This window comes from Variovorax stachyos (genome assembly GCF_051400855.1).
Classification (GTDB): domain Bacteria; phylum Pseudomonadota; class Gammaproteobacteria; order Burkholderiales; family Burkholderiaceae_C; genus Variovorax.
On sequence record NZ_JBLFFN010000002.1, the window covers coordinates 110,962 to 333,365 of the forward strand.

Below are 222,404 nucleotides of genomic sequence, written 5' to 3' on the forward strand. Positions count from 1 at the left end.
CTGCGGGCGGGGGCGGATTCTCACATGCGCTGTGTTAGCGGATTGTTAGCCGATTGGAAACAGAGTGAGGTTGACCAACCTGTTGTACCAGCCAATGAGGCCCTTAATATTCAACCCATCGTTCACCCATTGAGGTTGTGCCATGTCATCCCGCCCCATCCCGCGTCCTGCTGAAGCCGCCAAGGCCCCGGCGGTCGCCGTTGCGCCGGGCACGGAGGTCGACATCAGCGTTCCGCTGCCGGAGCGCGAGCCGGTCCAGGCCCGCCTCTATGGCGAGCGAGCCAAGGGCGTGGCGGTGCCGCTGGTGCTGCATTTCCATGGCGGTACCTTCGTCTGCGGCGACCTCGACGACGGCCGCAACGTCGCTCGGTTGCTGGCGGCGGCTGGCGCGGTGGTGCTGTCGCTGGCCTATCCGCTGAAGCCTTTCCCGGAGCCCATCGAGGTGGGCTACGCGGCGCTCGAATGGCTCTACAAGCAGCGCGTCAAGCTGGCCGGCAAGGGCACCCGCGTGTACCTGGCCGGTGAAGAAGCAGGGGGCAACCTGGCGGCTGCCGTGGCCCTGATGGCCCGCGACCGCGCCCATCCGCCGCTGGCCGGCCAGATCCTGCTGTCGCCGATGCTGGACCCGTGTGCCGGCACCTTGTCGCTGCGTCAGGCCTCGGGCGACGATGCCCGCTGCCGCTGGGCCTCGGGCTGGCAGGAATACCTGAGCTGCCCGATGAACGCGACGCACCCCTACGCGGTGCCCGGCGCATCGCTCAGGCTGGCCGAGCTGGCCCCGGCGCTGGTGCTGGTGGGCGAAGACGATGCGATGCGCGACGAGGCCCTGAGCTTCGCGCAGCGGCTGGAGAAAGCGGGCATTCCGGTGACGAAGGTGGTGCTGCCTTCGGCCGCCAAGTGTCCTGACGAGTTGTATGACCCCGCCTTCGGGGATTGCGCGTGCACGGAGACAGTGGGTGGGCATTTGCGCGCATTTTTCGCTTCCACGGTGCCGCCGGTGCCTCCCCCGGCGTAGGCACCAGCCGGTTTCGCCGGTCAACCTTTTTTTCTGAACCTTACTGGGTCCGCCGGCTTGGCCGGTGGTGCCGGATTTCGCCTTCCTGCTGCTCACGGGCAACGGGCTGGCCTGTTGTTTTCCAAAGTCATCTCAACGAGGAGCTTCATCATGCAAACCAACAACAAGCAGTCGAATGCCCGCCGCCGTCTGTGGCCTGCCGTAACCGGCGTTACCGCCCTGGTGGCGATCGTCTCGGCGGTCATGCTCGGGCTGCCCAGCTTCAAGGCCGAGGCCAACAATGCGCCCGCGGCGGCCGCGCCGCAGGCCACGCCGGTATCGGTGGCCGTCGTGGCGCCCACCGAGGTCAACACATGGGATGAGTTCTCCGGCCGGCTCGAAGCGGTCGAGCGCGTCGACGTGCGTTCGCGTGTCGCCGGCGCGGTGCTGGCGGTGCACTTCCGCGAAGGCTCGCTGGTGAAGCAGGGCGATCTGCTGGTCACCATCGACCCCGCGCCCTATGCAGCCGAGGTCGAGCGTGCCGAAGCGCAGGTCGCCTCGGCCCAGGCCCGCGCAGCCTTCACGCGCAGCGAGCAGGAACGTGCGCGCCGCCTGTGGGACGACAAGGCCATTGCCCAGCGCGAGTTCGACGAGCGCGTCAACGCAGGCCGCGAAGCCGAGGCCAACCTGCGCGCGGCGCAGGCCCAGCTGCAGAGCGCGCGCCTGAACCTGAGCTACACCCAGGTGAGGGCCCCGGTGTCCGGCCGCATCGGCAGGCTGGAAGTGACCGTGGGCAACCTGGTCGCCGCCGGCCCCGGCGCGCCGGTGCTCACCACGCTGGTGTCGGTCAGCCCGATCTACGCGAGCTTCGACGCCGACGAGCAGGTGGTGGTCAAGGCGCTGAAGGATCTGCCGCCCGGCGCCGGCGCGCGGGGCAAGCTCGACGGCATCCCGGTGCAGATGGGCACCTCCGGCCTCGAGGGCACGCCTTACGAGGGCCGCCTGCAGCTGATCGACAACCAGGTCGATGCCAGGAGCGGCACGGTGCGCGTGCGCGCCGCCTTCGACAACAAGGACGGCACGCTGATCCCGGGCCAGTTCGCCCGCATCCGCATGGGCCAGGCCCGAAGCGACATGGCGCTGCTGGTGAGCGAGCGCGCGGTCGGCACCGACCAGAACAAGAAGTTCGTGATGGTCGTGGGCGAGGACAACAAGGCCGAATGGCGCGAAGTCACGCTCGGCGCGTCGGTCAACGGATTGCGCGTGGTGACCAAGGGCCTGAAGTCCGGCGAGCGCGTGGTCGTCAACGGCCTGCAGCACATCCGTCCGGGCGCCCTGGTGGCGCCGCAGACGGTGACCATGGAGGCCAAGGCTGACGCGCAGAACCAGCGCGTGGCCAGCGCCGCCAAGTCCTGAGTACCTGAGTACCTGAGTACCTGAGTTACCTGAGTACCTGAATCAAGGCGGCATCCCCGAGGGAAACAACATCATGAATTTATCGAAGTTCTTCATCGATCGGCCGATCTTCGCGGGCGTGCTCTCGCTGCTGATGCTGATCGCAGGCCTGATCGCGTTGCGCGGGCTGCCGATCTCGGAATACCCCGAGGTCGCACCTCCATCGGTGGTGGTGCGCGCCCAGTATCCGGGCGCCAACCCGAAGGTGATTGCCGAGACGGTGGCGACACCGCTCGAGGAGCAGATCAACGGGGTCGAGGACATGCTCTACATGGGCAGCCAGGCGACCACCGACGGCGTGATGACGCTGACCGTCACCTTCAAGCTGGGCACCGACCCCGACAAGGCGCAGCAGATGGTGCAGAACCGCGTCTCGCAAGCCGAGCCGCGCCTGCCCGAGGAAGTGCGGCGGCTGGGAATCACCACCGTCAAGAGCTCGCCCAACATCACGATGGTGGTGCACCTGGTGTCGCCCAACGGCCGCTACGACATGAACTACCTGCGCAACTACGCGGTGCTCAACGTCAAGGACCGGCTGGCGCGCATCGACGGCGTCGGCCAGGTGCAGGCCTGGGGCGGCGGCGAGTACGCGATGCGCGTCTGGCTGGACCCGCAGAAGGTGGCGCAGCGCGGCCTTTCGGCCAGCGACGTGGTGGCGGCCATTCGCGGCCAGAACATCCAGGCCGCTGCCGGCGTGGTGGGTGCATCGCCCGGGCTGCCGGGGGTGGACACGCAGCTGTCGATCAACGCGCAGGGCCGCCTGCAGAGCGAAGAAGAGTTCGGCGACATCATCGTCAAGACCAGCGCGGAAGGCGCGGTGACCCGGCTGCGCGACATCGGCCGCATCGAGCTGGGAGCCTCGGAGTACGCGCTGCGCTCGCTGCTGGACAACCAGCAGGCCGTGGGCATCGGTGTGTTCCAGTCGCCGGGCTCCAACTCGCTGCAGATCTCTGCCGACGTGCGCAAGACGATGGACGAGCTGGCGAAGTTCATGCCCGAAGGGCTGGAGTACCGCATTGCCTATGACCCGACGCAGTTCGTGCGCGCCTCCATCGATTCGGTGGTGCACACGCTGCTCGAAGCCATCGCGCTCGTCGTGCTGGTGGTCATCCTGTTCCTGCAGACCTGGCGCGCTTCCATCATTCCGCTGCTGGCGGTGCCGGTGTCGGTGATCGGCACCTTCGCGGTGCTGCACCTGCTGGGCTTCTCGATCAATGCGCTCACGCTCTTCGGGCTGGTGCTGGCCATCGGCATCGTGGTGGACGACGCCATCGTGGTGGTGGAGAACGTGGAGCGCAACATCGAGGCGGGCCTGTCGCCACGCGATGCCACCTACCGTGCGATGCGGGAGGTGTCGGGGCCCATCATCGCCATCGCGCTCACGCTGGTGGCCGTGTTCGTTCCGCTGGCCTTCATCAGCGGGCTCACGGGCCAGTTCTACCGCCAGTTCGCGGTGACCATCGCGATCTCCACGGTGATCTCGGCCATCAATTCGCTGACCTTGTCGCCGGCACTCGCGGCGCTGCTGCTCAAGGGCCACGACGCGCCCAAGGACGCGCTGACCCGCGGCATGGACCGCGCCTTCGGGTGGCTCTTCCGTGGCTTCAATCGCTTCTTCCACCGCGGGTCGGAAGCCTATAGCGGCGGCGTGCGCCGGGTCCTGTCGCGCAAGGCGCTGATGATGGCGCTGTACCTGGCGCTGATCGGCCTCACCTTCGGCCTCTTCAAGGCCGTGCCCAACGGCTTCGTGCCGGGCCAGGACAAGCAGTACCTGATCGGCTTTGCCCAGCTGCCCGACGGCGCCACGCTGGACCGCACGGACGAGGTGATCCGCCGCATGGGCGACATCATGGCGAAGAACCCGAACATCGAAGGCACGCTGTCCTTCCCGGGCCTGTCGATCAACGGCTTCACCAACAGCTCGAACTCCGGCATCGCGTTTGCCATGCTCAAGCCCTTTGAAGAGCGCAAGCGGGCCGACCAGAGCGGGGGCGCGGTGGCCCAGCAGCTCAACGCGGAGTTCTCCAAGATCCAGGATGCCTTCATCGTCATGTTCCCGCCTCCGCCCGTGGAGGGCCTGGGCACCACCGGCGGCTTCAAGCTCCAGCTGGAGGACCGGGGCTCCGTCGGCTACGAGGGCATGGATGCCGCAGTGAAGGCCTTCATGGCGAAGGCGATGCAGGCGCCGGAGCTCACCGGCATGTTCACCAGCTGGCAGGTCAACGTGCCGCAGCTCTATGCCGACATCGACCGCACAAAGGCGCGCCAGCTCGGCGTGCCGGTGCAGGACATCTTCGACACCATGCAGATCTACCTGGGCAGCCTGTATGCGAACGACTTCAACAAGTTCGGCCGCACCTACAGCGTGCGGGTGCAGGCGGATGCGCCGCACCGCGCACGGCCCGAGGACGTCGGCCTGCTGAAGGTGCGCTCCACCTCCGGCGAGATGGTGCCGCTGTCCGCACTGATGAAGGTCAACTCCAGCTTCGGCCCGGAGCGCGCGATGCGCTACAACGGCTATCTCACGGCCGACATCAACGGCGGCCCGGCGCCCGGCTATTCGTCCGGCGAGGCGCAGGACGCCATCGAGCGGATCGCCCGTGAGACCCTGCCCAAGGGGGTCGAGTTCGAATGGACCGACCTGACCTACCAGGAGATCCTGGCCGGCAACTCGGCAGTGATCGTGTTCCCGCTGGCCATCCTGCTGGTGTTCCTGGTGTTGGCGGCGCAGTACGAGAGCCTCACGCTGCCGCTGGCCATCATCCTGATCGTGCCGATGGGCATCCTGGCCGCGATGACCGGCGTATGGATCTCCGGCGGCGACAGCAACGTGTTCACCCAGATCGGGCTGATGGTGCTGGTGGGGTTGTCGGCGAAGAACGCGATCCTGATCGTCGAGTTCGCGCGCGAGCTGGAATTCGCGGGGCGGACGCCCTTCCAGGCCGCGGTGGAAGCGAGCCGGCTGCGCCTGCGCCCGATCCTGATGACCTCGCTCGCATTCGTCATGGGTGTGCTGCCGCTGGTGCTCGCGACCGGCGCCGGCTCCGAGATGCGCTCGGCCATGGGTGTGGCGGTGTTCGCCGGGATGATCGGCGTGACCGCGTTCGGCCTGTTCCTGACGCCGGTGTTCTACGTGGCGCTGCGCAGGCTCACGGGCAACCGGCCGCTGAAGCTCCATGGCGAGGTGCCGCACCTGGCGGGCGACGAGGGCTTTGTCTCGGCAGAGCATCCCGCGGGCCCGCACGGCGGCAACGACAGCGGCGGCTCCGGCTCTGGCGGCGCGGGCCTGCGCCCGATGCCCGCCGCGCCCTTGAACACGCACGACTGATGGCGCAAGCCTGATCGCAAGAAAGCAAGAAAGCGGATCATGAAACTCGATCGAAGCACTTTCACCCGGCCCTGGCGCGCAGCGCTGGCGCCGCTCATGGCGGCCCTGGTGCTGGCCGGCTGCGCCACTGCGACCCCCGAAGCGCCGAGCTTCCAGGCGCCGGCCCAGTTCAAGGAACAGGCCGCGGCGCCGGCCGAAGGCCAATGGACCCGCGCCACGCCCGCCGAGGCGCAGCCGCGCGGCGAGTGGTGGCGCGCCTTCAACGACCCGGTGCTCGACGCGCTGGTCGCGCGTGCCGACGCCGCGAACAACAGCATCCAGGTCGCAGCGGCGCGGTTGGCCGAGGCACGCGCGCTGGCGCGCAGCACCGATGCCGACCGCTCGCCGCAGATCGGACTCGGCGCGGGCGCGAGCCGGCAGCGCGGCCTGGACCGCAACCAGAGCACCACGCCCTCCACGCTGATCAACGCGGGCCTCGATTTCTCCTACGAGCTCGACCTCTTCGGCCGGCTCTCGAAGGCCAGCGATGCGGCCCGGCTCGATGCCGAATCGCGCGCCGGCCTGCTGCAGAGCACGCGCCTGCTGGTGCAGGCCGAGACGGCGCAGACCTACCTGGCGCTGCGCGCGCTCGACGACGAGCGCCAGCTGGTGCGCGAGACCGTCGAGGCCTACCGCGACACGCTGCGCCTGACGCAGCAGCGCCATCGTGCCGGCGACATCGCCGAGCTCGACGTGGCGCGGGTGGAGACCGAGATGGCCTCCACGGAGTCCGAGGCGCTCACGCTGGACAGGCGCCGCGCCGAGCTCGAGCACGCGCTCGCGGTGCTGACCGGCGAACCGGCTTCCAGCTTCGAGATGAAGCCCGAGAGCTGGGCCACGGCGTTGCCCTCGATTCCCGCGGGCGTGCCGGCCACCGTGCTCACGCGCCGGCCCGATGTCTCGGCCGCGCAGAAGGGCGTGCTGGCGGCGCAGGCGCGCGTCGGCGTCGCGCAGACTGCATGGTTCCCCAACATCGCACTGACCGGCGGCGGCGGCTATGCCTCTTCGGAGATCGGCGACCTGTTCAAGTGGTCCGCGCGGTCGTGGGGCATCGGCGCATTGCTGTCGCTGCCGCTGTTCGACGGCGGCCGGCGCGAAGCCGGCGTGCAGAGCGCCAGCGCCCAGCTCGACGGCGCGCTCGCGAGCTACCGCGAGCAGGTGCTCACGGCCTTCAGGGACGTGGAAGACCAGCTCTCCTCGCTGCGCATCCTGGGCGCGCAGTCGGAGGTGCAGGCCAAGGCGGTCGCCTCGGCGAGCCGGGCCACGCAGTTGTCCGACACGCGCTACCGCAACGGCTACATCAGCCAGCTCGACCTGCTAGATGCGCGCCGCAGCGAGCTGCGCAACCGGCGCCAGGCGCTGCAGGTGCGGTCGGCGCAGTACCAGTCCACGGTCGGCCTGATTCGCGCGCTCGGCGGCAGCTGGGGTGACCAGGCCACGGCCGATGCCGCACCTGCGGCGGGCGCCGGGGCGCAGGTGGCGGCGCGCTGAGTCCGGCTCAGCCCTGCGGCTCGGAAGGCGGCAGCGCCTGCGCCAACCGGCGCAGCGCGGCCGCCCCGAGCGCCAGCGCGCTCGAGTAGCTCGTCTGCGGCGCGGCGGCGGACTTGAAGCGGCGGTATTGCAGGATCTCGGATCCCTCGTCGTCGAAAGCTTCGATCAACACCCAGTAGAACTTTCCCTCTTCGCGCTCCTCGATGGTGAGCGCCATGTCGCGTAACGAAGCCATCAACCTTGTTCTTTCTATTGTTGAGAACGAAAGACTACAGTTGTTCATCGTGGCGCAGAACAGATCCATCCAGACGCAAACGTTCAAAGCGTGAAGGACTCGACGATCGGCGATGCGGGTCGGCCTGAGCAGGGCTGAACGACAATCCGCGCATGAATCAAGAGCCGGGGCGGAACAAGGCCCGATGCGTCATGGTGCTGGGCACCACCAGCGGTGCCGGCAAGAGCTGGCTGGCCACCGCGCTGTGCCGCTGGTATGCGCGCCAGGGCTTCAAGGTGGCGCCCTTCAAGGCGCAGAACATGAGCAACAACGCGCGCGTGGTGGCGGGCGGCGAGATCGGCAGCGCGCAGTACTTCCAGGCGCTGGCAGCAGGCGCCGCGCCGGACGTGCGCATGAATCCCTTGCTGCTCAAGCCCGAGCGCGACACCCACAGCCAGGTGATCCTGATGGGGCAGGTGAGCACCGAGCTCACGGCCCTGCCGTGGCGCGGGCGCAGCGAGCACGTGTGGCCGCAACTCGCCCGCGCGCTCGACGAACTGCGGGTCGAACACGACATCGTGGTGATCGAAGGCGCCGGCTCGCCGGCGGAGATCAACCTGATGGACAGCGACATCGTCAACCTGCGCGTCGCACGCCATGCCGATGCGCGCTGCCTGCTGGTGACCGACATCGACCGCGGCGGCGCCTTCGCGCACCTCTACGGCACCTGGGCCCTGATGCCCGAGGCTGACCGCGCGCGGCTGGCCGGCTTCGTGCTCAACAAGTTTCGCGGTGATGCTTCGCTGCTCGCGCCCGCGCCCGAGCGCCTGCAGGCGCTGACCGGAGTGCCGACCGTTGCTACCTTGCCGATGTGGTGGCAGCACGGCCTGCCCGAGGAGGACGGCGTCTTCGACGAGCGCAGCACGGCGGCCGGCGCGGTGCGCTTGACGGTCGCCGTCGTCGCTTGTCCGCGCATCAGCAACCTCGACGAATTCCAGACGCTCAAGAACGTGGCGGGCGTGCGCCTGCGCTGGGTGCGCAGCCCGGCCGAGTTGGCCGGCGCAGACTGGGTCGTCCTGCCCGGTTCCAAGAACACCAGCGGCGACCTGGCCTGGATGCGCGCCCAGGGGCTGGACCGCGCCGTGGCGGACCATGCGGGACGCGGCGGTGCGGTGCTCGGCATCTGCGGCGGGCTGCAGATGCTGGGCGAGGCGTTGATCGATCCGCATGGGGTCGACGGCAACGGCCCTGGGCTGGGCCTGCTGCCCCTGGTCACCGTGTTCGAGCAAGACAAGACCGTGCGCCTGCGCGAGGCGCGCTTCGGCGCGCTGAAGGGGCCATGGGCCGCCTTGTCGGAGGTGACCATGCGCGGCTACGAGATCCACCACGGCCGCACCGCGCCGCATTCCGCCATGGCCGCGGCCGGCGATCGCGCCGCGGCGGTGATGGCGGAGGACCTGGCCTGGCAGAACGCGCAGGGCAACGTGCTGGGCCTGTACCTGCATGGCCTGTTCGAGGACCCTGCCGTGCTGCAGGCACTCTTCGGTGCGCGGGCACGTACGCTCGAAGCCGTGTTCGACGGACTTGCCGACCACATCGATTCCCACTTTGAAGCGGGCGCGCTGCGCTCCCTGATCGAATGACGCTTGAACTTCCCGCCGTCGAGTCCATCGACGACTCCGCGCTCGCCGCGCGGCTGCAGCACCTGCTGGACCACAAGACCAAGCCGCTCGGCGCGCTGGGCCGGCTCGAAGCCCTGGGCCTGAGGCTGGGGCTGATCCTCGGCAGCGAGGCGCCCGCCCTCACGGCGCCGCAGATGCTGGTGTGCGCCGGCGACCATGGCCTGGCGGCGCGCGGCGTCTCGGCCTATCCGAGCGACGTGACCTGGCAGATGGTCGAGAACTTCCTCGCAGGCGGCGCCGCCGTCAGCGTGCTGGCGCGACAGCATGGGCTGGCGCTCACGGTGGTGGACTGCGGCGTGCGGCATGACTTCGAGGCACGCGAAGGCCTGCTGGTGCGCAAGATCGCGCCCGGCACCGACGACGCCTCGGCCGGTCCGGCCATGAGCCTCGCACAGTGCGAAGCGGCCATTGCCAACGGCATGGCACTGGTTCGGGAGTTGCCGGGCAACGCACTGCTGCTGGGCGAGATGGGCATCGGCAATAGCTCGGCCGCCTCGCTGCTGCTGTCGCGGCTGGCCGGCCTCGACATCGATCTCTGCACCGGCAGCGGCACCGGCCTCGATGCCGCCGGACTCGCGCGCAAGCGCGGGCTGCTGCGCGAGGTGCTGGCGCTGCATGCCGACGCGGGTGGGCCGCTGACCGCGCTCGCGGCCTTCGGCGGCTTCGAGATCGCCACGCTGGTCGGTGCGGTGCTGCAGGCGGCCAAGGAGCGGCGCGTGATCGTGGTCGACGGCTTCATCGCCAGCGCGGCGGTGCTGGTGGCGCAGGGCTTGCGCCCGCACGTGGTGCAGCGCTGTGTTGCGGCACATGAATCGGCCGAGCCGGGGCATCGGCTGCTGCTCGAAGCGCTCGGCCTGGAGCCCTTGCTGAAGCTGGACTTGCGCCTGGGCGAAGGCTCGGGTGCCGCGCTGGCTTGGCCGCTGCTCGAATCGGCCTGCCGTATCGTGCGCGAGATGGCCAGCTTCGAATCGGCGGGCGTGTCACAGCGGGAGGCTTGATGGCCGGGCTGCGCCATTTCCTGCTGGCGCTCCAGTTCTTCACGCGCGTGCCGGTCACCGGGCGGCTGGCGGCCTGGGTGGGCTTCAGTCCCGCGATGCTGCGGGCGAGCGCTGCGCATTTCCCGGGAGTCGGTTGGCTCGTCGGCGTGGTGGGGGCGGGCGTGTTCCTGCTGGCGCAATCGGGCCTGCCGGGCATGGCCGGTGCGCTGGCGGCTGCGCTGCTGTCGACCATCGCCACCGTGTGGCTGACGGGTGCCTTCCACGAGGACGGGCTGGCCGATGTGGCCGATGGCCTGGGCGGCTCCGCAGATCGCACGCGTGCGCTGCAGATCATGAAGGACTCGCGCATCGGCGCGTTCGGTGCGCTCGCGCTGGTGCTCGCCCTGGGATTGAAGATCGCGCTGCTGGCCGTGCTGGCGGGGCAGGGTGCGATGAGCGCCGCTACCGCGTTGATGGGCGCGCATGTCCTGTCGCGACTGGCGCCACTGTTCCTCATCCGGTGGCTGCCCTATGTGGGCGACGAGGGTGCGGCGAGCAAGTCCAAGCCGCTCGCAGATGCGATCGGCGGGGGTGCCTTGCTGGTGGGCGTGCTGTATGCGCTGCCGGCCGTCCTGCTGCTGCTGTTCACGCAGCCGCTCGTCCAGGCCGCGGCTGCCCTGGTCGGGTGCGTGCTCGCTGCGTCGTACATGGCCTGGCTGCTCGCGCGCCGGCTGCAGGGCTTCACCGGCGACGGGCTGGGCGCCACCCAGCAGCTGTGCGAGCTGGCCATCTACCTGGCGCTGGCCTGGCAGATATGAAACTCGGTCTCGTGCGCCACGCGGAAACCACCGCAGTGCCCGGCTCCTGCTACGGCCGCACCGACGTGGGCGTGCCGGCGGAGGCCACACGCGCCATCGCCGAACGCATCGCGCCTTCGTTGGCCGCAGGCATCGAGCTCGTCAGCTCGCCCCTGCAGCGCTGCGCCCTGCTGGCGCAGGCCATCGCCGCGCTGCGCCCCGAGCTGCCGCTGCGCGTCGACCCGCGTATCGCCGAGATGGATTTCGGCGCCTGGGAAGGTTGCGACTGGCGCAGCATCGCGCGCGCCGAGTTCGACGCCTGGACCGGCGCCTTTGCCGACACGCGCCCGGGCGGCCATGGCGAGAGCACGCGCGAGTTCATGGCGCGCGTGGGTGAAGCCTTCGACGAGTGGAATGCGGCCGGGCGCGATGCGCTGTGGATCACCCATGCCGGCGTGATCCGCGCCGTGTGGCTGCTGCGCGATGGCGTGCGCTGCGCCGAGCGCGCCGACCAATGGCCATCGCGGCCGATCGCGTTCGGCGAGTGGGTGGTGGTGGAGTGACATGCCCGCTTCATCCTCTGCGGAACATGGTGCGTCGCGTGTTCCGGAACGCCGGCCGGACCCGCGCGCTCCAGGCGGTGCCGCGGACCGCAAGCCAGGCAGGGCTGCCCAACGCCTCCGGACTCACGAGGTCGTAGCAGGCGTAGTAGCGCGGCGAGCCTGCTGCATCGAGGTAGCGCGCGGCTCGCACAGTGCCGGCAACGGACGCCAGGCCGGGCAGATGCTCCTGTGCGTACCAGTCGTTGAGACCGTCCTCGTGTCCGGCCAGCACATCGGTTTCGACGACGTAGTGGTAAGGCGCGGGTTGGCCGGAGGAAGCTCCATCGAGCATCTGAAGGCACTGCAAGCGGTGCATTCCCGTGCCCGTCGCATCTTCTGGAAATCCCAGGTCGCCAGGGACGTAGATGTAGGTCCAGGGGCCCTCCATGGCTCGCCACCGCTGCATGCCCGCGGCGGCCCGGAGGGGACGAGGAATCTCACCGGCCGCGGCGGATGCGTCATGCTTGAGAAGCCAGAGATCTTGCATGTCCCCGCGTCCTTCAGTGCGAGACGTTGAGCGCCACGAGCAGGCGCGACACCATGTTGTACGCCGCTACCGTCGCCACGATCTCGACCACGCCCTTGGCATCGAAGTGCTCCTGGATCCTGGCCATGAGCGCATCCGGCACCTTGACATCACGGGTCATGGCATCGGTCAATTCGAGCACCAGGCGTTCGAGAGGTTCGAACACGTCGGCGATCGCGCCGCTTCGCACGGCATCGATCTTGTCCGCGCCGACGCCCGCCTGCTGCGCATGCGGCACATGGGCGTCGAACTCGAAGCTGGCGCCATTGAGTACCGCGACGCGAAGGATGATCAGCTCACGCAGATCCGCGGGCACGCCGGTCTGGTTGCGCACGGCGGTGAGCATCCGCTCCCAGCCCGACGCGACCGGCCCGCTGTTGAGGAGGACCTGGTACAGCAGCGACACGCGACCCCGCTCGGCCATGATGCGGGCCTCGACCTCCGCCAGCTCGGGCCGTGTGCCGGGCCGGACGAGAGGCACGCGAATGTGGGTGTTCGTCATCATTCGGCCTTGATGTTCTTGGTGCGGATCAGCTTCGCCCATTTGTCGGTGTCCTGCTTCTGGATCGCTGCCAGTTCCTGCGGCGTCGATCCGGCAGGCTCGGTGCCCGTCTTCAGCAACTTTTCTCGCACGGCCGGATCGGCCAAGGTGTTGCGCACCGCCTTGTTGAGCGCCGCGATGACCTCCGGCGGCGTCTTGGCCGGGGCGAAGAGGGCATACCAGTTGTTCGTGTCGACGCCACGGATACCTTGCTCTTCCAGTGTCTTCACGTCCGGCAGGGAAGGGTGGCGCTTGCTCGAGGCAACGCCGAGCGCCTTGAGCCGCCCGCCTTGCAGGTGTCCCAGCAGGCCCGGGACGTCGCCGAAGAAGCCGCCGATCTGGCCACCCATCAGGTCGGTGATCGCAGGCGCGGCACCCTTGTAGGGAATGTGGAGCAGCTTGGCTCCGGTGGAGTCGGCCAACTGCTCGATGGCCAGGTGGGGAATGCTCCCGGTGCCGGAGGAGCCCATCGGTATCGGGTCGGCCCTCTTCTTCGTCGCCGCGACGAACTCGGCTGCGTCCCGGGCAGGGTTGCCTTGCTGCGTGACCAGCAACTCGACGTTGTTGACGACCAGCGAGACCGGAGCGAAGTCGCGCTGCATGTCGTAGGGAAGCTTCTCGTAGAGCGACGCATTGATCGCTGCCGCGCCGACGCTGGTGAACCAGAGCGTTCCTCCGTCGGGCACCGACTTCATGACGTCGACGGCGCCGATCGCACCGTTGGCACCGGGCTTGTTGTCGACGATGACGGTGCGCCCCAGCTCCTTGCCGAGCTGCTCCGAAAGGGCACGGGCGACCGAGTCGACGGGCCCGCCGGCAGTGAACGAGACCACGATCCTCGTCGTCTTCGGCTGCGCGTGAACAGCGGTGCCCAAGCCAAGGGCGAGGACCGCGGCGAACAGATGGCGCTTGACCATGAATGTCTCTCTTCTTCGTGTTGCGTGAACGTTCAGTCGCAGCGTGCGGTCATGCCGCCGTCGACGACAAGCTCGGTCCCGGTGATGAACCTGGCCTCGTCGCTGGCGAGGTACAGCACCGCGCTGGCCGTGTCCCGGCCATCGCCCATGAAGCCGATCGGAATGCGTCTTTGGCGCTGCGCCAGGAGGGCGTCGACATCCCCGCCCGCGCGTTGTTTCGCAAGGCGGGTCTCGACCATCGGCGTGTGCAGCTGGCCTGGCACGACGCAGTTGACGCGCACACCCTGGGCGGCATGCTGCACTGCGACCACGCGGGACAGGTGAATGACCCCGGCCTTGGTAGCGGCGTAGGCGACCTGCGCGCTTCCGGTCCAGCGCAGGCCCGAGGTGGAGGCGATGTTGACGATCGAGCCGGCGCCTTTGGCGAGCAGGATGGGCAGCACGTGCTTGCAGGTCAGGAAGACGCTCTTGAGATTGATGTCGATCTGGGAGTCCCATACCTCTTCGGACAGTTCGACCGGGCCGCCGGCGGCGGAGCCGCCGACGTTGTTCACCAGCACGTCGATCGTGCCGTAGGTCTCGACGCAAGTGGCTGCCATGGCGGCCACGCTGTCGCTGCTGGTGACGTCGCAGACCCACGGCGTGATCGACGCGCGCGCCGCGCCGGCCAGTTCGAGCGTCTCGTCGAGCCGGGCGCGATCGCGGTCTACCGCCAGCACCTTGGCGCCTTCCTCCGCGAGCCGCACCGCGATGGCCCGGCCGTTTCCCCAGCCGGCACCGACACACCCGGCGCCGGTGACGATGGCAATCTTGTTGTCGAAGCGAAGGCTCACGCGGTGTCTCCAAAGTGGTAAAGGCGTTCAGGATTGCGCACCATCAATGCATGGCGCGCGGTCTCCGTTGGTGCGATCTCGTCGATCAGGTCGACCAGTTGCTGCTCGTCGGGTTCCGGGCCCGCGTGATTGGGGTGGGGCCAGTCGTTGCCCCACACCACCCGATCGCCGAACTCGGCGACGAGCGTCCTCGCGAAGGGCTGAGCGTCGGCATAGGGCGGGCCGAGGCGTGTGATCCGGTCCATGCCGCTGACCTTGACCCAGAAGCGTTCATCGGCCATGAGCTTCAGCAAGGCCTGGAAGTCGGGCTGGTCCATGCCGCGTGCCGCGTCGATGCGGCCGATGTGGTCGATCACCACGGGCGTCGGGCACCGGCGCAATGCCGGTCCGAGATCGGTCAGCAAGGCCGGGTCGCCGTGGATCTGCAGGTGCCAGCCGAGCGGCGCGAAGCGAGCGGCCAGCGAAAGCACGTCTTCGATCGGCGTATGCCGACCAAGATGCCCCATGAAGTTGAAACGCACGCCGCGAAAACCTGCCGCGTCGAGCCTCTTCAGCTCTGCGTCCTGCACTGTGGTCGGCAGCAGCGCGATGCCGCGGTAGCTCGATGGCCGCGAGGCGACCGCATCTTCGGTCGCGCGGTTGTCGAATCCGTGGCAAGCGGACTGCACGACCACGCAGCGCTCGAGACCCAGGCGATCGTTCAGCGCGTAGAGCTGCTCCTTCGGAGCATCTTCCTTCGGCAGGAAGGTGGCATCGGCAGCATAGGGAAAGCGCGTTCGGGGGCCGAAGACGTGGCAATGCGCATTGCAGGCACCGGGAAAAAGGGGAGAAGGCATAGCGCCAGTGTCGCGATGCCAGCGCTTGGCGGTAAGGACGTCTCTCCTATATCAGCTATGCTTTTCGGCTATGGAAATCCGCCAGTTGCAGTACTTCGTGACCGTGGTCGACGCAGGCAGTTTCAGCCGCGGCGCGGCGGTGCTGAACCTGGCGCAGCCCAGCCTGAGCCGGCAGATTGCCCTGCTGGAAGCCGATGTCGGGCAGCGCCTGCTCGTGAGAACCGGGCGCGGCGTCACGCCGACCGAAGCGGGTACGGCGCTTCTCGTCCATGCGCGAGCAATGCTCGACATTTCCCGGCGCGCGCGCGACGAGTTGCGGGAAATGGATGAAAGCCCGGGAGGCCGGATCGTGGTCGGAATGCCGCCGCGGGTCGCCCTCGGCCTGAGCACGCCACTCATCCAGCGGTTCAGGGAGCGGTTTCCGCGCGCGGTGATCACCGTGCTGGAGGGACTGAGCGTGGCACTTCGTGAGTCGCTCATCGCGGGCAAGCTCGACCTGGCACTCCTCTTCGACCCCGCGCCTTCCCCGCAGCTCGCGTACCAGCCCCTGATGCGCGAAAAGCTCCTGCTGGTCGCGCCACCGAACAGCAAGCTGCCGCCGCGGGTCAGCCTGGCCTCGCTGCCCAGCTATCCGATGGTGCTGCCCAGCGCCCCCAATGCGATTCGGCACCTGCTCGACTCCGTGCTCGTGCCGCGCGGAATCCAGCTCCAGGTGCTCGCCGAGGTGGGCGCGGTTCGAACCGTGGTCGCGCTGGTGCAGACGGGGGTGGGCTGCACCGTGCTTCCGGAAAGCGCCGTGGGTTCGAGCGGCGATGAACTGCTGCCTCGGGCACCGATCGGGCCACCGAGCATCTGGAATGCGCTGGTGCTCGCCACCCCGAAGGCGCGTCCGGCCACGCGTCTTGTGCGGGGAACGGCGCAGCTGCTGCAGGAGCTGGATTTTCGCCGGCGGCACTGACGATGAGCGCGAGTTCCGGGACATAGCCGCCGGACATAGCTGATATAGGTTCCATGCCCTTCCCGATGCAGGTGGCGCCGAAGAGACTCGCTGCCATGCCCATCGAAACCCAAACGAATCCTGTTCGGCAGGCGCCCTCGCAAAGCAAGCTCGTCTCTTACCGCCCCGACCTCTCAGGCGATGAGATCCAGATCGAGTTCAACGACGAAGGTGCAGGTCCGGTCATCTGCATTCTGCCGTCGCTGGCGCGCTCCGGACGTGACTACGACGAAGTCGCCGCCAGGCTGGCAGCCGCCGGGTTCCGTGTACTGCGCCCCGAGCCGCGCGGCGTGGGCTTGAGCCGCGGCCCCATGGAGAAGCTCGATCTCCACGACTTTGCCGCCGATGTGGCTGCGGTCCTCGACCACGAGGCGACCGGACCGGTCGTCATCGTCGGACATGCATGGGGCAGTCAGCCGGCACGCACGCTGGCGGCGGATCGTCCCGATCTTGTGCGGGGCATCGTCATGGCGGCGGCTTCCGCAGGAAAGCTTCCTCCGGGGTCCACGGAAAAGCCGTACAGCCGGCTTCGCGATGCGATCGACGGCGCTGGCGACCTGAGCCTCTCGACCAGCCAGCGACTGGAATGCCTCCGCAGGGCCTTCTTCGCGCCGGGCCATGACCCGAGCGTCTGGCTCGACGGCTGGTTTCCGGCCGCACATGAAGCGCAAAGCCGGGCGCGCGAGATGACGCGGATCGACGACTATTTTTCCGGTGGCGAGAGCGCGCCCATCCTGGACCTGCAGGCCGAGCACGACGCCGTCGTCATTCCCGGCGTGATGAAACCGTACCTCGGAGATCGAGTCACGGTCCAGGTCATCCGCGGAGCAGGGCATGCGATGGCCCCCGAGCAGCCGCAGGCGATGAGCGATGCCATCGCCGACTTTGCTCGCAAGGTCTATTCGAGGTAGCGCATGTCGCGCTTGCCGCTATCTGGCGGCCCCGTTTTGCAACCGACTGGCAACGGCCGGCATCTGGCTTTCCCATACTGATCAAGGAGACATTCCGTGTTGAAAAGAACTGTCCTACTGGCGAAACTCGCATTGCTGGGAGTCACCCTCGCGGGTGCCCACGTGTGCATGGCAAACGACTATCCGAACAAGCCGATCAGGATGGTCATTCCCTACACACCGGGCGGATCGATCGACACCATCGGTCGCATGGTCGCGGACCAGCTGCAGAAACAACTGGGGCAGCCCATCGTGATCGAGAACCTGCCTGGTGCGTCGGGCGTGTTGGGGTCGCTGAACGTCAGGAAGGCCAAGGCAGACGGCTACACCCTGCTGTTCAATGCCTCCAGCCAGGTCTACATGCCGCTGGTCGTCGCGAAGAAGACCTACGACGCGGAACAGGACTTCACGCCCGTGGGGCAGATCGGCTACGTGCCGCTGGTCGTCGCCGTGAACAACGATGTTCCGGCGAAGAACCTCACCGAATTCGCCGCGCTGGTGAAGGCGAACCCCGACAAGTACACCTGGGCGACCTCGGGCCTGGGAACGACCAGTCACCTGAGCGAGGAGATGATCAACCGCGCGCTGAAGCTCAAGATGGAAATCATTGCCTACAAGGGTGCGGTGCCGCAGCTCACGGATGTCGTCGGCGGCCACGTATCGGCCGCTGTTTCGCCCATGCCTGGCGTGCGCTCCTTCGTTCAGGCGGGGCGGCTGCGTGCGCTCGCCGTCACCAGCAAGACCCGCGTGGGCATCATGCCTGACGTGCCCACCGTGGCCGAGAGCGGCATTCCTGGTTTCGAGCTTCTCTCGTGGTATGGCATCTGGGGCCCGGCAGACATGCCGGCGGCCGTGACGAACCGGCTCAACGCCGAGATCGCCAAGGCGGTCGACACGCCGGCGCTCAAGACCAAGTTCGCAGAGCTGTCCTTCGTTCCTTCGAAGTCGAACCCTGAACAGTTCAAGAAGTTGATTCGCGAGGACCTCGCAAGAATCGGTCAGGCCGTCAAGGACGCGAACATCAGGATCGACTAGTGTGCCGAGCTGGAAGTTCGTTCAAGGTGCATGCACGCGGGCAAGGAAGTCGCGCACCAGCGTGACCACCTCGTCGAGGTTGGTCTCCAGCAGCCAGTGCCCGCCATCGAGCAAGTGCAGCTCGGCATCAGGCAGGTCGCGCAAGTAGGCTCGCGCGGATTTCTCGGGCATGTAGTGGTCCTGCGGGCCCCATACGATGAGCGTGGGAGGCTTGTGCGCGCGCAAGTACTCCCGGTGTTGCGGGAACCAGGCGCGGTTCTGCTTGAGACCGGCGATGAGCGACACCGCAACCTCGCGGCGCCGGGGTGTCATCAGCGACCAGTGCAGCGTCCACAGGTCGGGCGGGATGCGCTCCACCAGGTCGGGGCGCACGTTGTTGAGGAACTCCTCCTTGAAGGTCTCCTCGTTCACCGATTCTGCCAGGGCGGCGCGCATGGCCTCGGGCGGCAGCGCCCAGGTCTTCTCGATGTCTGCGTACTTGGGGCCCAGCGCATCCTCGTAAGGGATGTCGCCGTTCTGGATGATGAGCGCCGTGACGCGTTCGGGCGCCAGGATGGCCAGGCGCGCGCCGATCGGTGAACCGAAGTCGTGCAGCCACAGCGCGAAGCGCGAGACGCCCAGCGCATGCACGAAGCCGTCCAGGAAGCGAGCATAGCCATCGAAGCTGTAGTCGAAGTCATCGGGCGTGGCACTGTGGCCCGAGCCGGGATAGTCGGGTGCCAGCAGGCGCCAGCGGTCCGCCATGCGCGGCATGAAGTTGCGGAACTCGTAGGACGAGCAAGGGTAGCCGTGCGGCAGCAACACGACGGGAGCGTCCTGGGGGCCCGCTTCGCGATAGAAGATGTCCACGCCGTCGACGACGATGCGGCGGTGTCGAACCTGTGTATCCATGGCCTGCATTGAAGAGTGGTCGATCAGGCCCAAATCCTACGGCCTCGCGCGCGAATGAGGAAGGCGGGCCCTGACTCAGGGCGGCGGCGTCTTCGGCTTGTAGTCGCAGTAGGGCGCCACCGCGCACTTCCAGCAGAAGGGCTTGCGCGCCACGCAGACGTAGCGGCCATGCAGGATCAACCAATGGTGCGCATGCAGCCGGTAGGCCGGCGGCACGCGCTTCTCCAGCTTGAGCTCGACCTCCAGCGGCGTCTTGCCGGGCGCCAGGCCGGTGCGGTTGCTAACGCGGAAGATGTGCGTGTCCACGGCCATGGTGGCTTCGCCGAAGGCGACATTGAGCACCACGTTGGCGGTCTTGCGGCCCACGCCCGGCAAGGCCTCGAGCTCGGCGCGGGTGCGCGGCACCTCGCCGCCATGGCGCTCGACCAGCATGCGGCAGGCTTCCATCAAGTGCTTCGCCTTGCTGCGGTACAGCCCGATGGTCTTGATGTAGCTCTCCAGCCCTTCGATGCCGAGGTCGAGAATGGCCTGCGGCGTGTTCGCGACCGCGAACAGCTTTCGGGTCGCCTTGTTCACGCCCACGTCGGTGGCCTGCGCCGACAGCAGCACGGCGGCCAGCAGCTCGAAGGGGGTGCTGTATTCCAGCTCGGTCTTGGGCTCGGGGTTGGCGGCCTGCAGGGTGGCGAAGAAGGGCTCGATGGCTTCTTTTTTCATGTGGGCGGCAGTGTATGCATGTTGTGGCGGCCTGCACCGAACTTGCGACAATGGCAGCCCTTCCGTCATTCGCAGCAGGTTCCCATGCAATTCGCCACCCGCCTCGACAACGTCGAAACCTCCGCCATCCGAGAACTCTTCAAGCTCCTGGGCAAGCCCGGCATCATCAGCTTCGCGGGCGGCTTCCCCGACAGCGCCATGTTCGATGTCGAGGGGCTGAAGGAGGCGAGCGCCAAGGCCCTGGCCGAGGAGCCCGGCGGCGCCCTGCAGTACGGCGCCACCGAAGGCTACGAGCCGCTGCGTGCGCAGCTCTCGGCCTTCATGAAGGGCAAGGGCGTGGAGGTCGCACCCGACGGGCTCATCGTGACCACCGGCAGCCAGCAGGCACTCGACCTGCTGGGCAAGACCCTCATCTCGCCCGGCGACAAGGTGATCGTCGAAGGTCCGACCTTCCTCGCGACCATCCAGTGCTTCCGTCTCTACGGCGCGCAACTCATCAGCGCGCCCATCGACGCCGAGGGCGTGCAGGTCGACCGGCTGGAACAGTTGATCGTCGAGCACAAGCCCAAGTTCGTCTACCTGATTCCCACCTTCGGCAACCCGAGCGGCGCGATGCTGAACCTGGAGCGCCGCAGGAAGGTGCTGGAGCTCGCGGTGAAGCACGACACGGTGATCGTGGAGGACGATCCCTACGGCGACCTCTACTTCGGCAAGGCGCCGCCCCCCTCGCTCATGTCGCTGACCCGGGAGGTGCCGGGCAGCCGCGAGCGCCTGGTGCATTGCGGCAGCCTGAGCAAGGTGCTGAGCCCCGGCCTGCGCATCGGCTGGATGATCGCGCCGCCCGAGTTGCTGGGCAAGGCGACCATGTGCAAGCAGTTCAGCGATGCCCACACCAGCACCTTCGCGCAGGCCACTGCCGCGCAGTACCTCAAGAGCGGACGCATGCCCGACACGCTGGCGAACGTGCGCAAGGTCTACGCCGAGCGCGCTGGCGCGATGGGCGCGGCGCTGAAGCGCGAGCTCGGCGACGCGATTGCCTTCACGCAGCCGGGTGGCGGATTGTTCTTCTGGGCGCGGTTGACAGGCGCAGGCGGCAAGCTGGCCGATGCCAACGTGCTCGCCAAGCGCGCGATCGAGAAGGGCGTGGCCTTCGTTCCCGGCACGCCTTTCTTTGCCGAGAAGCCCGACGTGGCCACGCTGCGGCTGAGCTTCGCTACCGCGAACGTCGAGAAGATCGAGGAAGGCATCGCGCGCCTGGGCGCGGCGCTTTGAGCCTGCGGCCGGCTCAGGCGGCCTCCGAAGCTCCTTCGGGCGCGCCGTTTGCGTTCATGCAGCGGATGCGGGGACCTCAGCGCAGCGCGTCGGCCAGCTTCAGGCCGTAGCGCTGCTCGGCGCCTTGCAGCGAGGGCGCGATCGTGGGCGACAAGCGCACGCCCTCGGCAAGCTGCTCGGCGCGCCGCTGCAGCCCGCGTTCGCCCGGGAGGCGCACGGGCCTGGCGCCATCCACGGGCGGATTCGTGCGGCACTGCGCCGCCACGTGGTCCATCTGGCGCAGGAAGGCCGCCTTGCCGCCGAAAGCGTGCAGGTCGTGGAGCGTGAGGTAGACCGTCGCGCCCCAGCCCTCGGGCGGATCGGCGCGGCCGTGGCCGGCCAGCCCGCCGGTGAGCGACTCGACCAGCAGTGCCAGGCCGTAGCCCTTGTGGCCATGGGTCTGGCCGCCCACCGGCAATAGGGTGCCGGGCGGCTGTTCGAAGAGCACCGCCGGGTCTTTGGAGGGGCGACCTTTGGCATCGATGAGCACTTCGTGCTCGAAGGTCTCGCCGGCCTGGCGCTTGCGGTTGCTCATGCCATTGGTCGTGATGGAGGCCGAGATGTCCACCATCACGCCGCCGTCGGCAATCGGAAAGCCCAGGGCGAGGGGGTTGGGCGTGAACACCGCCTGCGTGCCGCCGAAGGGCGCGACGCTGGCGGTGTTGGGGTCGGAGCAGGCCAGCACCAGCAGCATGTCTTCTTCGAGCGCACGCAGCAGGTAGGCGGCGAGGCAGGCGATGTGGTGGCTGCGGCGAATGACGAGAGAGGCGGTGCCCAGCTCGCGTGCCCGAGGCAGCAGCAGGTCCAGGCCCTGGTGCACCAGCCAGGGGCCGGGCAGGCGCTGGCCGTCCCACAGCACGGCGGCCGGGCGGTCCGAGACCACGAGCGGCGCGCCGTCCGGCTTCATCGTGCCCGATTCCAGCTCTTTCACATAACCGGCCAAGAGCGCAAGGCCGTGCGTGTCGTGGCCCAGCAGGTCGCCCTGCACCAGCGTGTCGGCGACCGTGAGGGCCATGGTTTCGGCCAGGCCGGCACGTTGCAGGAGTTGCGCCGCGTAGCGGACGAGGGCGGCGGCGTCGTAGCGGGGAGAGGTGGTGTTCATGTGCTTCAGTGTGCCGCGACAGGCTGCAGCCGTCGACGCCGGCGCCGCCAGGCCAGGCCGGCAGAGCCCAACCAGACAGCCAGCGTGGCCAGCGCCAGCCCGGCGGCGATCGGCCGCTCAACGAAGGCCAGCCAGCTGCCGTCGGACTTGATCATCGAGGTGATGAAGTTCTCCTCCAGCATCTTGCCCAGCAGCATGCCGAGGATGGCCGGAGCGACCGGGAATCCGTTCTCCTCCAGCAGCCAGGCGGCCACGCCGAAGCCGAGCAGGATCCAGAGGTCGAACAGCGCGTTGTTGATGGCGAAGGCGCCCACCAGGCAGAAGACCAGGATGATCGGCATCAGGATATTGCGCGGCATGCGCAGGATGCGTGCCGAGGCCTTGATGCAGGCCCAGCCGAGCGGCAGCATCAGCAGGTTGGCCAGGATGAAGACGATGAACACCGCGTAGACGCTGTGCGCGTTGTTCATGAAGATCATCGGGCCCGGGTTCATGTTCTTCATGTAGAGCACGCCGATCACGATGGCGGTGATCGAGTCGCCCGGAATTCCGAACACCAGCGCCGGCACCCAGGCGCCGGCCAGCGCGCTGTTGTTGGCGGCGCCCGCCTCGACCAGCCCTTCCGGATGGCCGGTACCGAACTTCTCTGGCTCCTTCGAGAGCTTCTTGCTCATCGCATAGGACATCCAGGCGGCGATGTCGGCGCCCGCGCCGGGCAGGATGCCGACCGCGGTGCCCAGCACGCTGCCGCGCAGGGTCTGCACCGGGTACTTGCGGATCAGCCCGCCCATGCCGGAGAAGACCGAGCCGATCTGCTTCTTAAAACGCGCGAGCTCCCCGGCCGTCACCGTGAAGCGCAGGATCTCGGAGATGGCGAACATGCCGATCATCGCGGGGATGAGGCTCAGCCCGCCCAGCAGGTCCGCGCTGCCGAAGGTGAAGCGCGGATGGCCGGCCGGATTTTCCAGGCCCACGCAGCCCAGCAGCAGGCCGAGGAACAGGGTGATCAGGCCCTTGAGCGGCGTGTCGCTGGTGATGAAGACGGCGCAGGTCAGCCCCAGCAGCACCAGCCAGAAGTACTCGAAGGAGCTGAACTTGATCGCCACCTCTGCCAGGGCAGGCGCGGCAACGATCAGCACTGCGGTGCCGAACAGGCCGCCGATGCAGGAGAACACCAGGCCGATGCCCAGGGCCTTCTCGCCCTGGCCCTTGCGTGTCATCGCATAGGACTCGTCGGTGTAGGCCGCGGAGGCGGGCGTGCCCGGGATGCGCAGCAGGGCGCCGGGGATGTCGCCCGCGAAGATCGCCATGGCCGTGGCCGTGACGATAGCGGCGACGGCGGGCACCGGCGGCAGGAAGAAGGTGATGGGCACGAGCAGGGCAGTCGCCATGGTCGCCGTGAGCCCGGGCACCGCGCCGACGAACATGCCGAAGAGGCCCGACAGCAGCATCACGATCAGCACGGTCGGCGTGGCGACCATCTGCAGGGCAAGGAGCACCGAATCCATCAGCCTTGCCTCACCATGCGATGGGCTGCAGCACGCCCCATGGCAGCGGCACCTTGAGCAGCTTGTAGAAGCAGGTGTGGATCACCAGCGTGGCCAGCACCGCCACTGCGAGCGCGACCGGCGGCCGCACGCCGCAGGCCCACTGCAGCAGCGTCAGCACCAGCAAGCTGCACAGGATGAAGCCGACTCGGTCCGCCAGCAGGATGTAGAACGCCATGCTGGCAACGACGAGCGCGAAGGCGGCCAATCGCCGCGGCGAACGCATGCCTTCGCCGAGCGCGAGCAGAGGTTGCCCGCTGCGCAGGCCTTGCACCGTCAGCACAAGCGCGGATAGCCCGAGACCGGCCGCAGCGAGCCCGGGAAACAGCGCCGGCCCGAAGTTCTGGCCCGCCGCCGGCGGAAAACTCTGGACATGCCAGAGCACCGCCAGCGAAAGCAGCAACAGCACGCCGCCGATCAGGCTGTCGTGGATGCGCATCGCTTACTTTGCGATGCCGACAGCCTTCATCGCCACCGCGAAGCTCGCGTCCTTCTCGGCCATGAACTTGCCGAAATCGGCGCGGTCGGCGTACAGGGCGCCGAAGCCGCGCGAGGCCAGGAAATCCTGGTAGGCCTTGCCGTCGAAGATCTTCTTGAGCGTGGCGGCGAGCAGGTCGGTCTGCTCCTTCGGCAGCCCCTTGGGCGCCGCGATGCCGCGCCAGGCGCCGGCGTTCCATGTCTTGCCCGTCGAGTCGGTGTACAGCGGCACCTTGGGGAAGATGGCGTCGGGCTTGGAGCCCAGCAGCAGCAGCGGGCGCACCTTGCCGGCGTCGATCAGCGAACGTGCCTCCGGCAGCGAGCACGACACCACGTCGACGCCGCCGGCCATCAGGTCCTGCAGCCCCGGGGCGGCGCCCTGGCTCGGCACCCAGGCGATCGCGTTGCCGGGCAGCTTGTTGTCGACCAGCCATTGCGCAAGGCCAAGGTGCCAGATGCCGCCCTGGCCCGTGCCGCTGGCCTTGAGCTTGCCGGGGTTGGCCTTGGCCGCGTCCAGCAGCTCCTTGGCGCTCTTGATCGGCGAATCCTCGCGCACGAAGATGGCGTTGGCGTCGAAGTTCATCAGCGCGAGCGGCGTGTAGTCGGCGCCCGAGAGCTGCGTCAGGCCGGCGTGACGCATCATGCCGATCTCGACCGTGACGATGCCCAGGGTGTAGCCGTCCGGCGCGGCGGAGGCGATGGCCTGGTGCCCGACCACGCCGCTGCCGCCCGTGCGGTTGACCACGTTGATCGGCTGCTTGAGCTCCTTCTCGAGCTCGGCCGCGATGATGCGGGCCACCGCATCGGTGCCGCCGCCGGCGCCCCACGGCACGATCAAGGTGATCGGGCGCTCGGGGTAAGCCGCGTGGGCGAGCCCGGGGAAGACCAGGGCGGTGGCGGCTGCACCGAGTGCGGCCAGGGTTTGGCGGCGCTTCATATCGTCTCCTTCGTTGTTGCCCAGGCATTCAAGCATCCAGGGCACCGCACGCGAAACTGAAGATAACCCTAGGACAGCGCCGGGCCCTTTTGCCTTAGGAAGAAACCGGTTTCGACCGCCACATCAACCGGCAGGTCAGCGCACGACTTCGAGCAGCCTGTCGAGGCCGCCCGTGTCAATGGCCACCATGGCTTCTTCGCGCACCTTGGGCTTGGCGTGGAAGGCCACCGACAGCCCGGCCTCGCCCATCATCGGCAAGTCGTTCGCGCCGTCACCCACCGCGATGCATTCGGCGGGCGAAATGCCGAGCAGCGAGGCCACTTCCAGGAGCGTGCGACGCTTCTCCGCGCCGTCGCAGATATCGCCCCACGACTGCATCACAACGCGGCCGGTGAGCCTGCCGTCCGCCTCGTCGAGCAGGTTGGAGCGGGCGAAGTCGATGCCCAGTCGTTCCTTCACTCGGTTGGCGAAGAAGGTGAAGCCTCCCGAGACCAGCAGCACCTTGAGGCCGGCCGCCCTGCAGGCCGCCACCAGCGTCTCGGCGCCGGGGTTGAGGCGCAGGCGCTGGTCGTAGACCTCCTGCAAGGCGGAGACCGGCGCGCCCTGCAGCAGGGCCACGCGGCGGCGCAGGCTTTCCTTGAAGTTCTTGATTTCGCCGCGCATCGTGGCCTCGGTGATGGCGGCGACCTCGGCCTTCTTGCCGACCGCATCGGCGATCTCGTCGATGCATTCGATGTTGATCAGCGTCGAGTCCATGTCGAAGGCGATCAGCTTGAAGTCGGCGAGGGCGAGCGGCGGCGTGATGCGCCGGATGGCGAGGCCGGGGGAGATTTCTCGAAGGGCGTTGGTCATGCCGGGGTGGCTTCCTCTGTCTTGGGTTGTCCGAGGCTGCGCAGTATGTCCCGCACCATCTGCGCGCGCTCCTTCGGCTCCTTCAGTTCCCGCTCGATGCGCAGCTTCTCGTTGCCGGCCAGCTTGATGTGCCGGTTCTTCTGGATCAGCTGGATGATGGCCATCGAATCGACCGGCGGATCCTTCTTGAAGGTGATGTGGATCGCGCCCGGCGCGGCATCGACCTTGACCACGCCGTAGGGCCGCGCCAGCACGCGCAGCCGATGCACGTCGATCAGCGTCTGCGCCTGCGGCGGCAGCTTGCCGAAGCGGTCGACGATCTCCTCGAGCAGGGTATCGATCTGGTCGGAGGTCTTCGCGGTCGCGAGTTTCTTGTAGAAGGACAGTCGCAGGTGCACGTCGCCACAGTAGTCCTCGGGCAGCAGCGCGGGCGCGTGCAGGTTGATCTCGGTGGTGACGGACAGCGGCGACAGCAGGTCGGGCTCCTTGCCGGCCTTGAGCGAGCGCACGGCCTCGGCGAGCATCTCGTTGTAGAGCTGGAAGCCGATCTCCATCATGTTGCCGCTCTGGTTCTCGCCGAGCACCTCGCCGGCACCGCGGATCTCGAGGTCGTGCATCGCCAGGTAGAAGCCGGAGCCGAGCTCCTCCATCTGCTGGATCGCGTCGAGGCGCTGCGCGGCCTGCTTGGTCAGGCCCTCGATGTCGGGCACCATCAGGTAGGCATAGGCCTGGTGATGGCTGCGCCCGACGCGGCCGCGCAGCTGGTGCAGCTGCGCCAGGCCGAACTTGTCGGCACGGCTCATGACGATGGTGTTGGCGCTCGGCACGTCGATGCCGGTCTCGATGATGGTCGAGCACAGCAGCAGGTTGTAGCGCTGGGCGACGAAGTCGCGCATCACGCGCTCCAGCTCGCGCTCGGGCATCTGGCCGTGGGCCACGGCGATGCGGGCCTCGGGCAGGATCTGCTCCAGCTTCTGGCGCCGGTTCTCGATGGTCTCGACCTCGTTGTGCAGGAAGTAGACCTGGCCGCCGCGCTTGAGCTCGCGCAGCACGGCCTCGCGGATCACGCCGGTGCCCTCGTTGCGCACGAAGGTCTTGATCGCCAGGCGGCGCTGCGGCGCGGTGGCGATCACGCTGAGGTCGCGCAGGCCTTCGAGCGCCATCCCCAGCGTGCGCGGAATCGGGGTGGCGGTAAGCGTGAGCACGTCCACCTCGGCGCGCAGCGCCTTCATCGCCTCCTTGTGACGCACGCCGAAGCGGTGCTCCTCGTCGATGATGAGCAGGCCGAGGTTCTTGAACTTCACGCTGCCGGAGAGCAGCTTGTGCGTGCCGACCACGATGTCGACGCTGCCGTCGGCCAGGCCCTTGGCGGCGGCATTGATCTCCTTGGTCGATCGGAAGCGGCTCATCTCGGCGACCTTGACGGGCCACTTCGCGAAGCGGTCCATGAGCGTCTGGTAGTGCTGCTCGGCCAGCAATGTGGTGGGGGCCAGGAAGGCGACCTGCTTGCCGCCGGTCACCGCGACAAAGGCGGCGCGCAGGGCGACCTCGGTCTTGCCGAAGCCGACGTCGCCGCAGACCAGGCGGTCCATCGGCTGCGGCGAGATCATGTCCTGGATCACCGCGTGGATCGCCGCCTTCTGGTCGGCCGTCTCGTCGAAGCCGAAGTCGTTGGCGAAGACCTCGTAGTCGGCGGCCGAGAAACGGAAGGCGTGGCCCTCGCGCGCGGCGCGACGGGCATAGATGTTGAGCAGCTCGGCGGCCGAGTCGCGCACCTGCTCGGCGGCCTTGCGCTTGGCTTTCTCCCACTGGCCGGACCCGAGCTTGTGCAGCGGTGCCTCGTCGGCGCTGACGCCGGTGTAGCGGCTGATCAAGTGCAACTGCGCGACCGGCACGTAGAGGGTGGCCTTGTCGGCGTACTCGAGATGCAGCATCTCCTGCAGCATCGGCTTGCCTTCTGCATCGGTGCCCTGGCCCAGGTCCATGTGGACCAGGCCGCGGTAACGCCCGATGCCGTGCGCCGAATGCACCACCGGGTCGCCGACGGCCAGCTCGCTCAGGTCCTTGATCAGCGCTTCGACGTCGCTGACCTGCTCCTGCTTGCGATTGCGCCGGCGCGCCGATGGGGCGGTGGCGAAGAGCTCGGTCTCGGTGACGAAGTCGACGCCTTGCTCGACCCAGGCGAAGCCGGCCACCAGAGCGGCGGTGGCGATGCCGATCTTCTCGCCGGGCGAGGCTTCGAACTCGGCCAACGAGTCGAAGGCGGGGGGGCTGACGCCGCTGGCGCGCAGGAAGTCGAGCAGGCTCTCGCGGCGGCCATCGCTTTCGGCGAGGAAGAGCACGCGGTGCGGGGTGGCGGCGATGTGGGCCTTGAGCTTGACCAGCGGGTCGTCGGCACCGCGGACGACGGCGAACGGTGGGAGCGCCTCGAATTCGGCGTAGGGGCTGCCCTCGGCGCCGCCCCGGATCGCCAGCTGCGCATGCGGCTTCGCCCGCTGATAGAACTGCTCCGCGCTCAGGAACAGGGCGTCCGGCGGCAGCGCCGGCCGCTCCGGGTCGCCCTGGACCAGCCGATAGCGCTCGCCCGTGTCCTGCCAGAAATGCTGGAACGCGGGTTCGAGGTCACCATGCAGCACTACGGTCGTCTCCGCGCCGAGGTAGTCGAACACGGTGGCCGTCTCCTCGAAGAAGAGCGGCAGGTAGTACTCGATGCCCGCGGTCGCGACGCCGTTGCCCATGTCCTTGTAGAGCCGGCTGCGCGTAGGGTCGCCCTCCAGCAGCTCGCGCCAGCGGCTGCGGAAGCGCGCGCGGGCCTCGTCGTCCATGGGGAACTCGCGGCCGGGCAGCAGGCGCACTTCGGGCACGGGGTAGAGGCTGCGCTGGGTGTCCGGGTCGAAGGTGCGGATCGAATCGATCTCGTCGTCGAACAGGTCGACCCGGAAGGGCACCTGCGAGCCCATCGGGAACAGGTCGATCAGCCCGCCGCGCACCGCGTACTCGCCCGGGCTCACGACCTGGGTCACGTGGCTGTAGCCGGCCAGCGTGAGCTGGGCCTTGAGCTTGGACTCCTCGAGCTTCTGCCTGGCCTTGAAGTGGAAGGTGTAGCCCGCCAGGAAGGCCGGCGGCGCCAGTCGATAGAGCGCGGTGGTGGCCGGCACCAGCACCACGTCGGCTTCCTTCTGGCTGATGCGCCACAGCGTGGCCAAGCGCTCGCTGATCAGGTCCTGGTGCGGCGAGAAGCTGTCGTAGGGCAGCGTCTCCCAGTCGGGGAAGAGGGCGCAGCGCAGCTCGGGCGCGAAGAAGGCGAGCTCGTCGATCAGCCGCTGTGCATCGTTGGCGTCGGCGGTGAAGACGGCGGTGGCGCGGCCGGCGGATTTCTCGCGTTCGGCCAGCTGCGCCAGCAGCAGCGCATCGGCGGAGAGAGGCGGGCGCGGCAGCGTGAAGCGTTTGCCTGCGGTGAGAGCGGGGAGGTCCATGAAGCGGGAAGGAAATGCAGAACACCCCGCGCCGGGTAGCGAGGGGTGTGTGAAGGCCGATTCTAGAATGGCTGCCCTTTCGCCGTTGGCTCCGGCCGGACCTCATGACCCCTTCCCGTCTTTTCGTCCTGATTCCCTGTGCCGGCTCCGGCAGCCGCGCCGGCGGCGCGGGGCCCAAGCAGTACCAGCGTATCGCCGGCTGGCCGATGGTGCGCCACACGCTGGAGGCTTTCCGCGCGCTGGCGGGCCGCTTCGCCGGCATCGCGCTGGTGGTGTCGCCCCAGGACCGCGAAGTGGGGGCTGCGCTGCCGCGCTTTCCGGCCGAGGGCGAGCACCTGCTGCAGGTCGGCGGCGCGACGCGCGCGGCCAGCGTGCGCAATGGTCTGCTGGCGCTCAGGCAAACGGCCGGCGCCGGGCCGCACGACTGGGTGCTGGTGCACGACGCCGCCCGCTGCCTGGTGACGCCGACGCAGATCGAGGCCCTGATCGCGGCGTGCGAGCACGATGCGGTGGGCGGCCTGCTGGCTCATCGCCTGCCCGATACCCTGAAGGTCGCCTCTCCCGAGGGCCGCGTGGCGGCCACGCTGACGCGCGCCGACAAGTGGCTGGCGCAGACGCCGCAGATGTTCCGCATCGGCATGCTGCTCGATGCGCTGGAGCGCGCCGGCGATGCGGTGACCGACGAGGCCAGCGCGATCGAAAGCGTCGGGCTCGCGCCCCTGCTGGTGCCGGGCAGCGCGCAGAATTTCAAGCTCACCTTCCCCGAAGACTTCGCGCTGGCCGAGGCGCTTCTGAAGAGCCGGATGAAGAGCGTGGAGCAATTGAAATGAGCGCGTTCGACATTCGCGTCGGCGAGGGCTGGGATGTGCACCAGCTGGTCGCCGGCCGCAAGCTGATCCTGGGCGGCATCGAGATTCCGCACGCCACCGGCCTGCTCGGCCACTCCGATGCCGACGTGCTGCTGCACGCCATCACCGATGCCCTGCTGGGCGCCGCCGGGCTGGGCGATATCGGCCGTCACTTCCCCGACACCGATGCGCAGTTCCGCGGCGCCGATTCGGCCGCGCTGCTGGTCGAGGCGGCACGGCGCGTGCGCGCGGCAGGCTGGCAGATCGGCAACATCGACAGCACCGTGATCGCGCAGGCGCCGAAGCTCGCGCCGCATATCCCGGCGATGTGCGCGCGCATTGCGGCGACGCTCGAGGTCGCGCCCGATCAGGTCAATGTCAAGGCCAAGACGGCCGAGAAGCTCGGGCCGGTGGGCGAGGGTCGGGCGATGGAAGCGCGCGCGGTAGCGCTGCTGCACCGCTGAGAACGGCGCTCATTTGCCCGCCGGCGCGGCCTCGGGCTTGACCGACGCCGCCCGCGGCATGCGGATGTGCGCCGCGAGCCCGCGGCCCGGCGTGCTGGTGAGAGCGAAGGTGCCGCCCATCCGCTCGATGTTCTTGGTCACGATCGACAGGCCCAGGCCGGCGCCGGCCGCCGAGGTGCGTGCGACGTCGCCACGGAAGAAGGGCTTGCTCAGCTGCGAGAGCAGGGCCGGTGCCACGCCGGGGCCGTGGTCGCGCACCTTGATGAGCACGGCGTCGTTGTGGGCCTGCGCCTGGATCGTGATGTCGGCCACGCCGGTGGTGGGCGTCTTGCCATAGCGGCGCGCGTTCTCGACCAGGTTGGAGATCACGCGCTGCAGCTCGACCTCGTCGGCCATCACGCGCAGGTCGGAGGGCACGTCGACCTTGATCTTGATGTCCTCGTGGTCCTGCACGGCGTAGGTGCAGGCGTCGATCACGTCGCGCAGCAGCACCGGCTTGAAGTCCACGTGGTCGGGCCGTGCGTAGTCGAGGAATTTGTCGATGATGGCGTCGAGCTGCGCGATGTCGGCCGCCATGTGTTCGCGCGCGTCCTCGTCGGTCACGCTCATCTCGGTCTCGAGACGCAGCCGCGCCAGCGGCGTGCGCAGGTCGTGCGAGATCCCGGCCAGCATCACGGCGCGGTCCTGCTCGATCTTGGCGAGCTGGTCGGCCATGCGGTTGAAGCCGACGTTGACGGCGCGGATCTCGTTGGTGCGGGCGCGCTCGTCCAGCCGGTGCGCCTCGTACTCGCCTTCGCGCACCTGCATGGTGGCGCGCGACAGCTGCTTGAGCGGCAGGTTGATCAGGCGCGTGATCAGCGCGGCGCCAGCCAGCGAAAGGGCCATGGTCGTCGCCAGCCAGATCAGCCAGGTGCGGCCGCCGAATCGGGTGAAGCGCGTGGGGTCGAGCAGCAGCCAGTAGGCGTCGCTCTCGATCGTGAAGCCGATCCACAGGCCGGGCTCGTCGTTGACGCGGCTGGCCACGGTGGTGCCTTCGCCGAGGCGGTCGATCAGTTCCTCGGTCACGCGCGCGTCGAGCGCGCCGGTGGTGTAGGGCGTGAAGCGGTCGTTGGGCTCGCGCGGCAGGATGCGCACGCCCTCCTGGTCGGCCAGGGTCTTGATCAGCGAGACGCGCGTGATGGCGTCGGAATAGACCAGCGCCGCGCGCGTGAGATTGACCAGCGAGGCGATCTGGTGCGCGGTCTGGATGGCGCGCGGCTCGTATTCGAGCGCGCGGAAGGTCTGCAGCCAGGCAACCGTACAGCCGACCAGCAGCAGCACCAGCAGGAAGAACGTTCGCCAGAAGAGACTCAGGCCCAGCTGCAGCCGCGGCTTGCGCCGGGACTGGCCGAGTCCCTCCAGCGGGCTCGGCAAGGTGACCTGGGGGCCGTCTTCGCCTAAGGGGCTGGGCGTTGTCGTCTTGGGGCCGAGAGTGGCGGCCACGAGCGCTCAGTGCCTCAAGTGGTGCCGTCCGGCACGAACACGTACCCGACGCCCCAGACCGTCTGGATGTAGCGCGGCGCTGCGGCATCGGACTCGACCAGCTTTCGCAGACGCGAGATCTGCACGTCCAGGCTGCGGTCGAAGGGCTCGAACTCGCGGCCGCGTGCCAACTGCGCCAGCTTCTCGCGCGACAGCGGCTGGCGCGGATGCCGCACCAGCGCCTTGAGCATCGCGAACTCGCCGGTGGTGAGGGAGAGCTCCTCGCCGTCCTTCTTGAGGGTGCGCGAGCCCAGGTCGAAGCTGAAAGGGCCGAAGTTCACCGTCTCGTTGTCGGTCGAGGGGGCGCCGGGGGCCTCCAGCGGCGGACGGCGGCGCAGCACCGCGTGCACCCGGGCCAGCAGCTCGCGCGGATTGAAGGGCTTGCCCAGGTAGTCGTCGGCGCCGACTTCCAGGCCGACGATGCGGTCCACGTCCTCGCCTTTGGCGGTCAGCATGATGATGGGCGTGCGGTCGTTGGCGGCGCGCAGGCGCCGGCAGACCGAGAGGCCGTCCTCGCCGGGCATCATCAGGTCGAGCACGATCAGATCGACCGTGTCGCGTAACAGGATGCGGTTGAGCGCCTTGCCGTCTTCCGCCACGATGACCTCGAAGCCTTCCTGGGTCAGGTAGCGACGCAGCAGGTCGCGAATGCGTGCGTCGTCGTCGACGATCACGATCTTGTCTGTGCGAGCCGGAGCTTGATTCATTTCTGCAACACCAAATTTGTAACAACGCCAATTTTGAGGGTGTTGCAGGCTCATTGAGGCGCTTTTCACATTGCTTTGACACTAAGTTACAAAACTTGCGGGCGCTAGCCGTCCAGACGTTTCTGCCATAAGCGGCGGTGGCACAGTGGCTCGAACCCTGACGCTTCGCCATGAAATTCATTCTTTCCTCGTCGACGGCTGCGCTGCTGCTGTGCGCTTCGCTGCCGGCGGCCGCCGAGCCTTGGAGCTTCGTTCGGGTGAGCGACCCGCGGCGCAACGAAATGCGCGATGCGGTCGACGCCCACCGGGCGGCCAAGCGCGAGGAGGTGATGCGCCAAGAGGCTGCCGCAGGTCGCCGGCTCACGCCAGCCGAACTGGCCGAACTGCGGCAACAGGTGCGTCAGCAGTGGGTACCCCGGCCGGAGCCCAGGCCCGAGCTGGGACCGGAGTTGATCCGTTCGGCAGAATCGCAGCCGGCCGAGCGCCTGGTGCCGAGCCCCGTGCCGAAGAGCACGTTGCTGACGGCACCGCGCAGCCAACGTCCGTGAGCCCGGCCTCGAGGGCATGGCGGCTTTTTTCTTTTGATGGAATCCCTTGCCTTGAACAAAATCAAGAAGATCGCGGCCTGTGCCGCATTGCTGAGCGCCGGCGCCGCCTTTGCCCAGAGTACCCCCTGGGCTCCCCCACAGAATGTGCTCCAGTTGTCGGCCACCGGCACGGTCGAGGTGCAGCAGGACCTGCTCTCCATGACGCTGAGCACCACGCGCGACGCGGCCGACGCCGCGACCGTGCAAGCCCAGCTGAAGACCGCCCTGGATGCCGCATTGACCGAGGCGCGCAAGAACGCGCAGCCGGGGCTGCTCGACGTGCGCACCGGCAACTTCAGCCTGATGCCGCGCTACACGCGCGATGGCAAGATCACCGGCTGGTCGGGCACCACCGAGCTGGTGTTGGAGGGGAAGGACTTTCCGCGCATCACGCAGACGGCCGGCCGCATCTCCACGCTCACCGTCGGCGGCATCGGCTTTGGCCTGAGCCGTGAGCAGCGCGCCAAGGTCGAGACCGAGGCGCAGACGATCGCGATCGAGAACTTCAAGCAGAAGGCCGCCGAGCTCGCCAAGAACTTCGGCTTCGGCGGCTACACCTTGCGCGAGGTGTCGGTCAACGCCAACCAGGGCCCGCCGATGCAGCCGCGCATGATGGCGGCGGAGGCCTCGTCGAAGATGTCATACGACGCGGCGGTGCCGGTCGAGGCCGGCAAGACCAGCGTGGTCGTCAACGTCTCGGGATCGGTGCAGCTCAGGTAACGCCGGCGCGGCGCAATCGCCGCAATCGCCGCGGTCGCTCTACTGTGCCGTCCAGCCGCCGTCGACCTGCCACGCCACGCCGCGCACCTGGTCGGCGGCCGGCGAGCACAGGAAGACCGCGAGCCCACCCAGCTGCTCCACCGTGGTGAATTGCAGCGAAGGTTGCTTCTCGCCGAGCAGGTCGTTCCGGGCCTGCGTGACCGAGATGCCTTCGCGCGCCGAGCGGTCGTCGATCTGCTTCTGCACCAGTGGCGTCAGCACCCAGCCGGGACAGATCGCGTTGCACGTGACGCCGGTGGTGGCCGTCTCGAGCGCCACCGCCTTGGTGAGCCCGACGATCCCGTGCTTGGCCGCCACGTAGGCCGACTTCTGCGCCGAGGCCACGAGCCCGTGCGCGGAAGCGATGTTGACGATGCGGCCCCAGTTGGCCTCGCGCATCGCCGGCACCGCCAGGCGCGTGGTGTGGAAGGCGCTCGTGAGATTGATGGCGATCACAGCGTCCCAACGTTCGACGGGGAAGTCCTCGACCTTCGCGACGTGCTGGATGCCGGCGTTGTTGACCAGGATGTCGACGCGGCCGAACCTGGCGGCCGCGAACTTCATCATGTCTTCGATCTCGGACGGCTTGCTCATGTCGGCGCCGTGATAGTCGACCTTCACGCCCAGTGATTCGATCTCGGCCTTCGGCTTGTCGGTGTCGCCGAAACCGTTGAGCACGATGCTGGCGCCTTGTTGCGCCAACGCCTTCGCGATGCCGAGCCCGATGCCACTGGTGGACCCCGTGACAAGCGCGGTTTTGCCTTTGAGCATGATGGTCAATCTCCGGATGAATTAGGATGCAACGAGCCCATTATCTTCACCGTGCCCGCCTGCGTTCCATGATCGAGTCTGCCGTCCATCGCACCGCCTGGGAGGGGGTGATCGAGTGAAGCGCGAACAACCCGGCCTGTCGATGTCCGGTGCGTCCGTGGTGGACTATCCACTTTCGGCCGCGACCGCGGAGCGCACGCCGGTGCAGGAGAACATGCTCGCGCGGGCCCGCGCTTTCGCCGAGCCGCTGATTGCCGACGAGACGCTGGACACCGGCGAGAACACGCTCGCTCATGCCGATGCCGTGGCCGCGATCGTAGCGGCGATGGGCGGGTCGGAGGCGATGCAGGCAGCCAGCTACCTGGTCTATTCCTGCCAGCACCTGAACCGGCCGCAGGAGGTGATCGCCAAGGTCTTCGGCGACAACTTCGCGGCGCTCGCGGTCGAGACCACCAAGCTCGTGCATGTGCAGAAACAGGCGCGCTCGGTCACGGCCAGCGCGCAACTGGCCGACGGCGCGGGCACGCAAACGGAGAACGTGCGCAAGATGCTGCTCGCGTTCTCGCGCGACCTGCGGGTCGTGATGCTGCGGCTCGCTTCGCGGCTGCAGACACTGCGCTACGCAGCGGCGAGCAAGCAGCCGGTGCCGGAAGGCGTGGCTCGCGAATCGCTGCAGGTCTTCGCGCCGCTGGCGAACCGGCTCGGCATCTGGCAGGTCAAGTGGGAGATCGAGGACCTGTCCTTCCGTTTCCTGGAGCCCGAGACCTACAAGCTGATCGCGCGCCTGCTCGACGAGAAACGCGTGGAGCGCGAAGGCTACGTCGAGCAGCTGCGCGCGCGGCTGGAGCGCGAACTGGCCGCCGAGGGCGTAAAGGCCAAGGTGCAGGGACGGCCGAAGAACATCTACAGCATCGTCAAGAAGATGCGTGGCAAGGCGCTGGACTTCGCGCAGGTCTTCGACATCCTGGCGTTGCGCGTCGTGGTGGCCGACGTCAAGGATTGCTATGCGGCGCTGGCCTGGGTTCATTCCAATTTCCAGCCCATCGCCGAGGAGTTCGACGACTACATCGCGCGGCCGAAGCCGAACGGCTATCAATCGCTGCACACGGTGGTGCGCGAAGTCGTGAATGGCCAGGCCGGCAAGCCGATCGAGATCCAGATCCGGACCGAGCAGATGCACGACCACGCCGAGCACGGCGTGGCGGCGCACTGGGCCTACAAGGAGGCGGGCCACAAGGGCTATGCGGGCGTCTGGGCGAGCGGCGAGTACGACGCCAAGATCGCAGTGCTTCGGCAACTGCTGGCTTGGGAGCGCGACCTCTCGGACGGCTCGCAGGGGCAGGGCCTGTTCGACGACCGCATCTACGTCCTGACACCCGATGCCGCGATCGTCGAGTTGCCGCAGGGCGCGACCGCGGTCGATTTCGCCTACTCGGTGCACACCAGCCTGGGGCACCGCTGCCGCGGCGCGCGCGTGGACGGAGCGATGGTGCCGCTCAACACGCCGCTGCAGAACGGGCAGACGGTCGAGATCATCGCGACGAAGGAGGGCGGCCCTTCGCGCGACTGGCTCAACGCGGAGCTTGGCTATCTGGCGAGCCATCGCGCACGTGCGAAGGTGCGCGCCTGGTTCAACGCGCAGGTCACGCACGAGACGGTGGCGCGCGGCCGCGAAGCTGTCGAAAAGGTGCTGCAGCGCGAGGGCAAGACCGCGCTGAAGCTTGACGACCTCGCGTCGCAGTTGGGCTTCAAGTCGGCGGACCACCTGTTCGAGGTGGTGGGCAAGGACGAGTTCTCGCTGCGCAACATCGAGATGCTGCTGCGCCCGCCGGAGCCTGCCCCTGGGCCGGACGACGGGGTGATCATCAAGAAGGCCCGCGCCGGCGGCAGTGGGGGCAAGGGTGGCGTGCTGGTGGTCGGCGTCTCCTCGCTGATGACGCAGCTCGCCAAGTGCTGCAAGCCGGCGCCGCCCGACGTGATCCGCGGCTTCGTGACGCGCGGCCACGGCGTCAGCATTCATCGCGCCGACTGCAGCAACTTCCGCATGATGGCTGCGCGCGAGGCCGAGCGCGTCATCGACGTCGAATGGGGCGAGCAGCGCGCCGGGGAGGCGTCGGTCTATGCAGTCGACGTAGCTGTGGAGGCCGCCGATCGGCAGGGCCTGCTGCGCGACATTTCCGATGTGTTCGCGCGCGAGAAGATGAACGTGATCGGCGTGCAGACGCAGTCCGTCAAGGGCACGGCGTGGATGACCTTTACCGTCGAGATCGCCGATGCGGCGCGGCTCGCGCAGGTGCTGAGCGTGGTGAGTGCCGTGCCCGGTGTGCGTTCCGCGCGCCGCCGCTGAAAAGCACGCTCGCGGGGCTGCTATACTCCGGCCTCTCGGACACACTCACAGGCGCGTAGCTCAGCTGGTTAGAGCACCACCTTGACATGGTGGGGGTCGTTGGTTCGAGTCCAATCGCGCCTACCAATTCCTTCCTCAAGAAGCCCGAAGCAGCCGCCCGAACCAAGCGGCTGCCTCGTGCATTCGGCCGTTCGCCGTGCATCGTTGAGCGGCTTCGTGGGGCTCTTCCTCCTCTTGGTCTACTGCCTTCGTCGACTGGCGGATACGCCGACAGTTGTGGTAACTTGACCGCCCCATCCCCACACCACTCGACGCAGGGAAACGATGACCATGCCAGAGGCTGAGACCGGTCCGGCACTCGAGGAGCTTCGTCTCGCCGCCCTGCTGCGGCAGGCCCCGCTCGAGTTCGCGCGCGTGGTGTACGGGCTCAACGACCGCGCCAACGGCCGCGCCGGCACGATGGCAGCCGAGGATGTCGCCCGAACGGTGCGACAAGGATCGCCCGTCACGCGGGAGCGCGCCGAGCAGCGCGCACGCGGCTACCTGCCGCTGGCGGGCCATGAGCATTGCCCGCGCTGCTGGGTCTTCAATGGCACCAAGAGCCCGCTGCACTTTCGCGAAGGGACCGGGGAAAGGCCCGAATCGGCCGTCTGCAAGGTGTGCGGGGCCGAGTACACGACCACTCCGGATTGATGGCGCTGCGCGGTCAGGGTAAACCTTGGCGCGGTGCAGCAAAACCGCTCCCTAGAATGGTTTGCGCGTGAAGACGCGAAACCTCAAGGAGTCCGTAGTGCAGAGCAAGAAGTCCGCCGGCGACAAGCCGACGCAGCGGGTGATCAAGAAATATCCCAACCGCAGGCTCTACGACACGGAAACCTCCGCCTACATCACGCTCGCCGAGGTCAAGCAACTGGTGATGGACAAGTCGCCCTTCGTGGTGCGCGACGCAAAGAGCGGCGACGACCTCACGCGCAGCATCCTGCTGCAGATCATCCTCGAGGAGGAGGCCGGTGGCGCGCCGATGTTCACCGAGCAGGTGCTGGCCAACATCATCCGTTTCTACGGCCAGGCCATGCAAGGCTACATGGGGCCCTATCTCGAGAAGAACATCCAGGCCATGACCGAGGTGCAGGCGGAACTGGCCGAGAAGGCGCAGGCGCTCACGCCCGAGATGTGGGCGCGCTTCATGACCATGCAGTCGCCCATGCTGCAGGGGCTGATGGGCAACTACGTCGAGCAGTCGAAGAACGTGTTCCTGCAGATGCAGGAGCAGATGCAGAAGAATACCGAGCAAGTGCTGGGTGCCTTCGGCATCAAGCGACCCCAGGGCGGCCAGACTGACCATTAGCAGGGACAATAGGGGGTTATGAGCGAAGTAGCCTCCCCTGAACGCATTGCCGCGCCGGCCACCCCCAAGGTGGGATTCGTGAGCCTCGGATGTCCCAAGGCACTCACGGACTCCGAGCTGATCCTGACCCAGCTGAGCGCCGAGGGCTACCAGACCTCCAAGACCTTCGAAGGCGCAGACCTGGTGATCGTCAACACCTGCGGCTTCATCGACGACGCCGTCAAGGAAAGCCTCGACACCATCGGTGAGGCGCTGGCCGAGAACGGCCGCGTGATCGTCACCGGCTGCCTGGGCGCCAAGACCGGTGAGGCGGGTGGCAACCTGGTGCGCCAGATGCATCCGAGCGTGCTGGCCGTCACCGGCCCCCATGCAACCCAGGAAGTGATGGACGCGGTGCATGCGAATCTGCCCAAGCCGCACGACCCCTTCATCGACCTGGTGCCGCAGGCCTTCGGCGTCGCAGGCCTGAAGCTGACGCCGCGGCACTATGCCTATCTCAAGATCAGCGAGGGCTGCAATCATCGCTGCACCTTCTGCATCATTCCGTCGATGCGCGGCGACCTCGTGTCGCGGCCGGTTGGCGACGTACTGAGCGAGGCCAAGGCCTTGTTCGAAGGTGGCGTGAAGGAGCTGCTGGTGATCAGCCAGGACACCTCGGCCTACGGCGTAGACCTCAAGTACCGCACCGGCTTCTGGGACGGCAAGCCGGTCAAGACGCGCATGCTGGAACTGGTGCGCACGCTGGGTGAGATCGCCGAGCCCTACGGCGCCTGGGTGCGGCTGCACTACGTGTACCCGTATCCCAGCGTCGACGAGGTCATCCCGTTGATGGCCAGCGGTCAGGTGCTGCCTTACCTCGACGTGCCGCTGCAGCACAGCCATCCGGCGGTCCTGCGGCGCATGAAGCGGCCTGCCAGCGGCGAGAAGAACCTGGAGCGCATCGCGCGCTGGCGCGAGCTGTGTCCCGAGCTCGTCGTCCGCAGCACCTTCATCGCCGGTTTCCCCGGGGAGACGGAAGAGGAGTTCGAGCATCTGCTCGACTTCATCCGCGAGGCCGAGATCGATCGCGCAGGCTGCTTCGCCTACAGCCCGGTCCAGGGAGCAGCCGCCAACGATATCCCCGGCATGCTGCCGGAGGCGGAGCGAGAGGCGCGCCGCGCGCGCTTCATGGAAGTCGCCGAGGCGGTGTCGATCGCCAAGCTGCGCCGGCGCATCGGTGCCACGATGCAGGTCCTGGTCGATTCAGCGCCGGGGCTCGGGCGCAAGGGCGGCGTGGGTCGGACCTACGCCGATGCGCCCGAGATCGACGGCACCGTGCGGCTGTTGCCGCCCGAGAAGATCAGCAAGACCTTGAAGGTCGGTGACTTCACGCGCGCACGCATCGTCGGCGCCGACGGGCACGATCTGGTCGCGCTGCCCGTCTGATGCGGTTTTCGACGGACAAGAAAAAAGCCACCGGAGGCCGGTGGCTTGAATCGAAGATGGTCCAGAGGGATTATCTAAACTTGGTGCCCAGAAGAGGACTCGAACCTCCACGATGTTACTCGCTAGTACCTGAAACTAGTGCGTCTACCAATTCCGCCATCTGGGCCCACTTGCTGCACGGAACAAGTCCTTGCAACAGGTTTTGAATTTCAGGAAAGAAAGAGAGTATATATCAAAAATTTGAGCCACTCCGGCGGACTGCTGGACGAAGTCGAAGGGACGGTGCAGGGTCATCGCGACGGACACGGTTTTGTGCAGCGCGATGATGGCGAAGCCGACATTTATCTGCCTCCCAACGAGATGCGCGCGGTGCTGCACAAGGACCGCGTCAAGGCGCGCGTTGTGCGCCAGGATCGCCGCGGGCGGCCCGAGGGTCGCGTGGTCGAGATCATCGAGCGGCCCGAGCAGCCGATCATCGGCCGGCTGCTGCACGAAGGCGGCATCTGGCTGGTCGCGCCCGAGGACAAGCGCTACGGCCAGGACGTGATGATCCCCAAGGGCGCGACCGGCACCGCAAAGGTGGGCCAGGTGGTGGTCGTGCAGTTGACCGAGCCGCCTGCGCTGTTCGGCCAGCCCGTGGGCCGCGTGAAGGAGGTGCTCGGCGAGATCGACGACCCCGGAATGGAAATCGAGATCGCTGTGCGCAAGTACGGCGTGCCGCACGAGTTCTCCGAGGCCTGCCTTGCCGAGGCCAAGGCGCTGCCCGACAAGGTGCGTGCCATCGACAAAAAAGACCGGGTCGATCTGACCGATGTTCCGCTCGTCACCATCGACGGCGAGGACGCTCGCGACTTCGACGACGCCGTGTACTGCGAGCCTGCAAAGGTGGGCCGCGGCAAGGGCTGGCGCCTGTTGGTCGCTATCGCTGACGTCAGTGCCTATGTGCACACCGGCTCCGCCATCGACATCGACGCCTATGACCGTGCGACCAGCGTCTACTTTCCGCGCCGCGTGATCCCGATGCTGCCGGAGAAGCTGTCCAACGGCCTGTGCTCGCTCAACCCCGAGGTCGAGCGCTTGTGCATGGTGTGCGACATGCTGGTGACCGCCGAGGGCGAGATCTACGCGTACCAGTTCTATCCGGCAGTGATGTGGAGCCATGCCCGCTTCACCTATACCGAGGTGGCCGCGATCCTCGGCAATACGCGCGGCCCCGAGGCGGCCAAGCGCAAGGAGCGGGTGAAGGACCTGCTCAACCTGCACGATGTCTACCGCGCGCTGCTCGCGCAGCGAAGCAAGCGCGGCGCTGTCGACTTCGAGACCACCGAGACGCAGATCATCTGCGACGAGGCCGGCCGCATCGAGAAGATCGTGCCGCGCACGCGCAACGAGGCGCACCGCATGATCGAGGAGGCGATGCTTGCGGCCAACGTCTGCAGCGCCGACTTCATCGCAGAGGGCAAGCATCCGGGCCTGTACCGCGTGCACGAGGGCCCGACGCCCGAGAAGAAGGAGATCCTGCGCGGCTACCTCAAGGCCATGGGCGTGGGACTGTCGATCACGGACGACCCCAAGCCCGGCGAGTTCCAGGCCATCGCCCAGGCGACCAAGGAGCGGCCCGACGCGCAGCAGATCCACACCATGCTGCTGCGCTCGATGCAGCAGGCGATCTACACACCGATCAACAGCGGCCACTTCGGCCTGGCCTACGAGGCCTACACGCACTTCACCAGCCCGATCCGGCGCTACCCCGACCTGCTTGTGCATCGCGTGATCAAGGCCATCCTGGGCAAGACCAAGTACCAATTGCCAATGCTGCCGACCCCGGGCGAGGCACATGCCAAGCTCGCCAAGCGGCTGGCGTCGCGGGTCAAGTCGCCGACCGCCAAGCCGCAGAAGGTCACGGTCGCGCCGAGCAAGGAGGTGCTGGCGTGGGAGGCGGCGGGCCTGCACTGCAGCGCCAACGAGCGGCGCGCCGACGAAGCCAGCCGCGACGTGGAGGCCTGGCTCAAGTGCAAATACATGCGCGAGCATCTGGGCGAGGAGTACGGCGGCGTGGTCACTGCCGCCACCACCTTCGGCATCTTCGTCACGCTCGACGCGATGTACGTGGAGGGCCTGGTGCACATCACCGAGCTCGGCGGCGAATACTTCAAGTTCGACGAGCAGCGGCAGGAACTGCGCGGCGAGCGCACCGGCATCCGCTACGCCATCGGTACCCGCGTGCGTGTGCAGGTGAGCCGTGTCGACCTCGATGGCCGAAAGATCGACTTCCGCCTGGTGCGCGAGGGCGAGGAGCTGAGCTCGCGCGCCTTGAAGGACAAGGGCCTCGCGACCGGAGGCGTGCCCGCCAAGGCCTCGACCAAGCGCAGTGCACGCAAGAAGCCCGAGCCGTCTGCCGCCGAGCGCGGCGATCGCAGTGAGCGCGGCGATCATGCTGCCAGCGCGGCGCCGCAGTCGGCGATGCAGGCTTTCCGTACGGCCGTCAAGAAGGCCGCCAGCAAGATGAAAGGGCGCAAGCCGCGCCGTTGAAGGAGAAGCGAAGATGGGTGCAGAGAAGAGGAGTCGCATTGCGATCGTCACGGGCGCCGGAACCGGCATCGGCCGCTCCGCCGCGCTGGCGCTGCTGGGCGACGGCTGGAGCGTGGTGCTGGCGGGCCGTCGGCTGGAGCCGCTGGAGCAGGTGGCCGACGAATCCGGGGCCGGTGCGCGCGCTTTCGCCGTGCCGACGGACGTGGCCAATCCCGAGTCTGTGCAGGCGCTGTTCGCCGCCGCGGTGGAACGCTTCGGCCGGGTCGATCTGCTGTTCAACAACGCCGGCGTCGGCAACCCGCCGGGCCCCTTCGAGGAATGGACGCCGGAGCAGTGGCGCGGCGTGGTCGACATCAACCTGAACGGGATGTTCTATTGCATCCAGCAGGCTTTCCGGACCATGCAGGCGCAGACGCCGCGCGGCGGCCGCATCATCAACAACGGTTCGATCTCCGCGACTGCGCCGCGGCCCAACTCCATGGCCTACACGGCGACCAAGCATGCGGTGGAAGGGCTGACCAAGACGGCTTCGCTCGACGGCCGCAAGCACGACATCGCAGTGGGCCAGATCGACGTCGGCAACGCGATGACCGAGCTGGCCGCGCGGATGACCAAGGGCGTGCCGCAGGCCAACGGCGAGATCGCGATCGAGCCGGTGATGGACGTGTCCATCGTCGGCCAGTCGGTGCTGTACATGGCAAACCTGCCGCTGGAAGCCAACGTGCTGTTCCACACGGTCATGGCGACCAAAATGCCCTTCGTCGGGCGCGGCTAGGCCTTTGCTTCAGGTGCGCGCGAGCGCGCCAGCGGTGAGCGGCACGCCGGCAGGCCAGTGGTCGGCGAGGTTGCCGTGCCGCCAGACGGCCTCGCAGCTGGCCGCCGTCGGCGGCCGGCCGGCTGCCAGTGCGGCGCCGATCATGCCGGCCAGCACGTCGCCGGTACCCGCGGTTGCGAGTCGTGCGTTGCCGGTCGGGTTGATCGCCGGCACTTCGCCGGCCGCGGCAACGATGGTCCCGGAGCCCTTGAGGACGACCGTCGTGCCGAATCTCTCAGCCAGCTGCTGCGCGGCGCGCAGCCGGTCGGCTTGCACCTCGGTTGTCTTGATTGCCAGCAGGCGCGCGGCCTCGAGCGGATGGGGCGTGAGGACCGTCGGGCGGTGCGAGCGGGCGCGTGCGGCAAGCAGCCCCTGCAAGGCGGCGTCGGCGGCGATGGCATTGAGCGCGTCGGCATCGAGCACCAGCGCCTGCGCTTCCTGGAGCACCCGCGGCAGCGCATCACGTACGGCCGTGCCGCCGCCGCAGCCGCAGACCACGGTCATGTCCGCCAGGTCCAGCGCGTCCGGTCGCCGGAACATCAGCTCGGGCCGCGAGGTGTCGAGCGGCGCGAGTGCGGCATCCAGAGGCGCGACGTAAACGCGGCCCGCGCCCGCATGCAGCGCCGCCGTGGCCGCCAGCAGGGCTGCGCCCGCCATCCCGGGAGCGCCGCCGATCACCGCGACGTCGCCGTAGCTTCCCTTGTGGGAGGTGTGCGGTCGCGGCAGGGCCTGCGGCTCGCCGGGGAGCCGGGCCGTGGGCCGTTCGGTACCCGGCATCGCGTCCAGGTCGTCGAACCACAGCTCGCCGGCGGCGTCCCGCCCTTGCCCCGTAAAAAGGCCGGGCTTGAGCGTCAGCAGGCTGAGGCACAGGCGGCGGACCCCGACCGCAGCAGGAGCGAGGAAGTCCAGCGCCAGCACGCCTGTATCGGCATTCAGGCCCGAAGGCGTGTCCACGCTGAACACGGGGGCCGGGCCGGCGTGCATGCGCCGCAGCCAGTCGGCCATGGGCCCTTCGGGCGAGCGCGCGCCGCCGAGGCCGAGCAGGGCGTCGATGACCAGATCGGCATGCGCCGGTGGCGCGTCTACGAACTGCACCCCGGCATCACGCGCACGTTGCAGCGAGGCGGCCGCGTCGGGCGGCAGGCGGGCGTCATTGCCGATGCGGGTGACGACCGGTGCGAAGCCACGGTGCTGCAATTGAGCCGCCGCCTCGAGGCCGTCGCCCCCGTTGTTGCCAGGGCCGCAGGCGATCCAGATCGTGCGCGCGTGCGGCACCGTCGCCATTGCGAGCCGCGCGACCGCAAGGCCGGCTCGCTGCATCAGCGTATGCGGGGGCAGGGCGGCCGCCACGGCCTGTTCGATCCGGCGCGAGGCTGCGATATCGAACAGCGGGGCGGCGGTGGCGGCGGTGATGCGTTGCATGGCGGGGCGCTCCGATCCGGATGGCCCCTAATGTTGCAGCAAACGCTCGATGCCCAGCCCCTCGAGATCGATGCCCGGGTCGCGGCCTCCCATCAGGTCCGCCAGCACCCGCGCGCTGCCGCAGGACAGTGCCCAGCCGCTGGAGCCGTGCCCAAGGTTGAGCCAGACGCCCGGGACGCCGCTCGGCCCGATGATGGGCGGGCCGTCTGGAAGCATCGGCCGCGCGCCCTTCCATTGCTGGACGCCTGCCTGTAGCGTGACGGCACCCGGAAACCAGTCCTGGAGCACCTTGTAGAGCGTCCGCAGCGCGTCGGGATGAAGGCTGTCCAGCGAGCCGCCGAGTTCGGCGCTGCCCGCAACGCGCACACGCAGGCCCAGGCGGGAGATGGCGACCTTGTAGCGCTCGTCCATCACGGCACTGCGGGGGGCGTTGAGCGGCTCGCGGATGTTGGCGCTGATGGAATGACCGTAGACCGGCGCGACCGGGATGCGAAGGCCGAGTGGCCGCAGCAGCTCGGCCGATGCCACCCCGGCGCATATCACGACGGCGTCGAAGTGGTGGCCCTCGGAGCCGCTGGCCAGCCGTAGCTCGGTGGGCGCGGCGCGGCTGAGCGGTGCGAGGTCGCAGTTGAAGTGGAACTGGGCGCCCAGCGCCTCGGCCTCCCACTTGAGCAGCAGGGCGAACTGGCGACAGTTGGCTACCTCGTCGTCGGGCAGATGGATGGCGCCCGCCAACGCGGTCTCGGTGCTGAGCGCGGGTTCGATCCGGCGCGCCTCGTCGGCGTCCACCTCGCGGAAGCTGCTGCCGGCCTGCCGGAGCACCTCGAGGCCGGCCTGGATCAGCTTCTTCTCGCGCTTGGACCGCATCAGCACCAGGTAGCCATTGCTGCGTTCGTAGCTGAGCTCGCGCGCCTCGGTGATCTCGTGCAGCCGGGTGCGGCTGTAGAACGCCAGGCGCTGCATGCGCGCGCGGTTGGCCAGGTAGGTTTCGAGCTGGCAGGCGCGCTGCCAACGCGCCATCCAGGCGAGGTCGCGGCCGGTGAGCGGCCAGCGCAGCTTGACGGCGCCGTGCGCGGAGAGCAGCGAGCGCAGCACCTTGACGCGCATCCCCGGGGCAGCCCACGGCGTGACGTAGCCGGGCGCCACCACGCCGGCATTGGCGAAGCTGGATTCCTCGGCGGCGGCGCCGCGGCGCTCGAAAACCATGACTTCATGTCCGTCCGAGGCCAGTTCCCAGGCGGTGGTGACGCCGATGATGCCGGCGCCCACGATCGCGATCTTCATTCGGTTCTTTGAGATGTGATGAGAGGCGGCGCCCGCTCGAGGCCCTGACGGATCGCCTTCAACTCGCGTTCCACCTGCACCGAGACCGCCAGCACCGCATCGTCATGCAGCGCGGCATGCCAGAGCATGAGGCCGACGGGCAACTCGCCCTCGGCATGGCAGGGCAGCGAGAGAGCGCAGCCGTCGAGCATGTTGACCACTGACGGGTTGCGCAGCAGCAGTGTGTTGACGCGGAAGAAGGCCTCGTCGCGCTCCGCGCCCGGAGCCACCTCGGCCAGCGGCGGCGCGACCAGCGGCACGGTGGGCGACAGCAGGGCGTCGAAGGGGGCTAGAGCGGCTTCCATGCGGGCGATCCAGCCGCGGCGCGCATGGATGAGTTCGATGTATTCGTGCGCCTTCATGGTCGCGCCCTTGATGATGCGCTGAGCCACGCGCGGGTCGTAGCCGGCGCCGCTGCGCTCCAGCAGCAGCCGGTGCCAGGCATAGGCTTCGGCGGCGGAGAAGCCGCCGGTGGCATTGATCGACCGAAGGTCGGCCAGCTCGGGCAGGGCAATCTCCTCGATACGGGCGCCGGCGGCGCGCAGGCTGCGCATCGTACGCTCGAAGGCGTAGGCCACGGCGGGCTCGATCTCGTCGAAGAACAGGTCCTTGACCACCGCGAGCCGGTAGGCGGAAAGCGGCGCCGTGCCGGCGGTCACGCGGCGTGCGGCCAGGATCTCGTGGGCAGCAATGGCGTCGCGCACCGAGCGCGTCATGGCGCAGACCGTGTCCAGCGTGGTCGACAGCGGCAGGGCGCCTTCGGTCGGCACCAGCCGCGCGGTGCTCTTGAAACCCACGATTCCATTAAGCGCCGCCGGGATGCGGATCGAGCCGCCGGTGTCGGACCCTAGCCCGATGAAGGCTGCGCCGCTGGCCACGGAGATCGCGGCGCCCGAGGAGGAGCCGCCGGGAATGCGCTGCGTCGTCGCATCGCACGAATTGACGGGTGTGCCGTGATGCGGATTGACGCCCACTCCCGAAAAAGCGAACTCGGTCATGTTGGTGCGGCCGATCAGCGCGCCGCCGGCAGCGCGCAGGCGGGCCACGGCCGGCGCGTCGGCCTTGGCCGACGGTGCGTGGGCCAGCACCACAGAGCCGGCCGGCGTGGGCTGGCCGGCGAGATCGAACAGGTCCTTGGCTGAAAAGGCCAGGCCGGCCAGGGGTTGTGCGGGCCGTGCCGCCGCCGCTGCCTGGCGCGCTTCGTCGAACAGCGGCCGGGTGAAGACATGCTCGCAGGCCGGGGAGGTGGCGGCGGCGAGGGAGTGCTCCATCTCGCTGCGCGCGTCCGAGGTGCCGGCCAGCAGGGAAAGGCGGGTGGCGTGCAGGTCAGGGCGCATGGTGTGGAGGGCCGCGGAGAAGGGGGAGAAGAGTGGTGGGTGCTATACTCTGCGGGTTTCACTCTGGGTCTTTTCCCAGCGCAAAACAAATCCGCAAACCAGCCCATTCGAGGTGTTGCAGTCCTCGCGAGAGGATCGCAAAACGGGCTGGATTTTAGACCCAACCTTTGGAGTTATTCCTATGTCGACGACCATGCGCGAAATGCTGGAAGCCGGTGTCCATTTCGGTCACCAGACGCGCTTCTGGAACCCCAAGATGGCACCGTACATCTTCGGCCATCGCAACAAGATCCACATCATCAACCTGGAAAAAACGCTTCCGATGTTCCAGGAAGCGATGAAGTACGCCAAGCAGCTCACCGCCAACCGCGGCACCATCCTGATGGTCGGTACCAAGCGCCAGGCCCGTGAAATCGTGGCAGCCGAGGCGCGCCGCGCCGGCGTGCCCTACGTCGACACCCGCTGGCTCGGCGGCATGCTGACCAACTTCAAGACCGTCAAGACCTCCATCAAGCGCTTGAAGGACATGAAGGCCCAGCAGGAAGCCGGCCTCGACAACCTCAGCAAGAAAGAGCAGTTGACCTTCACTCGCGAGATCGAGAAGCTCGAGAAGGACATCGGCGGCATCCAGGACATGAATGCGCTGCCCGACGCCATCTTCGTGATCGACGTGGGCTTCCACAAGATCGCGGTGGCCGAGGCCAAGAAGCTGGGCATCCCGCTGATCGGCGTGGTGGACTCCAACCACTCGCCCGAGGGCATCGACTACGTGATCCCGGGCAACGACGACTCGTCGAAGGCTGTCACGCTGTACGCTCGCGGCATCGCCGATGCAATCATCGAAGGCCGTTCCAGCGCCGCCAGCGATGTGGTCAAGGCCGTGGCCGAGGGCAATTCCGATGAATTCGTCGAAGTCGAAGAGGGCGCTTCGGCCTGATTCGCGCTCGCAAGCGCCTGAAGAAGGGGCTTCGATGCCCCTTTTTTTTAACTTGATTTTCGCGGCGCCCGGTGCGGGCCGCCGCAACTGCTAAACCGAACGGAGAAACCAGATGGCAACAATCACCGCAAGCATGGTCGGCGAACTGCGCGCAAAGACCGACGCCCCGATGATGGAATGCAAGAAGGCCCTGACCGAGGCCGACGGCAACATGGAAAAGGCCGAAGAGCTGCTGCGCATCAAGCTGGGCAACAAGGCCGGCAAGGCTTCCAGCCGTATCACGGCCGAGGGCGTGGTCGCAGCCTATGTCGAAGGCGGCGTGGGCGCCATGATCGAGATCAACTGCGAAACCGACTTCGTTTCGAAGAACGACAGCTTCCTCGCACTGGCCAACGCGGCGGCGATGCTGGTCGCCAAGCACAACCCGACCGACCTGGCCGCGCTGGCCGCGCTGCCCTACGAGCAGGACAGCTTCGGCCCGACGCTGGAAGACGTGCGAAAGGGCCTGATCGGCAAGATCGGCGAAAACATGAGCTTCCGCCGCTTCAAGCGCTTCGCCGGCAACGGCAAGCTCGCCTCCTACCTGCACGGCACGCGCATCGGCGTGATGGTCGAGTTCGAGGGCGACGACACCGCAGCCAAGGACGTGGCGATGCACATCGCCGCCATGAAGCCGGTCTCGATCGCGAGCTCGGACGTGCCGGCCGAACTGATCGAGAAAGAACGCGCCGTGGCCGCCGGCAAGGCCGAGGAAGACCGCAAGGCGGCCGAGGCGGCCGGCAAGCAGCCGCAGCCCGCCGACATCGTCGCCAAGCGCATCGAAGGCGGCGTGCAGAAGTACCTCAAGGAGGTTTCGCTGCACAACCAGCCCTTCGTGAAGAACGACAAGCAGACCGTGGAGCAGATGCTCAAGGCCGCCAACACCTCGATCAAGAGCTTCACGCTCTACGTCGTCGGCGAGGGCATCGAGAAGAAGGTCGACGACTTTGCCGCCGAAGTGGCGGCCCAGGTCGCGGCCGCGAAGGCGGCGGCTGCCTGAGCAGCGCCATCGGGCGGCGCGCGCAGCGCGCTGCCGCTTCTTCACACGCACGTTTTACACTCGCCCCGCCACCTCAAAAGGAAACCTCCATGCTCGAAACCCGCCCGGCCCACAAGCGAATCTTGTTGAAGCTGTCGGGCGAGGCCTTGATGGGTGACGATGCCTTCGGCATCAACCGGGCGACCATCGTCCGCATGGTCGCGGAGGTGGCCGAGGTGGTGAACATGGGGGTGGAAGTCGCCGTCGTGATCGGCGGCGGCAACATCTTCCGCGGCGTGGCTGGTGGCTCGGTGGGCATGGACCGGGCAACAGCCGACTACATGGGCATGCTGGCGACCGTCATGAACGCGCTCGCCTTGGCGGACGCCATGAACAAGCAGGGGCTGATCGCGCGGGTGATGTCTGCCATTGCCATCGAGCAGGTGGTGGAGCCCTACGTGCGCCCCAAGGCCCTCCAATACCTCGAAGAGGGCAAGGTCGTGATCTTCGCGGCCGGCACCGGCAACCCCTTCTTCACGACCGATACCGCCGCCGCCCTGCGCGGCGCCGAGATCGGCGCGGAGCTGGTGCTCAAGGCCACCAAGGTGGACGGCGTTTATACCGCCGACCCGAAGAAAGACCTGAGCGCGACGCGCTATTCGCGCCTGAGCTTCGACGAGGCCATTGCACAGAATCTCGGCATCATGGACGCCACGGCTTTCGCGCTGTGCCGCGACCAGAACCTGCCGATCAAGGTGTTCTCGATCTTCAAGAACGGTGCGCTCAAGCGCGTCGTGATGGGCGAGGACGAAGGCACGCTGGTGCATGCCTGAGGAGTAAGAGAAGATGACTATGACCATTGCCGACATTCGCAGTGCGACCGACGCAAAGATGAACCAGTCGATCGCCGCTTTCCAGAACAACCTCACGAAGATCCGCACCGGGCGTGCCAACCCCGCGCTGCTGGATACGATCCATGTGGAGTACTACGGCTCCTCGGTGCCGCTGTCGCAGGTGGCGAACGTGTCACTGATCGACTCGCGCACGATCAGCGTCCAGCCCTGGGAAAAGGGCATGGGAGCCAAGATCGAGAAGGCCATTCGCGAGAGCGACCTTGGACTGAACCCGGCTTCGATGGGCGACCTGATCCGCGTGCCGATGCCTCCGATGAGCGAGGAGCGCCGCAAGGAGATGACCAAGCTGGTTCGTACCGAGGGCGAGAACGCCAAGATTGCGACGCGCAACCTGCGCCGCGACGCCAATGATGCGATCAAGAAGCTGGTCAAGGAGAAGCTGGCGTCGGAAGACGACCAGAAACGCGCCGAGGCCGAGATCCAGAAGGTGACCGACCGCCATATCGCGGAAATCGACCGCTTGGTCGCCGCCAAAGAGGCGGAGATCATGGCCGTCTGAGATGAGCAATCCGAGCGCCGCCGTGCCCCATCACATCGCCATCGTCATGGATGGCAATGGCCGCTGGGCCACGCGCCGCTTCCTGCCGCGGGTGGCCGGCCACAAGCAGGGCGTCGAGTCGCTGCGCCGCTGTGTCAAGGCATGCGCCGATCGCGGCGTCGCCGTATTGACGGTGTTCGCCTTCTCCTCCGAGAACTGGAACCGCCCGGTCGAGGAGGTGTCGGGGCTGATGGACCTGATGGTCGTTGCGCTCGGCCGGGAGGTCCCGAAGCTGAGCCAGGACGGCGTGCGCCTGCATTTCGTGGGCGAGCGTGGCGGCCTGTCCGAGAAAATCGCGGCCGGGCTGCTGCAGGCCGAGGCCGCCACGGCTCACAACACGCGGCTGATCCTCAATGTCTGTTTCAACTACGGCGGGCGCTGGGATATCGCGCGCGCAGCGGCCCAACTCGCCGCGCGTGGCGAGCCGCTGACCGAGGCCAACCTCGACGCGGCAATGGCGCTGTCGCACGTGCCCGATCCCGACCTCTTCATTCGTACCGGCGGCGAGCAGCGGCTGTCGAACTTCCTGCTGTGGCAGAGCGCCTATGCCGAGCTCTTCTTCAGCGATCGCCTCTGGCCCGAGTTCGACGAAGCTGCGCTCGACGAGGCCATCGAGGCCTTCCGGCGCCGCGAGCGCCGCTTCGGCCAGACCTCCGCTCAGGTGGCAGGCGGCACGCGGCGCGATCCGCAAGCCGCCTGAGCGCAATGCTCAAACAACGCATCATCACTGCGGTCGTTTTGCTGGCGATCCTGCTGCCGGCCCTGTTCTATCCCTCGCACGTGCCCTTCGCCTGCGTGATGCTGGTCCTGGTGGTTGCCGCCGCCTGGGAATGGGGACGGCTCAACGGGCACGGCCCGCGCATGTCGCTGTTCTTCGGCGTGGAAATCTTCGCACTGTGCGCGCTGTCCTGGTGGCTGGGACTGCTCGACCGGTCGTTGCTGGCGGTGTGGATCCTCGCGAGCGCAGCCTGGGTTCTGGGCGGCGCCGCCTTGCTGCGAGTCGCCGTGCCAGGCTGGCCCCGGGTGCCCCGGGCCATGCGCCTGGTGGGCGGTCTGCTGATGCTCTGGGTGGCATGGCTGGCCGCGGTCCAGGCCCGCATGGTCGGCATCAACTTTCTGCTCTCCATTCTCGTGCTGGTGTGGGTGGCCGACGTGTTCGCCTATTTCGCCGGCCGCACCTTCGGGCTGCGCTTCACCCGCGGAAAGCTGGCGCCGAGCATCAGCCCCGGCAAGAGCTGGGAGGGCGTCTGGGGCGGCATGCTCGGCGTGATCGTGCTGGCATTGTGCTGGGTCTGGGCCGACTCGGCCGCACGGCCGGCGGTGGCCAGCCTCTACACCCGGCTGGCCGAGCGCGGCTGGTGGCTGCTCCTGATCGGCGTGGTCTTCCTCGCCGCGATGAGCGTGGTGGGCGACCTGGTCGAATCGCTGATCAAGCGCAGCGCCGGCGCCAAGGACAGCAGCGCGCTGCTGCCCGGCCACGGTGGCGTGCTCGACCGGGTCGATGCGCTGCTGCCTACACTGCCCATCGCCATGATGCTGGCTTTTCTATGAACGGCATGAAACGACAACGCATCACCGTGCTCGGCTCGACCGGCTCGGTCGGCGTGAGCACGCTCGACGTGATCGCACGGCATCCCGAGCGCTTCGAGGTGTTCGCGCTGTCGGCGTCCACCAAGGTCGATGAGATGCTGGCCCAGTGCCATCGCTTCGCGCCGAAGTTCGCGGTCATGGCCAGCGCGCCGCATGCCCGGCTGCTGGTCGACAAGCTCAGGCACAACGGGCTGCGCACCGAAGTGCTGCAGGGCGCCGGCGCCATCGAGTCCATTGCCTCGCACGAAGACTGCGATGCCGTGATGGCTGCCATCGTCGGCGCCGCAGGCCTCGGGCCCTGCCTGGCCGCCGCGCGTGCCGGCAAGCGGTTGTTGCTGGCGAACAAGGAAGCCCTGGTGGTCGGCGGCGAGCTCTTCATGCGCACGGTGCGCGAGGGCGGGGCGACGTTGCTGCCGATCGACAGCGAGCATTCGGCCATTTTCCAGTCGCTGCCGGAGGACCCGGCCACCTGGCCTCGCCGCATCGACAAGATCATCCTGACCGCTTCCGGCGGGCCGTTCCGCACGCGGTCGCCGGACACGCTGGCCGCGGTGACGCCGGAGCAGGCCTGCGCCCATCCGAACTGGGTGATGGGCCGCAAGATCTCGGTGGATTCGGCCACCATGATGAACAAGGCGCTCGAGGTGATCGAAGCGCGCCACCTGTTCGGCGTCGCGCCGGAGCGGATCGAGGTCGTGATCCATCCGCAAAGCGTGGTGCACTCGATGGTGCAGTTCACGGACGCGTCGGTGATCGCGCAGCTCGGCACCCCCGACATGCGTGTGCCCATCGCCGTCGGCCTGGCCTGGCCCGAGCGCATCGAGAGCGGCGCGGCGCAGCTCGACTTCCGGCAACTGGCGGCGCTGACTTTCGATGCACCCGATGCGCAGCTTTTCCCCGGCCTGGGGCTGGCATGGCAAGCGCTGCGCGCCGCGCCGGGCACGACCGCCGTGCTCAATGCGGCCAATGAGGTCGCAGTCGACGCCTTCCTGCAGCATCGCCTGCGCTTCGACCGCATCCATGCCGTGAACATGGAAACTTTGGAGGCGGTGCTGCCCTCCAACCCGGCATCACTGGCCGATCTGCTGGCTTTGGACGCCAGTGCGCGGGCGGCGGCTGATGCGGCCGCGCTGCGCTTCGCGGCCTGACCCACTCCCAAATCCAGGGGACACAATGCTCACCGTCGTCGCCTTCATCGTCGCCCTGGCTCTGCTGATCGCCGTGCACGAGTACGGCCACTACCGCGTTGCGGTGGCCTGCGGCGTCAAGGTGCTGCGCTTCTCCATCGGGTTCGGCCATACGCTCTTCAGCTGGAAGCCAAGGCGCCAGCATCCTGGCCAGGACACGGAGTTCGTGATCGCCGCCTTCCCCCTTGGCGGCTACGTGAAGATGCTCGACGAGCGGGAGGGACCTGTGGTGGCGGAAGAGCGCCACCGCGCCTTCAACACCCAGCCGCTGCGATCACGCGCAGCCATCGTGGCCGCGGGGCCGATGGCCAACCTGCTGCTGGCGGTGGTGCTTTACACGGCCGTCAACTGGATCGGCGTCGAGGAACCTGTCGCCAGGCTCGCGCGTCCGGTGGCAGCTTCGTTGGCCGAGCAGGCGGGCCTGCGCGGGGGCGAGCATGTCGCCCGCGCTGGCTTCGACGGCGAGCTCGAGCCGGTGCAGTCCTTCGAGGATCTGCGCTGGCGCATCACACGCGGCGCGCTCGATGGCCGCGACCTCACGCTCGAGATCGCGGGCGAGGGCGGGCGGCCCGCCCTCGAGATCGTGCTGCCGCTCAGCCGGGTCAATGCCAAGGACGCGGACGCGCAGATGTTCCGCAGGATCGGCGTAGTCGCGCCGCTGACTCGTCCCGAGATCGGCGAGTTGATGGCAGGCAGCGCGGCCGAGCGCTCGGGTCTGCGCAGCGGCGACTTGGTGACGGCGGTGGGGCCCACTGCCATCGTCGACGGGCAGCAGTTGCGCGAGGTGATCCGCGCCTCCGTCGATGCCGGCCAGCCGCGCACTCAGATCTGGCAGGTCGAGCGCGGCGGCCAGTCGGTACGCCTCGAGGTCACGCCCGAAGTGCGCGAGGAGGGCGGCAACAAGGTCGGCCGCGTGGGCGCCTATGTGGGCTCGCCACCGGAGATGGTGACGGTGCGGCAGGGCGTGGTCGACGGCATCTGGCGCGGCTTGGTGCGCACCTGGGAGGTGTCGGCACTCACCGTGCGGATGATGGGCAAGATGTTGATCGGCGAAGCCTCGATCAAGAATCTCAGCGGGCCATTGACCATCGCGGACTACGCAGGCAAGTCCGCCAGCCTGGGACTCACCCAGTACCTCGTGTTTCTCGCGCTCATCAGCGTGAGTCTCGGCGTGCTGAACCTCATGCCGCTGCCGGTCCTCGATGGAGGACACCTGATGTATTATCTTTGGGAGGGCCTGACCGGCAGGAGCGTCTCCGACGCTTGGATGGAACGGCTCCAGCGCGGCGGTGTCGCGCTGCTGCTGGTCATGATGTCGATCGCCATCTTCAACGATGTGACTCGACTCTTTGGTTAACTATCTGTCGGCCCTTTGCGCGCCGGCTCAAATCACAGATGAATAAGAAATTCAGTCGCTTTCGCCTGCGCAGCGTTTCCATGCTGATTGTCAGCGCGCTCTCGGCTACTGCCGCCTGGGCCATCGAGCCCTTCACGGTGCGCGACATCCGGGTCGAAGGCCTCCAACGCGTCGAGCCCGGCACCATTTTTGCCTCGCTGCCTCTGCGCGTCGGCGACACCTACAACGACGAGCGCGGCTCGGCCGCCATCCGCGCGCTGTTCGACCTGGGTCTCTTCAAGGATGTGCGCCTCGACGTCAGCGGCGACGTCCTCGTCGTCATCGTCGAGGAGCGTCCCACCATCGCCGACGTCGATTTTGTCGGCACCAAGGAGTTCGACAAGGCGGCCCTGCAGAAGGCGCTGCGCGACGTCGGTCTGGCCGACGGCCGCCCCTACGACAAGGCCCTGGCCGACCGCGCGGAGCAGGAGCTCAAGCGCCAGTACATCAGCCGCAGCCTCTACAACGCCCAGGTCGTGACCACCGTCACCCCCATCGAGCGCAACCGCGTCAACCTCACCTTTACCGTCACCGAGGGCGAGCCCGCGCGTATTCGCGAGGTCCATATCGTCGGCAACAAGGCCTTCAGCGAGGGCACCCTGCTCGATCTCTTCGACCAGGATGCAGGCGGCTGGATGAGCTGGTACACCAAGAGCAACCAGTACTCGCGCGCCAAGCTCAACGCCGACCTGGAGACTCTGCGCTCCTACTACATCACGCGTGGCTACCTGGAGTTCCGCATCGATTCGACCCAGGTGGCCATCTCCCCGGATCGCCAGGACCTGAGCATCACCGTGAACATCACCGAGGGTGAGAAGTTCGTTGTGGCCGGCGTCAAGCTCGAGGGCAACTATCTCGGGCGTGACGACGAGTTCAAGTCCCTGGTCACCATCCGACCCGGCGAGCCCTACAACGGCGAGCAGGTGAACGAGACCACCAAGGCCTTCACCGATTACTTCGGCACCTTCGGCTACGCGTTCGCGCGCGTGCAGGCCGAACCGGAGATCGATCGCACGAACAATCGTGTGACGCTGACCCTGAAGGCGGAGCCCTCGCGGCGGGTCTACGTGCGGCGGGTGATGATCGGCGGCAACAACAAGACGCGCGACGAGGTGATCCGGCGGGAGTTCCGGCAGTACGAGGCCTCGTGGTACGACGGCGACAAGATCAAGTTGTCGCGCGACCGGGTGGACCGCCTGGGCTTCTTCACGGACGTGAGCGTCGAGACGCAAGAGGTGCCGGGATCGCCCGACCAGGTGGACCTGACGATCAACGTGGCCGAAAAGCCGACCGGGACGTTGCAACTGGGCGCCGGCTTCTCGAGCGCCGAGAAGGTGTCCTTCACCTTCGGCATCGCGCAGGAGAACGTCTTCGGCTCGGGCAACTACCTGGGTCTGCAGGTCAACACCAGCAAGTACGCCCGCACGCTCTCGCTCACGACCACCGATCCGTACTTCACGAAGGACGGCATCTCCCGCAGCTTCAGCCTGTACCACACCACCACGCGGCCCTACTACAGCGTCGACGGCGACTACCGGTTGGTCAACGAGGGCGGCACGATCCGCTTCGGCGTGCCGTTCAGCGAGGTCGACACCGTCTTCTTCGGCATCGGCCTGGAACGCTTCCGCTTCGATCCGGGCGGCAACGTCGCCTACTTGACGCCCCAGTCCTATCGCAACTATTTCGGCTGCTCGACCAACCCGCAGGGCCTGGTCGCCGAATGCACCAACGACAACGTCTGGGGCGTGCCGCTGACCGTCGGCTGGTCGCGCGACGACCGCGACAGCGCGCTGGTCCCGACCCGCGGCAGGCTGCAGCGGGCCAATCTCGAGATCGGTGCCGGCGGCGATATGAAGTACTGGAAGTCCAGCTATTCGTACCAGCAGTTCTTCCCGATCACCAAGCAGTACACCTTCGCGATCAATGGCGAAGTGGGTTATGCCAAGCCCATCGGCAACAAGCCCTTCCCGATCTTCAAGAACTTCTACGCCGGCGGACTGGGGTCGGTGCGCGGCTTCGAGCAGAACTCGCTCGGCCCGCGCGACGCGCCGCTCTTCGGGCAGACCGAAGGGGCGGCGCTCGGCGGCACCAAGAAGGCCATCTTCAACATGGAGCTCAGCACCCCTTTCCCGGGCGCCGGGAACGATCGCACGCTGCGGCTCTACGGCTTCTTCGACGTCGGCAATGTGTTTGCGGAGTCGCGCCCCACGGGCATGACGGACGCCCAATGGAAGGCGCAGCAGAAGCTGCGCGCCTCGGTCGGCGTGGGTATCAGCTGGATCTCGCCGCTCGGCCCTCTGCGCCTGGCCTATGCATTCCCCGTCCGGCAGCAGAAGGAAGACTTCAGCGATCCCTTGCACCCCATCCCGAAGGATAGAATTCAACGCCTGCAATTCCAGATCGGAACCTCCTTCTAATGACTCCCTTGCTTCGTGCCGCCGGTGCGCTGCTGATCCCCGCTTTCGCGCTCGTGGGCACGCCCGCGCACGCGCAGGAAACCTTCCGCATCGGCTTCGTCAATCCCGATCGCGTGCTGCGCGAGGCGCAACCTGCCAAGGCTGCCCAGGCGAAACTCGAGTCGGAATTCCTGAAGCGCGAGAAGGACCTGCAGGCGCAGGGCGAAGCACTCAAGGCCGCCTCCGAGAAGTTCGAGCGCGAGGCGCCCACCATGTCGGAGAGCCAGCGCACCTCCCGCCAGCGCGCCCTGGTCGATCAGGACCGCGACTTCCAGCGCCGCCGACGTGAATTCCAGGAAGACCTCAACGCGCGCAAGAACGAAGAGCTGCAACAGGTCTACGAGCGCGCCAACCGCGTGGTCAAGCAGGTGGCCGAGGCCGAGAAGTACGATGCGATCCTGCAGGAAGCGATCTACATCAATCCCAAGCACGACATCACCGAAAAGGTGATCAAGGCGCTGAACGCGTCCGTTGGCAACGGCAAGTGACGCCGTGAACCCGTGTGGCACTGCGGCTAGGCGCAATCGTTGAAGCCCTCGGCGGCGAACTGCAGGGCGATCCTGCGTTGTCGATCGAGCGCCTCGCGCCGCTGGCGACTGCACAGGCAGATGCGCTCAGCTTCCTGAGCCATCCCAAGTACCAGAAAGAGCTTGCGGCCTCGAAAGCCGGCTGCGTCATCGTTTCGCCCGCGATGCGGGAGATCGCGGCCCGGCGCGGCGCGTTCATCCTGACGCCTGATCCCTACCTCTACTTTGCCCGTTTGACCCAGCTGTGGAAGCAGTCCCACGCCAGGCCCGAGGGCGCGCGCATCCACCCCAGCGCGGTGATCGACCCCGACGCGCACATCGACCCCAGCGCCCGCATCGGTGCGTTGTGCGTGGTCGAGCGAGGTGCGCGCATCGGCGCCCAGACCGTGCTGAAGTCCAGGGTGACGGTGAGCGAGGACTGCACGGTCGGCGCGCGCTGCCTGCTGCATCCCGGCGTGGTGATCGGGGCCGACGGCTTCGGCCTCGCGCCGCACGAGGGCGCCTGGGTCAAGATCGAGCAGCTCGGCGCGGTGCGCATCGGCAATGACGTGGAGATCGGCGCCAATACCTGCATCGACCGGGGCGCGCTCGAGGACACGGTCATCGAGGACGGCGTCAAGCTCGACAACCTGATCCAGATCGGCCACAACGTTCGCGTGGGCCGGAACACCGCCATGGCCGGCTGCGTCGGCGTGGCGGGCAGCGCCGACATCGGCGCGAATTGCACCATCGGCGGCGGCGCGATCGTGCTGGGGCACCTGAAGATGGCCGACGGAGTCCACATCTCGGCCGCGACGGTGGTCACGCGCTCCATTCTCAAGCCGGGCCAGTACACCGGCGTGTTTCCCATCGACGACAATGCCGCCTGGGAGAGAAACGCCGCCACCCTTAAACAACTGCACGCCCTGCGGGAGCGCCTCAAGGCGCTGGAAAAATCGGCGATGCAGGACAAGCAATCATGACGCTCGACATCCATCAGATCCTCAAACTACTGCCCCACCGCTACCCCTTCCTGCTGGTGGACCGCGTGCTCGAGATGGAAAAGGGCAAGCGCATCAAGGCGCTAAAGAACGTGACCATGAACGAGCCGTTCTTCAACGGCCACTTCCCGCATCGCCCGGTGATGCCGGGCGTGCTGATGCTCGAAGCGATGGCGCAGGCGGCGGCGCTGCTGTCCTTCCATTCGTTGGACATCGTTCCGGACGACAACACCGTGTACTACTTCGCCGCCATCGACGGCGCGCGCTTCAAGCGCCCCGTGGAGCCCGGCGACCAGCTGACGCTCGAGGTCGAGATCGAGCGCATGAAGGCGGGCATCTCCAAGTTCAAGGGACGCGCCCTGGTCGGCAGCGAGTTGGCCTGCGAAGCCAGCCTGATGTGCGCAATGCGCCAGATCAGCTGATCGTGTTCGAGAAGGCATGACGCAGATTCATTCGACAGCCATCGTCGACGCGAAGGCCGAACTCGATACGACGGTCAATGTCGGCCCGTACGCCGTGATCGGCCCGCATGTGCGGGTCGGCGCCGGCACCACCATCGGATCGCATTGCGTGATCGAGGGCCGCACCACCATCGGACGCGACAACAGGATCTTCCAGTTCGCGTCGCTGGGGGCGGTTCCGCAGGACAAGAAGTACGCGGGCGAGCCGACCGAGCTGGTCATCGGCGACCGCAACACCATCCGCGAGTTCTGCACCTTCAACATCGGCGTGCCGGGGGCGGGCGGGGTCACGCGCGTGGGCAGCGACAACTGGATCATGGCGTACACGCACATCGCGCACGATTGCCGGGTCGACGACCACACCACGCTGGCCAACAACACCACGCTGGCCGGCCATGTGCACCTGGCCGATTGGGTGACGGTGGGCGGGCTGACGGGCATCCACCAGTTCGTCTCGGTCGGCGCCCACGCGATGATCGGCTTCGCCAGCGCAGTCGCGCAGGACGTTCCCCCCTTCATGCTGGTCGACGGCAATCCGCTCGAGGTGCGCGGCTTCAATGTCGTGGGCCTGCGCCGGCGCAATTTTTCCGAAGCACGGATCGCCGCTGTCAAGCAGATGCACCGGCTGCTGTACCGGCAGGGCAGGACGCTCAACGATGCGCGCACCGCGATCGCCGGGCTCGCCACGGAGATGCCCGAAGCGGCGGCGGACGTCGCCCTGATGAACGCCTTTCTGGCCGGCGCCAAGCGCGGCATCGTGCGCTGAGGAGCCGCGCGGTGCAGGACCCACAGCGGCGGTTTGCCCTCGTCGCGGGAGAGGCTTCGGGTGACTTGCTCGCCGGCCTGTTGCTGGACGGCCTGAAGGCCCGCTGGCCCGACATGACATCCGTCGGCATCGGCGGCCCGCAAATGCAGAAGCGCGGCTTCGAGACCTGGTGGCCGCAGGAGAAGCTGGCGGTGCGCGGCTATATCGAAGTGTTGCGCCACTACGCCGAGATTGCCGGCATTCGGCGGCAGCTCAGGGCGCGGCTGCTGCGCGAGGGCGCGGGGATCTTCATCGGCGTCGATGCGCCGGATTTCAACCTCGATCTCGAAGCGGCGCTGCGCGAGCGCAGCATGAAGACGGCCCATTTCGTCTGCCCCTCGATCTGGGCCTGGCGGCCGGAGCGCGTCGAGAAACTCCGGGCGGCGGCCGACCACGTGCTGTGCATCTTTCCCTTCGAACCCGCCTTGCTTGCCGAACATGGCATTGCCGCCAGCTATGTCGGCCATCCGCTCGCCGACGTGATTCCGATGGCGCCGGACCGGGCCGCCGCACGCGCGGCGCTCGGCCTGGATGCGAACGCGCCTGTGGTGGCGCTGCTGCCGGGAAGCCGGCGTTCGGAGCTGCGCTACCTGGCGGATCGCTTCTTTGCCGCAGCCGCGCTGATGCAGCAGGCCCGGCCGGAGCTGCGCTTCATCCTTCCCGCGCTGCCCAGCCTGCACGGCGAGGTGGAGCAACTGCTGGCGGCGAGCGAGGTGAAGGGCCGCGTGCAGTTGCTCGACGGCCGCTCGCACGCCGCGCTGGCTGCCTGCGACGTCACGCTGATCGCCAGCGGCACCGCCACCCTCGAGGCCGCGCTCTTCAAGCGGCCGATGGTGATCGCCTACAACATGAACCCGATGTCCTGGGCCCTGATGCGTCGCAAGCAGCTGCAGCCCTGGGTCGGCCTGCCCAACATCCTGTGCAGCGACTTCGTCGTGCCGGAGCTGATCCAGGAGGCCGCCACGCCGCAGGCCCTGGCCGAAGCGACGCTGGCCTGGCTGGGATCCCCGGACAAGGTTCACGCCTTGCAACAACGTTTTTGCGCGCTGCACGCCGAATTGCAGCGAGATACGCCGACACTGTGCGCCGATGCGATCCAGAAAGTTATTGAAGGCTGAACAGACCAGGTTGGCGTGGGATACGCCAGGCCTGGTGGCTGGTGTCGACGAGGCCGGGCGCGGCCCGCTCGCCGGTCCGGTCGTGGCTGCAGCCGTGATCCTGGACGACCAACGGCGAATCCGTGGCCTGGCCGATTCGAAGACCCTCACAGCGCTTCAGCGCGAGCGACTCAACGACCAGATCCTGGCCAAGGCCCTGTGCTGCTCGGTGGCCCAGGCGAGCGTCGAGGAGATCGACGAGCACAACATTCTCGGCGCCACCATGCTGGCGATGAAACGGGCGGTCGAGGGGCTGCGCCTCAAGCCGGCCAAGGTGCTGGTCGACGGCAATCGGTTGCCCAGGCTGGACGTGCTGGCAGAGGCCGTCGTGGGCGGCGACGCCATCGTGAAATCGATCTCGGCCGCCTCGATCCTGGCCAAGGTGCATCGCGACCGGCTTTGCGAGCAGCTGCACGCCGAGTTCCCGCACTACGGCTTTGCCGGGCACAAGGGCTACAGCACGCCCGAGCACCTCGAGGCGCTCCTGCGCCATGGCGCTTGCGTGCACCATCGTCGCTCCTTCAGTCCTGTGGCCGCGGCCCTGGCGCGCGCCGCCGGCGAGGAGATCCCGCTCGGCACCGTGGCAGGCGAGCTTCTCATCGAGACCTTGCAGGTCGAGTCGGTCCAGGTCGAGCTGCGCCCCGCGCCATGACAGCGGCCGAGCCGAGCCACATCAGCTCGCGGGACAACCCGCTCCTCAAGGAACTGCGCAAGCTGGCCCACGATCCGGGGGGCTATCGCAAGTCGGGCCGTGTCTGGCTGGAGGGCGACCACCTGTGCCGGGCAGCGCGCGAGCGCGGGGTGCGTGCGGCGATCGCGGTCTTCACCGAATCCGCCTGGCCCGCGGTCCGCCACGAGTGGGCGGGGGCGGCTGACAAGACAGTGGTGGTCGCCGACGCACTGCTGGCCGGAGTGAGCGGCCTGGAGTCGCCGGCCGCCATGGGGTTCGTACTCGACCTGCCGGCACCGCCGCCGATCGCCCCGGACGCGGCCACCGTGGTGCTCGACCGGCTGCAGGATGCCGGCAACGTCGGCTCCATCCTGCGCAGCGCGGCAGCTTTCGGCTTCGCCCAGGTGATCGCGCTCAAGGGCACTGCGGCGTTGTGGGCGCCCAAGGTGCTGCGGGCCGGGATGGGCGCGCACTTCGGGTTGCGGCTGGTCGAAGGGGTCGAGCTGGAGGCGCTGGACGCCCTGGCCGTGCCCTGCATCGCCACCAGCTCGCACCGCGGCGAGTGGCTGCACCGGGCCCGCCTGCCGAACCCCTGCGCCTGGCTGATGGGCCACGAAGGGCAGGGGCTTTCGGCCGCGCTGGAAGCCCGCGCGAGCCTGCAGGTGCGCATCGTCCAGCCGGGTGGCGAGGAGTCGCTCAACGTCGCGGCGGCAGCGGCCATCTGCCTGCACGCGAGCGCTGCCGCGGGCGAGGGATGAAGCGGCGCGGGCTATAATCAAGGGCTTTCCTGCTCACACCTCGCCCATAGCGCACGCAAGCCAACTCCTTGACGAAAGTCGCGACCAAGAGCCTCATCTTGGGTCCGCCGTGGGCGTCATCCATTCGGAGATCCCAGTGCTTTTGTCTCTCAAGGGAAAATTCCCGCCCGCCATCCTGGCGCTCGCAGACGGCACGGTCTTTCTCGGCAATTCGATCGGCGCGCAAGGCGCCACCACCGGCGAAGTGGTGTTCAACACCGCCATGACCGGTTATCAGGAAATCCTGACCGACCCCAGCTATTGCCAGCAGATCGTGACGCTCACGTATCCGCACATCGGCAACTACGGCGTCAACAAGGAAGACATCGAGGCCGACAAGATCCATGCCGCGGGCCTGATCGTCAAGGACCTGCCGCTGCTGGCGTCCAACTTCCGCAAGAGCGCCACGCTAGCCGAGTACCTGGCGCGCGGCAAGACGGTCGCCATCGCGAACATCGACACCCGCAAGCTCACCCGCCATCTGCGCACGCATGGCGCGCAGAACGGCTGCATCCTCGGCCTGGCGCCGGGCGAGAGCATTTCGCAAGCCCTGATCGACAAGGCGATTTCCGCCGCCAAGGCCGCGCCCAGCATGTCCGGCCTCGACCTGGCCAAGGTGGTGTCGGTCAAGGAAACCTACGAGTGGACGCAGACCGAGTGGAAACTCGTCCATGTGGACGGCAAGCCGGGCTACGGCGTGCAGATCACGCCGAAGTTCCATGTCGTGGCCTATGACTACGGCGTCAAGAAGAACATCCTGCGCATGATCGCGCAGCGCGGCGCGCGCATTACCGTCGTGCCGGCGCAGACGCCTGCGGCCGACGTCCTCAAGCTGCGTCCGGACGGCATCTTCCTGGCCAACGGCCCTGGCGACCCGGAGCCCTGCGACTACGCAATCGCAGCGACCCGCGAGCTCATCGAGACCGGCATCCCGGTCTTCGGCATCTGCCTCGGCCACCAGATCATGGCGCTGGCTTCCGGCGCGAAGACCTTCAAGATGAAGTTCGGCCACCACGGCGCCAACCACCCCGTCAAGGACCTCGACAACGCCCGCGTGAGCATCACCAGCCAGAACCATGGCTTCGCAGTCGACGAAAAGACGCTGCCGGCCAACCTGCGCCCCACCCACGTCAGCCTGTTCGACGGCACCCTGCAGGGCCTCGCACGCACCGACAAGCCCGCCTTCTGCTTCCAGGGGCATCCGGAGGCCTCGCCGGGCCCGCACGACATCGGCTACCTGTTCGACCGCTTCACGGCGCTCATGCAAAGTCACAAAGAAGGGCAGAAGAATGCCTAAGCGCAACGACCTCAAGAGCATCCTCATCATCGGTGCCGGCCCGATCATCATCGGCCAGGCCTGCGAGTTCGACTATTCCGGCGTGCAGGCCTGCAAGGCGCTGCGGGAGGAGGGCTACAAGGTCATCCTGATCAACAGCAATCCCGCCACGATCATGACCGACCCGGCCACGGCCGACGTGACCTACATCGAGCCCATCACCTGGCCCACGGTCGAGAAGATCATCGCCAAGGAGCGCCCCGATGCCATCCTGCCGACCATGGGCGGCCAGACCGCGCTGAACTGCGCGCTGGACCTCTGGCGCAACGGCGTGCTCGACAAGTACAAGGTCGAGCTGATCGGCGCCACGCCCGAAGCCATCGACAAGGCCGAGGACCGCCTGAAGTTCAAGGACGCGATGACCAAGATCGGCCTGGGCTCGGCGCGCTCGGGCATCGCCCACTCGCTGGACGAGGCCTGGTCGGTGCAGAAGACGGTGGGCTTCCCCGTGGTGATCCGCCCCAGCTTCACGCTCGGCGGCACCGGCGGCGGCATCGCCTACAACCCCGAGGAGTTCGAGACCATCTGCAAGCGCGGCCTCGAAGCCTCGCCGACCAACGAGCTGCTGATCGAGGAATCGCTGCTCGGCTGGAAGGAATACGAGATGGAGGTGGTGCGCGACAAGGCGGACAACTGCATCATCGTCTGCTCGATCGAGAACCTCGACCCGATGGGCGTGCACACCGGCGACTCGATCACCGTCGCACCCGCGCAAACGCTTTCGGACAAGGAATACCAGATCCTGCGCAACGCCTCGCTGGCCGTGCTGCGCGAGATCGGCGTCGATACCGGCGGCTCCAACGTGCAGTTCTCGATCAATCCGAAGGACGGCCGCATGGTCGTGATCGAGATGAACCCGCGCGTCTCGCGTTCCTCGGCGCTGGCCTCCAAGGCCACGGGCTTCCCGATCGCCAAGGTCGCGGCCAAGCTGGCCGTGGGCTACACGCTCGACGAGCTGCGCAACGAGATCACCGGCGGCGCCACGCCGGCCAGCTTCGAGCCGAGCATCGACTACGTGGTCACGAAGATCCCGCGCTTCGCCTTCGAGAAATTTCCTCAGGCTGATTCGCGCCTGACCACGCAGATGAAGTCGGTGGGCGAGGTGATGGCCATGGGCCGGACCTTCCAGGAGTCGTTCCAGAAGGCGCTGCGCGGCCTCGAGGTCGGCGTGGATGGCCTCAACGAGAAGACGCAGGACCGCGAGGTGCTCGAGAAGGAGCTGGGTGAGCCCGGCCCCGACCGCATCTGGTACGTGGGCGATGCCTTCGCCATGGGTCTTTCCGTGGACGAGGTGCATGCGCTCACCAAGATCGATCCATGGTTCCTGGTGCAGATCGAGGAGATCGTGAAGATCGAGCTCGAGCTGGAAACCAAGTCACTCGACGACATCGACCGCGACACGCTGCTGGCCCTCAAGAAGAAGGGCTTCTCCGACCGCCGGCTGGCGCGCCAGCTGAAGACCACCGACACCGCGATCCGCGAGAAGCGGCGCGCGCTCGGCGTGCGACCGGTGTACAAGCGCGTGGACACCTGCGCGGCCGAGTTCGCGACCAACACCGCCTATATGTACTCGACCTACGAGGACGAGTGCGAGGCGGACCCGAGCAGCCGCAAGAAGATCATGGTGCTCGGCGGTGGCCCGAACCGCATCGGCCAGGGCATCGAGTTCGACTACTGCTGCGTGCATGCCGCGCTCGCGATGCGCGAGGATGGCTACGAGACCATCATGGTCAACTGCAATCCAGAGACCGTGTCGACCGACTACGACACGAGCGACCGGCTGTATTTCGAGCCGCTCACCCTGGAGGACGTGCTCGAGATCGTCGACAAGGAAAAGCCCACCGGCGTGATCGTGCAGTATGGCGGCCAGACGCCGCTGAAGCTCGCGCTCGACCTCGAGGCCAACGGTGTGCCGATCATCGGCACCAGCCCCGACATGATCGACGCGGCCGAGGACCGCGAACGCTTCCAGAAGCTGCTTCACGAGCTGAAGCTGCGCCAGCCACCGAATGCGACCGCGCGCACCGAGGCCGAGGCGCTCGAGAAAGCGCAGCAACTGGGCTACCCGCTGGTGGTCCGACCGAGCTACGTGCTGGGCGGCCGCGCGATGGAGATCGTGCACGAGCAGCGCGACCTGGAACGCTACATGCGCGAGGCAGTGAAGGTCAGCAATGATTCGCCGGTGCTGCTGGACCGCTTCCTCAACGACGCCGTCGAATGCGACGTCGACTGCCTGCGCGATGCCGATGGCGCGACGCTCATTGGCGGGGTGATGGAGCACATCGAACAGGCTGGCGTGCACTCGGGCGATTCCGCCTGCTCGCTGCCGCCCTACAGCCTCAAGCCCGAAACCGTGGCCGAGCTCAAGCGCCAGAGTGCGGCCATGGCCCAGGCGCTCAACGTCGTGGGTTTGATGAACGTGCAGTTCGCGATCCAGGAGAAGGACGGCCAGGACGTGATCTACGTGCTGGAAGTGAATCCGCGGGCGTCGCGTACCGTGCCCTACGTGAGCAAGGCCACCGGCATCCAGCTCGCCAAGGTGGCGGCGCGCTGCATGGCGGGCCAGTCGCTGGCCTCGCAGGGTGTGACGAAGGAAGTCACGCCGCCGTACTTCAGCGTGAAGGAAGCGGTGTTCCCCTTCGTCAAGTTCCCCGGCGTGGACACCATCCTCGGCCCCGAGATGAAATCCACCGGCGAGGTGATGGGCGTGGGCAAGACCTTCGGCGAGGCCTTCGTCAAGTCGCAGCTGGGCGCCGGCACGCACCTGCCCAAGTCAGGACGCGTCTTCGTCTCCGTCAAGAACAACGACAAGCCGCGCGCCGTCGAGGTTGCACGCGGCCTGGTCGCACTGGGCTTCGAGCTGATCGCCACCAAGGGCACGGCCGCCGCCATCAACGCGGCCGGCATCGCCTGTGCCACGGTCAACAAGGTGACCGAAGGCCGTCCGCACATCGTGGACATGATCAAGAACAACGAGATCGCCCTGGTCATCAACACTGTGGAAGAGCGCCGCAACGCAATTACCGATTCGCGCCAGATCCGCACTTCGGCCCTGCTGGCCCGCGTGACCACCTTCACCACCATCTTCGGCGCCGAGGCAGCCGTCGAAGGCATGCGCCACATGGAGGCCCTCGACGTGATTTCGGTCCAGGAGATGCACGCGCAGCTTGCGCAGACCTGAAGGAGGCGTGGACGAACCGCCATGGCAACTCAGCTGGTCGAACTCGACCTGGCCGACTGGGCCGGTGCCACACCCAACGAGGCGTGGATCACCGCGCTCGAGGCTGGCAAGGTGCTGTACTTCCCGCGGCTGGCCTTCGAGTTGCGGCCCGACGAGCGCGAGCTCCTGACGCCCTCGGTCCTGTCGCCCGACGTGCGCAACATCAGCCTGGACGCTGAGGGCCGCATCAAGGGTGTTGCCGGCGACGAGGCCCGGCAGCAGGCCGTGGCGGCGATGGTGGGGCGCTTTCGTGCCCAGGCGCAGCAGCTGATCCATGGCCTGCTGCCGCACTACACGCAGGCGTTGCGGCTGGCGCCCACCAGCTACCGGCCCGCGCAGGTCGAAACACGCGTGCAGTCCTGGCGCGCCGACGACCGCCGGCTGCACATCGACTCCTTTCCCTCGCGTCCGAACTACGGCGAGCGCATCCTGCGCGTCTTCACCAACGTAAACCCCGATGGCGCGCCGCGCGTCTGGCGGGTGGGCGAGCCTTTCGAGGCGGTGGCCGAGCGCTTCCTGCCGCGCGCCAAGCCCTACTCGCGCTGGCAGGCCCGCTTGCTGCAGACCCTGCATGTGACCAAGTCTTTCCGCAGCGAATACGACCACCTGATGCTGCAGTTGCACGACGGCATGAAGTCGGACCTCGACTACCAGAAGAACGCCCAACAGGAGACCGTGCCCTTTCCGGCCGGATCGGTGTGGGTGTGCTTTTCGGACCAGACCTCGCACGCCGTCATGTCCGGCCAGTACATGCTGGAGCAGACGCTGCACCTGCCCGCCGCAAGGCAATACAATCCCGACTCGAGCCCGCTCGCCATCCTGAGCCGGCTGACCGGACGCACGCTCGTCTGATCTTTTTCCTTCCATGAACCGCCGAACGGCAGCGTTCGGCGGTTTCGCTTTCTGGAGAGACAAAACATGGCCAACACCATTCCGATTACCAAGCGCGGCTCGGAGAAACTGCGCGACGAACTGCAGCGCCTGAAATCCGTCGACCGCCCCGCGATCATCACCGCGATCGCCGAAGCGCGCGCCCAGGGCGATCTCAGCGAGAACGCGGACTACGACGCAGCCAAGGAGCGCCAGGGCTGGATCGAAGGCCGCATCAAGCAGATCGAGGGCATGCTGTCGAATGCCCAGATCATCGATCCGTCCGAGCTGGACGCGGGCGGCAAGGTCGTCTTCGGCTCGACGGTGGAGCTCGAGGACGAGCACACCGGCGAGGCGCTCAAGTACCAGATCGTCGGCGAGGACGAGGCCGACCTGAAGCTGGGCCTGATCAACGTCTCCAGCCCGATCGCGCGCGCGCTGATCGGTAAGGAGGAGGGCGACACTGCCGAGGTGCAGGCTCCCGGAGGCGTTAAGCGCTACGAGATCGTGGGCGTCAGCTACCTTTGACGCCCGCGTAGTGAAAGACCGCATCGCGCTGCTGGTGGCTGCCCTCTGGTGGGGCAGCCTGACGACGATCGGCTTCCTGGTCGTGCCGATGCTCTTTGCTCAACTCGGCAACCCCACCGTGGCGGGGAACTTTGCCGGGCGGTTGTTCTCGGCGCAGAGCTGGGTGGCCCTCGCCTGCGGGCTGGTGTTGCTGACCTACTTCAGATCGAAGGCACCTGAGCGGGTCGACCAGCCCTCGCGAGTCGCGGTGGCCTGGATCCTCGCCGCCCTCCTGCTCGCCCTGCTGCAGGAATACGCGGTTGCACCGCGCATCCTGGCGCGCGAGAACCTGCGGCTCTGGCACTCGCTCGGCAGTGCCATGTATCTGGCCCAGTGGCTGTGCACCGGCGTGCTGCTGTGGCGTCTGGGACGCCGCGAAGCCTAGGCGTTCCAGAACTGCGTGATCCAGCGCGCCGGCCGGATGTAGCGGAAGCGCCGGTTTCGGCGCCCCGCCAGCGCATCGGGCGGATTGCATTCCCCGTGGAAGACCATGATGCGCGCCCCCTCCGGCACAAAGGGCTCGCGCCAGTAATTGGTGGGCCAGGCCGGGATGCCGTGGTACTTGAAGCTCGGGCACCACTCGGCCGGCCAGTAGGCCAGGGTGCCCTTGCGGTGCATGAAGGCCGACAGGTAGGTCTGCTCGTTGCGGTACTTGGCCTGCACCGCATCCATGTTCTCGCGGAAATGCGCCAGCACGTCCGGATGTGCGCCGATCTCGAAGCGGTAGACCGAAGAGTTGCCTGTGATGCGCCGGCGCCGCCAGGGGCGGGCGTAGTCATGGATGATGATGAACTCGCCCGGGTACTCGAAGAAGGCATCGAGGCTGCCCACGATGACCACGTCGAGGTCGATGAACAGCGCCCGGCCGCGCAGGCCGTAGAGGTTCTCCTCGAAGGTGGTCAGCTTCTTCCAGGCGCGGTCCACCTGGCCGGGCGCCAGCGCCAGGTCCAGCGGAGGGATCGGAAAGCACTGCACCTCACTGCGAATGCCCTTCGGATCGTCGGTCAGGCAGACGAAGCTGAAATCGCCCGACAGGTGCCTGCGCGCCATGGCATAGAGGCGGTTGACGTACTCGGGGCCGTACTTGGTGCCCCATTTCATGCAGAGGACGTGGCGCTGGGGGAGGGCCGCCTGTTCGTGGTTCGGCATCCTTCAGTCCGCCTGGCGGCGCTTCTTGACGGAGATGCTTTTTTTCGGCTTGGCGCGCTTGATGTTGCCGCCGGGGGTGAGCCGCTGGTTGCCGAGCACCCGCAGGGTCTTGATCTCTGGCCGCTGGCCAGCGCGCTTGCTGTACTTGATGACCTTGACGTCGCGCGGTCCGGGCATGCGGTCCTCGTCCGTGGCGCGCTCCTTCTCGGGCATGGGGCGCCAGAGGACCAGCAGCTTGCCGATGTGCTGGATGGGCGCGGCGTTCAGGTCCTCGGCCAGGGCCTGCAGCATGGCCTCGCGCGCAGTACGGTCGTCGGAGAAGACGCGGACCTTGATCAGGCCATGGGCCTTGAGCGCGGCGTCGGCCTCCTTCTTGACGGCCGGTGTCAGCCCGTCGCCGCCGACCATGACGATCGGGTCCAGATGGTGCGCTTCTGCGCGATGTACCTTGCGTTGGGCAGGGGTCAGTTGAATGGCGGGCATCCCCGTATTATCGAGTGTCGATGAACCCCAAACCCAAGAGCAGCAAGGTCAATCGTGCATGGCTGCACGACCACGTGAACGACCCCTACGTCAAGCTGGCCACGAAGGAGGGCTACCGGGCGCGCGCAGCCTACAAGCTCAAGGAGATCGACGAGGCGCTCGGCCTGATCCACCCGGGCCAATTGGTGGTGGACCTGGGTTCGACACCGGGCGCCTGGAGCCAGTACGTGCGGCGCAAGCTGTCGCCGGGAGGCGCGGCGGCGGGGCAGCTGGAAGGGACAATCATCGCGCTCGACATCCTGCCCATGGAACCCATCGAGGGCGTGACCTTCCTGCAGGGCGATTTCCGCGAGGCCGAGGTGCTGGCGCGGCTCGAGGAGGCCATGGCGGGGCGCTTGGCAGATGTCGTCGTATCGGACATGGCGCCCAACCTCTCCGGCATCGCCTCCGCCGACGCCGCGCGCGTCAGCCATCTCGTCGAGCTTGCCATCGAGTTCGCTCGCCACCACATGAAGCCCGAAGGCGCGCTGGTTGCCAAACTGTTCCATGGCAGCGGCTACGCGGAGCTGACGCGCCTGTTCAAGGCGAATTTTCGGGTCGTGAAACCGATCAAACCCAAGGCCTCGCGCGACAAATCCGCCGAGACCTTCGTGGTCGGCATCGGGCTCAGGCCGGTCGATACGAATTGAAACGGCGGCGGGCTGGGCATTCAAGCTTTAAAACCGTGCGCCTCCTATGGCTGCTATAGGGAAAATCCGGCATTTCGCAGCTTGAAAAGCCTAAAATGAGTGCCAATTGCGTGCCTTAGCGCGTTTTTTGTTTTCCGTACCACGCGCTTTCGACTGGAGCTTCGTTTGAACAATCAGTGGTTTTCCAAGGTCGCCGTCTGGCTGGTCATCGCGATGGTGTTGTTCACTGTGTTCAAGCAGTTCGACACCCGTGGCGTCGCCGGCGCCGGCAACATCGGTTACTCCGACTTCCTCGAAGAGGTCCGCAGCAATCGCATCAAGAGCGCCACCATCCAGGAAGGGCAGGGCGGCAGCGAGATCGTCGCGATCACCAACGACGACCGCAAGATCCGCACGACCGCCACGTACCTCGACCGCGGCCTCGTCGGCGACCTGATCGCCAACAACGTCAAGTTCGACGTCAAGCCGCGCGAAGAGGGCTCGCTGCTCATGACCTTGCTGGTCAGCTGGGGGCCGATGCTGCTCCTGATCGGCGTGTGGGTCTACTTCATGCGGCAGATGCAGGGCGGCGGCAAGGGCGGTGCCTTCAGCTTCGGCAAGAGCAAAGCCCGCATGCTCGACGAGAACAACAACCAGGTCACCTTCGCCGATGTCGCGGGCTGCGACGAGGCCAAGGAGGAAGTGAAGGAAGTCGTCGACTTCCTGAAGGACCCGGCCAAGTTCCAGAAGCTGGGCGGTCGCATTCCGCGCGGCCTGCTGCTGGTGGGCCCTCCCGGAACCGGCAAGACGCTGCTGGCCAAGGGAATCGCGGGCGAAGCCAAGGTCCCGTTCTTCTCGATCTCCGGCTCCGACTTCGTCGAGATGTTCGTCGGCGTGGGCGCGGCCCGCGTGCGCGACATGTTCGAGAACGCCAAGAAGAACGCCCCCTGCATCATCTTCATCGATGAAATCGACGCGGTCGGTCGCCAGCGCGGCGCGGGCCTCGGCGGCGGCAACGACGAGCGCGAGCAGACCTTGAACCAGATGCTGGTCGAGATGGACGGCTTCGAGACCAACCTCGGCGTGATCGTGGTCGCGGCGACCAACCGCCCCGACATTCTCGACGCCGCGCTGCTGCGCCCGGGCCGCTTCGACCGCCAGGTCTACGTGACGCTGCCCGACATCCGCGGCCGCGAGCAGATCCTCAACGTGCACATGCGCAAGGTGCCGCTGGGCCAGGACGTGAACCCCAGCATCATCGCGCGCGGTACGCCGGGCATGTCGGGCGCCGACCTGGCGAACCTGTGCAACGAGGCGGCGCTGATGGCCGCGCGCCGCAATGCACGCGTCGTCGAGATGCAGGACTTCGAGAAGGCCAAGGACAAGATCTTCATGGGCCCCGAGCGCAAGAGCATGGTGATGCCCGAGGAAGAGCGCCGCAACACGGCCTACCACGAGTCCGGCCACGCCCTGATCGGCAAGCTGCTGCCCAAGTGCGACCCGGTGCACAAGGTCACCATCATCCCGCGCGGCCGTGCGCTGGGCGTGACGATGAGCCTGCCGGCGCAGGACCGCTACAGCTACGACCGCGAGTACATGCTGAACCAGATCAGCATGCTGTTCGGCGGCCGCATCGCCGAAGAAGTGTTCATGCACCAGATGACCACCGGCGCGAGCAACGACTTCGAGCGCGCCACGCAGATCGCGCGCGACATGGTGATGCGCTACGGCATGACAGAGTCGCTCGGCCCGATGGTCTATGCGGAGAACGAGGGCGAAGTCTTCCTCGGCCGCTCGGTCACCAAGACCACCAACATGAGCGAGTCGACCATGCAGAAGGTCGACGCCGAGGTCCGCCGCATCATCGACGAGCAGTACGCTCTGGCGCGCCGCCTGATCGAGGAGAACAGCGACAAGATGCACGCGATGGCGAAGGCCCTGCTCGAATGGGAAACCATCGACACCGAGCAGATCGACGACATCATGGCCGGCCGCGAACCGCGTCCGCCCAAGGACTGGACGCCGCGCACCCCGTCTTCGGGCAGCGGCGGCAGCGGTGGCACGCCGGCGGTGAATCCCGACCCGGCACCCACTGCCGCCTGAGCATGAGGCTCGGGCGATCGACGGGGCCTCTGGCCCCGTTTTTCATTTTTGGACGGCTCGCATGACGAGAAGATGGCGCACCACCCGCTTCGAGATCGATCTCGCACAGCCGCGCGTGATGGGCATCGTCAACGTCACGCCCGATTCCTTTTCCGACGGCGGCGCGCATGCCTCGACCGAGGCCGCGCTGCGCCATTGCGTTCAGCTGGTGGAAGACGGGGCCGATATCCTCGACATCGGTGGCGAGTCCACCCGCCCCGGCAGTCCGGCCGTGCCGCTGTCCGAGGAGCTTGCGCGCGTTCTGCCGGTGGTCCGCGAGGCGGTGAAGCTGCAGGTGCCGGTCTCGGTCGACACCTACAAGCCCGAGGTCATGCGCGCGGTGCTGGACCTCGGCGCCGACATCGTCAACGACGTCTGGGCGCTGCGCCGGCCAGGAGCGCGTGCGGCGGTGGCAGCCCATCCCGCCTGCGGCATCTGCCTGATGCACATGCATCGCGACCCGCAGACGATGCAGGCGGCGCCGATGGAAGGCGATGTCGTTCCCGCGGTGCGCGCCTTTCTCGAGGAACAGGCACAGGCGCTGCTGGCGCTGAAGGTCGCGCCCGAGCGCATCGTGCTCGATCCGGGCATCGGCTTCGGCAAGACCGTGGTGCAGAATTTCGCCCTGCTGGCCCGGCAGGAGGAATTGCTGGCCACGGGGTTGCCGCTCCTCGTCGGCTGGTCGCGCAAGTCCTCGCTGGGCGCCGCCACGGGCATCAAGGAGGCCGCCGGACGCGTGGCACCCAGCGTTGCAGCCGCTGTGCTCGCAGTCGAGCGCGGGGCAGCGATCGTGCGTGTGCATGACGTGCGCGAAACCGTGGCCGCGCTGGCCGTCTGGCGAGCCATGAGATCAGAACAGCGGGGACAGGAGGCCCGGCCATGACAAGACGATACTTCGGCACCGATGGCATACGCGGCACCGTCGGCCAGGCGCCGATCACGCCCGACTTCGTGCTGCGCCTCGCGCATGCGGTCGGCCGCGTGCTCAAGAAGACGGAGTCGCGCCCGTCGGTGCTGATCGGCAAGGACACGCGCATCTCCGGCTACATGCTCGAGTCGGCGCTCGAGTCCGGCTTCAATTCCGCTGGCGTGGACGTGGTGCTGCTGGGGCCGCTGCCGACGCCCGGGGTGGCCTACCTGACGCGTGCCCAGCGCGCCAGTCTCGGGGTGGTGATCAGCGCCAGCCACAACGCCTATCCGGACAACGGCATCAAGTTCTTCAGTGCGCAGGGCACCAAGCTCAGTGACGAATGGGAGCTGGCGGTCGAGGCCGCGCTGGAGGAGGCGCCCGCCTGGGCCGAGTCTGCCCAGCTCGGCAAGGCGCGCCGCCTCAACGATGCGCCGGGCCGCTACATCGAGTTCTGCAAGAGCACCTTCGCCAACGACCTCACGCTGCGCGGCCTCAAGCTGGTCGTCGACGGCGCGCATGGCGCGGCCTACCAGGTGGCGCCGAACGTCTTCCACGAACTCGGCGCGGACGTGATCAGCATCGGCTGTGCGCCCGACGGCCTCAACATCAACAAGGACGTGGGCGCCACGCATCCCCAGGCGCTGATCGACGCGGTGCGGGCCCACGGCGCCGACTACGGCATCGCGCTGGACGGCGACGCCGACCGGCTGCAGCTGGTCGATGCGAGCGGGCGCCTGTTCAACGGCGACGAGCTGCTCTACCTGATGGCGATGGAGCGCGTCACACGCGGCGAGAAGTTGGCCGGCGTCGTCGGCACGCTGATGACCAACAAGGCCGTGGAAATTGCGCTGCGGGGACAGGGCATCGAGCTGGTGCGGGCCCGTGTGGGCGACCGCTATGTGCTGGAAGAGCTCGAGAAGCGCCACTGGCTGCTGGGCGGCGAAGGCTCCGGCCATCTGCTGGCGCTGGACCGCCACACAACGGGCGACGGGATCGTGAGCGCGCTGCAGGTGCTGCAGGCCTGCCAGCGCAGCGGCAAGAAGGTGGGCGAGTTGCTGGCGGACCTCACGCTGTTCCCGCAGACGCTCATCAACGTGCGCTTGGCCGGAAATCAAGACTGGATGGCCAACAAGACACTGGCCGCCGAGATCTGGCGTACCGAGGCCGAGCTGGGCGATGCGGGCCGCGTGCTGATCCGCGCGAGCGGCACGGAGCCGCTGCTGCGCGTGATGGTGGAGGCGCGCGACGCTGCGCAAGCCGAAGCCTGCGCGCAGCGCCTGGCGGCGGCAGTGGTGGCGGGGTCGCCGGCGTGATCGAGATCCTGCTCGCCGACTATCGCAATCCGGTGCACGCGCGTGCGCTGGTCGAGCTGCTGGACAGCTATGCGCGCGATCCGGCCGGCGGCGGAACGCCGCTCGCGCCTGAGGTGCTGGCGGGCTTGCCCGAGGCGCTGGCCGCGCGGCCGCAGGCCTTCAGCGTGCTCGCCTACGACGGCGAGCAGGCCGTTGGGCTCGTCAATTGCATCGAGGGCTTCTCGACATTCGCGTGCAAGCCGCTGGTGAACGTGCACGATGTGGTCGTGCTGCCGACCCATCGCGGCCAGCGCCTCACCCAGCGCATGCTGGCGTGCGTGGAGCAGGAGGCCCGCGCACGCGGCGCCTGCAAGCTCACGCTGGAGGTGCTGTCGGCCAACCACAGCGCGCTGCGCGCCTATGTACGCGAAGGCTTCGCCAACTACCAGCTCGACCCGGCCTTCGGCCAGGCCATGTTCCTGCAAAAGAAGCTGCTGGACTGACTCTCCCCCAGGTTGGCTCACTTCGTGTAGCCGCCCACCCCCTCACCGGGGGCAACACCAGCGGCCCGGGGGATGTTGCTCGCCCCCAGGTTGGCTCACTTCGTGTAGCCGCCCACCCCCTACCGGGGGCAACACCAGCGGCCCGGCAAAGCCGGTTCCGCGGTGTTCCTGATTTCAGTCAGAAGCGGGTCACGGGAATTTCGTCGTTGCCTTTTGCGGCGCCGTACTTGCCCAGCTCCCACTTGGCGATCGCATTGCGGTGCACCTCGTCCGGGCCGTCGGCGAAGCGCAGCGTGCGGGCGCCGGCATAGGCATAGGCCAGCGGGAAGTCGTCGCACATGCCGCCGCCGCCGTGCACCTGCATGGCCCAGTCGATGACCTGGCAGGCCATGCTGGGCGCCACCACCTTGATCATCGCGATTTCGGTCTTGGCCACCTTGTTGCCGGCCACGTCCATCAGCCAGGCCGCCTTGAGCGTGAGCAGGCGTGCCATGTCGATCTTGCAGCGCGCCTCGGCGATGCGCTCCTGCGTCACGGTCTGCGAGGCCACGGTCTTGCCGAAGGCCACGCGCGAGGAGGCGCGCTTGCACATCAGCTCGAGCGCGCGTTCGGCCAGGCCGATCAGGCGCATGCAGTGGTGGATGCGTCCCGGGCCGAGGCGGCCCTGCGCGATCTCGAAGCCGCGCCCTTCGCCGAGCAGGATGTTGTCCACCGGCACGCGCACGTTCTCGAAGTACATCTCGACATGGCCGTGCGGCGCGTCGTCATAGCCCATCACGTTGAGCGGGCGAACGATGCGGATGCCCTTGGCATCGGCGGGCACGACCACCATGCTCTGCTGCGAGTGGCGCGGCGCGTCGGGATCGCTCTTGCCCATGGTGATGAAGACCTTGCAACGTGGGTCGGCCGCCCCGGAGATCCACCACTTGCGGCCATTGATCACGTACTCGTCGCCCTGGCGCTCGATGCGCGTCGAGATGTTGGTGGCGTCGCTCGAAGCGACCTCGGGCTCGGTCATCGCGAAGGCGGAGCGGATCTCGCCTTCCAGCAACGGCTTGAGCCAGCGCGCCCTGATGTCATCGGAGCCGTAGCGTGCGATGGTTTCCATGTTGCCGGTGTCCGGCGCCGAGCAGTTGAAGGCTTCGCTGGCCCATGGCACACGGCCCATGATCTCGGCGAGCGGCGCGTATTCCTGGTTGGTGAGGCCGGCGCCTTTGTAGCCGGAGACCTCGGCGCTGTCGACCGGCAGGAATAGGTTCCACAAGCCCTGCGCCTTGGCCTTCTGCTTGAGCTTCTCGACCGTGTTGAGCGCGGTCCAGCGCTTGCCCGCCGCAGTGTTGGCCGCCAGTTCGGCCGTGTATTCGGCCTCGGCGGGGTAGATGTGGTCTTCCATGAAGGCGGTGACGCGCTTCTGCAAGTCTTTGGTCTTGGCCGAGTATTCGAAATCCATGGGGTCTCCTGTGGGATAAGGTGAGGGCGCAGGCGGATCAGGCCCGCTGCGCGAACTGCCAGGCCATCTCGGCCATCGGCCGCGCGCCGCGGCCCGAAGCCACGGCCTGCTCGCTCGATGCGGTACCCGCTTCGACGCGCTTGGCAATGCCCTGCAGGATCGCTGCCATGCGGAACAGGTTGTAGGCCTGGTAGAAATTCCAGTCGGGCGCCAGCGCCTCGGGCGTGGTGAGCCCGGTGCGCTCGCAGTACTTGCGGATGTACTCGCTCTCCGTCGGAATGCCCAGGCTCTTCAGGTCCAGTCCGCCGATGCCCCGGAAGGAGCCCGGCGCGATGTGCCAGGACATGCAGTGATAGCTGAAGTCGGCCAGCGGATGGCCCAGCGTGGACAGCTCCCAGTCGAGGACGGCGATGGCGCGCGGCTCGGTGGCGTGGAACATGAGGTTGTCGAGCCGGTAGTCGCCGTGCACGATCGTGGTCATCTTCTCGTCGCGCGCGCTCTCGGGCATGTGGGCCGGCAGCCATTCCATCAGCCGGTCCATCTCTGGGATGGGCTGCGTGATCGAGGCCACGTACTGCCTGCTCCAGCGGCCGATCTGTCGCTCGAAGTAGTTGCCCGGCTTGCCGTAGTCGGCCAGGCCGCGCTCGGCGAACTTCACGGTATGCAGCGCGGCGATGACGCGGTTCATCTCGTCATAGATGGCCGCGCGCTCCGCATTGCTCATGCCTGGCAAGGACTGGTCCCACAGCACCCGGCCTTCCATGTACTCCATCACATAGAAGGCGCGGCCGATGATGCTCTCGTCCTCGCACAGGCACACCATGCGAGGCACCGGAACGTCGGTGCTGGCCAGGCCGCTCATGACCTTGAACTCGCGCTCGATCGCATGCGCCGAGGGCAGCAGCTTGGCGACCGGGCCCGGCTTGGCGCGCATCACGTAGCTGCGCGTGGGCGTGTTGAGCTTGTAGGTCGGGTTGGACTGCCCGCCCTTGAACATCTCGACCGTGAGCGGGCCCTTGAAGCCGTCGAGCTTCGTTTCCAGCCAGGCGGTCAGCGCATCGATGTCGAAGACGTGCTGCTTGGAAACGGCGCGGGTGCCGACGAAGTTGTCGAAGTCCTGGGTCATGTCTCTGGGTTCTGCGGTTACAGGTCGTCGGCTTCCGAGATGCGCATGAGTGCCGCGCGGTCCAGCACCACCAGGCCGCCGGGCTCGATGCGGATCGCTTGCTCGCGCTCCATCGCCTTGAGCTCCTGGTTCACGCGCTGGCGCGAGGCGCCCAGCAGTTGCGCCAGCTCCTCCTGCGCCAGGTGCAGCCCGATCCGCATCTGGCTGCCGTCCGCGAGGTTGGGCACGCCGTAGCTGCGCACCAGGTGGATGAGCTGCTTGGCGAGCCGGGCGCGCAGCGGCAGCGTGTTGAGGTCCTCGACCAGGCCGAACAGTTGCCGGATGCGCCGCGCCTGCAGCCGCATCAGCGCCTCGTAGAGCTCGATGTGGCTGGCGAGGATCTTCTGGAAATCGGCGCGCGCCACGCACACGATCGTGGTGTCGCCATGCGCATAGGCATCGTGCGTGCGCCGGTCCCCATCGAATATCGCGACATCGCCGAACCAGATGCCCGGCTCCACGTAGGTCAGCGTCACCTGCTTGCCCGACACCGCGGTCGAGCTCACGCGCACCGCGCCCTTGGCGCAGGCAATCCACTGCTCCGGCGGATCGCCGCGCGCGCAGATCAGGTCGCCGTCCTTGTAGCGCTTGACGAAGGTGCATCGAAGAATGTCGTGACGCAGGGAGGGGGAGAGAGAAGAGAACCAGCGACCACCATTGATCGCCTCTCGTTCTTCGATGGTAAGAATGGGCTCGTCCATGAACTGTCCTGTGCGTGACTGAAAGGTCCGGGCTTGTCGCCCGAGCGACGCGCCGTTACTCGTAGCGCGGCTTCTCTTTGGCGAGAAAGGCGGCGATGCCGATGCCGGCGTTGGGATGGTGGAGGTTTCGCACGAAGTGGTCGCGCTCCTGCGAAAGCTGCGCGGCGAGCGTCGCGCCGCGCGCCTCGCCGAGGAGCTCCTTGATGCTCGCGAGCGAGTTGGGCGCACGCGCATTGAGGCGGTCTGCGAGCGCGAGCGCGGCCGACAGCGCCTGGCCGCTTTCCGTTACCTCGTTGACCAGGCCGAGCGCGTGCAGGCGCGCGGCGTCGATGCGGCCGCCCAACATCAGCCATTCGCTCGCGATCTGGCGCGGCAGGGACTGCGCCAGGTGCCAGCTCAGGCCGCCGTCCGGCGACAGCGCCACGCTGCTGTAGGAGGCCGCGAATACCGCATCGCGCGCCGCGACGATGAAGTCGCAGGCCACCGCGAGCGAAAAGCCGGCGCCGGCAGCGGCGCCCTCGACGGCCGCGATCACCGGCTTGGGGAAGGTGCGGATCGAGTCGATCCAGTTGTGCAGCGCCTCGATGCTCTCGGCCTGCACCGCGGGCTCGCGCTCGCGGTTGGCCGACAGGCGCTGCAGCGAGCCCCCGGCGCAGAACCATGCGCCTTCGCCCACCAGCACCACGCTGCGCACCTCGTCGCTGTTCTCGGCGCCGTTGAGCGCCTCGATGCCCGCGGCGTACATCTCGGGGCCGAGCGCGTTGCGCTGCGAGGGGTTGGAGAGCGTGAGCACCATGGTGCGGCCTTCGCTCGTGCTTTTCAGTTCTGCGCTCATTCGATGCTTGTCTCCTACGCTTCGTGATGGGTGAGGCTCAGGCCCAGCGCGCCGCGGCGGCGCAGCCAGGGACTTGGGCGGTAACGGGGATCGCCGTACACCGTTTGCAGGTTGAACAGTACTTCGAGCACGTTGGTCGGGCCGTACAGGTCGCCCATTGCCAGCGGGCCCTGCGGATAGCCGAGGCCCAGCTTCACGGCCACGTCGAGATCGGCAGGCGAGCAGACCTGTTGCTGGCACATGTCGGCCGCGATGTTCACGATGGTGCCGATCACGCGCTGGGTGACGAAGCCGCCGCTGTCGCGGATCACGCTCACCGCCTTGCCGTCGCGCGCGAACAAGGAATGAGCGGTTTCGCGCATGTCGAGCCGCGTCGCGGGGTTGGTGGCGAGCACGCGGCGTTTCGTCGCGGCGTCGTCCACCATCAGGTCGATGCCGATCGTGCGCGTGGCATCGAGCCGCTCGACCGCGGCCACGGTGGTGACGTCGAAGCCCAGCGGCGCGACCAGGATCAGCGCGGCAGAGGAGGGCGTGGCCCCGCTTTCCAGCTGGCCGCCCAGCGTGTGCACCAGCTTCAGCAACTCCGGCCGCCGTGCCGCGCGCGGGGAAACCCAGACGGCCGGGTAGCCTTCGAGTGCCGGCGCGGCCGGCTCGGGCGCCTGCTGCGCGACGCCGTCGACATAGCGATAGAAGCCTTCTCCCGTCTTGCGCCCGAGCGCACCGGCCGCGAGCCGCTGCGCGGTGATCACGCTCGGCCGGAAGCGCGGCTCCTCGTAGTACTGGTGGTAGATCGATTCCATCACCGGGTGTGAGACGTCGAGCGCCGTGAGGTCCAGCAGTTCGAAGGGGCCGAGGCGGAAGCCCGCCTGGTCCTTGAGGATGCGGTCGATGGTCGCGAAGTCCGCCACACCCTCGCCCGCGATCCGCAGTGCCTCGGTGCCGTAGCCGCGCCCCGCATGGTTGACGATGAAGCCCGGCGTGTCCTTGGCCTGCACCGCGGTGTGGCCCATCTGCGCAGCATAGGCGGCGAGTTGTCGGCAAAGCTCGGGCTCGGTCTTGAAGCCGGCCACCACCTCGACCACCTTCATCAGGGGCACGGGATTGAAGAAGTGGAAGCCCGCCATGCGCTGCGGCTGTGCCATCGCGGCGGCGATGGCCGTGACCGAGAGCGAGGAGGTGTTGGTCGCCAGCGCGGCCGAGGGCGCCACCACCGCTTCGAGTTCGCGAAACAACTTGCGCTTGACCTCGAGGTCCTCGACCACGGCCTCGATCACCAGGTCGCAGGCGGCGAGCGCCTGCATCGAATCGACGGCCTGCACGCGCGCCGACAACGCATCCCGCTGCGCCTCGTCAAGCTTGCCCTTCTCATGCAACTTCTGCCACTGGGCCAGGACGGCGTCGCGGCCGCGCACGGCGGCGCCTTCGAAGCTATCGAGCAGCAGCACCTGGCTGCCGGCCTGCGCGGCTATCTGGGCGATGCCTCGCCCCATCGCGCCAGCTCCGATGATTCCTACGTTGGAAAACTGCACAGTCATTTGATAATTGTCTCTCTGAGAAATGGCAGCGCGGACGCGCATGCCAGAATGTGTCTACTTTCGATTACGGTTTTCCGCCTTACTCATTTTGCAACCACCACGTTTGGCTGCGGCCCTGTTTCTGCTCGGGTTCGCACTTGAATCGTCTGGCTTGACGATCGGGCGACCCCAAGGGGCCGTCTGGATCGGCAAGCCCCTGGATGTCGTGGTTCCGCTTTCGCTGGGCGATGCCGAAAGCGCTGGCGGCCTGTGCCTGGAAGCCGAGGTGGTTCAAGGCGATTTGCGCATCCCCGACCGGAGCCTGACGATATCGCTCGAGCCCGGCCGCAGCGCCGCCGATTCGCGCATGCGCATCCGCTCGACTGTCACGATCGACGAGCCGGTAGTCAACCTGAACGTGCGGGCGGGCTGCGAAACGCGCTCCACACGCAGCTACGTGTTGCTGGCCGATGTGCCCACGGAGGCCTCCCTGCCCAGTGTTGCCATGCCGGGCCAACGGCCCGCGGCCGGAACGCCGGCGGCGGTGGGCGCACCGCAGCGTTCGCCTTCGCGCGTGGCTGGGGCAGGCTCCTCTTCCGGTTCCGAGGGCGCGGCACCTGCGCGGCGCAACGCCGCTGCTGCCGCTCCCGCTGCAGGCACCCACGCCGGCGACGCGCAGCCGCCGCGCCGAAGCGCCGCGGCATCGCCAAGCAGACCCGCCGCGGCGCAGCCCCGGCCCCCCGAAGCTCCGCGCGCCTCTACGCCCGGCGCGGCAACTGCGCCAGCCACGCCCGCGCGCGGCGCCGCGCCAGTCGGACCGCGCCTGCAGCTCGAATCGATGGAGCCAGCTCCCACCGCTGCCCCAGGCCTCAAGACCACGCCACAACTGACGCTGCCCAGGGCCGAGGACCCGGCCCGCCGCAGCGCGGCCGCTGCGGAATGGCGCGTTCTCAGCGGCGAGCCCGAGGCGGCGCAGCGTGAGGCCCAGCGCATGCAGGCGCTGGAAGCTACGCTGACCACGCTGCGCGAGCAGACGGCGCAAAACCAGCGCGCGCTGCTCGAGCTGCGCACCGAACTCGCGCAGGCGCGGGAAGACCGCTACCGCAATCCGCTCGTCTACGCCCTGATCGGCCTGCTGCTGCTCGCGCTCATCGCGATCCTGCTGCTGTGGCGCCAGATTGCGCGCCGGGCAGAGCCGGCCTGGTGGCGCGAGCCGGCGTCCACGCGTGACGCGGGGCCCACGCAACCCAGCGCGTTGGGCGAATTGCTTGACGAAGACGAAGGCGCCGGCCCCTCCGGCCGGCGGCGCAGCGCGAATGCCACCAGCTTCGGTGCGGCAACGTTTGCGGACCTGGGCGCCGAGAACAACAGCGGCTTCGGCGATTCGCAGCCCCATCCTCGCGCGGTGGACAGCACGCCGTCGCGGACGGTCAACACCGAAGAGCTGTTCGACGTCCAGCAGCAGTCCGACTTCTTCCTCTCGCTGGGCCAGCACGACCAGGCGATCGCAGTGCTGCGCGAGCACATTGCCAGCAATCCGGGCACCAGCGCCTTGGCCTATCTGGACCTGCTGCGCATCTATCACTCGCTGGAGCGCAAGGACGACTATGCTCGCCTGGCGGAAGAGTTCGAACGCGTCTTCAATGCCGATGTCCCGGCTTTCGAGCATTTCAACGAGACGGGCAAGGGCCTCGAGCACTATCGCAACACACTGGCGCGCATCGAATCGCAATGGCCGGCGCCGGGCACCCTGGCGCTGATCGAGGAACTGATCTTCCGCAAGCCTGGCGCGAATGAGGACGAGGCCTTCGACCTCGCGGCCTACCAGGAATTGCTGCTGCTCTATTCGGTCGCCAAGGAGGTGATCGACCCGGCCAGTGCCTCGCCCGCGCCGGTGACGCAGCCTGCCTTCGTCGACACCTTCGGCCATGAACAGCTGGCCACGACGCCCGCGCCGCTCGAAGCCCGGAGCCAACCCGAGCCCGTCGAGGACGGACCGATGCTGCCGGACTCGATCTACGGCGCAATCGACGACAGGCTGGAGCACGAGACCGTGCTGGTGCCCGACGCCCCCGTTTCGGCATCGGTTGCACCGGACCACGGGTCGCGGCGCGTCGTTCAGCCCGATGCCAGCCTCGACCTGGCCGAGTTCGACAAGACGGCCTTCGAGACCATGCGGGCCCCATTGGAGACACCGACACAGCCGCCGGCGCCATCGACCGACCCCCATGTGATCGATTTCGAACTCTTCGATCCGGACACCGAAGCCGAGATCGCGCCCAAGCCGGTCAAGCGCTGAAGGCAGGGCGGCGGGTCTGAGCCCGATCGACGGCCAGGCTCAGCAACAGCGCGCACACCAGCATTGCGAAGCCGGCCCAACTCATCCAGGCAATGGCGTCGTGCGCCAACAGCCAGCCGCCGGCCGCGGCTCCTACCGCCTGCCCCACGTAGATCCCCGAGCTGTTGAGCGCCACCGAGCCGGGCGCGAGCGCCGGCGCCATCGACACCAGCCGCGCCTGCTGCGCCGAGTTGGTGGCGAAGCAACCCAGGCCCCAGGGAACCAGGATGAGCGCCAGGCCGGCGAGGGTGACGCCCAGTGGCCACAGGAGCAGGCTCAATGCGATCAGCGCGGTGGTAACGAGCACCATCCGGGGTGCACCGACGCGATCGATGAACCGGCTCACGAGCATGTTGCCCAGCAGGCCGCAGACGCCGAACCAGCCCCACAAGAGGCCGAGCGCGGTGGCGTCGGCGCCGACGGTCTCGCGCAGCACGGGCGCGAAGTAGCTGAACAGCACGAACTGGCCCGAGCCCTGCAGCGCCGTGACTGCCACCACGCCCATCAGCAGCGGGCTCTTGAGCACCTGCGCCCAGGCGGCGCGCGTCAATGCCGGCGGCCGAATGCCGCTCGGCAGCTGGTGCCAGATCCAGGCCGCGCTCAGCAGCGACAGCACGGCGATCGCCGCGAAGGCCGTGCGCCAGCCGAAATGGCCGCCGATCAGGGCGCCGAGAGGCAGGCCGAGCACCGAGGCCATGGACCAGCCGAGAAAGACGAAGGTCACGGCGCGGCCCCGCTGCTCCAGCGGCACCAGCATGCCCACGCAGGCCGCCGCCTGGGGCGTGAAGATCGCGGGCGAGATGACGGTCAGCATGCGCACGGCCAGCAGCCCGCCATAGCTCGGCATCAGCGTCGCGACGAGGTGGCCGGCTGCGTACCACAGCATGGTGCAGGCCAGCAGCAGCCGCCGGTCCCAGCCCGCCACGACGGCGGCCAGAAGGGGCGCGCCGAAGCACACCACCGCCGCCCCGGCGGTGATCAGCTGGCCCGCCGTGGCAGGGCTGACCTGCAAGGAATTGCTGAGTTCGTTGAGCGTGCCGGGCACCACCATCACCCCGGTGCCGATCACGAAGTTGCCTGCCAGCAAGGCCCAAAGGGACGCCGGCAGCGCGGGACGCCTCAACGTCGCACCTGCAGCGCGCCCGGGTTGACGATGTTGGTCGGGTTGCCCTTGATGAAGCTGACGACGTTGTCGAAAGCCTGGCCGAAATACATCTCGTAGCTGTCCTGCTCGACGTAGCCGATGTGCGGCGTGCAGATGCAGTTCTCCAGGCGCAGCAGCGCGTGGCCTTGCAGCGGCGGCTCGCTTTCGAAAACGTCGATCGCTGCCAGCCCGGGCCGCCCGCGGTTGAGCGCGGCGAGCAGCGCATCCTGTTCCACCAGCTCCGCGCGCGAGGTGTTGACGAAGAGTGCGGTGGGCTTCATGCGCGAGAGATCCTCGAGCGTGACCAGGCCTCGGGTCTCCTCCGTGAGTCGCAGGTGGATCGACAGCACGTCCGCCGCGGCAAAGAAGGCTTCGCGATTCGGCGCCACCTGGAAGCCGTCAGAGCGGGCGCGGGCGCAGCTCTCTTCGCGGCCCCAGATCACCACCTGCATGCCGAAGGCCTGGCCATAGCGTGCCACCAGCTGGCCGATGCGGCCATAGCCCCAGATGCAAAGCGTCTTGCCCTTGAGCACCGAGCCGAGCCCGAAGTTGGGCGGCATGGACGCGGACTTGAGCCCCGATTGCTGCCAGGCGCCATGCTTGAGGTTGCTGATGTACTGCGGGAGGCGGCGCATTGCCGCCATGATCAGCGCCCAGGTGAGCTCGGCCGGCGCCAGCGGCGAGCCCGAGCCCTCGGCGACCGCCACGCCGTGCTCGGTGCAGGCATTGACGTCGATGTGTTGGCCAGCCCGCCCGGTTTGCGAGATCAGCTTGAGCTTGGGCAGCTTCTCGATCAGTTGGCGCGATATCTGGGTGCGTTCGCGGATCAGCACGATCACGTCGGCATCCTTGAGCCTCACCGAGAGCTGTCCGATGCCCTTGACCGTGTTGGTGTAGACCTTGGCGGCATACGCGTCGAGCTTGGAGGCGCAGCGCAGTTTGCGCACTGCGTCCTGATAGTCGTCGAGGATCACGATGTTCATGGCGTGCCATTGTGCCTCGCACCATGCACGGATCCGCGCGCCACGCGCCAGAAGCGCAGGGCGCTCCTGGGACATGCCCCGCGGGCCGGGCGCTCAGCGCGCCTGGACCCGGCGCGCGATCGTCAATGCAGATGGCCCGGCGAAGGCGCCGCACTTGCAGCTTCCAGGGCAACCAGCCGGTCGAGCTCGGCGCAGACATCCGCCATGCGGCCGGAGATCACGACTCGGCCGGTGCTCGGCCCCTGGTGTTGCGCATCGACCGTGCGCACCACGCGCAGCGGCCGGGGCGGTGCCGACAGGCGGGATGCCGGCGTGACGGGCCGCACGGCGCAACTGGGGCGGATGCCGACGTAGCGGAGGCCGGAAGCGCTTCGGCGGCGCGACGGTATCCAGCGGCTGGCAAGTGATTGAAGGGGCGTGAACAGGTCGACGAAGCTGAGCAGAGCGATTCCCATGTGAACTCCATGAAGGTCAGAGATTGAACATAGGCAGGATTGCTTTCGCCGGCCGCGACAGGGTGATGGCCCTTGGCCATACGCCCGCCACCTGTCGCAGCCGCTGGGCAGCGTGAGCGGGATTCGCTCAGGCCGCCTTGTGCGGCTACATCAGCATCGTGTTGCGGATCAGGCCGACGGCGAGGCCTTCGATCTCGAAAGGCTCGCCCGGCTGCACGATGATGGTGGGGTAGTCGGGGTTCTCGGCGTGCAGCTCGATGACCTGCTTGTTGCGCTTGAGGCGCTTGACCGTGACTTCGTCGCCCAACCGCGCCACGACAATCTGGCCGTTGCGGGCCTCCTTGGTGGCCTGCACGGCGAGCAGGTCGCCGTCCATGATGCCGGCGTCGCGCATGGACATGCCGCGCACCTTGAGCAGGTAGTCCGGCTGGCGCTGGAACAGCGTGTTCTCGACGTAGTAGGTCTGGTCCACGTGCTCTTGCGCCAGGATGGGCGAACCGGCAGCGACGCGCCCGATCAACGGCAGCGCGAGCTGGGCCATGCCGGGCAGTGAAAGCGAGAACTGGTTGTTGCGCGATTCGTTCAGCGAGCGCAGCGCATCGCCCTTGAGCCGGATGCCGCGCGAGGTGCCGCTCACGAGCTCGATGACGCCCTTGCGCGCCAAGGCCTGCAGATGCTCTTCGGCCGCATTGGCGGACTTGAAGCCCAGCTCGGCGGCGATCTCGGCACGGGTGGGCGGCGCGCCGGTGCGTGCGATGGCGCTCTGGATGAGGTCCAGAATCTGCTGCTGGCGGGCGGTAAGCTTGACGGCGAACTGCATTGACGACTCCTTGCGGCACTGGCTGAATATCCAGTACCTGTATTTTTAACCAGTTTCCGGAGCTTTGGCAAGTCATGGTCGACAACATCAGCGAAGGCAGGCGTCGTGTAGTCGTCCTGGGCACGGGCGGCACCATCGCGGGCCGCTCGGCCGCAGCGGCCGACAACGTCGGCTATACGGCCGGCCAGGTGGGCGTGACCGAGTTGCTGGAGGGCATCGCGGCGCCGGCGGGCATCGCGCTGCAGACCGAGCAGGTGGCCCAGGTGGACAGCAAGGACATGGGCTACGGGATCTGGCGCAGCCTGGCCGAGCGCTGTGCCCACTGGCTGGCACAGGCCGACGTAGCGGGCGTGGTCATCACCCACGGCACGGACACCCTGGAGGAAACCGCGTTCTTTCTTCAGTCCGTGCTGGCGCCGTCCAAACCGGTCGTGCTGACCAGCGCCATGCGGCCTGCAACCGCGCTGACGCCGGACGGGCCGCAGAACGTACGCGATGCCATCGCGGTCGCCGCGAGCGCACGTGCGCGGGGCGTGGTGGCGGTGTGCGCGGGCGCGGTGCACAGCGCCTTCGATGTGCAGAAGGTACACACCTACCGGGTCGACGCCTTCGGTTCCGGCGATGCGGGGCCAGTGGCCTATGTGGAAGAGGGCGCCTTGCGCGAGCTCAGGAACTGGCCCGCGTCGCCCCCTGAGCCTGCACGGTTGTGCTTCGAGCTGATGCAGCAGGCCGCCCGCTGGCCGCGTGTGGAGATCCTGATGAGCCACGCGGAGGCGCGCGGCAGCATCGTCGATGCGCTGATCCTGGAGCAGCAAGCAGGCGCTGCGGAACCGGTGCAGGGCCTGGTGCTCGCGGCCACCGGCAACGGCACCCTGCACGAGGCGCTGGAAGCGGCCGCGCTGCGAGCACAGGCGGCCGGCATTGCGGTCGTGCGCGCCACGCGCTGCCTGCAGGGCCGCATTCTCCCCACGCCGGGTGCTGCGCTGCGCGACGCCGGCGCCCTGACGCCGGTGAAGGCGCGCATTGCCCTGGCGCTGGAACTGATGGCCACGCAGGCCGGCGGCGTCTGAGCGCATGTTCGAGGCCCTGCGCTCGCACGCCTGGCTCTATCCGGCGCTGGAGGTGGTGCACATCGTCGGCATCGCGCTGCTGCTCGGCAACCTGGTGGCGCTCGAGGTACGGGTGTTCGGGCGCGCTGCCGTCCTGCCGGTGGCGGCCATGGCCAGGTTGTCGCTGTCGATCGCGGCCAGCGGCTTCGCACTTGCGGCGGCCAGCGGTTCGCTGATGTTCGCCACCCAGCCGGCGGAACTGCTGGCCAATCAGACCTTCCTGATCAAGATGGGCCTGCTGGTGGCCGCCGGCTTCAACGCAGGCTGGTTCCACATGCGCGGCTCGCTGCACAAACTCGATGCGATGGCGCGGGTACAAATGTTGTTATCTACTGCGATCTGGCTGGCCGTCGTGTTCTGCGGCCGTTGGATCGCCTACTGAAGAGGAGCTTTCTCGATGAAACGTCGCGATATCGTCATCGCCGCCGCGTCCCTGCCGCTGGCCACACCCCTTGCCTGGGCCCACCATGGCTGGAGCAGCTTCGACCAGGACCGTCCGATCTATCTCGAAGGAAGGGTGGCGCAGGTGCGCTGGCAGAACCCGCATGCGGAACTGTTGATCGACGTCCCGTCCGGGCTCAAGGTGCCGGCCGATCTGGGGAAACGGGCGCTGCCCCCGCAGAGCGCGCCGGTCGACGGTCCGGGCTTGCTCGCGCGGGCAACCGCGCCTCGCCGCACTGACCGCCAGTGGGAGCTCGAACTCGCGCCGCTGACGCGCATGGAGGCCTGGAAGGTCGCGGAGATCAAGCCGGGCACCGCTGTCTCTGCGGTGGGCTTCACGTTCAAGGAAGAAAAGGGAGAGCCCGTGATGCGCGTCGAATACCTGTTCGTCGACGGCAAGGCCTACGGGCTGCGTTCCAGCCCTGCCTGACGATCAGCTCGCCAAGGCAGCCAGCGCGCGCTGGGTGATTTCGTCGACGCTGCCGACGCCGCTGATCACCCGGTACTTCGGCGCGGTCTCGGGTTCGGCCTTGGCCCAGGCTGCGTAGTAGTCGACCAGCGGCCGGGTCTGCTGGCTGTAGACCTCGAGGCGGTGGCGCACCGTCTCTTCCTTGTCGTCGTCGCGCTGGATCAGGTCTTCGCCCGTGATGTCGTCCTTGCCGTCGACCTTCGGCGGGTTGAACTTGACGTGGTAGATGCGCCCGGACGCCGGGTGCGAGCGGCGGCCGCTCATGCGCTCGATGATGTCGGCGAAGGGCACGTCGATCTCGAGCACGTAGTCGAGCTTGACGTTGGCTGCACGCATGGCGTCGGCCTGCGGGATGGTCCGGGGGAAGCCGTCGAAGAGAAAGCCGTTGGCGCAGTCCGGCAGCGCGAGGCGCTCCTTGACCAGGTCGATGATCAGGTCGTCGCTCACCAATGCGCCGGAGGCCATCACCGCCTTGGCCTGCAGGCCGAGCGGGGTGCCGGCCTTGACGGCCGCGCGCAACATGTCGCCGGTGGAGATTTGAGGAATGCCGTACTTCTGGCAGATGAAGGCAGCCTGTGTGCCCTTGCCCGCCCCGGGGGCGCCCAACAAAATCAGTCTCATGGTGTCCTCGGAGGTTCTTCGATCTTCTGTCGCGCCTGGCATGCCGGTGACTGCGTTGCATAGGGCGGAGTTGCGTCGAGGATAGCACGCACTCTCGAGCGAATACGCCCGCCGGCGGGCGTGATCAGGCGGCGAAAAGGGCGCGGACCCGCGCGAGGTCTTCGGGCGTGTCGATCCCCGGGCCGGGCGCATGCGTGCTCACATGCACGGCGATGCGATAGCCGTGCCACTGGGCGCGCAACTGCTCCAGCGCCTCGGTCGCCTCCACGGGCGCAGGCGGCAGATCCGGGAACTGCCGCACGAAGCCCGCGCGGTAGCCGTAGATGCCGATATGGCGCAGCGGTGACGGGGAAGTCGGCAAGGCCGTCGGCCCGTTCTTCGCGAAGCCGTCGCGCCACCAGGGGATCGGTGCCCGGCTGAAGTAGAGCGCGTTGCCCCGGGCGTCGAGCACCGTCTTGACGACGTTGGGATTGAGGAAGTCCTCGAGGGAATCGATGGCATGCGCGGCCGTGCTCATCGCCGCATCGGGATGCGAAGCCAGGGTTCGGGCAACGGCGTCGATCAGAGATGGATCGATCAGCGGCTCGTCGCCCTGGACGTTCACCACGATCTCGTCGTCCGCAAGCCCCAGCTGCACGCAGGCTTCGGCCAGGCGGTCACTGCCGCTGGCATGATCGGTCCGGGTCAGCAAGACCTCGACGCCGTGCGCCTCGCAGGCGGCGACGATGCGAGCGTCATCGGCGGCGACCACCACGCGCTCGGCGCGGGACTGTCGCGAACGCTGTGCGACACGCACCACCATGGGCACGCCGGCGATGTCCGCCAGGGGCTTGTCGGGCAGTCGCGTGGAGGCGAGCCGCGCCGGGATCAGGACGGCGTAGCGCAAGCTCAGAGCCCCAGTTCCTCGTCGGACAGCGTGCGGGCCTCGGTCTCGAGCAGCACCGGAATGCCGTCGCGTACCGGGTAGGCCAGGCGGGCGCTGCGCGAGCGCAGCTCCTGCGCCTCGGGATGCCAGGTGAGCGGTCCCTTGGTCACGGGGCAGACGAGCAGTTCAAGCAGCTTGGTGTCCATCGAGCGATGATAGCTTTGCGTCGAGTGCGCGGAAGAAGGCCGGCTCGGGTTGGAACACCAGCGGCAGCGCGAGCGCGTCGGGCGCGCGGCGCCACAGCTTGAGCGCATCTTTCTCGGTGCACAGCAGCACGTAGCCTGTGCCCGGCGGCGCTTGCCAGTCGGTGAAATCGTGGTGGTCGGGCAGCGCAATGCACTGCTGCGGCGCGAACCCGCGATCACGCAGCATCTGAAAGAAGGCCTCGGGCTTTGCGATGCCCGCAACGGCCACCAGCGGCCGGCCCGCAAGCGATGCGAGCGGCACCGGGGTGCCGTCCAGCCGCAAGGCCGCATTGGCGAGCGAACGCTGCGCCGTGAAGCCGGCGAAAGCAGGGCGCGCGCCGGTGTGGAGCACCAGATCGCAGTGCCGTGGCCAGCGCTCGCGCAGCGGCCCGGCGGGCAGCAACCAGCCATTGCCCGTGCCGCGGTCGTCGAAGACGCAGATCTCGATGTCGCGTGCCAGCGCCAGGTGCTGCAGGCCGTCGTCGCTCACGATGCACTGCGTGCCCGGGTGGCGCGCCAGCAAGGCACGCGCGGCCTCGATGCGGCGCCGCGCCACGAAGACCGGCGCCCCGGTCGAACGGCGGATCAAGGCCGGCTCGTCGCCGACCTCGCGCGGGTCGCTGTCCTCGTGCACTTCCCGGCAGTCGTCGGTGGTCCGGCCGTAGCCGCGCGAGACCACGCCCACTTTCAGTCCGCGCGCCTGGAGGTGGCGTACCACGGCCATCACGACCGGCGTCTTGCCCGAGCCGCCGGCGATCACGTTGCCGACCACCACCACCGGCACGCCGACTCGCTCGGTGCCGAGCAACCCCAGGCGATATAGCGTTCGCCGGAGGGCCGTCAGCGTCCCATAGACAAGGGAGAGGGGCCACAGCAAGCCCGCGAGCACTCCGCGGTGCAGCCAAGCCCCCTGCAGGTCCAAACTAACGTCCCGCCCGTGCGGCCGACTGGGTGGCGAAGGTGATCTGCATGAGGCCGGCGCGACGCGCGGCTTCCATCACCGTGATCACCGATTGATGGGCGGTGGTGGCATCGGCGCTGATGATCACGATGCTGTCCTTGCCGCCGTTGGACGCGGCGCCCAGGGCCTCGGCCACTGCTTCCACGCTGCGATCGGGCAGCACGGTCTTGTTGATCGAGTAGCGGCCGTCGGCGGAGACACCGACGATCACCTCCTTCGGGTAGTCGCGCTGGGCCTCCACATCGGCCACCGGCAGGCGCAGCTGCATTTCCGTGAACTTGCTGTAGGTGGTCGACAGCATCAGGAAGATGAGCACGACCAGCAGCACGTCGATGAAGGGGATGAGATTGATCTCGGGCTCTTCCTTCGACCCGTGGCTGAAGTGCATCCGCCTCATGGCCGGTCTCCGCCGAAGCGCCTCTTGGGCGGCAACGCAGCACGCGAAGTGGCAAGCGTGGTGGCGTTCATGACCGCAGCGTGTTCAGGTGGCGGGCGAAGCGTTCGCCGGCGAGCTCGAGGTTGAGCAGGTATTCGTCGACGCGGGTGCGGAAGTAACGCCAGAAGATCAGGGCCGGGATCGCCACGATCAGCCCGAAGGCCGTGTTGTAGAGCGCGATGGAAATGCCGTGCGCCATTTGCGCCGGGTTGCCGGAGCCGACCGCGCCGGTGCTGGGCGACTGCGAGCCGAAGATCTCGATCATGCCGATCACCGTGCCCAGCAGGCCGAGCAGCGGCGCCGCCGACGCGATGGTCGCCAGCGCCGGCAGGTAGCGTTCGAGCCGGTGGGCGACGATGCGTCCGGCGGCCTCCATGGACGCGCGCAGGTCGTCCTCGGTCGATTGGGGGTTGGCATTCATGTGGCGGAAGCCGGCCGCCAGCACTTCGCCGAGTCCCGAGTTCCGCTCCAGCTTGGTCACGACGTCCGGACCCGGAATCGCGTTGCGAGACACCGTAATGGCCTCGTCGAGCAATTTGGGAGGAAGAACCTTGGAGGTCTTCAGGCTGGTGAATCGCTCGATGACCAACGCGAGCCCCACCACCGAACAGGCGAGCAGCGGCCAAATTGGCCAGCCCGCAGCAACTATGATCGAAAACAAGGAAATCCCTCCGGCCCGTGGACTGCAAATGCGCGGCGATTATCCACCGTCAGCAGCAGATGTTCCGATTTGTATTTGCCTGTCAGCCACGGCCCACAAGTTCTGTGGATAACTTTGTGGCTAACCCGCGAGCCAAGAGGCAACCAGCCTCATTCCATGGGCCTCGCGCTGGATCGACTGAATTTTGAGCAGCACTTTCTTCAATCGAATCAAAGGCTTGCACGTGAACTCGTGCATGAGATGCCAATGCCCCCAGGTCCCCGTAAGCCATTTGCCTGCTTGTGGACGACTGGCCACCCGATCCCCGTCGGCCCATGAGCGAATTTGAGCCGCAGCCTGTCGGCCCGCGCGTCTGGAACGTTGGCGCGCTGTGCCGCGCAGTCGCGGATGCGCTTGATGCCCGCTTCAACCCGGTCGCGGTGCGTGGCGAGATCAGCGGCTTCTCGCGCGCCGCCAGCGGTCATTGCTACTTTGCGCTGAAGGACGAAAACGGCCAGCTGCGCTGCGCCATGTTCAGGCGTGCCGCGGGCCTGCTTGACTTTCACCCGCGGGACGGCGACCAGGTCGAGGTTCGCGGGCGCCTCGCAGTGTACGAGCCGCGAGGCGACCTGCAACTGGTGGTCGAGAGCCTGCGCCGGGCTGGGCAGGGCGCGCTGTTCGAGCAGTTCCTGCAACGCAAGGCGCGGTTGGAGGCCGAGGGCCTGTTCGATACCGCGCGCAAGCGGCCGTTGCCCGCCATGCCGCGCGCGATCGGCCTCGTGACTTCGCCCGGCGCCGCCGCGCTGCACGACGTGGTCACCTGCCTGCGGCGCCGCGTGCCGCACATCCCTGTGGTGCTGGTGCCCGCCGCGGTCCAGGGCGCGGGTGCGCCGGCGGAACTGGCACGCGCGCTGCAATCCCTCTACGCGCTGCGACCCGAGGTCGACGTGATCCTGCTGGTGCGCGGCGGCGGCTCCATCGAGGATCTCTGGGCATTCAACGACGAAATGCTCGCGCGCACGATCGTGCAGAGCCCGGTGCCCGTCATCAGCGGCGTCGGCCATGAAACCGACTTCACCATCGCCGATTTCTGCGCCGACCTGCGCGCGCCGACACCCACCGCTGCAGCGGAGCTCGTGGCCGCCCCGCGCGAGCTGTGGCTCGGCGCGCTGGCATTGCTCGAAGGGCGCCTGCGCACCGCGCTTTCCGCGCGCCTGGACGCGCTGAATCAGCGGGTCGACGACGCGGCTGCCCGTCTCGCACGCCCCTCGACGCTGGTGCTGCGCCAGCAACTGCGCCTGGCGCAGCACGCGCAGCGCTTTCGGCACGCCATGCTGGCGCGGACCCAGCGACTCGCCCGGAGACAGCAGGAGTTGCAAGCCGAGCTGCCTCTCGATTTCGCGCGCGCGCTGATGCAGCGAAGAGAGCGGCTCGAACGGGCGGCGCTGCGGCTGCAACTGCTCGATCCGACGCTGGTCCTCGAGCGCGGCTATGCCTGGCTCACGGGCGCGGACGGCCGGGCGATCACCCGAGCGCAGCAGCTCGCGCCGGGCGATACGGTCCAGGCGAAGCTTGCCGACGGCACGGCCGACATGACGGTCGTGCGAACGGAGACGACAGGACTGCGTCCGACGCGAGGCTCCTGATTCCTTTCTAGAATGCTTCATCCCACAACCAACCTGCGAGAAAAGACATGGAACACGTCCTCCCACCTCTGCCATACCCGTTGGACGCGCTGGCGCCCGAGTACTCCAAGGAGACGCTGGAGTACCACTACGGCAAGCACCACAACGCCTATGTGGTGAACCTGAACAATCTGCAGAAGGGCACCGAGTTCGAAAACATGGAACTCGAGGAGATCGTCAAGAAGTCCAGCGGCGGCATCTACAACAACGCCGCTCAGATCTGGAACCACACCTTCTTCTGGAACTGCATGAAGCCCGGCGGGGGCGGCGAGCCCAGCGGCGCGCTGGCCAAGGCAATCGACGCCAAGTGGGGCAGCTACGCGGCCTTCAAGGAAGCCTTCGTGAAGTCGGCGGTGGGCAACTTCGGCTCGGGCTGGACCTGGCTGGTGAAAAAGGCCGACGGCACGGTGGACATCGTCAACATGGGGGCCGCGGGCACGCCCCTGACCACGGGCGACAAGCCGCTGCTGACGGTGGACGTCTGGGAGCACGCCTACTACATCGACTACCGCAACCTGCGTCCCAAGTACGTCGAGACCTTCTTCGCCAAGCTGGTGAACTGGGACTTCGCGGCGAAGAACTTCGGCTGAGCCGACTCGCTGCTGCAAGAGAAAAAAGCGACCCGCGGGTCGGCTTTTTCGTGGGCGCCCGCGCGGCTCAGCGCCTGTTGGAGAACAGTTCGCCGTTCAGCTTCGCGCCCTTCTTGATGTTCTTGTGGGTGAACCAGCCCTGGTTCATCTCGAGCACGAAGCGCACGGGCTCCTCGGAGCAGTGGGAGTCGTCGGTCTGCGGCTTCATGTCCGCCAGGTTGACGATGCGCCCGTCATCGGCCACGAAGGCGGCGGTCAGCGGCAGCAAGGTGTTGCGCATCCAGAAACACTGGGTGGCGGGCTGCTCGAAGACGAAGATCATGCCCTCGTTCTGAGGCATCTCCTTGCGGAACATCAGGCCGATCTGCCGCTGTGTCGGGGTCTCGGCGACCTGGGCGTCGATCTGGTACATGCCCGCGGTCAACCGGACACGCCGGAGATCGGTCTGTGGCTGCTGCGCGTGGGCTGGTGCGAGCAGCGCGGCGGCGAGTGCGAGCAGGACGGCAAGGCGCTGGAACATAGGCGGCTGTGGAACAAGGGACGGCGCAAACGAAAATGCCCGCAGTGGCGGGCACGGGTGATTCGGTTGCGGAGCTTACACCTTCATGTGCTCAGCGCGGACGCCCGCACAGCCAAAAAAAAAGCGTTCCGAAGAACGCTTTTTCGATTCAGGGCCGGATGGCTTACTGAGGCGTACCGCCTTGGGCGGGAACCGGCTTCTTGCCGCCGCCCTTGGCGGGACGGCGTGCATCGCGCGTATCGCGACGGGCTTGGGCGGCCTTGTCGGCGCCGGTGGCGGTCACGCCGCCGCTGCCTTCGGCGACCTTGGATTGGTCTCCACCAGGAGCCTTGACTTGGCCAGCAGGCCTTGCAGCCTTCCTGGTTTCGGCGCGCTCAGCGGCCTTGCCCTGACCCTGGGGGTTGATCTCGGCGGGTTGGGTCTGCGCGAATGCGGCGGTGGCGAACAAGCCGGCCATCATGACTGCGAGAACTTTGCTCATTACAGGTTCCTCTGTGTGGAAATGGTTTGAAAACGCCTCCCGGCCAGCAGAAGGTCCGTCAACAACGAGGGCTATAAGGCCGCGGTTGACAAGCCTTCCAGCTCCTCAGGTTGCGTCTAAAATTCTACGGCTATTCAGCCGGCTGGAAACATAGCGTCTTCCTGCCCTTCAATTCATCCCCCGGAGTTCTTACTCTCATGTCCAGCTATCAGCACATCAAAGTCCCGGCCGACGGCCAGAAGATCACTGTCAACGCCGACAATTCCCTCAATGTGCCTGACCAGCCGATCATCCCCTTCATCGAGGGAGACGGCACCGGCCTGGACATCACGCCCGTGATGATCAAGGTGGTCGATGCGGCGGTGGCCAAGACCTACGGCGGCAAGAAGAAGATCCAGTGGATGGAGGTCTATGCCGGCGAGAAGTCGACCAAGGTTTACGGGCCCGACGTCTGGCTCCCGGAGGAAACCCTGCATGCGGTGCGCGACTACGTGGTCTCCATCAAGGGCCCGCTGACCACCCCGGTCGGCGGCGGTATCCGCTCCCTGAACGTCGCCTTGCGCCAGGAACTCGACCTGTACGTCTGCCTGCGTCCCATCCAGTATTTCGAGGGCGTGCCCAGCCCGGTCAAGGAGCCGCACAAGACCAACATGGTGATCTTCCGCGAGAACTCGGAGGACATCTACGCCGGCATCGAGTTCGAAGCCGAAAGCGACAAGGCCAAGAAGCTCATCAAGATCCTGCAGGACGAATTCGGGGTCAAGAAGATCCGTTTCCCCAACACCTCGGGCATCGGCATCAAGCCGGTATCGCGCGAGGGCACGGAGCGCCTGGTGCGCAAGGCGATCCAGTACGCGATCGACAACGACAAGCCCAGCGTGACGATCGTGCACAAGGGCAACATCATGAAGTTCACCGAGGGTGGCTTCCGCGACTGGGCCTACGGCCTGGCGGCCAAGGAGTTCGGCGCCGAGCTGATCGACGGCGGTCCCTGGATGAAGTTCAAGAACCCCAGGACCGGCAAGGAAATCACCGTCAAGGACTCGATTGCCGACGCCTTCCTGCAACAGATCCTGCTGCGCCCGGCCGAGTACAGCGTTATTGCCACCCTGAACCTGAACGGCGACTACGTCTCCGACGCGCTGGCGGCCCAGGTCGGCGGCATCGGCATCGCCCCCGGCGCCAACCTGAGCGACACGGTCGCCATGTTCGAAGCCACCCACGGCACGGCGCCCAAGTACGCCGGCAAGGACTACGTCAACCCCGGCTCCGAGATCCTGTCCGCCGAGATGATGCTGCGCCACATGGGCTGGACCGAGGCCGCCGACCTGATCATCCGCTCCATGGAAAAATCCATTGCGAGCAAGAAGGTCACCTACGACTTCGCCCGCCTGATGGACGGCGCGACCCAGGTGAGCTGCTCGGGCTTCGGCCAGGTCATGATCGACAACATGTAAGGCGTCGCGCGGCGCAATGGGCGCTGGCAGCTCCCGGCCCCGGCTCCGCAAGGCGCCGGGGCTTTTTTCTTTGCCCTGGCCCCGAGTTGCGCTGGGAGGCACGCCGCTTGCGTGCGTTTTGGGGCAATTGCGGCGCCTGCGTCTTGAATGTCACAAAGCTGGCACCAGTTGTTCCATCACGGGCGCTGCAAGCTGCGGGCGGCTCGATAAAATGATTTTCATGGCTACCAAAATCCCCTCGAATCCTCCCAAGCCCCCGGCCGTGACGCCGGGGCAGGACGATGGCGATGCGGTCGTGATCGAGCGGCGCCCGCAGAAGACTGCGCCGCCGCAGATGTATCAGGTCGTGATGCTCAATGACGACTACACGCCCATGGAGTTCGTGATCGTCGTGATCCAGGAGTTCTTCAACAAGGACCGCGAGACCGCCACCCAGATCATGCTCAAGATCCATCTCGACGGGCGCGGTATCTGCGGCGTTTATTCGCGTGACATGGCGGCCACGAAGGTCAATCAGGTGATGGAGGCGGCGCACCAGGCCGGGCATCCGCTCCAATGCGTCAGTGAACCGGTTGAATAAATTGCGCTCCAACCCATCTGAAAATTTATTTACAGCAAGGCAAAAGGAAATCTCATGATTGCCCAGGAACTGGAAGTCAGCCTGCATATGGCTTTTGTCGAAGCCAGGCAGCAGCGCCACGAGTTCATCACGGTGGAGCATCTTTTGCTCGCTTTGCTGGACAACCCGAGTGCCGCGGAAGTTCTGCGCGCCTGCTCGGCCAATGTCGACGACCTGCGTGCGTCGCTCACCAATTTCATCAAGGACAACACGCCGCAGGTGGCGGGTACGGACGACGTGGACACCCAGCCCACGCTCGGCTTCCAGCGCGTGATCCAGCGCGCCATCATGCATGTCCAGTCCACGGGCAACGGCAAGAAGGAAGTCACCGGCGCCAACGTGCTGGTCGCGATCTTCGGCGAGAAGGATTCGCACGCGGTCTACTACCTGCACCAGCAGGGCGTGACGCGGCTGGACGTGGTGAACTTCATCGCCCACGGCATCAAGAAGAGCGATCCGCCGGAAGCCACCAAGAGCAGCGGCGAATCCTCATCCGAGAGTGAAGAAGGCGGCGGCGAGAAGAACGAGAAGTCGTCCCCGCTCGAGCAGTTCACCCAGAACCTCAACCAGATGGCCAAGGACGGCAAGATCGACCCGCTGATCGGCCGCGAGTACGAGGTCGAGCGGGTGATCCAGATCCTGTGCCGCCGCCGCAAGAACAACCCGCTGCTGGTCGGCGAGGCCGGCGTCGGCAAGACCGCGATCGCCGAAGGCCTGGCGTGGCGCATCACGCAGGGCGACGTGCCGGAGATCCTGGCCGAGTCCCACGTGTACTCGCTGGACATGGGCGCGCTGCTGGCCGGCACCAAGTACCGCGGCGACTTCGAGCAGCGCCTGAAGGGCGTGCTCAAGTCCCTCAAGGACAAGCCGAACGCGATCCTCTTCATCGACGAGATCCACACGCTGATCGGTGCCGGCGCCGCCTCTGGCGGTACGCTGGACGCGTCGAACCTGCTGAAGCCCGCCCTGTCCAGCGGCGCGCTCAAGTGCATCGGCGCCACCACCTTCACCGAGTACCGCGGCATCTTCGAGAAGGATGCGGCCCTGTCGCGTCGGTTCCAGAAGGTCGACGTGGTCGAGCCGACCGTGCAGGAAACGGTCGACATCCTGAAGGGCCTGAAGTCGCGCTTCGAGGAGCATCACGGCGTGAAGTACGGCGTGGCTGCGCTGCAGGCGGCGGCGGAGCTGAGCGCCAAGTACATCAACGACCGTCACCTGCCCGACAAGGCGATCGACGTGATCGACGAGGCCGGTGCCGCCCAGCGCATCCTGCCTGCGAACAAGCGCAAGAAGACCATCAGCAAGAGCGAGGTCGAGGAAATCGTCGCCAAGATCGCGCGCATTCCCCCGGCCAACGTCTCGAATGACGACCGCGGCAAGCTGCAGAACATCGAGCGCGACCTCAAGAGCGTGGTGTTCGGCCAGGACAAGGCGCTCGAGGTGCTGGCCTCGTCCGTCAAGATGGCGCGTTCCGGCCTGGGCCGCGACGACAAGCCGATCGGCTCCTTCCTGTTCAGCGGCCCGACCGGCGTCGGCAAGACCGAGGCCGCGAAGCAGCTCGCCTACATCATGGGCATCGAGCTGATCCGCTTCGACATGTCGGAGTACATGGAGCGCCACGCGGTCAGCCGGCTGATCGGCGCGCCTCCGGGCTACGTCGGCTTCGACCAGGGCGGCCTCCTGACCGAGGCCATCACGAAGAAGCCGCACGCGGTGCTGCTGCTCGACGAGATCGAGAAGGCGCATCCGGACATCTTCAACGTGCTGCTGCAGGTGATGGACCACGGCACGCTGACGGACAACAACGGGCGCAAGGCCGACTTCCGCAACGTGATCATCGTGATGACCACCAACGCGGGCGCCGAGACCATGAACAAGGCGACCATCGGCTTCACCAACCCGCGCCAGTCCGGCGACGAGATGGGCGACATCAAGCGCCTGTTCACGCCGGAGTTCCGCAACCGCCTGGATGCGATCGTGAGCTTCAAGGCGCTGGACGAGCAGATCATCCTGCGCGTGGTCGACAAGTTCCTGCTGCAGCTCGAGACGCAGTTGGCCGAGAAGAAGGTCGACGTCACCTTCACCGACGTGCTGCGCAAGCACCTGGCCAAGAAGGGCTTCGATCCGCTGATGGGTGCCCGCCCGATGCAGCGCCTGATCCAGGACACGATCCGTCGCGCCCTGGCAGACGAGCTGCTGTTCGGACGCCTGCAGGAAGGTGGCCGCCTCACCGTCGACCTCGACGACAAGGAAGAGGTCCAGCTGGACATCCAGCCGCTGCCGAAGAAGGAAGGGCGCGCCAAGCCCGAAGCCGAAGAGGCCGCCGCGGGCTGATCTGCGATCCCAGGGACACTGTCCCAAGGCCGGTAGCATTCGCGCTACCGGCCTTTTTTGTTGCACGAACCTTTCCCCTCATCTTCGCCCTTTGATCCTCCCCGAGCTAAGCCAGGAATGGAAGACCGGCCTCTCCCTCGCGTGGAGCGGCTACATCGCGGTGCTTTCCGTCTGGATCGTGATGCAGAAGCGCGCGCCGGTCTCGACGATGAGCTGGATCCTCTCGCTGGCGCTGCTGCCTTTCGCGGGATTCCTCATCTACTACTTCCTCGGGCCGCAGCGGCTGAAGAAGCAGCGCCTCAAGCGGCTGCGCAGCCGCGCCATCGCCCAGGCGCCGGCCGATGTGGCGAGCCTGCGCGCGGCGGCCGATCGGGCGCCGCCGGCGTGGCGCCAGATGGCCGCGCTCGGCACGGCCGCCTGCGGGCTTCCGGTATCGAGCGCGACGGCCGCCGAGCTGCTGTCGGGCGGTGCCCGCACCTTCGACGCCATCTTCGAGGCGATCCGCCAGGCGCGCGACCACGTCCACCTCGAGTACTACATCTTCGAGCCCGACAGGACCGGCACGGCGCTGCGCGACCTGCTGATCGAACGGGCGCGCAATGGCGTTACCGTGCGCCTGCTGCTCGATGCGCTGGGCTCCAAGCGCATCGGGCGCCGCTTCATGGCGCCCATGCTCGAGGCCGGTGTCGAAGTCGCGCTGTTCCACGACACCCGCATCGGCCGGCGGCTGCGACCGGTGACCAACTACCGCACCCACCGCAAGATCGTGGTGTGCGACGGGCGCGTCGGCTTCACCGGCGGCGTCAACATCACCGACGAGGAAGACCGCCGCATCAGGCCCGACGCCTACCACGACGCCCACCTGCGCATCGAAGGCAGCGCGGTGCGCTGGCTGCAGACTACCTTCCTCGAGGACTGGACCTATGCCACCGGGGAGGACCCGCGTCGCATCAATCATGCGCTCGACGTCCTGCTGCCGCGTCTGGCGGGCCAGGACGGCGCAGGCGACATCCCGGTGCAGATCGTCACCAGCGGTCCCGACAGCGGTCTCGAAGCCATCCATCGCATGCACGTCGCGGCCATCCATTCGGCCTCGCACCGGGCCTGGCTCACCACGCCGTACTTCGTGCCGGGCGAGCCGGCGCTGATGGCGCTGACCAGCGCAGCCCTGCGCGGCGTGGACGTCCGCCTGCTGGTGCCGCGCCGCAGCGATTCGCTGATCGTGAGCGCCGCTGCGCGCTCCTACTATGACGAGCTGACCGCCGCCGGCGTCAAGATCTGGGAGTACAAGGCGCGCATGCTGCATTCCAAGACGCTGGTGGTGGACGACAACTGCGCGATCATCGGCACCGCCAACTTCGACAATCGCAGCTTCCGGCTCAATTTCGAGGTGTGCGCCGTGATCTACGGCCCGGCGCTCGCGGAGCCGCTCGCGGCGCAGTTCGAGACCGACCTGCACAGCGCTGCCGCGATTCGTGGGCAGCGGCGCCAGGGTTTCCTGCGCCGCCTTGGCGATGCAACTGCTCGGCTGTTTTCGCCGCTTCTGTAGGAGCGGCGGGCCGGACATCGGGGCGCGAAAGACGCAAACGACGCGAAGATCTCGCGAAGGACGCGAAAGCAAAAAGGCAAGAGGGAGAAAGCATTTGATGACGAAGCAGACTTTTCTTTGGCACGACTACGAGACCTTCGGCGTCGTGCCGCGGCGTGACCGGCCGGCGCAGTTCGCGGCCATTCGCACCGACGCCGAGCTCAACGAGGTCGGCGAGCCGCTGATGATCTATTGCAAGCCTGCGCCGGACTATCTGCCGAGTCCGGAGTCCTGCCTGATCACCGGCATCACGCCGCAGCTGTGCCTCGAGCGCGGACTTCCCGAGCACGAGTTCGCCGCGCAGATCGAAGCCGCGTTCTCGCAGCCCGGCACCATCGGCGTGGGCTACAACACCATCCGCTTCGACGACGAGGTGACGCGCTTCCTGTTCTGGCGCAATCTCATCGACCCCTACGCACGCGAGTGGCAGAACGACTGCGGCCGCTGGGACCTGCTCGATGTCGTGCGGCTGTGCTATGCGCTTCGGCCCGAGGGAATCGAGTGGCCGAAGAAGGACGACGGCTCCCAGAGCTTCAAGCTGGAAGACCTGGCGCGCGCCAACGGGCTGCTGCACGAGGCGGCGCACGATGCGCTGTCGGACGTACGCGCCACCATCGCGCTGGCGCGCCTCATCCGCACGCGCCAACCCAAGCTCTTCGATTTCGCGCTGGCGCTGCACAAGAAGGACCGCGTCGCTGCGGAGCTTGGGTTGCCGGCCATGCGCGAGACGGCGCGGCCCTTCCTGCATGTCTCGGGCATGTTCCCGGCCGAACGCGGCTGCCTGGCGGTCATGTGGCCGCTGGCGAGCCATCCGAGCAACAAGAACGAGCTGCTTGCCTGGGACCTCGCTCACGACCCGAGCGAACTGCGCGACCTCGACGTTGCGACCCTGCGCCTGCGCCTCTTCACGCGAAGCGCCGATCTGCCGGAAGGCGTGTTGCGCCTGCCCGTGAAGGGCGTGCACCTCAACAAGTCGCCGATGGTGGTCGGCAACCTGAAGACGCTGGCACCGGCCATGGCGACGCGCTGGGGCATCGACCTGGAGACGGCGATGCGTCACGCAGCGCTGGCGGCGGCCTTGCCCGACATGAGCGCCATCTGGCCGCAGGTCTACGAGCGGCCGCGCGAAGAGACGCCCGACGTCGACGAGGACCTGTATGGCGGCTTCGTCGGCAACGACGACCGGCGCCGGCTCACGCAACTGCGCGGCCTGTCGCCTGCCGAGCTGGCGCGCTCGCGCACCGGTTTCGACGACCCGCGGCTGGAGGAACTGGTGTTTCGCTACCTTGCCCGCAACTTTCCCGAAACGCTCGATGCCGAGCAGGCCGCGCGCTGGGAAGCGCACCGCGCGGCGCGTCTCCTCGAAGGCGCGGGCGGGGCGCGCAATGTCGATCAGCTCTTCGCCGAAATCGATGCGCTGGCCGAGACGGCCGACGAGCGTGGCGAGGAGATCCTCGGCGCCCTCTACGAATATGCCGAGGCCATCGCGCCTTCGACCTGAAGCAGGGGCGCACCCGGCCGACGTGCGCGTGTGGCGCCCGTCGCGCCGCTGAAATGACGACGATGCAAGACGCTCAGGCCTGCGAGGGCATCCAGCTGGTGGCGGCGGGCCGGTCCGGCAGATGCAGTGCTGCCGTCGCCGCCGGCGTCTGCGCCAACAGCCGGCCGCGACGCCAGACCTTGAGCCGCGGCGCACGCAGCCGGATCGCCTCGACGGGATCGCGCGCCTGCAGCAGCACGAAGCTCGCGTCGCAGCCCGCCTCCAGGCCGTAGCCCGGGAGCCCGAGCACCTTCGCGGCATTCGCCGTCACCGCGTCGAAGCATCGGCGGATGCCTTGCTGGCTGGTCATCTGCGCCACGTGCAGTCCCATGTGCGCCACCTCCAGCATGTCGCCCGAGCCCATGCCGTACCACGGGTCCATCACGCAGTCGTGGCCGAAGGCCACGTTCACGCCATGCGCCATCAGCTCGGGCACGCGGGTCATGCCGCGGCGCTTGGGGTAGGTGTCGTGCCGGCCCTGCAGCGTGATGTTGATCAGCGGATTGGCGACCACGCCGACGCCGGCTTCGGCGATCAGGGGCAGCAGCTTGCTCACGTAGTAGTTGTCCATCGAATGCATGGAGGTGCAGTGCGAGCCTGTCACGCGCCCCTGCAGCCCGAGCCGCTGCGCCTCGAAGGCCAGGGTCTCGATGTGGCGCGAGAGCGGGTCGTCCGACTCGTCGCAGTGCATGTCCACCGGCAGCCCGCGTTCGGCGGCGAGCTCGCACAGCAGCTTCACGCTGGCGGCACCATCGGCCATGGTGCGCTCGAAGTGCGGAATGCCGCCGACCACGTCCACGCCCTTGTCGAGGGCGCGCTTCAGGTTGTCGACGCCACCCGGCGTGCGCAGGACGCCGTCCTGCGGAAAGGCGACCAGCTGCAGCGTCAGGTAGGGTGCAACGCGCTTCCTGACCTCGAGCAGTGCGTCGACCGCGAGCAGGCTCGGGTCGCTGGTGTCCACATGGCTGCGGATCGCGAGCAAGCCCTTGGCCACGGCCCAGTCGCAATAGGCCATGGCGCGTTCGATCAGCGCCTCGGCGGTGAGCAGCGGCTTGAGCTCGCCCCACAGCGCGATGCCTTCGAGCAGCGTGCCGCTTTCGTTGATCCGCGGCAAGCCGTAGCTCAGCGTGGCATCCATGTGGAAGTGCGGATCGACGAAATGCGGCGCGACCAGCAGGCCCTGGGCGTCGAGCTTCTCGTGCGCCGGTGCGTCCAGGCCCGCCGTCACTTCGGCGATGCGGCCGTCCTGCACGGCGATGGACATGCCGTCGCGCCCGTCGGGGAGCGTGGCGTTGTGGACGAGCATATCGAGCATGTTCAGCGTTCTCCCTTGCGGTAAGGCTTCATGAGCGCCTGCGGATAGCCGGCCTTGCGCGCCACCAGCACCAGCGCCACGATCGACAGCACATAGGGCAGCATCAGGTACAGCTGATAGGGCAGCAGCGCGTCGCCCGATTGTTGCAGCCGCAGCTGCAGCGCGTCGAAGAAGGCGAACAGCAGGGCGCCCAGCAAGGCCTTGCCCGGCCGCCACGAGGCGAACACCACCAGTGCCACGCAGATCCAGCCGCGGCCGTTCACCATGTTGAAGAAGAAGGCATTGAAGGCCGAGAGCGTGAGGAAGGAGCCCGCCACGCCCATCAGCGCCGAGCCCGCGACGATCGCGCCCGTGCGCACGGCCGCGACCGACACGCCCTGGCCCTCGGCCGCCTGCGGGTTCTCGCCGACCATCCGCAACGCCAGCCCCAGCGGCGTTCGGTGGAGCACATAGGCGAGCAGCGGCACCAGCAGCAGCGCCAGCAGCGTGAGCGGGGTCTGCGCATCGAGCACCGGGATGGGGAGCCACTCCATCGGCGCGAAGGGCGTGACGGTGGGCGGCGTGTTCACCCTCGGGAAGCTCACCCGGTAACCGTAGTAGCTGAGCGCCGTTGCCAGCAGCGTGATGCCCAGGCCCGACACGTGCTGCGACAGCGCGAGGCCCACGGTCAGCAAGGCATGCAGCAGCCCGAACACCGCGCCGGTAAGCGCCGCCACCGCCACGCCTGCCCACAGCGGCGCACCGGCATACACCGCGAGCCAGCCGGCGAAGGCGCCCGCGACCATGATGCCCTCGATGCCGAGGTTCAACACGCCCGCACGCTCGCACAGCAGCACGCCCAGCGTGCCGAAGATCAGCGGCGTGGCGATGCGCAGCACCGCCACCCAGAAGGCCTGGTTGACAAGAATATCGGCCCAGTCGTTCATTTCAGTGTGGCAAGCCTCGCCGGTCCAGCGAACACCGCGGAACCGGCTTTGCCGGGGCGCTGGTGTTGCCCCCGGAAAGGCGGTTGGTCGGACCACACGGAGTGGGAGAGCCTGGGGGAGAGTTTCATTTCCATCTCACCCTGTACTGGGTCAGCAGCGTGGCCACCAGCACCGCGATCAGCGACGCCGCGACGATCACGTCGGCGATATAGGTCGGCACGCCGATGGCGCGGCTCATCGTGTCGGCCCCCACCTGCACGCCGGCCACGAACACGCCCGCGGCCAGCACGGCCAGCGGATGCAGCCCGGCCAGCATCGCGATCACGATGCCGCTGTAGCCGTAGCCCGGCGACAGGTCCAGCGTGACATAGCTGGTGCGGCCGGCGACCTCGATCGCGCCGGCCAGCCCGGCCAAGGCGCCGGAGATCAAGGCCACCAGCACCACGGTGCGCGTGACCGGCACGCCGGCAAAGGCCGCGGCACGCGCGTTGGCGCCGAGGGCGCGGATGTCGAAGCCGGCCACCGTGTACTTGAACAGGACCCAGGCCAGCACCGCCAGCGCGCCGGCCCACAGCAGGCCCGTGTGGACGCGGGTTTGGGCGACCATCCTGCTCAGCTCGAGCTCCGGCTGCAGCGACACGCTCTGCGGCCAGCCCATCGCCGTCGGATCCTTCATCGGACCGTCGAGCAGGGCGGAAACCGCCAGCAGCACGATGAAGTTCATCAGCAGCGTGGTCACCACCTCGTCGACGCCCAGCCTGTTCTTCATCAGCGCGGGCCCGAGCAGCAATAGCGCGCCGACGCAGGCGGCGGCCGCCATCATCAAGGGGAACAGCAGCCAGGGCGGCAATGCGAAGCCTGTGCCGCCATGCAGTCCGCCCACCGCCACTGCGGCCAGCGCGCCGCCATAGAACTGTCCCTCCGCGCCGATGTTGAAGAGGCGGGCCTTGAAGGCCACGGTGGCCGCCAGGCCGGTGAGGATCAGCGGCGTGGCGCGCGTCAGCGTCTCGCTCCACGCGAAGACCGAGCCGAAGCCGCCCTGCAGCAGCAGCGCATAGGTGCGGCCCACCGGCGCTCCGGCCCACAGCACCAGCAGTGCGCTGACCAGCAGCGTGAAGGCGATTGCGCCCACGGGCGCCAGCAGCAGTGCAACCCGCGAGGTCTCGTGGCGGTGCTCCAGCCTCATGGATGTGGCTCCGGCGCTGCGCTCATGCACCCGCCATCGCAAGCCCAATGGCCTCGCGCGTCCAGGCCGAGGCAACGCGCGGCTCGCCGAGCCGCCCGCCGTGCATCACCGCGACGCGATCGCCCAGCGCGAGCACCTCGTCGAGGTCATCGGAGATCAGCAGCACCGCGGCGCCGGCATCGCGCGCCGCGATCAGCTGCTGCTGCACGTAGACGACGGCCCCGATGTCCAGGCCCCAGGTGGGCTGGTGCGCGACGATCAGGCGCGCGGTCTTGTTCTGTGCCGCATCGGGCGCGAGCAGCGCCCGCCCGAGGATCAGCTTCTGCATGTTGCCGCCCGAGAGCGCGCGCGCCGGTGCGTCCAGCCCCGCGCCGCGCACGTCGAAGGCCTGCTCGATGCGACGCGCATGGGCACGCGCCGCGGCCCGCCGCACCCAGAACCAGCGCGAGAAGGCCGCGCTGCGAAGTCGCTCCGACACCGCGTTCTCCCAGACCGGCAGGTCGCCCACCAGGCCGACCGCGTGCCGGTCCTCCGGAATGCGAGCCACCCCGCGCCGGACCAGGCGCGCGGGAGAGGGAGGCAGGGCCCGCCCCATCAACTGCACGCTGCCGCCGGTGGCGCGGCGGGTGCCGGCGAGCAGTTCCGCCAGCGCGACCTGGCCATTGCCCGAAACGCCAGCCACGGCCGTGATCTCGCCGGCGCGCAGGCTCAAAGAGACATCGAGCAGCCGGTCATGTCCCTCGCCGGCGGTGCGTACATGGTCGAGCACGCATACCGCGTCGCCCACCTGCCGCGCGGGCGTGCGCTTCACGCCTTCGACCGCATGGCCGACCATCCACAGCGCCAGCTGCGCCGCTGTCGTGTCGCGCGTGAGCGCCTCCGCCACCAGCTTGCCGCCGCGCAGCACGGCCACGCGGTGCGAGACGCGCAGCACCTCGTCCAGCTTGTGGCTGATGAAGATGATCGAGAGTCCGCCGGCCACCATCTGCGAGAGCGTTCGGAACAGCGCCTCGCTTTCCTGCGGCGTGAGCACGGCGGTGGGCTCGTCGAGGATCAGGATGCGCGCGCCGCGGTACAGCGCCTTGAGGATCTCCACCCGCTGCCGTTCGCCCACCGACAGGCTGCCGACAAGGGCGTCCGGCTGCACCGGCAGGCCGAAGCGTTGCGACACCTCGAGCAGCCTGGCCCGCGCGGCGCCGCGGCGCGAGAACGGCTGCCACAACGGCTCGGTCCCCATCGTCACGTTGTCGAGCACGCCGAGGTTGTCGGCCAGCGTGAAGTGCTGGTGCACCATGCCGATGCCCGCCGCCAGCGCCGCCTTGGGCTGGCCGGGCGCGAGCGGCCGACCGAAGACCTCGATGCCGCCTTCGTCGGCGGTGTAGTGCCCGAAGAGGATCGACATCAGCGTGGACTTGCCGGCGCCGTTCTCGCCCAGCAGCGCGAGCACCTCGCCGGCACCGAGCTCGAGCGAGATCGCATCGTTGGCGACCAGCGTGCCGAAGCGCTTGGTGATGCCGCGCAGCGACAGGACGGAGCTCAACCGCGGCCCTATTTCCAGCCTGCGAGGAAGGCCAGCAGAACCTTCGCCGAGTTGTCCGCCGCCAGGCCCATGAAGGTGCCCATTTCGTTCTCGCCATCGCCGCCGCCTGCGAGGTCGCTGAGCGAGCGGAAGGCGATGTAGGGCACGCCGTTGCTGTAGGCGACCATGCCGACTGCCGCGGTCTCCATGTCCAGGACGTTGGCCTGGAAGGTCTTGTACGTGTATTCGCGGAAAGCCTTGTTGTCCATGAAGGCCTGGCCCGAGACGCCGTTGCCGCCCACCACCAGCTGCGGCTTGCGGCGCAGGCACTGGCCGGACTTGCAGTCCGCGAGCTCCACACCGCGGATGCTCCGCGCCACCTCCAGCATCTGCGGATCGGCCTCGAACCAGAACTTCCTGCTGGGCTCCGGCTTCGTCGCCGAGCGCACCTCCACGGGTCGCGGATGCATCATGCCGAAGGCGGGCAGGGTGGCGTCCTTCATCCAGGGGGGTGTCGCATAGCGGCCTGGCGCGACCTCGCGCGCCATCAGCACCTCGAGATACTGGCCCCACTGCACCGGCACCGTCACGTCGCCGATATGCAACTGCGGATTGACGCCACCGGCGATACCGCTGAACACCAGGTGCGTGACGCGGAAACGGTCGAGCACCAGTTGCGTGTTCATCGCCGCGTTGGTCATGCTGATGCCGGAAAGGAAAAGCACCACCGGCTTGCCCTCGAGCGTGCCGGTCGTGAACGCGACGCCGTTGACGCTGTACTTCTTCGCATCCTGAAGGCGCGCCAGCAGCAATGCGAGCTCGGGCTGGAAAGCCGAGATCACGGCCATGCGCGGCGTGTCGTCGAGCCGAACCGAGCCCGAATCGCGCGCCGGGCTGGTTCCCGCGCAGCCCGCCAGCCCGGCGGCCAGTGCGCAGGCCAGAAGAAGACGGCGCAAGCCCTTCACCTGGCGGTCGATTTCGGCTGGCTGTCGTCCACCTTCACGGTGAACTTGCCCGCAAGGATGTCGGCTTCCTTGGCCTTGACCTTGGCGATGATCTCGGCCGGCACCTTCTTCTCGAAAGTGCCCAGCGGCGCCAGTTCGGAGCCCTTGTGCTTCATCATCGAATACGGGCCGTAGTCCTCGGCGACGAACTTGCCTTCCTTCACCAGCTTGATCGCCCGGTCGGCCGAGGGCTCGAAGTGCCAGAGCGCCGAGGCGACCACGGTGTCGGGGTACTTGTCCTGCGTGTTGATCACGTTGCCGATGGCGAGCTTGCCCTTTTCCTTGGCCGCGTCGCTCACGCCGAAGCGCTCGGCATACATCACGTCGGCGCCCTTGTCGATCATCGCGAAGGCGGCCTCCTTGGCCTTCGGCGGATCGAACCAGCTGTTGATGAAGCTGACGCTGAACTCCACCTTCGGGTTGGTCTCCTTCGCGCCGGCCATGAAGGCATTCATCAACCGGTTGACCTCGGGGATGGGGAAGCCGCCCACCATCCCGATCTTGTTGGTCTTGGTCATGCCGCCGGCGATCATGCCGGAGAGATAGGCCGGCTCCTGGATGTAGTTGTCGAAGACGGAGAAGTTGGGCGCCTGGGGCTTGAGCGACGAGCCCATCAGGAAGGCCGTCTTGGGGAAGTCCTTGGCGACCTTGCGCGCCGCCGCCTCGACCCCGAACACCTCGCCCAGGATCAGCTGGTTGCCGGCCTGCGCGTACTCGCGCATCACGCGTTCGTAGTCGGCGTTGGCGACGTTCTCGGTGGCCTTGTACTCGATCTCGCCGCGCGCTTCTGCCGCTTTCAGGGCCTTGTGGATGCGGCCGACCCATTGCTGCTCGAAGGGCACGGTGTAGACCGCCGCCACCTTGAGCTTGGCCTGCGCGAGCGCAAGGCCGGGTGCGCCGGCCGCGAGCGCTGCGGCAAGGGCGACGGAACGGACGATCAGGTGGCGACGTAATGACACAGGCTTCTCCTCAAGTTGCGATTTGTTCGGGGAACACCGCGGAACCGGCTTCGCCGGGCCGCTGGTGTTGCCCCCGGTAGGGGGGGCGGCTACACGAAGTGAGCCAACCTGGGGGCGAGCATCATTTGGTGCCGAAGATGCGGTCGCCTGCGTCTCCGAGCCCAGGGAGGATATAGCCGTGGTCGTTGAGCTCGCGGTCGATCGCCGCGGTGTAGATGGGCACATCCGGGTGCGCGCTCTGGAAGGTCTCGATGCCCTCGGGGCAGGTCAGCAGGCAGACGAACTTGATGGACTTCGGACTCAGCTCCTTGAGCCGCTCCACCGCGGCCACCGCCGAGTTGCCGGTGGCCAGCATGGGGTCGACCACGATGGCATCGCGCTCCTCCATGCCGCCGGGCATCTTGAAGTAGTACTCCACCGCGGTCAGCGTCTTGGGGTCGCGGTACAGGCCGATGTGGCCCACGCGCGCGCCGGGCACCACGCTGAGCATGCCGTCGAGGATGCCGGTGCCGGCGCGCAGGATGGAGACGAGCACCACCTTCTTGCCGTCGATCACCTTGGCGTTCATGGTCTCGAGCGGGGTCTCGATCTCGATGTCCTGCATCGGCATGTCGCGCGTGACCTCGTAGGCCATCAGCATGCTGATCTCGTTGAGGAGGCGCCGGAAGCTGTTGGTGCTGGCCTCCTTGCGGCGCATCAGCGTGAGCTTGTGCTGGACGAGGGGGTGGTCGACGAGGTGGACGTTGCTCATGGTGGGCTGGAAAGCGTTTCGAGAAAGTGGGGAGTCTAGAAGACGGTGCCGTCGCTCTCGATGCGCAAGGGTGGCGTACCGCTACGCAAGCGCTGTGCCAGTACGCGGCCCGCAGCCCAGGTGCCGCCTTCGAGCACGCGGGCGAGCGGCAGCTCTTCCTCGCTGCGATCCAGCACCTTGCGCACGCGGCCCGCCAGCTCGTCGAGCAGCGCGATGGTCAGCGCGCGCCATTCGACGACGAACTCGTCGCCCACCTTCCAGGTGCGCTCCAGCATGGCCTTGTCCCGGGGCACGATGACCCCGCTGTCGATCAGCAGGCCGCCGTTGCGATACTCCGGCAGGGCGGTCAGCGCCTCGAGATGGCGCACCTTGACGCCGGCCCACTCGAAGGGCTCGATGAGCGAGTAGGCGAGCCACTGCGAGAGCTTGTGAAAGGGCATCCAGCCGTCGGTGAGCCCTGGGCCGCGCACCGCGCTGTGCCGCCAGCAGTCGCCCAGCGCGAGCACCGGCTCGTTCGGCGCAACGCCGCCCACCGCGTCGCCGGGACCCGTTGCGCCCAGGCCGATCACGTTGGCGGTGGGCCAGATGCGCGACAGCGATTCCAGCAGCAGCGTCAGGATGTCGTGCGCGCCGACCTCGGCCGTGGGCGGTATGTTCGGCCCGAGCGGACTGACCAGCGCATCCAGCATGCCGCTCGGGCGGCCCGGATCGCCGAAGGTCTCCGGCTGCTCGCTCATGGCTTCGCCGAGCCGGCGCAGCAGCGTGGCCCGCCCGCGCACGCCGACCAGTTGGTTGACGTCGCTCACCTGCAAGGCATCGGCCAAGCGGTCGGTCACCAGGTTGCGCAGGCCGGCGGCGTCGGCTTGCAGCGGCCGGTCGGGGTCGGACGAGAACAGCCCCCCGGTGAAGGCATGGAAGCTCGCCACGGCGAGGCCTTCGGAGCGCGTGAAGCGCTGGCCCGTGGCCGGCTCGGTGTAGTGCCAGTAGGGGCCTGCACCCGCATCGAGCAGCACGCTCACCAGCACCAGGTCGATGTGGGCGCGGGCGCGCAGCGAGGGCTCGACAGGGCCGAGCAGCCGGTCGAGTTCCTGCAGCCGGTCCACCCCGCCGGCCTCGAAGTGGCGCCAGCGGCTGTGGAAGGGAATGGCGCCCGAGCCGTAGCGCTCGCGCGTTACCTCCGCCACGGTTCGTGCCGTCTCCGCGAGCGCGTCTTCGTCGCCGATGGTGAACCACTGGGACTCGCCGCGTCGGGCGCGCGCCAGCAGAGCGTTCGCGCGGATGCGGATCGCACGCGTGGTGCGCAGGAAGGCGGCAGCCCCGGCCGGCCGGGTCGTGTCCTCCACGAACTCGAGCGCCGGGTCGACATGGCCCTGCGCATCGGCGTGGCGCACCGCGGCATTGGAGGTGGCGCGATCCGGGTCGAGCCCATAGATGTTCTTGCTCATGTATCGAGGGTCCTTCCCTTGGCCTTCTTGAGTTCTTCGGCGTCCGGCACGACGCCTGGCGTGAAGTAGCCGGCCGCCATCTTGGCGTCCATCTCGACACGCGCGTCGGCGGGGATCAGCTCGTCGGGGATGTTCACCCGCTCGCCGATCTCGATGCCCGAGCCGGCGATGGCGTCGAACTTCATGTTGCTCATCGACACCAGGCGGTGGATCTTGCGGATGCCCAGCCAATGGAAGACATCGGGCATCAGCTCCTGGAAGCGCATGTCCTGCACGCCGGCCACGCACTCGGTGCGCGCGAAGTACTGGTCGGCCGTGTCGCCGCCGACCTGGCGCTTGCGCGCGTTGTAGACCAGGAACTTCGTCACCTCGCCGAGCGCCCGGCCTTCCTTGCGCGAGTAGGCGATGAGGCCCACCCCGCCGCGCTGCGCGCCGCGGATGCACTCCTCGATGGCATGCGTGAGGTACGGCCGGCAGGTGCAGATGTCGGAGCCGAAGACGTCGGAGCCGTTGCACTCGTCGTGGATGCGGGCCGTGAGCTCGACCTCGGGGTTGGCCAGGTCGCGCGGGTTGCCGAAGATGTAGAGCGTCTGGCCGCCGATGGGCGGCAGGAAGACCTCGAGGTCGGAGCGGGTCACGAGCTCGGGGTACATGCCGCCGGTTTCCTCGAAGAGCACGCGGCGCAGGTCGGTCTCGGAGCAGCCGAAGCGCCGGGCCACCTCGGGCAGGTACCAGACGGGTTCGATCGCGGCCTTGGTGACGATGGCCGCGCCGCCGGGCGTGAGGAACTTGCCGTCGGCCTTCAAGCGGCCTTTCTGCAGCCCCTCGATGACCTCGGGCAGGATCACGTGCGCCTTGGTGATCGCGATGGTGGGACGGATGTCGTAGCCGGCCGCCAGTTCCGCCGCGAAGACATCGGCCACCACTGCGCCCCAGGGGTCGAGCGAGACGATGCGGCCCGGCTCGCTCCATTGCGGGTAGGGCCCGATCGCGTCGGTGGGCGCGGTGTTGGTCAGGTCGGCCTTGTGCTCGCGCTTGAGCGCGCCGGCCGCCACGGCCAGCGCCCGGTAGACGCTGTAGGAGCCGCTGTGCGTGCCGATCACGTTGCGGTGCGCGCGCTTGGTGGTGGTGCCTACCACCGGCCCGCGCTCGGCGGGCGTGGCAGCGCCCCACTGGATAGGCAGCGCACCCATGCCGCCCGCATGCGAGGTCAGGCGGATGTGCGGGCGCTGCGGGGACGAAGCGCCCGGCGAAACGGATGCAGGCGCGGGGGAAGAGGGCTCGGAGGGATTCGGGGAAAGCGTCGGCGAGGAAGGAGTCGGAATGGCGTCAACGGACATTGCAGGCCCTCAAAAAACACAATGTAGCGAGGGCTTCTGCGGCTGGCAAGCCGCGGGCTGCGGGGCTAGGGCCTGTTAACGCTATGCAAGGGGTCGCGTTGCCCCGCAAAGGGGCTGGATGCAAGGCGCCCGCGCGCAGCAAGGCTTTCCGCCTTGCAAGCGCGGGCAACGCCGCAGACGGCCCCTTTGCGGGGCAACCCGAAGGGAAGCTCACCACAGCCCGCCCCTCGGCGTTGCGCTCCTTGTGTGTGCGCATGCACGCACGGCGTCGCGCGCCTTGATGGGCGGGCTGTGGTGAGCTTCGCGACCCCTTGCATAGCGTTAACAGGCCCTAGGCGATGCGCAACGCCCGGTCGAGAGCCAGCGCGCCACCGCCGCGCCCGACGAGGTAGAGCAGCAGCGCCGCCCACGAGAGGTGCGTGGGCCACGCGTCGGGATACACGAAGACCTGGATCACCAGCGTCATGCAAAGCAGCGCGAGTGCCGAGAGGCGGGTGAACAGGCCCAGCACCAGCAGCACCGGAAACAGGTGCTCGGCGTAGGCCGCGAGATGCGCTGCGAGCTCGGGCGGCAGCAGCGGCAGCTTGTACTCGGTGCGGAACAGCTCGTACACGCTGGGCGTCAGCGTCAGGAAGCCCTCGACCTTCGTGCGGCCCGAGAGAAAGAAGATGGCGGCGATGCCCACGCGCGTGGCCAGCGCCAGCAGGTCGTGCGGGACGAGGCGCGTGAGCAGCTCGGCGAGCCGGTTCCAGCGTGCGCGAAGGCCGTGCGCGCCGGCGGGTGCGAAGTGGGCAGATTCGGCGGTGTTCGAGCTCATGGGACGCTTTCGGTGGAAGGGTCGGGGCTGGTGGTGAAGGCACCGGCGCGCAGCAGGGCTTCGAGCAGCGCCGCGATGTCGCAATCGGCATCGAGAGCCAAGGCCTGCTCGGCGGCCTCGCCCAACGGCAGGCCGGCGGCGCAGGCATCGAGGAAGGCGCAGCCGGCTTGGCCGACAGGACGCCAGGTCACTGCGCCGGCTGGTCGCGTGAGGAGCGCGCCTTCCCCATGCCACGCGAGTTCTTCGTCTGCATCGTCGCCGTCGCCGCGGTTGCGCGCCCAGATGCTGTAGATGGGTTGCTCGTCGAACCATGCCCAACGGGTCGCGGGGTGAAGGCGCAGCACCAGGGCCGCAAGCCGCCGGGGCGCATGGCGCGCCAGCCATGCCGGGTCGAGCAATGGCGCGTCTTCAGCTGCGTGGACCTCGCGCCACAGCGCGTCGAGGCGTGCGACATCCGGCAGGTAGGGCAACTCGGCGGCGGGCTCGAAGTGCTGGAGGAAATCGGCGAAGCCCTCGCCGTAATGCAGCAGACGTCCATCGGCTGGCGGGCTCTGCGCCGCGTGCAGCGCGGCCGCGGCACGGAACCATTCGCGGCCCACCAGCCGCGCGACCGCAGGGAAATTGCTTTCGAGTGCGTCGATGCAACCCTTCATCACAGTGTTGCGGTAGACCGCGAAGGCGGGCTGCGCGGCGAGCCGTCGCACGGCGGGGTCCGTTACCGTCTCCGGCGCGAACAGGGCGTTGGCAAAGGCCTCCTGGAAGCTCATGGCCGCGCCTCCGTGGCGCTCGTGCTTTCGCGCAGAGCGGTCTCGGCGATGCTGCGTTCCGTCATCAGCGTATCGAAGGAAGGCACGTTGCCGTCGCGCTCGATCAGCGTCGGCCGCGGGCCGGCACGATCGATGAAGCGGCGATAGAGGCGCCAGACCTCGGGCGCGATCGGCGCATCGTGCGAGTCGATCAGCAGGGCCTCGCCGAGCGCCGGGTCCTGCGAATGGCCGGCGAGATGGATCTCGCTGACCAGCGGCGCCGGGAAACGGTCCACCCAGCCCTCGGCCGAGTAGCCCAGGTTGCGGGCCGACACATGCACGTTGTTGATGTCCAGCAGCAGCGTGCAGCCGGTGCGGCGCGCCAGCTCCTCCAGGAAGTCGATCTCGTCCCACGCGTGGCCATCGAATCGCAGGTAGTGGGAGGGGTTCTCGATAGCGATCGCCCTGGCCAGCGCGTCCTGCGCCCGGCCGATGTTCGCCGCGATGCGATGAAGGGCCTCGGTGCTGCGCGCGAAGGGCAGCAGGTCGGGAACGTAGTGGCCGTTCCAGGACGACCACGCCAGGTGTTCGGAGATCAGCGCGGGCCGGATGCGCTCGGCGAGCGCGACCAGCCGGCGCAGGTGCGCGGCATCCGGCGCGCACTCGCCCGCGAGCGACAGCGAAACGCCGTGCAGCGAGACGGGATGCCGTTCGCGCACCGCCTCGAGCCAGCCGAGCCGCGGTCCGCCCGCCACCATGTAGTTCTCGGGATGCACCTCGAACCACAGGCCCTCGACCCGGGCCGCCACGGCGGCGTCGTAGTGCTCGGCCTTGAGGCCGAGGCCGGCCGTGAGCGCGGGAAAGGACATGGGTGAACGGGTGGCTTGGATCAGGACTTGATCGGCGTCAGCGAGCCCGTGCCCTTCGGTGTCTTGATGCTGGTGCAGGTGCCGGCCGGCACGTTCTTCCAGGCGTTGCCCTGGTAGTCCACCTTGGAGGTACCCGCGCAGGTGGTGCCGGGGCCGGCGGCGCAGTCGTTCTTGCCGGCCATCGAGACGCCGTAGCATTTTTCCATCGCAGCCGCTTTGTCTGGCATCGGCTTCTTGTCCTGGGCCATGGCGGAACCGGCGGCGAGCGCGCCGAGGGTGAGGGCGGTGATGGCGAGGGGACGAGTGATCATGGAACGTGCTCCAGTGGTTGAGTGAAGATTGCAACCGCACCATCCGGCGCAGTCGGTTTCTACTTCGCGGCCTGCGCGAGCCGGGTTACAGCGCACGGCACAATCCGCCCGATTTTCTTTTTTCGCGCCGGCCGTAACCGGCGGAGCCGAAAGCACGAATGACCAGTGGGAGCCCGATGGCAAAGAGCGACGCGGAGACGGTGCTGCACGAGCTGTTCGTGCGCGGCCTGGATGGCGATGCGCAGGCCTATCACGTCTTCCTGCAGAAGCTCAGTGCACACCTGCGCGCCTTTCTGGCCAGGCGCCTGTTCGGCTGGCCCGATGAAGTGGAAGACCTTGTCCAGGAATGCCTGCTCGCCATGCACAACCAGCGCCATACCTACCAGAGCGACCAGCCGCTGACGGCGTGGGTGCATGCGATTGCGCGCTACAAGATGATCGACCTGCTGCGCGCCAAATCAGGCCGAGAGGCACTGCACGACCCGCTCGATGACGAGCTCGCCGTGTTCGCGGATTCGGCCACCGAGGCCAGCGATGCGCGCCGCGACCTGGCCGGCTTGCTCGACACCTTGCCCGACCGGCACCGGGTGCCGATCGTGCACGTCAAGCTCGAAGGCCTCTCGGTGGCCGAGACCGCGCGCCTGACCGGCATGTCGGAATCGGCGGTCAAGGTGGGCATCCATCGCGGGCTGAAGGCGTTGGCATTGAAGATCGGAAAGTCCTCATCATGAAAACAGACGAGCTTGTGGCTTTGCTGGCGACTCGCGCAGAGCCGGTGCCGCGGCACGCCGCCGCGCGGCGCCTTGCACTCGCACTCGCGGTCGGCCTGCCGATCTCGATCGCCGTGATGGCCTTCGAGTACGGCGTGCGGCGCGATCTTGTGCAGACCATGTTCTGGCCGATGTTCTGGGTCAAGCTGCTGTTCCCGGCGTGCATCGCCGTCGCCGGCTTCGTGGTCGTGCAGCGGCTGGCGCGTCCCGGGGTGCGCGTGCGCGCCGCGTGGCTGGGCCTGGCGGTGCCGGTTCTGCTGGTGTGGGCGCTGGGAATGGCGACCTGGCTGACGGCGCCGCTCGACGAGCGCGCGGCCATGGTGTGGGGGCAGAGCTGGCGCAGCTGCGCCCTCAGCATCGCGTTGATCTCGCTGCCGGTGTTCGTGGCTTCCCTGGTGGCGCTGAAGGGCCTCGCGCCGACCCGGCCAGCGCTGGCCGGTGCCGCGGCCGGTGCGATGTCGGCGGGGGCGGGGGCTGCGGTCTATGCCTTGCACTGCCAGGAGCTGGCGGCGCCGTTCCTGGCGATCTGGTATGTGATGGGGATGGCGCTGCCGGTGGTGGCGGGGGCGCTTATTGGGCAGCGGCTGCTGAGGTGGTGAGTTCGGGCGGGTCGCCGTCCGTGCCCACCATGGGCATGAGCATGCCCATTTTGGGTATAGTCATGCCCAATATGGGCACAAGGCACTTTGGTTCCCCTCAGAACAGCAGCCTCGCGGACGCGCTCTTTTCTGGCACGAAGCAGCGGGTCCTCGGGCTGCTGTTCGGCCAACCTTCGCGCAGCTTCTATGCCAACGAATTGATTGGATTGACAGGAAGCGGCTCGGGCGCAGTTCAGCGTGAGCTGGCCAGCTTGGCACACAGTGGGTTGGTCAACGTTTCAGCAGTCGGAAATCAGAAGCACTTTCAGGCAAATGCCGAGTCGCCTCTCTTCGAGGAACTCTGCGGCATCGTGCAGAAGACCGTCGGTCTGGCTGAGCCGATGCGGGAAGCACTGGCGCCTTTGCAGGGACGGATCGTCGCCGCATTCGTCTATGGCTCAGTCGCCAAGCGGGTCGACACGGCTCGCAGCGACATCGACCTGATGCTGATCAGTGACGAAGTGAGCTACGGGGACATTTTTACCGCGCTGGAAGCGGCGAGCCAAAGTCTGGGCCGTGCCGTCAACCCGACGATCCTCACCCGCAGAGATCTTGCAAAACGAGTGAACGCGAAAGACGCGTTCGTGACCCGTGTGCTCGAACAGCCCAAGATCTGGATCATCGGAGGTGACAGTGATCTCGCCGTTTGAGAACCTGAGTGGTCCGGGCAAGCCCCTGAAGGCGGAGCTGCCCGACGCCAGGGAGCTTGCCGGACTCAAGCGCTCTGGACATGCCAGATTGCAGGACGCGCTCAATGCCTCTCTCTCGTTAGAGAGTCGCTTCGATCTGGCCTACAACGCTGCGCATGCGCTGTGCCTGGCGGCGCTCCGGTGGCACGGCTATCGCTCCACCAATCGATACATCGTCTTCCAGTTGTTGCCGCACACCCTTGGCCTCGGGCCGGAAGTATGGCGGGTGCTGTCCAAGTGTCACGACATCCGCAATCTTGGTGAGTACGAAGGAGACCTGAACGTCGATGAACGCATCGTCACCGACCTGGTTGCCGCCTGTCAGATCGTTGCAAGCAAGGTCGATACTCTCTAGCCCGTGACCCTTCCTCGGAGCGCTCGTACGGGGCTGCTCATCTGCGCCTCTTGGCGCCGAAGATCCCGCCCAGCACCCCCCGCAGGATCTCCTTGCCCACCTGCGTCCCCATCGTCCGCATCGCCGACTTCGCCATGGTCTGCGCCAGCCCGTCGCGCTTGCCGCCGCGCGGCCCGGTCGAGCCGAACAGGATCTCGTTCAGGCTGCCCATGACGCCGCCCGACTCGGTCGGGGCCGCAGCGCCGGGCTTGCCGGCAGCCGTGGCTGGCGCATCCGGCGCCGTCTCGGCCCGGCCCTTGAGCTTCTCGTAGGCCGATTCACGGTCGACCGCCTTCTCGTAGACGCCCGCCACCAGCGAGTTCGCGATCAACGCCTGCCGTTGCGCTGCGGTGATCGGCCCGATCTGGCTGCCCGGCGGCAGCACGTAGACGCGCTCGGTGACGCTCGGCCGCCCCTTGGCATCGAGGAAGCTCACCAGCGCCTCGCCCACCGCCAGCTCGGTGATCGCGGTCTCGATGTCGAGGCCCGGTTTCTGCCGCATCGTCGTGGCCGTGGCCTTGACGGCCTTCTGGTCGCGCGGCGTGAAGGCGCGCAGTGCGTGCTGCACGCGGTTGCCCAACTGCGCCAGCACGGTGTCGGGAATGTCCAGCGGGTTCTGCGTCACGAAGAACACGCCCACGCCCTTGGAGCGCACCAGCCGCACCACCAGCTCGATGCGCTCGACCAGGGCCTTGGGTGCCTCGTTGAAGAGCAGGTGCGCCTCGTCGAAGAAGAAGACCAGCTTGGGCTGCTCCGGGTCGCCGATCTCGGGCAACTGCTCGAACAGCTCCGACAGCAGCCACAGCAGGAAGGTGGCATAGAGGCGCGGCGAGTTCATCAGCTTGTCGGCCGCCAGGATGTTGACCACGCCCTTGCCGCCCTCGGTCTGCATGAAGTCGGAAATGTTGAGCATCGGCTCGCCGAAGAACTTGTCGCCGCCCTGGCTCTCGATCTGCAGCAGCCCGCGCTGAATCGCGCCCACGCTGGCGGCGCTGATGTTGCCGTACTCGGTGGTGAACTGGCTGGCGTTCTCGCCCACGTGCTGGAGCATGGCGCGCAGGTCCTTGAGGTCCAGCAGCAGCAGGCCGTTGTCGTCGGCGATCTTGAACACCAGGTTCAGCACGCCGGCCTGGGTCTCGTTAAGGTTGAGCATGCGGCCCAGCAGCAGCGGGCCCATGTCGGAAACGGTGGCGCGCACCGGGTGGCCCTGTTCGCCGAACACGTCCCACAGAGTGACCGGGCAGGCGAGCGGCTGGGGCAGGTCGATGCCGCGCTCCTTCAGGGTGGCGGCCATCTTCTCGCCGATGCTGCCGGGCTGGCTGGCGCCGGTCAGGTCGCCCTTGACGTCGGCCATGAAGACCGGCACGCCGATGCCCGAGAGCTTTTCGGCGATGGTCTGCAGGGTGACGGTCTTGCCGGTGCCGGTCGCGCCGGTGATCAGGCCGTGGCGGTTGGCGAGCCCCGGCAGAAGCGTGCATTCGATGCTGTCGTGGCGGGCGATCAGGAGGGGTTCGGCCATGGGGTGCTCCGGGGTTGGGGACTGGCCGCAGTCTATCCAAGGCGCGCGGGGGCGCCTCCTATAATTCCGAGCCCGAGCGATAGTTCATTCAAAAGTTCCCGGAGTCCCTTTTGTCATCGACCCAATCCCCCATTTCCGCCGTTGGCGATGCGCCCGAGCAATCCGCTCTGGAGAACGAGCTGGCCGTGCTGCTGGTCGAGTCGCTGAATCTCGAGATCGCACCGTCCGAGATCGCGCCGACGGCGCCGCTGTACGGCGAAGGGCTGGGGCTCGATTCGATCGACATCCTCGAGGTCGCGCTCGAGGTCTCGCGCAAGTACGGCTTCCAGCTGCGTTCGGACGACGAGCGCAACCAGCAGATCTTCCAGTCGCTGCGCAGCCTCGCAGCGCATGTCGCCCAGAATCGCGGCGACTCCTGAGTCATGTCTCGATGGCGCATGGCGCTCCTGCTGTTCGCGGGGGTGGCCTATGCCGGTGTTTCCCATTGGATGATGCTTTTCCACGCCGCCGAGCCGTGGGCGGTGGGGGTGCTGCTCGGTCCCCTGTGGCTGACGGCGTTGGGGCTGGCGGGTAGCCGTTTCGGTGCCTGGGGCCTGGCGATCGCGGCGGCGGTGGGCGTGCTCGGATTCGCCCTGGTGCTGCGCGGCGATGCGGGCGACCCCAACCGGCTCTACATGCTGCAGCACGTGGGCATCAATGCGCTGCTGTGCGGCTGGTTCGGCGGCACGCTGCGGCGCGACCGGCTGTCGCTGATCGGCCAGTTCGCCGCGCGCATCCACCCGCTGTCGCCCGGAATGCGCGAGTACACCTGGCGCGTGACCCGGGTCTGGACCGTGTACTTCGCGCTGATGGTGGCGGCCTCGGTGGTGGTGTATGCCACGATGCCCTTTGCCGCGTGGTCGGTGCTGGCCAACCTGCTGACGCCCCTGATGGTTGGAATTCTCTTCGTGGGCGAGTATCTGTTGCGCTACCGGCTGCATCCCGAATTCGAGCGCACCCGCCTGATCGACACGGTGCGCGCCTTCTACAGCGCGCCGGTCGACCCGGCGGCACGGCAATGAATGTGACTAGCCCTGATCTTCTTCCGCTCCTGAGCGAGCGCGATCCGGACGCGCCTCTCGCCTGGCGCGCCGGCGTGCCGGTCAGCGCGCGCGAGTTCCTGGCCGACGTGGCGCGCCTGGCGCCGCAACTGCCGGAGGGCGGCCCGGCGGTGAACCTCTGCACCGATCGTTATGCCTTCGCCTTGGGGCTCGCAGCGGCGCTGGTGCGCGGACAGGCCAGCCTGCTGCCGCCCGATGCACGGCCCGACACGCTGGCGCGGCTGGTGGAGCAGGGCAGCCGCACCTATGCGCTGCTGGACGACCCGGAGGTCGCCACGCCCGGCATGCCGCGCATCGTGGTCGAGCACAAGCCGCCGCCCGGCGGCGCAAGTGCGCAGCCGGTGCCGGCGATCGGCGGCGGCCTGCATGCCGTGAGCCTGCTGACTTCCGGCTCCACGGGCGCGCCGCAGCCGCATGCCAAGTCCTGGAGGACGCTGGTGGGTGACGTGGCCGCCGCGGTGGCCCGGCTGGCCGAGCTGCTCGGGCGTCCCTCGCTGGCCGGCCTGACGGTGGTGGCAACCGTGCCGGTGCAGCACAGCTACGGCCTCGAGTCCTCGGCCCTGCTGGCGATGCTCGGCGGCGCTGCCTTCGACAGCGGCCGGCCCTTCTTCCCGGCCGACGTCGCCCAGGCGCTGGCCTCGGTGCCGCAGCCGCGCGCGCTGGTCACCACGCCCTTCCACCTCAAGACGCTGCTGCTCTCCGGCATCGTCCTGCCGCCGGTGGACCTGATCCTTTCGGCCACCGCGCCGCTCTCGCCGCAGCTTGCGGCCCAGGCCGAGCAGGCCATGGGCGGCCAGCTGATCGAAATCTACGGCAGCACCGAATCGGGCCAGGTCGCGACGCGGCGGCCGACCCACGGCGAGGTCTGGGAGACTTTCGGCGAGATCCGCGTGCATGCCGAGCATGACGCCGCAGGCGTGGAGCGCTTCGTCTTCGAGGGCGACTTCGTGCCCGAGCCGACGCCGATGGCCGACGTGCTGGAGCTGCTCGACGACCGCCGCTTCCGCCTGCTCGGGCGCGCCAACGACCTGATCCATGTCGCCGGCCGGCGCAGCTCGCTGGGCTACCTCAACCACCACCTCAACAGCATTCCGGGCGTGGAGGACGGCGCCTTCTGGCTGCCCGACGACGTGACCGACGGCGTGGTGCGCCCGGTCGCCTTCGTGGTCGCGCCCGGGCTCGACGCGCACGCCATCGTTGCGGCGCTGCGCGAGCGTCTCGAGGCGGTCTTCGTGCCGCGCCGCGTGGTGCATGTGAACGCCTTCCCGCGCGAGGGCACCGGCAAGCTGACGGCGCGCGCGCTGCGCGAATTCGCGCTGGCGCAACTCGCCGCGGACGGCACGCCGGTGCAGCTCACGCACAAGGTGCCGGCGGACCATCCGGCTTTCGCGGGCCACTTCCCGGGCCAGCCGCTGCTGCCCGGCGCCTTGCTGCTGTCGGAGGTGCTGGAGGCAGCCCAGCGCGTGCCCGCGCTCGCGGCCCGCCTGGGCCCGCGGCCGACGCTCGCGGCCGCCAAGTTCCTGGCGCCGGTGCGCCCGGGCAGTACGCTGCGCATCGATCTCAGCCCCGAGAGCGGAGCCTCGCGCGGGCTGCGCTTCGAGGTGCGGGTGGCAGAAGTGGTCGCCGCGAGCGGCCGCTGGACGCCTGGTGGCGAGTCATGAGCGTCGCACAACCGCCCGAAGACGCTCGCATCGCCGCCGAACGCGAAGGTATTCCGATGAGCGTGGCACAGCCCCCCGAGGCCGCCGACACGAAGTCGCGCCAGGCCGACTGGTCGCGCATGCCGGAGCGCAGCAACATGCTGGCGCTGCGTGTGATCTGCTGGATCGCGATCCGCTGCGGGCGACCGCTGGCGCGGCTGGTGCTGCATCCGATCTGCCTGTACTTCCTGCTGTTCTCGCCGGCCCCGCGCCGGAACATCAAGCGCTACCTGTTCCGCGCCATCGGTCCGCGCGCGGGCTGGGCCGATGGGTACCGGCTGCTGCACACCTTTGCGTCCACGGTGCTCGACCGCATCTACTTCCTGCGCGGGCGCATGGACCTGTTCGACGTGCGCGTGCATGGCAACGTGCCGGTCGAAGCCGAGGCGATCGCGGGGCGCGGCGCCTTCATGCTGGGCGCGCACATCGGCAGCTTCGAGGCCATGGGCGCCTGCAAGCACCAGAGCGGCCGGCCGAAGGAACTGCGGCTTGCAATGCTGATGTACCAGGACAACGCACAGCAGATCACCGCCGTGCTCGATGCCATCGCCAAGCCCGGCCTGCGGCCGCACATCATCGCGCTCGGGCGGCCGCACTCCATGCTGGACCTGCGCGACTGGCTGGACGGCGGCGGCCTCGCGGGCCTTCTGGCCGACCGCACGCTGCCGGGTCCGGAGGAAGCGGGGCAGCAACGCGGCAACAGCATCAAGCTGCCTTTTCTCGGCCATCCGGCCGTGATCAACGATGGCCCCTTCCGTCTGGCCGCACTGCTGCGCCGCAAGGTGTTCTTCATGGCCGGCCTCTATGTGGGGGGCGCGCGCTACGATGTTCATTTCGAGCCGCTGGCCGACTTCAGCGAACGCGTGTCCGACCCGGCCGAGCGCGAACGCCGCATCCGCGCCGCGCTCGAAAGCTATGTCGCGCGGCTCGAAGCCCTGTGCCGCGCCTACCCGTACAACTGGTTCAACTTTCATGACTTCTGGCTCGAAGATTCGGCTTGAGCGCTGGTGCCGCTGGCTGGTAGCCGCGCTGGCTTTCACGGCTTCCTCCGCCTGGGCCTTCGACCTGCCCGAGCTGATGGGCCTGCTCGCCCGGCAGAAGAACGGCGAGGCACGCTTCACCGAGCAGCGCTTCGTGCGCGGCATCGAAGGGCCGCTGGACGCGAGCGGCACGCTGAGCTTCCAGGCGCCCGACCGGCTGACGCGGCGCACGCTCACGCCCCGGCCCGAGACCATGACGGTCGACGGCAACACCCTGACCCTGTCGCGCGGCGGCCGCACCCGCACGCTGACGTTGGACAGCATGCCCGAGCTGCTCGGCATGGTCGAAGCCATGCGCAGCACCCTGAACGGCAACGTGCAGACCCTGCAGCGCTACTTCCGCAGCACGCTCACGGGCACGGCCGACAAGTGGACGCTCGACCTGGTGCCCATCGACGAGAAACTCGCGGCCCAGGTGCGCTCGCTCCGGCTGACGGGCAAGGCGGGCGAGGTGCTGGGCATCGAGATGGAGTTCATCGGCGGCGATCGCTCCGTCATGGCGATCACGCCGGTGCGCGGCGCATCGTGAGCCGGCCCGAGGCAGCAGCGTCCGGCCGGGGGCGCCACGCGCTGGCCATCGTCATCTGGCTGCTGGCGCTCGCGGCCGGCATCGCGCTCATCGCGCGCACGCATTTCAGCGCCGACCTCTCGGCTTTCCTGCCCGCGAGCCCGGACGAGCGGCAGCGCGTGCTGATCGAGCAGCTGCAAAGCGGCATCGCCTCGCGCACCGTCTTCATCGGCATCGAAGGGGGCAAGGATGCGGGGCAGCGCGCGGCGGTGTCTCGCGCCGTTGCGGCATCGATGCGAGAGAGCAAGCTCTTCGACCAGGTGCAGAACGGCGAGACGGGCGACTGGAAGGAGGCCGGCACCTGGCTCTTCGAGCACCGCTATCAGCTGTCGCCCGACGTCTCGCCCGAGCGCTTCACGGCCGCGGGCCTGCGCGATGCCATCGGCGACACGCTGTCGCAGCTGGGCACGCCGGCGGGCAACCTGGTCAAGCCGCTGCTGGAGCGCGATCCCACCGGCGAGACCCAGCGCATCGCCGAGGGCTTGATCCCCGCGAGCGCACCGCGCAGCGAGGAGGGCGTGTGGGTCTCGCGCAGCGCGCCGCGGGCGCTGATCCTGGCCACCACCCACGCGGCCGGCAGCGACCTGGACGCGCAGGCGCAAGCCATTGCCCGCATCCAGCAGGCCTTCGATGCCGCCACGCGCGAGATGAGCGGCGCCGGCCCGCGCTTGCAGCTGACCGGCGCGCCCGTGTTCTCGGTGCAGAGCCGCGACCAGATCAAGCACGAGGCCATCCAGCTCGCGACCGTCGGCGGCATCGTGATGGGCGCCTTGCTGCTGCTGGCCTTCGCCTCGCCGCGCGCGCTGGTGGTGGCGCTGCTGCCGGTGGCCACCGGTGTCGTCGGCGGCACGGCGGCGGTGAGCCTGGCGTTCGGCGAGGTGCACGGCCTCACCATGGGCTTCGGCAGCACGCTGATCGGCGAGACGGTGGACTACGCGATCTACTACCTGATCCAGGCGCGTGGCGCCGCCGTGCCGGGCACCGGGTGGATGCGCTGGCGCGAGATCCATTGGCCGACGGTGCGGCTGGGCCTGCTGACCTCCGTCTGCGGCTTCGCCGCGCTGGTGTTCTCGGGCTTCCCGGGGCTGGCGCAGCTGGGCGTGTTCTCGCTGGCCGGCCTGATCGCCGCCGCGCTGGTGGCGCGCTTCGTGCTGCCGGTGCTGGCGCCCGACGGTGCGGCCGGCATGGGCATGCGGCGGCAGATGGCGCACATCGCGGGGCTGATCGTGCGGGCGCTGCCGCGGCTTCGGATGGTCTTCGTCGGGCTCGGCATTGCCGCGCTGGCGCTGGTGCTGTGGCAGGGCGGCCACCTGTGGCGCGCCGACCTGAGCGCGATGAGCCCGGTGCCCAAGGCGGCGCAGCAACTCGACGAGGAGTTGCGCGCCGACATCGGCGCCAGCGACGGCGGCACGCTGGTGGTGGTGCGCGGCGCCGACGAGCAGGCCGCCCTGCGCAACACGGAGGCTGCGGCTGCGAAGCTCGAGACGCTGGTAGCCCAGGGCGAGCTCGCAGGCTTCGAGAGCGTGACCCGCGTGCTGCCCAGCGAGGCCACGCAGGCGGCGCGCATCGCCAGCCTGCCCGATGCCGCGACCCTGAAGGCGCAACTGGCCGAGGCCACCCAGGGCCTGCCCTTGCCGGCCAGCCGGCTCGAGCCTTTCCTGGCCGATGTCGAGAAGGCGCGCGGGCAGCCCATGATTCGCCGCGCCGATCTGGCCGGCGGGCCGCTCGACGCAGTGGTCAGCGCGCTGATGTTCGAGCGCCCGGGCGGCGGCTGGTCGACGCTGATCGCGCTGCATCCCGGCGAGCGCTTCGACGCGCAGCGGCTCGAGGCCGCGCTTGCCGAGGTGCCCGAGGTGCAGGTGGTCAACGTGGGGGACGAGCTGCGCAGCCTCTACCGGCGCTACCTGCACGAGGCCTTCGTGCAGGTCATGCTGGGTGCGCTTGCGGTGGTCTTGCTGCTGGGGGCGTGGCTGCGCTCCGGGCGCCGGCTGCTGGCCGTCTGCGAGCCGCTGCTGTTCGCGGTGCTGCTCACGCTGGGCGGGCTGGCGCTGCTGCAGGTGCCGCTGGGAATCCTGCACCTCGTGGGGCTGCTGCTGGTGGTGGCCGTGGGCTCGAACTACGCGCTCTTCTTCGACCAACTGCGCGAGACCGGCCGCGCCGACGAGGACACTCTGGCCTCGCTGCTGCTGGCCAATCTGACGACCGTGGTGTCCTTTACGCTGATCGCGATCTCCGACATCCCGGCGCTGTCGGCCATCGGCCGGGTGGTCGCCCCCGGTGCGCTGCTGGCGCTGCTGCTGTCGGCGGCGTTCGCGCGCGGGCCGGTGGGTGCTTCCGTGCCGCGTCGCTGATGGGAGAATCGCCGCCGATGTCCTCAGAAGCTGTGAATGACCTTCCTGCCTCCGGATCGTGGCCCTGGCCGCCCGTCGTGCGCGCCAGTGTCGCTTGGCATCTGCTGGCGCTCGCGGCGGCGCTTTTCCTGCCGGGCGCGGCGCCCTGGGCCATCGGGGCGGTGGTGCTGAACCATGTGCTGATCACCGCCGCCGGCCTGACACCGCGCAGCAGCCTGCTGGGGCCGAACGTCACGCGGCTGCCGGCGGCATCGGCCGCGCGCGGCGAGGTCGCGATCACCATCGACGACGGGCCCGATCACGAAGTCACGCCGCAGGTGCTGGACCTGCTCGATGCCCATGGCCAGCGTGCCACCTTCTTCTGCATCGCCGAGCGCGTGCGCGAGCACCCGGCCTTGGCACGCGAGATCGTCGCGCGCGGCCACAGCATCCAGAACCACACGGCTCGGCATCGCCACACCTTCTCCCTGCTCGGCCCGCGCGGCTTCCATGCCGAGATCGAGCGCGCGCAATTGCTGCTGCAGGAGGTGACGGGCCAGCGCCCCATCTGTTTCCGCGCGCCGGCCGGGCTGCGCAACCCTTTCCTCGCGCCCGTGCTGCATCGCCTGGGCCTGGTGCTGGTGAGCTGGACGCGGCGCGGCTTCGACACGCGCGAGCGGGATGCGGCCACCGTGCTCGCCCGACTCACGAAAGACCTGCGGGCGGGCGACATCCTGCTGCTGCACGACGGCAACGCCGCGCGCACGGCCGGCGGACGGCCGGTGGTGCTCGAGGTCCTGCCCCTTCTGCTCGAGCGCCTTCGCGCCGACGGCTTGCGCGCGGTGACGCTGCCGCAGGCCCTCACTTCCTGACTCGCCTGCATGAACGACAGCCTCTCGACCGACGCCGCCTGGCGCCAATTGCATGAAGCAGCCACCGCGCCGTACAAGAAGGCCGGCAACTTTGCCTGGCACTTCGCCCGCGGCAAGCTGGGCCGCGACCCGGTGTTCCGCGGGCTGATCGAGCGCGGCCTGATCGGCGAGCGCCGACGTCGCGTGGTGGACATCGGCTGCGGCCAGGGCCTGTTCGCCAGCCTGCTCTCGGCCATGGCCGGCATGCGGGCGCAGCCCGGCCGTTGGCCTGCTGCCTGGCCCGCGACGCCGGACGCGGCCGAGTACACCGGCATCGAGCTGATGCCCAAGGACGTGGCGCGTGCCGAGGCGTCCATCGGCCACCTGAGGCCGGCGCCGCGCTTCGTCTGCGAGGACATGTGCAAGGCCTCGATGCCGGCCTGCGACCTGGTCGTGATCCTCGACGTGCTGCACTACGTGGACCACGCCGCGCAGGAAGGCGTGCTGCGCCGCGTGCACGGCGCGCTGCAGCCGGGTGGCCGGCTGCTGCTGCGCGTGGGCGATGCGGCCAGCCGGCGCGGCTTTGCGATCAGCCAGTGGGTGGATCGCACCGTCACCCGGATCCGCGGGCACCGCGTCTCGCCGACATGGGGGCGGACGCTGTCCGAATGGACGGCGCTGCTGCAGGGCCTGGGCTTTTCGCCCGTGCAGAGCATCCCGATGAGCGCGGGCACGCCTTTCGCCAATGTGCTGCTGGTGGCCGATCGCGCCGAGGAGTCTTCGTCATGAATGCACTGCAACAGCTGGACCAGACCGGCATCGCGCGCCTGATCCCCCACAGCGGCAGCATGTGCCTGCTGGAGCGGCTGGAGGCGTGGGACGCCCACAACATCCACTGCACAACCGGCACGCACCGGCACGCCGACAACCCGCTGCGCACGACGGGTGGGCTGCTGTCACCCAATGCCATCGAGTACGCAGCGCAGGCCATGGCCCTGCATGGGGGGCTCATCGCGCCGGAGGGCAGCGAGCCCTCGGCGGGCTTCCTGGCCAGCGCCCGCAACGTGCGGCTGGCCGTCGCGCGGCTCGACGAGATCGAGGGCGTGCTGCATGTGCATGCGCAGCGCGTCTCGGGCGATGCGAGCCAGATCCTCTACGAATTCGCGGTGAAGGACGAAGCAGGGCGCCCGCTGGCCGAAGGCCGCGCGGTGGTCGTGCTCAATACGCCGCTTGCCATGGACACCTGAACAAGCGGACCTCACCATGAGCCTCAACGGAAAACGTGCATTGATCACCGGCGCCAGCGGCGCCCTCGGCGCGGCCGTCGCGCAACGCCTGGCGCGGGACGGCGCCACGGTGCTGCTGCATGCCAACTCGAGGCCGCAGGCCGTCGAGGAACTCGCTGCCGCCATCACGGCCGCGGGCGGCAAGGCCGAGTGCCATGTGTTCGACCTCGGCAGCGACGAGGCCTCGCGCGCCGCCTGCGAGCGCATCCTGGCGGGCGGACCCGTTCAGATCCTCGTCAACAACGCCGGCGTGCACGACGACGCGGTACTGCCCGGCATGAGCGCGGCACAGTGGCACAAGGTGATCGATGTTTCGCTCAACGGCTTCTTCCGCGTCACGCAGCCTCTGCTGCTGCCCATGCTGCGCACGCGCTGGGGCCGGATCATCAACATGTCGTCCGTGGCCTCCCTCACCGGCAACCGCGGCCAGGTCAACTATGCGGCGGCCAAGGGCGCGCTCAACAGCGCGACCAAGGCGTTGTCGCTGGAGGTGGCGGCGCGCGGCGTGACGGTGAATGCGATCGCTCCCGGCATCATCGCCTCGCCGATGGCCGACGGCGCCTTCGACAAGGCGATGATCGATCAGCTGGTGCCGGTGAAGCGCGCGGGCAGGCCGGAGGAGGTGGCGGCGCTGGCGGGCTTCCTCGCGAGCGAGGAGGCGGCTTACATCACCGGGCAGATCATCTCCATCAACGGCGGGATGATCTGAAAAAAGCGGACTTCCGAACGGGCCTCGTCTATCAGCGCTGAAACGGCGGCGCCCGCCGCAACCGCCGCAGCAGCAGACCCGGCAAGCGCAGCACGAACTCGATCATCAGCCGCGTGTGCATCCACGTCAGCAAGGCGTTGTCGCGCAAATAGCGGAAGTGCGAGACTCCGCCTTCTTCGGCGGTGAGGTACTTGACGGGCGCATCGATGTTGACCGGCTTGACACCGCGCCAGGCCAGGCGCACCACGGCCTCGGTGTCGAAGTCGAATCGGCGCATCCATGGCTGGCGCTCCATGGTCGCGATCAGCGGCGCCACCGGGTAGACGCGGAAGCCGTAGAGCGAGTCACCGATGCCGGCGAACAGCGTTTCGAGCTGGGTCCAGCTGTTGGAGACCTTGCGCCCGCGCACGCGCAGCAGCGGGGCCGAGGCATCGAAGACCGGGCGCCCCAGCACCATCGTCTCGGGTCGCGCCTGCGAGGCCTGCATGAAGGCGGGGATCAGGTCGGCCGGGTGCTGGCCGTCCGAATCCATGGTGAGCGCATGCGTGTAGCCGGCCTCCTGCGCCGCGCGCAGCCCGTGCAGCACGGCGGTACCCTTGCCCTGGTTGTGCGGCAGCAGCCAGACGCGCAGGCCGGGGTCGGTCGCGGCCATCTGCTGCAGCCGCTCGCCGGTGCCGTCGGTGCTGCCGTCGACCACCACCCAGACTGGATTCCATTGCGCGCGGGCCGCGCTGACGGTGGAGAACAGCCGCTCGCCGGTGTTGTAGCTCGGGATCAGGACAAGGTGGGTGCGCGAGACTGCTGGCATGCGGGCTGCGCGTCGGTGGCGCGCTGTTCCGTGGGGTGTCTGAAATACTGTTCGATCTCGCGCAGCAGCCTGTCGCTGTCCTGCTGGGGCGCGAAACGCCGGCCCAGCCGGAGCGTGAAGACGATCGGCAGTGGCGGCACCCGCCACAGCGGCCAGCCCTTGCCGAGATACGGCGAGTCGGTGTCGATGAACACGGTCTGGATCGGCGCCTGCGCCAGCTTGGCGATCAGCGTGACGCCGGGGCGGAAGGGGTTGAGCGGCGGCGTCACGGTGCGTGTGCCCTCCGGGAAGATCACCAGCTGGCCGCCAGCCTTGAGGTCTTCAACCGCGAGCCGGACCATGGTGCGCGCCGAATCGTTGCGGATGTAGCGCGCGAGCCGCGCACCGGCGCCGAGGAAGACGTTGCGCATCAGATCGGCCTTCATGATGCAGGCGCTGCGCGGCAGCCGCGCCACCAGCAGCAGGGCGTCGAGCATGGTGGGATGGTTGGCGACGAAGATCACCCCGCGCTCGTTGCGCAGTGCGTCCAGGCAGGATGCGTCGATGCGCATCATCCCGGCGGCCGAGGCGGTGGCCCAGAAGGCGCGGTAGGCCAGTGCGATCACGCGCCGGCCCAGCGCCCGCCCGGTGCGCGCGGGCAGCACCGGGTACAGCAGCATCGCCACCAGGTTCCAGGTCAGCGAGATGATGCCCAGCAGCGCCAGCAGGGCGTACAGCAGCAGGGCGAGCGGGAGGGAAAAGGTCCAGCGCAGCAGGCGCTTCATGGTGAGCCCAGGTTCGTTCACGCCTTCTCAGGCGCGTCCAGTGAGCCGTTCGCGACGGCATGGGCCTCGATCTCCACCAGCAGGTCCTGGCGGCAGATGTCCGCTTCCAGGTAGACCGCGTGGCGCAGCGTGTGGGAATGCGCGCCCAGCTTGCGTTCGAGCACCTCGCGCACGATGGGCGCGTCGGCGACATGGCGCACGTAGACCACGGCGTCGATCGAATCTACGGCGAAGCGAGCGGAGCCGCGTTCGTTGGCCGCGGCGATCACGGCTTCGAGGTTGCGCAGCGTCTCCTCGGTCTGGGCCCGCACATCGCCCAGGTGCACCGTCTCGTGCCCGACGATGCTGGCCGTGCCCGAGATGAACAGCGCCACCTCGCCGCCGCCGATCGCCGCCAGCGCTGCCCGCGAGAAGGTGGGCGAGCGCGGGCCGTAGGCGGGCGGGTAGTGGTAGGCCGAGACCTGCCGCGGGTTCTCCACCGGCAGCGGCGCCACGCGGCCGGCCAGGAAGCGGATGCACAGCGCGCCCTGGTGAATGCCCAGGGCGCAGGCGGCCGGCGCACCTTCGAAGGCGGCCTGGCCGGCCTCGACGAAGGCTTGCTGGCGGCCCAGGTTGAACTGGCGGTAGCGCTCGAGGCCACCGCCGTCGGCGTTGATGCGCGGCAGGTAGTTCCAGATGCGCAACACGTGGGTGCAGCCCGTCTGCGCGAGCGACTGGAACAGGTCGCGGTAGGCCCGGTGGGCCAGCTCGGTGAGGCCGACTCCTTCGCGCGCCTCGTCGAGGTCGATGGCGCCCAGCATCCAGTGGCCGTCGCAGCGCCAGCGCACCACCCCGGTGGTGCCGGACTCGATGTGTTCGCTGGCGTGCCACACGTCGGCCATTGCCCCGGCGTCCGAGAGCACGCGTGCGTTGACCGTGGGCATCCAGGACAGATGGTCGGGGGTGCCGTAGCCCAGTGCGCCGAAGGGCGGATGGCCCCCGGAGGACAGCGCCAGGCTTTCCGACAGCGACAGCCGTTCGACGCGCAGGGGCGGCACCCCATTGAAATCGCGCGCGCTCACCTGGCTTCAACCACGTTTTCGCCGGCGAGCGGCCCGAGGTCGCGGATGTTCCGGCGCCGCCGCTGCCAGGACTGCCAGGTGCGGCGCGGGTGGCCTGCGGACACCAGGTAGTACAGGGCCTTGAGCACCCGCAGCGAGCGCCAGATCGGCGTCTTGCCGTAGATGTCGCCGGCCAGGAGCGAGAGCAGCGCTTCCTTCACGCGGAACGGGTTTTGCGGGTACATGAAGAATTCGCGGATGGTCGGGTTGGTCACGCGGAAGATGAACCAGGAGAACTCGCGCGGGCCCTTGCGCATGTCGCGCTCGAAGCGCTGCCGGGCCGCGGCCGCCTCGGCCGGGCGGTCGAGCGCGGCGGCAACCACCTCGGCGCCCTCGAAGGCGCTGTGCATGGCGAGGTACACGCCCGAGGAGAACACCGGGTCGATGAAGGTGTAGGCATCGCCCAGCATCAGGTAGCGTTCGCCGCTGCAATGGGTGCTGGTGTAGGAGTAGTTGCCGGTGGCATAGACGGCATCGTCGACCAGCGTGGCCTTGGACAGGCGCGCGGCCAACTGCGGGCACAGCGCGATGGTGTCGGCGAAGAAGTCCTTCACGGGCTTGCTGCGCGACTTGAGGTAGTAGGGCCAGCAGACGGCGCCGATGCTGGTGGTGCCGTCCGCCAGCGGGATGTACCAGAACCAGCCGTGCGCGAACCAGAAGATGGTGATGTTGCCCTCGAGCTTGCCCGGCAGCCGGTCGGCGTCGCGGAAATGGCCGAAGAGGGCCGAGCTGTTGTGCTTCGGGTTCTTCTGCTTGGCCTTGAACTTGTTCGACAGGAAAGTGTCGCGCCCGGAGGCGTCGAGCACGAAGCGGGCACGCCAGCTGCGCGCGGCGCCGTCGTCCAGGCGGGCCGTGACCGTGGCGCCCTCGGCGTCGAACTGGACGTCGCGCACGCGGCAGCCTTCGATCGTCTCTGCGCCGCGATCGCCGGCGTTGCGGAACAGGATCTCGTCCATTTCGGAGCGCCGGACCTGCCAGGCGTAGGGCATGCTCTTGTCCCAGGCATCGGCGAACTCGACCATCGCGGTGTGCTCATGGTCCGGCGAGACGAATTCGACGCCCCACTTCGGCATGCCGATGCGCTCGATCTCCTCGCGCAGGCCCAGCCGGTCGAACAGCTGCACGTTCGCCGGCAGGAGCGATTCGCCGATGTGGAAGCGCGGGTGGTGTTCCTTCTCGAGCAGCACCACCTTGCGGCCCTGCTGCGCCAGCAGCGCCGCGGCCGTGGAGCCTGCGGGGCCGCCGCCGATCACGAGGACGTCGCAGATCTGGTGCGCGGGTGCGGCGGCTTCGGCATTCGTTGTTGTTGGAGGAATATTCATGCGCTGTGAGGGTATGGAAACCGGGAGATGCCTGTACTGACCTGGCGCATCAGCGGCGGATTATCCCAAAAAGGATCGATGCTCCCGCTGGAGGACGCGGGGCTGTCGTGCGCGCCCGACAGTAAACTCCCTACCTGATTGGAAACACGAGATAGCGAGAACGACTGCCATGGCCGGACACAGCAAATGGGCGAACATTCAGCACAGGAAGGGCCGGCAGGACGAGAAGCGCGGCAAGCTCTGGACCCGTGCGATCCGTGAAATCATGGTCGCGGCCAAGGCCGGCGGCGGCGACCTGAGCGCCAACCCGCGGCTGCGGCTGGCGGTCGACAAGGCCAAGGCGGTCAACCTGCCGGCCGACACCATCAAGCGCAACATCGACAAGGCCACCGGCAACCTCGAAGGCGTGAGCTACGAGGAGATCCGCTACGAGGGCTACGGCATCGGCGGCGCCGCCATCATCGTCGACACCATGACCGACAACCGCGTGCGCACCGTCGCCGAGGTGCGCCATGCCTTCGGCAAGCACGGCGGCAACATGGGCACAGAAGGCTCGGTCGCCTTCCAGTTCAAGCATTGCGGGCAGCTGGTCTTCGCGCCCGGCACCAGCGAGGACAAGGTGATGGAAGTCGCGCTCGAAGCCGGCGCCGAGGACGTGGTGACCGACGAGGACGGCGCGATCGAGGTGCTGACCGCGCCCGGCGACTTCGAGGCGGTTCGCGATGCCCTGGAGGCCGCGGGCCTCAAGCCCGAAGTGGCCGAGGTCACGATGCGCGCCGAGAACACCATCGAGCTCGCCGGCGAGGACGCCGCGAAGATGCAGAAGCTCCTCGACGCCCTCGAGGACCTCGACGACGTGCAGGATGTCTATCACAACGCGGCGCTTTCCGAGTGAGGAAGCGCCCATGAAAGCCCGCGAATGAAGGTACTGGTGATCGGGGGAGGGGGCCGCGAGCACGCACTGGCGTGGCGACTGGCCCAGGCCGCGCGCGTGAGCCGCGTCTATGTGGCGCCGGGCAACGGCGGCACGCGCGCGGATTCGCGCTACGAATGCGTCGACATCACGGAACCCGCGGCGCTGCGGGCCTGGGCGCTGCAGGAGAAGATCGCGCTCACGGTGGTCGGCCCCGAGGCGCCGCTGGCGGCCGGCGTGGTCGACGAGTTCCGCGCGCACGGGCTGCGCATCTTCGGGCCGACCAAGGCGGCTGCCCAGCTGGAAAGCTCCAAGGCCTTCTCCAAGGCCTTCATGAAGCGGCACAACATCCCCACGGCCGAGTACGAGGCCTTCACCCATCCCGCGGCAGCCCATGCCTACGTGGACGCCAAGGGCGTGCCCATCGTCATCAAGGCCGATGGGCTGGCGGCCGGCAAGGGCGTGGTCGTGGCGACGACGCTGGCGGAAGCGCACGAGGCGATCGACTTCATGCTGCTGGACAACAAGCTCGGGATCTCGCACAACGAGGGCGAAGACGGCAAGGCTTCGCCGCGCGTCGTCATCGAGGAGTTCCTGCAGGGCGAGGAGGCCAGCTTCATCGTGCTGTGCGACGGCGTGAACGTCACCGCCCTCGCCACCAGCCAGGACCACAAGCGCCTGCAGGACGCCGACCAGGGCCCCAACACCGGCGGCATGGGCGCCTATTCGCCGGCGCCGGTGGTCACGGCCGAGGTGCACGCGCGCGCCATGCGCGAGATCATCCTGCCCACCATCCGCGGCATGGAGAAGGATGGCATCCCGTACACCGGCTTCCTCTACGCCGGCTTGATGATCGACGCCGAGGGCCATCCCAAGACGCTGGAGTTCAACTGCCGCATGGGCGACCCCGAGACCCAGCCGATCATGATGCGGCTCAAGTCCGACCTGTTCGAGGTGTTCTGGCACGCCACGGACGGCACGCTGGACCAGATCGAGCTCGACTGGGACCGCCGCGTTGCGCTGGGCGTGGTGATGGCGGCGCACGGTTATCCCTTGTCGCCGCGCAAGGGCGATGCCATCCACGGCATCCCGCCCGAAACGCCTGATGCCGTGGTCTTCCATGCCGGCACCGTGTTCGAGGACGGCGAACTCAAGACCAGCGGCGGGCGCGTGCTCTGCGTCACCGTGCTGGCCGACAGCGTCAAGCAGGCGCAGCAGCGCGCCTATGCGCTCGCGGCGCGTGTCCATTTCGATGGCGCGCAGTACCGCAAGGACATCGGGCACCGCGCCGTCCAGGCGCGCCCGCCCCACGGCTGATGCCTGACGACCGCCAAGCCGTCGGCGACTACCTGCGGGGGCTGCAGCAGCGCATCGTGGCCGCCGTCGAGGCGGCCGATGGCAAGGCTTGCCTGCGCGACCCCTGGCAGAAGGCGCCCGGGGAGCCGTTGCAGGGCAGCGGGCTGACCTGCATCCTGGAGGACGGCGTCCTGTTCGAGCGCGCCGGTTGCGGCTTCTCGGAGGTGCGCGGCCCGAAGCTGCCGCCCTCGGCCACCCAGCACCGGCCCGAGCTCGCCGGCGCGCCCTTCGAGGCCATGGGCGTCTCGCTGGTGTTCCATCCACGCAACCCCTACGTGCCCACGGTGCACATGAACGTGCGCATGCTGGCCGCGCTGCCGGCCCAGGGCGAGCCCGTGTGCTGGTTCGGCGGCGGCATGGACCTCACGCCGTACTACGGCTTCGAGGAAGACGCGGTGCACTTCCATCGCAGCTGCCGGGATGCGCTGGCGCCATTCGGCGACGACAAGTACCCGCGCTTCAAGACCTGGTGCGACGAGTATTTCTTCCTCAAGCACCGCAACGAGCAGCGCGGCATCGGCGGCATCTTCTTCGACGACTTCGCGGAGCTGGGCTTCGAGCGCAGCTTTGCCATGTTGCGCGCGGTCGGCGATGCCTTCCTGCCGGCCTACCTGCCGATCGTCGAGCGCCGCCGAGCCATGCCCCATGGCGAGCGCGAACGCGCCTTCCAGCTCTATCGGCGCGGGCGCTACGTCGAGTTCAACCTGGTCTGGGACCGCGGCACGCATTTCGGGCTGCAGTCGGGCGGGCGCACCGAATCGATCCTGCTGTCGATGCCGCCGCAGGCCAGCTGGGCCTACCGCTGCGAGCCGGAGCCCGGCACGCCAGAAGCGGCGCTCTACAGCGATTTCATCGTGCGCCGCGAATGGCTGTGAACCGGCTCCGCATCGGCGTGTTCGGCGGCGCCTTCGATCCGCCGCACAACGCGCATGTCGCGTTGGTGCAGGCTGCGCTGACGCAGCTGGGTCTGGCCGAGCTGCGCATCTTCCCGACGGGCGATGCCTGGCACAAGAAGCGCGCGCTGAGCGGCGGCGAACACCGCCTCGCGATGGCGAAGCTGGCCTTCGAGGCACTGCCGGGTGCCGTGGTCGACGCGCGCGAGCTGCGGCGCGCCGGGCCGACCTACACGCTGGACACCCTGCGCGAGCTGCAACAGGAGCAGCCCGCGGCTGAACTGGTGCTGATCATGGGCGCCGACCAGGCCGCCTGGCTGCCTCAGTGGCACGGCTGGCGCGAGATCCTGGGAATGGCCGTCGTCGCGGTCGCCCGCCGTCCCGGCGCAACGGACGGAAGCCCCTTCGATCCCCATGGACTGCCGGATCTCCCGCCCGGCGCTCGCTTCGAGAACCTCATGCTCGCGCCGATGGACACCAGCGCCACCGAAGTCCGGACGCACGCCGCGCAGGGCCAGGACTTCTTTCATCTGGTTCCGCCGGCGGTTGCACGCTATATTGACCAACACCACCTCTACCGTTCCACCTGATGAGTACTGAAGCCGCCGCCAAGAAAGACACCCAAAAACTCCAGAGGGCCATCATCGATGGCCTCGAGGACGTCAAGGCGCAGAACATCCAGGTCTTCGACACCGAGCACCTCTCGCCGCTGTTCGAGCGAGTGATCGTCGCCTCGGGCACCTCCAACCGGCAGACCAAGGCGCTGGCCGCCAGCGTGCGCGACGCAGTGCGCGACGCCGGCTTCAACAAGCCGCGCGTGGAGGGCGAGGAGAACGGCGAGTGGATCATCGTCGACTGCGGCGCCGCCGTGGCGCACATCATGCAGCCGGCTATCCGCCAGTACTACCACCTCGAGGAGATCTGGGGCGACAAGCCGGTGCGCACCAGGCTCGGCGCCGCGAAGCCGGTGGCAGCCCCGTCGGCAGAGGAGAAAGCGCCCGCCGCCGCGAAGACCTCTCCTTCGCTGAGACGCTCCAGCGCCGCCAAGACCGCACAGCGTGCGGCTGACGCGGCCGCCAAGCCGAAACCGCCGGCCAGGAAAACGTCGGCCAGGAAGACGCCCGCGAGCAAGACGCCGGTCAAGACCGTCGTCGTGAACAAGGCGCCTGCCAAGAAGGCCGCCGCCAAGAAGGCGACTCCGGCGAAGAAGGCGCCGCGCAAGACCACGGCGCGCACATGAAGCTGCTGGTGGTCGCGGTCGGGCAGCGTGTGCCCGACTGGGCTCAGACCGCCTGGGATGACTACGCCAAGCGCTTCCCGCCCGAATTGAAGCTCGAGCTGCGCGCCGTCAAGACCGAGCCGCGCGGCTCCAAGACGCTTGAAACCCTGCATGCCGCCGAGCGCGAGCGCATCGAGGCAGCCATTGCCAAGGGCATGCGCATCGTGGTGCTGGACGAGCGCGGCACGGCGCTCACCACCAAGGCGCTCGCGGCACGGCTGCAGGCGTGGCAAGGCGAGGGCGGCGACGTTGCGCTGGTGATCGGCGGCCCCGACGGGCTGGACCCTGCCTTCAAGGCCGCGGCGCATGAGCGCATCCGCCTTTCCGACCTGACCCTGCCCCACGCCATGGCCCGCGTGCTGCTGGTCGAGCAGCTCTACCGGGCCTGGTCGGTCAACGCAGGCCATCCTTACCACCGCGAATGACGGACTCCTTCATCTATCTCGCCTCGCAGAGCCCGCGCCGCGCGCAGCTGCTGAGCCAGCTCGGCGTTCGCCACGAGCTGCTGCTGGCCGGCCCCGAGGAAGACGCCGAGTCTCTGGAGCATGTGCAGCCGGGCGAATCGCCGACCGCCTATGTGCAGCGCGTCACCGCGCTCAAGCTGGAGGCGGCGGTGGCGCGCCATCGCCGGCTGGGCCTGCCGCCGGCGCCGGTGCTGTGCGCCGACACCACGGTGGCCTTCGGCCGCACCATCCTTGGCAAGCCCGGCGATGCGCAGGACGCGCAGCGCATGCTGGCGCTGCTCTCCGGCCGCACGCACCGCGTACTGACCGCAGTGGCGCTGCAGCACGGCCGGCGCCGGCATGCGGCGCTCAGCGTGTCGCGGGTGCGCTTTGCCGCCATCGAAAAGCGCCGCATCGCCGCCTACGTCGCGAGCGGCGAGCCGGACGGCAAGGCCGGGGCCTATGCCATCCAGGGGAGGGCGGCGGCCTTCGTCGAGCACATCAGCGGCTCGCATTCGGGCATCATGGGGCTTCCCATGTTCGAGACTGCCCAGCTGCTGCGCCAGGTCGGCTTCCCGCTGTAGCAGGGTCGCAAAAAAAAGATGCAAGACATCCTGATCAACTGGTCTCCACAGGAGACCCGCGTCGCGGTGGTGGAGCACGGCGCCGTGCAGGAGCTCCACCTGGAGCGCACGCTGGAGCGCGGGCTGGTCGGCAACATCTACCTCGGCAAGGTCTCGCGCGTGCTGCCCGGCATGCAGTCGGCCTTCATCGACATCGGCCTGGACCGCACCGCCTTCCTGCACGTGGCCGACATCGTGGCGCCCTTCACGCCCGGCTCGCGGCCGAGCGCCGCTGCACTCGATCGCGAGGGGCGCAACGGCGGGGCGGTGGTGCCCATCGAGAAGCAGGTGTTCGAGGGCCAGTCGCTGCTGGTGCAGGTGATCAAGGACCCGATCGGCACCAAGGGCGCGCGCCTGTCGACGCAGATCAGCATCGCGGGCCGGCTGCTGGTCTTCCTGCCGCAGGACAACCATGTGGGCGTATCGCAGAAGATCCCGTCCGATCTGCGCGATGCGCTGCGCACGCGCATGCAGGCACTGGTCGAGGCGGCCGCCGCGGCCGGCAGCGGCGGCGTGGTGCCGGAGGCCACCGGCGGCTTCATCCTGCGCACCAACGGCGAGGATTCGAGCGATGCCGAGCTGGCGGAAGACATCGCCTACCTGCGCAAGACATGGTCGCGCATCCGCGAGCTGTCCACGCGCATGCCGCCGATGTCGCTGCTGCACCAGGACCTGAGCCTGCTGCAGCGCGTGCTGCGCGACATGACCACCGAGGACACGCAGACCATCCGCATCGACTCGCGCGAACAGTTCGACGCGCTGCTCAAGTTCGGTCTCGAGTTCATGCCGCAGGCGGCGGGCAAGCTGCAGCTCTACAAGGGCGAGCGCCCGATCTTCGACCTGTATTCGATCGACGAGGAGATCGCCAAGGCGCTGGGGCGGCGCGTGGAGCTGAAGTCCGGCGGCTACCTGGTGGTGGACCAGACCGAGGCGCTCACCACCATCGACGTCAACACCGGCGGGTACGTCGGCGCGCGCAACTTCGACGACACCATCTTCAAGACCAACCTGGAGGCCGCGCAGGCCATCGCGCGGCAACTGCGCCTGCGCAACCTGGGCGGGATCATCATCGTCGACTTCATCGACATGGTGCGCGACGACCATCGCGAGCAAGTGCTGGCCGAGTTCCGCAAGCAGTTGGCGCGCGATCGCGTCAAGACCACGGCGGGCGGCTTCTCGCAGCTGGGCCTGGTCGAGATGACGCGCAAGCGCACCCGCGAGTCGCTGGCCCACATGCTGTGCGAGCCCTGCCTGGCCTGCAATGGGCAGGGCATCGTGAAGACAGCGCGCAGCGTGGCCTACGACGTGCTGCGCGAGATCCTGCGCGAGGCGCGCCAGTTCACGCCGCGCGAGTTCCGCATCGTCTCGTCGCCGCAGGTGATCGAGCTGTTCCTCGACGAGGAGAGCCAGCACCTGGCGGGGCTGAGCGACTTCATCGGCAAGCCGATCTCGCTGCAGGCGGAGCCCGCGATGGGGCAGGGGCAGTACGACATCGTCCTGCTCTGATCAGAGCCGTGCCAGCTCCGGCCCGCCGCGGGGCCCGAACCACGCGCGCTGGTAGGCCTGGCGTGCCGCCCGTTCCGCCTTGGTGTCGCCTCGCTTGCGCTCGACCTCGGCCAGCCCGGCCAGGGCCCAGCCGTTGTTGCGCACGCGGACCAGCGAGTCCCTGAAGGCCTTCTGCGCCGCTTCGAGCTGCCCCTGGCGCAGACGCACCGAGCCGAGGGACTGGCGCACGGGGTAGTACCAGTAGGGCGGCTCGGTGTAGCTGAGGCTGTCCTCGACCGCGATGGCCTCCTCGTAGGCCTTGGCGGCGGCGTCGAGGTCGCCGCTCGCATCGGCAAGCCGTCCCGTCGCCACCAGGCCCGCGGTGCGCACGATCTCTTTTGCGGGCAACTGCCAGGCCTCGAAAGGCTTGAAGTCCGCGTCGCGCTCGATCTTCGCAATGGCATCGATTTCCTGCTGCGCGCCGGCCTTGTCCTTGCGCGACGCGAAGGCGACGGCGCGCGCGTAGTGGTACATGGTGTTCACGATCACCGCGTCGCTGGGCGGCGCGGCAAGCTTGAGGATGGTGTCGGCATCGCTGAACTGCGCATGCGTGGTGAAGGGCGAAGCCTTGATGGGCTGCAGGATCGGGAAGGCCTTGACCAGCTCGGCCGGCACCGCGGCGTCCAGCTTCGAGGCCGCGCCGATGGCCGTCTTCGCGTCGCCACCCATCTGTGCCGAGACCATCACGAAATGGATGTTGTGCGGGTAGTACGCGGTCTTGTACAGCGGGTCGGAGGGCGAGGTCTTGAAATATTGCTCGTCGACCGCGATCGCCTTGCGATTGGCCTCCAGCGACTCGCGATACATGCCCACGCGGTAGTAGATGTGGGCCGGCATGTGCACGACGTGCCCGGCCCCCGGCATTTGCGCGGCGAGGCGATTGGCGTAGGGCAGGGCCCTCTCGGGCTGCGTGGACGCCTCCACCGCATGGATGTAGAGGTGGATTGCGCCCGGATGGGCCGGGTTGCGCTTCAGCACGGTCTCCAGCGCGCCGACGATGTCCGCGCCGCGTCCCTTCGGTCTGGCGCCGCCGGCCTCCCAGTAGTCCCAGGGCTGGGTGTCCATGGCGGCCTCGGCGTAGAGCGTTTGGATCGTGTCTTCGGCCGGATAGCGCTCGGCCACCGCCTTCATCGCGTCGGCATAGGCGGCATCCAGCCCGGAGCGGTCGGCCTGCGGTTGCTCGGCATAGCGCTTTTCGAGAGCGCTGATCAGCGCCCGCTCGCGCTCGGTCGCGCCGGCCTTGAGTGCGACCGCACGGCGCAGCGCGGCCAATGCCGGCGGATTGGCCTCCGGCATCATCGGCACGTTGATGTTGGGGCCGAGCACGAGCGCCTCGCCCCAGAAGCACATCGCGCACGCGGGGTCCAGCTTCTGAGCGGCCTGGAAGGCGCGCTGGGCTTCGGCATGGTTGAAGCCGAAGGACAGGCGCAGGCCCTGGTTGAAATAGGCCTGGGCCTTGGGCGAGCGGGTGCTGATCCTGAAGGCGAGCGAGCCGAGGTTGTCGTACAGCGGCACGTCGCCGCTAGCGGCCTTCATCGGCTGCGGCTGGAAGGGGGCGGTCTCGGTCTTGACGCGCACCAGTGCCTTCAGCAGGGCGGGCGGACCGGCCACCACCGGCCCGCAGGCGCGGCCTGGTTCGGAAAGCAGGGGGTCGAAGCTCGATGTCCGATCGCGGCCGGCGCTACCGACCTCGTCGGCGACGAACAGGCCACATGAAGCGAGAGCGCAGGCGGCCAATGCGGGCAGCCGCCGCCGAAAGGAGGCGCGAGACGACATGGCGTTTTCCTCTCCGAGGTCGAGCAGACGCTGCGGGCGCCGCCCGACGCGTTGCTGGGCCGGTCGAAGGAAAAAATTCTGCTCGCCTGCCGGGGCGGACGCAATATGCCAAAGGCTTCAGAGGCTGGGCTCGCTGCCCTCCGGCGCCGAGCGCATCGCATTCGCCTGAAGCCGCGCATACAGCCCGTCCAGCGCCATGAGCTGCGCATGGCTGCCTTGTTCGACGATGCGCCCGTGGTCCATCACCACGATGCGGTCCGCGTGCTGGATGGTCGACAGGCGGTGCGCGACGATCAGGGTGGTGCGGTTGCGCATCAGCCGCTGCAGCGCCTCCTGGACCAGGCGTTCCGATTCCGTGTCGAGCGCCGAGGTTGCCTCGTCGAGCAGCAGCACCGGCGCATCCTTGTAGAGCGCGCGTGCGATGGCCAGGCGCTGCCGCTGGCCGCCCGAGAGCTGGGTCGCGTTGTGGCCCAGCACCGTGTCGATGCCCTCGGGCAGGCCCTCGACGTGGACGGACAGGTTCGCTGCCTCGATGCAGGCGAGCACGCGATCGCGGTCGAGCGAGGCTCCCAGCGCCACGTTGGCTGCCAGCGTGTCGTTGAGCATGACCACGTCCTGGCTGACCATCGCGAACTGCGAGCGCAGGTTCTTGAGCTGCCAGTCGCCGACATCGTGATCGTCGAGCAGCACCTGGCCCGCGCTCGGCAGCACGAAGCGCGGCAGCAGGTTGACCAGCGTGGTCTTGCCCGAGCCGGAGGGCCCGACGAAGGCCACCACCTCGCCGGGCGCGATCGTCAGGTTGACGCCGTCGAGCGCGCGGGCTTCTTCCTCGCCGCGGTAGTTGACGCGTACCGCGCGCAGCTCGATGCGGCCGGCGACGCGCGGGACCTGGAAGCTGCCCTGGGATTCAGGCGGCACCTGGTCGATCAGCGCGAGCCCGCGCTCGAGCGCCGCGAGGCCGCGCGTGATCGGGCTCGTCATGTCCGCGAGCCGGCGGATCGGCGCGACCAGCATCAGCATGGCCGTGATGTAGGCGACGAAGCCGCCCACCGTGAAGCCCTGCTCGCCGCTTTGCCAGAGCGCGATCATCACCACCGCGGAGAGCGCGACCGCCGCGACGATCTGGGTCAGCGGCGTGGTCGCAGCGGAGGCGATGGTGGACTTCACCGCCAGGCGGTGGAGGTCGTGGCTCAGCCGGTCGAAGCGCTGGATCTGGCTGTCCTCGGCGTTGTGCAGCCGGACCATGCGATGGGCCAGCACGTTCTCCTCGACCACGTAGGCCAGTTCGTCGGTCGCCCGCTGGCCGAGCTGGGTGAGCCGGTAAAGCCGCCTGGAAAATGCCTTGATGATCCAGGCCACGCACGGCGCCAGCACGCCCACGATCAGCGTCAGCTTCCAGTTGAGATACACCAGGTAGAGCAGCAGCGCGATCAGCGTGAAGCCGTCGCGCGACAGGCCCAGCAGCGCCTGCACCAGGAGCAGGGCGCCGGTCTGCACTTCGTAGACCACCGTGTTCGACAAGGTGCTGGCCGACTGGCGCGAGAAGAGGGCGAGCTCGGCCGCCAGCAGGCGCTCGAACAGCACGCGCCGCAGCCGCTGCATGCCTTCGTTGGCGATGCGCGCGAGCGCATATTGGGAGACGAACTGTGCGAGCCCGCGCACCGCGAACAGCAGGATGACGGCGGCCGGAATGGCCCAGAGCGGCAGCTGGCCGCGCGTGAAACCGCGGTCGAGCAGCGGCTTCAGCATGGCGGCCATCAGCGGTTCGGTCACGGCGGCGATGAGGGCGCAGACGAGGCCCAGAGCCCACCAGTGGCGCGAGCCTCCGAACCAGGTCATGAGTCGCGCGAGCCGGCGCGTGAGAGGAGGGCGCGCGGACTCGGCGGCGGGGGAAGGCTGCATGGCGGCGCATTCTAAGTTGTGGCCTTCCTGTAGGACCGCGCCGGCACATACACGTTTTGTGACGGATGGTGCATCGCAATGTGTACCATGTGGCCTCGTTTCATCCGGGCTTGAAACTAAATTCCCGGAAAGCTCTCCGAACCGCATGAAAAAGCCGTTGCAAGAAATCTCCCCAACCCCTTCTTCATCGTTCTCCGTTCGCCGCACGTTGATTGCGGCCCTGGCTGCCTCCCCCTTCGCTCCCGCCTTCGCCCAGTTCCGGGTGGAAGTCTCGGGCGTGGGCTTGACGCAGCTGCCGATTGCGCTCGTCCCCTTCAAAGGCGAGGACGCATCCCCGCAGAAGATTTCGGCCATCGTGCAGGCCGACCTGGAACGCAGCGGCCAGTTCCGCGGTGTCGATGCCAGCGGCCAGTCGCTCGACGAAGCTTCCCGCCCCGACTTGAGCCTGTGGCGCCAGCGCACTGCCGATTCCCTGGTGGCGGGCAGCGTGACCCGCCTGGCCGACGGCCGCTTCGACGTGAAATTCCGCCTCTGGGACGTGGTGCGCGGGCAAGACCTCGGCGGCCAGAGCTACACCGTGCCGCAAGGCGATTTGCGCCTCGCCGCGCACCGCGTAGCCGACTACGTCTACGAAAAGCTGACCGGTGAGAAAGGCATCTTCTCGACTCGCATCACCTACGTGACCAAGGGCGCCAACCGCTACAACCTCTGGGTGGCCGACGCCGACGGCGAGAACGCGCAGGCCGCGCTCGCGAGCCCGGAGCCCATCATCTCGCCGGTCTGGTCCTCGAGCGGGACGCAGCTGGCCTACGTGTCCTTCGAGTCGCGCAAGCCCGTGGTCTACGTGCACAGCGTGGCGAGCGGGCAGCGGCGGCTGGTGGCCAACTTCAAGGGCAACAACAGCGCACCGGCCTGGTCGCCCGACGGCAGCACCCTGGCGGTGACGCTGAGCCGCGACGGCGGCTCGCAGCTCTTCACCATCCCCGCGGGCGGCGGCGAGCCGCGAAGGCTCACGCAGAGCGCCAGCATCGATACCGAGCCGAGGTACTCTGCCGACGGCGGTACCATCTACTTCGTGAGCGACCGCGGCGGCGCACCCCAGATCTACAGGATGAGTGCCGGTGGTGGCAACCCCACGCGCGTGACCTTTACCGGGACCTACAACATTTCTCCGTCCGTCAGCGCCGATGGCCGGTGGCTGGCCTACATCTCGCGGGTGGGCGGCGCCTTCAAACTCCATGTGATGGAGCTGGCGTCCGGCAATGTCACGGCGCTCACCGACACTACCGCTGACGAGAGACCCAGTTTCGCCCCCAACAGCAAGCTGATCGTCTACGCCACCCGGCTGGGAGGCCGCGAGGCGCTGATGACGACCACGCTCGACGGAAAAATAAAAGCGCGACTGGCCGGGCAGGCAGGAGACATCCGTGAACCGGACTGGGGTCCGTTTCAAAAGCAATGAATGATCAACCTGAGGAGTTAGAAATGTTAAGACGTACGATTTATTCGCTGGCCATCGTGGCGCTCATCGCCGGGTGCTCGTCCGGCACCAAGCTCAACGATGCACCGGTGGTGGATCGCTCCGGCGGCACGGGCTCGGGTGGCGGCGCGGCCAGCGGCGTGGCGCCCGTCAGCATCGACCCGAACGCGCAGACCGCGCAGGGCCCGGTGGGCGTGGCGCGCATCGTCTATTTCGACTTCGACAGCTACACCATCAAGCCCGAGTTCCAGTCGCTCATCGATGGCCATGCCCGCTTCCTGAAGGCCAACCAGCAGCGCCGCATCTCGATCGAAGGCCACACCGACGAGCGCGGCGGCCGCGAGTACAACCTGGCGCTGGGGCAGAAGCGTTCCGAGGCCGTGCGCCGTGCGCTCAACCTGCTGGGCGTGTCGGACAACCAGATCGAAGCCGTGAGCTTCGGCAAGGAAAAGCCCGCCGCGCAGGGCACCGGTGAAGACGTGTGGGCGCAGAACCGCCGCGCCGAGATCACCTACCGCCGATGATGCGACGAGTCGTTGCCCCACTGCGCTGCGCGGCCCTGGCCGCCGCCGTGCTGTGCGCCTCTTTCGGCGCGCAGGCCGCGCTGTTCGAGGACGACGAAGCGCGGCGTGCCATTCTCGACCTGCGCCAGCGCGTCGAGGCGATGCGCCAGCAGGCCGAGCAGCGCCAGAACGAAGAGAACGCACAGCTGCGGCGCAGCCTGCTCGAGCTGCAGACGCAGATCGAGCAGATGCGCGGCGAACTGCAGCGCATGACCGGCCAGAACGAGCAGCTCACGCGCACCATCACCGAGATGCAGCAGCGCCAGGGCGAGATCGACGACAGGCTCAAGAAGAGCGAGCCCACGAAGGTGACCGTCGACGGGCGCGAGTTCTCGGCCGATCCGCGCGAGAAGGCCGACTTCGAAGCCGCGCTGGGCATCTTCCGTGCTGGCCAGTTCGCGCAAGCGCAGACGGCCTTCGCCGAGTTCGTGAAGCGCTATCCGCAGAGCGGCTACAACGCCTCGGCGCTGTTCTGGCTCGGCAACGCGCAGTACGCCACGCGCAACTACAACGAGGCGATCGCCAATTTCCGCTCGATGCTGTCCCTGGCGCCCGACCATGCGAAGGCGCCCGAAGCCGTGCTGTCGATCGCGAACTGCCAGATCGAACTGAAGGACTTGCGCGCCGCGCGCCGCACGCTGGAAGACCTCACCAAGGCCTACCCGCAGTCCGAGGCGGCGCAGGCCGGTCGCGAGCGCCTGTCGCGGCTGCGCTGAAGCAGGGCTCGCGCACGTGAGCGCTGTCCAGCCCGCCCCTGTCGTCGAACTGGACGACGCCGACCTGGCCCGCCGCTTCGGCGGCCTCGAGCGGCTCTATGGCGTACCGGGCGCGGCCCGCATCCGCGACGCCCATGTGCTGGTCGCCGGCATCGGCGGCGTCGGCTCCTGGGCTGTCGAGGCGCTGGCGCGCAGCGGAGTCGGGCGGCTGACGCTGATCGACCTCGACCACATCGCCGAGTCGAACATCAACCGCCAGATCCACGCGCTCGACAGCACCATCGGGCAGGCCAAGGTCGAGGCCATGCGCGAGCGCATCGCGCACATCCATCCTGCCTGCGAGGTGCTCGCCATCGACGACTTCGTCGAGCCCGGCAACTGGCAGGCGTTGCTCGCGAGCGCGCAGGCCGCAAACGGGCCCGTAGCGGCCGTCGTCGATGCCTGCGACCAGGTGCGCGCCAAGCTGGCGATGGCCGTGTGGGCGCGCGAGAGCGGGGCCGGCTTCATCACCGTGGGGGCAGCCGGCGGCAAGCGGCTCGCGCACAAGGTCGACATCGACGACCTCGCCGCGGTGACGCACGATCCGCTGCTCGCGCAACTGCGCCAGCGGCTACGGAAGGAATATGGCGCGCCGCGCGAGGGCCGCAAGATCGGCGTGACCTGCGTCTTCAGCCGCGAAGGCGTTGCACCGCCCGATGCCTCCTGCGCCATCGAGGCCGGCGACGGCACGCTCAACTGCCATGGCTATGGCTCCGTGGTCAGCGTAACGGCCACCTTCGGCCAGTGCGCGACGGGCTGGGTGCTGGATCGGATCGCTCGCAGCGCGACGCTATAATTTCGGGCTTTGCCGGATTCGACGTCCGGTAGAAGAAAAAGAAGTGTGGGACGTTAGCTCAGTTGGTAGAGCAGCGGACTTTTAATCCGTTGGTCACAAGTTCGAATCTTGTACGTCCTACCAGCAATCCGAAAAGATCCCCTTTTGCGATGAGCACTTGGGGATTTTTTTTCGACGACTCGTGGCGTGAATTGCCGTGGCGCTGCTTCGCATTCTCGATGTCGACGCGAACCGTCCTCGATGCGCGTCAAGCCCGTCGCCCACGCTGCATAGATGGCCGACTTCATCAGCTTCTCGCCAATTCCGAACCGTCTGGCCGAAGGAATGAGCCCGATGCCGAGCGTGCCGATGTAAGACCGCGCCTGGCCGTGAGCCGACCATTTGGCACGACCCATCCGCGAATCAACAGGGCCGCCGATCCGGGTTCAACGAGGTCGAAGCGAGAAGTCTCAGGTAGCGCTCCACCGCCCGTTGCTCCGCTTCTTCAAGGCACGCCAAGGTCTGAATCTGTTCCGGCGTGGGTCCGCAACCGCTTCCGCACAGGCGGTCCCCAAGGGACTCGATCAACATCTCGCGCCACGCAAGGGTGGCGGCCCTGCTGCTCACCATCTTCGAGCGCAGCCTTTCCAGTTCTGCGTGGTCGAATGTTTCCATGCCACCTTGAATAGAGTGCTTAAGTTCTAATTCAAGATCGAGGATTGCTCCCGTCTCGTCTGTAGGCAATCAGCCGAAAAGGAGGCGGGCGCAGAGATGCATAGGGGTGCATCTCGACCCGAGGTCGGCGTGGCTCTCAACGCTTGGGATGGACGTAGGCCAGCGCCTTGAAGTCCTCGAAGGTCGGGAGCTCCCAGTCGACGTCGCTCGAGAAGCGATGGCTGTCCAGCCAGGCCGACCAGCAGGCGAACTGCGGCGGCGAAGGCGCGACGACGGGGCGCTGCTTCTTCATCAGCGCGAGCGCATCGAGCGGCGCGAGGCCGCGGTGCACCAGGACGCACAGCGCCAGCGTGGCGGAGCGGCCGATTCCGTACTCGCAATGGATCAGCACACGCTGTCCCTGGTCCAGGAACTCGTTTGCGAAACGAATGCCGTGCTCAAGGTCCGGCATCTCCACCGGACGCATGTCGGTGGTGGGCAGGTGCAGGAGCGTGATGCCGTGGCGCCGGAACAGTTGCGGATCGGGCACCGCCTCGCCACGCAGGTCGATCACGGCCTGGATCCGGTGCTCGTGCGCAAGTAGCTCCGCGCATTCGGAGGGATAGCTGCCGCCTACGGCGAGCAGGTCGGTGATCCAGCTGAAGTTGGGTTGCCAAGCGTCCACGGAGAAACTCTAGCGTCATTGATCTGGCGAGAGTGCAACGGGATATCACACTCGTCGCGCCCCTGATGTAGGTCGACTCTGTAGACCAAAGCGTGCTTTTTTACCTGGATCGCGCAGCCCAATGTAAGCACAATGGATTACATGAAGAGCACTACGCAATCAACGACTCACGAGTGGTGGAAGGACCATGCGGACCAGGCGGAGCAGCGCGCCTTCCTGGATTCTTATCGGTCTGCCCGACGCATCGAGCATGCGGTCGCTTGGCGCCGCAACGTGATGATCGGTTTTCTGGCCCTCGCCGTTCCTGTCCTGCTGCGCCTGATCAGCAGCTTGTGACGAGGGGCTCCGCGGCAACGCGCTGCCGATGGGGCGTGTGGGGAAGAGGGCGCGATCAGTCGGGGCCGCCACCCAGTACCGGCTGGCCGCCCGCAATCGCAGAGACCAGGCCGACGGCGCTTGCGCGCAGCAGCTCCTGCCTCAAGGCCGCCTCCAACTGACTGCGCGCCGTGTCCGGACGATCGTGGTCGTACTCTTCGTCCAACTCGCAGTGCAGGTAGTAGTCAACCCGTGCCATGAGCCGTTCCACCGATGCTGCGAGATCTGTCTCATTCATCTGTTAACTCCTCACCTCGATCCCTGACATGAACTCTGGGCTGCCTTTTCCTCGGCACCTTGCCCGGCATTATGAACTTGACAGTCGGTCAGACCGGATTTCGTCAGATGGTATGCCGTCGTCGTGTGGGGGCAAACAAACAGGTTGGGCCAGCGACGACAAGCAAGACGCGCTCAGTTGGGGCGCAGGCGTGCCCATCCGAAGCGGCGGCGCGGGGTGGTGGCGAGGCCGTCGATCTGGCCCTTGTCCCCTGGAGCTCGCCCAGGGCCCGCAGGGCGGTGTACCCGATAGCGGCGGAGACCAGTTGGCCCGCGATGGGTACGTACTTGGCGGCCTGCTTCGCCGTCAGGCGGATGCCGGCGTGGCGAGCCAGCTTGATCAGCAGCTCACGCGTCATCAGCTTGCCCACCAGCAGGGCGCCGGCCGCGGCTGCGGCTTTCTGGATGCGCTCGCGCTGGTGAGGCGCGAGCCCTTCGATCTGAGCCACCGAGAGACCGAATTCGGCGCTGATTCGCGGAATCAGCCGAGACAGCAGGGCGGCGTCTGCGGCCCAGTCGACCCCGGGGATGGGCACTGCGCTGGCGGCGGCCGCCATCAGCGCCTTGCGCCCGAGCATGCGCCGGCTGCGCTGGATGGCCGCGATCAGCTGCGGATCGCCGCGTGCGAGTTCGAGGGCCGAGGGCATGGCTCGCCGAAGGCTATCACGTCTGGTCAGCCGTCGGCCAGTGCTTCGATCTGGTCCGACAGGGCGAGCCAGCGCTCCTCGAGCCGGCTGATTTCCTCGTTCAGCACTTTGAGGCGCCGGCCCGTCTCGGCGATCTCGGGCGACGGAAGCGGGGCCGATAGCCGTGCTTCCAGCGCGGTCTTTTCGGCGCCGGCGGCGGCGAGTCGCTCGTCGACCTGCGCCAGCTCGCGCTTCAGCGGCTTGGCTTGGCCGCCGCGCTGCTGGCGCTCCTGCGCGGCCATCGAGGGGGAGGGCGCAGCCGCGACGGCGGCAGCGGCACTCTCGGCCTCGCGCGTGGCCAGCTTGGCCTCCTCGCGCACGCGCTTGGCTTCGTCGAGCAGGTAGCGCTGGTAGTCGTCGAGGTCGCCGTCGAAGTCGCTGACGCGGCCGCGGCCGACCAGCCAGAATTCGTCGCAGACCGAGCGCAGCAGCGCACGGTCGTGGCTGACCAGCATCAGCGTGCCCTCGAATTCGTTGAGCGCGACGGCCAGGGCCTCGCGGGTGGCGAGGTCCAGGTGGTTGGTCGGCTCGTCGAGCAGCAGCAGGTTGGGGCGCTGCCAGACCATCATGGCCAGCACCAGGCGCGCCTTTTCGCCGCCACTCATGGTGCCGACCGCCTGCTTCACCATGTCGCCGCTGAAGTTGAAGCTGCCGAGGAAGCCGCGCAGGTCCTGCTCGCCGGTGCGCTCGCGGGCATTGGGACCGAGCTCGCGCGCCAGTCGCACCATGTGCTCGAGCGGCGTGTCTTGGGGCCGCAGCACGTCGAGCTCCTGCTGCGCGAAGTAGCCGATGTTGAGGCCCTTGCCCTCGGTCACGGTGCCGGCGAGCGCGCTCATTTCTCGGGCGATGGTCTTCACCAGCGTGGATTTGCCCTGGCCATTGGCGCCCAGGATGCCGATCCGCTGGCCGGCAAGCACCGAGCGGTTGACGCCTGTCAGGATGGTCCTCGGAGGCCCGTCGTCCTGCAGGTAGCCGAAGCTCGCCGCGCTGATGGTGAGCATCGGATTCGGGATGTTCCCGGGCTCCTTGAACTCGAAGCTGAAGTCGGCCTCGGCCAGCAGCGGCGCGACCTTTTCCATGCGCTCCAGCGCCTTCACCCGGCTCTGGGCCTGCTTGGCCTTGCTGGCCTTGGCCTTGAACCGGTCGATGAACTTCTGCAGGTGGGCGATCTTGTCCTGCTGCTTGGAAAAGGCCGCCTGCTGCAGCTCCAGCTGCTGGGCGCGCAGCGTTTCGAAAGCGCTGTAATTGCCGCCGTAGCGGGTGAGCTGCTCGTGCGCGATGTGCAGGGTGACATCGGTCACGGCATCGAGGAACTCGCGGTCGTGGCTGATCACGATCATGGTGCCGGCGTATTTCTGCAACCAGGCTTCGAGCCAGACCAGGGCATCCAGGTCCAGGTGATTGGTCGGTTCGTCGAGCAGCAGCAGGTCGCTTGGACACATCAGCGCGCGCGCCAGCTGCAGGCGCATGCGCCAGCCGCCGGAGAAGCTGTTGACCGGTTGATCCAGCTCGTGGACCTTGAAGCCCAGGCCGAGGATCAGCGCCTGCGCGCGCGGCACCGCGTCGTGTTCCCCGGCGTCGTGCAGGTCGGTGTAGGCGTGAGCCAGGGCCATGCCGATGTCGGGGTCGTCAGGGTCGGCGGCATGGCCGGCTTCGGCGAGTGCGAGTGCCTCGCGCAGCTCCACCAGCCGGGTGTCGCCGCCGACCACGAAGTCGGTTGCCGACTCCTCGGTCTCGGGCATGTTCTGCGCGACCTGGGCCAGGCGCCAGGACGGCGGTACCGAGAAGTCTCCCCCGTCCTCGTGCAGCGTGCCGTTGAAGAGGGCGAACAGGGTGGACTTGCCGGCGCCGTTGCGCCCCACCAGCCCGACCTTCTCGCCGGGATTGATGGTGACGTTCGCGCCGTTGAGCAGGACCTTGGCGCTGCGGCGCAGGATGACGTTTCTTAAGGTGATCATGTCAGCGCCTGCCAGGCCGCCCGAAGGACGCTGAGCGCCCCCTCGGGGGGCAGCGATACACGAAGGGATGAGCGTGGGGGCATTTCATTTCAGGGATTCGCGCGTGACCAGCAACACCTGGTCGTCTCCGGCGCTGGTGGCAAGCCACACTACTTCGAGTTTGGGGAACGCCGCCTCGAACTGTGGGCGCTCGTTGCCGATCTCCAGCACCAGCACGGCGTTGTCGCTCATGCGGGCAGGCGCATCGGCGAACAGGCGGCGCACGAAGTCCATGCCGTCGGCGCCGCCGGCCAATGCCAGCTCGGGCTCGGCGCGGTACTCAGCGGGCAGCGCGGCCATGCTCCGAGCGTTGACGTAAGGCGGGTTGCAGAGGATGAGGTCGTAGGGTCCGCGCACGGCGGCGAGCCCGTCGGATTCGATCAAGGTGATGCGATCGTCCAGCGCGTGGCGCGTGACGTTGATGGCCGCGACCTCGAGGGCCTCGGTCGAAAGATCGGCCGCATCGATGCGAGTGTCCGGATAGGTCAGGGCGGCCAGCACGGCGAGGCTGCCGTTGCCGGTGCACAGGTCCAGCACCCGTTGCGTGTGCTCGCCGAGCCAGGGGTCGATGGTTCCGTCGGCCAGCAGCTCGGCGATGAAGCTGCGCGGCACGATGGCCCGCTCGTCCACGTAGAAGGGCACGCCCTGCAGCCAGGCTTCCTTGGTGAGGTAGGCCGCGGGCTTGCGCGTCGCGATGCGTGCCGCCAGGAGCTCGGCCACACGCGCCACATCGGCCGGCGAGACCGGGCGCTCGGCTGCTTCGTCGAGGCTGTCGAGCGGCAGGCCCAGGCGCCACAGCACCAGCCAGGCCGCTTCGTCGAAGGCATTGGTCGTGCCGTGGCCGAAGGCGACGCCGGCCTCGGCCAGCTGCTTTTCGCCGGCCTCGATCAATTCGATGACTGTCGTCATTTACTTGCCAGCGCTTCGAGCCGATCCAGCGTGCGTTGGTAGATGTTCTTGAGCTGCTCGATCTCGGCGACGGCGATGTGCTCGTCGATCTTGTGGATGCTGGCGTTGACCGGCCCCAGTTCCACCACCTGCCTGCAGATCTTCGCGATGAAGCGCGCGTCGCTGGTGCCGCCGCTGGTCGAGAGCTCGGTCTCGATGCCGGTCTCGTCGCGGATGGCCTGCTGCACCGCGGCCACCAGCTCGCCGGGCTGCGTCAGGAAGGGCAGGCCGCCCACGGTCCACGAGAGGGTGTAGTCGAGCCCGTGCGCATCGAGCACCGCCTTGACCCGCGACTGCAGGGACTCGGGGGTGGCTTCGGTCGAGAACCGGAAGTTGAAGTCGACCACCGCACTGCCGGGAATCACGTTGCTGGCGCCGGTGCCCGCGTGGATGTTGCTGATCTGCCAGCTGGTCGGCTGGAAGTACGGATTGGGCGCCGCGTCCCAGCCGCCCGCCGCGTTGATCGCGACGAGTTCCGCCAGCGCGGGCGCGAAGGCATGCACCGGGTTCTTCGCGAGGTGCGGGTAGGCGATGTGGCCCTGCACGCCCTGGATGGTGAGCCGGCCGCTCATGGTGCCGCGCCGCCCGTTCTTGATCATGTCGCCGCAGCGCTCGACCGAGGTCGGCTCGCCGACGATGCAGTAGTCGACGCGTTCCCCGCGCGCGGCCAGCGCGTTGCACACCACGACCGTGCCGTCGACGGCTGGGCCTTCCTCGTCGCTGGTGAGCAGCAGGGCCAGGGTGAGCCGAGGGTCGGGCCGGGTGGCCAGGAAGTCCTCGATCGCGACCACGAAGGCGGCCAGCGAGGTCTTCATGTCGCAGGCCCCGCGGCCGTACAGCTTGCCGTCGCGGTGGGTGGGCGTGAAGGGGTGGCTCTTCCACTGCTCCAGCGGGCCGGTAGGCACCACGTCGGTGTGGCCGGCGAAGGCCAGGGTGCGCGCGGCCTCGGCGGCCGCGCTGCCCGGGCGCACGGCCCACAGGTTGGTCACGCGGAAGTCGGCTGGGCCGCTTTCGAAGGTCTCGAGCCTGAACCCCAGCTGCGCCAGCCGCTCGCCGAGGATCTGCTGGCAGCCCGCGTCGTCGGGGGTGACCGAGGCGCGGGTGATCAGTTGTTCGGCGAGTTGCAGCGTACGGGACATGAAAGGAGCTAGTGTCGGACGTCGAGCGTGATGTCCGTGAAGGAGGGTTCGTCCACCTGGTCGAGCAGGGCATGCTCTTCCTTGCGCGCCGGCGCCGCATTGCGGTTCTGCAGGCGCCACATCAGGTTGGTCGGGGAGTCGGCCTGCGACAGGCCTTCATCGCGGCTGACGCGGTTCTCGGTGATGAGGCGGGCGATGTCTTCCTCGAAGGTCTGCGAGCCTTCGGCCATGGATTGTTCCATCGCCTCCTTGACGCCGGAGAAGTCGCCCTTGCTGATCAGGTCGGCCACCAACGCCGTGTTGAGCATGACCTCCAGCGCCGGCACGCGGCCGCCCTCTGGCGTGCGCAGCAGGCGCTGCGCGATGATCGCCCGCAGCGCGCCGCTCAGGTCCCCCAGCAGGGTGGCGCGCACTTCGACCGGGTAGAAGCTCAGGATCCGGTTGAGCGCGCGGTAGCTGTTGTTGGCGTGCAGCGTGGCCACGCACAGGTGGCCCGACTGGGCGTAGGCGATGGCGGCCGTCATGGTCTCGCGGTCGCGGATTTCGCCGATCTGGATGACGTCGGGCGCCTGGCGCAGTGCGTTCTTGAGCGCGATCTGCAGGGACTCCGTGTCGCTGCCGACATCGCGCTGGTTCACCATCGACTTCTTGTTGGTGTAGGTGAATTCGATCGGCTCCTCGACGGTGAGGATGTGGCCGCTGGCGTGCTCGTTGCGGTAGTCCAGCATCGAGGCCAGCGTGGTGCTCTTGCCGGCGCCGGTGGAGCCCACCATCAGGATGAGGCCGCGCTTTTCCATCACCAGGGTCTTGAGGATCTCGGGCAGGTTCAGGTCCGCGAAGGTGGGGATTTCCGAGGCGATGTGCCGCACCACCACGGCGTAACTGCCGCGCTGGCGCATGCCGCTGATGCGGAAGTTGCCCGCGCCCTCGAGGGCGACCGCCATGTTGAGCTCGCCGGTGCGTTCCAGCTCGGCGATGCGCGCCTCGGGCACCACCTCCGCCAGCAGGACGAGCGGCGCCTCGGGGGGCAGCACCTGCCCGTTGATGGGCACGCAGTTGCCGTTGATCCGGATCAGTGCCGGGGAGTGGGCCGACAGGTAGATGTCGGATGCCTTGCGCTCGGCCATCAGGCGCAGAATTCGCTCCATCGTCTTCATCGGCTCTCTCCTCCAGCGTGGTTGTGAAAGGGTGTCGCGGCTTGCTTCAATCGCGCAGCAGGTCGTTCAGCGAGGTCTTGGCGCGCGTCTGCGCGTCAACGCGCTTGACGATGATCGCGGCGTACAGGCTGTACTTGCCGTTGTCCTTGGGCAGCGAGCCGCTGATGACCACCGAGCCGGCGGGCACGCGGCCGTAGCTGACTTCGCCGGTAGTGCGGTCGTAGATCGGGGTGCTCTGGCCGATGTACACGCCCATCGAGAGAACGGAGTTCTCTTCGATCACCACGCCCTCGACCACTTCGGAGCGCGCGCCGATGAAGCAGTTGTCCTCGATGATGGTCGGGCCGGCCTGCAGCGGCTCCAGCACGCCGCCGATGCCGACGCCGCCCGAAAGGTGCACGTTGGCGCCGATCTGCGCGCAGGAGCCGACGGTGGCCCAGGTGTCGACCATGGTGCCCTCGCCGACATAGGCGCCGATGTTCACGTAGGAGGGCATCAGGATCGCGCCCTTGGCGATGTAGCTGCCGCGGCGCGCCACGGCCGGGGGCACGATGCGGACGCCGGCTTCCTTGAGCTCGTTGGCCGAGAGATGCGAGAACTTGGTCGGCACCTTGTCGTAGAAGCCGAGCGAGCCGGCCTGCATCTGCTCGTTGTCCTTGAGGCGGAAGGACAGCAGCACCGCCTTCTTGATCCACTGGTGCACGGTCCACTGGCCCACGGCCTCGCGGGTGGCGACGCGCAGGTGGCCGTTGTTGAGTTCGGCGATCACATGCTCGACCGCATCGCGAACTTCCTTCGGGGCGCTGGTGGGAGAAAGATTGGCGCGGTCTTCCCACGCGGCGTCGATGGTCTGCTGGAGTTGCTGGGTCATGGATGGGCTCGGTTCTGGATGAAGTTCACGATGCGCTGCGCGGCCTCGGTGCATTCGGCGGTGTCGGCCACCAGCGCCATGCGGATGCGGCCGCGGCCCGGGTTGGCGCCGCCGGCTTCGCGGGCCAGATAGCTGCCGGGCAGCACGGTCACATTGTATTGAGCGTAGAGCGCACGGGCGAAGGCGGCGTCGTCGCCCTGCCACGCCTCGGGCACGCCGGCCCACAGGTAGAAGCTGGCATCGGGCAGCCGCACGTCCAGCACCTTTTCGAGCAGGGGCGTGACGGCCGCGAACTTGGCGCGGTACTGGGCGCGGTTCTCGATGACGTGCGTCTCGTCGCCCCACGCCGCGATGCTGGCTGCTGCGACCGCCCCGCTCATGGCGCTGCCGTGATAAGTGCGATAGAGCAGAAAGGACTTGATGATCGCGGCATCGCCCGCCACGAAGCCGCTGCGCAGGCCCGGGACGTTGCTGCGCTTCGAGAGGGAGGTGAGGGCGATGAGATTGCGGAAGTCGCTGCGGCCCAGCATCGCCGCGGCTTGCAGGCCCCCGAGCGGTGGCTCGTCGCGAAAGTAGATCTCGCTGTAGCACTCGTCGGCCGCGATCACGAAGCCATGGCGGTCGGACAGCGCGAAGAGCTTCTGCCATTCCTCCATCGGCATCACGGCACCGGTGGGGTTGCCGGGCGAGCACACGAAGACCAGCTGGGTGCGCTCCCACACCGCGGCAGGGACGCTGTCCCAGTCGACTGCGAAGTTGCGCGCCGGCACGCTGGGCACGTACCAGGGCTCGGCGCCCGCCAGCAAGGCCGCGCCCTCATAGATCTGATAGAACGGGTTGGGCGAGAGCACCACCGGGGCAGGTGTCGTCGACGCATCGATCACCGTCTGCGCGAGCGCGAACAGCGCCTCGCGCGATCCGTTGACCGGCAGCACCTGCGTGGCAGGGTCCAGTTCGAGCGCGTAGCGGCGCTGCAGCCAGCCCGTGAAGGACTGGCGCAGCTTCAGGTCGCCGGCGGTCGCGGGATACACCGCCAGCGCGCCCAGGCCGGCCGACAGCGCCTGCTTGATGAACTCCGGCGTCGGGTGCTTGGGTTCGCCGATGCCGAGGCTGATGGGCGAGAGATCCGGGTTCGGCGTGACATCCGCGAAGAGCCGGCGCAGCCGCTCGAAGGGGTAGGGCTGCAGCCTGGAAAGCAGGGGATTCATGTTGTCGATGTTCAGAGCTTCTTGACCAGCACCTGGCTCTTGCGATCCCAGTTGTACTTGCGCTTGCGCGCCTCGGGCAGCCAGTCGGGGTTGACCTGCTGGAAGCCGCGCCTGAGGAACCAGTGCATCGTGCGGGTGGTCAGCACGAAGATGCTTTCGAGGCCGCTCGCCTTGGCGCGCTGCTCGATGCGCTTGAGGATGCGCTCGCCGTCGCCTTGCGACTGCGATTGCGGCGACACGGTGAGTGCCGCCATCTCCGCCGTCTTGGCTTCCGGGTAGGGGTAGAGCGCGGCGCAGCCGAAGATCACGCCGTCGTGCTCGATCACCGTGTACTGGCCGATGTCGCGCTCGATCTCGGTGCGGCTGCGCTTGACCAGGGTGCCGTCGCGCTCGAACGGCTCGATCAGCTGCAGGATGCCGCCGATGTCGTCGGCGGTTGCCTCGCGCAGCGATTCGAGCTTCTCGTCGATCACCATGGTGCCGATGCCGTCGTGCACGTAGACCTCGAGCAGCAGCGAGCCGTCCACCGAGAAGGGAATGATGTGGTTGCGCTCCACGCCTGCTTCGCAAGCCTTCACGCAATGCTGCAGGTAGAACCCGGTGTCGGTCGGCCTCTGCGGCGGCGGGAGCGAGGCCAGCAGCTTCGTCGCGCTGTCGAGCGGGAGCTCGGTGTCGATGGGGTTGTCTTCGCTGACAGGCTGGGCCGCGTCCTGCGGGATGCCTGGTATTTCGGTCAGGAAGATCAGCTTGTCGGCCTGGATCGAGATCGCCACGCTGGTCGCGACCTCCTCCATCGTCAGGTTGAAGGCCTCGCCGGTGGGCGAGAAGCCGAAGGGCGACATCAGCACCATGGCGCCGAAGTCCAGTCCGCGCCGGATGCCGGCGGCGTCCACCTTGCGCACCAGGCCCGAGTGCTGGAAGTCGACGCCGTCGACGACGCCGACCGGCCGCGCCGTGATGAAGTTGCCGGAGATCATGCGCACGGTGGAGCCCGCCATGGGCGTGTTCGGCAGGCCCTGGCTGAATGCGGCCTCGATCTCGTAGCGCAGCTGGCCGGCGGCTTCCTGTGCGCAATCGAGCGCCACTTCGTCGGTGATGCGGATGCCATGCGAGTACTTCGCCTCGTGGCCCTTCGCGCGCAGCTGCTCGTTGACCTGTGGCCGGAAGCCGTGCACCAGCACCACCTTGACGCCCATGCTCTGGATCAGCGCCAGGTCCTGCGCGATGTTGGGCAGCTTGCCGGCGGCGATGGCCTCGCCCGCCATGGCGACCACGAAGGTCTTGCCGCGGTGCATGTGGATGTAGGGTGCCACCGAGCGGAACCAGGGGACGAAGGTGAAGTTGAAGACGGTGGACATGGAGGGTCAGGCGGGCAGGAAGTCGGGGCGCAAGATAATTGGGGATTTTCCCCGAACTGCCGCCTTGTCCTCGACTGCGCTCCGAATCGAATTTCCAGAAGCCCTGCCGGTGTCGGCCCGGCGCGACGAAATCATGGCGGCCATCGCCGCTCACCAGGTCGTCATCGTCTGCGGCGAGACCGGCTCCGGCAAGACCACCCAGCTGCCCAAGATCTCGCTGGCGATGGGCCGCGGCAAGCTCAACGCGCCGCCCGGGCAAGGCCGGCTGATCGGCCATACGCAGCCACGGCGCATCGCCGCCTCCTCGGTTGCCAAGCGCATCGCGGAAGAGCTCAAGACGCCCCTGGGCGAGGTGGTCGGCTACAAGGTGCGCTTCCAGGACCGCCTGTCGCGCGACGCTTCGGTCAAGCTGATGACCGACGGCATCCTGCTGGCCGAGACGCAGACCGATCCGCTGCTGAAGGCCTACGACACGCTGATCATCGACGAGGCGCACGAGCGTTCGCTCAACATCGATTTCCTGCTGGGTTACCTGCGCGAGATCCTGCCGCGGCGGCCCGACCTCAAGGTGATCGTGACCTCGGCCACTATCGATGCCGAGCGCTTTGCTCGGCATTTCGCGTCTGCGAAAGGTCCGGCGCCGACGATCTATGTCTCCGGTCGCATGTATCCGGTCGAGCAGCGCTATCGCCCCTTCGAGGAGTCGCGCGACTACGACCTCAACAATGCGATCGCCCACGCCGTCGACGAGCTCTGGCGCGACCCGCGCGATGGTGGCGACATCCTGGTCTTCCTGCCCGGCGAGCGCGAGATCCGCGAGGCGGCCGACCACCTGCGCAAGCACCTGAGCCATCAGCCGTTGCTGCGCAACACCGAGGTGCTGCCGCTGTTCGCGCGCCTGTCCCAGGCCGAGCAGGACCGCATCTTCGACAGCCATGGCGGCCGGCGCATCGTGCTGGCGACCAACGTCGCCGAGACCTCGCTGACGGTGCCGGGCATCCGCTACGTGATCGACGCCGGCACGGCGCGGGTCAAGCGCTACAGCTTCCGCAGCAAGGTGGAGCAGCTGCTGGTCGAACCGATCAGCCAGGCCGCGGCCAACCAGCGCGCCGGCCGCTGCGGCCGGGTGGCGAACGGCATCTGCATCCGCCTCTACGACGAGAAGGACTTCGAAGGACGGCCCCGGTTCACCGACCCGGAGATCCTGCGCTCTTCGCTGGCGGGCGTCATCCTGCGGATGAAATCGCTGCACCTGGGCGATGTCGAGCGCTTTCCCTTCCTCGAGGCGCCGCAGCGGCGCGCCATCGCCGACGGCTACCAGCTGCTCAACGAGCTCGGCGCGGTCGACGATGCGAACGAGCTCACTCCCATGGGGATGGAGCTGGCGAAACTGCCGCTGGACCCGCGCGTCGGCCGCATGATCCTGGAGGCGCGCACGCGCGGCGCGCTCGAGGAGGTGCTGGTGATCGCCAGCGCGCTGTCGGTGCAGGACGTGCGCGACCGGCCTCTCGATGCGCAGCAGCAGGCGGACCAGGCGCACGCCAAGTTCGACGACGAGAAGAGCGAGTTCAGCGGGTATCTGCGCCTGTGGCACTGGATTCACGATGCGCGCGGAGGCGTGCCCCCACCTCAGCCCTCGCTCGGCGGCGCAGGAGGCAAGACGGGCGCGCCCACCCACAAGCTCAGCAACCGCCAGTACGAACAGCTCCTGCGGCAGAACTTCATCAACGTCCGCCGTGTCCGCGAATGGCGCGATATCCATTCGCAGCTGCTCACGGTGGTGACGGAGCACAAGTGGCGCATCAACAGCACGCCCGCGAGCTACGAGGCGCTGCACCTGTCCATGTTGTCGGGGCTGCTCGGCAACGTCGGCTGGAAGATGGAGGAAGAGGAGGCCTACCTCGGCGCCCGGGGCATCAAGTTCCATCGCCATCCCGGCGCACACCTCAAGAAGAAGCCCGGCCGCTGGATCGTCTGCGCCGAGCTGGTGGAGACCACGCGCCTCTTCGGCCGCGGCATCGCGAACATCGAGCCTCAATGGCTGGAGCAGGTCGCGGGCCATCTGCTGAAGAAGCAGCTGCTGGATCCGCACTGGGAGAAGAAGAGCGCGCAGGTGGTGGCGCTGGAGCGCGCGACGCTCTACGGGCTGGTGGTCTACAGCGGTCGGCGCGTGGAGTTCGGTCGCGTCGATCCGGTCGCGGCGCGCGAGATCTTCATCCGCGAGGCGCTGGTCGGCGGGCAGTGGGAAAGCAAGCTGCCTTTCCTGGCCGCCAACCGCAAGCTGGTGCGCGAGGTCGAGGGCCTGGAGCACAAGTCGCGGCGCCAGGACGTTCTGGTCGACGACGAGCTGATCTACGCCTTCTACGACGCGCAGCTGCCTCCCGACGTGGCCAGCGGCTTCGCCTTCGAGACCTGGTACGCCCAAGCTTCGAAGGAGGTGCCGAAGCTGCTTTATCTGGCGCGCGAGGAGCTGATGCGCCACCAGGCGGCGGGGATCACGACGCAGTCCTTCCCGCCGACGCTGCGGCTGGGCGGCGTGGACTGCGCGGCCACCTATCTGCACGAGCCCGGCGATCCCAGGGACGGGCTGACCGTGACGGTGCCGCTCTTCGTTTTGAACCAGGTGAGCGAGGAGCGCTGCGAGTGGCTGGTCGCGGGCATGCTCAAGGACAAGGTGCAGGCGCTGCTCAAGAGCCTGCCGCAGAAGCCGCGCGCGCGGCTGGTGCCGCTGCCCGAATCGGCCGCACGGCTGGCCGAGGCGCTGGGAGCGCCCGAGGCCTTTGGCCAGGGTTCGCTGACCGAGGCGCTGCTCAAGCGGGTGCGCAACGAGACCAGCCTCGACGTCAAGCGCACCGACTTCAAGCTCGACATGCTGCCCCCCCACTTGTTCATGAACCTGCGCGTGGTCGACGAGCACGGCCGCCAGCTGGGCATGGGCCGCAACCTCGGTGCGCTGAAGGCGGAGCTGGGCGCTCAGGCGCGCGGTGCCTTCCAGGCGCTGGCGGGGCTGCAGGTGAAGGTCTCGCCGGATGCGCCACCCGCCGCCGATGCCCGGCGGGCCACGCAGACCGCGAGCCGCGCCGCGACGAAGGCCGACACCCCGCCGGCCCTGCCTGCCGGCCAGCGCTACACGAGCTGGAGCTTCGGCGAGCTGCCCGAGCTGATGGAAGTGCGCCGCGGCGCCCAGTCGCTGATCGGATTCCCGGCCCTGGTCGACGCCGGCGACGCGGTGACCATCGAGGTCTTCGACGAGCCGGCGGTGGCCGCTGCCAAGCATCGCGCCGGCTTGCGTCGCCTCGTCGCGTTGCAGCTCAAGGACGCGCTCAAGTACCTCGAGAAGAACATCCCGGACCTGCAGAAGATGGCGGTGGCCTACATGCCGCTGGGCACGGCCGAGGAGCTGCGCGCGCAGATCGTCGAGGTGGCGCTGGAGCGGGCCTTCCTGCAGGAGCCGCTGCCGGCCGACCAGGCCGCCTTCGAGCGCCGCGTGGAGGAGGGGCGGGGGCGGCTCACGCTGATCGCCAACGAGATCGCCCGCCTTGCAGGCACCATCCTCGCGGAATACACGCTGGCTGCGCGCAAGATCAAGGACACCAAGATCCAGCCCGAGGCGACGGCGGACGCCGCGCAGCAGCTGCAGCGCCTGGTCGGCAAGCGCTTCGTCGCGCAGACGCCCTGGCCGCGGCTGGCGCATTTCCCACGCTATCTCAAGGCGATCAGCCTGCGGCTGGACAAGCTGCGCGCCGACCCGGCCCGCGACGCGCAGCGGCTGGTGGAGCTGCGGCCGCAGGAACAGCGCTATTGGCGCCTGGTGGCCGAGCGCAAGGGCGCGGTGGACGAACGCATGGACGAGTTGCGCTGGTTGCTGGAGGAGTTGCGCGTGAGCTTCTTCGCGCAGGAGCTGCGCACGCCGCAGCCGGTGAGCATCAAGCGGCTCGACAAGCTGTGGGCGCAGCTTCAGGGCTGAGGATCCGAGCCGGCAGGCAAAAAAAAAGCCCACCGGGGGTGGGCCTTGCTGTTGCGCCGCCGGCGGGCGCCGCGTTCTCGTTCTATTTCTATAGGTCTATATGCGCCCCATGAGGAGCAGCACGATTACCACCAGCACCACCAGGCCCAGGCCGCCACTCGGCCCGTAGCCCCAGCTGCGGCTGTAGCCCCAGCTCGGCAGAGCGCCTATCAGCAGCAGGATCAGGACGATCAGCAGGATCAGCGAGAGCGACATGGATGACTCCTTGGTGTTGTGTTCCGAGGACTCATGGTCAGTGTGAGTGGTGCCTTTGGCCGCCGGAAGGCGCGCCCTTCCGCGGTCAGGACTCTCCTACCGTTCGTGTCAGAGCCGGGCCAGCCGGTCGAGCGCCGCCCTGAGCGTCTCGTCCTTCTTGGCGAAGCAGAAGCGCACCACGCGCTGGTCGAAACCCTCGGCGTAGAAGGCCGACAGCGGGATGGCGGCAACGCCGATCTCGCGGGTGAGCCACTGGCAGAAATCGGCTTCGCCGAGGTCGCTGACCTCGCGGATGTCGACGCACTGGAAGTAGGTGCCGGCGCTGGGCAGCAGCTTGAAACGGGTCTTCGCCAGGCCCTCGGCGAACAGGTCGCGCTTGCGCTGGTAGAAAGCCGGCAACTCCAGGTAGGGCGCCGGGTCGGCCATGTAGCTGGCGAGCGCGTGCTGCATCGGCGTGTTGACCGTGAACACGTTGAACTGGTGCACCTTGCGGAACTCGGCCGTGAGCGGCGCCGGCGCCGCGACGTAGCCGACCTTCCAGCCCGTCACGTGGTAGGTCTTGCCGAAGCTGCTGACGATGAAGCTGCGTGCCGCCAGGCCGGGGAAGCGCGCCGCACTTTCGTGGCGCGCACCGGTGTAGACCATGTGCTCGTAGACCTCGTCGCTGATCACCAGCACGTCGGTCGGTGCGAGGAGTTCCTCGAGCCGGCGCATCTCGGCCTCGGTCCACACGGTGGCACTGGGGTTGTGCGGCGTGTTGACGATGATCGCGCGCGTGCGCGGGGTGAGCGCGGCCGCCACCTTGTCGAAGTCGGGCCGGAAGCTGCCGGGCGTGAGCGGCACCCGCACCACCGTGCCGCCGGCCAGCTCGATATTGGGCGCATAGCTGTCGTAGCAGGGCTCGAGCACGATCACTTCGTCGCCGGCACGCACCACCGAGAGGATCGCGGTGATGATGGCCTGCGTGGCGCCGGCCGTGATGGTGATCTCGCTCGCCGGGTCGTAACGGTGGCCGTAGAGCGTCTCGACCTTCGCGGCAATCGCCTCGCGCAACGGCAGGATGCCGGGCATCGGAGGGTACTGGTTGTGGCCGGCGGCCATGGCGGCAGTCACCGCATCGAGCAGCTTGGGGTCGCACTCGAAATCGGGGAAGCCCTGGCCGAGGTTGACGGCGTTCTTCTCGGCGGCCAGCGCCGACATCACGGTGAAGATGGTGGTGCCGACGCTCGGCAGCTTGGTCTGCACGTTGGGGGTGCGGGCAGCGGTGCTCACATTGGCCCCCACGCTCGGCACTTCGTGTACTCGCTGCCCCCCGAGGGGGCTTTCGCCACTTGGGGCGGCCCTGCGTCGCTCATAGTTCGTAGTCCTGGTTGTGACCTGCCAATGCCTTGGCGATCAGGTTGCGGTCGAGCCGGTCCGACAGCAGCTCGGCGAATTTGAAGACGAAGTTGCGCAGGTAGGCGCTGCGCTTGAAGGCCACCCGGGCGATGTTGGTGCCGAACACATGGCCCATCGGCCGCACCACCAGGTCGGCATTGGAGTCGTCGCGCACGGCCATCTCTGCCACGATGCCGACGCCCAGGCCGAGGCGCACGTAGGTCTTGATCACGTCGGAGTCGATGGCCTCCAGCGCGATGCGCGGCGTGAGCTTCTTCTGCGCGAAGGCATGGTCGATGCGCGTGCGACCGGTGAAGGAGGGGTGATAGGTGATGATCGGCTCGGCCGCGATGTCCTCGAGATGGATGCGCTCCTTGTCCGCCAAGGGGTGCGTCTTGGGCAGCACCAGCACGTGCTGCCACTCGTAGCAGGGCAGGGTCACGAGCTCGGTGTAGTCCGCGAGCGACTCGGTGGCGATGCCGATCTCGGCGATCTCGTCCATCACCATTCGCGCGACCTGGTCGGGCGAGCCCTGGTGCAGGCTCACGTTGACCTTGGGGTAGGCCTCGCGCAGCTTGGCCACCGGGACCGGCAGCACGTAGCGGGCCTGCGTGTGGGTGGTGGCGATCGAGAGGGTGCCGCTGTCCTGGGCGCTGAACTGCTCGCCGATGCGCTTGAGGTTGCCCACCTCGCGCATGATGAGCTCGATGCTCGCGAGCACATGCTGGCCGGGCTCGGTCACGCGCTTCAGGCGCTTGCCGTGTCGCGCGAAGATCTCCACGCCCAGTTCTTCCTCGAGCTCGATGATTGCCTTCGACACGCCGGGCTGCGAGGTGTGGAGGGCCTTGGCCGCCTCGGTCAGGTTGAGGTTGCGACGCACCGCCTCCTGCACGAACCTGAACTGGTGAAGATTCATAACAAATTCCGTCTTATTTCTGGATTCATTATGCCTTCCCGGTCTATGGAAGGCACCGAAATGTTCAGGATCTGAGTGCGAGCCGGGCCAGCAGATCGAGCACCTCGGGCTCCTCGCCGACGGCGCGCGCCAGTTCAACCGGCACCTGCGGGTGCAGTGCGCGGAGTTCTTCCAGCAGCCGCGGCAGATCTTCCCGCAGATGCTTGCCCATGCCGAGGAAGAGCGGCACCACGCGCACGGCCGCGGCCCCGCCGGCGACCAGCTCCGCCATGGCGGTTCGCAGGTCGGGCTGGGACAGCTCGAGATAGGCGCAGCGCACCTGCACCCCCGGATCGATTTCGGCCACCCGCCGCGCCACGGCTTCCACCGGCGCGCGCCAACGGACGTCGCGCGAGCCGTGCGCGAGCAGCACGATGCCAAGAGCGCGTTCCTGCATGCGCGCCGCTAGCGCCGCAGCACCAGCCAGGTGAAGGCCGCCAGCGACATCACCGAATAGATCAGCCCGGGGGCGGCGGCGGTGATCCAGGGCCACCAATTGCTCAGGTTGCCCAGGTAGCCGAACACGTTGTTCAGCAGGAAGAAGCTGATGCCGATCATCACGCCGCCGAACACGTAGGCCGTGATGCCGGCCTGGCGGAAATGCAGGTAGGCGAAGGGCAGGGCGAGCACCACCATCACCAGGCACGACAGCGGGTAGAAGACCTTGCGCCAGAACTCGATCTCGTAGCGCTGCGCGGTCTGGCCGTTGGCATCGAGGTGCTGGATGTATTCGAACAGGTCGATGGTGCGCATGCGATCCGGCCGCAGCAGCGCCACCGACACCATCTCGTTGGTGAGCGAACTCGGCCAGTTGACGACCGGGGTGTGCGTGGTGATGACGCGGGCCTTGTCGGCGTTGCCCGTGTCGTACTGCTGCTGTTCGACGCCGATCAGCGTCCACGCGCCATCGGAGATGCGCGCCTGCGAGGCGGAGGTGTGCGAGACCAGCAGGCCCTTCGCGCCGAACTCGAAGATGCGCAGGTCCTTCAGCGTGCCGTCGCGCGAGATGGAGGCCACGTTCACGGCATAGGACTTGTCGCCCTGCTTTTCGCGGAGCCACGCGCCGGTGTAGCCCACCATCGAGAAGGTGCCCTGGTAGCGCGACTTCAACAGCTGGGCGGTGCGGTCGGAAGCCGGCGAGACATAGTCGCCCACAGCGAAGGTCAGGAACACGAAACCGAGGCCCAGCACGAGCAGGGTGCGCAGCGCGCGCCAGGGGCCGAGCCCGCTGGTGCGAAGGATCGTGTACTCGGAGCTCTGCGCCAGCCGCGCCATCACGAAGATGGTGCCGATCAGCACCGCAATCGGCAGCAGCTCGTAGAGGTGGCTCGGGATCAGCAGGGCGACGTACATCAGCGCCTGGGCCGCGCCGTAGCCCAGGGTACCGGGCTGGCCGATGGACTGCAGCTCGTCGACGAAGTCGAAGAAGAAGAACAGGCTCAGGAAGCCCAGGGTCACGAAGGCCACCGCCTTCAGCACCTCGACGTAGATCAGTCGGCGAATGGTTTTCACGTTTCGGAACTCGCCGGCAATCGGCGGCGGACGGGGAACGGGCGCCAGCTCCAGTTGAAATGGCGCTTGGCGAGCCAGAGCAGGGCAAGTGCCAGCGCGCCGCCATGCAGCGCCAGCATGAAGCCGCCCATGCTGTAGCGGCCCGTGCCGACCCAGTTCTGGCCGAGGTTGAGCAGGTTGTAGTAAAGGACGAAGGCGCACAGCGCGAACAGCTGGTTGCCGCTTCGGCCCACGCGCGGATTCGCGCTCGACACGGTCAGCGCCAGCACCACGAAGTTGATGGCCGCGAGCACCATGCCGATGCGCCAGGCCAGCTCGCCGTTGTTCGCCAGGCTGGGCTCGCGCATCAGGTTCAGGGTGGTCTTGGCACGTACGGGCGCGGCGCCGTTGGAGGGATCGATGTCGCTCCCGACCTTGGCGCCGTAGCTGCGGAACTCGCTGATCTTGAGCTCGCCGGGCAGCAGCGGTCGTTCCAGCCGCTGACCGTTGCTCAGCATCAGGTAGCGCGATTCACCGATGGTCTCGATGCGGCCGCTCTGCGCAGAGGTGATGATCTGCATGTTGCGCTCGAGCGAGGAGATGAACACATTGCTGGCCGTGGCGCTGTCGGGCGCGTCCTTGTCGATGAAGAACACCCGCAGGCGTCCGGCCGACTCGCGGAACTCGCCGGGCGCCACGCGTTCGATGTCGCTGCGGCGCTGGTACTGCTCGCGCATGCCCTGGGTCTGCGAGTTGGCCCAGGGCCAGCCGACCAGGGCGAACACGGCGATCAGCAGCAGGATGGGCCAGGCGAAGCGGAACAGCGGCGGCGTGAAATCGGCCAGGCCGCGGCCGCTGGAGAACCAGATCACCATCTCGCTGTCGCGGTACATGCGCGACAGCGTGCCCACGATGGAGACGAACAGGCTGAGGCTCAGGATGGTGGGCATGTAGCCGAGTACCGTGTAGGTCATCACCAGGAAGACCTCGGAGGGGTTCACGCTGCCCCTGGCCGCGAGGCCGAGCGTGCGGATCAGCATCATGGTCATCACGATGGTGACGAGCACGACCAGCGTGGCCCCGAAGCTGCGCGACAGCTCCTTGCGTATGGAGGAATGGAATAACATCGTCGAGGGAAAAAAAGGATTATGGACTTTCAACTCAAGACCCTCTCCACCACCCAGGCTGCCACCGAAAAATGCGATGCGCTCATCGTGCTCGCCGCAGCCGGAAGCTCCCCCTCCAAGGATGTGATCGCGACGCTCCTCTCCGACGCCCGCAAGGCGGGCGACCTGGGCGACAAGGCCGGCAAGCTGCTGGCCTTGTACCGCTCGCCTGGCGTGGCAGCGCCGCGGGTGCTGCTGGCCTCGGTAGGCGACGGCCAGCCCGCCTCGGTGCGCACCGGCGTGCTCGCCGCCGTCGCCGCGGCCAAGGCGGCGGACCCCAAGCGGGTGGCGATCGTCTTCGCCCAGCCCACCGACGCCGCCGGACTGTGCAGTGCGGTGATCGCGGCGGCCGACGCGAGTTACGTCTACACCGCCACCAAGTCCACGCCCGAGCCGCGCTCGATTCGCCAGCTGAGCTTCGGCGTGGCGGACGCGGCGGCGCTGCGGGGGGCATTCGACGAGGCCGCGGCCACGGTCGCGGGCATCGAGCTGGCCAAGGAGTGGGCCAACCGCCCCGGCAACCACTGCACCCCCACGATGCTGGCCGACGCAGCGCAGGAGCTCGCTTCGCTGCCGCAGGTGAAGTGCGAGGTGCTGGGGCCGAAGGAGGTCCAGAAGCTCGGCATGGGCGCGTTCAGCGCGGTTGCGCAGGGCTCGGCCGAGCCGCTGCGTTTCATCGTCCTGCGCTACCAGGGAGCTCCCAAGGACGAGGCGCCCGTGGTGCTGGTGGGCAAGGGCATCACCTTCGATACCGGCGGCGTCTCGCTCAAGCCGGCGGCCGAGATGGACGAGATGAAGTTCGACATGTGCGGCGCCGCCAGCGTGCTGGGCGTGTTCCGCGCGCTCGGCGACATCCGCCCCGCGCTCAACGTCGTGGGGCTGATCCCGACCTGCGAGAACATGAACGACGGCCGCGCGATCAAGCCCGGCGACGTGATCACCAGCATGAGCGGGCAGACCATCGAGATCCTCAACACCGATGCAGAGGGGCGCCTGATCCTGTGCGACGCGCTGACCTACGCCAAGCGCTTCGACCCGGCCGTGGTGGTCGACATCGCCACGCTGACCGGCGCCTGCGTGGTGGCGCTGGGCGGGGTGCGCAGCGGCCTTTTCGCCAGCGACGACGGGCTGGCCGATGCGCTGCAGGCCGCCGGCGAGGCATCGCAGGACCGCTGCTGGCGCATGCCGCTCGACGAGGACTACGCCGAGGGCCTCAAGACCAATTTCGCCGACGTGGCGAATGTCGCAGGCCGGGCCGGCGGCGCGGTCACGGCGGCCAAGTTCCTGCAGCGCTTCGCCGGCGATTTCCCATGGGCGCACCTGGACATCGCGGGCACGGCATGGAAGAGCGGTGCGGCCAAGGGCGCAACCGGGCGGCCCGTCGGCCTGCTGCTGTCCTATCTGCTGGAGCGGGCCCGCCAGGGCGCCGCCCGGCCGGTGCCGCGCAGGGCCCGCAAGCACGCCAAGGCCCGGTAACTGCCATGACCGAGATCGACTTCCACTTCAACACGCCCGACAAGGTGAACTACGCCTGCCGGTTGCTGCGCAAGGCCGTCGGCGCGCGCGGCGCGCGCGTGGTGGTGGTCGCCGATGCGCCGATGCTGGAAGCGGTCGATCTCGCGCTCTGGACCTTCGCGCCCGCGGAGTTCATCGCCCACTGCCGCAGCGATGGAGAGCCGGATACGGTGGCGCGCTCGCCGGTGGTTCTGGCCGAGAGCGGCGATGCGCCGCTCCCGCACCGCCAGGTGCTGGTGAACCTCGGTCACGCGGTGCCCGGCGGCTTCGAACGCTTCGACCGCCTGATCGATATCGTGAGTGCCGACGACGCCGACCGGCAGGCCGGCCGCACGCGCTGGCGGCACTACGCCGACCGCGGCTATGCGATCCAGCGCCACGACTTCGCCGGGAGCGCCGCCTGATGTCCGCCCGTACCCCGCCACGCTTCGTGCCTACGCTCACCACCGTGCTCGAGGTGCCAGCCGAGTCGGCGCCCCTGAGCCCGCCGACGCCCGAGCCGGCCCTCGCCGCCGACCCCGCCAAGGCCGTCGCGCTCGGCCCGCAGGCCCTGCAGTCGGAGGCCGACGCCTTCCGGGTCGAGGAGCAATTGCTGCATCGCGTGCTGCAACGCGTCGACCTCTCGCTGGAGGAGCGCCTGAGCGACACCGTGTCGGCCGCCGTCCAGCAACAGCTCGACAACATGATCCCGCGCCTGCGCGAGGAAATCGAGACGGTGCTGCGCGAGCTGGTGAGCGAAGCGCTGGCCCGGGAACTGTCCGACAACCCCGGGTCAACGCCACCTTTGGGCCCCTGATCCTTGGGCTACACTGCGCGCCAGGTCGACGGCGCGAGGCGCTGAAGGTCTGCGGCGTGAAACTTGCTGAGGGTTCGCGCACGGATCAAAAAGGCCGTATATCTAGTGTTCTTATCCACCAATATTGGAGGTTCCTCATGCAATTGAAATGGACTGCAGTCACGCTGGCGGCACTCACGCTCGTGGCTTGTGGCAAGAAGGAAGAAGCAGCGGCTCCGGCGACTGCGCCGGCACCCACCGCGGCAGCGCCTGCACCCGCGGCTCCTCCGGCCGATGCATTGGTGGTCAAGATCGGTCACGTTGCCCCGACCAGTGGCGCGATCGCCCACCTCGGCAAGGACAACGAATTCGGCGCCCGGATGGCCATCGAGGACCTGAATGCCAAGGGCCTTAAGATCGGCGACAAGGTCGCCAAGTTCGAGCTGCTGGCCGAGGACGACGCCGCCGATCCGAAGCAGGGCACCGCGGTCGCCCAGAAGCTGGTGGACAGCAAGGTCAACGGCATCGTCGGCCACCTGAACTCGGGCACCACCATCCCGGCTTCCAAGCTCTACAGCGACGCAGGCATCCCGCAGATCTCGCCTTCGGCGACCAACCCCAAGTACACCCGCCAGGGCTTCAAGACGACCTTCCGCGTGGTGGCTGACGACACGCAGCTCGGCGGCACGCTGGGCAAGTACGCGGTCGAAACGCTCAAGGGCAAGAACATCGCCGTGATCGACGACCGCACGGCCTATGGCCAGGGCGTCGCCGAAGAGTTCGAGAAGGCCGTCAAGGCCGCCGGCGGCACGATCGTCGGGCACGAGTTCACCACCGACAAGTCGACCGACTTCAACGCCATCCTGACCAAGCTCAAGGGCGCCAAGCCCGACGTGCTGTTCTTCGGCGGCATGGACGCCGTCGGCGGCCCGATGCTCAAGCAGGTCAAGCAGCTCGGCATGAACGTCAAGTTCATGGGCGGCGACGGCCTGTGCACCGGCGAGCTGGCCAAGCTGGCCGGCGATGCGATCGGCGAAGAAATGGTGGTCTGCGCGGAAGCGGGCGGCGTCGAAGGCGACTTCAAGCAGCCGCTGGAAGACTTCAAGACCAAGTTCAAGGCCAAGAACGGCGTCGATGTGCAGATCTACGCCCCGTACGTGTACGACGCGGTCAACGTGCTGGCAGAGTCGATGGTGAAGGCAGGTTCTGCCGATCCCGAGAAGTACCTGCCCGAGCTCGGCAAGATCCAGTACAAGGGCGTGACCGGCCCGATCGCCTTCGACGAGAAGGGCGACATCAAGAACGGCGCGCTGACGATCTACACCTACAAGGGTGGCGCCCGTACGCAGATCGCCGTGGTGCGCGGCGCGAGCTGAGGCAAGCCGCTTCATCTGCAAAAAAAGGGCCCTCAGGGGCCCTTTTTACATGGTGCTGCGGCTGGCGTCGTTGCAGTAGTCGAAGAAGGCTTCGAGCTCCCTCGACTTGTCGAAAACGGCGTCTGCGCCCAATGCCGTGCAGCGTGCCCGGATGTCGGCATTGACGTAGTTGCTCAGGACCACCGCGCGCTGGCTCGCGCTGCGCTGCCTGCAGGTTCTCAGCACGCCGAGGCCCGAGCCCTGCTTGAGGAATACGTCGACCACCACCAGCTGCCACTCGCCGGCGTGGGAGGCCAGCCACGTGGCCGCTTCGTTTTCGCTGTCGGCATAGCCGACGACCTGTGCGCCGACCAGGTCCTCGAGAGCAGGAATCAGGTTGTCGCGGATCGTCTTGTTGTCTTCGACAAGGAAGGTGGAGAGCGTCATACGCTTTCTAGCCTTTGAAACCGAAAGCCTAACGCGGTGCAGCATTCGCGGTCCCATCCAACCGGCCCGCGGTCACGTAGGATAAGTCGCACGAAAATGAGGCAGCCGGGGCGATTGAAGTCCTATCGGCCCGTATCAGCAGAAAGCCCGCTTTCGCGGGCTTTCTGACTATCGAGTGGCGGAGCAGGCGGGATTCGAACCCGCGGAGGGCTATTAACCCTCACACGCTTTCCAGGCGTGCGACTTAAACCACTCATCCACCGCTCCGAAGCCCGCGATTGTAGCAGCGGGGATGCGGCCTTCTCAGGCGGTACTCGACGTCTTCCCCGCCTGCACCATGCGCATTGCCGAGGCGATGAGCGCGGCGGTTTCGGTCATGTTGCTGGGGACGATCAGGGTGGTGCTGGCGTCGGCCGCGACCTTGCCGTAGGCATCGACCGCGCGCTCCGCCACCTTGAGCTGCACGGCCTGCTCCCCGCCCGGCTGGCGGATGGCGGCGGCCACGCGCTCGATGGCGCCGGCCGTGGCCTCCGCCACCGCCGTGATGGCCGCGGCCTCGCCCTGGGCATTGTTGATCTGGGCCTGCTTCTCGCCCTCGGAGCGGGCGATGAAGGCCTCGCGCTCACCGGTGGCGATGTTGATCTGCTCCTGGCGGCGGCCTTCCGAGGCCGCGATCAGCGCGCGCTTCTCGCGCTCGGCCGTGATCTGGCGCTGCATCGCCTGCAGGATCTCCTTCGGCGGCGTCAGGTCCTTGATCTCGTAGCGCAGCACCTTCACCCCCCAATTCAGCGCCGCCTCGTCGATGGCGGCCACGACCTGCGCGTTGATGATGTCGCGCTCCTCGAAGGTCTTGTCGAGCTCGAGCTTGCCGATCACGCTGCGCAGCGAGGTCTGCGCCAGTTGCGTCACGGCCACGATGTAGTTCGACGAGCCGTAGCTCGCGCGCATCGGATCGGTGACCTGGAAGTAGAGGATGCCGTCGACCTGCAGCTGCGTGTTGTCGCGGGTGATGCAGATCTGGCTCGGCACATCCAGCGGGATCTCCTTCAGGCTGTGCTTGTAGGCCACCTTGTCGATGAAGGGGATCAGGAAGTTGGGGCCGGGCGTCATCGTGTTGTGGTACTTGCCCAGGCGCTCGCGCACCCAGGCGTTCTGCTGCGGCACGAACTTGATGGACTGGCTGATGACGATGATCGCGATGACCAGCAGGACCAGGGGGACGGTGAATTCCATGAAGATGCTTCCTCGTTGTGCTTGTTGCTTGGGTATCAGATCTTGTCGACGATCAGTCGGCTGCCGACGACTTCGACCACCCGGTGCTCGCCGGGGGCCGGCGCGGCGCCGGGGCGGGGCACCACGGTCCATTGCGCCCCGCGGTAGCGCACGGTGGCAGTGCCGTCGGGGTTCCAGGCGTCGACAAAGATGCTCTCGCCGATGTCCAGGTTGATGTCGCGATTGGCGGCGGCCGGCGGCTCGGCCGGGCGCTTGCGGCGAATCGCGTGCCAGACGAGCATCGCGCCGACGCCGACGACCGCTGCCACGACCAACTGGGTGCCCAGCCCTGCGCCAGCATGCGCCGAGACGGCCGCGGCCGCGAAACCCGCACTCAACAGCAGCAGATAGACGGTGCCGGACAGCAGTTCCAGCACGATGGCTCCCCCCGCAATCAGCCACCAGACGGTGGAACTCGCCATGTCACGACTCCTCTCTAAGTGAAGGCACGACATTCTGTGTCAAAAGGGCGGCGATTCCTTCATCTGAATTCCGTACACTTCGCGCCTGTTTGCTTGTCCCCGCCCCCGGAGCCCCCATGAAATTCCGCTTTCCCATCGTCATCATCGACGAGGACTTCCGCTCCGAGAACACCTCGGGACTCAGTATTCGCGCCCTGGCGCAGGCCTTCGAGAGCGAGGGCTTCGAGGTGCTGGGCGTCACCAGCTACGGCGACCTGAGCCAGTTCGCCCAGCAGCAGAGCCGCGCCAGCGCCTTCATCCTGTCGATCGACGACGAGGAGTTCACCCCCGGCCCCGATCTGGACCCGGCGGTATTGAACCTGCGCAACTTCATCGAAGAGGTGCGGCGCAAGAACGCCGACGTGCCGATCTACATCTACGGCGAGACGAAGACCTCACGCCATCTGCCGAACGACATCCTGCGTGAGCTTCACGGCTTCATTCACATGTTCGAGGACACGCCGGAATTCGTGGCGCGCCACATCATCCGGGAAGCCAAGTCCTACCTCGAAGGGGTGCAGCCGCCGTTCTTCAAGGCGCTGATCGATTACGCGGAAGATGGCTCCTATTCCTGGCACTGTCCCGGCCATTCGGGAGGCGTTGCCTTCCTGAAGAGCCCGGTCGGCCAGATGTTCCACCAGTTCTTCGGCGAGAACATGCTGCGCGCCGACGTCTGCAACGCGGTGGAGGAACTGGGCCAGCTGCTCGACCACACCGGCCCGGTGGCGGCCAGCGAGCGCAACGCGGCGCGCATCTTCAACGCCGACCACTGCTTCTTCGTGACCAACGGCACCAGCACCAGCAACAAGATGGTGTGGCACCACACCGTGGCGCCCGACGACGTGGTGGTGGTGGACCGCAACTGCCACAAGTCGGTGCTGCACGCGATCATCATGACCGGCGCCATTCCCGTCTTCATGAAGCCGACGCGCAACCACTTCGGCATCATCGGCCCGATCCCGCAGAGCGAGTTCACGCCGGCGGCCATCAAGGACAAGATCCGCGCCAACCCGCTGCTCTCGCATGTCGATGCCGACAAGGTCAAGCCGCGGGTCATGACGCTCACCCAGTCCACCTACGACGGCGTGATCTATAACACCGAGACCATCAAGGGCATGCTCGACGGCTACGTCGACACGTTGCACTTCGACGAGGCCTGGCTGCCGCACGCGGCTTTCCACCCCTTCTACGGCGCCTACCACGCGATGGGAAAGCGGCGCATCCGGCCCAAGGAGTCGCTGGTGTTCGCGACCCAGTCCACCCACAAGCTGCTGGCCGGCATCAGCCAGGCCAGCCATGTGCTGGTGCAGGACTCGCAGAACCGCGCACTCGACCGCGACCTCTTCAACGAGGCCTACCTGATGCACTCGTCGACCAGCCCGCAGTACGCGATCATCGCCAGCTGCGACGTGGCCGCCGCGATGATGGAACCGCCCGGTGGCACCGCGCTGGTGGAAGAGAGCATCCTCGAGGCGCTGGACTTCCGCCGCGCGATGCGCAAGGTGGAGCAGGAGTTCGGCAAGGACGAATGGTGGTTCAAGGTGTGGGGCCCCGAGAAGCTGGTGGAGGAAGGCATCGGGCGCGCCAGCGACTGGATCATGCAGGGCGAGTCGCGCAGCGGCCCCAACGCCAGGAACGGCGCACGCAACTGGCACGGCTTCGGCAAGCTCGCCGACGGCTTCAACATGCTGGACCCTATCAAGTCGACCATCGTGACGCCGGGCCTGGACCTGAACGGCAAGTTCGCTCCCACCGGCATTCCGGCCAGCATCGTCACCAAGTTCCTGGCCGAGCACGGCGTGATCGTCGAGAAGACGGGGCTCTACAGCTTCTTCATCATGTTCACCATCGGCATCACGAAGGGCCGCTGGAACACGCTGCTCACGGCGCTGCAGCAGTTCAAGGACGACTACGCGCGCAACCAGCCGATGTGGCGCATCCTGCCGGAGTTCTGCCAGAGCCACCCGGGCTACGAGCGCCTGGGGCTGCGCGACCTTTGCCAGCATGTCCATGAGCTCTATGCGCGCCACGACGTGGCACGGCTCACGACCGAGATGTACCTGAGCGACCTCGAGCCGGCGATGAAGCCCAGCGACGCCTACGCCCACATCGCGCACCGCAAGACCGAGCGGGTGGAGATCGACCAGCTCGAGGGCCGCATCACCACCAGCCTGATCACGCCGTACCCGCCGGGCATTCCGCTGCTGATCCCTGGCGAGGTCTTCAACAAGAAGATCGTCGACTACCTCAAGTTCGCGCGCGCGTTCAACAGCGAGTGCCCGGGCTTCGAGACCGATATCCACGGCCTGGTGGCCCGGTTCGACGAGACGGGCAAGAAGCGCTACTACGCGGACTGCGTGCGCGTGAGCTGAGCGGCGCAGCCGGCGCATCCGATGCCGGCGCGGTTCCCGGGAAAGGCCGCGCTAGGAAGAGGACGCGAGGTCGCCGCGCACCCGCAGGAAGCGCGCGAACCTCGGCAGGCCGCCGGCGTTCGTGCCGTTGTAGCGATAGCTGACCCAGCTTCCCACGGCCGGAGGATGGTCGCGCTGCGCGTCGCTGAAGCCGCCGCCCAGCTTGAAGCGCCGGCCTTCGGGCGTTTCGACCAGCAGCGCGCCCATGCGCCCGGCGTGCCGGCCGCGACCCGGTACATGTGCGAGCACCCGGGCGTCGGCGTCCTCGTAGGGCTTGACCTTGAGCAGGTCGGCCGAGCGTTCCGCGCGGTAGAGGGATGCACCCCGATGCAGCATCAGGCCTTCGCCGCCCATGCGCATCGTCTTGTCGAGCAGCGCCTGCAGTTCCTCGTGCGTGCCAGCCCGCGCCTGGGGCACCGGCATGACCCAGGGCGCGTCCTTCAGCGGCAGGAGCTTGCGCAGCGCGGCCAGCCGTGCCGTGAAGTCGCCGGGCTGGGCCGGCAGGTCGAAGACCATGAAGCGGATGTTCCGCCATGCCGGCTCGTTCGGCACCTGGTCCCGCACCGTGGACACCGTCTCTGCGAAGCGTCCTCGGCCTGCCCACAGTTCGCCGTCCATCGGCACCGCCGGCAGCGCTGCGGTGAACCAGGCGGGAGCGGCCACGCGCTCGCCGCCGCGCGTCCAGAGTTGTGTGCCGTCCCAGTAGCCGCGCATTCCGTCGTACTTCTCGCTGACCCAGTAGTCCGCCAGTGGCATGCCGCGGCGATAGACATCGGCCAGCATGAGCTTCGACGCGGCTGCATGCGCCGGCGCGAAGGGCGCCAGCGCAAGCGCCGGGCCGAGAAGCAGTAGCTTTCGACGATCCATGTGTTGTTCCCTGAGAGATCTTCTTGTCTTGATGCAGGCCGGCCCGCCGCCGGCAGATGGCTACGAGCGGCGCGGCTATTCGGCGATGCCGCCCACCACCTGGCTGAAGCCGCCGTCGACGTAGGTGATCTCGGCGGTCACGCCGCTGGCCAGGTCGCTCAGCAGGAAGGCGGCGACGTTGCCCACTTCCTCGATGGTGACGTTGCGGCGGATCGGCGAGACCTCGGCCACCACCGAGAGGATCTTGCCGAAGCCCTTGATGCCGCTGGCCGCCAGCGTCTTGATCGGTCCGGCACTGATGCCGTTGACGCGCATGCCCTTGGGACCCAGCGACTCGGCCAGGTAGCGCACCGAGGCCTCCAGCGAGGCCTTGGCGAGCCCCATGGTGTTGTAGTTGGGCAGCACGCGCACCGAGCCCAGGTACGTGAGCGTGAGCAGGGCCGACTTGTCGTTGAGGTAGGGCAGGGCCGCCTTGGCCATGGCCGGGAAGCTGTAGGCGCTGATGTCATGCGCCACCTTGAAACCCTCGCGCGACAGGCCCTCGAGGAAATCGCCGGCGATCGCCTCGCGCGGCGCGAAGCCGATGCTGTGCACGAAGCCGTCGAACTTGGGCCAGGTCTGCGACAGGTCGGTGAACAGTTTGGCGATCTGGGCGTCGTCGCCGACGTCGCAGTCGAACACCAGCTTGGAGCCGAAATCGGCGGCGAACTCCGTGATGCGGTCCTTGAAGCGCTCGCCCACGTAGCTGAATGCGAGTTCCGCCCCTTGCTCGTGGCAGGCCTTGGCGATGCCGTAGGCGATGGAGCGGTTGCTCAGCACACCGGTGATCAGGAATTTTTTGCCGGAAAGAAAGCCCATGAAGCGACCTCGTGAAAATCTTGGGCAGAATTCTCGCATGCGAGGTTGGCTGCTCTTGGTGTTGGCGCTCTCGGCTGCCCCCTCGTGGGCCGCCCATGCGTATGCGCAGTTCGGAGACATCAAGTATCCGCCGGGCTTCACGCACTTCGAGTACGTGAACCCCGACGCGCCCAAGGGTGGCGAGATGCGGATGGTGCCTCCGATTGCCGTCACCAACTTCGACAAGTTCAACCCGTTCACCCTCAAAGGCACCCCGCCCGCCGGCCTGGGGCAACTGGTGTTCGAGAGCCTGCTCATCGGCAACGACGAGGAGCCCACCACGGCCTACGGCCTGCTGGCCGAGGATGTGGAAGTGGCGCCGGACAGGCGCTCGGCGACCTTCAGGATCCGGCCCGAGGCGCGCTTCAACGACGGCACGCCCGTGCTTGCGGCCGATGTGGTCTATTCGTTCGAGACCTTGACCGGCAAGCTGGCCGCGCCGCAGTTCAAGACCATCTATGCCGAAGTGAAGGGCGTGAAGGCGCTGGATGAGCGCACCGTGCGCTTCGATTTTGCGAGCGGGAACCGGGAGCTCCCGCTGGTGGTCGGCGGCATGGCCGTCTTCAGCCGCGCATGGGGAGGCGGCAAGCCTTTCGACCAGATCAATGCCGAGCTGCCCATCGCGTCCGGACCCTACCAGCCGGCGAGCGCGCGCTTGGGACGCGACATTACCTATGTGCGCGATCCCAAGTACTGGGGCAAGAATCTCGCGGTGCGAAGGGGCCAGCTCAACTTCGATCGCGTCACCTACAAGCTCTACCTCGACGAAACGGCGCGCTTCGAAGGACTGAAGGCGGGCGAGTTCGACTTCATGCGCGAGTTCATCTCGCGCAACTGGGCACGCCAGTACTACGGCAAGCCATTCGAGACCGGCGAGCTCAAGAAGCAGGCTTTCGAGAACCGCAACCCCGGCGACTTCCAGGGCTACATCTTCAATCTGCGAAAGCCGAAGTTCCAGGACATCCGGGTGCGTCAGGCATTGGGCCTGACCATGGATTTCCAGTGGCTCAACCGGCAGATGTTCTATGGCCTGTACAAGCGGGCCGTGGGTTACTTTCCCAACAGCGACTTCCATGCAGAAGGCTTGCCTGGCCCGGAAGAGCTGGCGCTGCTCGAGCCGCTGCGCAAGCAGCTTCGGCCGGAGGTCTTCGGCCCGGCGCCGGTGCCGCCCAGCACCGATCCGCCTTCCAGCTTGCGCGAAAACCTGCGCAAGGCGCGCGCCTTGCTGGCCGAGGCCGGCTGGACCTATCGCGACGGCGCGCTGCGCAACGCCAAGGGCGAGGCGATGACCATCGAGTACCTGAACGCGCAGCCATCGGGCAACCGGCTGGTGCTGCCCATGCAGGCCGCGATGCGCAAGCTGGGCATCGAGTTCACCATCCGCAACGTGGACGGCTCGCTCTACCAGCAGCGCATGGACGAATTCGACTTCGAATTCAGCAGCCTGCGCAAGCCCGGCACCACGGCACCGGGAGGTGAGCTGTTCGACTATTTCGGCTCCAAGGCGGCCGACACATCGGGCTCTGCAAACATCTGGGGCATCCGCGATCCGGCGGTCGATGCGTTGCTGCAGAAGGTGGTGGAAGCCACCACGAGGCCTGAACTGTCCGCGGCCATGCGCGCGCTCGACCGGGTGCTCTCCCACGGCTACTACTCGATCCCCCAATGGACGAGCAACAGCTTCCTGGTCGGGTATCGGCCAGGGCGGTTCGTGCTGCCCAAAATGCTGCCGCCGTACTACGACGCCGGCACCTGGGCCGTGTCGACCTGGTGGGCTTCGCCCTCGAACAAGTAGAGCACCCCCTCCATGGCCAGCTACATCCTCAAACGCCTGCTGCTGATGGTGCCGACGCTGCTGGGGGTGCTGATCGTGACCTTCGGCGTGATCCAGTTCGTGCCGGGCGGCCCCGTGGAGCAGATGGTGTCGCAACTGCAGGGCCGCGACGCCGGCGGCGAGCGGGCTGCGACCGGCGGCGCGGGCTACCGCGGCCGCCAGGGGCTGGACCCCCGGCGCGTCGAGGAGATCAAGCAGCTCTACGGCTTCGACAAGCCACCGCTGGAACGCTTCTGGCAAATGCTCAAGGGCTATGCGCGCTTCGACCTGGGGAACAGCTTCTACCAGCGCAAGGCCGTGTGGGAGCTGGTGAAGGAGAAGCTGCCGGTTTCGATCAGCCTGGGCCTGTGGACCTTCTTCATCAGCTACCTGATCGCTGTGCCGCTGGGCGTTGCCAAGGCTGTACGCGCAGGCTCGCGCTTCGACTTCATCACGACGCTGATCGTCCTGATCGGCTATGCCATCCCCGGCTTCGTTCTCGGCGTCGCGCTGCTCGTCATCTTCGGCGGCCAGCTGCAGTGGTTTCCGCTGCGGGGGCTGACCTCGTCCAACTGGGAAAGCATGACCTGGGGCGCCCGCATCGTCGACTACCTCTGGCACATCACGCTGCCGGTCACGGCCATGGTGCTCGGCAGCTTCGCCGTGACAGCCATGCTGACCAAGAACTCCTTCCTCGAGGAGATCCGCAAGCAGTACGTCCTGACCGCGCGCGCCAAGGGCCTGAGCGACCGCCGGGTGCTCTGGAAGCATGTCTTTCGCAACGCCCTGATCCCCATCATCACGGGCTTTCCCGCGGCCTTCATCGGCGCCTTCTTCACAGGCTCGCTGCTCATCGAAACCCTGTTCTCGCTCGACGGACTCGGTCTCCTGAGCTACGAAAGCGTCATCCGGCGCGACTATCCCGTGGTGCTGGGCACGCTCTATCTCTTCACGCTGATCGGACTGGTGACCAAGCTGATCAGCGACCTTTGTTACGTGTGGGTGGATCCGCGTGTCAAGTTCGATTGAGTCGCCCATCGGCATCGGTCGCTCGGAGCCTGCCGTCGGGCAGGCGGCGGCGTCGGCCGGGCGGGCCGGAACGACCGTCAGCCTCAGCCCCGCCCGCCGTGCCTGGCTGCGCTTCAAGCGCAACAAGCTCGGTTTCTGGAGCCTCATGATCTTCAGCGTCCTGGTGGTGCTGAGCCTGTTCGCCGAGGTGCTCTCCACCGACCGCCCGCTGATCGTCCGATACGAGGGGCAGACCTACTTTCCGGTGCTGCGCGACTACTCCGAGAAGACCTTCGGCGGAGACTTCGAGACACCTGCCGACTATCTCGACCCATTCATTCGTGAGCGCATCGCTGGTGGAGCCAACTGGGCGCTCTACGCGCCCAACCCGTATGGCCCGCGCACGCTCAACTACTTTGCCAAGGCGCCGAATCCGGCAGCGCCCTCCGGCGAAAACTTCTTCGGTACCGACGACCGCGGCCGCGACCTGCTCGCGCAACTGATCTACGGCTTTCGCGTGAGCGTGCTGTTCGCGCTGGCGCTCACCGTGATCGGCGTGGTGCTGGGCATCGTCACCGGAGCGGTCCAGGGGTACTTCGGCGGCAAGACCGACCTTGCCTTCCAGCGCTTCATCGAGATCTGGGGCTCCATGCCCGAGCTGTACCTGCTGATCATCTTCAGCGCCATCTTCGCGCCCAGCGTGGCGCTCCTGCTGATTCTCCTGAGCCTGTTCGGCTGGATGGGCCTCTCGGACTATGTGCGCGCGGAGTTCCTGCGCAATCGCCAGATGGACTATGTGCGCGCCGCGCGTGCGCTCGGGGTCGGCAATCTGCAGATCATGTGGCGCCATATCCTGCCCAACAGCATGACGCCGGTCGTGACCTTCCTGCCGTTTCGGATGAGCGCAGCAATCCTGGCGCTGACCTCGCTCGATTTCCTCGGCCTGGGCGTGCCGCCGGGCACCCCTTCGCTTGGCGAGCTGCTGAGCCAGGGCAAGGCCAACATCGATGCCTGGTGGATCTCGATCTCAACCTTCGCCGTGCTTGTCGTGACGCTGATGCTCCTGACGTTCATGGGCGACGCGCTGCGCGATGCGCTCGATCCGCGGAAGGCCGATCAATGAGCGCCGCGCCGGGCCGCCCCAAGCAAGCTCGCGCGCCCTCCGGGGGCAGCGATGACACGAAGTGCAGAGCGTGGGGGAGCCTATGAACGCCTTGCTCGAAGTCCGGGGCTTGCGCGTCGCCTTTGGCGGCAAGGAGGTCGTCCATGGCATCGACTTCGGCATCGCACCCGGCGAGAAGCTGGCCCTGGTGGGCGAATCGGGCTCCGGCAAGACCGTCACCGCGCTGAGCCTGCTTCGGCTGGCCCTCAACGCCGAGGTCTCCGGCAGCGCGCGCCTGGCGGCGACCGGGGAGGGGGCCGGCCCGCGCGATCTGCTGTCCCTGCCCGAGCGCCAGCTGCGCGCCGTCCGCGGCAAGGAGATCGCGATGATTTTCCAGGAGCCGATGACAGCGCTGAACGCGCTTTACACCGTGGGCGACCAGATCGCCGAAGTCCTGGAACTGCACGAGGCGCTACCCAGGCGTGCGGCGCAGGAGGCGGCGGTCCAGCTCCTGGCCGACACCGGCATCCTGGAGCCGGCCCGCCGTGCACGGGCCTTTCCGCACCAGCTTTCGGGCGGCCAGCGCCAGCGCGCCATGATCGCGATGGCCCTGGCCTGCAAGCCGCGCCTGCTGCTGGCCGACGAGCCCACCACGGCGCTCGATGTGACGGTGCGGGCGCAGATCCTGGACCTGCTGGCCGAACTGCAGGACAAGCACCGGATGGCCGTGCTGATGATCACGCACGACCTCAACATGGTCCGCCGTTTTGCCGACCGGGTGGCGGTGATGGAGGACGGCAACATCGTCGAGCAGGGCGCCGTGGCCGATGTGTTCGGCGCCCCGCAGCATGCCTACACCCGCAAGCTGATCGACAGCCGGCCTGCCCGCAATGTGCCGCCCGTGCCTCCCCAGCAGGAGCCACCGGTGCTGCAGGCGCAGGGCCTGCGGGTGAGCTACCCGGTCTCGCGCCCCGGCTTCGCCGGCTGGTTCCGCAAGGGTGAGTTCGTGGCAGTGCAAGGCGCCGATTTCCGTATCGGGCAGGGCGAGACCCTCGGTGTGGTGGGCGAGTCGGGCTCGGGCAAGTCGACCTTGGCGCTGGCCGCCCTGGGCCTGCTCAAGCATGGTGGCAGCCTCGGGGTCGGGGGCCAGCACTGGAACACCGGCCGGGCGAACGATCGCGCACTGCGCCGGCAGATGCAAGTCGTGTTTCAGGACCCGTTCTCCTCGCTCTCACCGCGGATGACGGTGGAGCAGATCGTCGGCGAAGGCCTGACGGTGCATGCGCCCGGGCTCGACACCGCCGCCCGCCGCGTACGCGCGCTCGAGGCCTTGGCCGATGTGGGCCTGACCGAGGCCCAGTTCCCATCGCTCCTGGATCGCTATCCTCACGAGTTCTCCGGCGGCCAGCGCCAGCGCCTGGCCATTGCGCGGGCGCTGATCGTCGATCCGCGGCTCCTGGTACTCGACGAGCCCACCAGTGCGCTCGACGTCACCATTCAGAAGCAAGTGCTGGGCCTTTTGCAGCGCCTGCAGCGCGAGCGCGGCCTGAGCTACCTGCTCATCACGCACGATGTCGAGGTGATCCGGGCCATGGCGCACCAGGTCATCGTGATGAAGGACGGCGCGATCCTCGAATCCGGCGCCGCCCTGCGCGTCCTCGATGCGCCGGAGCATCCCTACACGCAGAAGCTGGTGGCTGCGGCCGTTGGCTGATTCAAAGAATCCGGAACCTATCGATGTCGACAATCGGAAGCGACCAGCGCGGTGCCTGGCGGGCCGCGCTGGCCTGCATGGTGGCCCTGGCGGTGGCGATGGGGCTGGGGCGATTCGCCTTCACGCCCATGCTGCCGATCATGCTGCACGAGGGCAAGCTGGGGCTGGAAGCGGGCGGGCTGCTGGCCTCGCTCAACTACCTGGGCTATTTCCTGGGCGCGCTGTCCTGTGCGGCGATCCGGATCGAGGCTGCCACCATGGTGCGCGGCGGGCTGGTCGCCACTGCGGCGCTGCTGCTCGGGATGGGGCTCTGGGACGGCTTCACCGCCTGGGGCGTGCTGCGCACGGCGGCCGGAGTCGTGAGCGCCTGGACCTTCGTCTTCGCGTCGGGCTGGGGTCTCAGGCGCCTGGCCGAGACCCACGCGCCGACCCTGCAGGGAGTGATCTACACCGGCCCGGGCATCGGCATCGCCATCACGGGGCTGCTGGGCGGCGCGATCGGACGCTGGGGTTCGGAGGCCGGCTGGATCGGCTTCGGGCTGCTGTCGGCGGTGCTGATCGCCGGGGTCTGGCGCATCTTCGGCGACGGTGCCCACGCCCTGGCCCCCGCGCCGGCTGCAGGCTCTGCCGCCGCAGAGCAGGCCGACTCCGCCGCCGCCCGCTTCGATGCGCGGTGGCTGGTCGCGCTCTACGGCCTCGCCGGCTTCGGCTACATCATCACGGCCACCTTCTTGCCCGTGATCGCGCGCCAGGCGCTTCCGGGTTCGTCCTGGCCCGACTTCTTCTGGCCGCTGTTCGGCCTGGCGGTGGTGCCGGGCGCCCTGATCGGGGCGCGCGCGCCGGTCCAGTGGGACAACCGGCTGCTGCTGGCCGTCGCCTACGGGCTGCAGGCGCTCGGCGTGCTGCTGTCCGTGGCCTGGCCCAGCATCGCCGGCTTCATGCTGGGCAGCCTGCTGCTGGGCCTGCCGTTCACGGCAATCACCCTGTTCGCAATGCGGGAGGCCCGCCGTCTGCGGGGGAACGCGGCGGCCGGGCTGATCGGCTACGCGACGGCGTCGTATGGCGTCGGCCAGATCCTCGGGCCACTCTTCGCCGCCCCGCTGGCCCAGCGCACGGGAGCCTTCACCCTGCCGCTGCTGGTAGCTGCTGCCGCACTGGCGCTCGGCGCGCTGCTCTTCGCCTGGGTCTGGTGGCGCGCGAGGCGGTCGGCAGGTGTCTTTGCGGCGTAGAAAGCAGCGCTTCCTGACACGATTGGCATATAATTCGAGGCTCACGACCAAACGGGCGGGTACTTACCGCCCGTTTTTTATTGGTCGAAGCATTTTTCGGGGCGTTGGCGGGCGGCGCACCGAACACACACGCAGAAGGCGCACTCAAGCACGTGGCATTGCAGCAGACAGTGGAACGAACCGTGGCCGGCCTCGGCTACGACCTGGTCGAGATCGAACGCTCGGCGGGAGGACTGCTGCGTGTCACGATTGATTTGCCCTGGAGCGGCCCCAAATCGGAGGCAGCGGCGCCCGGCGCGCCGGACGCCTTCGTCACCGTCGAGGATTGCGAGAAGGTCACCCGCCAGCTGCAGTTCGCGCTCGAAGTGGACGGCATCGACTACAAGCGGCTCGAGGTTTCTTCGCCGGGGATTGACCGGCCGCTGCGCAATGCGCAGGATTTCGAACGTTTCGTCGGCGAGGTGGTCGACATCACGCTGAAGGCGCCCATGGGCGCCGCCGCGGGTGGCCAGGTGGCGGCCAACCGCAAGAAGTTTCGCGGCACGCTGGAGCGGGTCGCAGGGGCCGATGGGTCCCAGGGCTGGCAGATCGTCTGGAGCCAGGAGCCCGAAGGAAAGACGGCGCCGAAGCCCGGCCAGAAGATCAGTACGAAGCGCGCGCCGGCCCCGATGCAGGCGCTGGGCTTCACCCTGGACGAGGTGCGCGAGGCGCGGCTCGCCCCGATCGTGGATTTCAAGGGGCGCAGGCCCAAACCCGACACGACGGTGTCGGACTGAACAAGGAGAGTGGTGGCATGAATCGCGAAATGTTGATGTTGGTGGATGCGATCTCGCGCGAGAAGAACGTCGAACGCGACGTCGTCTTCGGTGCGGTCGAGTCCGCCTTGGCGCAAGCCACCAAGAAGCTCTACCCGGGCGATGTGGACATCCGAGTCGCGGTGGATCGCGACAGCGGCGACTACGAGACCTTCCGCCGCTGGCACGTGGTGCCCGACGAGGCCGGCCTGCAGCTGCCCGACCAGGAAATCCTCCTGTTCGAGGCGAAGGAAGAGATGCCCGACATCGAGGTCGACGAGTACATCGAGGAAGCCGTCGAGTCGGTGCCGATCGGCCGTATCGGCGCGATGGCGGCCAAGCAGGTCATCCTGCAGAAGATCCGCGACGCCGAGCGCGAGATGCTGCTCAACGACTTCATGTCGCGCGGCGAGAAGATCTTCACGGGCACGGTCAAGCGCCTGGACAAGGGCGACATCATCGTCGAGGCGGGCCGCGTCGAAGGGCGCCTGCGCCGCAGCGAGATGATCCCCAAGGAGAACCTGCGCAACGGCGACCGCGTGCGGGCCATGATCATGGAAGTCGACCTGACGCTGCGCGGCGCGCCGATCATCCTGTCGCGCGCGGCGCCCGAGTTCATGATCGAGCTGTTCCGCCAGGAAGTGCCTGAAATCGAGCAAGGCCTGCTCGAGATCAAGAGCTGCGCCCGCGACCCCGGCTCGCGCGCCAAGATCGCCGTGCTCTCGCACGACAAGCGCGTCGACCCGATCGGCACCTGCGTCGGCGTGCGCGGCACGCGCGTCAACGCCGTCACCAACGAGCTCGCCGGCGAGCGCGTGGACATCGTCCTGTGGAGCGAAGACCCGGCCCAGTTCGTGATCGGCGCGCTGGCCCCGGCCAACGTGTCATCGATCGTGGTCGACGAGGAAAAGCACGCCATGGACGTGGTGGTCGACGAGGAGAACCTCGCCATCGCCATCGGCCGCGGCGGCCAGAACGTGCGGCTCGCCTCCGAGCTGACCGGCTGGAAGATCAACATCATGGACGCCAACGAGTCCGCCCAGAAGCAGGCGAGCGAGACCGACGCCAGCCGCAAGCTCTTCATGGAAAAGCTCGACGTCGACGAGGAGATCGCCGACATCCTGATCTCCGAGGGCTTTACCAGCCTGGAGGAGGTGGCCTACGTGCCCATTTCCGAGCTGCTCGAAATCGAGAGCTTCGACGAGGACACGATCAACGAGCTGCGCTCGCGCGCCAAGGATGCGCTGCTCACCATGGAAATCGCCCGGGAAGAGAACGTCGAGAGCGTCTCGCAGGACCTGCGCGACCTCGCGGGCCTCGACCCCGCCCTGATCCCGAAGCTGGCCGAAGCGGGCGTGCACACGCGCGACGACCTGGCCGACCTCGCGGTCGACGAACTCACCGAAATCACCGGCCAGAGCGCCGATGAAGCCAAGAACCTGATCTTGAAGGCCCGCGAACACTGGTTCGCCGGCCAAGAGTGACGGTCATGGAGGCACGAAAGCAATATGTCCAGTACCACTGTCGCCGAGTTCGCGAACGAGCTCAAGAAGACGCCCGAAATCCTGCTTGACCAGCTCAAGAGCGCGGGCGTGCCCAAGGCCGCCGTCACCGACGCGCTCACCGAGGCCGACAAGCAGCGCCTGCTCGGCTTCCTGAAGGCCAGCCACGGCACGGTCGAGCCTGAGCGCAAGAAGATCACGCTGACCAAGAAATCGACCACCGAGATCAAGCAGGCCGACGCCACCGGCCGTGCGCGCACGATCCAGGTCGAAGTGCGCAAGAAGCGCACCTTCATCCAGCGCGATGAGGGACATCCGGCCACGCCCGAGCCAGTGAGGGGGGTTGCCGAGACTGCTGCTCCCTCTGTTGCCGAGCCCGCGGCGCCTCGCGTCGACGAGGCCGAACTCGCGCGCCGCGAGGAAGAGGCGCGCCGCCAGGCCGAGCTGATCCGCCGCCAGGAGGAAGAGCTGGTCGAGAAGCGCCGCCTGCGCGAGGAAGCCGAGGCTCGCGAGCGCGAGAAGGCCGAGCGTGCCGAACAGGCCGAGCAGCAGGCCCGCGCCGCGCGTGCCAAGGCGGCCGCGGAAAAGGCTGCCGCCGCCGTGACCGAAGGCGCCCCCGAAGCGCCCGAGGAAGCCCCGGCCGTGACCGACCGCAAGGCCGCTGCCGAAGCCGCTGCCGCCCAGGTCAAGGAAGACGCCAAGGCCAAGGCGGCCGCCGAATCCAAGGCCCGTGCCGACGAAGAAGCCGCGCGGGCCAAGGACCTCGACGAGCGTCGCCGCAAGGCGCTGGCCGAGGCGGAAGCCATTCGCGCCATGATGAATGCGCCGGCCCGCGTGCTGGTGCCGCACAAGGCGCCCGAGAAGCCTGCACCGGAAGCCAAGGCCGCAGGCGTCAAGGGCACGCTGCACAAGCCGGCCGCACCGGCGGCGCGTCCTGGCGCGCCGGCCGCACCCGGCGCCGCGGCGCCGGGCGCAGGCAAGGAAGTCAAGTCGGCCAAGCTCTCGTCGAGCTGGGCCGGCGACACCGCCAAGAAGAAGGAAATCAAGACCCGCGGCGATGCCAGCGGCGGTGTCGGCCGCGGCAATTGGCGCGGCGGCCCGCGCGGGCGTCGCGGCAATGACCGTGGCGGCCAGGAAGATCGGGTGCAGGCCGCGCCGGTCGAGGCGCGCGTGCTCGAAGTGCACGTGCCCGAGACCATCACGGTGTCCGAGCTGGCGCACAAGATGGCGGTCAAGGCTTCCGAAGTCATCAAGCAATTGATGAAGCTGGGCCAGATGGCGACCATCAACCAGTCGCTGGACCAGGACACCGCGATGATCATCGTGGAGGAAATGGGCCACAGCGCGGTCGTCGCCGCACTGGACGATCCGGAAGCCTTCACCGACGAGGACGTGTCCGGGCAACTGGCCGAGGCGCTGCCGCGCGCGCCGGTCGTGACCGTGATGGGCCACGTCGACCACGGCAAGACCTCGCTGCTGGACTACATCCGCCGCACCAAGGTCGCGGCGGGCGAGGCCGGCGGCATCACGCAGCACATCGGTGCCTACCACGTGCAGACCGAACGCGGCATGGTGTCCTTCCTCGACACGCCGGGCCACGAGGCCTTCACAGCCATGCGCGCCCGCGGCGCGCAGGCCACCGACATCGTGGTCCTGGTGGTGGCAGCGGACGACGGCGTCATGCCCCAGACCAAGGAAGCCATCAGCCACGCCAAGGCCGCCAAGGTGCCGATCGTGGTGGCGATCAACAAGATCGACAAGCCCGATGCCAACCTCGACCGCGTCAAGCAAGAGCTGGTGGCCGAGCAAGTGGTGCCTGAGGAATACGGCGGCGACACCCCCTTCGTGTCGGTGTCCGCCAAGACCGGCCAGGGCGTGGACGACCTGCTCGAGCAGGTGCTGCTGCAGGCCGAGGTGCTGGAGCTCAAGGCGCCGGTCGATGCGGCCGCCAAGGGCCTGGTGATCGAAGCGCAGCTGGACAAGGGCCGCGGCCCGGTCGCGACCGTGCTGGTGCAATCCGGCACGCTCAAGATCGGCGACGTGGTGCTGGCCGGCTCGACCTACGGCCGCGTGCGCGCCATGCTGGACGAGGACGGCAAGCCCACCAAGGAAGCCGGTCCCTCCATCCCGGTGGAAATCCAGGGCCTGACCGAAGTGCCGCAGGCCGGCGACGAGTTCATGGTGATGAGCGACGAGCGCCGCGCGCGCGAGATCGCGACCTATCGCGCGGGCAAGTTCCGCAACACGAAGCTGGCGAAGCAGCAGGCCGCCAAGTTCGAGAACGTGTTCTCGGAGATGGGCGCCGGCGAGGTCAAGACGCTGCCGATCATCATCAAGGCCGACGTCCAGGGCTCGCAGGAAGCGCTCGCGCAGTCGCTGCTCAAGCTCTCGACCGACGAGGTCAAGGTGCAGGTGGTGTACGCGGCGGTGGGCGGCATCAGCGAGTCGGACATCAACCTCGCGATCGCCTCCAAGGCCACGGTCATCGGCTTCAACGTGCGCGCCGACGCGGGCGCGCGTCGTCTGGCCGAGGGCAACAACGTCAGCATCAGCTACTACAGCATCATCTACGACGCCGTGGACGAGCTGAAGACGGCCATGGCCGGCATGCTGGCGCCCGAGCGGCGCGAAGAGGTCATCGGCTCGGCCGAGATCCGCACCGTGTTCGTGGCGTCCAAGATCGGCACGGTCGCCGGCTGCTACGTCACCTCGGGCTACGTCACCCGCAGCGCGCATTTCCGCCTGCTGCGCGACAACGTGGTCGTCTACACCGGCGAGCTCGAGTCGCTCAAGCGGATGAAGGACGACGTGCGCGAGGTGCGCGAAGGCTTCGAGTGCGGTATCAAGCTCAAGAACTACAACGACATCAAGGAAGGTGATCAGCTCGAGTTCTTCGAGATCAAAGAGATCGCGCGTACGTTGTGAGCGCGCCGCGATATCGGGCTCATTGCCGCGTTGCAGCCGTCTTGCCGTACCAAGGTACTGTCTGCGACGGCGCGCCTTGCACTGAGCCCGATCTCGCGACGCTTGTGATTGATCAAGATGCCTAAGAGAAAAGCCGCAACCCCCAATCGCGCCTTCAAGGTCGCCGATCAGATCCAGCGCGATCTGACGGAGCTGATCGCGCGCGAGCTGAAGGACCCGCGGGTGGGCATGGTCACGATCCAGGCGGTCGAGGTCACGCCCGACTACGCGCATGCGAAGGTCTTTTTCAGCCTGCTGGTGGGCGACCCGGTGGAGACCACCGAGGCGCTCAACCAGGCGGCGGGCTTCCTGCGCAACGGCCTCTTCAAGCGGCTGCACATCCACACCGTGCCCACGCTGCACTTCCAGTTCGATCGCACGACCGAGCGCGCCGCCGACATGAATGCGCTGATCGCGCAGGCCGTCGCCTCCCGTTCCAAAGACGACTAGGCATGAACGCGCCACGCACACGGGTGCAGCGGCGCCCTGTGCATGGGGTGCTTCTGCTCGACAAGCCGCTGGGCCTGTCCAGCAACCAGGCCTTGCAGAAGGCCAAGTGGCTGCTGCGCGCAGAGAAGGCAGGTCACACCGGCACGCTCGATCCGCTCGCGAGCGGTGTGCTGCCGCTGTGCTTCGGGGCCGCGACCAAGTTCAGCCAACTGCATCTGGACGCGGACAAGACCTACGAGGCGGTTGCGCGGCTGGGCATCCGGACCTCCACCGGCGACGCCGAAGGCGAGGTGATCGACGAGCGCCCCGTTGCCGTCACGCCCGCGGATCTGGCGCGCGCCCAGGTGCAGTTCACCGGCCGGATCCGCCAGGTGCCTCCGATGCACAGCGCCCTCAAGAAGGACGGCAAGGCGCTCTACGAATATGCGCGCGAGGGCATCGAGGTCGAACGCGTTGCGCGCGATGTCGTGATCCACGCGCTGACGCTCAGCCAGTTGTCGGCGCATGAGATCCGCATCCGGGCCAGCGTGAGCAAGGGCACCTACATCCGCACCCTCGCCGAGGACATCGGCGAGGCGCTCGGCTGTGGCGCCCATCTCAGCGCGCTGCGCCGCACGGCCACCGGCAATTTCGAGGCGTCTCACTGCGTGACGCTGGAAGCACTGGAAGGCATGAGCGAAGAAGAGCGCCTCGCCCAGCTGCTGCCCGTCGAGTCCCTGGTGGCCAGCCATACGAGCGTCATGCTGCCGCCGGAAGATGCGGCACGCTTTCTCTCGGGCCTGCGCCGTCGCGGTGGCTGGCCCGATGCCGCGGAGGTCGCCGTCTTCGGCTGCACACCGCGCGCCTTCCTCGGCACTGCGCATGTGAAGGCCGGCGAACTCATCCCGGGGCGCTTGCTGAACCCCATCGAAATCCAGCAGACACTTTTGACCGAAGCCACACCATGAGCACCAATCAGATCCGCAACATCGCCATCATTGCCCACGTGGACCATGGCAAGACCACGATGGTCGACCAGCTGCTCCGCCAATCAGGCACCTTCGCCGCGCACGAGAAAGTGGTCGACACCGTGATGGACAACAACGCGATCGAAAAAGAGCGCGGCATCACGATCCTGGCCAAGAACTGCGCCGTGACCTGGAAGGGCATGCACATCAACATCGTCGACACCCCCGGCCACGCCGACTTCGGTGGCGAGGTGGAGCGCGCGCTCAGCATGGTGGACGGCGTGGTGCTGCTGATCGACGCCCAGGAAGGCCCGATGCCCCAGACGCGATTCGTCACGAAGAAGGCGCTGGCGCTGGGCCTCAAGCCGATCCTCGTGGTGAACAAGGTCGACAAGCCGGGTGCTCGCCCCGACCACGTGGTCAATGCCGCCTTCGACCTGTTCGACAAGCTGGGCGCGACGGACGAGCAACTGGACTTCCCGGTGGTCTATGCGTCCGGCATCAACGGCTGGTCGTCGCTGGAAGAGGGCGCGCCGGGCGAGCAGTGGGGCCCCGACATGTCCGCCTTGTTCGACACCATTCTCCAGCACGTGCCGGCCCACGCAGGCGACCCGGATGCACCTTTGCAGCTGCAGATCTCCGCGATCGACTTTTCGACGTTCGTGGGCCGCATCGGCGTCGGCCGGATCAACGCCGGCACCATCCGTCCGATGATGGACGTGGTGGTGATGGAAGGCCCCGACGGCAAGTCCTTCAAGGGCCGGGTCAACCAGGTGCTGACCTTCCAGGGCCTGGAGCGCGTGCAGGCCGCCGAAGCCGGCCCGGGCGAGATCGTGCTGATCAACGGCATTGCCGACATCGGCATCGGCGTGACCGTGACCGATCCGGCCAACCCGGCGCCGCTGCCCATGCTCAAGGTGGACGAGCCCACGCTGACGATGAACTTCTGCGTCAACACCAGCCCGCTGGCCGGCCGTGAAGGCAAGTTCGTCACCAGCCGCCAGATCTGGGACCGCCTGCAGAAGGAACTGCAGCACAACGTCGCGCTGCGCGTGAAGGAAACCGACGAGGAGGGCGTGTTCGAGGTGATGGGCCGCGGCGAGCTGCACCTGACCATCCTGCTGGAGAACATGCGGCGCGAAGGCTACGAACTGGCGGTGTCGAAGCCGCGCGTGGTGTTCCGCGACGTCGACGGCGTACGGCACGAGCCGATCGAGATGGTGACGGTCGACATCGAGGACCAGCACCAGGGCGGCGTGATGCAGGCGCTGGGCGAGCGCAAGGGCGAGCTGGTCAACATGGAGCCGGACGGCCGCGGCCGCGTGCGCATCGAGTACCGTATCCCGGCGCGCGGCCTGATCGGCTTCACCAACGAGTTCCTGAACCTGACGCGCGGCTCGGGCCTGATCTCGAACATCTTCGACAGCTACGAGCCGCACAAGGGCGAGATCGGCAGCCGCAAGAACGGCGTGCTGATCTCCATGGACGACGGCGAGATCTTCACCTACGCGCTGGGCAAGCTGGACGATCGCGGCCGCATGTTCGTGCGTGCGAACGACCCGGTGTACGAGGGCATGATCGTCGGCATCCACAGCCGCGACAACGACCTGGTGGTCAACGCCACGCGCACCAAGCAGCTCACCAACTTCCGGGTTTCCGGCAAGGAGGACGCGATCAAGATCACGCCGCCGATCGACCTGACGTTGGAGTACGGCGTCGAGTTCATCGAGGAGGACGAGCTGGTCGAGATCACGCCCAAGAGCGTGCGCCTGCGCAAGCGCCACCTGAAGGAACATGAGCGCAAGCGCGCCAGCCGCGAGACCGCCGTCTAAGGCTGTGCTCACCCACGGCCGCGCCGTCTGGCTGATGGTCGCCGTGACCCTGATGTGGGCCACGGCGGGCGTCGTCACACGCCACCTCGAGCATGCGCGCAGCTTCGAGATCACCTTCTGGCGCAGCTTCTTCACGCTTGCAGCGCTGCTCGTGATCCTGCCGGCCTGGCAGGGCCGGGCCGTGTTCGCAAAGATCCGCGCCGGTGGCCGCGCGCTCTGGATCTCGGGCCTCTGCTGGTGCGTGATGTTCACCGCCTTCATGGTCGCGCTCACGCTGACCAGCGTGGCCAACGTACTGGTGACCATGGCCCTGGGGCCGCTGCTGACCGCGCTCGCGGCCCGGCTCTTCATTGGTCACCGGCTGCCGGCGCGGACGTGGGCCGCCATCGTGGTGGCCGGTGTGGGCATCGGCTGGATGTACGGCACCCAGCTCGGGGAGGGCGGAGGGCTCGCCGGCACGCTGGTCGCGCTGTGCGTGCCGCTGGCCGGCGCCTGCAACTGGACCGTGGTGCAGCATGCCCATGCGAAGGGGCACGACGTGGACCTGGTGCCCTCGGTGCTGGTAGGCGCCGCGCTTTCTTCGCTGTTGACGCTGCCGCTGGCCTGGCCCTTCCAGGCCAGCGCGCACGACGTCGGGTTGCTCGCCTTCCTGGGCCTGTTCCAGCTCGCGATTCCCTGCGTGCTCTCCGTCCTGTGCGCACGGGTGCTGAAGGCGCCCGAGGTCGCCTTGCTCGCGCTGCTGGAGATCATCTTCGGCATCACGCTGGCCTGGCTCGGCGCCGGCGAGGCCCCGTCGCCGAACGTGATGGCAGGCGGGGCGCTGGTGATCGGGGCCCTGGTGTTCAATGAATGGCTCGGGCTGCGTGGTCGGCGTGCTGCGGCTCTAGCCGTGCCGGGAAGCCATTAGCATCCGTGCTTCCACCGATTTCGCGCCAGGCCTCGGGCGCGTTCAAGACTTTCCATCCAATCAAGGGAGATAGCGATGCGACTTTGCGCCATTCTGCTGGCCGTTGCGGCGGCTGCGGCATCCGTGGGGGCCTCGGCCCAGGTGTCGGTCAACATCAACGTGCCGGGCCTGATCACGGTGGCGCCCCCTGCTCCACGCTACGAAGTCGTGCCGGCGCGGCGTGCAGGTTTCGTGTGGGTGCCCGGCCATTGGCAGTGGGCTCGTGGTGCCTATGCCTGGCGCGGTGGCTACTGGGAGCGGGCGAGGCCGGACTACGTGTACGCCCCGGGTCGCTGGGTACAGGCCGACGGCGGCTGGCGTTGGGCCGAGCCCAATTGGCGGCGGGCCGAAAGGCGTGCCCACCGGCACGACGATGATCGTCGCGGCCATCATGGCCACCGCGGGCACGACGACGATCGTCGCGGTCATCAGGGCCATCGCGGGCATGACGACGACCATCACGGTGGCTATCACTGCCCACCGGGGCAGGCCAAGAAAGGGCGCTGCTGAGCACGCAGCGCCCCCGTCCGATCAGGGCCGCGCGACCTTCCAGACGTTGTTGACGCCGTCGCCCGTCTTGTCGCCGGTCTTGGCATCCTTGCTCCAGTAGTACAGCGGCCAGCCCTTGTACGCCCACTGGCGCTTGCCATCGTCGCGCATGACGATGGTGTAGGCACCCATCGGCTTGGCCGTGGCGGGTGCCAGCAGCGGCGGCCAGTTGGTCGCGCAGGGCCCGTTGCAAGTCGACTTGCCGCTTCCGGCTGTGTCCCGATCGAAGGTGTAGAGCGTCATGCCGGTCGGCCCGACCAGCACGCCGTCGGCGGTGCGGGTCGGGGTGTCCGGCATCGAAGCCGTCCGGGACATGCCGCCGCAGCCGGCGAGCAGGGCGACCGCGAGAATCGAGGCACTGAGCAGTTTCATGATGAAGTTTTCTCCTTGTTGAACAAACACATCTAACAGGCCGACCCGGCTGGCACTCCGGCCTTCCATCAAAGCTGGCGGTACACCGCGCCTGCCAGGTTCAGCAGCACCTCGCGCGGCAAATTGCCGGTGAGTGCATAGCCGAAGCCTTGGTCGACCCAGTAGAAGCTCGACACTGGCCCTTCCGCCGAATAGCGGAAGGCTGTTTCTCCAGGCTGTGAAGTCTGCGCCGCAGCGGCGCCCAGGCTGCCGATATAGAGCGTCAGGCGCTCGCCGTCGCCGCGCTCGAACATGAACTGTGCCCGCGCACCCGGGCTGCCGGGCAGCAGACGACCGCCGACAAGGACGTAGCCCTGGGCCGACAGGTCCGGCACCTTGAGCGGCTTGCCGAGCCGCTTGGAGAGCCATTCCACCAGATGCTGCTGCTCGGCGGCGGCGACCTCGACGGGATGGCGCTTCTCAGGCGCGTAGACCACGTGGGCCACTGCGGCGGCACGCACGAATTCCCGCGTGGGTGGCGCCTTGGCCAGCAAGGCCTGGCGCTGCGTTGCCCATTCCGCGCTGCCCAGCCAGCCGGCGCCAAAGGCGACGAGCAGGCCGGCTGCGATGCCGCTCCAGCGAATCCAGCGGGCATGCTGGCTCTGGCGCGCCGCCACCATTTCCGCGGCTGCCAGCAGGGAGGGCGGGACGGGCTCGTCCAGTACCTCGCTGTGCAGCCGCCGCAGCGCGTCGCGCTGGGCCCGCCAGGCGGGCTGATCGGTGTCGGGGGGAGAGGAGGAGGGCGGCTTCATGGCGATGCGCTTCACTTGAGGCGGCGCAGCCCGGAACGGCTGGAAGCCGGAGGCAGGCCCCCTTCCATCAGTTCCTGCAAGCGGACGCGCGCCCGCGCCAGGCGCGACATGACCGTGCCGAGCGGAACGTTCAGCACCCTCGACAGCTGGGCGTAGGACATGTCCTCGAGCGCCACCAGCAGCAGCGCGGCGCGTTGTTCTTCCGGCAGGAGCAGCAGGCAGCGCTGCAGGTCGATGGCCCGGTCGCGCGCGTTTTCCGCGCCGGGCAGTTGCGCCGCGACCTCGTCGATGTCGACCGTCGCGCGCGGCGGCGCGCGGCGGACCTGGCTGGCGAACACGTTGTGCATGATGGTGAACAGCCAGGCTCGCAGGTCACTGCCCACGATCCAAAGCTGCCACTTGTGGCAGGCGCGTTCCAGCGTGTCCTGGACCAGGTCATCGGCCGCCCAGGCGTCGCCGGTCAGCGCCCGGGCATAGCGCCGGAGGCTGGGGATCTGGTCGATGAGTGCGCGGGAGTCCATTGCTGCATAAACGCCGGAAGACCGCAGCTTATTCCCGGCGCCGCGAAAAAAACATCAGCCGTGCTCGGCGGTTCGCAGCACCCGCGGCTTGATCGCCTTGGCCGGATTGCCGCCGTAGACGGTCCAGGCGTCCAGCGATCGAAAGGCCACGCCGCGCGCGCCCAGCACCGCGCCTTCGCCCACCTCCACGCCCGGACCGACGAAGGCCTCGGCCGCGATCCAGGCGCTGGCGCCGATGACGATCGGGCTGGCGGTCAACTGGAAGGTCTCCGAGGCGATGTCGTGGCTGCCGGCACAAAGATGCGCGCCCTGCGACACCAGCGCGGCACGGCCCAGCGTGATCGGCGCCATGTTGTAGCAATTGACCCGCTCGGCCAACAGGGCGCGATCCGCGAGGTGCAGATGGGGCGGATACCAGACCCGCGCGCTGCCGCGCACGTCGCTGGACTCGCCCAGTTTCGCGCCGAAGAGCTTGAGCAGGAAGCGGCGCCAGAAGCGCATCTGCGGCGGCGTCCAGGAGGCCAGCAGCGCCCAGCTCACGTTCCAGGCGGCGCGCAGCAAGCGGTTGCGGAGGGAGAAGCTGGGCCCGCCCTCGAGGGGCTTGGTTCGCTGGGCGTCGAGCGGTCTGGCGGCCATGGTGTCGTCCTCTTCAGCGGTGGCGGCTCTTCATTGCGCGCTCGACTTCGCGCTTGCCTTCGCGGTCCTTGATGGTGTCGCGCTTGTCATGCTCGGCCTTGCCCTTGGCCAGCGCGATCTCGCACTTCACCTTGCCGGCCTTCCAGTGCAGGTTGAGCGGGACCAGCGTGTAGCCTTTCTGTTCGACCTTGCCGACCAGCCGGCGGATCTGCTCCTTGTGAAGCAACAGCTTCTTGGTGCGAACCGAGTCCGGGTTGATGTGCGTCGAGGCGGATTTGAGCGGGTTGATCTGGCAGCCGATGACGAACAGCTCCCCGTCCCTGATCACGACATACCCATCGGTCAGCTGCACCTTGCCCTCGCGCAGCGACTTGACCTCCCAGCCTTCCAGCACCATGCCGGCCTCGAAGCGCTCTTCGAAGAAATAGTTGTACGCGGCCTTTTTGTTGTCGGCGATCCGGGAGGAGGTGTCTTGTTTCTTGGTGGCCATGGCTTCGTCAGGTGGGGGCGCATGGCATCCACACAACGGTCAAACGCACACACCGTGCGATTCTATGAAATGAACCGCGGCGCGGGATCGCCCGTGCGGCGCGGGTGCCGTGAGGCGGCCCTTCATACAATCGACCGCACCCCCATTCGATTTCATGAAAGCAGTCCACAAGTCCATCCTGATCTGGTACAGCGCCGAGGAGATGTACAGCCTGGTCACCGACGTGGCGACGTATCCCGAGTTCCTCCCGTGGTGCGACAGGGCCCGGGTGATAGAGCAGGACGAAGGGGGCATGACGGCAGAGGTCGGCCTGGCCTTCAGCGGCTTCCATCACAGCTTCACCACCCGCAACACCCATGTGCCGGGCCGCGAGGTGCATTTGCGACTGGTCGACGGACCCTTTTCCAATCTCGACGGCGTCTGGAAGTTCACCCCCGTGGGCGAGGAGGGCGAGCGCGCCTGCCGGGTCGAGCTGAACCTCAGCTACGGCTTCAGCAACTTCGCGCTGCAGGCGTTGGTCGGGCCGGTGTTCGACAAGATCGCCTCCAACCTGGTCGAAGCTTTCGTCAAGCGCGCCGAGCATATCTACGGCCAGAGCTGATGTTTCAGGTGACGGTTGCGTATTCGCCGGCCCCGCGCGAGGTGTTCGAAGAGGAACTCGGGGTGGCCGAAGGCGCCACAGTTCGCGATGCGGTGCAGGCGAGCAGTCTTGCCGCGCGGTATCCGCAACTCGACTGGGAGGCCATGACGCCCGGCATCTGGGGCCGCGCCGTGGAATGGGAGCAGCCGGTGCATGCGCGCGACCGCATCGAACTGTGCCGCCCGCTGACGGTCGACCCCAAGATCGCGCGACGCGAGCGCTTCCGGCAACAGGGGGCCAGGGGGACGGGACTCTTCGCACGCCGGCGCAAGGGCGGCAAAGCGGGGTACTGAGGCCCTTCGACTACTTGCAGTCGCTGTCGATCACCGACTGCAGTCGCTGCGCCTCGGCCGCGCGCATCTTGTCGTCCATGATCTCGCGCTCGCCCTGGGCATTCAGGCGGGCGACGCGCATGCCGCTGTCCATCGTGGCCTTGCCTTCACGCGCGCGCTTGCAGTTTTCGGTCTTGGCCTGCGCCACTTTCTGCGCCTCCGCGGCCTGCTTGGCCTTCTCGGCTTCCTCGGCCTTGCGAGTCTTTTCCTCGAGCTCCTTGTCCACGCCCGTGGGCTTGGGGCTGCCCGCCGGCCGCGGTGCGGCTGCCGGCGCGGCCGCAGCCTGCACACTGCCCGCATCCGGCGCGGCCGCGGGAGCGGGACTGAAGCTGAGGCGAGAGGAGGCGGGGCCGGGGCGGCGAACGATGTTCTTGTCGGGAATGTCGGGCGGCGGTGCCTGGTCGCTGAAGACCTTCTTGTTGTTCTGGTCGACCCATTGCCATTGGGCCTGGACGGCCGTCGCCCCAAGGAGGCAGGCCGATCCGAATACGAGCAGGTGCGCGAGCTTCATGGGGTGGCAGTTTATCCGCGACTTACGTTTTGCAACGTTTTTCCGGCGCGGTTTTCCAGCATTCGCGAGGCATTTGGCCAACATTCGCCATGAGCCGCACGGCCGCTCCGAAGGCGAATAACCGTAGCCGTAGGCGAAGGTACTCCAGTGAGCCCGCACGCCGCCCGGGCATGGCGCCATCGTTACAATCCGCCTTTTGGAGCTTCACCCATGCGCCTTCTCGGCAAAGCGCTCACCTTCGACGACGTGTTGCTGGTGCCAGCCTTCTCCCAGGTCCTGCCCAAGGACACTTCCCTCGCCACCAAGCTCTCCCGCAACATCACGCTGAACCTGCCGCTGGTTTCCGCGGCCATGGACACCGTGACTGAAGCCCGCCTCGCGATCGCCATCGCGCAGGAGGGCGGCATCGGGATCGTGCACAAGAATCTCACCCCCGCCGAGCAGGCCGCTCATGTGGCCAAGGTCAAGCGCTACGAATCGGGCGTGCTGCGCGACCCGGTGGTGATCACGCCCACCCACACCGTGCTGCAGGTCTTGCAGCTGTCGGAAGAGCTGGGCATCTCGGGCTTCCCGGTGGTCGACGGTGGCAAGGTGGTCGGCATCGTCACTGGCCGCGACCTGCGATTCGAGAGCCGCTACGACGTGCCGGTGAGCGAGATCATGACGCCGCGCGAGAAGCTGATCACCGTGCCCGACGGCACCACGCTGAGCGAGGCGAAGGCGCTGCTCAACAAGCACAAGCTCGAGCGCCTGCTGGTGATCAACAACGCGTGGGAGCTCAAGGGCCTGATCACCGTCAAGGACATCACCAAGCAGACCAGCTTTCCCAATGCCGCGCGCGACGCGAGCGGCCGGCTGCGCGTGGGCGCGGCGGTCGGCGTGGGCGAGGGCACCGAAGAGCGCGTCGAGGCGCTCGTCAAGGCCGGCGTCGATGCGATTGTCGTCGACACCGCCCACGGCCACAGCGCCGGGGTGATCGAACGCGTGCGCTGGGTCAAGAAGAACTACCCGCAGGTCGACGTGATCGGCGGCAACATCGCCACCGGCGACGCCGCCCGCGCGCTGGCCGATGCGGGCGCCGATGCCGTCAAGGTCGGCATCGGCCCGGGCTCCATCTGCACCACGCGCATCGTGGCCGGCGTCGGCGTGCCGCAGATCATGGCGGTGGACAACGTCGCGACCGCGCTGCAAGGCAGCGGCATCCCGCTGATCGCCGACGGCGGCATCCGCTATTCGGGCGACATCGCCAAGGCCATCGCAGCCGGTGCCAGCACCGTGATGATGGGCGGCATGTTCGCCGGCACCGAAGAGGCACCGGGCGAAATCGTGCTGTTCCAGGGCCGCAGCTACAAGAGCTATCGCGGCATGGGCTCGATCGGCGCCATGCAGCAGGGCAGCGCCGACCGCTACTTCCAGGAATCGAGCACCGGCAACCCCAATGCCGACAAGCTGGTGCCCGAGGGCATCGAAGGCCGGGTGCCCTACAAGGGCTCGATGGTCTCGATCGTCTACCAGATGTCCGGCGGCCTGCGGGCCAGCATGGGCTACTGCGGCTGCGCCACCATCGAAGAAATGAAGACCAAGGCCGAGTTCGTCGAGATCACCACCGCCGGCATCCGCGAGAGCCACGTACACGACGTGCAGATCACCAAGGAAGCGCCGAACTACCGGGCGGAATAAGACTCGCCCATGCAACACCAGAAAATCCTCATCCTCGACTTCGGCTCCCAGGTCACGCAACTGATCGCCCGGCGCGTGCGCGAGGCGCACGTGTACTCCGAAGTCCATCCCTGCGACGTCAGCGACGAATGGGTCCGTGAGTACGCGAAGGACGGCACGCTCAAGGGCGTGATCCTTTCCGGCAGCCATGCCAGCGTCTACGAGGAAACGACCGACAAGGCACCGCAGGCGGTGTTCGAGCTGGGCGTACCGGTCCTGGGCATCTGCTACGGCATGCAGACCATGGCGCACCAGCTCGGCGGCAAGGTCGAAGGCGGGCACAAGCGCGAGTTCGGCTTCGCGGCGGTGCGCGCGCGCGGCCACACCGAGCTCCTGCGCGACATCGCCGATTTCAATACCGACGAAGGGCACGGCATGCTCAACGTCTGGATGAGCCATGGCGACAAGGTCACCGAGCTGCCGCCCGGCTTCAAGCTGATGGCCTCCACCGAGAGCTGCCCCATCGCCGGCATGGCCGACGAGGATCGGCATTTCTATGCGCTGCAGTTCCACCCCGAGGTCACGCACACGCAGCAAGGCAAGGCGATCCTCGAGCGCTTCGTGCTCGGCATCTGCGGCGTCAAGCCCGACTGGGTGATGCGCGACCACATCGGCGAGGCCGTGGAGGCGATCCGCAAGCAGGTGGGCGACGAGGAGGTGATCCTCGGCCTGTCCGGCGGCGTCGACTCCTCGGTGGCCGCGGCGCTGATCCACCGTGCAATCGGCGACCAGCTCACCTGCGTGTTCGTCGACCACGGCCTGCTGCGCCTCGACGAGGGCAACATGGTGATGGACATGTTCGTCGGCAAGCTCCACGCCAAGGTGATCCGCGTCGATGCGAGCGAGCTCTTTCTCGGCAAGCTGGCCGGCGTGAGCGACCCCGAGGCCAAGCGCAAGATCATCGGCGGCGAGTTCGTCACGGTCTTCAAGCAGGAGGCACTCAAGCTCACCAATGCCGGCGCCAAGGGCGCCAAGTGGCTGGCGCAGGGCACCATCTACCCCGATGTGATCGAGTCCGGCGGTGCCAAGAGCAAGAAGGCCGTCACCATCAAGAGCCACCACAACGTGGGCGGCCTGCCCGAGCAGCTGGGCCTGAAGCTGCTGGAGCCGTTGCGCGACCTGTTCAAGGACGAGGTGCGCGAGCTGGGCGTGGCCCTCGGCCTGCCGCCCGAGATGGTGTACCGCCACCCCTTCCCCGGCCCTGGCCTCGGCGTGCGCATCCTCGGCGAGGTGAAGAAGGAATACGCCGATCTGCTGCGCCGGGCCGATGCGATCTTCATCGAGGAGCTGCGCAACTTCAAGGACCCGTCGTCCGGCAAGAGCTGGTACGACCTGACCAGCCAGGCCTTCACCGTCTTCCTGCCGGTCAAGAGCGTGGGCGTGATGGGCGATGGCCGTACCTACGACTACGTGGTTGCGCTGCGCGCCGTGCAGACCAGCGACTTCATGACCGCCGACTGGGCCGAGCTGCCCTATGCGCTGCTCAAGAAGGTGTCGGGTCGCATCATCAACGAGGTGCGCGGCATCAACCGGGTGACCTACGACGTGTCGAGCAAGCCGCCGGCGACGATCGAGTGGGAGTGATTTGCTGCGCAGTCAAGCCAGGCCGTGATCGGACAACGGCAACGAGCGCACGAAGCTCCCCGTAGCAGACTGGATGGCCGCAACCAGTGCGGGTGCGACGGGCGGCAGGCCGGGCTCGCCCACTCCACCCAGCGGTGACCCGATCTCGACGATCTCGGTGAGCACTTCGGGTATCTCGTGCATGCGCAGCACGGGGTAGTCGGCAAAGCTGCTCTGCTCGGCCCGGCCATCCTTGAGCGTGACCTTGGCGCGCAGCGCCGCGCCCAGCCCTTCGACCACGCAGCCATGCATCTGCTGGCGGATCTGCCCCGGGTTGATCGCTCGGCCGCAGTCGATCGCGACATGGACGCGCTCGACCCGGACCTTGCCGTCGACCATCCGCGCCTCCACCACCTGCGCCACCGGGCTGCCGTAGCACTCGACCACCGCCAGTCCGCGATGCACGCCCGCGGGTGGCGGTGAGGACCAGCGCGAGCTCTGCGCCACTCGGTCGAGCACCGCCAGCATGCGGCGCTGGTCCTTCAGGTGCGCACGGCGAAACGCCAGTGGATCCTGCCGGGCAGCGGCCGCGCACTCGTTCATGAACGTCTCCACCCAGTACCCGGTGAACGAATTCGCAATGCTGCGCCAGGGACACAGGGGGATCGGCAGATCCACCACCGCGTGGTCCAACTCGAAGGCGGGCAGTTGGTAGCGCATGTCGACCAACCCGCTGAGGGAGAAGCCGTCGATGTTGTTGGCGGGTGTGGGGTTGCCGTATTGACGACCCATCTGGGGGCCGCTGACGCGGACGCGCATCGCGGTGATCTGGCCGCTGGCGTCGAGCGCGGCACGAAAGCGGGCCATCATGGTCTGGCGATACTGTCCCTGCTGGATGTCGTCGCTGCGCTGCCAGATCACCTTGACCGGACGTCCCTGTACGGCGCGACTGGCCATCACCGCCTGGATCGCGATCTCCGCATGGGTCTTGCGGCCGAAGCCACCGCCCAGGTAGGTGGTGTGGATGTGCAACTGATCGTTCGTGAGGCCGCAGGCGCGCTCGAGTCCCATGCGCACGGTGTCGTGGCCCTGTGTGCCCAGCCAGAGTTCTGCGCTGTCCGCGCCCGCGCGCGCGGTACCGGCGATGGGCTCCATGCAGACGTGGGTGAGCAGCGGCACGGCGTACTCGGCCTCGACCACCTGGGCAGCGTTCGCGAAAGCACTGGCACTTTCGCCGCGACGCACGCTCATCGGCACATCCGTGTCATCCAGGCCGGCCTTCATGCGGCGGTTGATTTCTCCGGTGGACAGTGTGTCGTGCGGCGTTTCGGTAAAGCGTATGGCAAGCGCCTCGGCGGCCACCTTGGCCTGCCACCAGCTGTGGGCGATCACGACCGCGCCGCGCGGCACGCGCGCCACCGCGACGACGCCGGGCATGCCGCGCACGCTGGCCTCGTCGATGCTGGCCACGTCCGCGGCATAGACGGGTGCGAGGCGCACCGCGCCGTACAACATGCCAGGCAAGCGGGTGTCCACGGCGTAGAGCGCCTCGCCGCGCACCTTGGACGGCGTGTCCAGGCGCGGAACAGCTTTCCCCGTGAGCGTGCGCTGGGCTTCGGGTCGCAGCACGGGCTCCGGCGGGAACGGCAGGCGAGCCGCGTCGGCCACCAACTCGCCGAAGGGCAGGCGGCGCCGGCTGGCGGCGTGCACCACGAAACCGTCGCGCGTGTCCAGGCTTGCCGGCTCCACGTTCAGCCTTGCGGCTGCGGCCTGGACCAGCACCGTGCGGGCCTGCGCGGCGGCACGGCGCAGCGGGTCGTGCCACAAGCGGATGCCAAAAGAACCGACCGATCGCATCTGGCCGCTCGGCAGCCGGTAGTCGGGTGCGGGCCGCGGCGGCATTTCGATCGAGATCGCCTTCCAGTCGGCCCCCAGCTCCTCCGCCAGGATCTGCGCCTGGCCGGTGTGAGCGCCCTGGCCCATCTCACATGTGGGGAGGATGAAGGTCACTCGACCATCGCTGTCGATGCGCACGAATGATTGCGGTTGGCGTGGCGGCGGCGCCGGGCGTGCCGCGGGAGCGGCCGGAGGGGCAGCGGCAGCCGGCGCCTGGGCTAGGGCGGGCAGCGACAGGGCGACGGTCAGGCTGGCAGCGCCGCTTTGCCGCAGGAAATCCCGGCGGCTTTCGGAGGCAGGGGATCGCATCGGGGTCTGCTGTGTCATGGGAGTGCTCCAGCTCGGTGATCAGGCCAGGGCGCGCGCGGCGCGCTGAATGGCCGCACGAATGCGGTCGTAGGTGCCACAGCGGCAGATGTTGCCGGCCATGGCCTCGTCGATGTCGGCACTGGTGGGCCGACGCTTGGCCTTGAGCAGCACGGCCGCGCTCATGATCTGGCCGCACTGGCAGTAGCCGCATTGGGGCACGTCGAGCTCGATCCAGGCCGCCTGCAGCGCACGTCCTACGCGGTCATTGCCGGCGCCCTCGATGGTGGCGACGCGCTTGCCGGCCGCGAACGCCACGGGGGTGGTGCAGGATCGCACTGCCTGGCCGTCCACGTGGACGGTGCAAGCGCCACAGATGGCCATGCCGCACCCATACTTGGTGCCGGTGAGACCGAGCTCATCGCGCAGCACCCACAGGAGCGGTGTGGAGGGTTCGGACTGGACGTCGACCGAGCGACCGTTGACGTTGCATCGTGTGGCCATGCAGACTCCTTTCTGAGGGTGGTGGGGCGTCCGCGAATGCTCCGGCGGTCGTGTCTCGCATTCCTTGCGCCTACATTACTTTTTTGTCATGTGAGCGCCTGGCCAACCGACTCCTGTCACGATCCGCTCCATTGCTGCACACCCGCACTCATGAGAATCCTGATCGTCGAAGATGAAAAACGACTGGCCGACTTCCTGGTCAAGGGGTTGCACGAGCTCGGCCACATCATCGACGTCGCGCGCGACGGCATCGAGGGAAGGCGCCTTGCCTTGGGCGGCGAATACGACCTGCTCATCCTGGACGTCATGCTCCCGGGCGTGGATGGCTTCTCGATCCTGGAGTCGTTGCGCAAGGCTTCGGGCAACTGCGCCCAGGTGCCGGTCCTCATGCTCACGGCGCGGGACGGCGTCGACGACCGCGTGCGCGGTCTGGAAAGCGGAGCCGACGACTACCTCGTCAAGCCGTTCGCGGTGTCCGAGCTTTTTGCCCGCGTCGGCGCCTTGTCGCGACGCGCGCTGACGAAAAGCGCAGGCGCAGCCGGCACGACGCTGCGCCTGGCCGATCTCGAGGTGGATCTGATCGCGCGTCGCGCCATGCGCGGCGATCGGCGCCTGGACCTGACCGGCAAGGAGTTCGCGCTGCTGCTCGCCCTGTTGCGCCGGCGCGGCCAGATCCTCACTCGCACGACCATCGCCGAACAGGTCTGGGACATGCAGTTCGATTCGCGAACCAATGTCGTGGAGGTCGCGATTCGGCGCCTGCGCGGCAAGCTGGACGATCCTTTCGAGCTGAAGCTGTTGCACACCGAGCGCGGCATGGGCTATGTGCTGGAGGACCGTTCGTGAGCGCGGCCACCTACACCATCCGCAGCCGCCTGGCCTGGCGGCTGTCCGCACTGGTCACCGGCGTGATGGCGTTGCTGGCGGCGGCGGTCTTCTTCTCTGTGCTCTGGGTGGTGCAGAACCGCCAGGCAACCGAACTCGGGAAGAAGTTCAACGTGGTCGCATCCATCATGCTCAACAGCGTCAAAGCCGGTGGCATGGCCCAGGTGTACGAAGACATGGTGTCCGGGGCCTACCGCCGGCCGATGACGCGCCTCACGGTGACCACGGCCGATGGCCGCATCTTCTACCGCGATCCCGACCAGCCGCCCTTCGTGATGACGGGGCCGACGGTTTCACGCCACAGCGAGTTCGATCTCACAACCCACGGCGGCGAACGCCTGCGCATGACCTTGGAAGCAGACACGGGGCCGGACCGCGAACTGCTTGGCGTGCTCGGTCTCACCTTGCTGCTGGTGCCCGTGCTCGGCGGCTTGCTCGTGGGCCTGATCACCGTGTGGCGCGTGCGTGCGGATCTGCGTCCCCTGGCCGATCTGGCGGCGCAGACGCAGCGCATCACCGTCAACCGGCTCGACCAGCGCCTCTCGCTGGCGGAGGTGGCCACCGAGTTGTCTCCGTGGGTCGAGCAGTTCAACGGCTTGATGGATCGCTTGCAGGCCGCCATCACGCAGCTCGAGGCGTTCAACGCCGACGTGGCGCACGAACTGCGCACGCCACTCGCCTCGCTGATGGGTCACACCGAGGTCGCGCTCTCGCGTGAACGCAGCGCGGCCGAACTGCGCGAGGTCATGATGGCCTCGCTGGAAGACCTGCAGCAGATTTCCGGCGTGGTCCAGGACATGTTGTTCCTCTCGCGCACCGACTGCGGGGCCCGGGCGCGGTGTGGCGAACCTTCGAGCCTCCGAGCGGTGGCAGAGAAAGTGGTCGAATTCCACCAGTTCAGCATCGAGGAGGCGGGCCTGCGAGCGTCTGTCGAGGGCGATGCCGAGATGGCGGTCGATCTGCCTCTGCTGCAGCGCGCCTTGTCCAATTTGCTGGACAACGCCGTGCGCCATGCACGGCCCCGCAGCGAGGTGCGCGTGCTCATCGACACCCGACCCGGCAACGAGGTGGGCGTGCTGGTGGAGAACGCGGGCGAGCCGATCAGCGAGCAGGCCCTGCCGCGCATTTTCGATCGCTTCTACCGCGTCGATGCCTCCCGCAGCGACAGTGGCCACCACCACGGCCTGGGTCTTGCCATCGTTGCTGCGATCGCCCGCATGCACGGGGGTTACACCGAGACGGTCTCGTCCGGTGGACTGACCCGCGTCGGCTTTGTGCTGCCGGCGTCGTGAACGCTCGACGCGGGTGCGGGCCTATCGCGCTCGCGACGTCGCGCCGATCTCGAACTTCGAGAGAAAGTACGGCATCTCGGCCTGCCGATCCAGCGTCCAGCACAGCCCAAGCACCTCCTCGATCTCCTCGTCGGTGAAATGCTCCTTGGCGAAGTCCCGAAACTTCGTCTCGATCGCGGAATCGTCCAGGCCGATGCGAGGGTTTTCTTTCGTTCCCAGTTCCTCGCTCATCGACTCTCCATTTTTCAGGACGATCGTCACCCTGTTGGCAAGCGATGGCATCTGCGCGGCCAGCACCGGGTCCTCGTGCACGGTGATCTTGTCGATGATGGCCAGCACCTGCGGGTCGGCAAGGTTGGCGACGTCGTAGGTCGCCCGCGTGATTGTCCCGTCGAGAAGGGCGCGAGCGACCGTATAGGGCAGGCTGTGATCGGCGGTCTCGCGAGTCTCCGGCCGCCACTTTGCCTTGTCCTTCGCCAGGAACCTGTAGCCCACATCGGTCGTGTCCACACGGATCGAATCGATCGCATCGAGACTGCCGATCTTCTTTCTCAGCAAGACGGCTGCCATGACGGCAGTCTGCATTTCCCCATTGGTCGGGTACAGCTTCGTCTTTGCCACCTTGATGCGGAAATCCTGGCTATTCCGGTTGCCGAACCTGGCGGTGTCCACTTCGAAGGCGCCGCTGACCTGGGCGAAGAATCCCATCTCGCCCTCGAAGATCTCGGAAGGGCCTGTCATGCCATGTCGGGCAAGGTATGCGCAGAAAACTGCGTTGCGCGTGGCATTCGCAGCCGAGGCGCCTTTCCATCCCGACAGCTCGCCTGAGCGAACCTGGCGCATTGCAATGTGCCCGTTGAGTGCCATTCCCAGGGCGTGCACAAGTTGAGGGCGGGTAAGCCTGAGCAGCTTTCCCACCGCCATCGTCGCGGCAATAGTCACATAGTTGACGTGATCCCAGCCTCGCCTGAACAGGGTCGCCGCATCCTGCAAGCGCATCTGCAACTCGTAGGCGATGACCATCGACAGGATCACGTCTGTGCCACCGAGGTTCTCAGCCTCGGCGACCGCCAGGCAAGCGGCGATGCTGTCGCTCGGATGCCCCGGCTCGAGGCTGAAGTAGCCATCGTTGTAGTCGAGAAATCTGACCATCGTCGCATTCAGAAATGCAGCGACCTCGGTCGCCACCTTCCTCCTGGAGAAGAAGATGGTCGATGCACCCTCGGGCAGCGTGTGCGCATACGAACGAATGCTTTGAGCCGGCGCACTGTTCATGCCACCGAGCGCACAGCCCATGCTGTCGACCATCCGCTGCTTGGCAACATGAATGACAGCCTGGTCGAGGTCGCCGTACTCCAGCGAATCGACGTACTCCGCAAGTTTCTCGGCCATATTCATGGCGGTTCTCCAGTTTGATCAAGACGAAAGTAGGGAGAGCTCCACGCTTCGAGCGCGGAGTTGCACTGCAATCAGCGCGTGCCGGACTACGAGGTGGCAGTGAGGCCCACGCCAAGGAGCCGCACATATTGCTGCCCGCCGTGCATGTCGCGCTCCAGCGACCCGCCCTGGGGCCGCCGTCTTGGATACGAGATCTTCAGTACCAGGAGTTCCGGCACGGCGAAACGTTTGATGAGCGCTGGCTCTACGTCGTAGAGCTTCCCGATGGCATCCGGCTGCAACTGCGGAGCCTCGCTGTAGCGATCAAACGAAGCGCGGTCAGGGAATGACAGGTCGAGCGTGATCCAGAATGGCCCGGCGTTCTTCGATCGCAGGTGTTTGCAGACTTCGCCAACCTTAGACATGGGCGGTCTCCTTCGTCTCGACGAAGACAGTTCGAACGAGCTCGGAGCCATCGGAGACGTGCACGACGTGATTGAGCTTGAACTCGTAGACCTGTCCCTTTTCGATCTCCGCCGGAGAGAAAGCGAACCCATAGCTCGGCAACGCCTGCTCCTGCTTGATGGGAAGATGAAAGAACCAGGGGTTGCACGTTTTTGCGATCTGGGTAGCCAGTTCCTGCGAAGAGGCGGTCGCTACGAAGAGCAGGCCGACTTCCCGAGGCGGCGCGGCGCCGGTCTCGACAGGCAATCCGTCCACGGCGTTCCACCCGTACGGGCGCAAGGAGATGTCGAAATCGTCCTTGCTCAGGTTCATGGCAGCGACCGTGCGCTGCGTGAGCACCGTCTGCATCTTCTCCAGGAAGAGGTCCATCTCGGCGAGCACTGCGGGGTCCTTGATGCCGACGAGCATCAAGGTCTGAAAACCGCAGCGTGCTGCCCCCTCCAGCTTCATCGTGTACGGTTTGGGAATAAACCTGGACCCCGTGACCGTCACGGTACGTTCGTCTACTGCGTCATAACGTGCGGCCGTTACATCGAGAACGCCACCCGGTTCATGCAACATGAACGGGTCGCTGTTCTCATAGAGCATGTGAGCCGACACCGTGAAGGGTGTGCAACGGCTGACTGTTCCAAGCGGCTCGACTTCGAACGCGTCTTGACCTACGCGAATCATGACGCCTCCTTCCCTGGAGTGGGTCGTGCAAAGTCCACCGCATTCGGCAATTTTCCCTGCATGCCACGCGGGAGCCACGCCGGCTCCGCGCAGAAGCGGAAGGGCAGCGAGCACTGCGGTATCGGTTGTACGGCCGCCGAGGACGATATCTGCCCCGGCCTGCAAAGCAGCCACGTAAGGCTCGGGGCCCATCAGCGCCACGACATGGTCGCACTCGGCGAACAGTTCTGCGCCCGAATCTGTCATCGGCGCGAGCGGAGAGACGCGTCCATCCCTGGCGTACTGCGCCATCAGTGCCGGCGGCTGTTCGGAGTAGAGCAGCGCGATGCGCGGGTGCAGGTCGTGCTCACGCGCGATCTCGAGTGCGATGTCGCGGGTCCAGTCCAAGGCCATGTCGCAACCCGACGTGCCGCATGATCCGATCAAGAGTGGAATGCCCGCGCGTGCCTGCGCAAGCATCAGGATGCGCATGTCCTCCTTGATCGCTGCCCTGGAGTATTTCGTGCGCCCCGTCGCCAGGTACGCGGGCCCGCTGTCCGTGGACCCGGCGTCGCAAGCGATGCCGTGCGCTCCCGCCGCGATTCCTGCGGCAACATCGCTTTCGCGAATTCCAACGCCCAACGCCCCGATGGGGACGATGATGTTGACGGTGTCTTTAAGTCGTTGCGACATGGCGTTCCGTAGTGGGTTGAAAGGTGTGCTTGTGGTGCGAGGGTGCCGCGGCAGCGTGGTCCGGAAAAAACCAGATCGCCTCGGGCGGCACGCGAAGCAGGTGGTGGCCCGCGCCTACCGCGCCGGACTGAAGGCGCGTATGCGTGCTTCACCCGATCTGAAGATGAGCTCCCATTTGCCACCCAGATAGACGGCAGTCTCGAGCTCTGCGCTCAAGGTGTTGGGGCCCGCGTAGTCGGTCAGCGCGATGGATTCCACCCTGATGACTGCCGTCCCTTGCGCGCCTTCGCGAGCGTCGCCGCGCGCTGTTCCTTCCAGCCGGTGGGGGCCGACTGCCAAGACGACGGCGCCGTCTGTCCGAGACACGACGCAGGCCTTGAACTGGTTGTTGGCACCCATGAACTCGGCGGCGAACAGGCTCGTCGGGCTCCCGTACAACTCCTCGGGGGAGCCTGTTTGAGCGATGACACCCGAGTCCATCAGGACCACGCGGTCTGCAATCGCCATGGCCTCGACCTGATCGTGCGTGACGAAGATGGCGCTCAGCCCGAGCGACTTGATCAGCGAGCGGATCCAGATCCGGGCCTCTTCTCGCAGCTTGGCATCCAGATTGGATAGGGGCTCGTCCAGCAGGATCACCGGAGGGCTGTAGACCATGGAGCGCGCAAGGGCGACCCGTTGCTGCTGCCCACCCGAGAGCTGGTGCGGGTACCGATCGCCTTTGCCTTCCAGCCCGATGCCTGCCAGCACCTTCGCGACCTTGGCGCGCGTGTCGCCGGCGCTGAACCTTCGCAGTTTCAAGCCGTATGCGACGTTCTCGAAAACGGTCTTGTGGGGCCAGAGCGCGTAGGACTGGAAAACCAGGCCCAGGTTTCGAGCTTCGGTAGGCAGGTCGATGCCGCGCACGCCATCGAACACGGATTTGCCGTCGATCGCAATGCGCCCGGACACCGGCCGCTCCAAGCCTGCGATGGACCGCAACAGGGTGGTCTTGCCGCAGCCGGATTGTCCAAGCAGCACGACGATCTCGCCTTCTTCGAAAGACGCGGAGACGCCTTTCAGGATGTCGTTCTGGCCCAGGGTGACACGAAGAGATTCGACTTCCAGCTTAGGCATGCTTGACCTTTCCGAACCTGGCAAGAAGAAGCACGCCAACTCCGATCATGAGAATGTTGAGGGTCGCCAATGCGGCGATGGTGTCGATGGCCCCGGTGTCCCAGAGAGACACCATGAGCGAGCCGAGCACTTCGGTGCCCGGGCCCAGCAGATAGACAGCCGTCGAGTACTCCTTGACGTAGGTGATGAACATCAGTGACCAGGCGCTGAGCAGTCCTGCCTTGACAAGTGGCAACGTGATGTCACGGCTGATCCGCGATGGCGACCCGCCGGCCACACGCCCGGCTTCCTCGAGTTCCGGTCCGATCTGCAGCAGCGAACCGCTGACCAGGCGCATCCCGTAGCCAAGCCAGACGAGCGTGTAGGCCATCCAGATGGCCATGAGCGTCTGCCTGAACGGGCTCAGCACCCCGACGAAGAGGAAGATCCAGAAAATGGCAAGTCCCGCAACCAGTCCCGGCATGGCGCGCGGCAGCAGCACGAGGTAGTCGAGGAGCGTGCTCCAGCGGGACTTCCACCGGTGCGCTGCCAGGTTGACCGCCGTGTAGACGGCGACGGACAGCGCGCTCCCGAGCGTCGCCAGCAAGATCGTGTTGACGATGCCGCGCTTCAGATTCGGAAACTCGAACACGGAAGCGAAGTGCTGAATGGTGAAATTGCCAACCAGCGGGACACCCTCGCCCCACGTCTTCAAGAAGCCGCGCAGGACAACCGCGCCGACCGGGACAAGCACCGTCACGACCAGCCACGCGACGATCACGCCGCTCGCCACCCATCGCCACGGACCCAGCGACAGAAGGCGGCGCGACGCACCCTTGCCCTTGACCGACACGTACCGGTCCGCGTCGTTCATCATCTTGCGTTGCAGCCAGACAAGAGGGAGCGTCATCGCGACGATGAGCATGGCAACGACCGCCAGCAAGTGGTAGGCGGGCGTGCCGAACAGGTTCGTCAGCTTGAAGAGATAAGTCGAAAGGACGGACAGACCCTGAGGCTCGCCGAGGACGAGAGGAAGGCCGAACAGTTCGATGCCGAGAAAGAGCATCAGCACGGTGCAAAAGAGAATCGACGGAAGCACCATCGGCAGGCTGACGTCCAGGGCCACGCGCAGCGGGCTGGCGCCTGCGACCCGCGCGGCTTCTTCGACATCCGAGCCGAGGCCGCGCAAGGCCGTCGAGACGTACAGGAATACATGAGGCACGTGCACCAGGCCGGCAATCAGGATGATGCTGGACTTGGAATAGAGCGTCCAAGGCACGAAGCCGAACATCGACTTGGCCGACAGGCTCAAGAAGCCGACCGGTCCCGCGCTCACCACATAGCCGAAGGCCAGTACAAGGGACGAGATGAACATGGGTACGAGCACGAACGGCTCGATCCAGCGCGCGCCCGGCACGTCGGTTCGCACCAGCAGGTACGCCAGCAAGCTGCCTAGCGGCACTGCGATCAGCGTCATCCCGACGGATATCTGGGCAGAGTTCCAGAGCGACTTGTAGAAGTCCTCGTCGGTCAGGACGTACTGAAACGCCGCAAGGGAGAGTTTGGCGCTCGGCTTGAAGAACGCGTCGCTCTGTATGCTTTGCCACGCGATCAGCAGGATCGGGGACAGGACGAAGATGGCAGTCGCGAGGATCAGCGCGATGCGAAGATTGCGAGGCATCGACTACCTGGCCTGCAGCACGGTTTTCCATTGCTTGAGGAAGCCACCGCGCCAGACTGGATCGAAAACGACCAGCCTCTCGGGACCCGGCGTCAAGGCCCTTTCATTCTTGCATTCGCCTGGCCGCTGAAGCACGGGATTGTTTTGCACGTCGGCCCTGATGCTGCCGATCGACTTGTCCGCGAGCTTCTGCTGGCCTTCCTTGCTCAGCAGATAGTCGAGGAATACCTTGGCGGCATTCGGATGCCTGGCCTTCTTCGAAATGATGGCAGTGCGCGTCAGGTAGAGCGTGTAGTCGCACGGAACGATCATCCCGATGGTGGTGTCGGTCTTCAGGCGTTCGGCGACGTTGGCAGCGGCAAGGTTGTACGCGAGCGCAATTTCGCCGGAGGCCACGCGCTCGACCATCGTGCCGTTGGAAGTGAAGAACTTCAGGTCTGCCTGCGCCATTGCCTTGAACAGCGGCCATGCCGTGTCGGGAAATGCCCGCGAATCCTCACCCAGGAACCCGATCCCCGCGGCACTCCGCTCGACGTCGTAGGTGCCGATCTTTCCACGATAGGCCTCGCGCTTTTCAGTCAACAGGCGCGTCAGGTCCTGGCGCGTTTTCGGTACGTCGGATGCCGGCAGCAGACGCTTGTTGTAGATCATCACGATCGGCTCGTAGGTGACCGCATAGGCAGCGTTGCGGTAGTTGGCGCCGGGTCGCAGGTTGCGCGTCTCCGGGGAGGTGTATTCCTGCGCGATGCCGTCTTCGATCAGCTTGACCGCCGTGTCTGCACCGCCCCAGGCGAGGTCTCCCGTGCCCTGTCCCGCTGCGAACTCGCTGGTGAAGCGGGTGTAGACCTCGTTGCTGCTCTGATCGACATATTCGACCTTGATCTTCGGATACCTGGCCTGGAATGCCTGAAGGACTCCGGCCACCGACTTGGAGTCAGTCGACGAATAGACGGTGACCAGGCCTTCTTTTTCGGCAGCGCTGACCAGTTCGGAGTAGTTGGATGGGTATCCCTCCGGGGGCTGCTGGGCGCCCGCCACTGAGGAAAGAAGCGCAAGAACCCAGAAGGCAGGCTGCTGAAGTCGCATTCGTTTGTCTCCGTTGTGCAGGCGCCAGTTTGTAGACAATCGAATGGATTGTCTACAGATGAGGCTAGGTGTTTACACCGGCCCGTCGCTGCAGGCTGTACGATCAAGCTTTCCGTATGACCGACAACGCCTTGTCCAGCGCCCGGGTACCTCTGGAAGAAACCATCCAGTGGCTGGAGCACGCCATTTTTTCAGGCGAACTGAAGCCGGGCGATCGCATTGCGGAGTCCGCCCTCGCGGCGCGTTTCGGGGTGGGGCGCGGTCCATTGCGCGAGGCGTTGAGAACGCTCGAGGGAAGGCGTTTGCTGGAGCGCACGCCGTTTTCAGGTGTGCGCGTCGTCGACATCAGCAACGACGAGCTCGAGCAGTTGCTGATTACTCGCGAAGCGCTCGAAGGGATGGCAGCGCGGCAAGCGGCCGAGATGATGACGCTGCCCCAGACAAGACGACTGCGCGAATTGCTGACGGCCGGTCACGACGCAGCCAGCCTGGGCGAGTTCTTCATTCAGAAAACCCAGGACAACGACTTCCATGTGCAGATCGTTCGCGGAAGTGGAAACCGTTGGCTCGAAGAGTTTCTGTGTCGCGACCTCTATTCGCTTCTCAACATCTGCAGGTTTCGTGCTGCCAGCGTGCCCGAGCGCATCGATCCGGCTCGGGATGAACATGAGGAGATCCTTCGGGCGATCGAACTGCGCGACCCGGACCTGGCGGAACGTCTGATGCGCGAGCATGTTGCTCGAGGACGTGAGTCGCTCCTGCGGCGCCTTCGAGCTTCGTAGCGCACCCTGGCGGATGCGAGGCTCGGCCCCTCGCGTCTTTGCGGGACACCTAGGTGCTTCCATTTGTAGCTGTAGGACCTAGACTACCAAAGTATTCGGTCTTTGAGTTCTCCCGCCCGGGGAGCGAACCGTGTAGTCCCAGCGTCCCAAAATGTCCCCACCCTCCGAAGAAATAACCGCCGCTGCAGATGATGCGACCGACGACGCCGCCGGGCGACGCCGCTACCTGACCATCCTCTTTTCGGATCTCTCCGAATCCACCCGCCTCGGCGAGCTGATGGAGTCGGAGCTCTACGCCGACATGCTCGCGCAGCTGCGCCGGCTGTGCCGCGAGATCATCCCGCGCCACGGCGGCAACATCGCCCGCATCCAGGGCGACGGCGTGCTGGCCTTCTTCGGCTATCCCGAGACGCGCGAGGACGACGGGCGCCGCGCGACCGAGGCCGCGCTGGAGCTGCACGCGGCGGTGAGCCGGCTCACCATCGCCGGCGCCGGGTTCCCGGCCGGCGCGCTGACGCTGCATTCAGGCATCCACGCCGGGCTCGTGCTCATTTCGGACGGCGACGTGGAGCGCGGCCGTTTCGAGCTGCTGGGCAATGTGCCGAACATCGCCGCGCGCCTGTCGGACCTCGCCGAGCGCGACGACATCTGCGTGAGCGAGGAGACGCTCGGGCCGCATGTCCAGTTCTTCACCTCCAGCGAACCCGCGCTGGTGCAGCTCAAGGGCCGCACGCCGCCGCTGGCCGTGCGCCGCGTGCTGGGCCGTGCGCCCGCGCCGACGCGCCTGGAGGCGATGGAGCGGCGCAGCCTCTGCCCCTTCGTCGGGCGCGAGCCGGCCTTGCGCCTGCTGCGCGATCGCCTGCGTATGGCGATCGCCGGCGCGCCGCAGTGCGTCGCCGTGTCGGGCGGCCCCGGCGTCGGCAAGACGCGCCTGGTCGACGAGCTGCGCCGCCACGCTGCCGCCGGCGAATGCCTGGTGCTCCAGGGCTACTGCGGCACCTACCTGGCCGAGCCTCTGCAGCCCTTCCTGCAGATGCTGCGCGCGCTGTTCGGCCTGTCGCCGGGCTTGCCGGCCGAGCCCGCGCAGGTGCATCCGCTGCTGGCCGCGCTGGAGCAGGAGGAGGGTGCCGCACCGGCGCTGGCGCAGGCGAGGCAGCTCGTGGCGCCCCGCGAAGAGGCGCGCCAGCTCAGTCCCGGCGCCGCGGTGCCGGCGCTGCGAAGCCTGTTCGAGCAGCTCGCGGCTCGCCAGCCGCTGATGCTGGTGGTGGACGACTGGCAATGGGCGGACGAGGCCAGCCAGCAGGCACTCGATGCGGTGCTGTCGCTGAAGGGGCCGATCTTCGTCGTTGCCATGACGCGGGCACCGGCCGGCGAGAGCCTGTTTCTTGCACCCGTCACCACGCTCGAGCTGCAGCCGCTGGACGACGGCGAGGCCGCCCGGGCGACACGCCACCTGCTGCCCGGCGCCGATCCGTTCGTCGTGGCCGAGATCCAGCGCTATGCCGGCGGCATCCCGCTGTTCATCGAGGAGCTCTGCCATTCGGCCTCGGCGCAGGGCGGCCAGTGGCTGCGCGAGCTTCGCCTGGGCAGCGCGGCGTGGCTCACCGCTTTGATCGAATCGCGCGTGGAGCGCCTGCCGCCTGCGCAGGCCGAAGTGCTGCGCGCGGCGGCCGTCATCGGCGGCGCGTTTCCGGCCTGGCTGCTGGAACAGCTCACCGGGCACGGCGCGGACGATCCGCTGGTCATTGCGCTGGCCGAGCAGGATTTTCTCTTCGCGGGCGAGCAGCCGGGGACGCTGCGCTTCAAGCACGGCATCACCCGCGACGTGATCTACGAGGCCGTCGGCCTGCACCGGCGCCGCGAGATGCATCGCCGCATCGCGCAGGTCCTCGAGGACCGCGGCGAAGGCGCGGCCCAGGAGGAGCTTTACGAGGCCCTGGCCTACCACTGCGCCGCCGCCGCGCTGGCCGAGCCGGCGGCACGCTACGCGGAGCTGGCCGGCGACAAGGCCATGGCCGCCTCCGCGCTGGACCGCGCCCGTGCCCAATATTCCGCCGCGCTGAAGGCCCTGGACGAGTTGGCTCCCCCCTCGCGCGAGCTGGCGCTGCGCTGGTGCGCGATCGCGCAGAAGCTGGGCATGGCCTGCGTCTTCGATCCGCTGGGCCTGGCCGACGGCGTGGCGATCTTCGAGCGCGGCCTGGCGCTGGCGCGCCAGAGCGGCAGCATGGACGCGATCGCGCGGGCGTCCTACTGGCTCGGCTACATCTGCTATGCCAAGGGAATGTCGAAGGCCGCGATCGCGCACGGCGAAGCCGCTCTGGATCTCGCCACGCAGATCGGCGATGCGCGGCTCGCCGCGCAGGTGCGCGCCACGCTGGGCCAGGCGCTGCTGGCTGCCGGCGACTATGGCCGGGCGCTGGTGCTGCTGGACTCGGCGGTGGACAGCAAGCGCCGGCAGAGCCGGCCCGGCAGCAGTCTGGCCGTCGGCTCTGCCTACGCGCTGGCCTGCAAGGGTTACCTGCTCGGCGACCAGGGCCGGTTCGCGCAGGCCGACGAGTGCTTCGCCGAAGCCTTGCTGCTGGTGGGCGATTCGCTGCACCAGGTCTCGGCCTCGGTGCGCCACTGGATCAGCGTCGTCTACCAGTGGCAAGGGCGCTGGGAAGAGGCGCTGCGCGTGGCCGAGCGCGCGTCGGAGATCGCGGAGCACGTGAAGAGCCGCCAGCAGCTCGCCATGGGCCGCGCGCTCGCCGGCTATGCGCAATGGACCCTGACGCGCGACCCGCAGGCCTTGCAGGCGGTGCGGGACGCCACCGCATGGATCGAGGCGCGCAAGGGCGGGCTCGCCACCTCCCTCAACCACGGCTGGCTGGTCGACGGCGCAGTGGCCAACGGCCGCACCGAGGAGGCGAGGCACCATGCGGCGCGGCTGTTCATGCGGGTGCGCCAGCACGATCGCATCGGCGAGGCCCTCGGATGCCGCGCGTTGGCTCGCGCTGCCGCCAAGCTGAACGACTTCGCGCGCGCCGAGCACTACCTGCGCTGCGCCGAGCGCTCGGCACAGGCGCGCGGCTCGGCGCACGAGGCAGCCGCGACGCAGCTCTGCCGGGCGCAGATCGAGGTGGGCCGTGGCCGCGTCGGCGAGGCACAGCGGCTGCTCGATGCCGCCTGCACCGCCTTCGAAGCCATGGACATGCGCTGGCATCTGGAGCGTGCCGAGCGCACGCGCGACATGCTCTGAGTGCCTGAAGTCCGGCTGTCGAAGTTCAGCCGCCGACGCGGCCGTCGAAGGTGAAGGCCAGCGGCGCCGGGCTGGGCCGCATGCGCTCCTTCTCGTCCACCAGGCCGGCCAGCATGCCCAGCAGCACGCCCATGCCCGCCTGTTGGCCCGGGCAGGCATGCGCCGGGTGCGGGCCCTCCTGGGTGCGCCCGCCGCCGTAGATCGGCGTCACGTCGAGCTTGTCTTCGCGCAGGTTCTGCTGCGTCGCCGAGACCAGCGACAGGACCACGGTCTCGCCGTCGGCGAGCGTTTCGGGGCCGAGCCGGACGCCGTCGCCCTTGACGCGCCGCCACACGAGTTCCGGCGAAGGCCGCAGCTGCATCACTTCCTTCAGCGGCGCTTCGAGCAGCGCCTTCGCCCTCTCGTAGGGGTCCGCCTCGCGGCTCTGCGCCCAGGCCGCGCGCAGCGACCAGAAGGTGCCGTCGCGCAGCCACTCGTTGAGCGACAGCCGCAGGTTGCCATCGACCGTGGGCAGGAAGCCCATGAGCGTGCCGGCGAAGGTGCGGGCCACGAAGTCGTCGTCCGGTCGCGCATCGGGAAAGGCGCCGAGGATGGCCGACGCGAGCACGGCGTCATGGCCTTGCGGCGTCTTCGGCACGGACCTGCTTTCCTGGAAGGGGCGGATGAAGGCGTGCAGTGCCGCGGTGAGCGCCTTTCCGTAGCGCTGGCCGTAGTCTTTCACGTCGTCGCCGGGATGCGGCTGGAAGATGTAGCGCGAAGGCGCGGTGAACTGGGCGGGATAGATCGCGGGCTCGCCTTCCTTCCAGTCCCAGCGCCAGCTGCCGGGCACCAGGGCGGGCGCCTGCTCGCCGGGCGCGGGCGCCCCGGGCAGGCCGAACCATTGCCGGCACAGCTGCGCCAGCACCTTGTCGCTGACCTCCTTGGCGTCCAGGTTGAGCTCCCAGCGCTTGCGCCCCAGCAGCGGGGCGATACCCTTCTCGGCCTGGATGAACTTGTTCAGCACCTCGGTGGTGAAGGCGAAGGCCAACCGGAAGGCACTCTCTTCGTCGATGCGGCCGATCGCCTTGTTGACTTCCTTCGACTGCCGCTCGTATTCGCCGCTGCGGTCGCGGTCCAGGCCCAGGTAGATCTGCCCGATCGATCCGTCCATCCGTTCCCGGTAACCCGCCACCGTGTAGTGCCGGTCATCGCCCAGCACTTCCAGCACGCGCTCGCGATCGGCCACCAGCACGCCGTAGGCCGTGCGCAGCACGCCGCCGTGGTGCTCGCGGATGGCGGCCCAGATGCCGGCGCTGATGAACTTCTCCTGCGCCTCCGGGTCCTCGAGCGCGCTCTTCCAGGCCCGGATCGCCGGCGCTGGGCAGGGCGCTCCTTCGAGCCGCAGCAGCGCCTGGATGCGTTGCTCGCCTTCTTCGGCCGACCAGACGGGCAGGGGGCGCGGGCCGAGGGCCGCCAGGTGGATCAGCTCTTGCAGCGCATGCACCGAGGGCGTGAACAGGTAGGCGCCCCATTCCACGCGCACGTAGGGCCGGGACTCCTCCTTGACGCCGGGCGCCGCATCCAGGGCGATGCGATGGCTCCGCGGCACGCCATCCACCGGATGCTCGAAGCGGAAGCTGCGGACCTCGCCCACCTCGGGCACGCCGAGCAGCGAATCGCTCTGGCCCGAGAAGCCGCCGGCGCTGTTGCCGCCGACCAGCCAGCGCTGGATCACCTCGAACTGCTCGCTGATGCTGGCGTTGTAGGCCATGAACATCAGGCCGCGCTCCTGGCCGTCGTCCACGTAGCCGTCCTCGGGGGCCTCCTCCGGAAACGCATAGCGCGGCCCGTAGGACATGCTCCGGCGCATGATGCGTGGGCGGCGGCGCCCCGGCGGATCGTGCAGGCCCGGGGCCGTCTCGTCCTGCCGCGGATTGGCGCGGCGGATGTGCGCGTGGAAGGGGCAGAGCTTGCCTTCGCCGTCCGCGCGGTAGTCGAAGTCGTTGATCGCCGCGGCATCGACCAGCGGCCGGCCGTCCCGGTGCCGGCCCATCAGCTTCGCGAAGATCAGGTCCTCGTCGAGCCCGGTATCGCGGCTGG

General features: G+C 67.6%; 208 protein-coding genes, 4 tRNA genes and 1 pseudogene (1 of these 213 running past the window's edge). 115 read left to right on the forward strand and 98 right to left on the reverse strand.

From position 1 onward, the window contains the following. The first annotated feature begins 142 nt into the window (after positions 1-142). From ACMGEZ_RS03765 to ACMGEZ_RS03780, 4 genes are all read left to right on the forward strand, one after another. On the forward strand, positions 143-1,015 hold the full coding sequence (locus ACMGEZ_RS03765) for an alpha/beta hydrolase (RefSeq protein WP_436820921.1): 873 nt from the start codon (positions 143-145) through the stop codon (positions 1,013-1,015). A 150-nt stretch (positions 1,016-1,165) separates the two neighbouring features. Beyond that, positions 1,166-2,410, forward strand: a complete 1,245-nt coding sequence (locus tag ACMGEZ_RS03770; protein WP_436820922.1) for an efflux RND transporter periplasmic adaptor subunit — start codon at positions 1,166-1,168, stop codon at positions 2,408-2,410. A gap of 73 nt (positions 2,411-2,483) precedes the next feature. Beyond that, positions 2,484-5,777 (forward strand): efflux RND transporter permease subunit, encoded by a 3,294-nt coding sequence (locus tag ACMGEZ_RS03775; RefSeq protein WP_436820923.1) that lies wholly within the window; start codon positions 2,484-2,486, stop codon positions 5,775-5,777. A 39-nt stretch (positions 5,778-5,816) separates the two neighbouring features. Further along, positions 5,817-7,307, forward strand: a complete 1,491-nt coding sequence (locus ACMGEZ_RS03780) for an efflux transporter outer membrane subunit (protein ID WP_436820924.1) — start codon at positions 5,817-5,819, stop codon at positions 7,305-7,307. A 7-nt stretch (positions 7,308-7,314) separates the two neighbouring features. On the opposite strand, the gene ACMGEZ_RS03785 is transcribed toward ACMGEZ_RS03780, so the two are convergent. After that, the gene (locus ACMGEZ_RS03785; RefSeq protein ID WP_436820925.1) at positions 7,315-7,542 is read right to left on the reverse strand and encodes a hypothetical protein; all 228 of its coding nucleotides are present in this window, start codon (positions 7,540-7,542) and stop codon (positions 7,315-7,317) included. A 152-nt stretch (positions 7,543-7,694) separates the two neighbouring features. Between ACMGEZ_RS03785 and ACMGEZ_RS03790 the strand changes: the two genes are divergently transcribed. From ACMGEZ_RS03790 to ACMGEZ_RS03805, 4 genes are read left to right on the forward strand one after another with little or no spacing between them, the layout of a single operon-like run. Next, on the forward strand, positions 7,695-9,164 hold the full coding sequence (locus tag ACMGEZ_RS03790) for a cobyric acid synthase (protein WP_436820926.1): 1,470 nt from the start codon (positions 7,695-7,697) through the stop codon (positions 9,162-9,164). Beyond that, the gene (gene cobT / locus ACMGEZ_RS03795) at positions 9,161-10,201 is read left to right on the forward strand and encodes a nicotinate-nucleotide--dimethylbenzimidazole phosphoribosyltransferase (RefSeq protein WP_436820927.1); all 1,041 of its coding nucleotides are present in this window, start codon (positions 9,161-9,163) and stop codon (positions 10,199-10,201) included. Before ACMGEZ_RS03790 ends, cobT begins: the two co-directional genes overlap by 4 nt. Further along, the gene (locus ACMGEZ_RS03800; protein ID WP_436820928.1) at positions 10,201-10,998 is read left to right on the forward strand and encodes an adenosylcobinamide-GDP ribazoletransferase; all 798 of its coding nucleotides are present in this window, start codon (positions 10,201-10,203) and stop codon (positions 10,996-10,998) included. The genes cobT and ACMGEZ_RS03800 overlap by 1 nt, the downstream gene beginning before the upstream one ends. Beyond that, entirely contained in the window at positions 10,995-11,540 is a 546-nt protein-coding gene (locus ACMGEZ_RS03805) for a histidine phosphatase family protein (RefSeq protein WP_436820929.1), read from the forward strand. Before ACMGEZ_RS03800 ends, ACMGEZ_RS03805 begins: the two co-directional genes overlap by 4 nt. A 10-nt stretch (positions 11,541-11,550) precedes the next feature. On the opposite strand, the gene ACMGEZ_RS03810 is transcribed toward ACMGEZ_RS03805, so the two are convergent. The 5 genes from ACMGEZ_RS03810 to ACMGEZ_RS03830 are packed head-to-tail and all read right to left on the reverse strand — an operon-like array spanning position 11,551 to position 15,232. Continuing rightward, positions 11,551-12,066 carry a hypothetical protein gene (locus tag ACMGEZ_RS03810; protein ID WP_436820930.1) on the reverse strand — a complete coding sequence of 172 codons (516 nt, stop codon included), beginning with the start codon at positions 12,064-12,066 and terminating at the stop codon, positions 11,551-11,553. A 13-nt stretch (positions 12,067-12,079) separates the two neighbouring features. Beyond that, a complete protein-coding gene (locus ACMGEZ_RS03815; protein WP_436820931.1) occupies positions 12,080-12,607 on the reverse strand; it encodes a carboxymuconolactone decarboxylase family protein in 528 nt (175 codons plus the stop codon). Beyond that, positions 12,607-13,563 carry a Bug family tripartite tricarboxylate transporter substrate binding protein gene (locus tag ACMGEZ_RS03820; RefSeq protein ID WP_436820932.1) on the reverse strand — a complete coding sequence of 319 codons (957 nt, stop codon included), beginning with the start codon at positions 13,561-13,563 and terminating at the stop codon, positions 12,607-12,609. The genes ACMGEZ_RS03815 and ACMGEZ_RS03820 overlap by 1 nt, the downstream gene beginning before the upstream one ends. A 32-nt stretch (positions 13,564-13,595) precedes the next feature. Continuing rightward, complete coding sequence (locus tag ACMGEZ_RS03825) at positions 13,596-14,396, reverse strand: SDR family NAD(P)-dependent oxidoreductase (RefSeq protein ID WP_436820933.1); 801 nt, start codon at positions 14,394-14,396, stop codon at positions 13,596-13,598. Then, positions 14,393-15,232, reverse strand: coding sequence for an amidohydrolase family protein (locus tag ACMGEZ_RS03830; RefSeq protein ID WP_436820934.1), 840 nt, complete (start codon positions 15,230-15,232; stop codon positions 14,393-14,395). Before ACMGEZ_RS03830 ends, ACMGEZ_RS03825 begins: the two co-directional genes overlap by 4 nt. 70 nt (positions 15,233-15,302) lie before the next feature. On the opposite strand from ACMGEZ_RS03830, the gene ACMGEZ_RS03835 reads away from it, so the two are divergent. The 3 genes from ACMGEZ_RS03835 to ACMGEZ_RS03845 all read left to right on the forward strand — a co-directional run bounded on the left by ACMGEZ_RS03835 (position 15,303) and on the right by ACMGEZ_RS03845 (position 18,214). Next, the gene (locus ACMGEZ_RS03835) at positions 15,303-16,190 is read left to right on the forward strand and encodes a LysR substrate-binding domain-containing protein (protein WP_436820935.1); all 888 of its coding nucleotides are present in this window, start codon (positions 15,303-15,305) and stop codon (positions 16,188-16,190) included. A gap of 95 nt (positions 16,191-16,285) precedes the next feature. Then, positions 16,286-17,140 (forward strand): alpha/beta fold hydrolase, encoded by an 855-nt coding sequence (locus ACMGEZ_RS03840; protein WP_436820936.1) that lies wholly within the window; start codon positions 16,286-16,288, stop codon positions 17,138-17,140. 96 nt (positions 17,141-17,236) lie between these two features. After that, a complete protein-coding gene (locus ACMGEZ_RS03845; protein WP_436820937.1) occupies positions 17,237-18,214 on the forward strand; it encodes a Bug family tripartite tricarboxylate transporter substrate binding protein in 978 nt (325 codons plus the stop codon). A 21-nt stretch (positions 18,215-18,235) separates the two neighbouring features. On the opposite strand, the gene ACMGEZ_RS03850 is transcribed toward ACMGEZ_RS03845, so the two are convergent. Next, entirely contained in the window at positions 18,236-19,105 is an 870-nt protein-coding gene (locus ACMGEZ_RS03850; RefSeq protein WP_436820938.1) for an alpha/beta fold hydrolase, read from the reverse strand. Between the two features lie 75 nt (positions 19,106-19,180). Further along, positions 19,181-19,819: an endonuclease III gene (nth, locus tag ACMGEZ_RS03855; protein ID WP_436820939.1), complete on the reverse strand. Its 639-nt coding sequence runs from the start codon at positions 19,817-19,819 to the stop codon at positions 19,181-19,183. An 84-nt stretch (positions 19,820-19,903) separates the two neighbouring features. On the opposite strand from nth, the gene ACMGEZ_RS03860 reads away from it, so the two are divergent. Beyond that, the gene (locus ACMGEZ_RS03860; protein WP_436820940.1) at positions 19,904-21,091 is read left to right on the forward strand and encodes an aminotransferase-like domain-containing protein; all 1,188 of its coding nucleotides are present in this window, start codon (positions 19,904-19,906) and stop codon (positions 21,089-21,091) included. A gap of 76 nt (positions 21,092-21,167) precedes the next feature. Here ACMGEZ_RS03860 and ACMGEZ_RS03865 read toward each other — a convergent pair whose 3' ends face one another. From ACMGEZ_RS03865 to mfd, 6 genes are all read right to left on the reverse strand, one after another. After that, entirely contained in the window at positions 21,168-22,232 is a 1,065-nt protein-coding gene (locus tag ACMGEZ_RS03865; RefSeq protein ID WP_436820941.1) for an Ldh family oxidoreductase, read from the reverse strand. Between the two features lie 5 nt (positions 22,233-22,237). Next, on the reverse strand, positions 22,238-23,743 hold the full coding sequence (locus ACMGEZ_RS03870) for a tripartite tricarboxylate transporter permease (protein ID WP_436821359.1): 1,506 nt from the start codon (positions 23,741-23,743) through the stop codon (positions 22,238-22,240). A 7-nt stretch (positions 23,744-23,750) separates the two neighbouring features. After that, on the reverse strand, positions 23,751-24,218 hold the full coding sequence (locus tag ACMGEZ_RS03875) for a tripartite tricarboxylate transporter TctB family protein (protein WP_436820942.1): 468 nt from the start codon (positions 24,216-24,218) through the stop codon (positions 23,751-23,753). A gap of 3 nt (positions 24,219-24,221) precedes the next feature. Further along, complete coding sequence (locus ACMGEZ_RS03880; protein ID WP_436820943.1) at positions 24,222-25,193, reverse strand: tripartite tricarboxylate transporter substrate binding protein; 972 nt, start codon at positions 25,191-25,193, stop codon at positions 24,222-24,224. 135 nt (positions 25,194-25,328) lie between these two features. Next, positions 25,329-26,045 (reverse strand): phosphoserine phosphatase SerB, encoded by a 717-nt coding sequence (gene serB / locus ACMGEZ_RS03885; RefSeq protein WP_436820944.1) that lies wholly within the window; start codon positions 26,043-26,045, stop codon positions 25,329-25,331. Continuing rightward, on the reverse strand, positions 26,042-29,521 hold the full coding sequence (gene mfd / locus ACMGEZ_RS03890) for a transcription-repair coupling factor (protein ID WP_436820945.1): 3,480 nt from the start codon (positions 29,519-29,521) through the stop codon (positions 26,042-26,044). Before mfd ends, serB begins: the two co-directional genes overlap by 4 nt. Positions 29,522-29,625: 104 nt before the next feature. Here mfd and ispD point away from each other — a divergent pair, with 104 nt between their 5' ends. Further along, a complete protein-coding gene (ispD, locus tag ACMGEZ_RS03895) occupies positions 29,626-30,351 on the forward strand; it encodes a 2-C-methyl-D-erythritol 4-phosphate cytidylyltransferase (RefSeq protein WP_436820946.1) in 726 nt (241 codons plus the stop codon). Continuing rightward, the gene (ispF, locus tag ACMGEZ_RS03900; RefSeq protein WP_436820947.1) at positions 30,348-30,833 is read left to right on the forward strand and encodes a 2-C-methyl-D-erythritol 2,4-cyclodiphosphate synthase; all 486 of its coding nucleotides are present in this window, start codon (positions 30,348-30,350) and stop codon (positions 30,831-30,833) included. Before ispD ends, ispF begins: the two co-directional genes overlap by 4 nt. Before the next feature lie 9 nt (positions 30,834-30,842). Here ispF and ACMGEZ_RS03905 read toward each other — a convergent pair whose 3' ends face one another. Beyond that, positions 30,843-32,246, reverse strand: a complete 1,404-nt coding sequence (locus ACMGEZ_RS03905) for a sensor histidine kinase family protein (RefSeq protein WP_436821360.1) — start codon at positions 32,244-32,246, stop codon at positions 30,843-30,845. 83 nt (positions 32,247-32,329) lie between these two features. Further along, positions 32,330-33,061, reverse strand: coding sequence for an osmolarity response regulator transcription factor OmpR (gene ompR, locus ACMGEZ_RS03910; protein ID WP_028250078.1), 732 nt, complete (start codon positions 33,059-33,061; stop codon positions 32,330-32,332). 170 nt (positions 33,062-33,231) lie between these two features. Between ompR and ACMGEZ_RS03915 the strand changes: the two genes are divergently transcribed. Together ACMGEZ_RS03915 and ACMGEZ_RS03920 are read left to right on the forward strand one after the other, a co-directional pair. Continuing rightward, entirely contained in the window at positions 33,232-33,609 is a 378-nt protein-coding gene (locus ACMGEZ_RS03915; protein ID WP_436820948.1) for a hypothetical protein, read from the forward strand. Positions 33,610-33,645: 36 nt separating this feature from the next. Continuing rightward, positions 33,646-34,368, forward strand: a complete 723-nt coding sequence (locus ACMGEZ_RS03920) for an SIMPL domain-containing protein (RefSeq protein ID WP_436820949.1) — start codon at positions 33,646-33,648, stop codon at positions 34,366-34,368. Positions 34,369-34,407: 39 nt separating this feature from the next. Here the strand turns inward: ACMGEZ_RS03920 and ACMGEZ_RS03925 are convergent, their stop codons facing one another. Next, entirely contained in the window at positions 34,408-35,178 is a 771-nt protein-coding gene (locus tag ACMGEZ_RS03925) for a 3-hydroxybutyrate dehydrogenase (RefSeq protein ID WP_436820950.1), read from the reverse strand. A gap of 142 nt (positions 35,179-35,320) precedes the next feature. Between ACMGEZ_RS03925 and ACMGEZ_RS03930 the strand changes: the two genes are divergently transcribed. From ACMGEZ_RS03930 to rimO, 5 genes are all read left to right on the forward strand, one after another. Next, a complete protein-coding gene (locus ACMGEZ_RS03930; RefSeq protein WP_436821361.1) occupies positions 35,321-37,525 on the forward strand; it encodes a RelA/SpoT family protein in 2,205 nt (734 codons plus the stop codon). A 49-nt stretch (positions 37,526-37,574) separates the two neighbouring features. Continuing rightward, positions 37,575-37,651: transfer RNA gene (locus tag ACMGEZ_RS03935), tRNA-Val, on the forward strand. Between the two features lie 204 nt (positions 37,652-37,855). Next, entirely contained in the window at positions 37,856-38,218 is a 363-nt protein-coding gene (locus tag ACMGEZ_RS03940) for a hypothetical protein (RefSeq protein ID WP_436820951.1), read from the forward strand. 67 nt (positions 38,219-38,285) lie between these two features. Further along, positions 38,286-38,873 carry a polyhydroxyalkanoate synthesis repressor PhaR gene (gene phaR, locus ACMGEZ_RS03945; RefSeq protein ID WP_436820952.1) on the forward strand — a complete coding sequence of 196 codons (588 nt, stop codon included), beginning with the start codon at positions 38,286-38,288 and terminating at the stop codon, positions 38,871-38,873. A gap of 18 nt (positions 38,874-38,891) precedes the next feature. Continuing rightward, positions 38,892-40,298, forward strand: coding sequence for a 30S ribosomal protein S12 methylthiotransferase RimO (rimO, locus tag ACMGEZ_RS03950; protein WP_436820953.1), 1,407 nt, complete (start codon positions 38,892-38,894; stop codon positions 40,296-40,298). 81 nt (positions 40,299-40,379) lie between these two features. On the opposite strand, the gene ACMGEZ_RS03955 is transcribed toward rimO, so the two are convergent. Continuing rightward, a tRNA-Leu gene (locus ACMGEZ_RS03955) sits at positions 40,380-40,464 on the reverse strand. 74 nt (positions 40,465-40,538) lie between these two features. On the opposite strand from ACMGEZ_RS03955, the gene rnr reads away from it, so the two are divergent. Then, on the forward strand, positions 40,539-42,830 hold the full coding sequence (gene rnr, locus ACMGEZ_RS03960; RefSeq protein WP_436820954.1) for a ribonuclease R: 2,292 nt from the start codon (positions 40,539-40,541) through the stop codon (positions 42,828-42,830). Between the two features lie 13 nt (positions 42,831-42,843). Continuing rightward, a complete protein-coding gene (locus ACMGEZ_RS03965) occupies positions 42,844-43,605 on the forward strand; it encodes an SDR family oxidoreductase (protein WP_436820955.1) in 762 nt (253 codons plus the stop codon). A gap of 9 nt (positions 43,606-43,614) precedes the next feature. Here the strand turns inward: ACMGEZ_RS03965 and ACMGEZ_RS03970 are convergent, their stop codons facing one another. From ACMGEZ_RS03970 to ACMGEZ_RS03980, 3 genes are read right to left on the reverse strand one after another with little or no spacing between them, the layout of a single operon-like run. Beyond that, entirely contained in the window at positions 43,615-45,066 is a 1,452-nt protein-coding gene (locus ACMGEZ_RS03970; protein ID WP_436820956.1) for an NAD(P)H-hydrate dehydratase, read from the reverse strand. Between the two features lie 27 nt (positions 45,067-45,093). Beyond that, entirely contained in the window at positions 45,094-46,350 is a 1,257-nt protein-coding gene (locus ACMGEZ_RS03975) for a D-amino acid dehydrogenase (protein ID WP_436820957.1), read from the reverse strand. Continuing rightward, the gene (locus tag ACMGEZ_RS03980; RefSeq protein ID WP_436820958.1) at positions 46,347-47,726 is read right to left on the reverse strand and encodes an amidase; all 1,380 of its coding nucleotides are present in this window, start codon (positions 47,724-47,726) and stop codon (positions 46,347-46,349) included. Before ACMGEZ_RS03980 ends, ACMGEZ_RS03975 begins: the two co-directional genes overlap by 4 nt. 181 nt (positions 47,727-47,907) lie before the next feature. On the opposite strand from ACMGEZ_RS03980, the gene rpsB reads away from it, so the two are divergent. The 21 genes from rpsB to ACMGEZ_RS04085 all read left to right on the forward strand — a co-directional run bounded on the left by rpsB (position 47,908) and on the right by ACMGEZ_RS04085 (position 69,537). Continuing rightward, a complete protein-coding gene (gene rpsB, locus ACMGEZ_RS03985; protein ID WP_436820959.1) occupies positions 47,908-48,663 on the forward strand; it encodes a 30S ribosomal protein S2 in 756 nt (251 codons plus the stop codon). A 112-nt stretch (positions 48,664-48,775) separates the two neighbouring features. Next, complete coding sequence (tsf, locus tag ACMGEZ_RS03990) at positions 48,776-49,702, forward strand: translation elongation factor Ts (RefSeq protein WP_436820960.1); 927 nt, start codon at positions 48,776-48,778, stop codon at positions 49,700-49,702. 89 nt (positions 49,703-49,791) lie between these two features. Further along, entirely contained in the window at positions 49,792-50,514 is a 723-nt protein-coding gene (gene pyrH, locus ACMGEZ_RS03995) for a UMP kinase (RefSeq protein ID WP_162581118.1), read from the forward strand. A gap of 19 nt (positions 50,515-50,533) precedes the next feature. Continuing rightward, positions 50,534-51,094 (forward strand): ribosome recycling factor, encoded by a 561-nt coding sequence (frr, locus tag ACMGEZ_RS04000; protein WP_436821362.1) that lies wholly within the window; start codon positions 50,534-50,536, stop codon positions 51,092-51,094. A 1-nt stretch (position 51,095) separates the two neighbouring features. After that, positions 51,096-51,833 (forward strand): polyprenyl diphosphate synthase, encoded by a 738-nt coding sequence (gene uppS, locus ACMGEZ_RS04005; RefSeq protein ID WP_436820961.1) that lies wholly within the window; start codon positions 51,096-51,098, stop codon positions 51,831-51,833. Between the two features lie 5 nt (positions 51,834-51,838). Further along, entirely contained in the window at positions 51,839-52,684 is an 846-nt protein-coding gene (locus ACMGEZ_RS04010; protein WP_436820962.1) for a phosphatidate cytidylyltransferase, read from the forward strand. 5 nt (positions 52,685-52,689) lie between these two features. Then, a complete protein-coding gene (gene ispC, locus ACMGEZ_RS04015) occupies positions 52,690-53,871 on the forward strand; it encodes a 1-deoxy-D-xylulose-5-phosphate reductoisomerase (RefSeq protein ID WP_436820963.1) in 1,182 nt (393 codons plus the stop codon). 25 nt (positions 53,872-53,896) lie between these two features. Next, positions 53,897-55,267 (forward strand): RIP metalloprotease RseP, encoded by a 1,371-nt coding sequence (gene rseP / locus ACMGEZ_RS04020; RefSeq protein ID WP_436820964.1) that lies wholly within the window; start codon positions 53,897-53,899, stop codon positions 55,265-55,267. Positions 55,268-55,305: 38 nt separating this feature from the next. Beyond that, the gene (gene bamA / locus ACMGEZ_RS04025; RefSeq protein WP_436820965.1) at positions 55,306-57,723 is read left to right on the forward strand and encodes an outer membrane protein assembly factor BamA; all 2,418 of its coding nucleotides are present in this window, start codon (positions 55,306-55,308) and stop codon (positions 57,721-57,723) included. After that, positions 57,723-58,250 carry an OmpH/Skp family outer membrane protein gene (locus ACMGEZ_RS04030; RefSeq protein WP_162587244.1) on the forward strand — a complete coding sequence of 176 codons (528 nt, stop codon included), beginning with the start codon at positions 57,723-57,725 and terminating at the stop codon, positions 58,248-58,250. Before bamA ends, ACMGEZ_RS04030 begins: the two co-directional genes overlap by 1 nt. A 14-nt stretch (positions 58,251-58,264) precedes the next feature. Then, positions 58,265-59,251: a UDP-3-O-(3-hydroxymyristoyl)glucosamine N-acyltransferase gene (gene lpxD / locus ACMGEZ_RS04035; RefSeq protein WP_436820966.1), complete on the forward strand. Its 987-nt coding sequence runs from the start codon at positions 58,265-58,267 to the stop codon at positions 59,249-59,251. Further along, entirely contained in the window at positions 59,248-59,691 is a 444-nt protein-coding gene (gene fabZ, locus ACMGEZ_RS04040) for a 3-hydroxyacyl-ACP dehydratase FabZ (protein ID WP_162575259.1), read from the forward strand. The genes lpxD and fabZ overlap by 4 nt, the downstream gene beginning before the upstream one ends. A 16-nt stretch (positions 59,692-59,707) precedes the next feature. After that, positions 59,708-60,496 carry an acyl-ACP--UDP-N-acetylglucosamine O-acyltransferase gene (gene lpxA, locus ACMGEZ_RS04045; RefSeq protein WP_436820967.1) on the forward strand — a complete coding sequence of 263 codons (789 nt, stop codon included), beginning with the start codon at positions 59,708-59,710 and terminating at the stop codon, positions 60,494-60,496. An 11-nt stretch (positions 60,497-60,507) separates the two neighbouring features. After that, positions 60,508-61,653 (forward strand): lipid-A-disaccharide synthase, encoded by a 1,146-nt coding sequence (gene lpxB / locus ACMGEZ_RS04050; RefSeq protein WP_436820968.1) that lies wholly within the window; start codon positions 60,508-60,510, stop codon positions 61,651-61,653. Next, entirely contained in the window at positions 61,625-62,344 is a 720-nt protein-coding gene (gene rnhB / locus ACMGEZ_RS04055; RefSeq protein WP_436820969.1) for a ribonuclease HII, read from the forward strand. The genes lpxB and rnhB overlap by 29 nt, the downstream gene beginning before the upstream one ends. Beyond that, entirely contained in the window at positions 62,341-63,120 is a 780-nt protein-coding gene (locus ACMGEZ_RS04060) for a TrmH family RNA methyltransferase (RefSeq protein ID WP_436820970.1), read from the forward strand. The genes rnhB and ACMGEZ_RS04060 overlap by 4 nt, the downstream gene beginning before the upstream one ends. Before the next feature lie 136 nt (positions 63,121-63,256). Beyond that, on the forward strand, positions 63,257-64,456 hold the full coding sequence (gene carA / locus ACMGEZ_RS04065; protein ID WP_436820971.1) for a glutamine-hydrolyzing carbamoyl-phosphate synthase small subunit: 1,200 nt from the start codon (positions 63,257-63,259) through the stop codon (positions 64,454-64,456). Beyond that, complete coding sequence (gene carB / locus ACMGEZ_RS04070; protein WP_436820972.1) at positions 64,449-67,676, forward strand: carbamoyl-phosphate synthase large subunit; 3,228 nt, start codon at positions 64,449-64,451, stop codon at positions 67,674-67,676. The genes carA and carB overlap by 8 nt, the downstream gene beginning before the upstream one ends. Before the next feature lie 21 nt (positions 67,677-67,697). Next, positions 67,698-68,567 (forward strand): Kdo hydroxylase KdoO, encoded by an 870-nt coding sequence (kdoO, locus tag ACMGEZ_RS04075; protein ID WP_436820973.1) that lies wholly within the window; start codon positions 67,698-67,700, stop codon positions 68,565-68,567. Between the two features lie 66 nt (positions 68,568-68,633). Next, positions 68,634-69,113 carry a transcription elongation factor GreA gene (greA, locus tag ACMGEZ_RS04080; RefSeq protein ID WP_436820974.1) on the forward strand — a complete coding sequence of 160 codons (480 nt, stop codon included), beginning with the start codon at positions 68,634-68,636 and terminating at the stop codon, positions 69,111-69,113. Between the two features lie 10 nt (positions 69,114-69,123). Beyond that, complete coding sequence (locus ACMGEZ_RS04085; RefSeq protein WP_436820975.1) at positions 69,124-69,537, forward strand: DUF4149 domain-containing protein; 414 nt, start codon at positions 69,124-69,126, stop codon at positions 69,535-69,537. On the opposite strand, the gene ACMGEZ_RS04090 is transcribed toward ACMGEZ_RS04085, so the two are convergent. After that, on the reverse strand, positions 69,534-70,301 hold the full coding sequence (locus ACMGEZ_RS04090; protein ID WP_436820976.1) for a glycosyltransferase: 768 nt from the start codon (positions 70,299-70,301) through the stop codon (positions 69,534-69,536). The two genes, ACMGEZ_RS04085 and ACMGEZ_RS04090, sit on opposite strands and share 4 nt — an antisense overlap. Before the next feature lie 3 nt (positions 70,302-70,304). Next, entirely contained in the window at positions 70,305-70,784 is a 480-nt protein-coding gene (locus tag ACMGEZ_RS04095) for a YhbY family RNA-binding protein (RefSeq protein ID WP_436820977.1), read from the reverse strand. Between the two features lie 20 nt (positions 70,785-70,804). On the opposite strand from ACMGEZ_RS04095, the gene ACMGEZ_RS04100 reads away from it, so the two are divergent. The 5 genes from ACMGEZ_RS04100 to ACMGEZ_RS04120 all read left to right on the forward strand — a co-directional run bounded on the left by ACMGEZ_RS04100 (position 70,805) and on the right by ACMGEZ_RS04120 (position 76,299). Continuing rightward, positions 70,805-71,473, forward strand: a complete 669-nt coding sequence (locus ACMGEZ_RS04100) for an RlmE family RNA methyltransferase (RefSeq protein ID WP_436820978.1) — start codon at positions 70,805-70,807, stop codon at positions 71,471-71,473. Between the two features lie 165 nt (positions 71,474-71,638). Then, positions 71,639-73,555 (forward strand): ATP-dependent zinc metalloprotease FtsH, encoded by a 1,917-nt coding sequence (gene ftsH, locus ACMGEZ_RS04105; protein WP_436820979.1) that lies wholly within the window; start codon positions 71,639-71,641, stop codon positions 73,553-73,555. Positions 73,556-73,616: 61 nt separating this feature from the next. Then, positions 73,617-74,477: a dihydropteroate synthase gene (gene folP / locus ACMGEZ_RS04110; RefSeq protein ID WP_436820980.1), complete on the forward strand. Its 861-nt coding sequence runs from the start codon at positions 73,617-73,619 to the stop codon at positions 74,475-74,477. Further along, positions 74,474-75,817 (forward strand): phosphoglucosamine mutase, encoded by a 1,344-nt coding sequence (gene glmM / locus ACMGEZ_RS04115; protein ID WP_436820981.1) that lies wholly within the window; start codon positions 74,474-74,476, stop codon positions 75,815-75,817. Before folP ends, glmM begins: the two co-directional genes overlap by 4 nt. Further along, a complete protein-coding gene (locus tag ACMGEZ_RS04120; protein WP_436820982.1) occupies positions 75,814-76,299 on the forward strand; it encodes a GNAT family N-acetyltransferase in 486 nt (161 codons plus the stop codon). The genes glmM and ACMGEZ_RS04120 overlap by 4 nt, the downstream gene beginning before the upstream one ends. Positions 76,300-76,477: 178 nt before the next feature. Here ACMGEZ_RS04120 and ACMGEZ_RS04125 read toward each other — a convergent pair whose 3' ends face one another. Genes ACMGEZ_RS04125 through ACMGEZ_RS04145 form a run of 5 tightly spaced genes read right to left on the reverse strand, consistent with a single transcriptional unit; the run spans position 76,478 to position 81,985 of the window. Beyond that, the gene (locus ACMGEZ_RS04125) at positions 76,478-77,749 is read right to left on the reverse strand and encodes an acyl-CoA dehydrogenase family protein (protein ID WP_436820983.1); all 1,272 of its coding nucleotides are present in this window, start codon (positions 77,747-77,749) and stop codon (positions 76,478-76,480) included. Between the two features lie 37 nt (positions 77,750-77,786). Further along, on the reverse strand, positions 77,787-78,875 hold the full coding sequence (locus tag ACMGEZ_RS04130) for a phosphotransferase (RefSeq protein WP_436820984.1): 1,089 nt from the start codon (positions 78,873-78,875) through the stop codon (positions 77,787-77,789). Positions 78,876-78,892: 17 nt separating this feature from the next. Beyond that, complete coding sequence (locus ACMGEZ_RS04135; RefSeq protein ID WP_436820985.1) at positions 78,893-79,615, reverse strand: Crp/Fnr family transcriptional regulator; 723 nt, start codon at positions 79,613-79,615, stop codon at positions 78,893-78,895. 55 nt (positions 79,616-79,670) lie between these two features. After that, the gene (locus ACMGEZ_RS04140) at positions 79,671-80,450 is read right to left on the reverse strand and encodes an oxepin-CoA hydrolase, alternative type (RefSeq protein WP_436820986.1); all 780 of its coding nucleotides are present in this window, start codon (positions 80,448-80,450) and stop codon (positions 79,671-79,673) included. 14 nt (positions 80,451-80,464) lie between these two features. Then, positions 80,465-81,985, reverse strand: a complete 1,521-nt coding sequence (locus tag ACMGEZ_RS04145) for a 3-hydroxyacyl-CoA dehydrogenase (protein WP_436820987.1) — start codon at positions 81,983-81,985, stop codon at positions 80,465-80,467. Positions 81,986-82,136: 151 nt separating this feature from the next. Between ACMGEZ_RS04145 and ACMGEZ_RS04150 the strand changes: the two genes are divergently transcribed. Continuing rightward, positions 82,137-84,263 (forward strand): type IV pilus assembly protein FimV, encoded by a 2,127-nt coding sequence (locus ACMGEZ_RS04150; protein ID WP_436820988.1) that lies wholly within the window; start codon positions 82,137-82,139, stop codon positions 84,261-84,263. On the opposite strand, the gene ACMGEZ_RS04155 is transcribed toward ACMGEZ_RS04150, so the two are convergent. The 4 genes from ACMGEZ_RS04155 to lexA form a co-directional block, all read right to left on the reverse strand. Continuing rightward, a complete protein-coding gene (locus ACMGEZ_RS04155) occupies positions 84,253-85,425 on the reverse strand; it encodes an MFS transporter (protein WP_436820989.1) in 1,173 nt (390 codons plus the stop codon). The genes ACMGEZ_RS04150 and ACMGEZ_RS04155 overlap by 11 nt on opposite strands. After that, positions 85,422-86,429: a D-2-hydroxyacid dehydrogenase family protein gene (locus ACMGEZ_RS04160; RefSeq protein ID WP_436820990.1), complete on the reverse strand. Its 1,008-nt coding sequence runs from the start codon at positions 86,427-86,429 to the stop codon at positions 85,422-85,424. Before ACMGEZ_RS04160 ends, ACMGEZ_RS04155 begins: the two co-directional genes overlap by 4 nt. Before the next feature lie 122 nt (positions 86,430-86,551). Continuing rightward, positions 86,552-86,884, reverse strand: coding sequence for a hypothetical protein (locus ACMGEZ_RS04165; RefSeq protein WP_436820991.1), 333 nt, complete (start codon positions 86,882-86,884; stop codon positions 86,552-86,554). 145 nt (positions 86,885-87,029) lie between these two features. After that, entirely contained in the window at positions 87,030-87,704 is a 675-nt protein-coding gene (lexA, locus tag ACMGEZ_RS04170; RefSeq protein ID WP_028260076.1) for a transcriptional repressor LexA, read from the reverse strand. Positions 87,705-87,778: 74 nt separating this feature from the next. Here lexA and ACMGEZ_RS04175 point away from each other — a divergent pair, with 74 nt between their 5' ends. From ACMGEZ_RS04175 to ACMGEZ_RS04185, 3 genes are read left to right on the forward strand one after another with little or no spacing between them, the layout of a single operon-like run. Continuing rightward, complete coding sequence (locus tag ACMGEZ_RS04175; protein WP_436820992.1) at positions 87,779-88,774, forward strand: asparaginase; 996 nt, start codon at positions 87,779-87,781, stop codon at positions 88,772-88,774. Between the two features lie 4 nt (positions 88,775-88,778). Then, positions 88,779-89,195: a hypothetical protein gene (locus ACMGEZ_RS04180; RefSeq protein ID WP_436820993.1), complete on the forward strand. Its 417-nt coding sequence runs from the start codon at positions 88,779-88,781 to the stop codon at positions 89,193-89,195. 15 nt (positions 89,196-89,210) lie between these two features. Further along, the gene (locus ACMGEZ_RS04185) at positions 89,211-89,684 is read left to right on the forward strand and encodes a DUF6152 family protein (protein ID WP_436820994.1); all 474 of its coding nucleotides are present in this window, start codon (positions 89,211-89,213) and stop codon (positions 89,682-89,684) included. A gap of 3 nt (positions 89,685-89,687) precedes the next feature. Here the strand turns inward: ACMGEZ_RS04185 and adk are convergent, their stop codons facing one another. From adk to ACMGEZ_RS04215, 6 genes are all read right to left on the reverse strand, one after another. Next, positions 89,688-90,344 carry an adenylate kinase gene (gene adk / locus ACMGEZ_RS04190; protein WP_436820995.1) on the reverse strand — a complete coding sequence of 219 codons (657 nt, stop codon included), beginning with the start codon at positions 90,342-90,344 and terminating at the stop codon, positions 89,688-89,690. A gap of 124 nt (positions 90,345-90,468) precedes the next feature. Next, positions 90,469-91,230: a 3-deoxy-manno-octulosonate cytidylyltransferase gene (gene kdsB, locus ACMGEZ_RS04195; RefSeq protein WP_436820996.1), complete on the reverse strand. Its 762-nt coding sequence runs from the start codon at positions 91,228-91,230 to the stop codon at positions 90,469-90,471. Positions 91,231-91,232: 2 nt separating this feature from the next. Next, positions 91,233-91,415 carry a Trm112 family protein gene (locus ACMGEZ_RS04200; RefSeq protein ID WP_068679561.1) on the reverse strand — a complete coding sequence of 61 codons (183 nt, stop codon included), beginning with the start codon at positions 91,413-91,415 and terminating at the stop codon, positions 91,233-91,235. Next, entirely contained in the window at positions 91,396-92,376 is a 981-nt protein-coding gene (gene lpxK / locus ACMGEZ_RS04205; protein WP_436820997.1) for a tetraacyldisaccharide 4'-kinase, read from the reverse strand. The genes ACMGEZ_RS04200 and lpxK overlap by 20 nt, the downstream gene beginning before the upstream one ends. A 1-nt stretch (position 92,377) precedes the next feature. Beyond that, positions 92,378-92,803, reverse strand: coding sequence for an ExbD/TolR family protein (locus tag ACMGEZ_RS04210; RefSeq protein WP_436821363.1), 426 nt, complete (start codon positions 92,801-92,803; stop codon positions 92,378-92,380). 76 nt (positions 92,804-92,879) lie between these two features. Further along, a complete protein-coding gene (locus tag ACMGEZ_RS04215; RefSeq protein WP_436820998.1) occupies positions 92,880-93,512 on the reverse strand; it encodes a MotA/TolQ/ExbB proton channel family protein in 633 nt (210 codons plus the stop codon). A 314-nt stretch (positions 93,513-93,826) separates the two neighbouring features. Here ACMGEZ_RS04215 and xseA point away from each other — a divergent pair, with 314 nt between their 5' ends. After that, positions 93,827-95,137: an exodeoxyribonuclease VII large subunit gene (xseA, locus tag ACMGEZ_RS04220; protein WP_436820999.1), complete on the forward strand. Its 1,311-nt coding sequence runs from the start codon at positions 93,827-93,829 to the stop codon at positions 95,135-95,137. A gap of 47 nt (positions 95,138-95,184) precedes the next feature. Continuing rightward, positions 95,185-95,766 (forward strand): superoxide dismutase, encoded by a 582-nt coding sequence (locus ACMGEZ_RS04225; protein ID WP_436821000.1) that lies wholly within the window; start codon positions 95,185-95,187, stop codon positions 95,764-95,766. A 67-nt stretch (positions 95,767-95,833) separates the two neighbouring features. On the opposite strand, the gene ACMGEZ_RS04230 is transcribed toward ACMGEZ_RS04225, so the two are convergent. Together ACMGEZ_RS04230 and ACMGEZ_RS04235 are read right to left on the reverse strand one after the other, a co-directional pair. Continuing rightward, positions 95,834-96,286 carry a DUF192 domain-containing protein gene (locus tag ACMGEZ_RS04230; protein ID WP_436821001.1) on the reverse strand — a complete coding sequence of 151 codons (453 nt, stop codon included), beginning with the start codon at positions 96,284-96,286 and terminating at the stop codon, positions 95,834-95,836. A 163-nt stretch (positions 96,287-96,449) separates the two neighbouring features. Then, on the reverse strand, positions 96,450-96,767 hold the full coding sequence (locus tag ACMGEZ_RS04235) for a cell envelope biogenesis protein TolA (protein WP_436821002.1): 318 nt from the start codon (positions 96,765-96,767) through the stop codon (positions 96,450-96,452). Between the two features lie 197 nt (positions 96,768-96,964). Between ACMGEZ_RS04235 and icd the strand changes: the two genes are divergently transcribed. The 5 genes from icd (at position 96,965) to sbcB (ending at position 104,266) form a co-directional block, all read left to right on the forward strand. After that, positions 96,965-98,224 carry an NADP-dependent isocitrate dehydrogenase gene (gene icd / locus ACMGEZ_RS04240; protein ID WP_436821003.1) on the forward strand — a complete coding sequence of 420 codons (1,260 nt, stop codon included), beginning with the start codon at positions 96,965-96,967 and terminating at the stop codon, positions 98,222-98,224. 220 nt (positions 98,225-98,444) lie between these two features. Beyond that, positions 98,445-98,804, forward strand: coding sequence for an ATP-dependent Clp protease adapter ClpS (gene clpS, locus ACMGEZ_RS04245; protein ID WP_436821004.1), 360 nt, complete (start codon positions 98,445-98,447; stop codon positions 98,802-98,804). A 54-nt stretch (positions 98,805-98,858) separates the two neighbouring features. Next, positions 98,859-101,177, forward strand: coding sequence for an ATP-dependent Clp protease ATP-binding subunit ClpA (gene clpA, locus ACMGEZ_RS04250; RefSeq protein WP_436821005.1), 2,319 nt, complete (start codon positions 98,859-98,861; stop codon positions 101,175-101,177). 91 nt (positions 101,178-101,268) lie between these two features. Beyond that, a complete protein-coding gene (gene cls, locus ACMGEZ_RS04255) occupies positions 101,269-102,726 on the forward strand; it encodes a cardiolipin synthase (RefSeq protein ID WP_436821006.1) in 1,458 nt (485 codons plus the stop codon). Between the two features lie 97 nt (positions 102,727-102,823). Continuing rightward, positions 102,824-104,266: an exodeoxyribonuclease I gene (gene sbcB / locus ACMGEZ_RS04260; protein WP_436821007.1), complete on the forward strand. Its 1,443-nt coding sequence runs from the start codon at positions 102,824-102,826 to the stop codon at positions 104,264-104,266. 73 nt (positions 104,267-104,339) lie between these two features. On the opposite strand, the gene ACMGEZ_RS04265 is transcribed toward sbcB, so the two are convergent. The 13 genes from ACMGEZ_RS04265 to ACMGEZ_RS04325 form a co-directional block, all read right to left on the reverse strand. Next, positions 104,340-105,620, reverse strand: coding sequence for an amidohydrolase family protein (locus tag ACMGEZ_RS04265; RefSeq protein ID WP_436821008.1), 1,281 nt, complete (start codon positions 105,618-105,620; stop codon positions 104,340-104,342). A gap of 2 nt (positions 105,621-105,622) precedes the next feature. Beyond that, positions 105,623-106,546 (reverse strand): ABC transporter permease, encoded by a 924-nt coding sequence (locus tag ACMGEZ_RS04270; protein WP_436821009.1) that lies wholly within the window; start codon positions 106,544-106,546, stop codon positions 105,623-105,625. A gap of 124 nt (positions 106,547-106,670) precedes the next feature. Further along, entirely contained in the window at positions 106,671-107,732 is a 1,062-nt protein-coding gene (locus ACMGEZ_RS04275) for an ABC transporter permease (RefSeq protein ID WP_436821010.1), read from the reverse strand. Between the two features lie 22 nt (positions 107,733-107,754). Then, positions 107,755-109,272 carry an ABC transporter ATP-binding protein gene (locus tag ACMGEZ_RS04280; protein ID WP_436821011.1) on the reverse strand — a complete coding sequence of 506 codons (1,518 nt, stop codon included), beginning with the start codon at positions 109,270-109,272 and terminating at the stop codon, positions 107,755-107,757. An 8-nt stretch (positions 109,273-109,280) separates the two neighbouring features. Beyond that, positions 109,281-110,207 carry a 5'-methylthioadenosine/S-adenosylhomocysteine nucleosidase gene (locus ACMGEZ_RS04285; protein ID WP_436821012.1) on the reverse strand — a complete coding sequence of 309 codons (927 nt, stop codon included), beginning with the start codon at positions 110,205-110,207 and terminating at the stop codon, positions 109,281-109,283. A gap of 5 nt (positions 110,208-110,212) precedes the next feature. Then, positions 110,213-111,214, reverse strand: coding sequence for a BMP family protein (locus ACMGEZ_RS04290; protein WP_436821013.1), 1,002 nt, complete (start codon positions 111,212-111,214; stop codon positions 110,213-110,215). A gap of 121 nt (positions 111,215-111,335) precedes the next feature. Beyond that, the gene (gene upp, locus ACMGEZ_RS04295) at positions 111,336-111,965 is read right to left on the reverse strand and encodes a uracil phosphoribosyltransferase (RefSeq protein ID WP_436821014.1); all 630 of its coding nucleotides are present in this window, start codon (positions 111,963-111,965) and stop codon (positions 111,336-111,338) included. Positions 111,966-112,000: 35 nt separating this feature from the next. Next, positions 112,001-113,410, reverse strand: coding sequence for a URC4/urg3 family protein (locus tag ACMGEZ_RS04300; protein ID WP_436821015.1), 1,410 nt, complete (start codon positions 113,408-113,410; stop codon positions 112,001-112,003). Continuing rightward, positions 113,407-114,750, reverse strand: coding sequence for a GTP cyclohydrolase II (locus ACMGEZ_RS04305; protein WP_436821016.1), 1,344 nt, complete (start codon positions 114,748-114,750; stop codon positions 113,407-113,409). Before ACMGEZ_RS04305 ends, ACMGEZ_RS04300 begins: the two co-directional genes overlap by 4 nt. A gap of 331 nt (positions 114,751-115,081) precedes the next feature. Further along, positions 115,082-115,567, reverse strand: a complete 486-nt coding sequence (locus ACMGEZ_RS04310) for a DoxX family protein (protein WP_436821017.1) — start codon at positions 115,565-115,567, stop codon at positions 115,082-115,084. Beyond that, a complete protein-coding gene (locus tag ACMGEZ_RS04315) occupies positions 115,564-116,334 on the reverse strand; it encodes an HvfC/BufC family peptide modification chaperone (RefSeq protein ID WP_436821018.1) in 771 nt (256 codons plus the stop codon). The genes ACMGEZ_RS04310 and ACMGEZ_RS04315 overlap by 4 nt, the downstream gene beginning before the upstream one ends. Continuing rightward, entirely contained in the window at positions 116,331-117,182 is an 852-nt protein-coding gene (bufB, locus tag ACMGEZ_RS04320) for an MNIO family bufferin maturase (RefSeq protein WP_436821019.1), read from the reverse strand. Before bufB ends, ACMGEZ_RS04315 begins: the two co-directional genes overlap by 4 nt. Positions 117,183-117,202: 20 nt before the next feature. Next, positions 117,203-117,493: a BufA1 family periplasmic bufferin-type metallophore gene (locus ACMGEZ_RS04325; protein ID WP_436821020.1), complete on the reverse strand. Its 291-nt coding sequence runs from the start codon at positions 117,491-117,493 to the stop codon at positions 117,203-117,205. Between the two features lie 176 nt (positions 117,494-117,669). Between ACMGEZ_RS04325 and ACMGEZ_RS04330 the strand changes: the two genes are divergently transcribed. Genes ACMGEZ_RS04330 through ACMGEZ_RS04345 form a run of 4 tightly spaced genes read left to right on the forward strand, consistent with a single transcriptional unit; the run spans position 117,670 to position 119,945 of the window. Then, a complete protein-coding gene (locus tag ACMGEZ_RS04330) occupies positions 117,670-118,224 on the forward strand; it encodes a sigma-70 family RNA polymerase sigma factor (RefSeq protein ID WP_436821021.1) in 555 nt (184 codons plus the stop codon). Next, the gene (locus ACMGEZ_RS04335) at positions 118,221-118,862 is read left to right on the forward strand and encodes a DUF1109 domain-containing protein (protein ID WP_436821022.1); all 642 of its coding nucleotides are present in this window, start codon (positions 118,221-118,223) and stop codon (positions 118,860-118,862) included. Before ACMGEZ_RS04330 ends, ACMGEZ_RS04335 begins: the two co-directional genes overlap by 4 nt. 29 nt (positions 118,863-118,891) lie before the next feature. After that, complete coding sequence (locus ACMGEZ_RS04340) at positions 118,892-119,551, forward strand: nucleotidyltransferase domain-containing protein (protein ID WP_436821023.1); 660 nt, start codon at positions 118,892-118,894, stop codon at positions 119,549-119,551. Further along, a complete protein-coding gene (locus ACMGEZ_RS04345; RefSeq protein WP_436821024.1) occupies positions 119,529-119,945 on the forward strand; it encodes a hypothetical protein in 417 nt (138 codons plus the stop codon). Before ACMGEZ_RS04340 ends, ACMGEZ_RS04345 begins: the two co-directional genes overlap by 23 nt. A 37-nt stretch (positions 119,946-119,982) precedes the next feature. Here ACMGEZ_RS04345 and ACMGEZ_RS04350 read toward each other — a convergent pair whose 3' ends face one another. Beyond that, positions 119,983-121,503 (reverse strand): helicase HerA-like domain-containing protein, encoded by a 1,521-nt coding sequence (locus tag ACMGEZ_RS04350; protein WP_436821025.1) that lies wholly within the window; start codon positions 121,501-121,503, stop codon positions 119,983-119,985. Between the two features lie 110 nt (positions 121,504-121,613). Here ACMGEZ_RS04350 and ACMGEZ_RS04355 point away from each other — a divergent pair, with 110 nt between their 5' ends. From ACMGEZ_RS04355 to fabG, 10 genes are read left to right on the forward strand one after another with little or no spacing between them, the layout of a single operon-like run. Next, on the forward strand, positions 121,614-121,922 hold the full coding sequence (locus ACMGEZ_RS04355) for a phosphopantetheine-binding protein (RefSeq protein ID WP_436821026.1): 309 nt from the start codon (positions 121,614-121,616) through the stop codon (positions 121,920-121,922). A 3-nt stretch (positions 121,923-121,925) separates the two neighbouring features. Then, on the forward strand, positions 121,926-122,564 hold the full coding sequence (locus ACMGEZ_RS04360) for a COG4648 family protein (RefSeq protein WP_436821027.1): 639 nt from the start codon (positions 121,926-121,928) through the stop codon (positions 122,562-122,564). Beyond that, positions 122,561-124,264 carry an ApeI family dehydratase gene (locus ACMGEZ_RS04365; RefSeq protein ID WP_436821028.1) on the forward strand — a complete coding sequence of 568 codons (1,704 nt, stop codon included), beginning with the start codon at positions 122,561-122,563 and terminating at the stop codon, positions 124,262-124,264. The genes ACMGEZ_RS04360 and ACMGEZ_RS04365 overlap by 4 nt, the downstream gene beginning before the upstream one ends. Before the next feature lie 56 nt (positions 124,265-124,320). After that, entirely contained in the window at positions 124,321-125,304 is a 984-nt protein-coding gene (locus ACMGEZ_RS04370) for a lysophospholipid acyltransferase family protein (protein WP_436821364.1), read from the forward strand. Further along, positions 125,276-125,872, forward strand: a complete 597-nt coding sequence (locus tag ACMGEZ_RS04375; RefSeq protein WP_436821029.1) for a LolA-related protein — start codon at positions 125,276-125,278, stop codon at positions 125,870-125,872. Before ACMGEZ_RS04370 ends, ACMGEZ_RS04375 begins: the two co-directional genes overlap by 29 nt. Next, the gene (locus ACMGEZ_RS04380) at positions 125,869-128,262 is read left to right on the forward strand and encodes an MMPL family transporter (protein WP_436821030.1); all 2,394 of its coding nucleotides are present in this window, start codon (positions 125,869-125,871) and stop codon (positions 128,260-128,262) included. Before ACMGEZ_RS04375 ends, ACMGEZ_RS04380 begins: the two co-directional genes overlap by 4 nt. Continuing rightward, positions 128,262-129,113 (forward strand): polysaccharide deacetylase family protein, encoded by an 852-nt coding sequence (locus ACMGEZ_RS04385; protein ID WP_436821031.1) that lies wholly within the window; start codon positions 128,262-128,264, stop codon positions 129,111-129,113. Before ACMGEZ_RS04380 ends, ACMGEZ_RS04385 begins: the two co-directional genes overlap by 1 nt. 9 nt (positions 129,114-129,122) lie before the next feature. Beyond that, positions 129,123-129,881, forward strand: a complete 759-nt coding sequence (locus tag ACMGEZ_RS04390) for a methyltransferase domain-containing protein (RefSeq protein ID WP_436821032.1) — start codon at positions 129,123-129,125, stop codon at positions 129,879-129,881. Continuing rightward, positions 129,878-130,339 carry a hotdog family protein gene (locus ACMGEZ_RS04395; protein ID WP_436821033.1) on the forward strand — a complete coding sequence of 154 codons (462 nt, stop codon included), beginning with the start codon at positions 129,878-129,880 and terminating at the stop codon, positions 130,337-130,339. The genes ACMGEZ_RS04390 and ACMGEZ_RS04395 overlap by 4 nt, the downstream gene beginning before the upstream one ends. 16 nt (positions 130,340-130,355) lie before the next feature. After that, positions 130,356-131,087, forward strand: a complete 732-nt coding sequence (gene fabG, locus ACMGEZ_RS04400) for a 3-oxoacyl-ACP reductase FabG (RefSeq protein ID WP_436821034.1) — start codon at positions 130,356-130,358, stop codon at positions 131,085-131,087. A 31-nt stretch (positions 131,088-131,118) separates the two neighbouring features. On the opposite strand, the gene ACMGEZ_RS04405 is transcribed toward fabG, so the two are convergent. Genes ACMGEZ_RS04405 through ACMGEZ_RS04420 form a run of 4 tightly spaced genes read right to left on the reverse strand, consistent with a single transcriptional unit; the run spans position 131,119 to position 135,081 of the window. After that, complete coding sequence (locus ACMGEZ_RS04405; RefSeq protein ID WP_436821035.1) at positions 131,119-131,895, reverse strand: glycosyltransferase family 2 protein; 777 nt, start codon at positions 131,893-131,895, stop codon at positions 131,119-131,121. Then, entirely contained in the window at positions 131,862-132,659 is a 798-nt protein-coding gene (locus tag ACMGEZ_RS04410; protein WP_436821036.1) for a lysophospholipid acyltransferase family protein, read from the reverse strand. Before ACMGEZ_RS04410 ends, ACMGEZ_RS04405 begins: the two co-directional genes overlap by 34 nt. 17 nt (positions 132,660-132,676) lie before the next feature. Beyond that, on the reverse strand, positions 132,677-133,720 hold the full coding sequence (locus ACMGEZ_RS04415; protein WP_436821037.1) for a chorismate transformation FkbO/Hyg5 family protein: 1,044 nt from the start codon (positions 133,718-133,720) through the stop codon (positions 132,677-132,679). Then, positions 133,717-135,081 (reverse strand): NAD(P)/FAD-dependent oxidoreductase, encoded by a 1,365-nt coding sequence (locus tag ACMGEZ_RS04420; protein WP_436821038.1) that lies wholly within the window; start codon positions 135,079-135,081, stop codon positions 133,717-133,719. Before ACMGEZ_RS04420 ends, ACMGEZ_RS04415 begins: the two co-directional genes overlap by 4 nt. Before the next feature lie 169 nt (positions 135,082-135,250). Here ACMGEZ_RS04420 and ACMGEZ_RS04425 point away from each other — a divergent pair, with 169 nt between their 5' ends. From ACMGEZ_RS04425 to rng, 8 genes are read left to right on the forward strand one after another with little or no spacing between them, the layout of a single operon-like run. After that, positions 135,251-135,976 (forward strand): YebC/PmpR family DNA-binding transcriptional regulator, encoded by a 726-nt coding sequence (locus ACMGEZ_RS04425; RefSeq protein ID WP_068685400.1) that lies wholly within the window; start codon positions 135,251-135,253, stop codon positions 135,974-135,976. A 24-nt stretch (positions 135,977-136,000) separates the two neighbouring features. Then, positions 136,001-137,311: a phosphoribosylamine--glycine ligase gene (gene purD / locus ACMGEZ_RS04430; RefSeq protein WP_436821039.1), complete on the forward strand. Its 1,311-nt coding sequence runs from the start codon at positions 136,001-136,003 to the stop codon at positions 137,309-137,311. Further along, positions 137,311-138,225: an oxygen-dependent coproporphyrinogen oxidase gene (hemF, locus tag ACMGEZ_RS04435; RefSeq protein WP_436821040.1), complete on the forward strand. Its 915-nt coding sequence runs from the start codon at positions 137,311-137,313 to the stop codon at positions 138,223-138,225. Before purD ends, hemF begins: the two co-directional genes overlap by 1 nt. Further along, the gene (nadD, locus tag ACMGEZ_RS04440) at positions 138,216-138,833 is read left to right on the forward strand and encodes a nicotinate (nicotinamide) nucleotide adenylyltransferase (protein WP_436821041.1); all 618 of its coding nucleotides are present in this window, start codon (positions 138,216-138,218) and stop codon (positions 138,831-138,833) included. The genes hemF and nadD overlap by 10 nt, the downstream gene beginning before the upstream one ends. After that, entirely contained in the window at positions 138,833-139,483 is a 651-nt protein-coding gene (rsfS, locus tag ACMGEZ_RS04445) for a ribosome silencing factor (protein WP_436821042.1), read from the forward strand. The genes nadD and rsfS overlap by 1 nt, the downstream gene beginning before the upstream one ends. Then, positions 139,480-139,947 (forward strand): 23S rRNA (pseudouridine(1915)-N(3))-methyltransferase RlmH, encoded by a 468-nt coding sequence (gene rlmH, locus ACMGEZ_RS04450; RefSeq protein WP_436821043.1) that lies wholly within the window; start codon positions 139,480-139,482, stop codon positions 139,945-139,947. The genes rsfS and rlmH overlap by 4 nt, the downstream gene beginning before the upstream one ends. Next, complete coding sequence (locus tag ACMGEZ_RS04455; protein WP_436821044.1) at positions 139,944-140,549, forward strand: Maf family protein; 606 nt, start codon at positions 139,944-139,946, stop codon at positions 140,547-140,549. Before rlmH ends, ACMGEZ_RS04455 begins: the two co-directional genes overlap by 4 nt. Positions 140,550-140,567: 18 nt before the next feature. Next, entirely contained in the window at positions 140,568-142,094 is a 1,527-nt protein-coding gene (gene rng, locus ACMGEZ_RS04460) for a ribonuclease G (protein ID WP_436821045.1), read from the forward strand. On the opposite strand, the gene ACMGEZ_RS04465 is transcribed toward rng, so the two are convergent. Both ACMGEZ_RS04465 and msbA read right to left on the reverse strand, forming a co-directional pair. After that, entirely contained in the window at positions 142,095-143,909 is a 1,815-nt protein-coding gene (locus tag ACMGEZ_RS04465) for a tetratricopeptide repeat protein (protein WP_436821046.1), read from the reverse strand. Positions 143,910-144,026: 117 nt separating this feature from the next. Further along, positions 144,027-145,811, reverse strand: a complete 1,785-nt coding sequence (msbA, locus tag ACMGEZ_RS04470; RefSeq protein WP_436821047.1) for a lipid A export permease/ATP-binding protein MsbA — start codon at positions 145,809-145,811, stop codon at positions 144,027-144,029. A gap of 145 nt (positions 145,812-145,956) precedes the next feature. Here msbA and tolB point away from each other — a divergent pair, with 145 nt between their 5' ends. From tolB to ACMGEZ_RS04495, 5 genes are all read left to right on the forward strand, one after another. Then, positions 145,957-147,273, forward strand: a complete 1,317-nt coding sequence (tolB, locus tag ACMGEZ_RS04475) for a Tol-Pal system beta propeller repeat protein TolB (RefSeq protein ID WP_436821048.1) — start codon at positions 145,957-145,959, stop codon at positions 147,271-147,273. 23 nt (positions 147,274-147,296) lie between these two features. Next, positions 147,297-147,815 carry a peptidoglycan-associated lipoprotein Pal gene (gene pal, locus ACMGEZ_RS04480; RefSeq protein WP_436821049.1) on the forward strand — a complete coding sequence of 173 codons (519 nt, stop codon included), beginning with the start codon at positions 147,297-147,299 and terminating at the stop codon, positions 147,813-147,815. After that, on the forward strand, positions 147,815-148,570 hold the full coding sequence (gene ybgF, locus ACMGEZ_RS04485; RefSeq protein WP_436821050.1) for a tol-pal system protein YbgF: 756 nt from the start codon (positions 147,815-147,817) through the stop codon (positions 148,568-148,570). Before pal ends, ybgF begins: the two co-directional genes overlap by 1 nt. 16 nt (positions 148,571-148,586) lie before the next feature. Continuing rightward, positions 148,587-149,405, forward strand: coding sequence for a tRNA threonylcarbamoyladenosine dehydratase (locus ACMGEZ_RS04490; RefSeq protein WP_436821051.1), 819 nt, complete (start codon positions 148,587-148,589; stop codon positions 149,403-149,405). Between the two features lie 47 nt (positions 149,406-149,452). Beyond that, a tRNA-Lys gene (locus ACMGEZ_RS04495) sits at positions 149,453-149,528 on the forward strand. A 279-nt stretch (positions 149,529-149,807) separates the two neighbouring features. Here the strand turns inward: ACMGEZ_RS04495 and ACMGEZ_RS04500 are convergent. Both ACMGEZ_RS04500 and ACMGEZ_RS04505 read right to left on the reverse strand, forming a co-directional pair. Further along, entirely contained in the window at positions 149,808-150,059 is a 252-nt protein-coding gene (locus ACMGEZ_RS04500) for a hypothetical protein (protein WP_436821052.1), read from the reverse strand. A gap of 136 nt (positions 150,060-150,195) precedes the next feature. Beyond that, positions 150,196-150,723: a protein-tyrosine phosphatase family protein gene (locus tag ACMGEZ_RS04505; RefSeq protein WP_436821053.1), complete on the reverse strand. Its 528-nt coding sequence runs from the start codon at positions 150,721-150,723 to the stop codon at positions 150,196-150,198. Between the two features lie 132 nt (positions 150,724-150,855). On the opposite strand from ACMGEZ_RS04505, the gene ACMGEZ_RS04510 reads away from it, so the two are divergent. Further along, positions 150,856-151,059 carry a hypothetical protein gene (locus tag ACMGEZ_RS04510; protein ID WP_436821054.1) on the forward strand — a complete coding sequence of 68 codons (204 nt, stop codon included), beginning with the start codon at positions 150,856-150,858 and terminating at the stop codon, positions 151,057-151,059. A 55-nt stretch (positions 151,060-151,114) separates the two neighbouring features. On the opposite strand, the gene ACMGEZ_RS04515 is transcribed toward ACMGEZ_RS04510, so the two are convergent. From ACMGEZ_RS04515 to argA, 9 genes are all read right to left on the reverse strand, one after another. Next, positions 151,115-151,336, reverse strand: coding sequence for a hypothetical protein (locus ACMGEZ_RS04515; protein WP_436821055.1), 222 nt, complete (start codon positions 151,334-151,336; stop codon positions 151,115-151,117). 103 nt (positions 151,337-151,439) lie between these two features. Further along, positions 151,440-152,021 carry a hypothetical protein gene (locus tag ACMGEZ_RS04520; protein WP_436821056.1) on the reverse strand — a complete coding sequence of 194 codons (582 nt, stop codon included), beginning with the start codon at positions 152,019-152,021 and terminating at the stop codon, positions 151,440-151,442. A gap of 26 nt (positions 152,022-152,047) precedes the next feature. Beyond that, positions 152,048-154,018: an ABC-F family ATP-binding cassette domain-containing protein gene (locus ACMGEZ_RS04525; protein ID WP_436821057.1), complete on the reverse strand. Its 1,971-nt coding sequence runs from the start codon at positions 154,016-154,018 to the stop codon at positions 152,048-152,050. 84 nt (positions 154,019-154,102) lie between these two features. Then, positions 154,103-154,966, reverse strand: a complete 864-nt coding sequence (gene prmB, locus ACMGEZ_RS04530; protein ID WP_436821058.1) for a 50S ribosomal protein L3 N(5)-glutamine methyltransferase — start codon at positions 154,964-154,966, stop codon at positions 154,103-154,105. Further along, the gene (gene dapE, locus ACMGEZ_RS04535; RefSeq protein WP_436821059.1) at positions 154,963-156,144 is read right to left on the reverse strand and encodes a succinyl-diaminopimelate desuccinylase; all 1,182 of its coding nucleotides are present in this window, start codon (positions 156,142-156,144) and stop codon (positions 154,963-154,965) included. Before dapE ends, prmB begins: the two co-directional genes overlap by 4 nt. An 8-nt stretch (positions 156,145-156,152) precedes the next feature. Further along, positions 156,153-157,301 (reverse strand): PilT/PilU family type 4a pilus ATPase, encoded by a 1,149-nt coding sequence (locus tag ACMGEZ_RS04540; protein WP_436821060.1) that lies wholly within the window; start codon positions 157,299-157,301, stop codon positions 156,153-156,155. A 46-nt stretch (positions 157,302-157,347) separates the two neighbouring features. Continuing rightward, entirely contained in the window at positions 157,348-158,172 is an 825-nt protein-coding gene (gene dapD, locus ACMGEZ_RS04545; RefSeq protein ID WP_436821061.1) for a 2,3,4,5-tetrahydropyridine-2,6-dicarboxylate N-succinyltransferase, read from the reverse strand. Then, positions 158,169-159,380 carry a succinyldiaminopimelate transaminase gene (gene dapC, locus ACMGEZ_RS04550; protein WP_436821062.1) on the reverse strand — a complete coding sequence of 404 codons (1,212 nt, stop codon included), beginning with the start codon at positions 159,378-159,380 and terminating at the stop codon, positions 158,169-158,171. The genes dapD and dapC overlap by 4 nt, the downstream gene beginning before the upstream one ends. 11 nt (positions 159,381-159,391) lie before the next feature. Next, entirely contained in the window at positions 159,392-160,738 is a 1,347-nt protein-coding gene (gene argA / locus ACMGEZ_RS04555) for an amino-acid N-acetyltransferase (RefSeq protein WP_436821063.1), read from the reverse strand. A gap of 133 nt (positions 160,739-160,871) precedes the next feature. Between argA and hrpA the strand changes: the two genes are divergently transcribed. After that, the gene (hrpA, locus tag ACMGEZ_RS04560; RefSeq protein ID WP_436821365.1) at positions 160,872-164,705 is read left to right on the forward strand and encodes an ATP-dependent RNA helicase HrpA; all 3,834 of its coding nucleotides are present in this window, start codon (positions 160,872-160,874) and stop codon (positions 164,703-164,705) included. Positions 164,706-164,801: 96 nt separating this feature from the next. Here hrpA and ACMGEZ_RS04565 read toward each other — a convergent pair whose 3' ends face one another. The 6 genes from ACMGEZ_RS04565 to lptF all read right to left on the reverse strand — a co-directional run bounded on the left by ACMGEZ_RS04565 (position 164,802) and on the right by lptF (position 169,910). Further along, positions 164,802-164,960 (reverse strand): DUF3309 family protein, encoded by a 159-nt coding sequence (locus ACMGEZ_RS04565; RefSeq protein ID WP_083944858.1) that lies wholly within the window; start codon positions 164,958-164,960, stop codon positions 164,802-164,804. A 108-nt stretch (positions 164,961-165,068) separates the two neighbouring features. Beyond that, a complete protein-coding gene (locus ACMGEZ_RS04570; RefSeq protein WP_436821064.1) occupies positions 165,069-166,232 on the reverse strand; it encodes a pyridoxal phosphate-dependent aminotransferase in 1,164 nt (387 codons plus the stop codon). Positions 166,233-166,311: 79 nt separating this feature from the next. Further along, positions 166,312-167,253, reverse strand: a complete 942-nt coding sequence (locus ACMGEZ_RS04575; RefSeq protein ID WP_436821065.1) for a CysB family HTH-type transcriptional regulator — start codon at positions 167,251-167,253, stop codon at positions 166,312-166,314. A 64-nt stretch (positions 167,254-167,317) separates the two neighbouring features. Continuing rightward, entirely contained in the window at positions 167,318-167,689 is a 372-nt protein-coding gene (locus tag ACMGEZ_RS04580) for a sirohydrochlorin chelatase (RefSeq protein ID WP_436821066.1), read from the reverse strand. A gap of 8 nt (positions 167,690-167,697) precedes the next feature. Next, the gene (lptG, locus tag ACMGEZ_RS04585; RefSeq protein WP_436821067.1) at positions 167,698-168,804 is read right to left on the reverse strand and encodes an LPS export ABC transporter permease LptG; all 1,107 of its coding nucleotides are present in this window, start codon (positions 168,802-168,804) and stop codon (positions 167,698-167,700) included. Beyond that, entirely contained in the window at positions 168,801-169,910 is a 1,110-nt protein-coding gene (gene lptF, locus ACMGEZ_RS04590) for an LPS export ABC transporter permease LptF (RefSeq protein ID WP_436821068.1), read from the reverse strand. The genes lptG and lptF overlap by 4 nt, the downstream gene beginning before the upstream one ends. Before the next feature lie 21 nt (positions 169,911-169,931). On the opposite strand from lptF, the gene ACMGEZ_RS04595 reads away from it, so the two are divergent. From ACMGEZ_RS04595 to ACMGEZ_RS04610, 4 genes are all read left to right on the forward strand, one after another. Then, positions 169,932-171,425, forward strand: coding sequence for a leucyl aminopeptidase (locus ACMGEZ_RS04595; RefSeq protein WP_436821069.1), 1,494 nt, complete (start codon positions 169,932-169,934; stop codon positions 171,423-171,425). A 5-nt stretch (positions 171,426-171,430) separates the two neighbouring features. After that, on the forward strand, positions 171,431-171,868 hold the full coding sequence (locus ACMGEZ_RS04600) for a DNA polymerase III subunit chi (RefSeq protein WP_436821070.1): 438 nt from the start codon (positions 171,431-171,433) through the stop codon (positions 171,866-171,868). Next, the gene (locus ACMGEZ_RS04605; RefSeq protein WP_436821071.1) at positions 171,868-172,260 is read left to right on the forward strand and encodes a hypothetical protein; all 393 of its coding nucleotides are present in this window, start codon (positions 171,868-171,870) and stop codon (positions 172,258-172,260) included. The genes ACMGEZ_RS04600 and ACMGEZ_RS04605 overlap by 1 nt, the downstream gene beginning before the upstream one ends. 137 nt (positions 172,261-172,397) lie before the next feature. Next, a complete protein-coding gene (locus ACMGEZ_RS04610; RefSeq protein ID WP_436821072.1) occupies positions 172,398-173,615 on the forward strand; it encodes a branched-chain amino acid ABC transporter substrate-binding protein in 1,218 nt (405 codons plus the stop codon). Between the two features lie 45 nt (positions 173,616-173,660). Here the strand turns inward: ACMGEZ_RS04610 and ACMGEZ_RS04615 are convergent, their stop codons facing one another. The 4 genes from ACMGEZ_RS04615 to ACMGEZ_RS04630 all read right to left on the reverse strand — a co-directional run bounded on the left by ACMGEZ_RS04615 (position 173,661) and on the right by ACMGEZ_RS04630 (position 175,735). Beyond that, on the reverse strand, positions 173,661-174,041 hold the full coding sequence (locus tag ACMGEZ_RS04615) for a response regulator (RefSeq protein WP_436821073.1): 381 nt from the start codon (positions 174,039-174,041) through the stop codon (positions 173,661-173,663). Between the two features lie 176 nt (positions 174,042-174,217). Beyond that, positions 174,218-174,308 (reverse strand) — tRNA-Ser (locus tag ACMGEZ_RS04620). Positions 174,309-174,344: 36 nt separating this feature from the next. Then, complete coding sequence (locus ACMGEZ_RS04625) at positions 174,345-175,274, reverse strand: SPFH domain-containing protein (protein ID WP_436821074.1); 930 nt, start codon at positions 175,272-175,274, stop codon at positions 174,345-174,347. A gap of 35 nt (positions 175,275-175,309) precedes the next feature. After that, positions 175,310-175,735: an NfeD family protein gene (locus ACMGEZ_RS04630; RefSeq protein ID WP_436821075.1), complete on the reverse strand. Its 426-nt coding sequence runs from the start codon at positions 175,733-175,735 to the stop codon at positions 175,310-175,312. Positions 175,736-175,851: 116 nt separating this feature from the next. Between ACMGEZ_RS04630 and ACMGEZ_RS04635 the strand changes: the two genes are divergently transcribed. Further along, a complete protein-coding gene (locus ACMGEZ_RS04635; protein WP_436821076.1) occupies positions 175,852-178,146 on the forward strand; it encodes an Orn/Lys/Arg family decarboxylase in 2,295 nt (764 codons plus the stop codon). A gap of 51 nt (positions 178,147-178,197) precedes the next feature. Here the strand turns inward: ACMGEZ_RS04635 and ACMGEZ_RS04640 are convergent, their stop codons facing one another. Both ACMGEZ_RS04640 and fabI read right to left on the reverse strand, forming a co-directional pair. After that, on the reverse strand, positions 178,198-179,052 hold the full coding sequence (locus ACMGEZ_RS04640; RefSeq protein ID WP_436821077.1) for a DNA ligase: 855 nt from the start codon (positions 179,050-179,052) through the stop codon (positions 178,198-178,200). Positions 179,053-179,127: 75 nt separating this feature from the next. Beyond that, entirely contained in the window at positions 179,128-179,910 is a 783-nt protein-coding gene (fabI, locus tag ACMGEZ_RS04645; protein WP_436821078.1) for an enoyl-ACP reductase FabI, read from the reverse strand. Between the two features lie 37 nt (positions 179,911-179,947). On the opposite strand from fabI, the gene ACMGEZ_RS04650 reads away from it, so the two are divergent. The 13 genes from ACMGEZ_RS04650 to ACMGEZ_RS04710 all read left to right on the forward strand — a co-directional run bounded on the left by ACMGEZ_RS04650 (position 179,948) and on the right by ACMGEZ_RS04710 (position 196,760). After that, entirely contained in the window at positions 179,948-181,744 is a 1,797-nt protein-coding gene (locus tag ACMGEZ_RS04650; RefSeq protein ID WP_436821079.1) for an extracellular solute-binding protein, read from the forward strand. Positions 181,745-181,756: 12 nt separating this feature from the next. After that, a complete protein-coding gene (locus ACMGEZ_RS04655) occupies positions 181,757-182,791 on the forward strand; it encodes a microcin C ABC transporter permease YejB (protein ID WP_436821080.1) in 1,035 nt (344 codons plus the stop codon). 13 nt (positions 182,792-182,804) lie between these two features. Next, positions 182,805-183,893, forward strand: coding sequence for an ABC transporter permease (locus ACMGEZ_RS04660; protein ID WP_436821366.1), 1,089 nt, complete (start codon positions 182,805-182,807; stop codon positions 183,891-183,893). A gap of 82 nt (positions 183,894-183,975) precedes the next feature. After that, the gene (locus tag ACMGEZ_RS04665) at positions 183,976-185,586 is read left to right on the forward strand and encodes an ABC transporter ATP-binding protein (protein WP_436821081.1); all 1,611 of its coding nucleotides are present in this window, start codon (positions 183,976-183,978) and stop codon (positions 185,584-185,586) included. A 23-nt stretch (positions 185,587-185,609) separates the two neighbouring features. Next, complete coding sequence (locus ACMGEZ_RS04670; protein ID WP_436821082.1) at positions 185,610-186,815, forward strand: YbfB/YjiJ family MFS transporter; 1,206 nt, start codon at positions 185,610-185,612, stop codon at positions 186,813-186,815. A 152-nt stretch (positions 186,816-186,967) separates the two neighbouring features. After that, the gene (gene rimP, locus ACMGEZ_RS04675; RefSeq protein WP_436821367.1) at positions 186,968-187,591 is read left to right on the forward strand and encodes a ribosome maturation factor RimP; all 624 of its coding nucleotides are present in this window, start codon (positions 186,968-186,970) and stop codon (positions 187,589-187,591) included. A gap of 17 nt (positions 187,592-187,608) precedes the next feature. Further along, positions 187,609-189,093, forward strand: a complete 1,485-nt coding sequence (gene nusA, locus ACMGEZ_RS04680) for a transcription termination factor NusA (protein WP_436821083.1) — start codon at positions 187,609-187,611, stop codon at positions 189,091-189,093. Between the two features lie 24 nt (positions 189,094-189,117). Continuing rightward, entirely contained in the window at positions 189,118-192,036 is a 2,919-nt protein-coding gene (infB, locus tag ACMGEZ_RS04685) for a translation initiation factor IF-2 (protein ID WP_436821084.1), read from the forward strand. Between the two features lie 117 nt (positions 192,037-192,153). Further along, on the forward strand, positions 192,154-192,525 hold the full coding sequence (gene rbfA / locus ACMGEZ_RS04690) for a 30S ribosome-binding factor RbfA (RefSeq protein WP_068685509.1): 372 nt from the start codon (positions 192,154-192,156) through the stop codon (positions 192,523-192,525). A 2-nt stretch (positions 192,526-192,527) separates the two neighbouring features. After that, complete coding sequence (gene truB / locus ACMGEZ_RS04695; RefSeq protein WP_436821085.1) at positions 192,528-193,472, forward strand: tRNA pseudouridine(55) synthase TruB; 945 nt, start codon at positions 192,528-192,530, stop codon at positions 193,470-193,472. Further along, positions 193,469-195,304, forward strand: a complete 1,836-nt coding sequence (gene typA / locus ACMGEZ_RS04700) for a translational GTPase TypA (RefSeq protein WP_436821086.1) — start codon at positions 193,469-193,471, stop codon at positions 195,302-195,304. Before truB ends, typA begins: the two co-directional genes overlap by 4 nt. A gap of 34 nt (positions 195,305-195,338) precedes the next feature. Next, a complete protein-coding gene (locus ACMGEZ_RS04705) occupies positions 195,339-196,211 on the forward strand; it encodes a DMT family transporter (RefSeq protein ID WP_436821368.1) in 873 nt (290 codons plus the stop codon). 75 nt (positions 196,212-196,286) lie between these two features. Further along, a complete protein-coding gene (locus tag ACMGEZ_RS04710; protein WP_436821087.1) occupies positions 196,287-196,760 on the forward strand; it encodes a hypothetical protein in 474 nt (157 codons plus the stop codon). 21 nt (positions 196,761-196,781) lie between these two features. Here ACMGEZ_RS04710 and ACMGEZ_RS04715 read toward each other — a convergent pair whose 3' ends face one another. The 5 genes from ACMGEZ_RS04715 to smpB form a co-directional block, all read right to left on the reverse strand. Next, positions 196,782-197,171, reverse strand: a complete 390-nt coding sequence (locus ACMGEZ_RS04715) for a COG4315 family predicted lipoprotein (protein ID WP_436821088.1) — start codon at positions 197,169-197,171, stop codon at positions 196,782-196,784. A 68-nt stretch (positions 197,172-197,239) separates the two neighbouring features. Further along, positions 197,240-197,962 carry an anti-sigma factor family protein gene (locus ACMGEZ_RS04720; RefSeq protein WP_436821089.1) on the reverse strand — a complete coding sequence of 241 codons (723 nt, stop codon included), beginning with the start codon at positions 197,960-197,962 and terminating at the stop codon, positions 197,240-197,242. Positions 197,963-197,973: 11 nt separating this feature from the next. Then, on the reverse strand, positions 197,974-198,483 hold the full coding sequence (locus ACMGEZ_RS04725; protein ID WP_436821090.1) for a sigma-70 family RNA polymerase sigma factor: 510 nt from the start codon (positions 198,481-198,483) through the stop codon (positions 197,974-197,976). Between the two features lie 54 nt (positions 198,484-198,537). Next, on the reverse strand, positions 198,538-199,119 hold the full coding sequence (locus ACMGEZ_RS04730) for an LbetaH domain-containing protein (protein WP_436821091.1): 582 nt from the start codon (positions 199,117-199,119) through the stop codon (positions 198,538-198,540). Positions 199,120-199,132: 13 nt separating this feature from the next. After that, complete coding sequence (gene smpB / locus ACMGEZ_RS04735; RefSeq protein WP_068685526.1) at positions 199,133-199,609, reverse strand: SsrA-binding protein SmpB; 477 nt, start codon at positions 199,607-199,609, stop codon at positions 199,133-199,135. Between the two features lie 154 nt (positions 199,610-199,763). On the opposite strand from smpB, the gene ACMGEZ_RS04740 reads away from it, so the two are divergent. Next, complete coding sequence (locus tag ACMGEZ_RS04740) at positions 199,764-200,210, forward strand: type II toxin-antitoxin system RatA family toxin (RefSeq protein WP_436821092.1); 447 nt, start codon at positions 199,764-199,766, stop codon at positions 200,208-200,210. After that, positions 200,210-200,542 carry an RnfH family protein gene (locus ACMGEZ_RS04745; protein WP_436821093.1) on the forward strand — a complete coding sequence of 111 codons (333 nt, stop codon included), beginning with the start codon at positions 200,210-200,212 and terminating at the stop codon, positions 200,540-200,542. Before ACMGEZ_RS04740 ends, ACMGEZ_RS04745 begins: the two co-directional genes overlap by 1 nt. 10 nt (positions 200,543-200,552) lie before the next feature. On the opposite strand, the gene ACMGEZ_RS04750 is transcribed toward ACMGEZ_RS04745, so the two are convergent. Further along, positions 200,553-201,092: a DUF4124 domain-containing protein gene (locus ACMGEZ_RS04750; protein WP_436821094.1), complete on the reverse strand. Its 540-nt coding sequence runs from the start codon at positions 201,090-201,092 to the stop codon at positions 200,553-200,555. A gap of 210 nt (positions 201,093-201,302) precedes the next feature. Here ACMGEZ_RS04750 and guaB point away from each other — a divergent pair, with 210 nt between their 5' ends. Then, complete coding sequence (guaB, locus tag ACMGEZ_RS04755; RefSeq protein ID WP_436821095.1) at positions 201,303-202,772, forward strand: IMP dehydrogenase; 1,470 nt, start codon at positions 201,303-201,305, stop codon at positions 202,770-202,772. A gap of 9 nt (positions 202,773-202,781) precedes the next feature. Next, positions 202,782-204,395 carry a glutamine-hydrolyzing GMP synthase gene (guaA, locus tag ACMGEZ_RS04760; RefSeq protein ID WP_436821096.1) on the forward strand — a complete coding sequence of 538 codons (1,614 nt, stop codon included), beginning with the start codon at positions 202,782-202,784 and terminating at the stop codon, positions 204,393-204,395. Between the two features lie 12 nt (positions 204,396-204,407). Here guaA and ACMGEZ_RS04765 read toward each other — a convergent pair whose 3' ends face one another. Continuing rightward, entirely contained in the window at positions 204,408-206,597 is a 2,190-nt protein-coding gene (locus ACMGEZ_RS04765) for a xanthine dehydrogenase family protein molybdopterin-binding subunit (protein ID WP_436821097.1), read from the reverse strand. 21 nt (positions 206,598-206,618) lie between these two features. Beyond that, positions 206,619-207,080, reverse strand: a complete 462-nt coding sequence (locus ACMGEZ_RS04770) for a (2Fe-2S)-binding protein (RefSeq protein ID WP_436821098.1) — start codon at positions 207,078-207,080, stop codon at positions 206,619-206,621. A 150-nt stretch (positions 207,081-207,230) separates the two neighbouring features. Here ACMGEZ_RS04770 and ACMGEZ_RS04775 point away from each other — a divergent pair, with 150 nt between their 5' ends. Both ACMGEZ_RS04775 and ACMGEZ_RS04780 read left to right on the forward strand, forming a co-directional pair. Next, the gene (locus ACMGEZ_RS04775; RefSeq protein ID WP_436821369.1) at positions 207,231-207,926 is read left to right on the forward strand and encodes a heavy metal response regulator transcription factor; all 696 of its coding nucleotides are present in this window, start codon (positions 207,231-207,233) and stop codon (positions 207,924-207,926) included. Beyond that, positions 207,923-209,257 (forward strand): heavy metal sensor histidine kinase, encoded by a 1,335-nt coding sequence (locus ACMGEZ_RS04780; RefSeq protein ID WP_436821099.1) that lies wholly within the window; start codon positions 207,923-207,925, stop codon positions 209,255-209,257. Before ACMGEZ_RS04775 ends, ACMGEZ_RS04780 begins: the two co-directional genes overlap by 4 nt. A gap of 21 nt (positions 209,258-209,278) precedes the next feature. Here ACMGEZ_RS04780 and ACMGEZ_RS04785 read toward each other — a convergent pair whose 3' ends face one another. From ACMGEZ_RS04785 to ACMGEZ_RS04810, 6 genes and pseudogenes are all read right to left on the reverse strand, one after another. Further along, positions 209,279-210,655, reverse strand: coding sequence for an MmgE/PrpD family protein (locus ACMGEZ_RS04785; protein ID WP_436821100.1), 1,377 nt, complete (start codon positions 210,653-210,655; stop codon positions 209,279-209,281). A gap of 86 nt (positions 210,656-210,741) precedes the next feature. Beyond that, complete coding sequence (locus ACMGEZ_RS04790; protein WP_436821101.1) at positions 210,742-211,059, reverse strand: DUF4387 domain-containing protein; 318 nt, start codon at positions 211,057-211,059, stop codon at positions 210,742-210,744. Beyond that, positions 211,052-212,443, reverse strand: a complete 1,392-nt coding sequence (locus ACMGEZ_RS04795) for an acyclic terpene utilization AtuA family protein (RefSeq protein WP_436821102.1) — start codon at positions 212,441-212,443, stop codon at positions 211,052-211,054. Before ACMGEZ_RS04795 ends, ACMGEZ_RS04790 begins: the two co-directional genes overlap by 8 nt. Before the next feature lie 64 nt (positions 212,444-212,507). After that, a pseudogene (locus tag ACMGEZ_RS04800) lies at positions 212,508-213,559 on the reverse strand (ABC transporter ATP-binding protein); the annotation flags it as partial. Continuing rightward, entirely contained in the window at positions 213,552-215,219 is a 1,668-nt protein-coding gene (locus ACMGEZ_RS04805; RefSeq protein ID WP_436821103.1) for an ABC transporter permease, read from the reverse strand. The gene ACMGEZ_RS04805 and the pseudogene ACMGEZ_RS04800, both read right to left, overlap by 8 nt. A gap of 3 nt (positions 215,220-215,222) precedes the next feature. Further along, a complete protein-coding gene (locus ACMGEZ_RS04810; RefSeq protein WP_436821104.1) occupies positions 215,223-216,305 on the reverse strand; it encodes an ABC transporter substrate-binding protein in 1,083 nt (360 codons plus the stop codon). Positions 216,306-216,421: 116 nt separating this feature from the next. On the opposite strand from ACMGEZ_RS04810, the gene ACMGEZ_RS04815 reads away from it, so the two are divergent. Both ACMGEZ_RS04815 and ACMGEZ_RS04820 read left to right on the forward strand, forming a co-directional pair. Beyond that, on the forward strand, positions 216,422-217,087 hold the full coding sequence (locus ACMGEZ_RS04815; RefSeq protein ID WP_436821105.1) for a GntR family transcriptional regulator: 666 nt from the start codon (positions 216,422-216,424) through the stop codon (positions 217,085-217,087). Positions 217,088-217,238: 151 nt separating this feature from the next. Next, positions 217,239-220,325: an ATP-binding protein gene (locus ACMGEZ_RS04820; protein ID WP_436821106.1), complete on the forward strand. Its 3,087-nt coding sequence runs from the start codon at positions 217,239-217,241 to the stop codon at positions 220,323-220,325. 25 nt (positions 220,326-220,350) lie between these two features. Here ACMGEZ_RS04820 and ACMGEZ_RS04825 read toward each other — a convergent pair whose 3' ends face one another. After that, on the reverse strand, positions 220,351-222,404 hold the 3' portion of the coding sequence (locus ACMGEZ_RS04825) for a hypothetical protein (protein WP_436821107.1). The gene runs 1,738 nt beyond the window's last position; 2,054 of the gene's 3,792 nt are visible here — the last part of the coding sequence; its start codon lies beyond the right edge, outside the window; its stop codon occupies positions 220,351-220,353.

Excerpts from the sequence above, each read along its gene's own strand:
- tolB (WP_436821048.1), top strand. The coding sequence starts at position 145,957 with ATGAAAAAGCCGTTGCAAGAAATCTCCCCAACCCCTTCTTCATCGTTC.
- ACMGEZ_RS04730 (WP_436821091.1), bottom strand. The coding sequence starts at position 199,119 with ATGGCCGCCAGACCGCTCGACGCCCAGCGAACCAAGCCCCTCGAGGGC.
- ACMGEZ_RS04775 (WP_436821369.1), top strand. The coding sequence starts at position 207,231 with ATGAGAATCCTGATCGTCGAAGATGAAAAACGACTGGCCGACTTCCTG.
- ACMGEZ_RS03940 (WP_436820951.1), top strand. The coding sequence starts at position 37,856 with ATGCCAGAGGCTGAGACCGGTCCGGCACTCGAGGAGCTTCGTCTCGCC.
- cobT (WP_436820927.1), top strand. The coding sequence starts at position 9,161 with ATGACGCTTGAACTTCCCGCCGTCGAGTCCATCGACGACTCCGCGCTC.
- uppS (WP_436820961.1), top strand. The coding sequence starts at position 51,096 with ATGAGCAATCCGAGCGCCGCCGTGCCCCATCACATCGCCATCGTCATG.
- bamA (WP_436820965.1), top strand. The coding sequence starts at position 55,306 with ATGAATAAGAAATTCAGTCGCTTTCGCCTGCGCAGCGTTTCCATGCTG.
- guaB (WP_436821095.1), top strand. The coding sequence starts at position 201,303 with ATGCGCCTTCTCGGCAAAGCGCTCACCTTCGACGACGTGTTGCTGGTG.
- ACMGEZ_RS04630 (WP_436821075.1), bottom strand. The coding sequence starts at position 175,735 with ATGGCGAGTTCCACCGTCTGGTGGCTGATTGCGGGGGGAGCCATCGTG.
- ACMGEZ_RS04565 (WP_083944858.1), bottom strand. The coding sequence starts at position 164,960 with ATGTCGCTCTCGCTGATCCTGCTGATCGTCCTGATCCTGCTGCTGATA.
- ACMGEZ_RS04310 (WP_436821017.1), bottom strand. The coding sequence starts at position 115,567 with ATGAGCTCGAACACCGCCGAATCTGCCCACTTCGCACCCGCCGGCGCG.
- ispC (WP_436820963.1), top strand. The coding sequence starts at position 52,690 with ATGAAACGACAACGCATCACCGTGCTCGGCTCGACCGGCTCGGTCGGC.
- fabZ (WP_162575259.1), top strand. The coding sequence starts at position 59,248 with ATGACGCTCGACATCCATCAGATCCTCAAACTACTGCCCCACCGCTAC.
- fabI (WP_436821078.1), bottom strand. The coding sequence starts at position 179,910 with ATGGGCTTTCTTTCCGGCAAAAAATTCCTGATCACCGGTGTGCTGAGC.
- ACMGEZ_RS03875 (WP_436820942.1), bottom strand. The coding sequence starts at position 24,218 with ATGCGCATCCACGACAGCCTGATCGGCGGCGTGCTGTTGCTGCTTTCG.
- msbA (WP_436821047.1), bottom strand. The coding sequence starts at position 145,811 with ATGCAGCCTTCCCCCGCCGCCGAGTCCGCGCGCCCTCCTCTCACGCGC.
- ACMGEZ_RS04805 (WP_436821103.1), bottom strand. The coding sequence starts at position 215,219 with ATGCCTCGCAATCTTCGCATCGCGCTGATCCTCGCGACTGCCATCTTC.
- ACMGEZ_RS03975 (WP_436820957.1), bottom strand. The coding sequence starts at position 46,350 with ATGAAGATCGCGATCGTGGGCGCCGGCATCATCGGCGTCACCACCGCC.
- ACMGEZ_RS04235 (WP_436821002.1), bottom strand. The coding sequence starts at position 96,767 with ATGAGCAAAGTTCTCGCAGTCATGATGGCCGGCTTGTTCGCCACCGCC.
- ACMGEZ_RS04315 (WP_436821018.1), bottom strand. The coding sequence starts at position 116,334 with ATGAGCTTCCAGGAGGCCTTTGCCAACGCCCTGTTCGCGCCGGAGACG.
- nadD (WP_436821041.1), top strand. The coding sequence starts at position 138,216 with ATGGCTGTGAACCGGCTCCGCATCGGCGTGTTCGGCGGCGCCTTCGAT.
- ACMGEZ_RS04305 (WP_436821016.1), bottom strand. The coding sequence starts at position 114,750 with ATGTCCGTTGACGCCATTCCGACTCCTTCCTCGCCGACGCTTTCCCCG.
- ACMGEZ_RS04740 (WP_436821092.1), top strand. The coding sequence starts at position 199,764 with ATGAAAGCAGTCCACAAGTCCATCCTGATCTGGTACAGCGCCGAGGAG.
- ACMGEZ_RS04815 (WP_436821105.1), top strand. The coding sequence starts at position 216,422 with ATGACCGACAACGCCTTGTCCAGCGCCCGGGTACCTCTGGAAGAAACC.
- ACMGEZ_RS03850 (WP_436820938.1), bottom strand. The coding sequence starts at position 19,105 with ATGGATACACAGGTTCGACACCGCCGCATCGTCGTCGACGGCGTGGAC.
- ACMGEZ_RS04795 (WP_436821102.1), bottom strand. The coding sequence starts at position 212,443 with ATGTCGCAACGACTTAAAGACACCGTCAACATCATCGTCCCCATCGGG.
- ACMGEZ_RS03810 (WP_436820930.1), bottom strand. The coding sequence starts at position 12,066 with ATGCAAGATCTCTGGCTTCTCAAGCATGACGCATCCGCCGCGGCCGGT.
- ACMGEZ_RS03915 (WP_436820948.1), top strand. The coding sequence starts at position 33,232 with ATGAAATTCATTCTTTCCTCGTCGACGGCTGCGCTGCTGCTGTGCGCT.
- ompR (WP_028250078.1), bottom strand. The coding sequence starts at position 33,061 with ATGAATCAAGCTCCGGCTCGCACAGACAAGATCGTGATCGTCGACGAC.
- ACMGEZ_RS04390 (WP_436821032.1), top strand. The coding sequence starts at position 129,123 with ATGAACGACAGCCTCTCGACCGACGCCGCCTGGCGCCAATTGCATGAA.
- rng (WP_436821045.1), top strand. The coding sequence starts at position 140,568 with ATGCAAGACATCCTGATCAACTGGTCTCCACAGGAGACCCGCGTCGCG.
- ACMGEZ_RS04750 (WP_436821094.1), bottom strand. The coding sequence starts at position 201,092 with ATGAAGCTCGCGCACCTGCTCGTATTCGGATCGGCCTGCCTCCTTGGG.
- dapD (WP_436821061.1), bottom strand. The coding sequence starts at position 158,172 with ATGACCCAGCAACTCCAGCAGACCATCGACGCCGCGTGGGAAGACCGC.
- ACMGEZ_RS04130 (WP_436820984.1), bottom strand. The coding sequence starts at position 78,875 with ATGACCCAGGACTTCGACAACTTCGTCGGCACCCGCGCCGTTTCCAAG.
- ACMGEZ_RS04425 (WP_068685400.1), top strand. The coding sequence starts at position 135,251 with ATGGCCGGACACAGCAAATGGGCGAACATTCAGCACAGGAAGGGCCGG.
- ACMGEZ_RS03780 (WP_436820924.1), top strand. The coding sequence starts at position 5,817 with ATGAAACTCGATCGAAGCACTTTCACCCGGCCCTGGCGCGCAGCGCTG.
- ACMGEZ_RS03865 (WP_436820941.1), bottom strand. The coding sequence starts at position 22,232 with ATGAACACCACCTCTCCCCGCTACGACGCCGCCGCCCTCGTCCGCTAC.
- serB (WP_436820944.1), bottom strand. The coding sequence starts at position 26,045 with ATGACCAACGCCCTTCGAGAAATCTCCCCCGGCCTCGCCATCCGGCGC.
- ACMGEZ_RS03925 (WP_436820950.1), bottom strand. The coding sequence starts at position 35,178 with ATGCTCAAAGGCAAAACCGCGCTTGTCACGGGGTCCACCAGTGGCATC.
- infB (WP_436821084.1), top strand. The coding sequence starts at position 189,118 with ATGTCCAGTACCACTGTCGCCGAGTTCGCGAACGAGCTCAAGAAGACG.
- ACMGEZ_RS03790 (WP_436820926.1), top strand. The coding sequence starts at position 7,695 with ATGAATCAAGAGCCGGGGCGGAACAAGGCCCGATGCGTCATGGTGCTG.
- ACMGEZ_RS04335 (WP_436821022.1), top strand. The coding sequence starts at position 118,221 with ATGAAAACAGACGAGCTTGTGGCTTTGCTGGCGACTCGCGCAGAGCCG.
- ACMGEZ_RS04650 (WP_436821079.1), top strand. The coding sequence starts at position 179,948 with ATGCGAGGTTGGCTGCTCTTGGTGTTGGCGCTCTCGGCTGCCCCCTCG.
- ACMGEZ_RS04300 (WP_436821015.1), bottom strand. The coding sequence starts at position 113,410 with ATGAGCAAGAACATCTATGGGCTCGACCCGGATCGCGCCACCTCCAAT.
- ACMGEZ_RS03840 (WP_436820936.1), top strand. The coding sequence starts at position 16,286 with ATGCCCATCGAAACCCAAACGAATCCTGTTCGGCAGGCGCCCTCGCAA.
- ACMGEZ_RS04580 (WP_436821066.1), bottom strand. The coding sequence starts at position 167,689 with ATGCAGGAACGCGCTCTTGGCATCGTGCTGCTCGCGCACGGCTCGCGC.
- ACMGEZ_RS04725 (WP_436821090.1), bottom strand. The coding sequence starts at position 198,483 with ATGGACTCCCGCGCACTCATCGACCAGATCCCCAGCCTCCGGCGCTAT.
- purD (WP_436821039.1), top strand. The coding sequence starts at position 136,001 with ATGAAGGTACTGGTGATCGGGGGAGGGGGCCGCGAGCACGCACTGGCG.
- ACMGEZ_RS04325 (WP_436821020.1), bottom strand. The coding sequence starts at position 117,493 with ATGATCACTCGTCCCCTCGCCATCACCGCCCTCACCCTCGGCGCGCTC.
- rseP (WP_436820964.1), top strand. The coding sequence starts at position 53,897 with ATGCTCACCGTCGTCGCCTTCATCGTCGCCCTGGCTCTGCTGATCGCC.
- ACMGEZ_RS04095 (WP_436820977.1), bottom strand. The coding sequence starts at position 70,784 with ATGCCCGCCATTCAACTGACCCCTGCCCAACGCAAGGTACATCGCGCA.
- rbfA (WP_068685509.1), top strand. The coding sequence starts at position 192,154 with ATGCCTAAGAGAAAAGCCGCAACCCCCAATCGCGCCTTCAAGGTCGCC.
- ACMGEZ_RS03785 (WP_436820925.1), bottom strand. The coding sequence starts at position 7,542 with ATGGCTTCGTTACGCGACATGGCGCTCACCATCGAGGAGCGCGAAGAG.
- ACMGEZ_RS04465 (WP_436821046.1), bottom strand. The coding sequence starts at position 143,909 with ATGTCGTCTCGCGCCTCCTTTCGGCGGCGGCTGCCCGCATTGGCCGCC.
- ACMGEZ_RS04125 (WP_436820983.1), bottom strand. The coding sequence starts at position 77,749 with ATGGATTTCGAATACTCGGCCAAGACCAAAGACTTGCAGAAGCGCGTC.
- ACMGEZ_RS04500 (WP_436821052.1), bottom strand. The coding sequence starts at position 150,059 with ATGGAAACATTCGACCACGCAGAACTGGAAAGGCTGCGCTCGAAGATG.
- ACMGEZ_RS03860 (WP_436820940.1), top strand. The coding sequence starts at position 19,904 with ATGCAATTCGCCACCCGCCTCGACAACGTCGAAACCTCCGCCATCCGA.
- folP (WP_436820980.1), top strand. The coding sequence starts at position 73,617 with ATGACGAGAAGATGGCGCACCACCCGCTTCGAGATCGATCTCGCACAG.
- ACMGEZ_RS03830 (WP_436820934.1), bottom strand. The coding sequence starts at position 15,232 with ATGCCTTCTCCCCTTTTTCCCGGTGCCTGCAATGCGCATTGCCACGTC.
- clpS (WP_436821004.1), top strand. The coding sequence starts at position 98,445 with ATGGCTACCAAAATCCCCTCGAATCCTCCCAAGCCCCCGGCCGTGACG.
- ACMGEZ_RS03965 (WP_436820955.1), top strand. The coding sequence starts at position 42,844 with ATGGGTGCAGAGAAGAGGAGTCGCATTGCGATCGTCACGGGCGCCGGA.
- ACMGEZ_RS04770 (WP_436821098.1), bottom strand. The coding sequence starts at position 207,080 with ATGGCCACACGATGCAACGTCAACGGTCGCTCGGTCGACGTCCAGTCC.
- ACMGEZ_RS04405 (WP_436821035.1), bottom strand. The coding sequence starts at position 131,895 with ATGCCAGCAGTCTCGCGCACCCACCTTGTCCTGATCCCGAGCTACAAC.
- ACMGEZ_RS04610 (WP_436821072.1), top strand. The coding sequence starts at position 172,398 with ATGCAATTGAAATGGACTGCAGTCACGCTGGCGGCACTCACGCTCGTG.
- ispD (WP_436820946.1), top strand. The coding sequence starts at position 29,626 with ATGACCCCTTCCCGTCTTTTCGTCCTGATTCCCTGTGCCGGCTCCGGC.
- ACMGEZ_RS04605 (WP_436821071.1), top strand. The coding sequence starts at position 171,868 with ATGTCCGCCCGTACCCCGCCACGCTTCGTGCCTACGCTCACCACCGTG.
- frr (WP_436821362.1), top strand. The coding sequence starts at position 50,534 with ATGACCATTGCCGACATTCGCAGTGCGACCGACGCAAAGATGAACCAG.
- ACMGEZ_RS04210 (WP_436821363.1), bottom strand. The coding sequence starts at position 92,803 with ATGCACTTCAGCCACGGGTCGAAGGAAGAGCCCGAGATCAATCTCATC.
- ACMGEZ_RS04160 (WP_436820990.1), bottom strand. The coding sequence starts at position 86,429 with ATGAACATCGTGATCCTCGACGACTATCAGGACGCAGTGCGCAAACTG.
- sbcB (WP_436821007.1), top strand. The coding sequence starts at position 102,824 with ATGACGAAGCAGACTTTTCTTTGGCACGACTACGAGACCTTCGGCGTC.
- ACMGEZ_RS04515 (WP_436821055.1), bottom strand. The coding sequence starts at position 151,336 with ATGAATGAGACAGATCTCGCAGCATCGGTGGAACGGCTCATGGCACGG.
- ACMGEZ_RS04165 (WP_436820991.1), bottom strand. The coding sequence starts at position 86,884 with ATGGGAATCGCTCTGCTCAGCTTCGTCGACCTGTTCACGCCCCTTCAA.
- ACMGEZ_RS04030 (WP_162587244.1), top strand. The coding sequence starts at position 57,723 with ATGACTCCCTTGCTTCGTGCCGCCGGTGCGCTGCTGATCCCCGCTTTC.
- ACMGEZ_RS03800 (WP_436820928.1), top strand. The coding sequence starts at position 10,201 with ATGGCCGGGCTGCGCCATTTCCTGCTGGCGCTCCAGTTCTTCACGCGC.
- adk (WP_436820995.1), bottom strand. The coding sequence starts at position 90,344 with ATGAGACTGATTTTGTTGGGCGCCCCCGGGGCGGGCAAGGGCACACAG.
- ACMGEZ_RS04265 (WP_436821008.1), bottom strand. The coding sequence starts at position 105,620 with ATGCTCGATATGCTCGTCCACAACGCCACGCTCCCCGACGGGCGCGAC.
- nth (WP_436820939.1), bottom strand. The coding sequence starts at position 19,819 with ATGAAAAAAGAAGCCATCGAGCCCTTCTTCGCCACCCTGCAGGCCGCC.
- upp (WP_436821014.1), bottom strand. The coding sequence starts at position 111,965 with ATGAGCAACGTCCACCTCGTCGACCACCCCCTCGTCCAGCACAAGCTC.
- ACMGEZ_RS04200 (WP_068679561.1), bottom strand. The coding sequence starts at position 91,415 with ATGGACACCAAGCTGCTTGAACTGCTCGTCTGCCCCGTGACCAAGGGA.
- ACMGEZ_RS04175 (WP_436820992.1), top strand. The coding sequence starts at position 87,779 with ATGGTCGACAACATCAGCGAAGGCAGGCGTCGTGTAGTCGTCCTGGGC.
- ACMGEZ_RS03980 (WP_436820958.1), bottom strand. The coding sequence starts at position 47,726 with ATGCGCCCTGACCTGCACGCCACCCGCCTTTCCCTGCTGGCCGGCACC.
- rpsB (WP_436820959.1), top strand. The coding sequence starts at position 47,908 with ATGTCGACGACCATGCGCGAAATGCTGGAAGCCGGTGTCCATTTCGGT.
- nusA (WP_436821083.1), top strand. The coding sequence starts at position 187,609 with ATGAATCGCGAAATGTTGATGTTGGTGGATGCGATCTCGCGCGAGAAG.
- glmM (WP_436820981.1), top strand. The coding sequence starts at position 74,474 with ATGACAAGACGATACTTCGGCACCGATGGCATACGCGGCACCGTCGGC.
- ACMGEZ_RS04060 (WP_436820970.1), top strand. The coding sequence starts at position 62,341 with ATGACAGCGGCCGAGCCGAGCCACATCAGCTCGCGGGACAACCCGCTC.
- ACMGEZ_RS03775 (WP_436820923.1), top strand. The coding sequence starts at position 2,484 with ATGAATTTATCGAAGTTCTTCATCGATCGGCCGATCTTCGCGGGCGTG.
- ACMGEZ_RS04010 (WP_436820962.1), top strand. The coding sequence starts at position 51,839 with ATGCTCAAACAACGCATCATCACTGCGGTCGTTTTGCTGGCGATCCTG.
- ACMGEZ_RS04340 (WP_436821023.1), top strand. The coding sequence starts at position 118,892 with ATGGGCATGAGCATGCCCATTTTGGGTATAGTCATGCCCAATATGGGC.
- rsfS (WP_436821042.1), top strand. The coding sequence starts at position 138,833 with ATGAGTACTGAAGCCGCCGCCAAGAAAGACACCCAAAAACTCCAGAGG.
- ispF (WP_436820947.1), top strand. The coding sequence starts at position 30,348 with ATGAGCGCGTTCGACATTCGCGTCGGCGAGGGCTGGGATGTGCACCAG.
- hemF (WP_436821040.1), top strand. The coding sequence starts at position 137,311 with ATGCCTGACGACCGCCAAGCCGTCGGCGACTACCTGCGGGGGCTGCAG.
- fabG (WP_436821034.1), top strand. The coding sequence starts at position 130,356 with ATGAGCCTCAACGGAAAACGTGCATTGATCACCGGCGCCAGCGGCGCC.
- ACMGEZ_RS04715 (WP_436821088.1), bottom strand. The coding sequence starts at position 197,171 with ATGAAACTGCTCAGTGCCTCGATTCTCGCGGTCGCCCTGCTCGCCGGC.
- ACMGEZ_RS04180 (WP_436820993.1), top strand. The coding sequence starts at position 88,779 with ATGTTCGAGGCCCTGCGCTCGCACGCCTGGCTCTATCCGGCGCTGGAG.
- ACMGEZ_RS04640 (WP_436821077.1), bottom strand. The coding sequence starts at position 179,052 with ATGGATCGTCGAAAGCTACTGCTTCTCGGCCCGGCGCTTGCGCTGGCG.
- ACMGEZ_RS04350 (WP_436821025.1), bottom strand. The coding sequence starts at position 121,503 with ATGGCCGAACCCCTCCTGATCGCCCGCCACGACAGCATCGAATGCACG.
- xseA (WP_436820999.1), top strand. The coding sequence starts at position 93,827 with ATGAGCGAATTTGAGCCGCAGCCTGTCGGCCCGCGCGTCTGGAACGTT.
- ACMGEZ_RS04135 (WP_436820985.1), bottom strand. The coding sequence starts at position 79,615 with ATGGACGAGCCCATTCTTACCATCGAAGAACGAGAGGCGATCAATGGT.
- rnhB (WP_436820969.1), top strand. The coding sequence starts at position 61,625 with ATGCGATCCAGAAAGTTATTGAAGGCTGAACAGACCAGGTTGGCGTGG.
- guaA (WP_436821096.1), top strand. The coding sequence starts at position 202,782 with ATGCAACACCAGAAAATCCTCATCCTCGACTTCGGCTCCCAGGTCACG.
- ACMGEZ_RS04455 (WP_436821044.1), top strand. The coding sequence starts at position 139,944 with ATGACGGACTCCTTCATCTATCTCGCCTCGCAGAGCCCGCGCCGCGCG.
- ACMGEZ_RS04420 (WP_436821038.1), bottom strand. The coding sequence starts at position 135,081 with ATGAATATTCCTCCAACAACAACGAATGCCGAAGCCGCCGCACCCGCG.
- ACMGEZ_RS04410 (WP_436821036.1), bottom strand. The coding sequence starts at position 132,659 with ATGAAGCGCCTGCTGCGCTGGACCTTTTCCCTCCCGCTCGCCCTGCTG.
- ACMGEZ_RS03820 (WP_436820932.1), bottom strand. The coding sequence starts at position 13,563 with ATGGTCAAGCGCCATCTGTTCGCCGCGGTCCTCGCCCTTGGCTTGGGC.
- ACMGEZ_RS04510 (WP_436821054.1), top strand. The coding sequence starts at position 150,856 with ATGGATTACATGAAGAGCACTACGCAATCAACGACTCACGAGTGGTGG.
- ACMGEZ_RS04525 (WP_436821057.1), bottom strand. The coding sequence starts at position 154,018 with ATGATCACCTTAAGAAACGTCATCCTGCGCCGCAGCGCCAAGGTCCTG.
- ACMGEZ_RS04820 (WP_436821106.1), top strand. The coding sequence starts at position 217,239 with ATGTCCCCACCCTCCGAAGAAATAACCGCCGCTGCAGATGATGCGACC.
- lptF (WP_436821068.1), bottom strand. The coding sequence starts at position 169,910 with ATGTTATTCCATTCCTCCATACGCAAGGAGCTGTCGCGCAGCTTCGGG.
- ACMGEZ_RS04145 (WP_436820987.1), bottom strand. The coding sequence starts at position 81,985 with ATGACTGTGCAGTTTTCCAACGTAGGAATCATCGGAGCTGGCGCGATG.
- ACMGEZ_RS04600 (WP_436821070.1), top strand. The coding sequence starts at position 171,431 with ATGACCGAGATCGACTTCCACTTCAACACGCCCGACAAGGTGAACTAC.
- ACMGEZ_RS04375 (WP_436821029.1), top strand. The coding sequence starts at position 125,276 with ATGACTTCTGGCTCGAAGATTCGGCTTGAGCGCTGGTGCCGCTGGCTG.
- ACMGEZ_RS04745 (WP_436821093.1), top strand. The coding sequence starts at position 200,210 with ATGTTTCAGGTGACGGTTGCGTATTCGCCGGCCCCGCGCGAGGTGTTC.
- clpA (WP_436821005.1), top strand. The coding sequence starts at position 98,859 with ATGATTGCCCAGGAACTGGAAGTCAGCCTGCATATGGCTTTTGTCGAA.
- ACMGEZ_RS04710 (WP_436821087.1), top strand. The coding sequence starts at position 196,287 with ATGCGACTTTGCGCCATTCTGCTGGCCGTTGCGGCGGCTGCGGCATCC.
- ACMGEZ_RS04790 (WP_436821101.1), bottom strand. The coding sequence starts at position 211,059 with ATGTCTAAGGTTGGCGAAGTCTGCAAACACCTGCGATCGAAGAACGCC.
- ACMGEZ_RS04140 (WP_436820986.1), bottom strand. The coding sequence starts at position 80,450 with ATGAGCGCAGAACTGAAAAGCACGAGCGAAGGCCGCACCATGGTGCTC.
- bufB (WP_436821019.1), bottom strand. The coding sequence starts at position 117,182 with ATGTCCTTTCCCGCGCTCACGGCCGGCCTCGGCCTCAAGGCCGAGCAC.
- argA (WP_436821063.1), bottom strand. The coding sequence starts at position 160,738 with ATGTCCACCGTCTTCAACTTCACCTTCGTCCCCTGGTTCCGCTCGGTG.
- ACMGEZ_RS04655 (WP_436821080.1), top strand. The coding sequence starts at position 181,757 with ATGGCCAGCTACATCCTCAAACGCCTGCTGCTGATGGTGCCGACGCTG.
- ACMGEZ_RS04635 (WP_436821076.1), top strand. The coding sequence starts at position 175,852 with ATGAAATTCCGCTTTCCCATCGTCATCATCGACGAGGACTTCCGCTCC.
- ACMGEZ_RS04625 (WP_436821074.1), bottom strand. The coding sequence starts at position 175,274 with ATGGAATTCACCGTCCCCCTGGTCCTGCTGGTCATCGCGATCATCGTC.
- ACMGEZ_RS04395 (WP_436821033.1), top strand. The coding sequence starts at position 129,878 with ATGAATGCACTGCAACAGCTGGACCAGACCGGCATCGCGCGCCTGATC.
- ACMGEZ_RS04705 (WP_436821368.1), top strand. The coding sequence starts at position 195,339 with ATGGTCGCCGTGACCCTGATGTGGGCCACGGCGGGCGTCGTCACACGC.
- typA (WP_436821086.1), top strand. The coding sequence starts at position 193,469 with ATGAGCACCAATCAGATCCGCAACATCGCCATCATTGCCCACGTGGAC.
- truB (WP_436821085.1), top strand. The coding sequence starts at position 192,528 with ATGAACGCGCCACGCACACGGGTGCAGCGGCGCCCTGTGCATGGGGTG.
- ACMGEZ_RS04330 (WP_436821021.1), top strand. The coding sequence starts at position 117,670 with ATGGCAAAGAGCGACGCGGAGACGGTGCTGCACGAGCTGTTCGTGCGC.
- pyrH (WP_162581118.1), top strand. The coding sequence starts at position 49,792 with ATGCTCGAAACCCGCCCGGCCCACAAGCGAATCTTGTTGAAGCTGTCG.
- ACMGEZ_RS04185 (WP_436820994.1), top strand. The coding sequence starts at position 89,211 with ATGAAACGTCGCGATATCGTCATCGCCGCCGCGTCCCTGCCGCTGGCC.
- ACMGEZ_RS04270 (WP_436821009.1), bottom strand. The coding sequence starts at position 106,546 with ATGAACGACTGGGCCGATATTCTTGTCAACCAGGCCTTCTGGGTGGCG.
- ybgF (WP_436821050.1), top strand. The coding sequence starts at position 147,815 with ATGCGACGAGTCGTTGCCCCACTGCGCTGCGCGGCCCTGGCCGCCGCC.
- ACMGEZ_RS04360 (WP_436821027.1), top strand. The coding sequence starts at position 121,926 with ATGTCTCGATGGCGCATGGCGCTCCTGCTGTTCGCGGGGGTGGCCTAT.
- ACMGEZ_RS03880 (WP_436820943.1), bottom strand. The coding sequence starts at position 25,193 with ATGAAGCGCCGCCAAACCCTGGCCGCACTCGGTGCAGCCGCCACCGCC.
- ACMGEZ_RS04225 (WP_436821000.1), top strand. The coding sequence starts at position 95,185 with ATGGAACACGTCCTCCCACCTCTGCCATACCCGTTGGACGCGCTGGCG.
- ACMGEZ_RS04365 (WP_436821028.1), top strand. The coding sequence starts at position 122,561 with ATGAATGTGACTAGCCCTGATCTTCTTCCGCTCCTGAGCGAGCGCGAT.
- ACMGEZ_RS04575 (WP_436821065.1), bottom strand. The coding sequence starts at position 167,253 with ATGAATCTTCACCAGTTCAGGTTCGTGCAGGAGGCGGTGCGTCGCAAC.
- prmB (WP_436821058.1), bottom strand. The coding sequence starts at position 154,966 with ATGACGACAGTCATCGAATTGATCGAGGCCGGCGAAAAGCAGCTGGCC.
- smpB (WP_068685526.1), bottom strand. The coding sequence starts at position 199,609 with ATGGCCACCAAGAAACAAGACACCTCCTCCCGGATCGCCGACAACAAA.
- ACMGEZ_RS04385 (WP_436821031.1), top strand. The coding sequence starts at position 128,262 with ATGGGAGAATCGCCGCCGATGTCCTCAGAAGCTGTGAATGACCTTCCT.
- kdoO (WP_436820973.1), top strand. The coding sequence starts at position 67,698 with ATGGCAACTCAGCTGGTCGAACTCGACCTGGCCGACTGGGCCGGTGCC.
- mfd (WP_436820945.1), bottom strand. The coding sequence starts at position 29,521 with ATGGACCTCCCCGCTCTCACCGCAGGCAAACGCTTCACGCTGCCGCGC.
- ACMGEZ_RS04090 (WP_436820976.1), bottom strand. The coding sequence starts at position 70,301 with ATGCCGAACCACGAACAGGCGGCCCTCCCCCAGCGCCACGTCCTCTGC.
- ACMGEZ_RS04765 (WP_436821097.1), bottom strand. The coding sequence starts at position 206,597 with ATGACACAGCAGACCCCGATGCGATCCCCTGCCTCCGAAAGCCGCCGG.
- ACMGEZ_RS03805 (WP_436820929.1), top strand. The coding sequence starts at position 10,995 with ATGAAACTCGGTCTCGTGCGCCACGCGGAAACCACCGCAGTGCCCGGC.
- carB (WP_436820972.1), top strand. The coding sequence starts at position 64,449 with ATGCCTAAGCGCAACGACCTCAAGAGCATCCTCATCATCGGTGCCGGC.
- ACMGEZ_RS03835 (WP_436820935.1), top strand. The coding sequence starts at position 15,303 with ATGGAAATCCGCCAGTTGCAGTACTTCGTGACCGTGGTCGACGCAGGC.
- ACMGEZ_RS04370 (WP_436821364.1), top strand. The coding sequence starts at position 124,321 with ATGAGCGTGGCACAGCCCCCCGAGGCCGCCGACACGAAGTCGCGCCAG.
- ACMGEZ_RS03970 (WP_436820956.1), bottom strand. The coding sequence starts at position 45,066 with ATGCAACGCATCACCGCCGCCACCGCCGCCCCGCTGTTCGATATCGCA.
- dapC (WP_436821062.1), bottom strand. The coding sequence starts at position 159,380 with ATGAATCCCCTGCTTTCCAGGCTGCAGCCCTACCCCTTCGAGCGGCTG.
- ACMGEZ_RS04720 (WP_436821089.1), bottom strand. The coding sequence starts at position 197,962 with ATGAAGCCGCCCTCCTCCTCTCCCCCCGACACCGATCAGCCCGCCTGG.
- rimO (WP_436820953.1), top strand. The coding sequence starts at position 38,892 with ATGAGCGAAGTAGCCTCCCCTGAACGCATTGCCGCGCCGGCCACCCCC.
- lexA (WP_028260076.1), bottom strand. The coding sequence starts at position 87,704 with ATGCAGTTCGCCGTCAAGCTTACCGCCCGCCAGCAGCAGATTCTGGAC.
- ACMGEZ_RS04810 (WP_436821104.1), bottom strand. The coding sequence starts at position 216,305 with ATGCGACTTCAGCAGCCTGCCTTCTGGGTTCTTGCGCTTCTTTCCTCA.
- ACMGEZ_RS04520 (WP_436821056.1), bottom strand. The coding sequence starts at position 152,021 with ATGCCCTCGGCCCTCGAACTCGCACGCGGCGATCCGCAGCTGATCGCG.
- ACMGEZ_RS04595 (WP_436821069.1), top strand. The coding sequence starts at position 169,932 with ATGGACTTTCAACTCAAGACCCTCTCCACCACCCAGGCTGCCACCGAA.
- ACMGEZ_RS03930 (WP_436821361.1), top strand. The coding sequence starts at position 35,321 with ATGTCCGGTGCGTCCGTGGTGGACTATCCACTTTCGGCCGCGACCGCG.
- ACMGEZ_RS03770 (WP_436820922.1), top strand. The coding sequence starts at position 1,166 with ATGCAAACCAACAACAAGCAGTCGAATGCCCGCCGCCGTCTGTGGCCT.
- ACMGEZ_RS04230 (WP_436821001.1), bottom strand. The coding sequence starts at position 96,286 with ATGTTCCAGCGCCTTGCCGTCCTGCTCGCACTCGCCGCCGCGCTGCTC.
- ACMGEZ_RS03815 (WP_436820931.1), bottom strand. The coding sequence starts at position 12,607 with ATGACGAACACCCACATTCGCGTGCCTCTCGTCCGGCCCGGCACACGG.
- ACMGEZ_RS04275 (WP_436821010.1), bottom strand. The coding sequence starts at position 107,732 with ATGAGGCTGGAGCACCGCCACGAGACCTCGCGGGTTGCACTGCTGCTG.
- dapE (WP_436821059.1), bottom strand. The coding sequence starts at position 156,144 with ATGTCCCGTACGCTGCAACTCGCCGAACAACTGATCACCCGCGCCTCG.
- ACMGEZ_RS04665 (WP_436821081.1), top strand. The coding sequence starts at position 183,976 with ATGAACGCCTTGCTCGAAGTCCGGGGCTTGCGCGTCGCCTTTGGCGGC.
- ACMGEZ_RS04670 (WP_436821082.1), top strand. The coding sequence starts at position 185,610 with ATGTCGACAATCGGAAGCGACCAGCGCGGTGCCTGGCGGGCCGCGCTG.
- ACMGEZ_RS04615 (WP_436821073.1), bottom strand. The coding sequence starts at position 174,041 with ATGACGCTCTCCACCTTCCTTGTCGAAGACAACAAGACGATCCGCGAC.
- pal (WP_436821049.1), top strand. The coding sequence starts at position 147,297 with ATGTTAAGACGTACGATTTATTCGCTGGCCATCGTGGCGCTCATCGCC.
- tsf (WP_436820960.1), top strand. The coding sequence starts at position 48,776 with ATGGCAACAATCACCGCAAGCATGGTCGGCGAACTGCGCGCAAAGACC.
- ACMGEZ_RS03920 (WP_436820949.1), top strand. The coding sequence starts at position 33,646 with ATGGAATCCCTTGCCTTGAACAAAATCAAGAAGATCGCGGCCTGTGCC.
- rlmH (WP_436821043.1), top strand. The coding sequence starts at position 139,480 with ATGAAGCTGCTGGTGGTCGCGGTCGGGCAGCGTGTGCCCGACTGGGCT.
- ACMGEZ_RS04100 (WP_436820978.1), top strand. The coding sequence starts at position 70,805 with ATGAACCCCAAACCCAAGAGCAGCAAGGTCAATCGTGCATGGCTGCAC.
- hrpA (WP_436821365.1), top strand. The coding sequence starts at position 160,872 with ATGGCGGCCATCGCCGCTCACCAGGTCGTCATCGTCTGCGGCGAGACC.
- ACMGEZ_RS04540 (WP_436821060.1), bottom strand. The coding sequence starts at position 157,301 with ATGAAGACGATGGAGCGAATTCTGCGCCTGATGGCCGAGCGCAAGGCA.
- ACMGEZ_RS03765 (WP_436820921.1), top strand. The coding sequence starts at position 143 with ATGTCATCCCGCCCCATCCCGCGTCCTGCTGAAGCCGCCAAGGCCCCG.
- icd (WP_436821003.1), top strand. The coding sequence starts at position 96,965 with ATGTCCAGCTATCAGCACATCAAAGTCCCGGCCGACGGCCAGAAGATC.
- ACMGEZ_RS04785 (WP_436821100.1), bottom strand. The coding sequence starts at position 210,655 with ATGAATATGGCCGAGAAACTTGCGGAGTACGTCGATTCGCTGGAGTAC.
- greA (WP_436820974.1), top strand. The coding sequence starts at position 68,634 with ATGGCCAACACCATTCCGATTACCAAGCGCGGCTCGGAGAAACTGCGC.
- lpxA (WP_436820967.1), top strand. The coding sequence starts at position 59,708 with ATGACGCAGATTCATTCGACAGCCATCGTCGACGCGAAGGCCGAACTC.